General features: G+C 61.1%; 197 protein-coding genes, 4 tRNA genes, 3 pseudogenes and 1 riboswitch (1 of these 205 cut by a window edge). Of the genes and pseudogenes, 92 read left to right on the plus strand and 112 right to left on the minus strand.

What is annotated here, in order from left to right; genetic code table 11:
- Positions 1-401 precede the first annotated feature (401 nt).
- Both FP2506_RS00010 and FP2506_RS00015 read right to left on the minus strand, forming a co-directional pair.
- A complete protein-coding gene (locus FP2506_RS00010) occupies positions 402-2,183 on the minus strand; it encodes a DEAD/DEAH box helicase (protein ID WP_040488746.1) in 1,782 nt (593 codons plus the stop codon).
- A 1,285-nt stretch (positions 2,184-3,468) separates the two neighbouring features.
- Positions 3,469-3,894: a PaaI family thioesterase gene (locus FP2506_RS00015; protein ID WP_007065266.1), complete on the minus strand. Its 426-nt coding sequence runs from the start codon at positions 3,892-3,894 to the stop codon at positions 3,469-3,471.
- A gap of 217 nt (positions 3,895-4,111) precedes the next feature.
- Between FP2506_RS00015 and FP2506_RS00020 the strand changes: the two genes are divergently transcribed.
- The 4 genes from FP2506_RS00020 to FP2506_RS00035 all read left to right on the plus strand — a co-directional run bounded on the left by FP2506_RS00020 (position 4,112) and on the right by FP2506_RS00035 (position 8,710).
- Positions 4,112-4,936 (plus strand): enoyl-CoA hydratase, encoded by an 825-nt coding sequence (locus FP2506_RS00020; protein ID WP_007065268.1) that lies wholly within the window; start codon positions 4,112-4,114, stop codon positions 4,934-4,936.
- 428 nt (positions 4,937-5,364) lie between these two features.
- A complete protein-coding gene (locus tag FP2506_RS00025) occupies positions 5,365-7,026 on the plus strand; it encodes a BCCT family transporter (protein ID WP_007065269.1) in 1,662 nt (553 codons plus the stop codon).
- 418 nt (positions 7,027-7,444) lie between these two features.
- Positions 7,445-8,188 (plus strand): rhomboid family intramembrane serine protease, encoded by a 744-nt coding sequence (locus tag FP2506_RS00030; protein ID WP_007065270.1) that lies wholly within the window; start codon positions 7,445-7,447, stop codon positions 8,186-8,188.
- Positions 8,189-8,275: 87 nt separating this feature from the next.
- The gene (locus FP2506_RS00035) at positions 8,276-8,710 is read left to right on the plus strand and encodes a CBS domain-containing protein (protein WP_007065271.1); all 435 of its coding nucleotides are present in this window, start codon (positions 8,276-8,278) and stop codon (positions 8,708-8,710) included.
- A 29-nt stretch (positions 8,711-8,739) separates the two neighbouring features.
- Here the strand turns inward: FP2506_RS00035 and FP2506_RS00040 are convergent, their stop codons facing one another.
- From FP2506_RS00040 to folE, 3 genes are all read right to left on the minus strand, one after another.
- The gene (locus FP2506_RS00040) at positions 8,740-9,750 is read right to left on the minus strand and encodes a patatin-like phospholipase family protein (protein WP_007065272.1); all 1,011 of its coding nucleotides are present in this window, start codon (positions 9,748-9,750) and stop codon (positions 8,740-8,742) included.
- A gap of 69 nt (positions 9,751-9,819) precedes the next feature.
- Positions 9,820-10,224: a phosphoribosyl-AMP cyclohydrolase gene (gene hisI, locus FP2506_RS00045; protein ID WP_007065273.1), complete on the minus strand. Its 405-nt coding sequence runs from the start codon at positions 10,222-10,224 to the stop codon at positions 9,820-9,822.
- 9 nt (positions 10,225-10,233) lie between these two features.
- Positions 10,234-10,857: a GTP cyclohydrolase I FolE gene (folE, locus tag FP2506_RS00050; RefSeq protein WP_040488761.1), complete on the minus strand. Its 624-nt coding sequence runs from the start codon at positions 10,855-10,857 to the stop codon at positions 10,234-10,236.
- A gap of 328 nt (positions 10,858-11,185) precedes the next feature.
- Here folE and FP2506_RS00055 point away from each other — a divergent pair, with 328 nt between their 5' ends.
- The 4 genes and pseudogenes from FP2506_RS00055 to yidD all read left to right on the plus strand — a co-directional run.
- Complete coding sequence (locus tag FP2506_RS00055; RefSeq protein ID WP_007065276.1) at positions 11,186-11,632, plus strand: iron-sulfur cluster assembly scaffold protein; 447 nt, start codon at positions 11,186-11,188, stop codon at positions 11,630-11,632.
- Between the two features lie 36 nt (positions 11,633-11,668).
- Positions 11,669-11,959, plus strand: coding sequence for a nucleotidyltransferase family protein (locus FP2506_RS00060; protein WP_040489219.1), 291 nt, complete (start codon positions 11,669-11,671; stop codon positions 11,957-11,959).
- 83 nt (positions 11,960-12,042) lie between these two features.
- Entirely contained in the window at positions 12,043-12,333 is a 291-nt protein-coding gene (locus FP2506_RS19465; RefSeq protein ID WP_187289009.1) for a HepT-like ribonuclease domain-containing protein, read from the plus strand.
- Positions 12,323-12,571 (plus strand): annotated as a pseudogene (gene yidD / locus FP2506_RS00070) (membrane protein insertion efficiency factor YidD); the annotation flags it as partial. The gene FP2506_RS19465 and the pseudogene yidD, both read left to right, overlap by 11 nt.
- 12 nt (positions 12,572-12,583) lie before the next feature.
- Here yidD and FP2506_RS00075 read toward each other — a convergent pair.
- Complete coding sequence (locus FP2506_RS00075) at positions 12,584-13,075, minus strand: LysM peptidoglycan-binding domain-containing protein (RefSeq protein ID WP_007065280.1); 492 nt, start codon at positions 13,073-13,075, stop codon at positions 12,584-12,586.
- A 169-nt stretch (positions 13,076-13,244) separates the two neighbouring features.
- Between FP2506_RS00075 and thrS the strand changes: the two genes are divergently transcribed.
- Both thrS and FP2506_RS00085 read left to right on the plus strand, forming a co-directional pair.
- Positions 13,245-15,257, plus strand: a complete 2,013-nt coding sequence (gene thrS / locus FP2506_RS00080; protein ID WP_007065281.1) for a threonine--tRNA ligase — start codon at positions 13,245-13,247, stop codon at positions 15,255-15,257.
- Between the two features lie 182 nt (positions 15,258-15,439).
- Entirely contained in the window at positions 15,440-16,606 is a 1,167-nt protein-coding gene (locus tag FP2506_RS00085; protein ID WP_007065282.1) for an HPP family protein, read from the plus strand.
- Positions 16,607-16,785: 179 nt separating this feature from the next.
- On the opposite strand, the gene FP2506_RS00090 is transcribed toward FP2506_RS00085, so the two are convergent.
- The gene (locus FP2506_RS00090) at positions 16,786-17,667 is read right to left on the minus strand and encodes a LysR family transcriptional regulator (RefSeq protein WP_007065283.1); all 882 of its coding nucleotides are present in this window, start codon (positions 17,665-17,667) and stop codon (positions 16,786-16,788) included.
- Positions 17,668-17,793: 126 nt separating this feature from the next.
- Here FP2506_RS00090 and FP2506_RS00095 point away from each other — a divergent pair, with 126 nt between their 5' ends.
- On the plus strand, positions 17,794-19,290 hold the full coding sequence (locus FP2506_RS00095; RefSeq protein ID WP_007065284.1) for a CoA-acylating methylmalonate-semialdehyde dehydrogenase: 1,497 nt from the start codon (positions 17,794-17,796) through the stop codon (positions 19,288-19,290).
- A 109-nt stretch (positions 19,291-19,399) separates the two neighbouring features.
- Here the strand turns inward: FP2506_RS00095 and FP2506_RS00100 are convergent, their stop codons facing one another.
- Together FP2506_RS00100 and FP2506_RS00105 are read right to left on the minus strand one after the other, a co-directional pair.
- Positions 19,400-20,059: a uracil-DNA glycosylase gene (locus tag FP2506_RS00100; RefSeq protein ID WP_040488764.1), complete on the minus strand. Its 660-nt coding sequence runs from the start codon at positions 20,057-20,059 to the stop codon at positions 19,400-19,402.
- A 22-nt stretch (positions 20,060-20,081) separates the two neighbouring features.
- Positions 20,082-20,681 carry a LabA-like NYN domain-containing protein gene (locus FP2506_RS00105; protein WP_007065286.1) on the minus strand — a complete coding sequence of 200 codons (600 nt, stop codon included), beginning with the start codon at positions 20,679-20,681 and terminating at the stop codon, positions 20,082-20,084.
- Positions 20,682-20,924: 243 nt separating this feature from the next.
- Here FP2506_RS00105 and rpoZ point away from each other — a divergent pair, with 243 nt between their 5' ends.
- From rpoZ to FP2506_RS00180, 15 genes are all read left to right on the plus strand, one after another.
- Complete coding sequence (gene rpoZ, locus FP2506_RS00110; RefSeq protein WP_007065287.1) at positions 20,925-21,323, plus strand: DNA-directed RNA polymerase subunit omega; 399 nt, start codon at positions 20,925-20,927, stop codon at positions 21,321-21,323.
- A gap of 171 nt (positions 21,324-21,494) precedes the next feature.
- Positions 21,495-23,726: a RelA/SpoT family protein gene (locus FP2506_RS00115; protein WP_007065288.1), complete on the plus strand. Its 2,232-nt coding sequence runs from the start codon at positions 21,495-21,497 to the stop codon at positions 23,724-23,726.
- Between the two features lie 233 nt (positions 23,727-23,959).
- Entirely contained in the window at positions 23,960-24,538 is a 579-nt protein-coding gene (gene pyrE / locus FP2506_RS00120; protein WP_007065289.1) for an orotate phosphoribosyltransferase, read from the plus strand.
- Positions 24,539-24,599: 61 nt separating this feature from the next.
- Entirely contained in the window at positions 24,600-25,172 is a 573-nt protein-coding gene (locus tag FP2506_RS00125; RefSeq protein WP_007065290.1) for a DUF2062 domain-containing protein, read from the plus strand.
- 133 nt (positions 25,173-25,305) lie between these two features.
- On the plus strand, positions 25,306-26,172 hold the full coding sequence (gene lepB / locus FP2506_RS00130; protein WP_007065291.1) for a signal peptidase I: 867 nt from the start codon (positions 25,306-25,308) through the stop codon (positions 26,170-26,172).
- Between the two features lie 7 nt (positions 26,173-26,179).
- A complete protein-coding gene (rnc, locus tag FP2506_RS00135; RefSeq protein ID WP_007065292.1) occupies positions 26,180-26,884 on the plus strand; it encodes a ribonuclease III in 705 nt (234 codons plus the stop codon).
- A 14-nt stretch (positions 26,885-26,898) separates the two neighbouring features.
- A complete protein-coding gene (era, locus tag FP2506_RS00140) occupies positions 26,899-27,837 on the plus strand; it encodes a GTPase Era (protein WP_040489221.1) in 939 nt (312 codons plus the stop codon).
- Between the two features lie 151 nt (positions 27,838-27,988).
- Positions 27,989-29,170, plus strand: a complete 1,182-nt coding sequence (locus tag FP2506_RS00145; RefSeq protein ID WP_007065294.1) for an ABC transporter substrate-binding protein — start codon at positions 27,989-27,991, stop codon at positions 29,168-29,170.
- A gap of 343 nt (positions 29,171-29,513) precedes the next feature.
- A complete protein-coding gene (locus FP2506_RS00150; protein WP_007065295.1) occupies positions 29,514-30,440 on the plus strand; it encodes a branched-chain amino acid ABC transporter permease in 927 nt (308 codons plus the stop codon).
- Positions 30,437-31,468, plus strand: coding sequence for a branched-chain amino acid ABC transporter permease (locus tag FP2506_RS00155; RefSeq protein WP_007065296.1), 1,032 nt, complete (start codon positions 30,437-30,439; stop codon positions 31,466-31,468). Before FP2506_RS00150 ends, FP2506_RS00155 begins: the two co-directional genes overlap by 4 nt.
- Positions 31,458-32,216 carry an ABC transporter ATP-binding protein gene (locus tag FP2506_RS00160; protein WP_007065297.1) on the plus strand — a complete coding sequence of 253 codons (759 nt, stop codon included), beginning with the start codon at positions 31,458-31,460 and terminating at the stop codon, positions 32,214-32,216. The genes FP2506_RS00155 and FP2506_RS00160 overlap by 11 nt, the downstream gene beginning before the upstream one ends.
- The gene (locus tag FP2506_RS00165) at positions 32,216-32,917 is read left to right on the plus strand and encodes an ABC transporter ATP-binding protein (RefSeq protein ID WP_007065298.1); all 702 of its coding nucleotides are present in this window, start codon (positions 32,216-32,218) and stop codon (positions 32,915-32,917) included. Before FP2506_RS00160 ends, FP2506_RS00165 begins: the two co-directional genes overlap by 1 nt.
- An 11-nt stretch (positions 32,918-32,928) precedes the next feature.
- Positions 32,929-33,786 carry an alpha/beta hydrolase gene (locus FP2506_RS00170; RefSeq protein ID WP_007065299.1) on the plus strand — a complete coding sequence of 286 codons (858 nt, stop codon included), beginning with the start codon at positions 32,929-32,931 and terminating at the stop codon, positions 33,784-33,786.
- A gap of 418 nt (positions 33,787-34,204) precedes the next feature.
- Positions 34,205-34,507 (plus strand): 50S ribosomal protein L28, encoded by a 303-nt coding sequence (gene rpmB / locus FP2506_RS00175; protein ID WP_007065301.1) that lies wholly within the window; start codon positions 34,205-34,207, stop codon positions 34,505-34,507.
- Between the two features lie 125 nt (positions 34,508-34,632).
- Complete coding sequence (locus tag FP2506_RS00180) at positions 34,633-35,322, plus strand: queuosine precursor transporter (RefSeq protein WP_007065302.1); 690 nt, start codon at positions 34,633-34,635, stop codon at positions 35,320-35,322.
- Between the two features lie 103 nt (positions 35,323-35,425).
- Here the strand turns inward: FP2506_RS00180 and FP2506_RS00185 are convergent, their stop codons facing one another.
- Together FP2506_RS00185 and cobT are read right to left on the minus strand one after the other, a co-directional pair.
- Positions 35,426-36,451 carry an esterase-like activity of phytase family protein gene (locus tag FP2506_RS00185; RefSeq protein WP_210160421.1) on the minus strand — a complete coding sequence of 342 codons (1,026 nt, stop codon included), beginning with the start codon at positions 36,449-36,451 and terminating at the stop codon, positions 35,426-35,428.
- Between the two features lie 10 nt (positions 36,452-36,461).
- Positions 36,462-38,375: a cobaltochelatase subunit CobT gene (gene cobT, locus FP2506_RS00190; RefSeq protein WP_007065304.1), complete on the minus strand. Its 1,914-nt coding sequence runs from the start codon at positions 38,373-38,375 to the stop codon at positions 36,462-36,464.
- A 209-nt stretch (positions 38,376-38,584) separates the two neighbouring features.
- Here cobT and ade point away from each other — a divergent pair, with 209 nt between their 5' ends.
- Positions 38,585-40,279, plus strand: a complete 1,695-nt coding sequence (ade, locus tag FP2506_RS00195) for an adenine deaminase (RefSeq protein WP_007065305.1) — start codon at positions 38,585-38,587, stop codon at positions 40,277-40,279.
- Positions 40,280-40,303: 24 nt separating this feature from the next.
- Here the strand turns inward: ade and cobS (FP2506_RS00200) are convergent, their stop codons facing one another.
- Positions 40,304-41,308 carry a cobaltochelatase subunit CobS gene (cobS, locus tag FP2506_RS00200; protein WP_007065306.1) on the minus strand — a complete coding sequence of 335 codons (1,005 nt, stop codon included), beginning with the start codon at positions 41,306-41,308 and terminating at the stop codon, positions 40,304-40,306.
- A 255-nt stretch (positions 41,309-41,563) separates the two neighbouring features.
- Positions 41,564-42,169, minus strand: coding sequence for a J domain-containing protein (locus FP2506_RS00205; protein WP_007065307.1), 606 nt, complete (start codon positions 42,167-42,169; stop codon positions 41,564-41,566).
- Between the two features lie 195 nt (positions 42,170-42,364).
- Here FP2506_RS00205 and FP2506_RS00210 point away from each other — a divergent pair, with 195 nt between their 5' ends.
- The gene (locus FP2506_RS00210; protein WP_040488769.1) at positions 42,365-42,676 is read left to right on the plus strand and encodes a BolA family protein; all 312 of its coding nucleotides are present in this window, start codon (positions 42,365-42,367) and stop codon (positions 42,674-42,676) included.
- A 39-nt stretch (positions 42,677-42,715) separates the two neighbouring features.
- Here FP2506_RS00210 and FP2506_RS00215 read toward each other — a convergent pair.
- Positions 42,716-42,907, minus strand: a pseudogene (locus FP2506_RS00215) (DUF805 domain-containing protein); the annotation flags it as partial.
- Between the two features lie 135 nt (positions 42,908-43,042).
- On the opposite strand from FP2506_RS00215, the gene FP2506_RS00220 reads away from it, so the two are divergent.
- Positions 43,043-43,918 (plus strand): polysaccharide deacetylase family protein, encoded by an 876-nt coding sequence (locus FP2506_RS00220; RefSeq protein WP_148227415.1) that lies wholly within the window; start codon positions 43,043-43,045, stop codon positions 43,916-43,918.
- Between the two features lie 6 nt (positions 43,919-43,924).
- Here the strand turns inward: FP2506_RS00220 and FP2506_RS00225 are convergent, their stop codons facing one another.
- Complete coding sequence (locus FP2506_RS00225) at positions 43,925-45,400, minus strand: alanine/glycine:cation symporter family protein (protein ID WP_007065311.1); 1,476 nt, start codon at positions 45,398-45,400, stop codon at positions 43,925-43,927.
- Between the two features lie 466 nt (positions 45,401-45,866).
- Between FP2506_RS00225 and FP2506_RS00230 the strand changes: the two genes are divergently transcribed.
- The 3 genes from FP2506_RS00230 to FP2506_RS00240 all read left to right on the plus strand — a co-directional run bounded on the left by FP2506_RS00230 (position 45,867) and on the right by FP2506_RS00240 (position 47,603).
- Positions 45,867-46,400 (plus strand): disulfide bond formation protein B, encoded by a 534-nt coding sequence (locus FP2506_RS00230; RefSeq protein ID WP_007065312.1) that lies wholly within the window; start codon positions 45,867-45,869, stop codon positions 46,398-46,400.
- A 27-nt stretch (positions 46,401-46,427) separates the two neighbouring features.
- Complete coding sequence (locus FP2506_RS00235; protein WP_007065313.1) at positions 46,428-47,042, plus strand: glutathione S-transferase family protein; 615 nt, start codon at positions 46,428-46,430, stop codon at positions 47,040-47,042.
- Positions 47,043-47,141: 99 nt separating this feature from the next.
- Positions 47,142-47,603 carry an ion channel gene (locus FP2506_RS00240; RefSeq protein ID WP_007065314.1) on the plus strand — a complete coding sequence of 154 codons (462 nt, stop codon included), beginning with the start codon at positions 47,142-47,144 and terminating at the stop codon, positions 47,601-47,603.
- Between the two features lie 56 nt (positions 47,604-47,659).
- Here the strand turns inward: FP2506_RS00240 and FP2506_RS00245 are convergent, their stop codons facing one another.
- The 3 genes from FP2506_RS00245 to FP2506_RS00255 all read right to left on the minus strand — a co-directional run bounded on the left by FP2506_RS00245 (position 47,660) and on the right by FP2506_RS00255 (position 51,493).
- The gene (locus FP2506_RS00245) at positions 47,660-49,873 is read right to left on the minus strand and encodes a TRAP transporter permease (protein WP_007065315.1); all 2,214 of its coding nucleotides are present in this window, start codon (positions 49,871-49,873) and stop codon (positions 47,660-47,662) included.
- Positions 49,874-49,943: 70 nt separating this feature from the next.
- Positions 49,944-50,432 carry a DUF1850 domain-containing protein gene (locus FP2506_RS00250; RefSeq protein WP_007065316.1) on the minus strand — a complete coding sequence of 163 codons (489 nt, stop codon included), beginning with the start codon at positions 50,430-50,432 and terminating at the stop codon, positions 49,944-49,946.
- A gap of 20 nt (positions 50,433-50,452) precedes the next feature.
- Positions 50,453-51,493 (minus strand): TAXI family TRAP transporter solute-binding subunit, encoded by a 1,041-nt coding sequence (locus FP2506_RS00255; RefSeq protein ID WP_148227416.1) that lies wholly within the window; start codon positions 51,491-51,493, stop codon positions 50,453-50,455.
- Between the two features lie 219 nt (positions 51,494-51,712).
- On the opposite strand from FP2506_RS00255, the gene FP2506_RS00260 reads away from it, so the two are divergent.
- Positions 51,713-52,756, plus strand: coding sequence for a histone deacetylase family protein (locus FP2506_RS00260; RefSeq protein WP_007065318.1), 1,044 nt, complete (start codon positions 51,713-51,715; stop codon positions 52,754-52,756).
- Positions 52,757-52,912: 156 nt separating this feature from the next.
- Here FP2506_RS00260 and FP2506_RS00265 read toward each other — a convergent pair whose 3' ends face one another.
- Positions 52,913-55,120: a lytic transglycosylase domain-containing protein gene (locus FP2506_RS00265; RefSeq protein WP_007065319.1), complete on the minus strand. Its 2,208-nt coding sequence runs from the start codon at positions 55,118-55,120 to the stop codon at positions 52,913-52,915.
- A 291-nt stretch (positions 55,121-55,411) separates the two neighbouring features.
- Here FP2506_RS00265 and FP2506_RS00270 point away from each other — a divergent pair, with 291 nt between their 5' ends.
- The 3 genes from FP2506_RS00270 to eat all read left to right on the plus strand — a co-directional run bounded on the left by FP2506_RS00270 (position 55,412) and on the right by eat (position 59,027).
- Complete coding sequence (locus tag FP2506_RS00270) at positions 55,412-56,803, plus strand: ethanolamine ammonia-lyase subunit EutB (protein WP_007065320.1); 1,392 nt, start codon at positions 55,412-55,414, stop codon at positions 56,801-56,803.
- Positions 56,800-57,570, plus strand: coding sequence for an ethanolamine ammonia-lyase subunit EutC (gene eutC, locus FP2506_RS00275; RefSeq protein WP_007065321.1), 771 nt, complete (start codon positions 56,800-56,802; stop codon positions 57,568-57,570). The genes FP2506_RS00270 and eutC overlap by 4 nt, the downstream gene beginning before the upstream one ends.
- A 68-nt stretch (positions 57,571-57,638) precedes the next feature.
- Positions 57,639-59,027, plus strand: a complete 1,389-nt coding sequence (gene eat, locus FP2506_RS00280; RefSeq protein WP_007065322.1) for an ethanolamine permease — start codon at positions 57,639-57,641, stop codon at positions 59,025-59,027.
- Between the two features lie 98 nt (positions 59,028-59,125).
- Here the strand turns inward: eat and scpA are convergent, their stop codons facing one another.
- The 4 genes from scpA to FP2506_RS00300 all read right to left on the minus strand — a co-directional run bounded on the left by scpA (position 59,126) and on the right by FP2506_RS00300 (position 65,345).
- Positions 59,126-61,336, minus strand: a complete 2,211-nt coding sequence (scpA, locus tag FP2506_RS00285) for a methylmalonyl-CoA mutase (protein ID WP_007065323.1) — start codon at positions 61,334-61,336, stop codon at positions 59,126-59,128.
- 1 nt (position 61,337) lies between these two features.
- Complete coding sequence (locus tag FP2506_RS00290; RefSeq protein WP_007065324.1) at positions 61,338-63,353, minus strand: acetyl-CoA carboxylase biotin carboxylase subunit; 2,016 nt, start codon at positions 63,351-63,353, stop codon at positions 61,338-61,340.
- Entirely contained in the window at positions 63,350-63,727 is a 378-nt protein-coding gene (locus FP2506_RS00295) for a hypothetical protein (protein ID WP_148227417.1), read from the minus strand. Before FP2506_RS00295 ends, FP2506_RS00290 begins: the two co-directional genes overlap by 4 nt.
- An 85-nt stretch (positions 63,728-63,812) precedes the next feature.
- Entirely contained in the window at positions 63,813-65,345 is a 1,533-nt protein-coding gene (locus FP2506_RS00300; RefSeq protein ID WP_007065326.1) for an acyl-CoA carboxylase subunit beta, read from the minus strand.
- Between the two features lie 163 nt (positions 65,346-65,508).
- Between FP2506_RS00300 and FP2506_RS18870 the strand changes: the two genes are divergently transcribed.
- A complete protein-coding gene (locus tag FP2506_RS18870) occupies positions 65,509-65,673 on the plus strand; it encodes a hypothetical protein (RefSeq protein WP_007065327.1) in 165 nt (54 codons plus the stop codon).
- A gap of 57 nt (positions 65,674-65,730) precedes the next feature.
- Here FP2506_RS18870 and FP2506_RS00305 read toward each other — a convergent pair whose 3' ends face one another.
- The 23 genes from FP2506_RS00305 to FP2506_RS00415 all read right to left on the minus strand — a co-directional run bounded on the left by FP2506_RS00305 (position 65,731) and on the right by FP2506_RS00415 (position 90,304).
- Positions 65,731-67,026 (minus strand): glycerate kinase type-2 family protein, encoded by a 1,296-nt coding sequence (locus tag FP2506_RS00305; protein WP_007065328.1) that lies wholly within the window; start codon positions 67,024-67,026, stop codon positions 65,731-65,733.
- Between the two features lie 5 nt (positions 67,027-67,031).
- The gene (locus FP2506_RS00310) at positions 67,032-68,000 is read right to left on the minus strand and encodes a 2-hydroxyacid dehydrogenase (protein WP_007065329.1); all 969 of its coding nucleotides are present in this window, start codon (positions 67,998-68,000) and stop codon (positions 67,032-67,034) included.
- Positions 68,001-68,099: 99 nt separating this feature from the next.
- Positions 68,100-68,996, minus strand: a complete 897-nt coding sequence (gene sucD, locus FP2506_RS00315; RefSeq protein WP_007065330.1) for a succinate--CoA ligase subunit alpha — start codon at positions 68,994-68,996, stop codon at positions 68,100-68,102.
- A gap of 11 nt (positions 68,997-69,007) precedes the next feature.
- Positions 69,008-70,195 (minus strand): malate--CoA ligase subunit beta, encoded by a 1,188-nt coding sequence (locus tag FP2506_RS00320; RefSeq protein ID WP_007065331.1) that lies wholly within the window; start codon positions 70,193-70,195, stop codon positions 69,008-69,010.
- Between the two features lie 24 nt (positions 70,196-70,219).
- A complete protein-coding gene (locus FP2506_RS00325) occupies positions 70,220-71,158 on the minus strand; it encodes an HpcH/HpaI aldolase/citrate lyase family protein (protein WP_007065332.1) in 939 nt (312 codons plus the stop codon).
- 30 nt (positions 71,159-71,188) lie between these two features.
- Positions 71,189-71,413 (minus strand): hypothetical protein, encoded by a 225-nt coding sequence (locus FP2506_RS00330; protein ID WP_007065333.1) that lies wholly within the window; start codon positions 71,411-71,413, stop codon positions 71,189-71,191.
- Positions 71,414-71,641: 228 nt separating this feature from the next.
- A complete protein-coding gene (locus FP2506_RS00335) occupies positions 71,642-72,259 on the minus strand; it encodes a LuxR C-terminal-related transcriptional regulator (RefSeq protein WP_007065334.1) in 618 nt (205 codons plus the stop codon).
- Positions 72,260-72,382: 123 nt separating this feature from the next.
- Positions 72,383-75,175 (minus strand): phosphoenolpyruvate carboxylase, encoded by a 2,793-nt coding sequence (locus FP2506_RS00340; protein WP_007065335.1) that lies wholly within the window; start codon positions 75,173-75,175, stop codon positions 72,383-72,385.
- Positions 75,176-75,419: 244 nt separating this feature from the next.
- Positions 75,420-76,535 carry an alanine dehydrogenase gene (gene ald, locus FP2506_RS00345; protein WP_007065336.1) on the minus strand — a complete coding sequence of 372 codons (1,116 nt, stop codon included), beginning with the start codon at positions 76,533-76,535 and terminating at the stop codon, positions 75,420-75,422.
- A 141-nt stretch (positions 76,536-76,676) separates the two neighbouring features.
- Entirely contained in the window at positions 76,677-77,183 is a 507-nt protein-coding gene (locus tag FP2506_RS00350) for a hypothetical protein (protein ID WP_007065337.1), read from the minus strand.
- The gene (locus tag FP2506_RS19110; protein WP_007065338.1) at positions 77,165-77,602 is read right to left on the minus strand and encodes a hypothetical protein; all 438 of its coding nucleotides are present in this window, start codon (positions 77,600-77,602) and stop codon (positions 77,165-77,167) included. The genes FP2506_RS00350 and FP2506_RS19110 overlap by 19 nt, the downstream gene beginning before the upstream one ends.
- Before the next feature lie 14 nt (positions 77,603-77,616).
- A complete protein-coding gene (locus tag FP2506_RS00360) occupies positions 77,617-78,018 on the minus strand; it encodes a hypothetical protein (protein ID WP_007065339.1) in 402 nt (133 codons plus the stop codon).
- A complete protein-coding gene (locus FP2506_RS00365; protein WP_007065340.1) occupies positions 78,019-78,474 on the minus strand; it encodes a hypothetical protein in 456 nt (151 codons plus the stop codon). It lies immediately after the preceding gene.
- Between the two features lie 224 nt (positions 78,475-78,698).
- Positions 78,699-80,096, minus strand: coding sequence for a cardiolipin synthase (gene cls, locus FP2506_RS00370; RefSeq protein WP_007065341.1), 1,398 nt, complete (start codon positions 80,094-80,096; stop codon positions 78,699-78,701).
- A 75-nt stretch (positions 80,097-80,171) separates the two neighbouring features.
- Positions 80,172-81,224, minus strand: coding sequence for an AI-2E family transporter (locus FP2506_RS00375; RefSeq protein ID WP_007065342.1), 1,053 nt, complete (start codon positions 81,222-81,224; stop codon positions 80,172-80,174).
- Positions 81,225-81,447: 223 nt separating this feature from the next.
- Positions 81,448-83,136 carry a cis-3-hydroxy-L-proline dehydratase gene (gene lhpI / locus FP2506_RS00380; protein WP_007065343.1) on the minus strand — a complete coding sequence of 563 codons (1,689 nt, stop codon included), beginning with the start codon at positions 83,134-83,136 and terminating at the stop codon, positions 81,448-81,450.
- The gene (locus FP2506_RS00385; RefSeq protein ID WP_007065344.1) at positions 83,133-84,134 is read right to left on the minus strand and encodes a 4-hydroxyproline epimerase; all 1,002 of its coding nucleotides are present in this window, start codon (positions 84,132-84,134) and stop codon (positions 83,133-83,135) included. Before FP2506_RS00385 ends, lhpI begins: the two co-directional genes overlap by 4 nt.
- 2 nt (positions 84,135-84,136) lie before the next feature.
- Positions 84,137-85,393: an NAD(P)/FAD-dependent oxidoreductase gene (locus tag FP2506_RS00390; protein WP_007065345.1), complete on the minus strand. Its 1,257-nt coding sequence runs from the start codon at positions 85,391-85,393 to the stop codon at positions 84,137-84,139.
- 40 nt (positions 85,394-85,433) lie between these two features.
- On the minus strand, positions 85,434-86,399 hold the full coding sequence (locus FP2506_RS00395; RefSeq protein WP_007065346.1) for a dihydrodipicolinate synthase family protein: 966 nt from the start codon (positions 86,397-86,399) through the stop codon (positions 85,434-85,436).
- 113 nt (positions 86,400-86,512) lie between these two features.
- Positions 86,513-87,190, minus strand: a complete 678-nt coding sequence (locus FP2506_RS00400) for a GntR family transcriptional regulator (protein WP_007065347.1) — start codon at positions 87,188-87,190, stop codon at positions 86,513-86,515.
- Between the two features lie 114 nt (positions 87,191-87,304).
- Entirely contained in the window at positions 87,305-88,579 is a 1,275-nt protein-coding gene (locus FP2506_RS00405; RefSeq protein ID WP_007065348.1) for an NAD(P)/FAD-dependent oxidoreductase, read from the minus strand.
- A gap of 8 nt (positions 88,580-88,587) precedes the next feature.
- On the minus strand, positions 88,588-89,994 hold the full coding sequence (gene hglS, locus FP2506_RS00410; RefSeq protein WP_007065349.1) for a 2-oxoadipate dioxygenase/decarboxylase HglS: 1,407 nt from the start codon (positions 89,992-89,994) through the stop codon (positions 88,588-88,590).
- Between the two features lie 100 nt (positions 89,995-90,094).
- On the minus strand, positions 90,095-90,304 hold the full coding sequence (locus FP2506_RS00415) for a hypothetical protein (protein WP_007065350.1): 210 nt from the start codon (positions 90,302-90,304) through the stop codon (positions 90,095-90,097).
- Positions 90,305-90,471: 167 nt separating this feature from the next.
- Between FP2506_RS00415 and ruvB the strand changes: the two genes are divergently transcribed.
- Positions 90,472-91,518: a Holliday junction branch migration DNA helicase RuvB gene (ruvB, locus tag FP2506_RS00420; protein ID WP_007065351.1), complete on the plus strand. Its 1,047-nt coding sequence runs from the start codon at positions 90,472-90,474 to the stop codon at positions 91,516-91,518.
- A gap of 12 nt (positions 91,519-91,530) precedes the next feature.
- Here the strand turns inward: ruvB and FP2506_RS00425 are convergent, their stop codons facing one another.
- The 4 genes from FP2506_RS00425 to thiB all read right to left on the minus strand — a co-directional run bounded on the left by FP2506_RS00425 (position 91,531) and on the right by thiB (position 96,733).
- On the minus strand, positions 91,531-93,048 hold the full coding sequence (locus tag FP2506_RS00425) for a M48 family metalloprotease (protein ID WP_007065352.1): 1,518 nt from the start codon (positions 93,046-93,048) through the stop codon (positions 91,531-91,533).
- Positions 93,049-93,304: 256 nt separating this feature from the next.
- Positions 93,305-94,060, minus strand: a complete 756-nt coding sequence (locus tag FP2506_RS00430; RefSeq protein WP_007065353.1) for a thiamine ABC transporter ATP-binding protein — start codon at positions 94,058-94,060, stop codon at positions 93,305-93,307.
- The gene (gene thiP, locus FP2506_RS00435; protein WP_007065354.1) at positions 94,057-95,676 is read right to left on the minus strand and encodes a thiamine/thiamine pyrophosphate ABC transporter permease; all 1,620 of its coding nucleotides are present in this window, start codon (positions 95,674-95,676) and stop codon (positions 94,057-94,059) included. Before thiP ends, FP2506_RS00430 begins: the two co-directional genes overlap by 4 nt.
- Positions 95,677-95,704: 28 nt before the next feature.
- Positions 95,705-96,733: a thiamine ABC transporter substrate binding subunit gene (thiB, locus tag FP2506_RS00440; protein WP_050765108.1), complete on the minus strand. Its 1,029-nt coding sequence runs from the start codon at positions 96,731-96,733 to the stop codon at positions 95,705-95,707.
- Between the two features lie 58 nt (positions 96,734-96,791).
- Positions 96,792-96,900: riboswitch (TPP riboswitch) on the minus strand.
- Positions 96,901-97,039: 139 nt separating this feature from the next.
- Between thiB and FP2506_RS00445 the strand changes: the two genes are divergently transcribed.
- Both FP2506_RS00445 and FP2506_RS00450 read left to right on the plus strand, forming a co-directional pair.
- Positions 97,040-97,681, plus strand: coding sequence for a thiamine diphosphokinase (locus FP2506_RS00445; RefSeq protein ID WP_007065357.1), 642 nt, complete (start codon positions 97,040-97,042; stop codon positions 97,679-97,681).
- Positions 97,682-97,869: 188 nt separating this feature from the next.
- A tRNA-Arg gene (locus FP2506_RS00450) sits at positions 97,870-97,946 on the plus strand.
- A 995-nt stretch (positions 97,947-98,941) separates the two neighbouring features.
- Here FP2506_RS00450 and brxL read toward each other — a convergent pair.
- Genes brxL through FP2506_RS00490 form a run of 6 tightly spaced genes read right to left on the minus strand, consistent with a single transcriptional unit; the run spans position 98,942 to position 111,984 of the window.
- Positions 98,942-100,999 carry a protease Lon-related BREX system protein BrxL gene (gene brxL / locus FP2506_RS00465; protein WP_007065360.1) on the minus strand — a complete coding sequence of 686 codons (2,058 nt, stop codon included), beginning with the start codon at positions 100,997-100,999 and terminating at the stop codon, positions 98,942-98,944.
- Positions 100,959-103,553, minus strand: coding sequence for a BREX-1 system phosphatase PglZ type A (pglZ, locus tag FP2506_RS00470; protein ID WP_007065361.1), 2,595 nt, complete (start codon positions 103,551-103,553; stop codon positions 100,959-100,961). Before pglZ ends, brxL begins: the two co-directional genes overlap by 41 nt.
- Entirely contained in the window at positions 103,553-107,140 is a 3,588-nt protein-coding gene (gene pglX / locus FP2506_RS00475; protein ID WP_007065362.1) for a BREX-1 system adenine-specific DNA-methyltransferase PglX, read from the minus strand. Before pglX ends, pglZ begins: the two co-directional genes overlap by 1 nt.
- 16 nt (positions 107,141-107,156) lie before the next feature.
- Entirely contained in the window at positions 107,157-110,771 is a 3,615-nt protein-coding gene (gene brxC, locus FP2506_RS00480) for a BREX system P-loop protein BrxC (RefSeq protein WP_007065363.1), read from the minus strand.
- Positions 110,768-111,358, minus strand: a complete 591-nt coding sequence (locus tag FP2506_RS00485) for a DUF1788 domain-containing protein (RefSeq protein WP_007065364.1) — start codon at positions 111,356-111,358, stop codon at positions 110,768-110,770. The genes brxC and FP2506_RS00485 overlap by 4 nt, the downstream gene beginning before the upstream one ends.
- Positions 111,355-111,984 carry a DUF1819 family protein gene (locus FP2506_RS00490; protein ID WP_007065365.1) on the minus strand — a complete coding sequence of 210 codons (630 nt, stop codon included), beginning with the start codon at positions 111,982-111,984 and terminating at the stop codon, positions 111,355-111,357. The genes FP2506_RS00485 and FP2506_RS00490 overlap by 4 nt, the downstream gene beginning before the upstream one ends.
- A 465-nt stretch (positions 111,985-112,449) precedes the next feature.
- Between FP2506_RS00490 and FP2506_RS00495 the strand changes: the two genes are divergently transcribed.
- Positions 112,450-113,250, plus strand: coding sequence for a metallophosphoesterase (locus tag FP2506_RS00495; protein WP_007065367.1), 801 nt, complete (start codon positions 112,450-112,452; stop codon positions 113,248-113,250).
- A 41-nt stretch (positions 113,251-113,291) separates the two neighbouring features.
- Here FP2506_RS00495 and FP2506_RS00500 read toward each other — a convergent pair whose 3' ends face one another.
- From FP2506_RS00500 to FP2506_RS00510, 3 genes are all read right to left on the minus strand, one after another.
- On the minus strand, positions 113,292-113,840 hold the full coding sequence (locus tag FP2506_RS00500; protein WP_007065368.1) for a hypothetical protein: 549 nt from the start codon (positions 113,838-113,840) through the stop codon (positions 113,292-113,294).
- Positions 113,841-113,898: 58 nt separating this feature from the next.
- On the minus strand, positions 113,899-115,647 hold the full coding sequence (locus FP2506_RS00505; RefSeq protein ID WP_007065369.1) for a DUF262 domain-containing protein: 1,749 nt from the start codon (positions 115,645-115,647) through the stop codon (positions 113,899-113,901).
- A 260-nt stretch (positions 115,648-115,907) separates the two neighbouring features.
- Positions 115,908-116,090, minus strand: coding sequence for a CsbD family protein (locus tag FP2506_RS00510; RefSeq protein WP_007065370.1), 183 nt, complete (start codon positions 116,088-116,090; stop codon positions 115,908-115,910).
- A 353-nt stretch (positions 116,091-116,443) separates the two neighbouring features.
- On the opposite strand from FP2506_RS00510, the gene FP2506_RS00515 reads away from it, so the two are divergent.
- Entirely contained in the window at positions 116,444-116,977 is a 534-nt protein-coding gene (locus FP2506_RS00515; RefSeq protein ID WP_148227418.1) for a hypothetical protein, read from the plus strand.
- Between the two features lie 249 nt (positions 116,978-117,226).
- Positions 117,227-118,357: a GGDEF domain-containing protein gene (locus FP2506_RS00520; RefSeq protein ID WP_007065372.1), complete on the plus strand. Its 1,131-nt coding sequence runs from the start codon at positions 117,227-117,229 to the stop codon at positions 118,355-118,357.
- A 13-nt stretch (positions 118,358-118,370) separates the two neighbouring features.
- Here FP2506_RS00520 and FP2506_RS00525 read toward each other — a convergent pair whose 3' ends face one another.
- Together FP2506_RS00525 and FP2506_RS00530 are read right to left on the minus strand one after the other, a co-directional pair.
- The gene (locus FP2506_RS00525; protein WP_007065373.1) at positions 118,371-118,643 is read right to left on the minus strand and encodes a hypothetical protein; all 273 of its coding nucleotides are present in this window, start codon (positions 118,641-118,643) and stop codon (positions 118,371-118,373) included.
- Positions 118,640-118,828, minus strand: a complete 189-nt coding sequence (locus FP2506_RS00530; RefSeq protein ID WP_007065374.1) for a hypothetical protein — start codon at positions 118,826-118,828, stop codon at positions 118,640-118,642. The genes FP2506_RS00525 and FP2506_RS00530 overlap by 4 nt, the downstream gene beginning before the upstream one ends.
- Positions 118,829-119,025: 197 nt before the next feature.
- Between FP2506_RS00530 and FP2506_RS00535 the strand changes: the two genes are divergently transcribed.
- From FP2506_RS00535 to FP2506_RS18615, 8 genes are all read left to right on the plus strand, one after another.
- Positions 119,026-119,667, plus strand: a complete 642-nt coding sequence (locus tag FP2506_RS00535) for a hypothetical protein (protein WP_007065376.1) — start codon at positions 119,026-119,028, stop codon at positions 119,665-119,667.
- Positions 119,668-119,717: 50 nt separating this feature from the next.
- Positions 119,718-121,646 (plus strand): AAA family ATPase, encoded by a 1,929-nt coding sequence (locus tag FP2506_RS00540; protein ID WP_007065377.1) that lies wholly within the window; start codon positions 119,718-119,720, stop codon positions 121,644-121,646.
- A gap of 568 nt (positions 121,647-122,214) precedes the next feature.
- Positions 122,215-122,448, plus strand: coding sequence for a hypothetical protein (locus FP2506_RS18610; RefSeq protein WP_148227419.1), 234 nt, complete (start codon positions 122,215-122,217; stop codon positions 122,446-122,448).
- Entirely contained in the window at positions 122,445-123,032 is a 588-nt protein-coding gene (locus FP2506_RS00550) for a nuclear hormone receptor DNA binding domain-containing protein (RefSeq protein ID WP_007065378.1), read from the plus strand. The genes FP2506_RS18610 and FP2506_RS00550 overlap by 4 nt, the downstream gene beginning before the upstream one ends.
- Before the next feature lie 18 nt (positions 123,033-123,050).
- Positions 123,051-125,471, plus strand: coding sequence for a DDE-type integrase/transposase/recombinase (locus FP2506_RS00555; RefSeq protein ID WP_007065379.1), 2,421 nt, complete (start codon positions 123,051-123,053; stop codon positions 125,469-125,471).
- A 1-nt stretch (position 125,472) separates the two neighbouring features.
- Positions 125,473-126,624: an ATP-binding protein gene (locus FP2506_RS00560; protein WP_007065380.1), complete on the plus strand. Its 1,152-nt coding sequence runs from the start codon at positions 125,473-125,475 to the stop codon at positions 126,622-126,624.
- Entirely contained in the window at positions 126,621-128,489 is a 1,869-nt protein-coding gene (locus tag FP2506_RS00565) for a TniQ family protein (RefSeq protein ID WP_007065381.1), read from the plus strand. The genes FP2506_RS00560 and FP2506_RS00565 overlap by 4 nt, the downstream gene beginning before the upstream one ends.
- 237 nt (positions 128,490-128,726) lie before the next feature.
- A complete protein-coding gene (locus FP2506_RS18615; RefSeq protein ID WP_148227420.1) occupies positions 128,727-129,029 on the plus strand; it encodes a hypothetical protein in 303 nt (100 codons plus the stop codon).
- 11 nt (positions 129,030-129,040) lie between these two features.
- Here FP2506_RS18615 and FP2506_RS00575 read toward each other — a convergent pair whose 3' ends face one another.
- Positions 129,041-129,520, minus strand: a complete 480-nt coding sequence (locus tag FP2506_RS00575; RefSeq protein WP_007065383.1) for a hypothetical protein — start codon at positions 129,518-129,520, stop codon at positions 129,041-129,043.
- 11 nt (positions 129,521-129,531) lie between these two features.
- On the opposite strand from FP2506_RS00575, the gene FP2506_RS00580 reads away from it, so the two are divergent.
- A complete protein-coding gene (locus FP2506_RS00580; RefSeq protein WP_007065384.1) occupies positions 129,532-132,339 on the plus strand; it encodes a hypothetical protein in 2,808 nt (935 codons plus the stop codon).
- Positions 132,340-132,413: 74 nt separating this feature from the next.
- Positions 132,414-132,926, plus strand: a complete 513-nt coding sequence (locus tag FP2506_RS00585; protein ID WP_007065385.1) for a DUF427 domain-containing protein — start codon at positions 132,414-132,416, stop codon at positions 132,924-132,926.
- Positions 132,927-132,935: 9 nt separating this feature from the next.
- Here the strand turns inward: FP2506_RS00585 and FP2506_RS00590 are convergent, their stop codons facing one another.
- On the minus strand, positions 132,936-133,238 hold the full coding sequence (locus tag FP2506_RS00590; RefSeq protein ID WP_007065386.1) for a nucleotidyltransferase family protein: 303 nt from the start codon (positions 133,236-133,238) through the stop codon (positions 132,936-132,938).
- Between the two features lie 54 nt (positions 133,239-133,292).
- A complete protein-coding gene (locus tag FP2506_RS00595) occupies positions 133,293-133,742 on the minus strand; it encodes a hypothetical protein (RefSeq protein WP_007065387.1) in 450 nt (149 codons plus the stop codon).
- 149 nt (positions 133,743-133,891) lie between these two features.
- Here FP2506_RS00595 and FP2506_RS00600 point away from each other — a divergent pair, with 149 nt between their 5' ends.
- Together FP2506_RS00600 and FP2506_RS00605 are read left to right on the plus strand one after the other, a co-directional pair.
- Positions 133,892-134,152, plus strand: a complete 261-nt coding sequence (locus FP2506_RS00600; RefSeq protein ID WP_007065388.1) for a helix-turn-helix domain-containing protein — start codon at positions 133,892-133,894, stop codon at positions 134,150-134,152.
- Positions 134,149-135,552 carry a type II toxin-antitoxin system HipA family toxin gene (locus FP2506_RS00605; RefSeq protein WP_007065389.1) on the plus strand — a complete coding sequence of 468 codons (1,404 nt, stop codon included), beginning with the start codon at positions 134,149-134,151 and terminating at the stop codon, positions 135,550-135,552. Before FP2506_RS00600 ends, FP2506_RS00605 begins: the two co-directional genes overlap by 4 nt.
- Positions 135,553-135,571: 19 nt before the next feature.
- On the opposite strand, the gene FP2506_RS00610 is transcribed toward FP2506_RS00605, so the two are convergent.
- From FP2506_RS00610 to FP2506_RS17780, 3 genes are all read right to left on the minus strand, one after another.
- Positions 135,572-136,216 (minus strand): Uma2 family endonuclease, encoded by a 645-nt coding sequence (locus tag FP2506_RS00610; RefSeq protein WP_007065390.1) that lies wholly within the window; start codon positions 136,214-136,216, stop codon positions 135,572-135,574.
- A gap of 872 nt (positions 136,217-137,088) precedes the next feature.
- Positions 137,089-137,604, minus strand: coding sequence for a hypothetical protein (locus FP2506_RS00620; RefSeq protein ID WP_007065393.1), 516 nt, complete (start codon positions 137,602-137,604; stop codon positions 137,089-137,091).
- The gene (locus FP2506_RS17780) at positions 137,601-138,407 is read right to left on the minus strand and encodes a response regulator transcription factor (RefSeq protein WP_050764943.1); all 807 of its coding nucleotides are present in this window, start codon (positions 138,405-138,407) and stop codon (positions 137,601-137,603) included. Before FP2506_RS17780 ends, FP2506_RS00620 begins: the two co-directional genes overlap by 4 nt.
- Positions 138,408-138,874: 467 nt before the next feature.
- Here FP2506_RS17780 and FP2506_RS00630 point away from each other — a divergent pair, with 467 nt between their 5' ends.
- The 4 genes from FP2506_RS00630 to FP2506_RS00645 all read left to right on the plus strand — a co-directional run bounded on the left by FP2506_RS00630 (position 138,875) and on the right by FP2506_RS00645 (position 146,335).
- Positions 138,875-140,596: a hypothetical protein gene (locus FP2506_RS00630; protein ID WP_007065395.1), complete on the plus strand. Its 1,722-nt coding sequence runs from the start codon at positions 138,875-138,877 to the stop codon at positions 140,594-140,596.
- Between the two features lie 155 nt (positions 140,597-140,751).
- A complete protein-coding gene (locus FP2506_RS00635) occupies positions 140,752-142,779 on the plus strand; it encodes a hypothetical protein (RefSeq protein WP_187289010.1) in 2,028 nt (675 codons plus the stop codon).
- 98 nt (positions 142,780-142,877) lie between these two features.
- Complete coding sequence (locus FP2506_RS00640) at positions 142,878-144,983, plus strand: type I secretion system permease/ATPase (protein WP_007065397.1); 2,106 nt, start codon at positions 142,878-142,880, stop codon at positions 144,981-144,983.
- Between the two features lie 11 nt (positions 144,984-144,994).
- On the plus strand, positions 144,995-146,335 hold the full coding sequence (locus FP2506_RS00645; protein ID WP_040489244.1) for an HlyD family type I secretion periplasmic adaptor subunit: 1,341 nt from the start codon (positions 144,995-144,997) through the stop codon (positions 146,333-146,335).
- Between the two features lie 838 nt (positions 146,336-147,173).
- On the opposite strand, the gene FP2506_RS00655 is transcribed toward FP2506_RS00645, so the two are convergent.
- Positions 147,174-147,248, minus strand: a tRNA-Gln gene (locus tag FP2506_RS00655).
- A 291-nt stretch (positions 147,249-147,539) separates the two neighbouring features.
- Positions 147,540-148,004 (minus strand): phasin, encoded by a 465-nt coding sequence (locus FP2506_RS00660; protein WP_007065400.1) that lies wholly within the window; start codon positions 148,002-148,004, stop codon positions 147,540-147,542.
- Between the two features lie 283 nt (positions 148,005-148,287).
- On the opposite strand from FP2506_RS00660, the gene FP2506_RS00665 reads away from it, so the two are divergent.
- Entirely contained in the window at positions 148,288-152,073 is a 3,786-nt protein-coding gene (locus FP2506_RS00665) for a sensor histidine kinase (RefSeq protein ID WP_156414009.1), read from the plus strand.
- A gap of 135 nt (positions 152,074-152,208) precedes the next feature.
- Here FP2506_RS00665 and FP2506_RS00670 read toward each other — a convergent pair whose 3' ends face one another.
- On the minus strand, positions 152,209-152,862 hold the full coding sequence (locus tag FP2506_RS00670; RefSeq protein WP_007065403.1) for a class I SAM-dependent DNA methyltransferase: 654 nt from the start codon (positions 152,860-152,862) through the stop codon (positions 152,209-152,211).
- An 895-nt stretch (positions 152,863-153,757) separates the two neighbouring features.
- Positions 153,758-153,832: transfer RNA gene (locus FP2506_RS00675), tRNA-Gly, on the minus strand.
- A gap of 146 nt (positions 153,833-153,978) precedes the next feature.
- Here FP2506_RS00675 and FP2506_RS00680 point away from each other — a divergent pair.
- From FP2506_RS00680 to FP2506_RS00695, 4 genes are all read left to right on the plus strand, one after another.
- Positions 153,979-154,512, plus strand: a complete 534-nt coding sequence (locus tag FP2506_RS00680) for a prolyl-tRNA synthetase associated domain-containing protein (protein WP_050764944.1) — start codon at positions 153,979-153,981, stop codon at positions 154,510-154,512.
- The gene (gene trxA / locus FP2506_RS00685) at positions 154,509-155,531 is read left to right on the plus strand and encodes a thioredoxin (RefSeq protein WP_007065405.1); all 1,023 of its coding nucleotides are present in this window, start codon (positions 154,509-154,511) and stop codon (positions 155,529-155,531) included. The genes FP2506_RS00680 and trxA overlap by 4 nt, the downstream gene beginning before the upstream one ends.
- Positions 155,532-155,618: 87 nt before the next feature.
- The gene (locus FP2506_RS00690) at positions 155,619-156,302 is read left to right on the plus strand and encodes an LON peptidase substrate-binding domain-containing protein (RefSeq protein WP_007065406.1); all 684 of its coding nucleotides are present in this window, start codon (positions 155,619-155,621) and stop codon (positions 156,300-156,302) included.
- An 86-nt stretch (positions 156,303-156,388) separates the two neighbouring features.
- On the plus strand, positions 156,389-156,583 hold the full coding sequence (locus FP2506_RS00695; protein WP_007065407.1) for a Trm112 family protein: 195 nt from the start codon (positions 156,389-156,391) through the stop codon (positions 156,581-156,583).
- Between the two features lie 51 nt (positions 156,584-156,634).
- On the opposite strand, the gene cysN is transcribed toward FP2506_RS00695, so the two are convergent.
- From cysN to FP2506_RS00780, 17 genes are all read right to left on the minus strand, one after another.
- Complete coding sequence (gene cysN, locus FP2506_RS00700) at positions 156,635-158,371, minus strand: sulfate adenylyltransferase subunit CysN (RefSeq protein WP_007065408.1); 1,737 nt, start codon at positions 158,369-158,371, stop codon at positions 156,635-156,637.
- A gap of 2 nt (positions 158,372-158,373) precedes the next feature.
- The gene (gene cysD, locus FP2506_RS00705) at positions 158,374-159,276 is read right to left on the minus strand and encodes a sulfate adenylyltransferase subunit CysD (protein ID WP_007065409.1); all 903 of its coding nucleotides are present in this window, start codon (positions 159,274-159,276) and stop codon (positions 158,374-158,376) included.
- 104 nt (positions 159,277-159,380) lie between these two features.
- Positions 159,381-160,139 (minus strand): phosphoadenylyl-sulfate reductase, encoded by a 759-nt coding sequence (locus tag FP2506_RS00710; protein WP_007065410.1) that lies wholly within the window; start codon positions 160,137-160,139, stop codon positions 159,381-159,383.
- The gene (locus FP2506_RS00715) at positions 160,136-160,642 is read right to left on the minus strand and encodes a DUF934 domain-containing protein (protein WP_007065411.1); all 507 of its coding nucleotides are present in this window, start codon (positions 160,640-160,642) and stop codon (positions 160,136-160,138) included. Before FP2506_RS00715 ends, FP2506_RS00710 begins: the two co-directional genes overlap by 4 nt.
- Positions 160,642-162,330: a nitrite/sulfite reductase gene (locus tag FP2506_RS00720; RefSeq protein WP_007065412.1), complete on the minus strand. Its 1,689-nt coding sequence runs from the start codon at positions 162,328-162,330 to the stop codon at positions 160,642-160,644. Before FP2506_RS00720 ends, FP2506_RS00715 begins: the two co-directional genes overlap by 1 nt.
- Before the next feature lie 28 nt (positions 162,331-162,358).
- The gene (locus tag FP2506_RS00725; RefSeq protein ID WP_007065413.1) at positions 162,359-162,709 is read right to left on the minus strand and encodes a DUF2849 domain-containing protein; all 351 of its coding nucleotides are present in this window, start codon (positions 162,707-162,709) and stop codon (positions 162,359-162,361) included.
- A gap of 186 nt (positions 162,710-162,895) precedes the next feature.
- Positions 162,896-164,902, minus strand: coding sequence for a polysaccharide biosynthesis protein (locus FP2506_RS00730; protein WP_007065414.1), 2,007 nt, complete (start codon positions 164,900-164,902; stop codon positions 162,896-162,898).
- A gap of 68 nt (positions 164,903-164,970) precedes the next feature.
- The gene (edd, locus tag FP2506_RS00735) at positions 164,971-166,794 is read right to left on the minus strand and encodes a phosphogluconate dehydratase (RefSeq protein ID WP_007065415.1); all 1,824 of its coding nucleotides are present in this window, start codon (positions 166,792-166,794) and stop codon (positions 164,971-164,973) included.
- Positions 166,795-166,902: 108 nt separating this feature from the next.
- Positions 166,903-167,607 (minus strand): 6-phosphogluconolactonase, encoded by a 705-nt coding sequence (pgl, locus tag FP2506_RS00740; protein ID WP_007065416.1) that lies wholly within the window; start codon positions 167,605-167,607, stop codon positions 166,903-166,905.
- Between the two features lie 46 nt (positions 167,608-167,653).
- Positions 167,654-169,132 carry a glucose-6-phosphate dehydrogenase gene (gene zwf / locus FP2506_RS00745; RefSeq protein WP_007065417.1) on the minus strand — a complete coding sequence of 493 codons (1,479 nt, stop codon included), beginning with the start codon at positions 169,130-169,132 and terminating at the stop codon, positions 167,654-167,656.
- Between the two features lie 189 nt (positions 169,133-169,321).
- Positions 169,322-171,964: an HWE histidine kinase domain-containing protein gene (locus FP2506_RS00750; protein WP_040489250.1), complete on the minus strand. Its 2,643-nt coding sequence runs from the start codon at positions 171,962-171,964 to the stop codon at positions 169,322-169,324.
- Between the two features lie 27 nt (positions 171,965-171,991).
- On the minus strand, positions 171,992-172,387 hold the full coding sequence (locus FP2506_RS18875) for a biliverdin-producing heme oxygenase (RefSeq protein ID WP_187289011.1): 396 nt from the start codon (positions 172,385-172,387) through the stop codon (positions 171,992-171,994).
- Positions 172,388-172,857: 470 nt separating this feature from the next.
- The gene (locus FP2506_RS00760) at positions 172,858-174,141 is read right to left on the minus strand and encodes an NAD(P)/FAD-dependent oxidoreductase (protein ID WP_007065420.1); all 1,284 of its coding nucleotides are present in this window, start codon (positions 174,139-174,141) and stop codon (positions 172,858-172,860) included.
- Positions 174,142-174,144: 3 nt separating this feature from the next.
- Positions 174,145-175,689, minus strand: a complete 1,545-nt coding sequence (locus tag FP2506_RS00765; protein WP_007065421.1) for a glutamine synthetase family protein — start codon at positions 175,687-175,689, stop codon at positions 174,145-174,147.
- A gap of 68 nt (positions 175,690-175,757) precedes the next feature.
- Complete coding sequence (locus FP2506_RS00770) at positions 175,758-176,183, minus strand: acyl-CoA thioesterase (RefSeq protein WP_007065422.1); 426 nt, start codon at positions 176,181-176,183, stop codon at positions 175,758-175,760.
- A 35-nt stretch (positions 176,184-176,218) separates the two neighbouring features.
- On the minus strand, positions 176,219-177,571 hold the full coding sequence (locus tag FP2506_RS00775) for a cytochrome b/b6 domain-containing protein (RefSeq protein ID WP_007065423.1): 1,353 nt from the start codon (positions 177,569-177,571) through the stop codon (positions 176,219-176,221).
- A gap of 126 nt (positions 177,572-177,697) precedes the next feature.
- The gene (locus FP2506_RS00780) at positions 177,698-178,303 is read right to left on the minus strand and encodes a YceI family protein (RefSeq protein WP_007065424.1); all 606 of its coding nucleotides are present in this window, start codon (positions 178,301-178,303) and stop codon (positions 177,698-177,700) included.
- Positions 178,304-178,502: 199 nt separating this feature from the next.
- On the opposite strand from FP2506_RS00780, the gene queG reads away from it, so the two are divergent.
- On the plus strand, positions 178,503-179,714 hold the full coding sequence (gene queG / locus FP2506_RS00785; RefSeq protein WP_050764948.1) for a tRNA epoxyqueuosine(34) reductase QueG: 1,212 nt from the start codon (positions 178,503-178,505) through the stop codon (positions 179,712-179,714).
- Positions 179,711-180,607 (plus strand): SDR family NAD(P)-dependent oxidoreductase, encoded by an 897-nt coding sequence (locus FP2506_RS00790; RefSeq protein ID WP_007065427.1) that lies wholly within the window; start codon positions 179,711-179,713, stop codon positions 180,605-180,607. Before queG ends, FP2506_RS00790 begins: the two co-directional genes overlap by 4 nt.
- On the opposite strand, the gene FP2506_RS00795 is transcribed toward FP2506_RS00790, so the two are convergent.
- The 5 genes from FP2506_RS00795 to FP2506_RS00820 form a co-directional block, all read right to left on the minus strand.
- On the minus strand, positions 180,604-180,798 hold the full coding sequence (locus tag FP2506_RS00795) for a hypothetical protein (protein WP_007065428.1): 195 nt from the start codon (positions 180,796-180,798) through the stop codon (positions 180,604-180,606). The genes FP2506_RS00790 and FP2506_RS00795 overlap by 4 nt on opposite strands.
- 662 nt (positions 180,799-181,460) lie before the next feature.
- Positions 181,461-184,664, minus strand: a complete 3,204-nt coding sequence (locus tag FP2506_RS00805) for an efflux RND transporter permease subunit (RefSeq protein ID WP_007065429.1) — start codon at positions 184,662-184,664, stop codon at positions 181,461-181,463.
- A complete protein-coding gene (locus FP2506_RS17785) occupies positions 184,664-186,310 on the minus strand; it encodes an efflux RND transporter periplasmic adaptor subunit (RefSeq protein ID WP_244404099.1) in 1,647 nt (548 codons plus the stop codon). Before FP2506_RS17785 ends, FP2506_RS00805 begins: the two co-directional genes overlap by 1 nt.
- Positions 186,307-186,813, minus strand: coding sequence for a GbsR/MarR family transcriptional regulator (locus FP2506_RS17790; RefSeq protein ID WP_007065431.1), 507 nt, complete (start codon positions 186,811-186,813; stop codon positions 186,307-186,309). Before FP2506_RS17790 ends, FP2506_RS17785 begins: the two co-directional genes overlap by 4 nt.
- A gap of 343 nt (positions 186,814-187,156) precedes the next feature.
- Positions 187,157-187,666 carry a DUF2244 domain-containing protein gene (locus FP2506_RS00820; RefSeq protein WP_007065432.1) on the minus strand — a complete coding sequence of 170 codons (510 nt, stop codon included), beginning with the start codon at positions 187,664-187,666 and terminating at the stop codon, positions 187,157-187,159.
- Positions 187,667-187,758: 92 nt separating this feature from the next.
- Between FP2506_RS00820 and nth the strand changes: the two genes are divergently transcribed.
- The 4 genes and pseudogenes from nth (at position 187,759) to FP2506_RS00840 (ending at position 191,302) form a co-directional block, all read left to right on the plus strand.
- Entirely contained in the window at positions 187,759-188,502 is a 744-nt protein-coding gene (gene nth, locus FP2506_RS00825) for an endonuclease III (protein WP_007065433.1), read from the plus strand.
- Between the two features lie 48 nt (positions 188,503-188,550).
- A pseudogene (locus FP2506_RS00830) lies at positions 188,551-189,224 on the plus strand (SDR family NAD(P)-dependent oxidoreductase).
- Between the two features lie 85 nt (positions 189,225-189,309).
- Entirely contained in the window at positions 189,310-190,389 is a 1,080-nt protein-coding gene (locus tag FP2506_RS17795) for a DUF2793 domain-containing protein (protein WP_007065436.1), read from the plus strand.
- 295 nt (positions 190,390-190,684) lie between these two features.
- Complete coding sequence (locus FP2506_RS00840) at positions 190,685-191,302, plus strand: hypothetical protein (RefSeq protein WP_007065437.1); 618 nt, start codon at positions 190,685-190,687, stop codon at positions 191,300-191,302.
- A gap of 6 nt (positions 191,303-191,308) precedes the next feature.
- Here FP2506_RS00840 and FP2506_RS00845 read toward each other — a convergent pair whose 3' ends face one another.
- From FP2506_RS00845 to FP2506_RS00860, 4 genes are all read right to left on the minus strand, one after another.
- Positions 191,309-191,956, minus strand: coding sequence for an MBL fold metallo-hydrolase (locus FP2506_RS00845; protein WP_007065438.1), 648 nt, complete (start codon positions 191,954-191,956; stop codon positions 191,309-191,311).
- 106 nt (positions 191,957-192,062) lie between these two features.
- On the minus strand, positions 192,063-192,824 hold the full coding sequence (locus FP2506_RS00850) for an ABC transporter permease (RefSeq protein ID WP_007065440.1): 762 nt from the start codon (positions 192,822-192,824) through the stop codon (positions 192,063-192,065).
- Positions 192,821-193,762, minus strand: a complete 942-nt coding sequence (locus FP2506_RS00855; protein WP_007065441.1) for an ABC transporter ATP-binding protein — start codon at positions 193,760-193,762, stop codon at positions 192,821-192,823. Before FP2506_RS00855 ends, FP2506_RS00850 begins: the two co-directional genes overlap by 4 nt.
- 137 nt (positions 193,763-193,899) lie before the next feature.
- On the minus strand, positions 193,900-194,568 hold the full coding sequence (locus tag FP2506_RS00860) for a ceramidase domain-containing protein (protein ID WP_007065442.1): 669 nt from the start codon (positions 194,566-194,568) through the stop codon (positions 193,900-193,902).
- 216 nt (positions 194,569-194,784) lie between these two features.
- Between FP2506_RS00860 and FP2506_RS00865 the strand changes: the two genes are divergently transcribed.
- On the plus strand, positions 194,785-195,072 hold the full coding sequence (locus tag FP2506_RS00865) for a hypothetical protein (protein WP_007065443.1): 288 nt from the start codon (positions 194,785-194,787) through the stop codon (positions 195,070-195,072).
- Positions 195,073-195,163: 91 nt separating this feature from the next.
- On the opposite strand, the gene FP2506_RS00870 is transcribed toward FP2506_RS00865, so the two are convergent.
- Complete coding sequence (locus FP2506_RS00870; RefSeq protein WP_007065444.1) at positions 195,164-195,829, minus strand: SDR family NAD(P)-dependent oxidoreductase; 666 nt, start codon at positions 195,827-195,829, stop codon at positions 195,164-195,166.
- A 187-nt stretch (positions 195,830-196,016) separates the two neighbouring features.
- Here FP2506_RS00870 and FP2506_RS00875 point away from each other — a divergent pair, with 187 nt between their 5' ends.
- Together FP2506_RS00875 and FP2506_RS00880 are read left to right on the plus strand one after the other, a co-directional pair.
- A complete protein-coding gene (locus tag FP2506_RS00875; protein WP_007065445.1) occupies positions 196,017-196,274 on the plus strand; it encodes an AbrB/MazE/SpoVT family DNA-binding domain-containing protein in 258 nt (85 codons plus the stop codon).
- On the plus strand, positions 196,271-196,696 hold the full coding sequence (locus FP2506_RS00880) for a type II toxin-antitoxin system VapC family toxin (protein WP_007065446.1): 426 nt from the start codon (positions 196,271-196,273) through the stop codon (positions 196,694-196,696). Before FP2506_RS00875 ends, FP2506_RS00880 begins: the two co-directional genes overlap by 4 nt.
- An 80-nt stretch (positions 196,697-196,776) precedes the next feature.
- Here the strand turns inward: FP2506_RS00880 and FP2506_RS00885 are convergent, their stop codons facing one another.
- From FP2506_RS00885 to FP2506_RS00895, 3 genes are all read right to left on the minus strand, one after another.
- Complete coding sequence (locus tag FP2506_RS00885) at positions 196,777-197,808, minus strand: aspartate-semialdehyde dehydrogenase (protein ID WP_007065447.1); 1,032 nt, start codon at positions 197,806-197,808, stop codon at positions 196,777-196,779.
- Between the two features lie 157 nt (positions 197,809-197,965).
- Positions 197,966-198,520, minus strand: a complete 555-nt coding sequence (locus FP2506_RS00890; protein ID WP_007065448.1) for a GNAT family N-acetyltransferase — start codon at positions 198,518-198,520, stop codon at positions 197,966-197,968.
- A gap of 13 nt (positions 198,521-198,533) precedes the next feature.
- Positions 198,534-199,640: a Gfo/Idh/MocA family protein gene (locus FP2506_RS00895; RefSeq protein ID WP_007065449.1), complete on the minus strand. Its 1,107-nt coding sequence runs from the start codon at positions 199,638-199,640 to the stop codon at positions 198,534-198,536.
- Between the two features lie 216 nt (positions 199,641-199,856).
- Here FP2506_RS00895 and FP2506_RS00900 point away from each other — a divergent pair, with 216 nt between their 5' ends.
- A complete protein-coding gene (locus FP2506_RS00900) occupies positions 199,857-201,134 on the plus strand; it encodes an O-acetylhomoserine aminocarboxypropyltransferase (RefSeq protein ID WP_007065450.1) in 1,278 nt (425 codons plus the stop codon).
- Positions 201,135-201,227: 93 nt separating this feature from the next.
- On the opposite strand, the gene FP2506_RS00905 is transcribed toward FP2506_RS00900, so the two are convergent.
- Entirely contained in the window at positions 201,228-201,953 is a 726-nt protein-coding gene (locus tag FP2506_RS00905; RefSeq protein WP_007065451.1) for a hypothetical protein, read from the minus strand.
- Positions 201,954-202,142: 189 nt separating this feature from the next.
- Positions 202,143-202,970 (minus strand): SOUL family heme-binding protein, encoded by an 828-nt coding sequence (locus tag FP2506_RS17800; RefSeq protein WP_244404100.1) that lies wholly within the window; start codon positions 202,968-202,970, stop codon positions 202,143-202,145.
- Between the two features lie 39 nt (positions 202,971-203,009).
- Between FP2506_RS17800 and FP2506_RS19115 the strand changes: the two genes are divergently transcribed.
- Entirely contained in the window at positions 203,010-203,456 is a 447-nt protein-coding gene (locus tag FP2506_RS19115) for a hypothetical protein (protein ID WP_040488790.1), read from the plus strand.
- Between the two features lie 215 nt (positions 203,457-203,671).
- A complete protein-coding gene (locus FP2506_RS00920; protein ID WP_007065454.1) occupies positions 203,672-204,304 on the plus strand; it encodes a pyridoxamine 5'-phosphate oxidase family protein in 633 nt (210 codons plus the stop codon).
- Between the two features lie 10 nt (positions 204,305-204,314).
- Here the strand turns inward: FP2506_RS00920 and metC are convergent, their stop codons facing one another.
- Positions 204,315-205,478, minus strand: coding sequence for a cystathionine beta-lyase (gene metC, locus FP2506_RS00925; RefSeq protein WP_425277081.1), 1,164 nt, complete (start codon positions 205,476-205,478; stop codon positions 204,315-204,317).
- Between the two features lie 266 nt (positions 205,479-205,744).
- Here metC and FP2506_RS00930 point away from each other — a divergent pair, with 266 nt between their 5' ends.
- From FP2506_RS00930 to FP2506_RS00950, 5 genes are all read left to right on the plus strand, one after another.
- Complete coding sequence (locus tag FP2506_RS00930) at positions 205,745-206,764, plus strand: amino acid ABC transporter substrate-binding protein (RefSeq protein WP_007065456.1); 1,020 nt, start codon at positions 205,745-205,747, stop codon at positions 206,762-206,764.
- 133 nt (positions 206,765-206,897) lie between these two features.
- On the plus strand, positions 206,898-208,100 hold the full coding sequence (locus FP2506_RS00935; RefSeq protein ID WP_007065457.1) for an amino acid ABC transporter permease: 1,203 nt from the start codon (positions 206,898-206,900) through the stop codon (positions 208,098-208,100).
- Between the two features lie 12 nt (positions 208,101-208,112).
- Positions 208,113-209,606: an amino acid ABC transporter permease gene (locus FP2506_RS00940; RefSeq protein ID WP_007065458.1), complete on the plus strand. Its 1,494-nt coding sequence runs from the start codon at positions 208,113-208,115 to the stop codon at positions 209,604-209,606.
- 17 nt (positions 209,607-209,623) lie between these two features.
- Positions 209,624-210,406 (plus strand): amino acid ABC transporter ATP-binding protein, encoded by a 783-nt coding sequence (locus FP2506_RS00945; protein WP_040489258.1) that lies wholly within the window; start codon positions 209,624-209,626, stop codon positions 210,404-210,406.
- Positions 210,407-210,574: 168 nt separating this feature from the next.
- Positions 210,575-211,777: an AI-2E family transporter gene (locus tag FP2506_RS00950; RefSeq protein WP_007065460.1), complete on the plus strand. Its 1,203-nt coding sequence runs from the start codon at positions 210,575-210,577 to the stop codon at positions 211,775-211,777.
- Positions 211,778-212,248: 471 nt separating this feature from the next.
- On the opposite strand, the gene FP2506_RS00955 is transcribed toward FP2506_RS00950, so the two are convergent.
- From FP2506_RS00955 to FP2506_RS00980, 6 genes are all read right to left on the minus strand, one after another.
- Positions 212,249-213,520: an amidase gene (locus FP2506_RS00955; RefSeq protein WP_007065462.1), complete on the minus strand. Its 1,272-nt coding sequence runs from the start codon at positions 213,518-213,520 to the stop codon at positions 212,249-212,251.
- Positions 213,521-214,002: 482 nt separating this feature from the next.
- Positions 214,003-214,764, minus strand: coding sequence for a cobalt-precorrin-6A reductase (locus FP2506_RS00960; protein ID WP_007065463.1), 762 nt, complete (start codon positions 214,762-214,764; stop codon positions 214,003-214,005).
- A complete protein-coding gene (locus FP2506_RS00965) occupies positions 214,754-215,863 on the minus strand; it encodes a cobalt-precorrin-5B (C(1))-methyltransferase (RefSeq protein WP_007065464.1) in 1,110 nt (369 codons plus the stop codon). Before FP2506_RS00965 ends, FP2506_RS00960 begins: the two co-directional genes overlap by 11 nt.
- 36 nt (positions 215,864-215,899) lie before the next feature.
- On the minus strand, positions 215,900-216,670 hold the full coding sequence (cobS, locus tag FP2506_RS00970; protein ID WP_040489260.1) for an adenosylcobinamide-GDP ribazoletransferase: 771 nt from the start codon (positions 216,668-216,670) through the stop codon (positions 215,900-215,902).
- Between the two features lie 82 nt (positions 216,671-216,752).
- Positions 216,753-217,388 carry an NrsF family protein gene (locus FP2506_RS00975; protein WP_007065466.1) on the minus strand — a complete coding sequence of 212 codons (636 nt, stop codon included), beginning with the start codon at positions 217,386-217,388 and terminating at the stop codon, positions 216,753-216,755.
- Between the two features lie 3 nt (positions 217,389-217,391).
- Complete coding sequence (locus FP2506_RS00980; RefSeq protein WP_244404102.1) at positions 217,392-217,943, minus strand: sigma-70 family RNA polymerase sigma factor; 552 nt, start codon at positions 217,941-217,943, stop codon at positions 217,392-217,394.
- Positions 217,944-218,154: 211 nt separating this feature from the next.
- On the opposite strand from FP2506_RS00980, the gene FP2506_RS00985 reads away from it, so the two are divergent.
- The 10 genes from FP2506_RS00985 to FP2506_RS01030 all read left to right on the plus strand — a co-directional run bounded on the left by FP2506_RS00985 (position 218,155) and on the right by FP2506_RS01030 (position 228,037).
- Positions 218,155-218,799: a LysE family translocator gene (locus FP2506_RS00985; RefSeq protein ID WP_007065468.1), complete on the plus strand. Its 645-nt coding sequence runs from the start codon at positions 218,155-218,157 to the stop codon at positions 218,797-218,799.
- A gap of 79 nt (positions 218,800-218,878) precedes the next feature.
- A tRNA-His gene (locus FP2506_RS00990) sits at positions 218,879-218,955 on the plus strand.
- A 99-nt stretch (positions 218,956-219,054) separates the two neighbouring features.
- The gene (locus FP2506_RS00995; protein WP_007065469.1) at positions 219,055-220,347 is read left to right on the plus strand and encodes an ATP-binding protein; all 1,293 of its coding nucleotides are present in this window, start codon (positions 219,055-219,057) and stop codon (positions 220,345-220,347) included.
- Positions 220,348-220,503: 156 nt separating this feature from the next.
- A complete protein-coding gene (locus FP2506_RS01000) occupies positions 220,504-221,556 on the plus strand; it encodes a PstS family phosphate ABC transporter substrate-binding protein (protein WP_007065470.1) in 1,053 nt (350 codons plus the stop codon).
- A 243-nt stretch (positions 221,557-221,799) separates the two neighbouring features.
- The gene (gene pstC, locus FP2506_RS01005) at positions 221,800-223,290 is read left to right on the plus strand and encodes a phosphate ABC transporter permease subunit PstC (protein WP_007065471.1); all 1,491 of its coding nucleotides are present in this window, start codon (positions 221,800-221,802) and stop codon (positions 223,288-223,290) included.
- Complete coding sequence (pstA, locus tag FP2506_RS01010; RefSeq protein ID WP_007065472.1) at positions 223,287-224,609, plus strand: phosphate ABC transporter permease PstA; 1,323 nt, start codon at positions 223,287-223,289, stop codon at positions 224,607-224,609. The genes pstC and pstA overlap by 4 nt, the downstream gene beginning before the upstream one ends.
- A gap of 23 nt (positions 224,610-224,632) precedes the next feature.
- Entirely contained in the window at positions 224,633-225,442 is an 810-nt protein-coding gene (gene pstB, locus FP2506_RS01015; RefSeq protein WP_007065473.1) for a phosphate ABC transporter ATP-binding protein PstB, read from the plus strand.
- A 76-nt stretch (positions 225,443-225,518) separates the two neighbouring features.
- Positions 225,519-226,256 carry a phosphate signaling complex protein PhoU gene (gene phoU / locus FP2506_RS01020; protein ID WP_007065474.1) on the plus strand — a complete coding sequence of 246 codons (738 nt, stop codon included), beginning with the start codon at positions 225,519-225,521 and terminating at the stop codon, positions 226,254-226,256.
- Positions 226,253-226,993: a phosphate regulon transcriptional regulator PhoB gene (gene phoB, locus FP2506_RS01025; protein WP_007065475.1), complete on the plus strand. Its 741-nt coding sequence runs from the start codon at positions 226,253-226,255 to the stop codon at positions 226,991-226,993. The genes phoU and phoB overlap by 4 nt, the downstream gene beginning before the upstream one ends.
- Positions 226,994-227,143: 150 nt before the next feature.
- Positions 227,144-228,037 carry a dihydrodipicolinate synthase family protein gene (locus FP2506_RS01030; RefSeq protein ID WP_040489264.1) on the plus strand — a complete coding sequence of 298 codons (894 nt, stop codon included), beginning with the start codon at positions 227,144-227,146 and terminating at the stop codon, positions 228,035-228,037.
- Positions 228,038-228,048: 11 nt separating this feature from the next.
- On the opposite strand, the gene thiD is transcribed toward FP2506_RS01030, so the two are convergent.
- The gene (gene thiD, locus FP2506_RS01035; RefSeq protein ID WP_007065477.1) at positions 228,049-228,855 is read right to left on the minus strand and encodes a bifunctional hydroxymethylpyrimidine kinase/phosphomethylpyrimidine kinase; all 807 of its coding nucleotides are present in this window, start codon (positions 228,853-228,855) and stop codon (positions 228,049-228,051) included.
- Positions 228,856-228,963: 108 nt separating this feature from the next.
- On the opposite strand from thiD, the gene FP2506_RS01040 reads away from it, so the two are divergent.
- Positions 228,964-230,562: a sensor domain-containing diguanylate cyclase gene (locus FP2506_RS01040; protein ID WP_007065478.1), complete on the plus strand. Its 1,599-nt coding sequence runs from the start codon at positions 228,964-228,966 to the stop codon at positions 230,560-230,562.
- Between the two features lie 18 nt (positions 230,563-230,580).
- Here FP2506_RS01040 and FP2506_RS01045 read toward each other — a convergent pair whose 3' ends face one another.
- Positions 230,581-230,686, minus strand: partial view of a glutathione S-transferase family protein gene (locus FP2506_RS01045; protein ID WP_007065479.1) — the 3' portion only. Its footprint extends 563 nt past the window's final position; 106 of the gene's 669 nt are visible here — the last part of the coding sequence; its start codon lies beyond the right edge, outside the window — the gene reads right to left on this strand; the stop codon is at positions 230,581-230,583.

The following is a 230,686-nucleotide window of genomic DNA, read 5'->3' on the forward strand; positions in this document are numbered from 1 at the left end:
GGCGCGGGATCTCGATACCTCGTCGACGCAGCTCTGCAAGGGGGAGAAGACCGCCTGCCGCTTTGATCTGCGGCAGATTTCGTCGGTCCGTGAAATGATAGAGGAAAGGCACTCTTTCGAGCGTGTTAATGTAGTTCACAGCGTACTCCCTATTGGCTCCTCAATCATCGCGCGATGCGGCTCCTTCCTGTTGTTCGCCTACAACAGAAGTTAGGAGAACTCGAAGGCGTTCGGTGTCGCGTTCCATGAACCTCTTAGCGCAAGCCAAGCAGTAATGATGCTCGTCGCCATCGTCTTTGATCGTCAGACGGCGTTCCCCCTTAAAAATGCGATGGGTACTATTGAACCGGCAATCATGTGCTCTGCCGGCGATCGTTAGCTGCATACTCACCAAAAGCGACCTAGGCCGCGCCATCGCGCAACTCCTGTTCGAGGCTTACCACGATATTTGAACAGGCATCGTGTGCAGCATTGAGCTGATCCAGTGTAAAATTCTGCCGGTCAGCGTTCGCACCCCCAACATGCTCGTTTATCCGGCGATGCAATTCCGATGCGACCCATGCAAAGTTCCGTTCCCTTCTGCGTGGGTCGAGGGTCTTGCTACCAGGATTGATGCCACATCGCCCTAAAATCCCTCCACTCTCATTCTGAACACGATCGTTGAGAGCTGTGCGGCGGGCTTCTCGGCGGTCCTGACGGGTCATTCGAATGCGGCGGATTTCTTGGGCCGCTTGATTCGGTGTCACGCCCAAATTTGCTAGCCTCTCAAGAAGAGCGGCAGCTTCGGGATCTCCAATCGGCTCCAGGTCAGCCGCGCGAACGTCTCTCTCCTCAAGGATTTCTACTGGCGCGATCCCGCCCCCGCCGGCAAAGTCGCGGTCTGCCGTGTTACCGTCGAAAACTACGTCCTCCGCTTCCGGAAGGAGGTCGGCGAAGAACTCCTGATCAGCCTCGCTGAACTGCCGGAAATCGTTCCACCGCCGCGCAACGTTGGCGCCGACATGAAAAACGACTACTCCTTGATTTTTAGGGTGCCCTGGCTGGTTTTGTTCAATCGCTCGCATGATGCGGCCGACGAACTGTACGAAGGGGCTGAGATTGGCGAAAATGCTGCCAACCATAGCGACCGCTAAGAAAGGGTGATCAAATCCCTCGCCAAGCATGCGCGCTTGGACGATCACGTCAAGGTCGTGGTTCTCAAGGCGTTCGAAAACACGGTCGTTGGCTTGAGCCTCGCGTGAGTGCACATATTCGGCCCGCCATCCGCGGGCGCGGAACGCTTCTTTGATTTGGATGCAGTGATCGTAGTTAATAGCGGAAGCTATAATCTTCAGACGCTGTTCCCCTGTCTCATCGCGTAGGCGGCGAAGCTCGCTAATTGATTGCTCGACGATAGACGATAGGGTTTCGTCCGACATGACGATGCCGCGACGAAACTCGGCATTCATCTCACCAAGGCGGCGAGCTTCGTCCGCGTCAATAATCCGCTCTCCTTGTTCTCTGTCGACATAACGGAGCGATTCGGGCCGAAGCATCTTCGCTCGGAGCCGCTTCACATAACCCGCTTCAATCGCACGCAGAACAGGGAAGCTGTAAATGACTTGGCCTTGCATCAAGTCGCCGTCCGCACGAGCAGGCGTCGCGCTGAAATTGACTATGCGAGCCGCAGGGAACCGACGCTTTACCTGCTGCCAACTTTCGGCGGTATTGTGATGAGCTTCGTCCACGAGAATGAGATCGAAAAAGTCTAGTGCCAGCTCGTCGAGCCAACGGTTCTCTTCTCCCGCAATCTGCTGAATGTTCGCTATGACTATATCAGCATGGCGGATGTCATCCATGTTGACCCTGCCGCTCTCGACAATGGCTACTTCCGGGAACTCAGCCTCACGAGGGATAACCCCAAAACGATCATAGAAGTTGGTAGTGCTATTTGCCCGCATATCTCTACCAAGCTGATCTCGAATGCGGGTTCCAGGTGCAATCACAAGGGCGCGAGTAGCTGATGCAGCGTAGGGCGAGAGCGAAATCAGCCCCGACTTTCCACATCCTACAGGGAGAACTATGCCTACTTCCGCAGCCGCATCATCGGCCGCATAGTGGTCGGCGATATGTTGCCAACCCTCCCTCTGCGGAGTTCGCAATTGCTCATTCCGAGCAATATTCACTTGTTGACTGAATGGCATTGTATTCCTCCAGTTAGATAATTCTATTCTAGAAATAGCAGAAAGCACAACTCAAACGAGGTTAGCTTACACCTTCTTGATAGCTATAATGGGCCTGGAGCTATCGGTCGCCTGTTCGGCTCGGTCTGAAACAGAATTAATGATTCTGTTTCATGCTGCCCGAAATCGAAGTCGGCCATGCCGGACATGCCCAAAGTTGATTTCCGCTAAGTTTTGAGCGTCCCCTTTCGAGGGGACCGAAACCGGCCATTTTTGCGCAACCTGAAGAACTTTCCTCAAAATCCGTAAGCCCATCGGGTCGACGCATGGTGCGTACCCACGCGAAACTGCGATACGATGGAGAGGCTTCAGGCATGGATCCCGGGTCAAGCCCGGGATGACGACGGTGGGGAGGCAACCGCAGAGCCGCCGAACAAAATTCTTATCCCCGCCCCATCCCACGCCCCCATAATCCCCGCAGCCATTCGTCTCCGGGGCACGGGTGATCGCCGGGATCGCTCTCGGACGGATGGTGCGGGTCTGCGGCGTGGTCTCTTCCGGAGGGACCGACGTCCCGGACGACTCGCGGCTCCGCCGGCCCCTCGCGTACTACGGCGCGAGCGCGGATCGGACCGCATGGGGGCGCTCAAACGCCGCCCACGCGCCGGCAGCCGCTCGAACCACGGGTCGGGCCTCGGCCGGGCCGGTCTCATCCCCCCTTCGCCGCCTCTCGGGGCGGGCGCAAGGCTGGCATGGATCGGTTTCGGACGGAGCGCACCCCGAAGCTCGGGCGCAGCGAAGTCGAAAAAACCGCGCGGTGCGCTGGAGGCGAGCCGTATCACACCACTTTCGGAGGGCTTGCCTCCGGCGCATCGCCGCCCCGACTGGCGGTGGCGGACAGAGCGGCGTCCCCGACGCCGGGGACCAGAGAAACGAGACGATTAAACCCGGCCGCCACGCGGTGCGGGACGGCGAAGCATGGGCGAGGGGAAGCGGCAGCCGAACCGGCCCGGCCGATGCCCATGAAAAAAGCCGCCCCGGCGGATGCCGGAACGGCTCGAATTTCTCGTCACCGAATGTGTCAGCCGCCGATCATCATCAGCGCGACCGGCAGGCCCACCACCACGAATGCAGCGGCGATCCCCAGGCTCGGCGAGTGTTTCGTGACCTTCATTGCGAATTCCCCTCTTCGCGATTTCGGATGCGAACAGGGTCAGGGCACAGGCTAAATGAAGCGTTAAAGTGACGGCTCAAACAGTCGTGTTTCGTCTGTGACATATATGTCGGAACCAATCAGGGTCCCATCTCATCTCGGCGGGATCGAATAGGTGGCCGTCGCATGGGCGACGATTTCGCCGTCGCTCTCGTTGATCATCGAAACCTCGGTCACCGCCAGCCGGCTGCCGAGCTTCAGCACCTGGCCCCGGCCGATGATCGCCCCCGGCTGCGGCTTCTTCAAGAAGTTGATGTTGAGGTTGGTCGTTACCGTCAGCGCCTTCGGCCCGATCGCGGTCAGGATCGACAGCCAGCCGGTCACGTCCGCAATGGTGAACAGCGTCGGCCCCGAAACGGTGCCGCCCGGCCGCAGATGCCGCTTGTCGGTTTTAAGCTTCAGCACCGCCCGCCTCGGCGCGACCTCGGCGACGCTGAGACCGGGCAGGGCTTCGGCGAGTTCGGGAAAGTGCTCGTGCAGAAACGCGTTCGTCGCGTCCACGGTGTCGATCGCCTGCATTCGTCGCCCTTCTCGTCTTGCGTCCCGCCGGTCCGCCGCCCTATCATTCGGGTGAAGGTGCGGGTTCCCGTGGGACCGGTATCCAACGGCACTGATGATGGGCTCGCTATACCAGGCGCTTCGCTCTGCCAATGTCGGGAACCCAACCGCACGGAATGCCGCAGCGGCCATGGCTGCCGCCACCGCCATTCCGATCACGACCTGAAGAGACACGACCTTGGCCGATATCGTCGAATTGTCGCCCGAAGCGAAAAGCGATGCCCTGATCACGGTGGAGGAGGGGCCGGGCATCACCCGGATCGTCCTCGCCAATCCGCCGGCGAATGCGCTCTCGATCGAAGTCATGGAAACGCTGAAGGCTGCCTTCGAACGCTGTGCCGAGAACACCGACTGCCGCGTCGTGATCCTCGCCGCCAAGGGCGAGACCTGGTGCGCCGGTCACGACCTCAAGGAACTGACCGCCCACCGCGCCGACGAGGACCGCGGCCGCGCCTTCTACGAGAAGACCATGCGGCTCTGCTCGGATCTGATGCAGACCATCGTCCGCCTGCCGCAGCCGGTCATCGCCGAGGTCGGCGGTTTCGCCACCGCCGCCGGTTGCCAGCTCGTCGCGTCCTGCGATCTTGCGATCGCCTCGGAGGAAGCCCAGTTCCAGACGCCGGGCGTCCATATCGGCCTGTTCTGCTCGACGCCCATGGTCGCCCTCAGCCGCAACGTCGCCCCGAAGCACGCCATGGAGATGCTGCTCACCGGCGAACGTATCGATGCCCGCACCGCCCGCGAGTTCGGCCTCGTCAACCGCGTCGTTCCGCCGGAATATCTCGGCACGATCATTGGAAAGTACGCGACCACCATCGCGTCGAAGTCGCCGCTGACGGTGAGGACCGGCAAGGAGGCGTTCTATCGCCAGATGGAGATGCCCCTGTCGGAAGCCTACGACTACGCCGCTCGCACCATGGTCGACAATATGCTGGCCAGGGATGCCGAGGAGGGCATCGGCGCCTTCCTCGAGAAGCGCAAGCCGGAATGGACGGGTCAGTAGCGGCGTTAGCATGCAAAAATGCACCGCCGTCGAACGGGCTTACATTCTTTCGCACACGCTGACGATGAAAAGGGCCAGCACTCGTGCCGGCCCTCTCAAAATTCATGCTGCGGATCGTAAGGCGTGGCGCTCAGTAGCGCCGGGGTGCCCGGCGCCGTCCGCGCCCAGCGAACTTGCGTGCGACCCAGCCTACGAAAATCGCTTTCAGAATGCTGCGGATCATCGGTTCTACCTCGGTCCTCGGTGTCGTCGATTGTTCATTTGAAACAATAATGCGTTTCCGTCTGAGTGGGTTGCATCGGCAGCGTGCCGGGCTCGCCGCTCGGCCTCCTCGTTTGTCGGAGCAGCGCGGTCATTCCGGTTGCCAGAGATGAAACCGCGCTATGTCCTCCTTTAATCCGATGAGACAATCGAAAAGGATCCGGCGGATGGCGCAATCGAATTCGGTCGGCAGAGTGGAGACAGGTCCCCTAGGTCCGTTTCCTCATGTCAGCGTGCCCGTCTTCACCATATCCGCCGCTCTCATTCTCGGCTTCATCATCTTCGGTGCCTTCTTCACCGAGCTCGCTTCCAGCGTATTCCCGTGGCTTCAGACCCAGATCGTGAACAAGTTCGGCTGGCTCTTCATCATCATCGTCAATGTCGCGCTGGTCATCTGCTTCTATCTCGCCTTCAGCCGCTTCGGCGACATCCGCCTCGGAGCGCAGACCGAGAAGCCGGAATACAGCCTGTTCAATTGGGTCGCGATGCTGTTCTCGGCCGGGATCGGCGTGGGCCTCCTTTACTGGGGCGTCGCCGAACCGCTCTATCACTTCTTCTCTCCGCCGCTCGAGGAGGCCGAGACCGCTGCCGCCGCCAAGGAGGCGATGGTCCTTTCGTTCCTGCATTGGGGCCTGCATGCCTGGGCGATCTATGCCATGGTCGGCTTGGCGCTTGCCTATTTCCATTACAGGCACGGGCTACCGCTTTCGATCCGCTCGGCCCTGTTCCCGCTTATCGGAACGAAGATCTACGGCCCGCTCGGACACACCGTCGACATCCTCGCTGTCTTCGGCACGATGTTCGGCATCGTCACCACGCTCGGCCTCGGGGTCATCCAGCTCAACGATGGCATGGAGACCATCTTCGGCCTGCCGAACAGCGCCTTCGTTCAAATCATCCTCATTGCGATCATCACAGGCTTTGCTGCCACCTCGGTCATGATGGGACTCGACGACGGCATTCGTCGGCTCTCGGCCTTCAACATCTGGCTCACCTTCGTCCTCCTGGCCTTTGCTGTCGTCTTCGGCCCGACGCTCTTCATCTTCGACAGCTTCATCGAGAACACCGGCAACTATCTTTCGCAGGCGATGTATTTCGGTTCCTGGGCGGAAGCCTATTCCGGCACGGACTGGCAGGTGAACTGGACCATCTTCTACTGGGCATGGTGGATTTCCTGGTCTCCGTTCGTCGGCATCTTCATCGCGCGTATCTCGCGCGGGCGCACGATCCGCGAATTCATCCTCGGCATTCTCTTCATCCCGTGCGCCATCCTGTTCTTCTGGTTCACAGCCTTTGGCGGCGTCGCGGTCGAGTTGAGCCTCAACGGTGATCCTGGGCTCATCGAGGCGACGAAAGAAAGCTATGGCAACACGATCTTCGTCCTCATGGAGTCCTACCCGCTGACCGCGATCGTCCAGACGCTGATCCTCGTCATGATCGTCGTTTGGTTCGTGACGTCATCGGATTCAGGCAGTTTCGTGATCGACATGCTGACGGCCGGCGGCCACGATGATCCGCCGAAAATCCAGCGACTGTTTTGGGCCTCGACCGAAGGCGTCATCGCCGCAATCCTGCTTGCAGCCGGCGGGTTGAACGCGCTGCAGGCGGCTGCCGTCGTCGCAGGCTTTCCCTTCGCTTTCGTGCTAGTGCTCCTGATGTGGGGGTTGGTCCGGGCGCTCGGCCGCGACAAGCTTCCACTTTATCGGAACGAACAGTTCTACCGAAACGAGGCGGAAGCTGAAGCCGCGAGCCCCAGCCCCTTCGTCGACGAGAAGCTTCTGAAGGGACCGCCGCAGCTCCTCGGCGGCCGAGGCCAGCCCGCAGAATAGACGGCGGAACCGAGAAGGGCTTCTCGGCGCAGCCCGATCGGGCGCTCTCCAGCGCAGCGCCCCGCCCCGCATGGCCGCGCGCAACGCATTGGAATGGTTAACGCACCGGCGGCAGGTGCGTTAACGATGAGTTAGGAAACGCTTTGCGGTCGTTGCCCAGTCGGGCTATCAGTCTTGTCGGGACAAACTTGGTTCTCGATCTGCAGCACGGATCATACTGTCGGGGTGCCTGACCTCACATCTCGTCGGATATTTGAAGGCCGTCAGCGCGTTTTGAACGCGAGGGCGGCCTCTTTTTTTGATCTCGGCGGGTAATCGGGAGAACTTCGGCCCGCGACGTGTCCGCCGGATCGGATGCCTTAGCAGGGAACCTGCCCTAGCTTGACTTCGGACTGAGAACAGCGCGACCGGATGCGACGTGACGACAGAACCCGATCCTTACAGCCCGATCCGACGCAGCCCGCCGCCAGCCTTCAATGCGCCGACCGTCATCCTCTTTTCGATCGTGGTGCTGGTGGCGGTGCATTTCTTTCGCGTCTACCTGGCGGGTCCGGCGCTCGAGGAGTGGTTCGTCCTCAATCTCGCATTCATTCCAGGTTGCTACGGCGATCTCGCAGTCGACTGTTCGGACCGGCTTGCTGGCGTCGACTACTGGACCCCGGCGAGTTACATGCTGCTTCATGGCGATGCCGTGCACATCGGATTGAACAGCCTGTGGCTGCTCGTCTTCGGCACACCGGTCGCCCGCCGTCTCGGCGCGCAGCGCTTCCTCGCCTTCTCAATCGCAGGTTCGGTTTCAGGAGCAGCGCTTTTCTACGTGATCAACCCCGGCCTGCTAGCACCCGTGATCGGTGCTTCGGGCGCTGTCTCCGCGCTGATGGGCGCTGCGAGCCGGTTCGCACTGCCGCGTGCCGGACGAATCAGCTTCATGCGCGCCGATATCCGCCTGCCGCTGGAGCCCATCGCCACCTGCCTGACCAACCGGACGGTCGTGGTGTTCGTGGCTGCGTTCTTCGGGACGAATTTCCTGTTTTCAACGGGTCTCGGCGGCGCGCTTGGAGAGGGCAATGTCGCCTGGGAAGCCCATTTAGGCGGTTTCGCTTTCGGTTTTCTCGGGTTTGCACTGTTCGATCGAAAGATGCCCGGGAGCCCAGCATTCTGACTTCGTTCGAATTGGCCACTTGCGAGAAACCCCGCTCCGTCGCACCATATCGTCCGAAGGGTGCCGGAATTCGAGGAGTTTAATGGCATGACGATCAAGCGCATTCTGGAGGAGAAGGGCCGCGACGTCGTGACCCTGACGCCGAGCGTGACCTTGGCCGAGGTTGCGCAGGTCCTTTCGGAAAAGCGGATCGGCGCGATCATTCTGGTTGAGGACAACGGCCGCCTCGCAGGCATCGTATCGGAGCGTGACATCGTGCGCGTTGTGGCGGCGCGCGGCCCGGACGTCCTCACACAACTGGTCAAAGAGGCAATGACACCGAAAGTCGTCACCGTCCGCGAGGACATGTCGATCGATGAGGCTATGCGCCTGATGACTGAGAAGCGCTTCCGCCATCTGCCCGTCGTAGACGAGACCGAGCAACTCGTCGGCTTCGTCTCGATCGGCGACGTGGTGAAGCGCAAGATTTCAGAGGCAGAAGCAGAGGCCTCGATGATGCGAGACTACATCAATACCAACTGACTTCAGCAGTCGAATAGGATCATACTGGGTCAGCCGTGCAGGCGCGCGACCTCTTCGGCGATCTGCTTGATCTCTGTGATGCGGGCCGTGGCCGCCTCATAGCCGATATCGATCGCTTCCCCCGCCCGGTGGAATTCCGATAGCCCTATCTCGCGCACCCTCGGACTTACCGTCATGTCCGGAGGATCACCCGCAAGGCGTGCCCGCGAGATCCGATCCTGAATGATGTTGAAGGCGTCGACCATCGAGCGGATCACGCCGAAGTTTTCGCGCCGTGCCGCCGTATCCGGGTTTCGACGTTCGCGATGGTCCTGACGGTTTGAAGCGCTGCAATCGCGCGCGGTCATGCGCACGACGGCCGCCCGGCCATAGAGGTCGTGGTGGAGGTTCACAGCGACGACGAGACGTTCTTCCATGGTTCGGCAGACGTTGGCCGGCACAGGATTGACGAGAGCACCGTCGAGCAGGCGCCGACCAGAGCAGTCGACGGGCTCGAACACGCCTGGCAGGGCGTAGGACGCTCGCATCGCTAGGACGAGTGGACCGCTGTCGATCCAGATCTCGTGGCCGGACCGAGCGTCGGTGGCCACGGCGACGAATGGCTTCGAGAGGTTTTCGACCGTACAGCCCTCGAGTGACTGTGTCAGGCGGTGCGACAGGCGCATGCCGCGGATGAGCCCGCTGCCACCCATCTGAAAGTCGAGAAAGCGAAACATGCCCCGGCGCGTGAGGGAACGTGCAAAATGTTCAAGCTCGTCCAGCTTGCCCGCAAGATAGCAGCCGCCGACAAGGGCGCCGATGGATGTTCCGGCAATCATCGAGATTGGGATGCTGGCCTCGTCCAGCGCCTTGATGACCCCGATATGAGCCCAGCCTCGTGCTGCACCACCGCCAAGGGCCAATGCAATGCCCTCTCGGTCTCCCTTTCGTCGTTTCGGCACGTCCGGCTGCGCGTCTGCGTCGAGACCGGAGAGGGCGTTGTCATCCATTACACGAACCGGCTCGGCATTCTCGCGCCAATTGAGAACTCGCTGCAGCATCCCGGCACTTGCAACCTCGCTGTCTGGCCCGTTCGGGCTGAGAGGTTGCCAGTTTACACACGTTATCTTTCACGAACTTGAATGAACGAGCGTCCGGCTCTCGAAATCGAACTTGCGATAGAAACACGTGATGCGGCTGGTATGACAGGTGTCCTCGGGCTTTGCAGAGGTGACGGAAAGCCAGATGGCGTCCTGATCGCAGTCGACACGAATCCCACGGACACTCTGTAGCGCACCCGACGTCTCGCCCTTCTTCCAGAGCGTCTGGCGGGAGCGGGACCAGTAGTGAGCAAACCCGGTTTCAATGGTCGTGGCGAGGGCCTCGGCGTTCATGTGGGCCACCATCAATGGGCGGCCTGTCTCGTGATCGGTCACGACGGCCGTAACGAGGCCGTGGGCGTCGAAGCGCGGGCGAAAGACGAGACCTTCTTCCTGTTCGCGCGCTTCGGCTGGGTCGGCGAAGGTGGCTGCCATCAGGGCACGTCAGGCCGTCTGGCCGACAAGCTTCATGAAGCGGCGGCTCAATTCCTTGTCGGACTTGAATTCGCCGTTGAAAGCCGTCGTGATCGTCGTCGCATCCTTTGAACGAATGCCGCGCATCGACATGCAAAGATGTTCGGCGTCGATCATCACCGCGACGCCAGACGGCTGCAGGAGACGTTGCATCGCGTCCGCGATCTGGGCGGTCATCGATTCTTGGGTCTGCAGCCGGCGGCCGTAGATATCGACAAGCCGGGCGATTTTCGAAAGACCGAGAACGCGGCCGTTCGGAACATAGGCGACATGGGCTTTGCCGATGATCGGCACCATGTGATGCTCGCAGTGGGAATGGAAGTCGATATCCTTGACGAGGACCATATCCTCGTAACCCGAGACATCCTCGAAGGTGCGGCCGAGAATGTCGGCGGCATCCTGCTTGTAGCCGCCGAACAGTTCTTCATAGGCTTTGACGACACGGGCTGGGGTCTCGAGAAGGCCTTCGCGAGACGGATCCTCGCCCATCCAGCGCAGGAGGGTACGGACCGCTTCCTCGGCTTCAACACGGTCTGGCCGGTCTGCATTCTCGATCTTCGAGCGGTCCGGAAACTGCTTGACGACGGCTTCCATCGCGGCTTTCTCCCTGAAATGCGGAATTCGCGCAGCCACCCATACGGAGTGGACATCGGGTGCTTCGTGACTACGGGTCGGGACCGGAAGGTTCGTCTCGGTGTCCTTGGTCACGATGTCTCCAATTTCGCCGCAGTGTCGTTTTGCCAGCCGAAGAGGGCGTCACAACGCCGTCCAGAAGCATGGGTCGCCAAGGCCTTTCGGGCCGGCGGCGTGGCGCCTATATAAAGAGGCCGAGCGAGGAATGATAGAGAAGAAACGCGGGACGAAGCCTTAAGGTGCAGCAGATGCAGCCCTTCCGGGCAAACGCGTAACACAGGTTCGCACCATGATCGACGACGTCTACAACGCCCGTATTCTCGAACTGGCTGGCAACATTCCGCGCACCGGCCGGTTGGAAACGCCGGATGCGAGCGCGACGGCCCATTCCAAGCTCTGCGGCTCGACGGTTACCATCGATCTGAAGATGAACGACGGCGCGGTTTCGGACTTTGCGCATGAGGTGAAGGCCTGCGCGCTGGGACAGGCTTCCTCTTCGGTGATGGCGCGTAACATTATCGGCGCGACGCCCGACGAGTTGCGTACCGTGCGCCAGGCAATGCAGGCGATGCTGAAGGAGAACGGAGAGGCGCCTACGGGCCGTTTCGAGGATCTGAAATACTTGGAACCTGTGCGCGAATACAAAGCGCGCCACGCCTCGACTATGCTGACCTTCGACGCGGTCGTCGATGCCCTCGACCAGATCGAGAAGGGCGCGACCACGGCCGCTGCGTAATCATATAGTCTGCTCCGCTTTCGGGAGAGAATGACGATGAGGCCGTCCGAAGCGCTCGAAATGCACCGCGAGACGATCCGGGAAATCCTGTCGCGCTATCCGGTGAGCAATCCGCGGGTATTCGGCTCCGTTGCGCGGGGGGAGGATACGGAGGAGAGCGATCTGGATATCCTCGTGACCCCGCAACCGTCTCTCGATTACTTCGAACTGTTCCGCGCGCAGAACGAGGTCGGGGCCGCGATTGGCCATAGCGTGGATCTGCGACTTGATGGCGAATTCTCTCCCCGGGTCTTGCGCAGAATTCAACGGGACTTCACGGCCCTATGAGTCCGGCTCTCGGCGAGGAAAAGCTGATCGATGCGCTTATCGCCCTACACGAGGCCTATTTGCGATGCGAGCAGGCCACCGAGATGACCACGCTCGAGAGATTGCAGGTCGAGCCCTTTTCTCAACTCGCGATATCGAAGGGTGTGGAGCAGGTCGGCGAGATGTCGCATCGTGTACTTCGAAAGTTTCCATCATTCGCCGCTCAGTATTCAACTATTCCGCTTCGCGAGTCCTTCCAACTCCGAAACAGAATTTCTCACGGCTACGAAACGTTGGATTGGAATGTAATCTGGCGCGTGGCGACACGCTCGGTTCCCGAATTTCGTCGGCAATTGGAGCCAATCCTTCGTGAGGCCGGCGAAGATGTCCCGTAACTATGCCGGACCCTGGCGCAGGACCCCCGGCCGCCTCGTCGGCACCGGCCTCATCCGCGCCTATCAGCTGACGCTCTCGCCACTGATCGGCGGGCATTGCCGGCATTTGCCGACCTGCTCGGAATACGGCTACGAGGCGGTGGCGCGGCACGGATTGTTGCGGGGTAGCTGGTTGACAGCCAAACGCGTGAGCCGTTGCGGCCCGTTTGGGAAGGGCGGTATCGACAATGTGCCGGATTGACGTTCGGCCTTAGTCGGCAACCGGTATACGCAGCACCTGGCCTGGGAAGATGACGTTCGGGTCTTCAACGAGGTGTGCGTTCGCCTGCTGGATCACGCGGAACAGGCTGCGATCGTTGTAGAAGCGGTTGGCGATCGCCGAGAGGCTGTCACCGCGTTGCACCGTGTAGTTCCTGAAGCCGACATAGTCGGGCAGTATCATCGGGCCGTAGATGACAGGCACCGTCACCATCGGCGGTGGTGACTCGCCGCCGCCGGCAGTGTCGTCTGAAACGGTGACGAAGAGGCGGCTCAACTGGAAAGCGGCATCGCTTGGAATGGCGATCGTGCCCTGGAATTGGCGTATCGAGGTTGACCCGACAGTGACGAAGCCGGTGATCTCGTCATGGCCTTCGCTGACGGATACGCTCAACGTACCCTCGAAGGCGACGGCGTTGCCAGCCAGCATGATGGTGCTCGAGACCAGGTCGAAAGGCTTGGGCTGCAACAGCTCAATGTTCATCGGATAAACTCCTTCACAGGCTCGCCCCCTTTCAATATATCCCGCGCGTCGGCTCCGCTCAATCGAAGTGGAAGACATCGTCATGCCGGGCTTGTTCCTTTCGGGACCGCCATCGGCCTATCACCCCACCCGCGCTCGTAGGCGGGACTGGAAACCCAGGAGCATACCTATGGCCGAGGCCGTTTCCCTCACCTTTCCCGATGGTTCGATCAAGAATTACGCGCCCCAGACGAGCGGCGCGGAGATCGCATCCGGAATTTCCAAATCGCTCGGTAAGAAGGCCGTCGCCTATGCGCTCGACGGCGAGGTGCGCGATCTCGCCGATCCTGTGGGCCGCGCCGGCGCGCTCGAAATTCTGACGCGGGACGATCCGCGCGCACTCGAACTGATCCGGCACGACTGCGCCCATGTGCTCGCCGAGGCCGTGCAGGAACTCTGGCCGGGCACGCAGGTGACCATCGGCCCGGTCATCGAGAACGGCTTCTATTACGACTTCCACCGAGAGACGCCGTTCACGCCGGAGGATCTCCCCGTCATCGAAAAGAAGATGAGCGAGATCATCCAGCGCAATCGTCCCTTCACCAAGGAGGTCTGGTCGCGCAACGAGGCGCGCGAAGTCTTCGAGACGAAGGGCGAGAACTTCAAGGTCGAGCTGGTTGATGCGATTCCCGAGGATCAGGACCTCAAGATCTACAAGCAGGGCGAATGGTTCGACCTGTGCCGTGGACCTCATATGGCTTCGACCGGCCAGATCGGCGATGCGTTCAAGCTGATGAAGACCGCCGGTGCGTATTGGCGCGGGGATTCCACGCGGCCCATGCTCAGCCGTATCTACGGCACGGCATGGGCGTCGAAGGACCAGCTGAAGAATTACCTCCATATGCTGGAGGAAGCCGAGAAGCGCGACCACCGCAAGCTCGGCCGCGAGATGGATCTCTTCCACTTCCAGGAGGAAGGGCCGGGCGTCGTCTTCTGGCATTCCAAGGGCTGGCGCATGTTCCAGTCCCTCGTTTCCTATATGCGCCGCCGGCTCGACGGCACCTATGAAGAGGTGAACGCGCCGCAGATCCTCGACAAGGCGCTGTGGGAGACCTCCGGTCACTGGGGCTGGTATCAGGAGAACATGTTCGCGGTGAAGTCGGCCCATGCCTTCACCCGTCCGGATGACGCGGAGGCCGATCACCGGGTCTTCGCCATCAAACCGATGAACTGCCCGGGCCACGTCCAGATTTTCAAGCATGGGCTCAAGAGCTATCGCGAGCTTCCGATCCGCTATGCCGAATTCGGAAATGTGCATCGGTACGAGCCGTCCGGCGCACTGCATGGTCTGATGCGCGTGCGTGGGTTTACGCAGGACGACGCTCACGTCTTCTGCACCGAGGAACAGCTCGCTGCCGAATGCCTGAGGATCAACGATCTCATCCTCTCGATCTACGCCGACTTCGGTTTCGAGGAGATCGTCGTGAAGCTCTCGACGCGGCCGGAAAAGCGGGTCGGCTCGGATGAGAATTGGGACCATGCCGAGGCCATCATGGGCGATGTCCTCAAGGAGATCGAGGCGAAATCCGGCGGCAAGATTAGGACCAGTATTCTGGAAGGAGAGGGCGCGTTTTATGGACCGAAGTTCGAATACACGCTGCGCGACGCGATCGGTCGCGAATGGCAGTGCGGGACGACGCAGGTGGACTTCAACCTTCCGGAGCGCTTCGGAGCCTTCTATATTGACGAGAACTCCGAGAAGAAGCGGCCGGTCATGATCCACCGCGCAATCTGCGGCTCTATGGAGCGTTTTCTAGGCATTCTTCTCGAAAACTATGCTGGTCATATGCCGCTCTGGTTCGTGCCTCAGCAGGCCGTGGTCGCGACGATCACCTCGGAAGCTGACGATTACGCCCGCGAGGTGACTGAAGTCCTGCGAGACGCTGGGCTGAAGGTGGAGACCGATCTGCGGAACGAGAAGATCAACTATAAAGTCCGCGAACACTCGCTGGCCAAGGTGCCGGTCATTATCGTCTGCGGCAGACGCGAGGCCGAAGAGCGTGCGGTCAACATCCGCCGGCTCGGCTCCAAGGATCAGACGGCGATGGGGCTCGAAGAGGCGGTCCAGACGCTTGCTGCCGAGGCAATGCCGCCGGACGTGAAGCGCAGGGCGATGGAAAGGGCGTTCGAGACCAGAGCTTGATGTCACCTGGTTATGGTAATTCAGGCGGACCGTCCGTCCGTCTGAAGTCAAACTACGGATAACCGTCCGGGTGAATGTGGAACACTAAATTCACAAGCTCCTATTTTGGAGCAAGCTCATGCCTGTTTTTCGAGCACGATGATGATAAATGCAGCAGACCATTTTCATCAAAGTACGCTTGTATGGTTCGACAGTTTCTACGCCGCCTTGTTCCCGATCTCGGACATGTCAGTGTGCAGGAGCAGTTGCGTGCAAGTATTGGGGCGCTTTGCGGAATCGCCGTAACCGGCTTTGCCACCCTGCTCGTTCTCGGTCCCGAAACAATCGTACCACTGCTGGTCGCACCAATGGGCGCGTCGGCGGTGCTTCTGTTTGCGGTCCCGTCCAGTCCCCTTGCACAGCCATGGTCGATCATGGGGGGCAACGTCTCTGCGGCCCTGGTCGGCATCGCCTGCCGGATGTCGATTTCGGATCCCCTTCTGGCCGCTTCGGTCGCCGTATGCCTCGCAATTGCGCTGATGTTCGTCTTGAGATGTCTGCATCCTCCAGGCGGCGCCGTCGCGGTGACGGCTGTTTTCGCTGGTCCAAGCGCGGATGCTTTAGGCTTTTCGTTCGCAGCCGTTCCGATCGGTCTGAACTCGGTCCTTTTACTTTCAGTCGCACTTGTCTTCAACCAGCTGACAGGCAGACGATATCCGCATCTGCGGCCAGTGAAACAACCGAATGCCCATGGAACCGCTGATCCGCCTGCTCTGGAGCGGGCCGGCTTTACGCTCGCTGATCTCAACGCGGTTCTGGAACGAAGCGACAAGGTTATCGATATTGATCGACAGGACCTGATGGCAATTCTCACGACAGCCGAACACGAAGCCTATCGCAGGCGTTCCGGCAATATGACCTGTGCGGATGTCATGTCCCGCGACGTGATAACAATTTCGCCCACCACAACGATCAGCGAAGCCTGGTGGATCATTCAGGATCGCAACTTCAGCGTTCTTCCTGTCACAACCGAGGACCGTCAGCTGGTAGGGATGTTGTCCCGCGAGAACTTCGTTAAGGCGGTTGGAAAGGGTCTCGGCCGTCCGGCCCTTCGAACTGCGAAGCGTCTCGCCGACGGTTTCGAAAAGGGGTTCTCTACGTGGATGACGGTCGACAGAATCGCTACTCCCAATCCGCAGAAGGCCACCGCCAATACACCCATCGCAGAGCTTGTGCCCTTTCTCGCGCGGAAACAGCTGCATCACATCGCGATCGTGGACGAAGCCGACCGGCTCATCGGGCTCGTTACCCAGACCGATCTCATTGCGGCCCTGTTCAGGGGCACCGAGGCCACCGAACGCGCTGCGTGAACGCGTTCGGTAATGCGCGCCTTGGAATATGTAGTTCATGAGTGACGAGCAGGACTTGCCCGTTCGCCCTCCTCACCTTCGTCGAAGTCGAGCGAAGACGAGAGTTCGATCGCTCGAGCTTGTTCCCCGATGAGCTCAATCAAACCATTCAGACGCGCTTCGCGTTGGCATCGAGAAGTTCAGCCGAACAGGGCCTTCTCCGTCTCGACCGCCTCGCGGATGAATTCGGCGACGGCGGCAATGCGGGCGACGTCGCGGACGCTCTCGTGGAAGACCAGCCAATAGGCCCGGTCGATGCGTTCGTCCGGAAGGATGCGAACGAGCTCGCTCCGTCTTTGGGCGGAGAAGCAGTGCAAGATTCCGATGCCGGCGCCGGCTGCTACCGCTTCGAGCTGACCCATGGCCGAAGATATCTCGAAGCGCGACGGCCATTCTTGAAGTAAATCAGCGAAATAGGTGAGGCGCGGGGAATACAGGAGGTCTTCCACGGCGCCGACGAGACGGTGGGAGGCGAGGTCTCCCAGTTTCTCAGGTTCGCCGTGCCGTTCGAGATAGGATCGGGCAGCGTAGAAGCCGAGGGCGTAGTCGGTGAGCTTGCCGGCGACGAGACGGCCGTGCTCGGGCCGCTCCACCGTGACCGCGATATCGGCCTCGCGGCGGGAGATCGAGAAGGCGCGGGGGACGGGGACGAGTTGGATCGTCAGGTTCGGATGGCGCTCGGCGAGGCGCCAGAGGCGCGGGGCGAGAAAGCTCGTGCCGAAGCCATCCGGTGCGCCGATCCGCACCGTTCCCGACAGGCTGACATCGGCATTGCCGATCTCGGCGCGGGCGGAGATCGTCGCGGCTTCCATAAGTTCGGCCTGGGCGAGGAAAGCCCGGCCCTGGGCGGTCAGCTCGCAGCCGTTCGGCCGGCGATGCAGGAGCTTCGCGCCGATATCGGCTTCGAGCGCCGAGAGCCGCCGCCCGACGGTCGCATGGTTGAGTTCGAGCCGCCGCGCCGCGCCGAGGATCTGGCCCGCGCGGGCGACGGCGAGAAAGATCCGAGCGTCGTCCCAATTCATCCATGACCCCCGAAGAGAAGCTTTAGGACTCTACTTTTCGCACAACGGATTGGCGTTTCAAGGGATTGGTTCCGACGAAATTGTGCGTCAGAACGGAAGCAAGACAGATTATCTGAGGAGGATCTTATGGAAACGATTGGTCACTTCATCGATGGCGAACGCGTCGCCGGTTCGAGCGGGCAGACGGCGGACGTCTTCAATCCTGCAACGGGCCAAGTGACGAAAAAGCTTGCGCTCGCCGGCGCCGACGATCTGCAGCGTGCCGTCGATGCGGCGAAGGCGGCGCAGCCGGGCTGGGCCGCGACCAATCCGCAGCGCCGGGCGCGCGTCTTCATGAAATACGTCCAGCTTCTCAATGATAATATGCAGGAGCTTGCCGAGCTTCTCTCGTCGGAGCACGGCAAGACAGTGGAAGATTCGAAGGGCGATATCCAGCGCGGGCTGGAGGTCGCCGAATTCGTCATCGGCATTCCGCATCTTCAAAAGAGCGAATACACCGAAGGCGCAGGGCCGGGCATCGACATGTATTCGATCCGCCAGCCGGTCGGCATTGGTGCCGGCATCACGCCGTTCAACTTCCCGGCCATGATACCGATGTGGATGTTTGCGCCGGCGATCGCCTGCGGCAACGCCTTCATCCTGAAACCGTCCGAGCGCGATCCCTCCGTGCCGATGCGGCTGGCTGAACTGATGATGGAAGCCGGTTTGCCGAAGGGTATCCTGCAGGTCCTCAACGGCGACAAGGGTGCGGTCGACGGCATCCTCCAGCATCAGGACATTGGGGCCGTCTCCTTCGTCGGCTCGACACCAATCGCGGCTTACGTCTACGCCGAGGCCGCGAAATACGGCAAGCGCGCCCAGACTTTCGGCGGCGCGAAGAACCACATGATCGTGATGCCGGACGCCGATCTCGATCAAGCGGCAGACGCATTGATCGGCGCAGGATATGGATCTGCCGGAGAGCGTTGCATGGCGATCTCGGTGGCCGTGCCGGTGAGCGAAGAGACCGCGAATGCGCTGGTGGAAAAGCTGACCCCGCGCATCGAGGCATTGAAGATCGGACCCTACACCGACAGCGAGGCCGATTTCGGCCCGGTGGTGACTAAGGCGTCGAAGGAGAAGATCCTTGGCCTCGTGGAAAAGGGCGTTTCGGAAGGCGCCAAGCTCGTCGTCGATGGGCGCGGCTTCAATATGCAGGGCTATGAGGACGGATACTTCGTCGGTGCCTGCCTGTTCGACAACGTCACCAAGGACATGGACATCTACAAGGAAGAGATCTTCGGTCCTGTCCTGTCGGTTGTCCGCGCGAAGGACTACGACGAGGCGCTCGCGCTCCCGACCGATCATGAATACGGGAACGGGGTTGCGATCTATACGCGCGACGGCGATGCGGCGCGGGACTTTGCGTCGAAGGTTCCTGTGGGCATGATCGGCGTCAACGTGCCGATCCCGACGCCAATGGCGTATCACTCCTTCGGCGGCTGGAAGCGCTCGGTGTTCGGCGATCTCAACCAGCACGGGCCGGACTCGATCAAGTTCTGGACTCGCACCAAGACGATCACCAGCCGCTGGCCATCGGGCATCAAGGACGGCGCGGAGTTCTCGATGCCGGTCATGCGCTGAAGAGCGAGCCGAGCCGGGCTAGTTTCGATCGGGCGCTGCTAACGGGGCGCCCGTTTGCGCTCGATTGGAACCGCATCTCGGGTTCGCTCCCGGCGCGTCCAAGCCGAAATCAGCTTTCGGCGAGAAACCGCGCGACGTTAGCGAATACCATGTCGAACATCGCTTCGGTGAGACGGCCGGTGTTCGTGTTGTAGCGGGAACAGTGATAGGTCGGGAACAAGGTGTAGCGCCTGGCCTCGATCTGCGCGCCGTGGCCGAACGCGTGATCCTTGAGCTTCAAGCCAAGAGTGCGGACGGTCGAATCATGGGCGATCCGGCCGAGCGTGACGATGGCACGAAGGTTCGGCAAGGCAGTGATCGTCGCGGAGAGGAACCGCCGACAGGTATTGATTTCCTCACCAACCGGCTTGTTCTGCGGGGGGACGCAACGCACCGAATTGGTGACCGCTGTCTCGAACAGCTTGAGGCCGTCGTTCGGATCGGCGGCGAAACGATCATTCGCAAAGCCGTGTCGGTGCAAAGTCGCATAGAGGAGATCGCCGGCATAGTCGCCGGTGAACGGTCGGCCGGTTCGGTTCGCGCCTCGGACGCCGGGCGCAAGGCCAACGATCAGCAGGCGAACCGCATCGGTGTCTTGAACTGGGTATAGGGTCGGGACGGGCGCATTATGCCAATCGGGTTCCCGGGTCTGCCAAGCTTCCCGGAATTCCACAAGGCGGGGACAGAGCGGGCAGTCACACGGCGGCTCGATGGGCGTAGACGCGGTCACCGTCTCTCGTCCATGCACAGGATCAGTAATCGTCTTCTTCTTCGTCCTCGGCAGCTTCCATACTGGCTCGACGGGCCAGACGGGCGTCACGTTCGGCCTGGCTGCGACCGATTTCGTTCTTGAGGCTGGTCAGATCGATGAAATGGTCGGCCTGACGGCGCAGGTCATCGGAGATCATCGGCGGCTGGGTCGCGAGCGTCGAGACGACCGAGACCTTCCGGCCCTTGCGCTGAAGTGCGTCGACCAGCGAGCGGAAGTCGCCGTCGCCCGAAAACAGGACGAAGTGGTCGACGGTGTCGGACAACTCCATGGCATCGATGGCGAGTTCGATGTCCATGTTGCCTTTCACCTTGCGGCGCCCGGTTTGATCGGTGAATTCCTTGGCCGGCTTCGTCACTACTCGGTAGCCGTTGTAGTCCAGCCAGTCGATAAGCGGACGGATCGAGGAGTACTCTTGGTCTTCGATGAGCGCGGTATAATAGTACGCCCGCAGCAGATAGGCCTTCTTCTCGAAGAAGGTCAGCATTTTCTTGTAATCGATATCAAAACCGAGATTTCGAGATGCTGCGTAGAGATTTGCGCCGTCAATAAAAAGTGCAATTTTCTCGCGCTGATCGAACATCCATTCAACTTTCACTAGTCTATTGGGCGGTCCGCCGTGTTTGCGTAAAATTATGGCCGCCAAATCGGGAGTGCTACTGAGGAGGCTCCGGTACAGGGACAATCAGGTCTAGATCAAGATGGCTTGCGAATTTATTGAAGTCACAAGTGCATTTTATCGAGGCGCGGCCTTGTGGACCTGCCGACACTTCGGTATTGGGTTCGTAATTCCAACCATACCGATATTCGGCATTAGGAGACAGGCATGGCCCGTGTCACCGTAGAAGATTGCGTCGATAAGGTCGACAACCGTTTTGAACTTGTGCTCTTGGCAAGCCACCGCGCTCGTCAAATCAGTCAGGGCAATCCGATTACCGTCGACCGCGACAACGACAAGAACCCGGTCGTCGCGCTGCGCGAAATCGCTGACGAAACCCTGTCGCCCGAGGATCTGAAGGAAGACCTCATCCACACGCTGCAGAAGCATGTCGAGGTGGACGAGCCCGAAGAGACCCGCCCGACCGAGCGCTCCGAAGCACCGGCTCCGCAGGCCGCAATCCAGGAGAAGCCCGATGATACGGTCGCATTCGACCGCATGTCGGAGGACGAACTGCTCGCCGGGATCGAGGGCCTGGTCGCTCCGGAAAAGACTGACGACTACTAAGGCCGGTCCGCGAAACGCCCTTGAAATCGGCATCTTATGCCGCATGGGCCTACCGCGTTGCACCAAAGCCGACTATCATTAGGGAGCGTGCCTTGACGGGCATGCTCCTTTTTCGTTTCGGGCTGCTGCAATCGAGGCCGGCCTATGCATTGATGAGAGCGCAGCGCCGCGATGATGCGCCAATACGAACTCGTGGAGAAGGTCGCAGCCTACAGGCCAGAGCTCGACGAAGCCCTGCTTAACCGCGCCTATGTCTACGCCATGCAGAAGCACGGCGCGCAAAAGCGTGCCAGCGGGGATCCCTACTTTTCCCATCCACTCGAAGTCGCGGCGATCCTCACTGAATTGCGACTCGACGAGGCGACGATCGCGACCGCCCTCCTGCACGACACGATCGAGGACACCGACGCCACGCGCAAGGAGATCGATCAGCTCTTCGGCCCGCGGATCGGCCAGCTGGTCGAGGGGCTGACCAAGCTGAAACGCCTCGATCTCGTCTCGAAGCGCGCAGCGCAAGCGGAGAACCTCCGAAAGCTGCTTTTGGCCATCGCCGACGATATTCGTGTCCTTCTCGTCAAACTCGCCGACCGGCTCCACAACATGCGCACGCTCGGGCCGATGCGGACCGACAAGCGCATGCGGATCGCGCAGGAAACGCTCGACATCTACGCGCCGCTTGCCGGTCGCATGGGCATGCAGGACATGCGCGAGGAACTGGAGGATCTCGCTTTCCGAAACGTCAATATGGAAGCCTATGAGACGTTGAGCGAGAGGCTAGCCGAACTGAAACGGCGTTATTCCGGTACCATCACCAAGATCGAGGAGGATCTCACGAGTCGTCTGAGGTCCAAAGGTATCGACGCGAAGGTGACCGGCCGGCAGAAACGGCCCTATTCTGTGTTTTCGAAGATGCAGCGCAAGAAGCTTTCGTTCGAGCAGCTTTCGGACATTTTCGGCTTCCGGGTCGTCGTGGCGAGCGACGAAGACTGCTATCGCACCCTGGGCATCGTACACCGCACCTGGCGCATGGTGCCAGGACGCTTCAAAGACTACATCTCGACGCCGAAGCAGAACGATTACCGCTCTCTCCACACCACGGTCATCGGAATGACCGGTCAGCGCGTGGAACTGCAGATCCGTACCCAGGAGATGCACCGGATCGCCGAATACGGCATTGCGGCCCATGCAATCTACAAGGACCAGACCGGCGAGAACGGCGAGATCGTCCGCTCGATCGAGCTTTCCAAGGACTCGAACGCCTATGCCTGGCTGCGCCATACGATCGAGCTGCTCGCAAACGGCGACAATTCGGAGGAGTTTCTCGAGCACACAAAGCTCGAGCTCTTTCAGGATCAGGTCTTCTGCTTCACACCCAAAGGCCGCCTGATCGCGCTTCCGCGTGGCGCGACCTCGATCGACTTCGCCTATGCGGTCCACACCAATATTGGCAATTCCTGCGTCGGCTCGAAGATCAACGGGCGTATCATGCCGGTTGTGACCGAACTCCAGAACGGCGATGAGGTGGAGATCATCCGTGGCGACGGCGAGGTGCCGCCTGCGGCATGGGAGAATATCGCCGTTACCGGAAAGGCGCGTTCGGCGATCCGCCGGGCCTCGCGCGCCAATATCCGCAAACAGTATTCCGGCCTTGGGAGGCAGATCGTCGAGCGGACTTTCAGCCGATCGAGTCGACCGTTTTCGGTTGAGATGCTGAAATCCGTTCTCGGCAAACTCGGCCATCAGAACGTTGACGACGCATTTGCCGCGGTGGGTCGGGGTGAATTGCCCTCCCTCGACGTCTTGCGCGCTATTCACCCCGATTATCAGGATACGCGGGTAACGCGGCGCACCGAACGCGATCCCCAGGATGGCTGGTTCAACCTTCGAAGCGCTGCCGGCATGATCTTCCGGGTGCCTGGCAAGCCCAAACCGCAGCCCAAGAAGAAGCATTCGTCAGCCATCCCGATCCGCGGCGTAGGCGGCGATCTCCCCGTGACCTTCTCCGAGGATGGTGCCGTGCCGGGCGACCGGATCGTCGGCATTCTGGAACAAGGAAAGGGGATCACGATCTACCCCATCCAGTCGCCCGCACTCATGGCCTTCGAAGACCATCCGGAACGCTGGGTGGACGTGCGCTGGGACATCGATGAGAAACTCGACCGGCGGTTTCCGGCGCGTATTTCTGTTTCGGCGATCAACGAGCCAGGCTCGTTGGCCGAGATTGCCGCGACGATCGCGGAGAACGATGCGAATATACACAAGCTGGAGATGAAGTCGGCGGCCTCCGACTTCACGCTGATGGTCTTCGACCTTGAAGTCTGGGACGTCAATCACCTGAACCGCACGCTGTCCCAAATCCGCGTCAAAGAGTGCGTTTCGACCGTCGAACGGGTGAACGGATAGGCTTCCAGGCGACAGTCGATCTTTCGTGTCGCAGACCGGGGCGTGTTTAGGTTGATGCCGCGGTTCCGAACTTCTAAATCGGAAACGATGCGAACCGGGTTCTCGTGGACGTTTCAAAGCCGGCAATCTGTCGTTTGGCTGCAACGCACGTGCATCTTCCAGTAGGGAGGAGCCCAAATAGGCGGGCCGGCCTTTTTCGCCACGCAGCGAATGTTTCGAGAAGGGGGATCTTTATGACGACCGACGAGGTCCTCAACATTTTCCGCAAGGCGGGCGCCTATCTCGAAGGCCATTTCATATTGACATCGGGGCTACGCAGTCCGGTCTTCCTGCAGAAGGCCCGCGTCTTCATGCATGCCGATCTCACCGAGCGACTCTGCAGGGCCATGGCCGAAGCGATCCGTGAGCGGGTCGAGGGACCCGTGGACTTCGTGGTCGGCCCGGCCGTCGGCGGGATTATTCCCGCCTATGAGACCTCGCGTCATCTGAAGGTTCCAGCCGTTTGGGTCGAACGCGAGAACGGCGTTTTCAGGCTGCGCCGGTTTGAACTCCCGAAGGGCGCGCGCGTCGTCGTCGTCGAGGACATTGTGACGACGGGCCTGTCGATCCGCGAAACGGTGGCCTGCCTTGAGGAGATCGGCGCCGACGTGCGTGCCGCGGCCTGCATCATCGATCGCTCGGCCGGCAGGGCGGATGTCGGCGTGCCGTTGATCGCGCTCGCCGAATATGAGGTTCCCGCCTATCCGGCCGACCAAGTTCCGCCGGAACTCGCCGCGATAGAGCCAATCAAACCGGGCAGCCGCTCGCTATGAGCCTGCCAAATACGAAACCCGCCGACGTCGTCTCGCGGCACCGGGAGCGCTTGTGACGGACATGCTGTTTCGAAGACGTCAACCGGAGATCTTCTGGGACAGGGCAAGGCTCTGGCTCTGGCCGCGCGTTTCGTTTCACCGCTCCTTTCTCTATTTCAAGAAGCGTGTCCTGCGTCTCCACGCGACGCCGCACGCGATTGCGGCAGGTTTTGCGGCCGGCGTGCTTGCCTCCTTTACGCCGTTCATCGGCTTTCACTTTCTGCTCGCCTTTGCCATCGCCTACATGGTCGGTGGGAACATGGCTTCGGCCGCGATCGGCACCGCCGTCGGCAATCCGCTGACCTTCCCGTTCATCTGGGCGCTCACCTTCGAATGCGGCTCGGGAATTCTGTACGGGCGCGGCGACCTCGGCTCCGCTCACAGCGTCGGCTGGGCGCTGCGCGAAATGGATGTCTCGGCGATCTGGGAGCCATTGCTGAAACCCATGCTGGTCGGCGGCATTCCGATCGGGCTACTTGCCGCGGGTCTTTCCTACTGGATTATCCATCTCGGGGTCGGCCGATTCCAGACGCGGCGGGCAGCGCGGCTCGCCCGCCTGAAGCTCAAGCGCGCCAAATCTGCCATAACGGGATGACAATCTTCCACGATTCGATAGCGCTTTCGTAGCGCGCCCTTTCACGCATTGCTCCTCGTGGCCATGGTGGATAAAAGCGCTTAACATTTATGGCCGGGGCATATTCGGTCGATCCAAAAGGTTTGGAATGAGGATGGTCGAACCGACCCGAAAGCCGAGCGACGATGGACTTGGCCAGACCATTGGCGAGCGTGGTGCGGTGAAGAACCGCGAGTCCAGCCTGATCAATGAAGCGCATGGCGAAACCAGCAAGCCGGTCAACAGAGATCCGAACCCGTCGAAGAAAACTGAAAAGGGAGGGTTCGGGGAGACCGTGAAGGTCGTCATCCAGGCGCTGATCCTTGCGCTCCTGATCCGCACACTCTTCTTCCAGCCCTTTTCGATCCCATCCGGTTCGATGATGCCGACACTGTTGATCGGCGACTATCTCTTCGTCTCCAAGTGGAGCTACGGCTATTCGCGCTATTCGGCGCCGCTTTCACTGCCAATCTTCGAGGGTCGTATTCTTCCCGGCGAACCGGAGCGCGGCGATATTGTCGTGTTCCGTAAGCCGGGCGAGGAAGACACCGATTACATCAAGCGGCTGATCGGTCTGCCGGGTGACCGTATCCAGATGCGCGAAGGCGCCCTGTTCATCAACGGCGAGGCCGTGCTGCGCGAGCCGGCCGGCACGTTCGTCGGAGAGGACGGCGAGGAGATCGATCAGTTTCGCGAAACACTACCGAACGGCGAGAGCTACATGACGCTCGATCTCGGCCCCAATCTCGGTGGCGATGACACTCGCGAATTCGTCGTGCCGGACGGCCACTACTTCATGATGGGCGACAACCGGGACAATTCTCTCGATAGCCGTTTCGACGTCGGCTACGTGCCCTTCGAGAATCTGGTCGGCAAGGCGCAGATCATCTTCTTCTCGATCGGTGGCGGGGCTTCGCCGCTGGAACTCTGGGAATGGCCGAGCGAAATCCGCGTCTCGCGCATCTTCGACTGGCTTGGCTGATGCGGGCATGAGCGCACGCACCAAGCCGCTCGCCGAACTCGAAAAGCGGATCGGCGTCCGCTTTTCCGACCACGATCGACTGCAAAGGGCGCTCACCCATTCGAGCTTCCGCTCCTCCAAGGGCGACGGGCGCTCTTACGAGCGGCTGGAATTCCTGGGCGACCGGGTGCTGGGCCTCGTCGTCGCCGACAAGCTGTTCGAGATGTTTCCGAACGCTGACGAGGGTGAACTCAGCCTTCGGCTAAACTCGCTCGTCAACGCCGAGACCTGCGCGGCGGTGGCCGACGAGATCGGGCTCTACGAGTTCGTGCGGCAGGGCGGCGATCTAAGGAAGCTCGCGGCCTCGCGGACGAAATCGATCCGTGCCGATCTGATGGAGTCGCTGATTGCGGCGATCTATCTGAATTCTGGCTTGGACGACGCGCGGGCTTTCATCGAGTCCCATTGGGGCGAGCGGCTGAACAAGAGCGTCGCGGCCCGGCGCGATCCTAAGACGGCGCTTCAGGAATGGGCGCATCAGCGCGGGCCCGAGCCGCCGAAATACGAGGTGGTCGACCGGTCCGGTCCGGACCACAATCCGAAATTCAGGATCAAGGTGAGCATCGCAGGCGTTGATCCGTCGGAAGGCGAGGGCTCGTCCAAGAGATTGGCCGAACAGTCGGCCGCGACCGCCATGCTGATCCGTGAAAATGTCTGGAAGGACGAAGCGTGAGTGAGAACGAGGCGATCGGCGGCAAGGAGGCTGCTCCGGGCGAAGCGGCTGCCGGAGCAGAGGCGACGCGCTCCGGTTTCGTCGCGCTGATCGGTGCGCCGAACGCCGGCAAGTCGACGCTCGTCAATCAGCTGGTCGGCACCAAGGTCTCGATCGTCACGCACAAGGTGCAGACGACACGGGCACTGGTGCGCGGCATCGCGATCAAAGACAGGACGCAGATCGTCTTTGTCGATACGCCCGGCGTCTTCTCCCCTCGGCGGCGTCTCGACCGTGCCATGGTGAAGACCGCCTGGTCCGGCGCCAAGGATGCCGACATCCTTCTTGCGATCGTCGATGCCGAGCGCGGCGTCAGCCCTGAGTTGGAGTTGATTCTGGAGCGTCTGAAGGACGTTCGCCAGACCAAGGTTCTGCTCCTTAACAAGATCGACCGGATCAAGCGCGACAAGCTGTTGGGCCTCACCCAGCAGATCGTGGACAAGGTCGTGTTCGATCAGGTCTTCATGATTTCGGCGCTCGACGGGTCTGGCTGCAAGGACTTGATGACATGGCTTGCGGGCGCACTGCCTGAGGGGCCTTGGTACTATCCGGAAGACCAAATTTCAGATCTGCCGCTTCGCCAGCTCGCCGCCGAGATCACCCGCGAAAAGGTCTTCCTGAGGCTGCATCAGGAGCTGCCCTACGCATCGACCGTCGAGACCGAGCTTTGGGAGACGCGCAAGGACGGATCGGTGCGGATCGAGCAGACGATCTATGTCGAGCGCGACAGCCAGAAGGCGATCGTCCTCGGCCATAAGGGCGAGACGATCAAGGCGATCGGCCAGGCGGCACGGCGGGACATCACGGAAGCGGCCGACTGCAAGGTGCACCTCTTTCTCTTCGTGAAAGTGCGTGAGAATTGGGGCGACGACCCGGAGCGCTATCGCGAGATGGGCCTCGATTTCGGGGCGTAGTCGCGAACGCTCCCGATGTGTTGCGGCAAGTGGTTTTCTGTATAAACTCCGCTCGAGCGGCCGATTCCGGCTCGAAAGCAATCAGAACAGAAGCGGATATGCGGGCGCAGGCGCGGCCGCCGTGTCAAAAAACCGCTTGGGGGGAGACAGCATGAAATCCATGAAGATCGCAGCGCTCGGCCTGATGGCGGCGACGGCGCTCACCGGCCGTGTGCTGGCGCAGGATGCTTCCGACGAGACGCTCGACATCGGCCTGATGCTGACGCTGTCCGGTCCCGGCGCCGTGCTCGGCGAACAGGGCCGCGACGGTTTCATGCTGGCGGTCGAGGAGATGGGTGGCAAGCTCGGCGGCGTCGAGACAAACGTGACCACCGTCGACGACGAACTGAAGCCGGATGTCGCGGCGAACCGCGCGCGTGAACTGGTGGAGCGCGATGGAGCGGACTTCGTGGTCGGCCCGATCTTCTCCAACATCATGGCGGCGATCGCCAAGCCCGTGACCGATGCCGGCGCCTTTCTGATCAGCCCGAATGCCGGACCGTCGGTGTTTGCCGGCGAGGGATGCAACGAGAACCTCTTCGTCGTTTCCTATCAGAACGACCAGGTTCACGAGGTGCTCGGCAAATATGCGCAGGATCAGGGTTTCGCCCGCGTCTTCCTGATGGCTCCCAACTATCAGGCCGGCAAGGATTCTCTTGCCGGCTTCAAGCGCTCCTACAAGGGCGAGGTCACGAACGAGATCTACACCCAGCTCGGACAGCTCGATTTCTCCGCCGAACTCGCGCAGATTGCGGCGATGCAGCCGGACGCCGTCTTCACGTTCATGCCGGGCGGCATGGGCGTCAATCTCGTCAAGCAGTACCGGCAGGCGGGCCTCGAGACGATCCCGTTCCTCTCGGCCTTCACTGTCGACGAGACGACGCTACCGGCCCAGCAGGATGCGGCCGTCGGCTTCTTCGGCGGCGCGACCTGGGCCCCGAACATGGACAACGAGAAGTCCAAGGCTTTTGTGGCGGCCTATGAGGAAAAGTACGGTAGCGTCCCCGGCTTGTATGCGATGCAGGGCTATGACGCGGCGCAGATGATCGATAGCGCGGTGAAAGCTGCCGGCGGAGACCTGAGCGATACGGACGCGATCCGCGCCGGTTTGGAAGCCGCCGACTTCGATTCCCTGCGCGGTGAGATCGCGATGGGTCCGAACCACTATCCGGTGCAGGATTTCTATCTCGTCAAGGTCGCCAAGCGCGATGACGGGAAGTATCAGACGGAGATTCAGGAGACGATCTTCGAGGACTATTCCGACGCCTATGTCGACCAGTGCAAGATGGGGTGAGGCTCTTTCTTATTGGTGAGGGCGGGGCCATCGGCGCCCGGGCTTGCCTTTCGATGCTGAAGCCCCCGCATCCGTCATCCTCGGGCTCCGTCCCGAGGATCCAGGCGGTGTCGCTATTGAGGATTTGACTTAGAGACCGCATTCTTGCCGCCGGCTCTTCTGGATTCTCGGCTCGGAGGCCGAGAATGACGGAGGAGAGTTTAGGCGGAGAGGCGTCGAGCTCTGAGAATGCCTAGGCAATGTCGAGGCGGCATTGCTCCGTGAGGTTGGGAAGACCTCATGAAAAGAAGGCCGCCGGCCTCTGACCACTTCAGGACGACGACGAGAACCCGATAACCTCCTTATGTTCAACCTCTTCATCCTGCAGGCCCTCAACGGCATCCAGTTCGGCATTCTCCTCTTTCTCGTCGCGGCGGGGCTGACGCTGATTTTCGGGATCATGGATCTGATCAACCTCGCGCACGGCGTCCTCTACATGGTGGGCGCCTATTTCGTGGCGATGTTCACCGCCATGACCGGCGATTTCTTTTTGGGTCTCGCGATCGCGCTGCCGGCGGCGCTGCTCTTCGGTATTCTTCTCGAAATCCTCATCTTTAGGCGGCTCTACGAGCGCGATCATCTCGATCAGGTGCTCGCGACCTTCGGCCTGATCCTGATCCTCAACGAGGGCGTGAAGATGATCTGGGGTGCGGCGCCGATGAGCGTGCAGATCCCCGCCATCCTGTCCGGCTCGGTGCCGCTGATTGGGTTCGTTCAATATCCGATCTTCCGGATCGCCATCATTGTCGCAGGGCTCGCGACGGCGCTTGGCCTCTACGTTCTCGTCAACCACACACGAACGGGCATGCTGCTGCGCGCCGGAGCGACGGACGGGCCGATGGTCTCGGCCCTCGGCGTCGACATCAAGCGGCTCTTTATGCTGGTCTTCGGGCTCGGTGCCATGCTGGCTGGGTTCGCCGGCGCCATGGTCGCGCCGATCCTCTCCGTCGAGCCGGGCATGGGGGATTCGATCCTGATCCTCACATTCGTCGTCATCGTGATCGGCGGCGTCGGGTCGGTGCGCGGAGCCTTCGTCGCCGCCATTCTCGTCGGGCTCGTGGATACGCTCGGGCGCACCTTCGGGCCGATCCTCTTGCGCTCGGCGATGGATGCCTCCGCCGCAGGGCAGGCGGGCCGGACGCTCGCGCCGATGCTGATCTATATCCTGATGGCGGTGGTGCTTTTCTTGCGGCCCTCTGGCCTCTTCCCGGCAAGAGCCGCCGCGGTATGACCCTTGCTGCTTCCGACACCAAGGACGATGCCGCCGAGCCGGCGATCGAGAACCGCCGCGGCTTCGGCATCGTCTCGCGGGAGGGAGCGGCCGTCGCGGCCACGATCCTTTTCGCCGCGCTGGCGCTTCTGCCGCTTCTCGCAAGCGCCATCGACGACCCGTTCCTCATTGTGACGGCGACGCGGATCATGGTCTTTGCGCTGGCCGCGCTCGCGCTTGATCTGGTGCTCGGCTTCGGGGCGATGGTGAGCTTCGGCCACGCGGCCTTTCTCGGCATCGGCGCCTATTCAGTCGCGATCTTGTCGAGCCATGGCGTCGAGGATATCCTCGTCCAGACCCTCGTCGCCCTTGGCACCGCCTCGCTCTTCGCGCTGATCACAGGCGCCATTTCGCTGCGGACAAGCGGCGTCTACTTCATCATGATCACGCTCGCCTTCGGGCAGATGGCCTATTTCTTCATGATCTCGCTCTCGGCCTATGGCGGCGACGACGGGATGACGCTTTGGAACCGCTCGACGGTGCTCGGCAGCGACGTTCTGGAGAGCGATCTTGTGCTTTTCTATGTCGTCCTCGCCGCGCTGGTCCTCGCATTCTTTGCCTTGCGGGCCGTTGTCGGATCGCGGTTCGGACGGGTGCTGAGGGGCACGCGCGACAACGCCACGCGCATGCGGGCGATCGGGTTTTCGCCCTATTCCTACCAGCTGACGGCCTATGTGATGTCCGGCGCAATCGCCGCTCTTGCGGGCGTCTTCCTCGCCAATCAGACCGAGTTCGTTTCGCCCGCCTACATGAACTGGCAGCGCTCGGGTGAACTCATCGTTATGGTGGTGATCGGCGGCATGGGGACGCTCGTCGGGCCCATCGCGGGTGCCATCGCGCTGTTGCTTGCCGAGGAATGGCTGGCGAACCTTTGGGAGCACTACAAGCTGGTCCTCGGGGTGCTCATCGTCTGCCTCGCGCTGTTCACCCGTGGCGGTATCGCCGGTGCGGCGCGGCGGCTGTTCAGGGGAGGGCGCCATGGCGGGTGAGCCCCATCTCGAAGTCGAGGGCCTCAGCAAATCCTTCGGCGCGCTCCGCGTTACCGACAACATCTCGATCGCCGTGCCTAGGGGCGAACTCCACGCTGTCATCGGCCCGAACGGGGCGGGCAAGACGACGCTGATCCATCAACTCTCCGGTCAGCTGAAGAGCGATTTCGGACGTATTCGTCTGGAAGGTGCCGATATCACGCGGCTGCAGATGCCGGAGCGCGTGCGCCGTGGCCTTGCCCGCTCGTTCCAGATCACGTCCATCCTCGACGGCTTCTCGGTCCTCGAAAACGTCGCGCTGGCGGTTCAGGCGCGATCGGGATCGAGCTTCCGCTTCTTTGCCCGCGCTGCCTCTGAAGCCGCCCTCAATGCTGAGGCCATGGAGGCCTTGGCCCGCGTGAACCTCATCGATCGCGCGCACCGGACGGCTGCAAACCTTTCCCACGGCGAGAAGCGCCAGCTGGAGATCGCCATCGCGCTTGCGACGGGCGCTGAGCTGCTGCTTCTGGACGAACCCCTGGCCGGGACCAGCCACGAAGAGTCCGCAGCGCTTGTGGCGCTGATGCAGGAATTGAAGGCGAGCCACACGATCATCCTCGTGGAGCACGATATGGAAGCCGTGTTCGCGCTGGCGGATCGGGTGAGCGTCCTCGTCTACGGCCGGATCATCGCCAGCGGCACGCCTGCCGAAGTACGCGACGATCCGGCCGTGCGGGCCGCCTATCTCGGCGAGGAGGAGGCAGCCTGATGCTTGCCGTCGAAGGACTGGAAGCTGCCTATGGCGACAGCCGCATCCTGTTCGGCGTCGATCTCGCAGTCGGGGCAGGGGAGGTCGTCACGCTGCTCGGCCGTAACGGAATGGGCAAGACGACGACGATCAAGTCGATCTTCGGCCTTTTGAAGCCGCGCGGCGGGCGGGTCGCGATCGATGGGGAGGATTTCACCGGTCGGCCGCCACACCTCATCGCTCAGAAGGGGCTCGGGCTCGTGCCGGAGGGGCGGCGGGTGTTTCCGACGCTGACGGTGGAAGAAAACCTCGTCGCGACTCATAGGACCGAGCGTGCAGGTGCTGCGAAGTGGACTTTGGCGTCGGTCTATAAGCTGTTTCCATCGCTGAAAGCGAGGAGACGCAATCTCGGCAGCCAGCTGTCCGGCGGTGAGCAGCAGATGCTGGCGATCGGCCGGGCCCTGATGACGAATCCGCGCCTCGTCGTCCTCGACGAAGCGACGGAAGGATTGGCGCCGCTGGTGCGGGCCGAGATCTGGAAATGCCTCGAAGCGATCAAGGACGCTGGCGATGCGATCCTCGTCATCGACAAGAATGTCGATGCGCTGACGCGGTTCGCGGATCGGCATGTCGTCATCGAGAAGGGTCGGGTTGCCTGGACCGGCACGACGGAGGAACTGAAGGCGACGCCGGACATCAAGGACCGATTTCTGCACGTTTGAGGGGACGCGAAATGACGGAGCTGTGCGAGGAAACCTGGATCGCGAAAGGCGATGTCGTCGCGGATTTCGATGCGGCCTACGACAACCGCGCTGCCGTCGCCGATGCAGCGGCCTTCGGACCCCGCTGGCAGGCCGATGCAACCGCCTTCCGCGAGCGGTGTCGCGAAGAGGGGCGGGCGGAGATCGGCATTCCGTACGGCTCCGGGTCGCGCGAGCGCTACGATTTGTTTCGGCCGGCTAGTGAGGCACGCGGGCTCGTAGTCTTCATCCATGGCGGCTACTGGAAGTCTCAGGATGTGGAGAACTTCTCGCACTTCGCCGGCGGTCCGCTGGCATGCGGCTATGCCGTTGCGTTGCCGGAATATACGCTCTGCCCGGAGACGACGATCCCCAACATCACCCGCGAGATCGGCACCTGTCTCGATCACGTTGCAGAGCGTGTCTCCGGGCCGATCCGGTTGTCCGGTCATTCGGCGGGCGGGCATCTCGCGACGCGGATGCTCTGTACGGATGCGCCGATCGCGGAATCGACGGCCAAGCGGGTCGACCGCGTCGTCTCGATCAGCGGCCTGCACGATCTGCGGCCGATTATGCGAACCGCGATGAACGATGTCCTCGGGCTTGATCTTCAGACGGCACGGGCCGAGAGCCCGGCGCTGCTCGAGCCGCGGCCCGGTGCGGAACTCGTTTGTGTGGTCGGGGCAAACGAACTGCCGGAACTCCGCCGGCAGAATGCGCTTCTCGCCAATGTCTGGTGCGGCTTTGGGCTGAAGACGCGGGCTTTCGAAGTGTCGGATAGGCACCATCTCGACGTCATCGACGGTCTTTGCGAGGCCGACAGCGCGCTCACCCGATTGCTTGTCGTTTGAAGCGTTCGAGACGCGCCCAATTCAGCCGTGGAAGCGTGTTCGCATGGCTCCCAGATCGTTCGTTATTCGCCGGCGCCTTCGGAGAGTCGGTCGTTCAGCTATTCAAGCGGCTTCCGCCCTTGACGATACGAAAGCAAGCAGCCGGCTGCGTCGGACCGGCAAGGACAGGCTGGGGCAGCTTTCGGCCCTTTTTTGACAGGGTAGGAAATTGCAGCGCGGAAGGAACGTCGGCGCTTTCTTCGGAATATCTGTGAGCGCCGCAAGCTTCGCGCCCCCATGCCGGTCGTCGGCTTGACGCATCCGACCTTGGCGACTATAGCCAAGCCCAATTTTCCGATCATGCCCGTCAGCATGGTTCGCGCCGGTATCGGCGGCGCGGGGCGGCGGGCGTTCAGACCTATAGAGAAGGTGAACCAAGATGTCGCGCGTCTGCGAACTCACCGGCAAGGGCGTCATGTCCGGGAACAACGTGTCCCACGCGAACAACAAGACCCGCCGCCGCTTCCTGCCCAACCTGTGCAGCGTCACGCTGATCTCCGACGCGCTCGGTCAGCGCTATCGCCTGAAGGTCTCGGCCCATGCCCTGCGCTCGGTCGAGCATCGCGGCGGCCTCGACGCGTTTCTCCTGAAGTCGCACGAGAACGAACTGTCCCAGCGCGCCAGACTGCTGAAGCGCCAGATCGCGAAGAAGCTCGCCGAGACGAGCGAAGCGGCCGCTTAAGGCCCATCGCTTCTCGCAAGAATGCCTGCGCCGTGGCGGACTGATCCGTCGCGGCGTTTCATTTCGCCGGGTGGCATATGCTGGCCGGGCGTCCATCCGCTGGTTCCATCACCCAGGTTAAAAAAATGCATTTCCTCAAGACCAATTGGCTCGCCGTTCTGGCGATGACCCTGATCGTGCTCGCCGCGAACGTCGCGGTGCAGTATCCGATGTTCGTTCAGGTCGGCCCGCTCGATCTGGCCGATCTCCTCACCTACGGGGCCTTCGTCTATCCGTTCGCTTTTCTGGTGACGGACCTGACCAACCGGCTTTATGGGCCGAAGATCGCCCGGCGCGTGGTCTATACCGGGTTCGCGACGGCTGTGATCTGCTCGATCATCGTGCCGACGGTCCTCTATGAACTAGGTCTGATTTCCTACTCCACAGGTGCCGCCCGGGTCTCACGGATCGCGATCGCCTCCGGGACGGCTTTCCTCGTTGCCCAACTGCTCGACATCTTCGTCTTCAACAAGCTTAGGCAGGACCGCTGGTGGCGCGCGCCGGCAGCCTCATCGGTTTCCGGTTCGGTCGTCGATACGCTGGTGTTTTTCGGTATTGCCTTCGCGCCGATCTTCTTCTTTCTCGGCCCGAACGACGCCTTCGCGCTTGAGGCCGGCCCGCTTTTCGGCCTGATGACGACCGAGGCGCCGCGCTGGTTTTCCTGGGCGCTCGGTGACTTGGCGCTGAAGCTGCTGATCGCCGCCTTCGCGCTGGTTCCGTATCGGATCATCATCGGACAAGTCCTGCCGACCCGGCAGGCAGCGACCTTTCGTTAACGCTCCGGAACCGCCACCGTCGCCAAGCTCAACTTGAGCTTGAGGGTGCACCTGACCCGATGACTGCAGCCTTCGGCGAACAAACTTTCTCAATTCTCCATCATCAATCGATGAGGCGAAATTCCAGGAGAAGATTGCGTTGGAGGAAGGAATTGTTGTCGTCCGAGATCAACGTCAGTCGGGTCTGACCGACCTCGTCCCGCCATATTGCGAGACCCTCCATATTGTCGATCTCCTCGGAGAGGTCGGCCTCGAAGATCACCTCTCCATCGACGAGCGCGCCGGGCGCAACGTCGCCTCCGTCCATCAGCCGCAGACGGGCGCCGAGGCCGCCCGTGAAGCCGTCGTAGCGTCGTTCCAGGACGACGAGGTCTCCGCCCGGCAGAAAGTCTGCATCGGTGACATCCCAGCGCTCATCTTTACGGATCTTGAAGATGCCGCGATCTGCCCCTGCGACGATTGCGGCAAAGAGGTTGCCGTCCGTGTCGATCGATCCTTCCGCAATGGTGATCAGGGCACCTGCCAGAGACGAGCCTTCCGGCGCGACCGCAAGAGCTTCGAGGCCTTCGTTGGCCCTTAATTCAGCAAGCGGTATGGGTTGCGGGACTTCTTCCGGCTCGCCGAAACCGCTGTCTGTGATCGGGTAGCTGAGAATGCGTGGCCGACGTTCGAAGGAGACAAGCAAATCACTGCTCCGCCGCGCGAGGCCTTCTGCATCACTCTCAAGCTTGCCGTCGAGCGGTGCACCATCGGTGCCCGTCAGGGGCTCGACCGCGACATCTTCAAGGCCGGTCGGACCGCCCGCCGCATCACGGGAGATGCGGCCGGTTACCCAGGTGCCGATATCGCTGATCGCGGTAAAGCCTACGCCATCGGTATCGAGCACAAGGCCCGATAGGCCGGCGACGCCGCTGCCGAAGGCAGAGAAGGAGAAACCGCCGACATAGGCGAGGGCGCCGAACCTCGTTTCCTCGCTGTCTTTCCGGAAGGTCTCGATCTTCTTGGCCGTTACGGTGACCGACGCGGCACCAGCGTGGGCCGAGGCGAAAATCACGAGGAATGAGACTGCCGCGAAGAGCGATGTAAATCGATCGAGTGAAAAGCGATACACGGTTTTCGGACTTGCCACCTGCACGCCGTCAGCGCATGCCGGCTGCACGGCGGCGATAGGTAGATTGAACACCCGGGCCTTCGTCCTCGAAGAGGGCGGCAAGTTGTTCAGTCATCGCGCCTGCGAGTTCCTCAGCATCGACGATCGTGACGGCGCGGCGATAATAGCGCGTCACATCGTGGCCAATGCCGATGGCAAGCAGCTCCACCGGCGAGCGCTGTTCGATCTCGTCTATGACTGCCCTCAGATGCCTTTCGAGGAAGTTGCCAGAATTGACGGATAGGGTCGAATCATCGACAGGCGCACCATCCGAGATCACCATCAGGATGCGGCGCTGTTCGGAGCGTTTCGAGAGCCGCGAATGGGCCCAGATCAGCGCTTCGCCGTCGATGTTCTCCTTCAGAAGGCCCTCACGCATCATCAGGCCGAGATTGCGCCGCGCCCGCCGCCAGGGTGCATCGGCGCTCTTGTAGACGATGTGGCGCAGATCGTTGAGCCGGCCGGGGCGCGGCGGCTTGCCGGCCTTGAGCCACGCTTCCCGCGACTGCCCGCCCTTCCATGCGCGCGTCGTAAACCCGAGCACTTCCACCTTCACGCCGCAGCGCTCCAGCGTGCGAGCGAGGATGTCGGCGCAGGTGGCGGCAACCGTGATGGGGCGGCCACGCATGGATCCGGAATTGTCAATGAGAAGCGAGACGATGGTGTCGCGGAATTCGGTGTCGCGCTCCATCTTGTAGGAAAGCGACTGCATCGGATCGATAACGATGCGCGTCAGGCGGGCCGTATCCAGATAGCCTTCCTCGAGATCGAAGTCCCATGAACGGTTCTGCTGGGCCATCAGCCGGCGTTGCAGCCGGTTGGCGAGCCTGCCGACGACGCCCTGAAGCGATGTGAGCTGCTTGTCGAGGAAGCCTCGGAGGCGATCGAGCTCGGCCTCGTCGCAGAGTTCTTCCGCACCGATCTCCTCGTCGAAGGCGCGGGAATAGACCTCGTATTCTATCTTCTGGAGGGGATCGAGGTCCTTCGGCTCGGGCCTGCGGGCCTCACCGGGGGTCTCGGAGCTCTCCTCCCCTTCATCAACGACGTCGTCAGCGGTAACTTCGGAGTCTTCGGCCTCGGAGGTCTCGTCGTTCTCGCCCTCGTTCTCGGCCTCTTCGGACTGGGTGTCCTCGGAGCCGTCCTCCTTCTCGGCGCCGCCTTCCTCCTGATCGCGAACCTGATTGTCGCCCTTCTCGTCCTCGTTTTCTTCGTCGTTGTCATCCGATTGCTCGGGCTCGGCCAGTTCCTCGGCCATTTCGAGTGAGACAAGGACGTCGCGGATCGCGCGGGCAAACGCTTCCTGATTGTCCGCATGGCCGGCGAGATTGGCAAAGCGCGCGCCGACCTTTTCCTCGATCATCTCGCGCCAGACACCGACCAAGGCCTCGGCGCTCGGCGGCACCGGGCGGCCGGTCAGCGCCTCGCGCACCATCAGAGCGACGGCGTCCTCCATCGGCGCTTCGTTGCGGTCTGTGACTTCGGTGAGGTTCGAGCGGGCGTATTTGTCCTCCAGCATGGAGGCGAGATTGTCGCCGACGCCGGGCATGGCGTTCGCACCGATCGCCTCGCAGCGAGCCTGTTCGACAGAGTCGTAGATGGCACGGGCACCCTGGCCATCGGGCGAGAGCTTGGCATGAAGTTTCGGATCGTGCCGCGCCCGGCGTAGAGCCATCGCGTCGGCGACACCGCGGGTGACTGCGACGTCATTTGTCGTCGCGCGTTTGGGCAACTCCGGCAGACGTGCGGCATTGCCGGATAGACCAGGCCGATCAGACGAAAAGGTGACTTCGAGTTCGGCATCGCCCGCGATCGCCCGCAGGGTGTTCGCCAGCGAACGCCGGAAGGGTTCTCGATTGACCGCCTTCGTAGGGGCCGGCCGCTTGTTGTCGCCGATCTTGCTCATGAGGTCGAGATAAGGGGTTTGTGCAGCAGCGGACAAGGGAGGCGAAGGCGGGGTGAGACGAAAAGATCGTTGCACGAAAGAGAACCAGGCGTTCGCCGAGACGGCACCCGTCCGCTTCAATTCGCGTTGCGGGCGGCATACCTTCGTGATCGCGGACCGCCTTCGCAGTCCCGGTCAGCGATGGTGTGGCAATCAGACAAGGGGCCCTCATGGCACGAGACGAACTCGAACGGCGGATCGCGCAGGCGCGGGGTGACGAACCGGCCGATCTTAAGCTTAGCGGTGGCCGGGTCTTCGATCTCGTGACCGGAACGTTCATCGAGGGCGACGTTGCGATCTGCGGTTCGCGGATCGCCGGCATCGGCGACTACGAGGCCAAGCAAGTGGTCGATGTGACCGGCCTAAAGCTCGTGCCCGGCTTCATCGACACGCATCTCCACATCGAGAGCAGCCTCGTTACGCCCTTCGAATTCGATCGGCTGGTGACGCCGCGCGGCATCACGACGGCGATCTGCGATCCGCACGAGATCGCCAACGTGATCGGGCTCGATGGTATCCGTTATTTTCAGGAGGCGAGCCGGCATCTCGTGCTGGACCTCAAGGTTCAGCTGTCGAGCTGCGTGCCGTCGACCGACATGGAGACCTCGGGCGCGCGGATCGAGGCGGCCGATCTGGCGGAGGTGAAGGGGCATCCCTCGGCGATCGGCCTTGCCGAATTCATGAACTATCCGGGCGTGATCCACCGCGACCCGCGTGCGATGGCCAAGCTAAGGCTCTTCGAGAACGGCCATATCGACGGGCATTGCCCGCAGCTCTCGGGGCGCGATCTCAACGCCTATATCGCGGCCGGCATCCGTACCGAGCACGAAGCGACGACCGCCGAAGAGGCTCTTGAGAAGCTGCGCAAGGGGATGCGCGTCCTCATCCGCGAAGGCTCCGTCAGCAAGGACCTCGACGCGCTGCAGCCGGTGCTGACCGAACGCACGGCACCGTATATGTGCCTTTGCACCGATGACCGGAACCCGTTGGACATCGGCGAGCACGGCCATCTCGACTACATGATCCGCCGGCTCATCGCGCTCGGCACGCCGCCGCTCGCGGCCTATCGCGCGGCCTCGCTGTCGGCTGCCGAAGCGTTCGGTCTCAAGGATCGTGGCCTGATCTCGCCGGGCCTAAGGGCCGACATCGTTGCGCTCGACAGCTTGGAGAGCTGCCATGCGAAGCTCGTCCTGAGCGGTGGCCAGATCGTCGACCAGGCGGCCTTCGAGCGGCGTGGCACGGTTCCGCCGGTCGGGCGCGATTCGGTGAAGGCCAAGGCCGTCTCCCCAGCGGATTTCCGCGCGCCGGGCAATACGGCTGAAACCCACGTCATCGGCATCCTCGACGGAAAGATCATCACCGAACATCTTAACGAGGAGGTCGCGCCCGTCGACGGGGACAAGCGGCCCGATACGGCGCGCGACCTCGTCCGGATCGCGATCGTCGAGCGACATGGCGTCAACGGAAACATTGCAACCGGTTTCGTGCGCGGCTTCGGCCTCAAGAAGGGCGCCATTGCCTCGACCGTCTGCCACGACCACCACAATATCGCTGTTGTCGGCGCGGACTACGAGGACATGGCGCTCGCGGCGAAACGGCTTTCGGAGATTGAAGGCGGATTCGTCGTGACGGATGGCGGCAAGATCCTCGCCGAACTGGCGCTGCCGGTAGCGGGGCTCATGTCGCTCGAACCCTTCGAGGCCGTGCATGAGAGCCTCGTCGCCCTGCGGGCTGCCGCCAAGAGCCTGGGCGTCACGCTGGAGGAGCCCTTCCTGCAACTCGCCTTCCTCGCGCTTCCCGTGATCCCTGCGCTGAAGATCACCGATTGCGGTCTCGTAGACGTCGAACGCTTCGAGATCATCTGAGGTGCGCGTCGGCCGTCAGGACGTCTATTCCAGCACCAGGTTCGCCGCACTGTCCGGCAAGTCCTCGCCGAAGGCACGCTGATAGAATTCGGCGACTAGGGAGCGTTCGAGGTCGTCGCACTTGTTCAGGAAGGTCAGGCGGAAGGCCATGCCGACATCGCCGAAGATCTCGGCGTTCTCCGCCCACGTGATCACCGTACGCGGGCTCATGACCGTGGAGAGATCGCCATTGATGAAGGCCGATCGGGTAAGATCGGCGACGCGCACCATGCGCGAAACGGTCTGTCTGCCTTCATCGGTCTGCCAGTCCTTCACCTTCGAAAGGACGATCTGAACCTCATTGTCATGCGGCAGATAATTGAGCGTCGTAACGATCGACCAGCGATCCATCTGAGCCTGATTGATCTGCTGCGTGCCATGGTACAGCCCTGTCGTGTCCCCAAGGCCGACGGTATTCGCCGTCGCGAAGAGGCGGAAAGCGGGGTGCGGGCGGATCACGCGGCTCTGGTCGAGCAGGGTGAGGCGACCAGAGGACTCAAGCACACGCTGTATCACGAACATCACGTCCGGCCGGCCGGCATCGTACTCGTCGAAGACCAATGCCACGTTGTTCTGATAAGCCCAGGGCAGGATGCCGTCGCGAAATTCGGTGACCTGCATGCCGTCGCGAACGGTGATCGCATCCTTCCCGACGAGATCGATGCGGCTGACATGGCTGTCAAGATTGACGCGTACACATGGCCAGTTGAGCCGTGCCGCGACCTGCTCGATATGGGTCGACTTGCCCGTTCCGTGATAGCCCGACACCATGACGCGGCGGTTTCGCGCGAAGCCAGCGAGGATCGCGAGCGTCGTCGGCTTGTCGAAAATATAGTCGGGATCGATTTCCGGGACATGTGGATCGACCTCCGTGAAGGCCGGTACGGTGAGGTCGCTGTCGAACCCAAAGATTTCGCGTACAGAGATCGTGGTGTCCGGAAGTGGGGCCGAGTCGTCGTCGGGCACGCTTATCTTTTCCACTGCACTCATCTTGCCTCCTGAAACCGGCGCGCTTCGTGGCGTTCTTGCTAGCGCTCGGCTCTTAGTCGTGTCTCGGTAATTCCGCGGCATTTCGAATATGCCGCCGATCGGGCGGCGATGAAGCCTGGCGCGAGAGCCGATGTCGTTGTCTGGAACGCAATTAACGCGTGATGCGCTCAGATGGAACCTCATCCTTGAGCGGCGTCCGCCGTTTTAGAGCTGTTCGGCTCGACATTTCTTCGCCGCGGCAGCAGAAAGCTGCCTCTAGCAGAAGCCGGACTGCTTCAGGAGCTTGTAGGCCTGTATCACGTCGCGCAGCCGGTCCTCATGGCCACGATCGCCGCCATTGGCGTCCGGATGAAGCTGTTTCACCAATTCCTTGTAGCGGAGCCGCACGTCCTCGCCGGTGGCGTTAGTCTGGAGATTCATCGTCTCCAGCGCCTTCTGTTCCAGTGGACGGACCCGCCGCCTTGCCGCCGTGCGTCCCTGGGCCGCATCGCCGTCGGATCCCGCCCAGTCGAAAGGCTCGCCGCGTTTGCGCCGACGATTGCGCGCTGCATTGGGCGATGACGCGTTATGGCCCATGGACCAGGTCGGACGGTGACCGGTCAGCGAATCCTTGAGATATTTGCGGATGTCATCGTCGCCGAGTCCGGAAAAGTAGTTGTAGCTCTTGTTGTACTGCCGCACGTGATCGACACAGAAATTGAGGTATTCGCCTTCGTGGTCACGGCCCATAGGCGCTTTGTGAAGCCCCGGTTTGTCACAACCCTCCCAGGCGCATTCCGGCGTTTGGGGCTTTGCCTTGGCGCCGCCCGCACCGCGGCGCTTGACCCGGATCGTGTCGAAATATTTGGAGTCGAGTTTCATCGCGGGGGATTATGGGGCTTTGAATGCTGACGAACAAGAATTGACAGATTGGAAAAAGCCCGGAAGTAGAAACAGTTCGAAGCGGATCTGCCAGTCGTCGATTGCCATCGATACCGGCTCGACTTGGAGCGAAGCCGGAGACAGGTCCTTGCAGCACCCGGTGGTGCGGGCCGATGTCAGCAGGAAAGCAAGGTCATGACAGTCAAATCCGCGATCGAGACGAAGCTTCGCGAACGTTTCTCCCCAGAAAGCCTGAACGTGATCGACGAGAGCCATTTGCATGCCGGCCACCATCATGCCGGCAGCGATCATCACGAAGCTTTCGACGGAACGGGCGAAACCCATTTCCGCGTTCAGATTGTCTCTGCGGCATTCGAAGGCGAGAGCCGGCTCAACCGTCAGCGGGCGATCAACAGGCTACTTGCCGACGAACTCAACGCGGGCGTTCATGCCCTGGCGATCGAAGCGAGAGCGCCCGGCGAGCCGGTGCGGCGTCAGGCACGCTAAAGAAAATTCTTCGAAAAAACTCTTTCGCAACTGCGTCGCTCAAGCCTTTGTATTGAGGCCAAGGCGGTCCTTGCCCTGTGATCCGCGAACGCGGGAGACAATGAGCAGCCAGACCGCGCCGGACAGCAGGATGAGCCTGATCAAGAGCCACCAGCCGCGGCCCTCGGTATAATGAAGCCGCCGGACAGCGAAGGAAAGACCGGGAAAAATTGTCGCCAAGCCCCAGATCGTTGCGAAGACGGTTCTCTGTCGCCTCTCGCTTGCCGCAAAAGGGCAGTCGTTCCAATCTCATCGCGCCGGCTCGCTTCTCGCTCACATGCACCCGGCCGGCCGACGATTTCCACTACCGGAATGGAACAGAGCCTCATGACGACCACTCGCAACCATGATCGCTTTTCCTACTCGGCCCTGCCGGATCGCCCCGTCTATGATTGGCCAAACGGCAAGCGGCTTGCCGTCTATATTGCGCTGAACGTCGAAACGTTTTCATTCGGTGAAGGCGACGGGGCGGCGCTGGCGCCGAAGCAGGACCAGCCCGACGTCCTCAACTATGCGTGGCGCGAATGGGGGAACCGGGTCGGCGTCTGGCGCATGAAGCATGTCTTCGACACCTTCGACATGCCGCTTGCTCTGCTTCCTAACTCCTGCGTCTACGAAAATTGCCCCGGTCTCATCGAAGCATTCCGCGAGCGTGGCGACGAGATCGTCGCCCATGGGCGTACGAATGCCGAACGTCAGGGAGCGATGGGCGAAATTGATGAGAAGGCGCTCATTCGCGAGGCGAGCGATGTCTTTCGCGAGCGTGAGGGCGAGTTGCCGGCCGGCTGGCTCGCACCTTGGATTTCACAAAGTGAGGTCTCGATCGATCTCCTCAAGGAAGAGGGCTACGCATATCTTCTGGACTGGTGCCACGACGATCAGCCGGTCTGGATGACGACCCGCGACGGTGGGCGCATCCTCTCAGTGCCATACAGCCATGAGACCAACGATATTCCGGCGATTACCGCGCGCTATACTGGAGGCCACGAATTCGCGGGCATGATCGTTGCGCAGTTCGACGAGATGCTCGAGGCGTCACAGCGAGCGCCAGCTGTGATGAGCGTCGCGCTTCACCCGTATATTTCGGGTCAGCCCTTTCGTTTAAGAGCGCTCAAGCGGGCGCTCCAACACATTGCCAATCATCGGGACGAGATTTGGCTGACACGCCCGGGCGAGATCGCCAAGGCGTTCGCGGCGCTCTGATCTGCCTTACCGGCGCGGGCCGATATCGCCGCTCATCGTCCAGATCGTGGCATCCACTTTACCGCGGAGTTCGGGATACATGTCGTTGTCGAAAGTCGGCTCGAGGCCGGTTTTCTTCTGAGCGAAATAGTCTTTCGTAAGCTTCACCACAGTGCCGGACAGGAGCAGGATCGCGATAAGGTTGAGCGTCGCCATGAGGCCCATGGAGGCGTCCGCGGCGTTGAAGACCGTGCCAACCGACTCGATCGAACCCCAGATCACCATGGCGAGCGCACCGACGCGGATGATCGACATGCCGATCCTGCCGCCTGCCCCAAGAAAGGTCATCGCGTTTTCGGCATAGGAGAGGTTGCCGATGATCGAAGTGAAAGCGAAGAAGAAGATGGCGATCGCAATGAAAGTTGCGCCCCAGTCGCCGAGATGGGCGGCGAGCGCGTTCTGGGTCAGGGTGATGCCGTCGACCTCCTGACCCGGAGTGTAAACACCCGACAGGATTATCATCAGCGCCGTAGCGGTGCAGATCATCAGGGTGTCGATGAAAACACCAAGACCCTGAACGAGGCCCTGACTCGATGGATGATGCGGCTGCGGCGTCGCAACGGCCGCTATGTTCGGCGCCGAGCCCATTCCGGCTTCGTTGGAGAAGAGGCCCCGCTTTACGCCGTTGAGAAGGGCCGCCATCACACCGCCGGTCACGCCTCCGGCGGCTTCTTCAAGGCCGAATGCGCTGGCGATGATCGTCCAGAGTGCGCCGGGCACCTCGGCGTAATTCACGATGCAAATATAGAGAGCGACAAGGAGATAGGCGACCGCCATGAAGGGGACGACCACCTCTGCAACGCGGGCGATCGAGCGGATACCGCCGAAGACGATGACGCCTGCCAGCACTGCCAGCGCGATGCCGATCCAGAGGCGCCCGAAACCGAAGACTTCCTCGGTCGCACCTGCGATGGAATTGGCCTGCACGGCATTGAATATCAGGCCGAAGGAGAGGATGAGCGCGATCGAGAAGAGGGCGCCCATCCACGGCAGTCCGAGACCGCGGGCCATGTAGAAGGCGGGACCACCGCGATACTGGCCGTCCTCGTTTCGAATCTTGTACAACTGGGCGAGGGTGGACTCAGAATAGGCGGTCGCCATGCCGACAAGTGCGACCATCCACATCCAGAAGATCGCTCCCGGACCGCCGAGGGTCAATGCGACCGCAACCCCCGCAAGGTTGCCGGTACCGACGCGTGAAGCCAGCGAGACGGTAAGTGCCTGGAGGGGCGAGATGCCCGCCTTGTCGCCGGCGCGTGAACCTTTGACGACCCTGAAGAATTCCGGAAAATGGCGGAACTGGATGAAGGCGAGGCGAGCGGTGAAGAACAGGCCGACTGCTAGAAGCCCGTAGACGAGAACATAACCCCAGAGCACGTTGTTGAGAAAATCGACGATCGCCACAAAGCCGTTCAACAATGCTTCGGGTGTGTAGTTCTCCATCGGGCCGTGTCCTTGAGTCGAAGGCATCTGGGCCGCGCGGGACGGCCATCGTTCGGCTTAATTGAACAGGCTCGCAGGCGTCTGTCCATGGTGGCCCGCGTTTTTACCCACAGCCACGGCGCGTGCGGATGCTCGGAATCTTTCGGGGCCGATGGCTGAATCGAAACCCGCTTCAGCGGCGGGGAGCATGCTCTCAAGACTGAAAAACGGGCGCGCTGCCCCTCGCAGCACGCCCGCTCACGCATGTCCCCAAGGCGGAGGTTCCAATCCTCCGCAACGCACCTCTACGGTTCCCCAACCGCTCGGGTGCGTCCCTTGCCCTTGTTCACTCAATATCGACCGAAATTCTTAAAGCTTCGTTAACGCATACCAACTCGTAACCATGCCGATCCTCTGATAACGGTTCTGCGCTCTTCGGCACCTGCTGGAATGCCGGCGCCACCAGACTGCAAGGACGCCTACCGCGATGCCATTCCTCACCCGGCCCACGGGCTTTCGCCAGAGTGCCGCCGCCACGATTTTGCTCATCGGAACGACGATCACTGTGGGGTCCGCTCTGCTGTTCCAATATGTCGGCGGCTATATTCCCTGCGCGCTTTGTCTGGAGCAGCGCATCCCATATTATGTCGCCATTCCGGTCGCGCTGGCAGCGATGGTCGCGGCCGGCGGCAGGGCCAAGCCGGTCCTCGTACGGGGGCTCTTGATCGGGCTCGGCCTGTTGATGCTATGGTCGCTATATCTCGCCGTCTTCCATGCCGGTGTCGAATGGGGCTATTGGCCAGGCCCGGTCGAATGCGCCAGCGCGGGCGCCGCCGGCGATCTGATGGGCGGGGACCTTCTGGCGACGATCGACGCCGTTCGCGCACCCTCGTGCGACGAGGCGGCGGGCCGGTTCCTCGGCCTTTCCTTCGCCGGCTGGAACGCGATCGCCTCCGCCATACTGGCCAGCATCGCCTTGGGCGCGAGCCGTGCCCGGGCCGACCGTTATGAAACCCGCTGAATTCGTTTCGACTGGAGTGCGTCGCCGATGATCACCGTCCACTGCCTACAATATTCACGTGGGTCCCGCATCGTCTGGCTTCTGGAAGAGCTTGGCCAGACCTATGAACTGAAGAACTACGATCGGACTGAAGCCTACCGTGCCCCGCCGGAACTGAAGGCGAAACATCCTCTCGGCAAGGCGCCGGTCATCGAGGACGGCGATCTCGTGCTCGCCGAGTCGGCGGCGATCCTTCGCTATATCGACGGGCGGTACGGCGAGAACCGTCACTCGCCCGAGCCAGGCACACATGCCCACGCCCATCATGACGAATGGCTGGACTTCGTGGAAGGTTCGATGGCGCGCTCGGTGATCGCGGCGTTCTGGGCAAAGCGCAATGGAGGCGAGATCGAACCGAAGATGAGAGACGAGTTCGCGGCGATCATGGCCTATCTCGGCGATACGCTGGAGAACCGTCGTTTTCTAATGGGCGAGAAGCTGATGCTCGCAGACATCCAGATCTCATATCTCCTCGCCATGTCCGAATATGCCGGTGTGCTCCAGCCTCATCCGAAAGTCACAGCCTATTGGGAGCGGCTCCGGGCAATTCCGACGCTTCAGAAGACCATCGAAAAGACCGGACCAATTATGCCGAGGGCATAAGGGTTTTCGTTGGGTTGCCAAAGCCTGTCTGAGGCAAGCTCTTAGGCGGCAAGGATCCTTGAGCTTGCTTTCGGCGTCGCTGAGGCAATGTCACGAGCGATGACCTTGTTCGCGCTCCTCATTGGCATCGGCCTCATCCTTTGCCTTGGTATCGTCCATCACTTCGGCGTCCTGACGATCATCCGGATCACGCCTCATGCAGAAGCGAATGGGCACGTGGCGGTGCTGGTAACATTCGCCGGGCTGTTCGCCCTGCATCTCGTCGAAATTTTCGCCTTCGCATTGGTTTTCGCCGCTCTGTTGACGTTTGATTCTTTGGGGAACTTCGGCGGAAGTTATTCGGGTAGCTGGGCCGACCTGATCTACTTCTCAGGCACCAACTTCGTGACTTTGGGCTATACGGACATCACCGTGACGGGGCCGATCCGGATCATCAATATGATGCAGTCGCTCGGCGGCTTCATGGCGCTTACATGGTCCGCGACGTTGATCTATTCCGTCTCCGGCACAGCATGGCACCAAGGCGGCTACACCTCGCGTGCGTCGCCGGAAAACGCCTGAGGACGGCTTGGCGATCGCTCGCACTGCAACACCACAAACAATGAGATGCGGCCTTTCTATCCAGCCGGCGCACTCTTTGCTTTTTCTGCTTTGCTCGTAGGTTTCGCGCCTTCGATCAGGATCAGGGCAACGATCGCGGCGGCGCCGATGAGATCGGTGATCAAGCCCGGATAGATGAGCGCCAGGGCTCCAGCGAGTGCAACCAGCCTGAGCCAGATCGGGAGCGGGCGGCGGAAATAGCCCTCGGCGGCGACGGCGAGCAGGAGGACGCCGCAGATGCTCGTCACCAGCACCCAGAGGATGTTCGTCACCGTCGCATCGATCATCAGCATCGCGTGGGAGAAGACGAACATGTAAGGCACGATGAAGCCCGCGAGCGCCAGCTTCATCGCCTGGACTCCGGTGGCGTTCGGATCGCCGCCGGAAATGCCGGCTCCGGCATAGGCCGCAAGGGCCACCGGAGGGGTGAGGTTGGCGAAAATGCCGAAATAGAAGACGAACATATGTGCGACGAAGATCGCCGTCGCATTCGATCCCGCCAACTCCTGAAACAGCGGTAGGTTGAGGAGGATCGGCGCTGCCATCGTCGAAGTGATGATGTAGGTAGGAATCGACGGCAGCCCCATTCCGAGGACGATCGAGGCGACCATCGTCAGGAACAGTGTCGCAAGCAGCTGGAGCGTGTCATAGGGGATGGCGTTGCCGAGTTCGACGACGGCATCGGCCGCCTCGAGCGCGATGCCCGTGAGGGTCGCTACTCCGACGATGATGCCGACCGCGCCGCAGGCCATTGCAACGGGAATGGAGGAGCGCACGCCGTCCTCCATCGCATCCCGCAGGCTCGTGAAATCCATGGTTTCGAGGATCGGCCCAATCCGCCTTCGCGCGATGTTGACGAGGATCGGTACGACGACCATCACGACGAGAAGCCAGCGGCTGGTCCGGAACCCCGGTATCTGGTAGCCCGAGACGATCGCCATGATCTGCGGTTCGAGGATGAGCAGCGCAGAGAGCGCGGCGGTAAAGACGACGACCGGCATGGTACCGCATACGAGCACCGTCGCCGCGATCGACCAGAAGGCCGCGTAGAACGGCGCGTAGCCTTCGAAGAGAAGCCACAGCAGCACGACCATCGGCACCAGTAGATGGCCGCGCTCGGCCATCACCTGTTTCACCGGCGTCAGCTGAGAGCGCGGAATGCCTTCGAGCTCGTTGCGCAGGGCGCGCAGGTGCACCTGAGCGAGGACGCCGAGATAGTAGAGCAGGGCAGGGATGATGCCGGCGAGGATGATCTGTGTGTAAGGGACCGACAGAACCTCGGCCATGATGAAGGCGGCCGCGCCCATGATCGGCGGCAGGATCTGCCCGCCGACGCTTGCCGAGGCTTCGACCGCGCCCGCAAAATTCGGCTTGTAGCCGGTCTTTTTCATGAGCGGGATCGTGAATGCCCCGGTGGTCACGACATTGGCGATGGCCGAGCCGTTGATCGAGCCGAGAAAGCCGGAGGCGATCACCGCTACCTTGGCCGGTCCGCCCTTTGAATGGCCCGCGACCGCGAGCGCTAGATCGTTAAAAAGCTGGCCAAGGCCGGATTTGCCGAGAAACGCACCGAACAGGATGAAAAGAATGATGTAGCTCGCCGAGACGCCGATCGCGGTGCCGAGCAGTCCCTCGGTGATGTAGACGAGATGCGCGATCACTTGTTTGAAGGTGGCCAGCACAATCGCTTCGTTCAGCTGATTGTAGAAGGCGAGCTTGGCGTAAAAACCGTAGGCGAGGAAGATCACGCACAGGATCGTAAGCCCCCAACCCGTGACGCGCCGCGAGGCGTCGATGACGAGGAGGATGGCGACGAGGCCGATGACGGCATCGGTCATCGTGATCCGCCCGCCGGACGCGATCACCCGGTCCGCCACAACCAGCATGTAGACGAGGATCGCGAAGGCAGCTGCGGCGGTGATCCAGTCGTAGATCGGAAGACGATCCCGGGGGCCCGACTTCGTCAGCGGATAGAGGATGAAGGTAAGGCCGAGCAGCGTGTAGAGATGGATCGAGCGTTGGGCAACGTCGACCAGCGGGCCGGAGACCGAGGTATAGAGGTGGAAGGCGGCAAGGGCGACGCAGAGCACTGTGACGACCAGCGCGATCGGCTTCGGCAGAGAGTGCCGGAACGCGCTCTCGCGGTCGTATTTTTCCAGCGTTTCGCGATCGACGGCAGTGTCAGAGGGGACATCGGACCGCGTCGTGGTCCCGTTCGGATCGCTCGCCACGTTTTCAGACTCCCAACCGCATGCTCACAAGACAGTGGTAGAGCAGAGCGAACTGCTATTGCAAAAATTGTCACGGCAACGCCGGAACGATCACGAATGTCAGCACGTGCGGGGTGTCATCCGGCGTCAGATCGTAATCTTCATCGTTCCAGTGCAGCCGATAGTCCTCTTTCGGTGTCGCCAGAACTGCGAGCGGATCGACGGTACGGTCGATGCCGTCCATGATCACCCAGCCATTCTCGATGCGCGTGGTATCGGCGCCATCGGACGGCACGCCAGCGCCGAAGGTCTTGAATCGGGTCGAATGAATTTCGATCGCGCCGGCATTGGTGATCCGGAAGGTTTCTTCCCAAGTCTCATGCTCGACGGAATGGATCCATGCGAGGGTGAAGCGATCGTCCGGGCGGGCCGGAAAGCGATAAAGTTCAGTCTCTTCGTTCGCGATGACCAGCGAGAAGGGGGCAGCGTCTCGGGCGACTGCCGGCGTCAATACGAAAAGAAACATCGCAGCGGTGAGAGCCGCCGCGATGTTTACCGTAAAGGCGTCGAACCGTGCCATCGGGCGCGATCGATGCAGCCTTATTGCGTGGCAGCCTCACCGCTCTCGGCTTCTTGAGATGCGGCTCCGTCACCGCTTCCCGAAGCGGCCCCTTCGCCCGAGCCGGAATCGTAGAAGCTCTGGGCGCCCGGATGAACGGGGGCAACGAGGCCCTCATCCATCGTCGCCGGATCGAATTGGGTGAGGGCGCTCACCGAGACCGAACCCGACTGCAGATAGTCGCTGAAGCGCTTCGCAAGTTCGCCGGCGAGCGCCTCGTCCATCGAGCCCGGAACCACCAGCATGTTGCGGATCGCGACCGTCTGGACGGCGCTTTCAATGCTATAGGCCGCGTCGTCGTTCGCCGGGATCTCGTAGTTGACGTAGAACGGATAGCTTTCGAGCAGCTTGGAGGCGATGTCGCCCTCAACAGGCACGAAGGTGACCTCGGAGGACTGCATCAGCCCCGTGATCGAGGAGTTCGGCACCCCTGAGGTAAAGAAGGCGGCGTCCAGCGTGCCGTTGTTCATCTCGGTCACAGAGTCGGCATATCCCGTGTGCGTGACGCGGGCCATGTCGTCATAGGTCAGGCCGGCGGCCTCCAGCACCTTCTGGGCGCTCTGCTCGACGCCCGAGCCGACCTTGCCGACGCCGATCCGCTTGCCTTCGAGATCGGCAACAGACGTGATGCCGCTGTCGCCGGTCGCGACGATCTGGACGACGTTGGGGTAAAGACCGGCGATCGCCTTGAGATCGACCGGATTGCCCTCGAACTGGCCGGTGCCCTCGACCGCGTCGTAGGCGACGTCGCTCATGACGATGGCGATCTGGTTGAGGCCGTCCTGGATGTTCTGGATGTTGGCGACCGAAGCGCCGGTGGAGACCACCTGCACGTCGCCGACCTGATCTGATTCCTCGAAGACGCCCTTCAATGCGCCGCCGATCGGATAGTATGAGCCGGACGTACCGCCCGTGCCGAAGATGAGGTTCTGTTCCTGCGCGCTGGCCGCGTTGGAGAGCCCTGTGATGCCGCCGAGAGCAATGGCGACCGCGACCGCGATCGGGGTTGTCCGTTTCGTCATGATCGAGGTTTCCTCCCTGAAACCGTTCTCGTTTTCGAATTGGGATGCGAGGAATGAGGATATCGCAGCACCGGTCGGATGCAATGCCGGCTGCCGAATTCTGCCCGCGCGTCTCAAGTCTCCGGTTCCATAGCGGACTCCTTCAGCACGAGAGGCATCCCGCCTGGAATTGGCCTTCCGGCCTCACAGGTTCTGGAGCGACAGAAGCGAGGGCCCATAATGGATATCGTCTTTTCGGAAACGCAACTCGTGCATCGGCCGCAGCAATACGGTGTGCACGGCCGGCTCGTAACGCCGCTCGAAAACCCAAACAGGGCCGAAACGCTGCGCGAGCGATTGACCGGCATGGGGCTGACCCATCGCCAGCCGGAGGATGTCGGTGTGGAGGCCATCACGGCGGTTCATGCGGGGCATTACGTCGACTTCCTGCGCGGGGCCTGGAGCCGATTTCAGGCACTGAGGAACGCAGGGCCGGAAGTGCTGCCGAACGTTCATCCCTATCATGCCGGGGCCTCGTCCCTCGGAGCCAGGCCGGCGCCGCGCACCACCGGCATCCTCGGACAAACGGGCTGGTATATCGGCGATCTTTCCTGCGCGATGGGCGAGCGCACGTTCGAGGCGATCTACGAGTCCGCCATGACCGCCGCCACGGCGGCGGATATCGTGCTTGGCGGTCAGCCCGCTGCCTACGCCCTCTGCCGGCCTCCAGGTCACCACGCCTATCCTGACCGCGCGAACGGCTTCTGTTTCTTCAACAATGCCGCGATTGCCGCCCAGCGGCTTCGATCGAAATACGGCAAGGTCGCGATCATCGATTTCGATACCCACCACGGCGACGGCACGCAGGCCATCTTCTACGATCGCGGCGACGTCTTCGTGGGCTCGGTCCACACCGAGACAAGCGAATATTATCCGCATTTCTTTGGCTATGCGGACGAGACGGGGCGCGAGGGGGGCGAGGGCTGCAACCTCAACATCCCGCTTGCTTTCAAGGCGGACAATCATGCGATCATTACAGGCGTCGAGCGGCTGATCGATGCTGCGACGGCGTTCGGTGCCGAAGCCCTCGTCGTCTCCGCCGGCTGGGACGCGCACAAGGACGATCCGCTCTCCCGACTCTCGGTGACAGAGGAGGCCTATTCGCGGATCGGTGAACTCGTAGGCGGTGTGAACCTGCCGACGGTCATCGTGCAGGAAGGCGGTTATTCGCTGGCGGCGGTGGCGGAATGTGCGCCGCGATTTGTGGAGGCGTTCGGGCGGTAGGCTCTCGGCTCTCCTCCGTCATACTCGGCCACCGTGCCGAGTATCGAGTGCGATGTCGGCCGAAGGTTCTCTTTCCCTAGTGAGACGCAAGTGCCGAGGGTTCAGCGCAGGCTGGATCTTCGGGACGGAGCCCGATGATGACAAATCGCGGGGTTCTTACCCGTTCCGGCCGAACCTTAAATCCTTTTCGATCGAGAACGGGGCGCCGAGGCGGACCTTATAGATCTGGTAGTTTTCCAGAATGCGCTGGACGTAGGAGCGCGTCTCGCCGAACGGAATGCGCTCGACCCAGTCGATCACCTCCTCGAGGGGCTTGCCGCGCGGATCCCCGAACCGTTCGATCCATTCCTTCGCCCGACGTGGGCCGGCGTTGTAGGCTGCGAAGGTGAGGACGTAGGAGCCGCCGAAGTCAGCGATCTGCTCGCCGAGGAAGCGGGCACCCAGCGTGGCATTGTAGCCGGGATCGGAGAGGAGGCGAGCCTCGGAATAGGGCAGGCCCAGACGGCCGGCGACGCCTCGCGCCGTGCCGGGCATCAGCTGCAACAGGCCGAGTGCGCCAGCGCCCGAACGCGCCCGCGGATTGAACGCGCTTTCCTGCCGCGCGATCGAATAGGCGAGCGCCTTGCCCGCCGCCGAGATGTTGGCGTTCGCCGGGATGACACCGATCGGATAGGCGAGCGCCGGGGCGTCGACGCCGCGATAGCTGGCGAGCTTGCCGACCGTCAATGACAGGTTATGGTTGCCACGACGCTCGGCCATTACCGCCAGAAGCGCGAGTTCACCCGGGCTATCGAGCTCGCGGGCTAGGTCGCGGTAGAGGATGTCCGCCCGCCAGTCGGAGCCGATCTGCTCCAGGCGATTGATCGCCTGGACGGCCTCCCGCGAGGAAAAGCGCTGACGTTCGGCATTGCTCGGGTTCGGATAGGCAATCTGCCCCGGTGAGCGGCCAAGCTTTGCAAGCGCAAGCTGACCGTAGAAAGTGGTCGAGTGGCGCGCGGCCTGATTGTAGTAGCTCGAGGCGTTTCCGCCTCCGCCCGCCTCGGCGGCGCGGCCGAGCCAGTAATAACCGCGACCGAGCGAGATCGGCTTCGACGAGACCGAGAGAATCTTCTCAAAGTGTCGGTGCGCTGTGCCGGGATCCTTCAGGAAGCGCAATGCGATCCAGCCGGCATGGAATTCGGCTTCGGCGCGCTCGACATCGTCCTGTGCCGAATGCCCCGCTGCAATCTGGTAGGCGAGTCTCGGATTGCCGGCATCGAGAAGATCGCGGGCGACGATGCGGCGCTCGTTCCACCAGGCGTCAGGATTGATCAGGACACGCGGATCGCGTGGGGAATTAAGGAGGATCTGCGCAGCTTCCTGCAGCCGATCATGCTTGCGGTAGTGTTCGGCGAGGGCGAGTTGATAGCTTGTCGCTCGCTGATCGGCCGGCACCTGAGCAAGCAACGTGCCGGCATTGCGCTCGCCTCGCAGCGCCGCGGACCAGGCACGAAACAGTGTCGTCGCTTCAGCGAGATTGCGGACCCGGTCAGCGTCCGCGATACGATCGCGATAGAGCAGCATCGCCATACGGTGGCGATGGTCGTCGCGAGTCAGCAGCGAACCGAAGTTTGAAAGGACGTCGCGTTCCGTGCCCTTGTCGAGAATTTCCACGTGCCAAAGCGTCTGGATCACGCTGCGGGCCTGGCCGCCCTGATTGCTTTCCTGATAGGCGCGGGCCAGCGCCATCGCACCCTCCGGTGTTTCTGGCTTGCTGCCGGCGAAGGCGCGCAACACCTGCGAAGGCGGCTGCTTCTCGCGCCAAAGCGCCTTCTCGCTGTTTTCGCGAAGGGTGGTCATACCAGGCCAGTCGGAGAGTTCACTGGCGGCGGCTGCGATCTCGTACGAGGGCACGTCGTCTTGGCCTGAAAGTGCGATTGCCCAGGCGAGAATCTTTCGGTCCAGGGAACCGGGGCGCAGGCCCTCCCGAATGCGGCGGGCCCTTGTTCCGTCGCGGTCGGAGAGCGCTTGCAGACCTTCCTTCAACTCGCCGCGCATGGGCGCGAGCTGGCCCTGCCGCGCGCTGCCGGCCGCGAGCGAGGCGGCAAAGGCGCCGGCAGAGGACGGCAACGAGGGCGCGACCGCGCGGTTCATCAGCGGGTTGGCCGGCGCGGTCACCTCGCGGCCGAAACGCCATGGATCGATGTTCTCGTTCGAGCCGCGCGGCGGGCTGGCGGCAGCTTGGGTCGAGCCCGTGACGATGCGATCGGTCTTGCCGGGGCGATCGGCGGGGATTGGTACCGTTTGGGAGGAGGCCGAGTTCGCACTCGCGGCGACCAGAGAGGCAACGAGCCAGAGACGGGGGGACCAAGAGATGAGCGTCATGCGGGTCGAGCGATCCTGATGGGTTTCGCGTATCTGGCCGTGCTCGGCGTCCTGGGAACCCCGCCCGGTGCCGCACAGCCTTGTAATGGTTGCAAAACTTCTCACAAACGGACTTAAGACGAGGTTACGGCCCTTTGAAGTCCAGCGACCCGACACCGTTCAACTGTTCGCGACCAGAGCGCATTGCCCTTCGTTGCGTCTTCGGACGCGCATTTCCCCCTTGTGTTTTCATGCCGTTGCGTTTCCACTCCTGCTCGAGACTGGTTTTATCACCGAGCGTGGAGCCGGACGATGGCGCTGAAGACGTCCGTGGCGGGGCAGACATGGAGCTTTGCCGATCTGAGGACCCTCCTTGCCAAGGCCTCGCCCGAACGCTCCGGCGATCATCTGGCGGAGATCGCGGCGACGAGTGCGCTGGAACGGGTTGCGGCCCAGCACTGCCTCGCCGACATGCCGCTCAAGGTCTTCGCAGGGCTGGAACTGATGCCCGAGGTGGACGACTGGGTGTCCGATCTCATCGCCAGGCAGCTGGACGAGGTCGCCTTTCGTCGCATCTCCTCTCTCACCGTCGGAGAGTTGCGCGAGCACCTGCTTGCCGCCGAACCCGAGGAGCTGGAGCGGCTGACCTATGCGCTGACGCCGGAAATGGTCGCGGCGGTCTCCAAGCTGATGCGCAATCAGGACCTCATCGCGATCGCCGCCCGGCGCAAGGTGGTGAAAAAATTTCGCTCGACCATCGGGCTGCCGGGGCGGCTTTCGGCGCGCAATCAACCGAACGACCCGACCGATGACAGTTTCGGCATCGCGGCGAGTCTCGTCGACGGTCTCGTCATGGGCTCGGGCGATGCTGTTCTTGGCGTCAATCCGGCGACCGACAGTGTCGAAGACTATACCCGCGTCTGTCGCATCCTCGACGATGTGCGCTCACGCTACGAGATCGCCACGCAGACCTGCTGCCTTGGCCATGTGACGACGGCGATAGAGGCGATTGAAGCTGGAGCGCCGGTCGATCTGGTCTTTCAGTCAATAGCAGGGTCTGCCAAGGCGAACCGTTCTTTCGGCGTTTCGCTCGAAATCCTGCACGAGGCGGAGGAGGCGGCGAAGGGCTTGAAGCGTGGTACGATCGGCGCCGACTGCTTCTATTTCGAGACCGGTCAAGGCACCGAGCTTTCCGCAGAAGCCCATCACGGCGTCGATCAGCAGACGATGGAGTGCCGGACCTATGCGATCGCGCGCGCCTTCGATTGTCTCCTGGTCAACACGGTGGTCGGCTTCATCGGTCCGGAATATCTGTTCGACGGTCGGCAAATCATCAGGGCGGGACTGGAGGATCATTTCTGCGGCAAGCTTATGGGTCTGCCGATGGGTGTCGACGTTTGCTATACGAACCATGCCGAGGCTGATCAGAACGATATGGACGTCTTGTTGACGCTGCTCGCTGCCGCTGGGGTCAACTTCGTCATCACGGTGCCCGGGGCAGACGACATCATGCTCAACTATCAGAGCCTTTCGCATCATGATCTCGCCTATGCCCGCGAGACCATGGGCTTGAAGCCGGCACCGGAATTCCTCGACTGGATGATGCGCCAGGGCATGATGGACGAGACCGGCATGCTGACGCCCGCGCCGCAGGCGCTCGCAGATGCGATCGACGGCGTCGAAAAGCTGCTGGAGGCCTCATGAGCGACAGTGAGAAAACAGACGATGCGCTTTTGCCTGCGCTCGTCTCCTCACCCGACATGCTCACCAGACTGAAGGACCGGACCGATGCGCGGATCGCGCTCGGTCGCGCCCGCTCCGGCTTGCCTACGAGGCCCAATCTCAAATTCGAACTCGACCACGCCATGGCGCGTGATGCGGTTTATTCCGAACTGGATGTCGAGGGCCTGAAAGCCTCGTTCAAAAGTCTGGGCTTCGAACCGATCGTGGTTAAGAGCCAGACCGGCGACCGCACGAATTATCTCGCGCGTCCCGATCTTGGGAAGCTGCTCGATGTCGACGACCGGCATGAACTTGAAACCGAGGCCGGCGGAGAACTCGTCATCCTGATCGCGGACGGCCTTTCGGCCACCGCCGTCAACCTCAACGCCGCCGCGACGGTCGAGGCGTTGAAGACCGTATGCGACGTGGGGATGAGCCTCGTCATCGCCACGGGCGCGCGGGTCGCGCTCGGCGACAAGGTGGCGGTGGCGCTCTCCTCCGAGAACGTCCTCGTCTTCATCGGTGAAAGGCCGGGCCTCTCGGCTGCCGACTCCCTCGGCGCTTATTTCACCCATAAGCCCCGCGAGGATACGGCGGACTCCGAGCGCTTCTGCGTTTCCAACATTCGCGACGGCGGGCTGAAGCCGCAGGACGCTGCGCGCAAGATCGCTGATCTCATCAGGAAAGCGGTGGACCGCGGCTATTCCGGTGTCACCAAGCGAGACGGGCCAAAACAGATTGAAGACTGACCAACTCTAAGCCTGCCGCCGTTGTCCGGCTCGGCCGGGCCCGTACCGGCAAACCCGAAGGACAAATTATGGCGGACGGCAGCGATATTTCCGGTTCAGGCACAGACTATTTTGCGGAACGTCAATTGAAGCGCGGAGCGGCCGGTTGGCTGCTCCTCGTGGGACTTGGCGTCGCTTATGTCGTCTCCGGCGACTTCGCCGGCTGGAACTTCGGCCTGCAGTATGGCGGCTGGGGCGGGCTCCTCATCGCGACGCTTTTGATGGCGACGATGTATGTCTGCATGTGCTTCTCGCTCGCCGAACTTGCGACCATCGCGCCGACCGCCGGCGGGGGTTACGGCTTTGCCCGGCGCGCCTTTGGGCCTTGGGGCGGGTTTCTTTGCGGGATCGCGATCCTCATCGAATACGCCATCGCGCCAGCGGCGATCGCCGTCTTCATCGGGTCCTATTGCGGCTCGCTCTTCGGCATCGACGGCTGGCCTGTCTATCTCGCCTTCTATGCGGTCTTCCTCGGCATCCACATCAATGGCGCGGGCGAGGCGCTGCGGCTGATCTTCGTGATCACCGCGCTCGCCGTCCTGGCTTTGATCGTCTTCGTCATCGCGATGATCCCGCATTTCGACACGAACAACCTCTTCGACATCGCAGCGACTGACGCCGTTGGGGCGAGCACTTTTCTGCCCTTCGGCTATGTCGGCATCTGGGCGGCGATTCCCTACGGCATCTGGTTTTTCCTCGCCATTGAGGGCGTGCCGCTGGCGGCCGAAGAGACCGCCGATCCCGATCGCGACCTGCCGCGTGGCCTCATCGGCGGTATATCAGTCCTTCTCCTGACGGCGGGATTGATCCTTGTCTTCGGTGCGGGCGGTGCCGGTTCATCCGTTTTGCAGGACAGCGGCAATCCGCTGGTCGCGGCGCTCGAAGCGCCGAACGCCTACGGCGAGCCGACCCTCGTCTCGCGCTTCGTCAACTTCGTCGGCCTTGCGGGGCTGATCGCGAGCTTCTTCTCGATCATATACGGCTACTCGCGGCTGGTTTTCGCCATGTCGCGCGCCGGTTACCTGCCAAAAGTGCTCTCGCTGACGAACAGGCGGCAATCGCCGTATCTGGCGCTGATCATTCCCGGCATCATCGGCTTCATCCTGTCGCTGACGGGCCAGGGCGACCTGCTCATCCTCGTCGCCGTTTTCGGCGCGACGATCTCCTACGTCATGATGATGGCCTCGCACATCAAGCTGCGCCTCGCCGAGCCGGAGCTGAAGCGCCCCTATCGCACGCCTGGCGGCATGTTGACGTCCGGCATCGCCCTTGTCCTCGCCCTGATCGCGACCATCGCAGGTCTGCTGGTCGATCCGCGCGCCGTTCTCCGCGCTGCGATCGTCTACGCGCTCTTCATCGCCTATTTCGCGATCTACAGCCGGCATCAACTTGTGAAAGGGGCACCTGGAGAGATCTAAGTGCCGTGGACCTACGGCAAATTAAAGGACTGAGACCGAACCGTCGTGCGTAATGGAACGGAACGAGCGGTTTTGCGCGGGTCACGCGATTCTACGGATCAGGCTTTTTTCTGTTCCCGCAACGGCACGCGCGTATTGCGGCGTTCTCCCTGGATGATGCCGAGGAGGGAGCGGCCGGCATCGAGGACGTTGGTGCCGGGGCCGAAGACTTCGGCGACGCCGGCCTCGAAGAGGGGTTCGTAGTCGCGGGCCGGGATGACGCCGCCGCAGACGACCTGTATGTCCTCTTTGCCGATCGTCTTCAGTTCCTCGATCAGCTGCGGTACCAGCGTCAGATGACCGGCGGCAAGCGTCGAGACGCCGACGACGTCGACGCCGAGTTCCGAAGCGCGCTTGGCGGCATCCTGCGGGGTCGCGAAGAGGTCGGACAGTTCCACGTCAAAACCGAGATCGGAGAAGGCCGAGGCGATGACCTTTGCGCCGCGATCATGCCCGTCCTGGCCGAGCTTGGCGACGAGCACCCTCGGCGTTTTGCCGGTCGTCTCGACATGCTCGGCAATGCGCTTTTTGAGCACGTCGTATTCCGGATCGCCGTGATAGGCATCGGCATAGACGCCCTTGTTGAGGGTGTGGGTGGCCACGTGCCGGCCGCCGAAGCCCTGCTCCATAGCGGTCGAGATTTCTCCGAGAGAGGCACGCTTGCGGGCGGCCTCGACGGCGGCTTCCAAGAGGTTGCCCTCGCCGGAGCGGGCGAGGTCTTCGAGCTTCGAGAGCGCCGCCTCGCACTCGCTCTTCGAGCGCGTCTCGCGTACTTTCTTCAGGCGCTTGATCTGGCTCTTGCGGACGTCCTCGGTGTCGACGACGAGGAAGTCGATCGCGTCCTCGTTTTCCAACCGATAGCGGTTGACGCCGACGACCACATCCTCGCCCCGGTCGATACGGGCCTGCCGGGCGGCGGCGGATTCCTCGATGCGCGATTTCGGAATGCCGGCCTCGACGGCCTTGGTCATGCCGCCGGCCTGTTCGATCTCCTCGATCAGCTCCAGCGCCTTGTCGGCGAGGTCCTTGGTCAGCGCCTCGACGTAATAGGAGCCGCCGAGCGGATCGACCGTGCGGGTGACGCCGGTCTCGTGCTGGAGGATGAGCTGGGTGTTGCGGGCGATGCGGGCCGAAAAGTCCGTCGGCAGGGCGATCGCCTCGTCGAAGCCGTTGGTGTGCAACGACTGGGTGCCACCGAGCACCGCCGACAGCGCCTCGTAGGCCGTGCGGACGATGTTGTTGTAGGGGTCCTGCTCGGTGAGCGACACGCCGGATGTCTGGCAGTGGGTGCGCAGCATCTTCGAGCGGTCGTCGGTCGCGCCGAAATCTTCCATGATCTTCGCCCAGAGCATGCGGGCGGCGCGGAGTTTCGCGACCTCCTTGAAGAAGTCCATGCCGATGCAGAAGAAGAAGGAGAGGCGCGGGGCAAATTTGTCGACGTCGAGCCCGCGCGCCATGGCGGCCCGCACATATTCCATGCCATCGGCGAGGGTGTAGGCGAGTTCCTGGGCGGTCGTCGCCCCGGCCTCCTGCATGTGGTAGCCGGAGATCGAAATCGAGTTGAACTTCGGCATCTCGGCAGCGGTATAGGCGATGATGTCCGCGACGATCCGCATCGAGGGCTCGGGCGGATAGATATAGGTGTTGCGGACCATGAACTCCTTCAGGATGTCGTTCTGGATGGTCCCGGTGAGCTTTTTCTTTTCGACGCCCTGTTCTTCGGCTGCGACGATGAACATTGCGAGCGTCGGGATGACCGCGCCGTTCATGGTCATCGACACGCTCATCTGATCGAGCGGGATCTCGTCGAAGAGGATCTTCATATCCTCGACGCTGTCGATCGCGACGCCCGCCTTGCCGACATCGCCGGCAACGCGCGGGTGATCGGAATCATAGCCGCGATGAGTGGCGAGATCGAAGGCGACGGACAGGCCCTTCTGCCCGGCCGCAAGGTTGCGCCGGTAGAAGGCGTTGGACTCCTCGGCCGTCGAGAAGCCGGCATATTGGCGGATCGTCCAGGGCTGGCCGGCATACATGGTGGCGCGAGGCCCCCGCATGAACGGTGCGACGCCCGGCAGGGCTTCGCCGACGCCTTCGGGAAGGTCTTCCGGGCCATAGAGCGGCTTGATCGTCAGGCCGTCGGGCGTCTTCGTCGACAGATCGAGGACGTCGCGGCCCTTCAGCTCCTTCTTCGCGATCTCATCCCATGAAGGTGCGTCGCTGGCCGGGGCCGCGTTGAGGTCGAGATCGGTTGCCGCTTTGTCGCCCATGTCACTCGAACTCCATGATGACGTCGTCCACCGCGAGGCTGTCTCCCTCCGAGACGGCGACCTTCGAAACCGTGCCGCTGCGCTCTGCTCTTAGCACGTTTTCCATCTTCATGGCTTCGATCACCGCGAGGATCTGACCCTCGTGGACCTGATCGCCTTGCCTTGCCGACAGCGTCATGACGACCGCGGGCATGGGGGAGATGAGGAACTTCGAAAGGTCCGGCGGCAGCTTTTCCGGCATGAGCCTCGCGAGCGGCGCGACATGGGGTGGATAGACCTTGAGCGCGACATCGAAGCCCGCGCCGCGCAGGCGGTAGCCGGAGGTAATCGCGTTGACTCGGTAGATGCTCGTGCGTCCGCCGAAGGTAAGTTCGGCCGTGAGATCGCCGGGCTGCCATGCGATCTCGGCCTCAGCCGGAGCCGCGCCGTCGATCGAGACGTCGCCTTCGGTGATCGACACCGTGCGCTCGCCTTCGCCGAGGGGCACCATGACGGTGCGGGTGAAATCGCCCTGTGGCGGCAAGAGCTTCTCGAGACGTTGGCCGCTGGCATCGGTCGGCAGGCGGGTCGCGCGCTGGGCCATCAGCGTTGCTGCCACCGCCATGCGGGTGAAGGTCTCGGCGTCGGGTTCGACGTTCTCGAAGCCGTCCGGGTACTCCTCGGCAATGAAGCCGGTCGAAATCTCGCCCGACTGCCAGCGCGGATGGCGCATGATGGCGGCGAGGAAGGGTACGTTGTGCTCGATCCCGTCGACGACGAAGGCGTCGAGCGCGTCCGACATCGCGGCCACCGCGTCGTCGCGCGTCTCGCCCCAGGTACAGAGCTTGGCGATCATCGGATCGTAGAACATCGAGATCGCCGAGCCTTCGGTGACGCCCGTGTCGTTGCGAATGATCGTGCCGTCCTTCGCCTTGCCTTCCTGCGGCGGACGGTAGCGCGTGAGGCGGCCGGTCGAGGGCAGGAAGCCGCGATAAGGATTCTCTGCATAGATGCGGGATTCGATCGCCCAGCCCTTGATGCCGATATCGCCCTGGGTCAGCGACAGCTTTTCGCCCGCCGCGACCCTGATCATCTCGGCGACGAGATCGACGCCGGTGATCAGCTCCGTCACCGGATGCTCCACCTGCAGCCGCGTGTTCATTTCGAGAAAGTAGAAATTGCGGTTCTTGTCGACGATGAACTCGACCGTGCCCGCGCTCTGGTACTCGACGGCTTTCGCCAGCGCCACCGCCTGCTCGCCCATCTTTTGCCGCGTCTCCTCGTCGAGGAAGGGCGAGGGGGCTTCCTCGATGACCTTCTGGTTGCGCCGCTGGATCGAGCATTCGCGTTCGTTGAGATAGATGCAATTGCCGTGTGCGTCCGCCAGCACCTGGATCTCGATGTGCCGGGGCTCCTCGACGAACTTCTCGATGAAGATGCGGTCGTCGCCAAAGGAGGACGCGGCCTCGGATTTGGAGCGCGCGAAGCCTTCCTTGGCCTCCTCGTCGTCCCAGGCGATGCGCATGCCCTTGCCGCCACCGCCGGCGGATGCCTTGATCATCACCGGATAGCCGATTTCGGCGGCGATCCTGGCGGCTTCGTCCGCGTCCCCAATCAGGCCCATATGGCCGGGCACGGTGGAAACGCCCGCGTCCGCTGCGATCTCCTTGGAGGTGATCTTGTCGCCCATCGCCTTGATGGCCTTGGACTTCGGCCCGATGAAGGTGATCCCGGCCGCTTCCAGCGCCTCGCAGAACTTGGCGTTCTCAGACAGGAAGCCATAGCCCGGATGCACCGCCTCGGCGCCCGTTTCACTGCAGGCCGCGATGATCCGGTCCGCCACCAGATAGGATTGGTTCGCCTGCGCCGGCCCGATATGCACCGCCTCGTCCGCCATCCGCGTATGGACGGCGTCCCGATCCGCATCCGAATAGACCGCCACGGTAGCGATGCCCATCTCCTTCGCGGTCTTCATGACCCGGCAGGCGATCTCGCCCCGGTTGGCGATGAGGATTTTGGAAAAGGGAGGCTTCGTCATACTTCGAGAATGTCCTGAAAGGCGTCGGGGTGCGTCTTGCGCGCGACGGTTTCGTCGACGCGCAGCAGGGCTTCGTAGGATTGCGGATCGAACGGGTGTTCGGCGGGTACGATCTCACGGTTGAAAAGCCAGGAGATGCGTCCCGCATCGAGATTGCCGCGCTCGAAGGGCTCGTTGCCGAACATGTGCCAGACAGCATGGAGAAAGGCGGTGTCGGCGAGCTTTTCGGTCGAGGTGCGGTCGTGGAAACGCTTGCGCTCGATGATCTTCGTCGCGCCCTTGGGGTTTGCCCGGCGCACGGTAAACTGGAAGCCGGTGCCGGGAAGGCCGGATGGAAAGCCGCGATGCTTGGTCATAGGCGGGAGCTTGGGCATCAGCGGTCTCGCATGGGTTGGATGATCGACTGGTTGCGCCGTCCTTGGCAGGATGCCGCCCTTGAGACCATGGTGCGCGCAGCGATCACAGCGGAATATTGTCGTGCTTGCGCATCGGCTCCGGCACGTCCTTCGTCTTCAGGATCTCCAAAGCCCGCAGCACCCGTCGCCGCGTGGAATGCGGCATGATCACCTCGTCGATGAAGCCGCGCTGGGCGGCGATGAAGGGGTTGGCGAAGCGATCCTCGTATTCCTTGGTGTGGGCTGCGAGCTTCTCCGCGTCGCCGGCATCCTTGCGATGGATGATCTCGGCCGCGCCCTTCGCGCCCATCACCGCGATCTGGGCGGAGGGCCAAGCATAGTTGACGTCGGCGCGGATGTGTTTGGAGGCCATCACGTCGTATGCGCCGCCATAGGCCTTGCGGGTGATGACGGTGACCTTCGGCACGGTCGCCTGGGCGTAGGCGAAGAGCAGCTTGGCGCCATGCTTGATGATGCCGCCATACTCCTGCGAAACGCCCGGCAGGAAGCCGGGCACGTCGACCAGCGTCAGGATCGGGATATTGAAGGCGTCGCAGAAACGCACGAAGCGAGCGGCCTTGCGGGAGGAATCAATGTCGAGGCAGCCGGCGAGAACCATGGGCTGGTTGGCGATAACGCCAATGGACTGGCCGTTCATCCGGATGAAGCCGATCAGGATATTGCCGGCAAAATCCTTCTGGATTTCTAGAAAGTCGCCCTCGTCGGCGATCTTTTCGATTACCTCGCGCATATCGTAGGGCGTGTTCGCATTGTCCGGAACGAGGGTGTCGAGCGAGTTCTCCAGCCGGTTCGGATCGTCGTGGACGTCGAGGGTCGGCGCGGTCTCGCGCGACGAGGACGGCAGGAAATCGAAGAGCCGGCGCACCTCCATGAGGGCCTCGACGTCGTTGTCGAAGGCGGCATCCGCGACGGAGCTTTTCTTCGTGTGGGTGGTCGCGCCGCCGAGCTCCTCGGCCGTCACCACCTCGCCGGTGACGGTCTTCACGACGTCCGGCCCGGTGACGAACATGTAGGATGTGTCGCGGACCATATAGGTGAAGTCCGTCATCGCCGGCGAATAGACCGCACCGCCCGCGCAGGGACCCATGATGACGGAAATCTGCGGCACGACGCCCGAGGCTTGCACATTGCGCCAGAACACCTCGGCATAGCCGCCGAGCGAGGCGACACCCTCCTGAATGCGCGCGCCACCGGAATCGTTGAGGCCGATCAGCGGAATGCCGTTCTGGACGGCAAGATCCATCACCTTGCAGATCTTCTCGGCATGGGTTTCCGAGAGAGAGCCGCCGAAGACCGTGAAATCCTGGGAAAAGACGTAGGTCGGCCGGCCGTTGATCGTGCCCCAGCCGGTGACGACGCCATCGCCCGGATATTGCTGCCTGGCCATGCCGAAATCGGTGGCACGGTGGGTCTTGAAGGTGTCGTATTCCTCGAACGAGCCTGGATCGAGCAGGACGTCCAGCCGCTCGCGAGCCGTCAGCTTGCCCTTCTCGTGCTGCTTGTCGATCCGCTTCTGCCCTCCGCCGAGCCGCGCCTCCACGCGCTTCTCTTCAAGCTGTTCGACGATTTCGAGCATATCCGGTCTCCTGTGCCGGGTACGACTTAGGGCATGGGGGCGGACGCAGACAAGGTGGGGAACAGCGCTATGTTCCGGCTGTGGGTAAGTCGTTTCGCCAAGCGCTTCGAAAACAGCGGGCTTCGTCGAAAAAGGCTTCGCAACCCATGACGGGAGAGCCGCGATGACTCAATGGTACGGTCTTCTCGAGCCGCTCGTCGTACTCATCGGCCTTGCGTTGCTTCTCTACTATCAGGTCTGGAAGAACCCGTACGAGATCGAGAAGCGGCAAAAACGGCGTAGGGAGAAGGCCGAGAAGAAGGCAGCGCGGGAGCATGGCGAGGAATAGCGCGCCACCTCTTGGCGCAGATCGTGGCTCGATCGAGCAGAGGCGAGTTTGTTGCGGCTACCGCAGCAGGATCACCTGGACGTCCGCAACGTTGGTGCCCGTCGCACCAGTCTTAACGAGGGCGTCAGCGGCCTCTAGCGCAGGATTAGAGTCGTTGTCAGCCAGCTTGGCCTCCGGATCGAGACCCGATTGACGCATCCTGTCGAGGGTCTCTCGATCGACGATCGCACCCGCTGCATTGGTGGGACCGTCCCGGCCGTCGGTGCCGCCGGATAGGAAGACCCAGTCGCCGCTGATCGGCTCGGCCTCGGCGAGCATGGCGAAACGCATCGCCATTTCCTGATTTCGGCCGCCAGTACCGCCGCCCCTCAGAACGACGGTGGTTTCACCGCCCGCGATGATGGCAATGGGCTTTCCGCCAGAGGAATGGTTGCGCAGGAGTTCTCGGAGGCGCTGAGCCGCATCGGCGACGTCGCCGTCGAGCCAGCCATCCACGCGATCGGTCACATAGCCCAACTCTTCCGCGGCGGCTTCCGCCGCATCGCAGCTGAGACTGTTTGAGCCGACGATGACGGTCTCGAATTCCTGAGACGAAAAGTCCTGGTCTTCGCTCGTTCCCCGCAAGCGGGCGAGGGCGGCTTCGGGGATCCGGTCCTCGATCCCGTAACGCTGAACGATGTCAAGGGCGGCTTCCGGCATATCGGCGGGAGGAACGCTCGGGCCGGAGGCAACCGATTTGGGATCGTCGCCCGGCACATCGGAAAGGATAAGGGAGAGCACGCGGGCCGGTGCGGCTCGCTTGAGAAGCCCGCCTCCTTTCAGACGCGAGAGCTTGCGGCGGACGGTATTGATCTCGTCGATCGGCGCGCCGCAGCCAAGAAGCGCGTCGTTGACGGCAATCTTGTCCTCAAGCGTCAAACCCTCGGCGGGCGCGGTCAGAAGCGCCGATCCGCCGCCCGAAACGAGGACGAGAACGAGATCGCCCTCTTCGGCGCTGTCGGCGGCCGCCTCAATGGCTTCGGCGCCCTTTTCGCTGCCCTCCGTCGGGGTCGGATGACCGCCGACATAGGTGTCTACCCCGGCGATGACCTTGGCTGCATCCTGCGTGGTGACCGCAACGCCGGCCTTCAGCTTGTCCTGTACGTAGGGAAGGGCGGCCTCGGCCATCTGGGTCGCGGCCTTGCCAAAGGCGATGAGGACGATCGCCTTCGCATCGAGGATTTGTGCATGACGGTCACGAAGCGCTGCCTCGACCGCGTTCGCCGGATCGGCGGCCTCGACCGCGCGCTGGAAGATCGCCTCTGCATCGGCGCGAAGCGAAGGGTCCGGGCCCTGATCCTGCGTTTCGGACATGCGTTTCAGGCCACTCGATCGCCGGGTTCCTTGCCGGCGAAGAAGGCTTCGAGATTGTCCATCACGCGCCAGCCCATGGCATCGCGCGTCCATTTGGTCGCCGAGCCGAGATGGGGGAGCATGACAGCGTTGGTTTCGAGAAGCGGTGGCGGGATCGTCGGCTCACCTTCGAACACGTCGAGGCCGGCGCCAGCGATCGTTCCGTTGTTGAGAGCGTCGGCGAGGGCCTTCGCATCGACGACCTCGCCGCGCGCGGAATTCACGAGGATCGCGGTCGGCTTCATCATGGCGAGCCGCTCGGCATTGATGAGATGGTAGTTCTCCTTGCCGCCCGGCATGTGGAGCGAGACGACGTCGGCTTCCTTGAGGACGGCTTCGATGGAATCGCGGGGCTCGGCCTTGGTCGCCGCCGCCTTTTCCGGTGAAACGGGGAAGGCGTCGTAATAGATCACCTTCATTCCGAAGCCGTGATGGGCCCGTTTTGCGGCTTCCTGGCCGATGCGACCAAAGCCGAGGACGCCGAAGGTTCCGCCGGAAATCTTGGTGCCGATCATGTGTGTGGGTCGCCAGCCGGTCCAGTTTCCGGCGCGCAGTTCGCGCTCACCTTCGCCGGCGCGGCGCGCGGCCATCAGCATCAGCGTCATGGCAAGATCGGCGGTGCATTCGGAGAGGACTTCCGGCGTATTGGTCACGACAATGCCAGCCTTTTTGGCGGCGTCCGTGTCGATATGGCTGTAGCCGACGCCGTAGCTTGCGATGATCTTCGCCTTGGGGTCGGTGACGTCGAGCACGGAGGAGTCCACGCTGTCGGAGACGGTCGGGCAGACGGCGTCGTACTCCATCAAGGCTTGACGCATAGCGTCCTTGGACATCGGCTTGTCGTTCTCGTTGAACGTTACGTCATAGGTCTCGGCGAGTTTTTTCTCAACGGCTTCGGGCCAGCGGCGCGTTACCAGTATCTTCGGCTTGCTCATTTATGCGAATCCTCCTCCCGCGTGCGAACAAGAAAGGGCGAATGGCGCGGATTGTCCATACCCGCGCCAAAGCCTCGGTAGACGGGCGATCCGGCCCCGTCAGGCGGCTTGCTTGGCGCCAATCATCTCCTCGACCACCTCGCCGAACGCCGATGGATGGGGCACGACATGGATGCCGCACTCCTTCATGATCTCGATCTTCTCGGCCGCCGATTCGCCCTCGGTGGACACGATGGCGCCGGCATGGCCCATGCGCTTACCCTTGGGAGCCGAAGCGCCCGCGATGTAGGCGGCGACGGGCTTGGACATGTTCTTCTGCGCCCAGCGAGCGGCTTCCGCTTCCTGTGGTCCGCCGATCTCGCCGATCATGACGACGGCATCGGTCTCGGGATCGGCCTCGAAGAGTTCGAGGCAGTCCTTGAAGGACGAGCCGTTGATCGGGTCGCCGCCGATGCCGATCGACGTCGAGACTCCGATGCCTTTTTCCAGCATCTGCGAGGCCGCTTCGTATGAGAGCGTGCCCGAGCGCGCGACGATACCGATGCGGCCCTGCTCGTAGATGTTGGTCGGCATGATGCCCATGAAGCCGTGACCGGGCGAGATCATTCCGGCGCAGTTCGGGCCGAACAGGCGCATTTTGTCTTCCTGCCGGTAGCGGCGCATGTAGCGCTTCACGCGCATCATGTCCTGGGCAGGAATGCCGTCGGTGATGCAGACGCAGAACTTGATGCCCGCATCGGCTGCTTCCATGATCGAATCCGCCGCGAACGGAGGCGGCACGAAGACGATGGAGGCTTCGGCCCCGGTTTCCTCGACCGCGCCGCGGACCGTGTTGAAGACGGGCAGGTCGAGATGCATCTGGCCGCCCTTTGAGGGTGTCACGCCGCCGACGACTTTGGTGCCGTAGCGGATCATGTCCTCGGCGTGGAAGGTCCCGATCTTGCCGGTGAAGCCCTGGACGATGACCTTGGTGTCCTTGGTAAGCAGTACTGCCATGATATCCTCCCTTAAGCCGCGGCTTTCGTTCCGCCGGCGTCCTTCCAAGCCTTCACGGCCTTTTCGGCACCCTCCTTGAGGGTGTCGGCCACGATGATGTCCTCGCCGGAGTCGGCGAGAATCTGCTTGCCCTTCTCGACGTTCGTGCCGGCGAGGCGGACGATGATCGGCAGGCTGACGCCGACCTCCTTCTTGGCCTTGATCACGCCCTCGGCGACCCAGTCGCAGCGGTTGATGCCGGCGAAGATATTGACGAAAATCACCTTGACGTTCTCGTCCTGGAGGACGGCGCGGAAGCTCTTGGCCACGCGGTCCGGACTTGCGCCGCCCCCAATGTCCAGGAAGTTCGCTGGTTCGCCGCCGGCGATCTTGATCATGTCGAGAGTGGCCATGGCGAGGCCGGCACCGTTGATGATGCAGCCGATCTCGCCGTTCAGGCCGACATAGGAGAGCCCGCGATCGGAGGCGAAGGTCTCGCGCGGGTCTTCCTGGCTCTTGTCGCGGAGTTCGGAGATTTCCTGGCGGCGGAAGAGTGCGTTCTCGTCGAAGCTCATCTTGGCGTCGAGCGCCATGACGCTGCCGCCGCCCGTAATCACCAGTGGATTGATTTCGAGCATCGAGCCGTCGTAATCGCGGAACGCGCGATAGCAGCCGAGGATCGTGTCGACCATCCGGTTCACGACCTTGTATTCGAGGCCGAGATTGTAGGCGATCTCACGGGCCTGAAATTCCTGCAGGCCGTGTCCGGGATCGACCACCGTCTTGATCAGCGATTCCGGCTCTTTGTCGGCGATCTCTTCGACCTCCATGCCGCCGGAGGAGGACGCGATGATCATGATGCGCTCGGCTTTGCGATCGAGCACGAAGCCGAGATAGAGTTCCTGCGCGATATCGACCGTCTCTTCGATGTAGAGGCGATTGACGAGCTTGCCCTCGGGGCCGGTCTGGTGCGTTACGAGACGCTTGCCGAGCATCTCCTCGGCAGCTTGTTTCACCGCCTTGTCGCTGTCGCAAAGCTTGACGCCGCCTGCCTTTCCACGAGCGCCGGAATGGATCTGCGCCTTCACCGCCCAGCGTTCGCCGCCGATCTCGCTGGCGCGATAAGCCGCCTGCTCAGGGCTGTAGGCGAGGCCTCCGCGCGGCAGGTTCACGCCGTGCCGGGCCAGAAGCTCCTTGGCCTGATATTCATGGATATCCATGTCGTTTCTCCCTTTCGTCGCCGATCAGCGTGCGTTGATAGCTTCGTGCATTTTCAGAACGTTCTGGGCCATTCGCTCGGACGCGGCGTCGATCATCTTGCCGTCAAGCGAGGCTGCGCCCTGACCCTTGCCCTCGGCCTCCTTGAGAGCTGCGATGATCTTGCGGGCCTTCTCGACCTCGGCATCAGGCGGTGAGAACACGTCGTTGGCGAGCTTGATCTGGCTCGGATGGATCGCCCATTTGCCCTCGATCCCAAGCGAAGCGGCACGGTTGGCGCCATCGAGGTAGCCGTCCGGATCCGAGAAGTCGCCAAAGGGGCCGTCGATCGGCCGCAGGCCGTAGGCGCGGCAGGCGACCGTCATGCGCGACAGGGCGTAGTGCCACTGATCGCCAGGATAGTTCGGGTTGAGTCCGCCGATATTGGTGGTTCGCGCCTTGTTGAAAGCGGCATAGTCGGCAACGCCGAAGTGCAGGGCCTCGAGACGGCCGCCATAGGCCGCGATTTTCTCGACGTTGGCCATGCCGAGGGCGGTCTCGATCAGCGCCTCGATGCCGACCTTCGTCTCGTAGCCCTTCGCCATCTCGATCTGATTGACCATGGCCTCGACCATGTAGATGTCGGACGGATTGCCGACCTTGGGGATCAGGATCGTGTCGAAGCGGTCGCCGGCTTGTTCCATCAGGTCGACGACGTCGCGATACATGTACTTCGTGTCGATGCCGTTGATACGGACGGAGACCGTCTTGTTCTTGGCGCGCCAGTCGATATCGTTGAGGATCTGGATGATGTTCTTGAGCGCCTTCTCCTTGTCGGGCGGCGCGACCGCATCCTCGATGTCGAGGAAGACGTAGTCGGCCTCGCCGTCGGCGGCCTTTTCCATCATCGTCGCGTTCGCGCCCGGCACTGCGAGTTCGCTGCGCTGCAGCCGGAATTTCCGTAGGTTGTGGAGCTCGTGGCTCATGGGGTCTCCTCCCTGTGATGTCGGTTGGCCTCAGATCGTCGCGGTGGGGCGGTGCGGATCGGAGGCGGTCGGCGGGTCGATGATGGTGGTGCGGACGGAACTGCGCGCTGTGACGGCGAGCCGGACGACGAGCGGGTCGCGATGGCGATAGAAACCGGACGCGTGGCAGGCCAAGGCGGCGCCGAAACCGGCTCTGTCTTCGCAATCCGGTGCAAGCGCGCGTTCCGGCACAAACCCCTGTTTCCGACCGGTCATGGCAAGTCCTCCCAGCGACTTCGACTTGCCGGGAAGTATCAAGCCCGGGGTGTTCCAACACAAGCAAGGGAAGGATAGGAACTTGATTGGTTCCGGGTAGGAAAACCTACCCGAATGAGATGCGACGTTTCTCTGTTTGTCTTGCCGAGAGATGTGCAAGAGAATGTCGACCAGACAAACCAGCTACCCGATTGCTTCCGCGCTGCAGCAAAAGGGGATGAATGCCCGTCAGCGTTGCTCGTTGAGCCAAACGGCGACCGCCATTGCGCGGTTCTGGACGTCGAGCTTCTCGTAGAGATTCTTGAGGTAGTATTTGACAGTGTTCTGCGAGATCCCGGTCCGTGCTGCGATCTGTACATTCGTCCAACCGAGGGCGAGCATGGAAAGGAGTTCGCGCTCGCGCACCGTCAGCTTGGAGATCGCCGTATCGTTGACGAGTGTGAGATCGAGATAGGGGATGCAGATGCGCCCGTTTGCTACCGCGAGCAGCGTGTCGAACAACACTTCCGGATCGTCGAACTGGTAGCAGAAACCATAGGTACCGAGCCGGACCGCCTGGCGCAGTATCACGATATCTTCTTCCGCCGAGAAGATGACCACGCGCGGCGGCTTTTCCTTCTCCTTCAACTTGATGAGGAGCGACGCGCCGTCCATGTCGGCAAGTGTCCAGCCGACAACAACGATGTCGAAATCCGGGTCGTCGGATCGGCGGATGATCTCCGCGCCGCTTTCGGCAGTTCCGGTAAAGGCGAATCGCTCGTCCTTCCCGATCAGATGCTTCAGCGCTGAAACGACGAGCGGATTTCGTTCCGCGAGCAGGACCCGGATGGGTTTTTCGGCAGCCATAGTCCTCCCCCGCCGACACGCCGGAGGTGCCGGACCGGAGCGTCGTTCGTACGTCTTCAGTTTAGAGAAAATTCAAGTTGCGGGTAAAGGCCCGGCGATCTCGAATTATTGGCGACACGCGTCTTACCCCGTCCAGCCGAGGCCGGCAGACGTGCAATGGATCGACAGGAGCAGCGCGTCCAGCGTGCGCGGATCGCTGTCCTTCACCTTGGCCGTATTTCGCACGCGAGACAGGAGCTTGACCTGGAGATCGTGTACGCCGGTCAGCTGCGGAGCGACTCGGTCGATCTGGCGTTTGTGGACTGGGAAGCGCTCGGAAAGATCATCGGCACCGGTGACCTCGATGAGCATGGTCTTCGTCAGTTCGTATTCAGCCTCGATCTTCTCGAAGATCGCCCTGCGCACCGTCTCGTTCTCGACGAGAGCCACGTATTCTCGCGCGATATCGAGATTGCACTGATAGTGCTGCTTCTCGACCTCGTCGACGATGAGGCGGAAGAGGCGCGAGTTGCGGAACATCGATTTCAGTAGCTTCATCCCGTCGTCGCCGCGCACCTTCACAAAGCTGTCGAAGGCTGTGCCAATGCCGTACCAGCCGGTCATCAGATGTCGGTTCTGACTCCAGGCGAAGACCCATGGAATGGCGCGCAGCTCGGAAAGGTCTTTCGGGCTGCCGCCGAAGCGACGTGCAGGTCGTGAGCCGATATTGAGGAGACCGAGTTCTTCGACCGGGCTTGCCTGGTTGAAATAGTCGATGAAGCCTTCCGTGCCGATCAGATCGGCGTATGCCGTCTGGGAGAGGCCGGAGAGCGCTTCCATCGCCTCGTTGAATTCGGCGTTGTCCTTCAGTTCCTTCTCGTGTGGACTTTTCAGTGTATGCGCGAGGACGCTCGCGGTGAGGATTTCGAGATTGTGGAGTGCCGTGCCCTTGTTGGCGAACTTTGACGAGACGACCTCGCCTTGTTCGGTCAGTCTGAGGGCACCATCGACAGTCTCGGGCGGCTGAGCGGCGATCGCCCGGCCAGTCGGCGCGCCGCCGCGGCTGACCGAGCCGCCGCGGCCGTGGAAGAAAGAGACCTTGACCCGACGTTTCACGCCGATCTCGTGCAGCGTGCGTTGCGCCTTGGACAACTCCCAGTTCGAAGTGAAGAAGCCTCCGTCCTTATTGGAGTCCGAATAGCCGAGCATGACCTCCTGCCGGTCGCCGCATTCGCGCAGGGAACGGCGAATTGCGGGAATCGAGATCATTTCGTCCAAGATGTCCGGCGCGGCTCGCAGGTCGTCGATGGTCTCGAAGAGCGGGACGATGGCAAGGGTCGTCGCCGCGCTCGGATCGTCCCCGGCCGTAATGCCACCCCAGCGCGCGAGGAGGTGGCAGGCGATCATGTCTTCGGCTGACTCCGTCATCGACAAGATGAAGGCGCCGATCGAGCGGTTGTCCTTCAGCTTGGCTTCCCGCATCACCCGAAAGAGATTGACGGTTTCCTGTGCGTCGTCAGAGAGTTCGTGGCCGGAAATATCGGGTTTGCTGTCGCTTCTCAGAGCTTCGCGCAGTCGTGCTCCCCAACCTTCGTCGCCTTTCTCGATCCTCTTTTCCTCGTCGACGCCGAGATTGAGCAATTCGGCGACCACTTTGTTGACGATCGTCGCGTTCTGTCGAACGTCGAGTGCGGCGGTATGGAAACCGAAGATCTCGAGCTGCCAGATCAGCGGGCGTACAAGGCGCTCGGCGACCGCGATGGCGCCGATTTCGATCAGCCCCTGATTGAGAGCTAGTATTTCGCCGCGCATCTCGGCCGGGCTTCGATAGGGCGTCGCGGCGCTTTCGCGCTTCTCGCCGTTCTCGGCGGAGAGCGTCGCGCGGAGCCGAGCACGGACCGCGCAGACGAACTGGCGGAACGGTTCGTTCGGGTTGCGATTTGCGATGCCGTCGCGCTCGCCGCTTAGGTCCATCGCGCTGTTGAGAGCCTCTCGAAAGGTCTCCGGGATGGTGCAGACATTGGTCGAGACACTGAGCTCGACAGTAAGACGCTGCAGCGGGACGAGGTAGGATTCGAGCGCTGCACGGCGGTACTCTTTCAGAGACTTCCGGGTGAGATCGGCGGTCACGAACGGGTTGCCGTCCCGGTCGCCGCCGATCCAGGTGGAAAAGCGTAAGTTCGGCGAAACGGCGGTGGCGTTCTCAGGGGCATGGCGTTTCAACGCGGCCGAGAGTACGTCGCCAAGTTTCGGCACGGTCTCGAATAAAATCTCGCGGAAGAAGTGCAGACCCCACGCCACCTCCTGGTCGACGCTGGGCTTTTCGAGGCGGAGTTCGCCAGTGAGCCATAGAAGTTCGATCTCGCCGCGCAACCGATCGATCAGTTCCTCACGTTCGCGCGGCGACCAGCGCTGCTGCTCGGCTTCGGTAAGCGTGCGGTAAATGCGGCGGTGAATTTCGAGCACCGTAACCCGCTTGGTCTCTGTCGGGTGGGCGGTCATTGTCGGACCGACACGAAGGGCTCCAAGAACGCGTCGGATCTCTTCGCCGCTTTGGCCGTCCGCCATGCACTGGCCGACAACGTTGGAAAAGGAACCCAGGATCGCGTCTGCACTGCCTTTGCGCTCGACAGCGCGGCGACGGCTGGTCGCGGTGTATTCCTCCGCGATGGCGAGGAGCTGAAACCAGGCAGCGATCGCCTGAAGCCCGTCGAGCCAGAGGCTTTCATCGAGTTCACGCACCGACATTGCGCCGTTGACGACGCGGGCGAGGTCCGGGTGCCGACGACGGACTACGGTGCTGAGCTGGGCGAGCAGCAGACCGCGGATGCCCTGTCCGTTCTGCTCGAGGCCCGCATCGGCCATCGCGCTTTCACGGGTCTGGGCGCGTTCGGTCGAGGCATCTTCGTGCTGGCTTTTCAGTTGAACGTTGCTCATGGCGGCTTCCTCCCGAATGTTCGAACCCGGTTGCCCTCCCGGCAAGCGGATGCGAGCGCTCTTCGGTGTCGATAAATCGATTGAAAGCGCACGCTGGCAATTATTTTCAAGGGAAAGTCACGGAACGGCAAGGGAGGGTCAGGGTATCAACCGCAAGGCGGCCGGGTAGAAAATATTCTCCGACCGATAGATGCCGTCATAGCCTCAGATCACCCCGCTGTAAGCGTGTCCGAGAGGGTGCAGCTTAGGCAGCAAGCGCTTTTGGCCCGTCCACGAAATCCGTTTTGAGGGAGTCTGCCACTGCCCGGTTGGTGATCTTTCCGCGGTGGACGTTGAGGCCAGCCATCAGGTGGGGATCGGCCTTCAGCGCCTCCAGACCGTGGTCCGCAAGTGCGAGACCGAAGGGAAGCGTTGCATTGTTGAGTGCGTAGGCTGAGGTAATCGGCACGGCGCCCGGCATGTTGGCAACGCAATAGTGGACGACCCCATCGATTTCGAAGGTGGGTTCGGCATGGGTCGTCGCCTTGGAGGTCTCGAAACAGCCACCCTGGTCGATCGCGACGTCGACGAGAACCGCACCGGTTTTCATCGAAGACAGCATGTCGCGCGTCACCAGTTTCGGGGCGGCGGCTCCGGGAATGAGGACGGCGCCGATCACGAGATCGGCCTGGAATACGCACTCGTCGATGGCTGTCGGGGTCGAGAAACGGGTCATGACACGGCCCTCGAAGAGGTCGTCAAGTTCTCGGAGACGCGGGATCGACCGGTCGAGAATCGTCACTTCAGCGCCGAGCCCGATCGCGATCTTCGCGGCTTCCTTGCCGACCACCCCACCGCCGATTATCGCGACCTTGCCAGGTGCGACGCCGGGCACGCCGCCGAGAAGAATGCCGCGTCCACCATGGGCCTTCTCGAGTGCCCGAGCGCCTGCCTGAACCGACAGGCGCCCGGCGACCTCGGACATCGGTGCGAGAAGAGGCAGGCCGCCCCGCTGATCGGTGACGGTTTCGTAGGCGACGGCCGTGACGCCCGAGCCGATGAGGCCCCTCGTCTGCTCGGGGTCCGGCGCGAGATGAAGATAGGTATAGAGGATCTGGTTCTCGCGCAGTTGCGCCCATTCCTGCGGCTGTGGCTCCTTGACCTTCACGACCATGTCCGCGGCGGCGAACACGTCCTCTGCGCTGTCGACGATCCGGGCGCCGGCTGTTTCGTAGTCGAGATCCGGGGCGTCGATGCCCGACCCGGCGCCGGTCTCGATGATCAGTTCGTGGCCGTGAGCGACATATTCGCGAACGGCGGCAGGGGTGAGCCCCACGCGGTATTCGTGATTCTTGATTTCCTTCGGGCAGCCGACGCGCATGGAACGATCTCCTTGCAAAACGAAAGAGTACGCCGGAACTCCGGCGCCGTCGAATTGTCGCGTAATGCCGTCGAGACTAGAGATGTGAGAGGGTATTTTGGTGTCGATTTCAGCGGGCGTATGCGGCCGGATCAACCGAGGTCATTCGCAGGTCAGCGTCTGCTGGGCTTCGTAAGAGCCTGCCGAGAAAACTCCGGCTGATTTTTGAACGGACATGTCGACGACGAACTCGTGTGTTCCGTCAAGAAGCACGATCGAGAGCGCGTTGAGCGATGCCGCCTCTCCTACACGCCGCATTCCAGAGGTGAATGCCGCGTCACGATCAGAGGCCGCCGGCGACGACAAGAAATCCGTCACCGGTTGCGTCGACAGACGGAAACAGTTCCGGAGCAGATCAGCCCTGCAAAGAAGCGACGGGATTACGCCGCTGAATGTTGTCTGGACCGTCACTTTCGCCGGATAACCTCCGGCATTGCGTGTCGAGAGATTAGTCAGGTCTGTTCCCACAGTCATGAGGCCCGGTGCCTGCACCATGATCGTGCAAGAGCCGATGGCCTGAGCTATCCCGGCTGTGCTGTGGAGATTGAGAAGGCAGGCGAGGAACAATGTCGCGAGTGTGCGCCGCTTGTTCACGGCCTTCCAGACCATCCCGTGTTCGCCCACTCTTCGCTGGGAGACCCACCGTCCGAGACAGGTTCGTTGCCCATTGCGCCCACCCCGGCCTGGCTCCCACCTGCGAGCCCCATTTTCATGATCGCGAGTTCCATACGCAACCGTTCCACCTCCAACTGGTAAAGTTGGCTGCAGTCCAGACGGTCCCCGGACGTACCCAGAGGAACGACCACACGGCCGTATGTCGCCAGATCACTGCCCTTGTTGGAGCGAATTGCACCGACGTCCAGATAGGCACCCGTGCCGGAGACTGCCGACCGACACGTCGTCCCATCGGCTGCCCGCACCTCGTCCTGCCCCTGTGGAAGCGTCACACCGGGCAGATTGAATCCGCTTTGGCTCTGGTTGAGATAGTAGATATCTTCGGCAATCGCCGTCTGCGAGACGCTCAACATGGCGCACGCAAGCACTAGTAGACGATGCGCCGACCGAGGAATTTGCCACATATCTGCGCCTTTATCTGTGTCTGCTGATTGGGGAAGGGCACGCTTTCGGTGCAAATGCGAACCTTGCGCTCGCGCTGTCCGTCAAACGGTACGAGCACGAGAATCTGACGAGACCCGTTGCCGGGCAAAGTGAAATTCCTGCCGGCGACCGATGCCGCTACGGGTCGGAAGTTCTGATCGTAGACCCGGACCGAGACATTGATCGGTTTAGAATAGGGGTTCGCCGGGTAAACACGCACTGCGAACGTATCGGTGAAACTGTTCACGACCTGGCGCATGGGCGACATCGACTGCGCGTTGGCGCTTGTCGGATATATGGAGGCGACCGAAATGATCGCTGCGAGGGTCCAATTCAGCATGTTCATCTATTCACACCGAACGATAACCGTTCCGGCGTAGACACCCGCGCCGAAGGTATCGCTTCCTGACTTCACGCCGGTCAGATGCACGTCGAGGGTATGGCTGCCGGGTATGGTGATCGCGGTCGCGTTGGTCCGTTCGGCAAGCGCCAGAAGGCCTGAACTCTCGTAGGTGGGGGTCCAGGTCGTTGCGGTCGTGTCGGTTCCCGGTGGCGTTACGATTGGACTTCCGTCGACGCTGAAGTTGACCCCGCCCGTTGTCGTGATCGTCACACGACCTGGCGTCCCCCCAACGTTCTTCGAACTGAGATTTTGCATATTTGTGTCGACTGACATCGTGCCGTTCGACTCGACCAGGATCGTGCACGTCGCATTGATGGTTGCGTTGAATGTCACGGTATCTTGAGCGGCAATCGCTGGAGACGAGACAAACAGCGCCAAGAGGATTGGGAGACGGGACATGGGAGAATGCCATTTAGAAACAGATGCTTAGCTAATTTTCGTAAGCTAAGTGCACCATAGCGTTCTAACTAGCAGACGTTGTGGGAAGCTTGCACATTTTCATCGCGAGATAGTGATAAGTGAAATTTATCAGGCGCAGATTGTTCCGCGGATCGCCATCAATCGGTTGTTCTGACCGGGGTGGGTCAAATCGCGTCTTTCGAAGAAAAAATACTCTCGCTCTTTCAGAGGAGCGGACCCACCAATCGGGCCATGTTCTCCAGCAGTCGCTCCCGTCGTCGCCGGGCGCGCCATTCTGTCAGACCGAGCCGGTCGCTTCCCGCAATGTAGCCTGACTGGATGCGTTCGAGGGTCGCGTTGGCCGACGCATCGTGCAGGATGAGGCTGATCTCGGCGTTCAGCGTGAAGGAGCGGACATCCGCATTGCTCGATCCGATAACCCCAACGCGACCGTCGATCGAGACGTTCTTGGCGTGAAGCAGGCGGTCGCGATAGCGATGCAGCGCGATCCCGGCGGACATCAGCTCGTCGTAATATGAGCGTTGCGCGAGGCTGACGAGACGTTGGTCGGCGATGCGCGAGACGATCAGGTCGACGCTCACGCCGCGGGCGACTGCGTTCTTCAACGCCACGAGTAGAGCCTCGTCGGGGATGAGATAAGGCGAGACGATGACGAGACGCTCTCTCGCGTCGTGTACGAGCTCGACCAACAGACGCTCGAAGCCCGGCGTGTCGAAGTCCGGACCGCTGGGCATCGCCTGGAGCGCGGCCTCGCCCTGCGTTTTCGGAATTTGAATGGGGGCCAGTTCCTGCCGAGTTTCCAAATACCAGTCGCTGGAAAACACTGCCTCGAGCGCTGAGACGACTGGGCCCTCGACGCGGGCCACGAGCTCGTCGTTGACGATGCCGGGTCGGAAATCGCGGTCTACGATGTTCTGGGAGCCGACAAAGCCCACCGAACCGTCGATGATGCAGAGCTTTCGGTGATTGCGGAGATCGCCTCGTGCGCGGTGCAGCGCCGCCAGCCGGACAGGAAGGATCAGGCGGGCCTCAATCGAGCGGAATTCGAGCATGGCGATGGTACGCTTGGTCCATGCGCGAGACCCGAGCGCATCCAGCATGACGCGAACTTCGACGCCGCGATTGCGAGCGCGCGCGAGAGCCTCAGCCACTTTCTGGCCGGTGCGATCGTCGGCAAAGATGTAAGTCAGGAGGTGGACCGTGGTTACGGCCTTGTCGATCTCGTTCACCAGAGCATCGACGGCTGCCTCGTAGTCGGTAAGGAACCCGATCCGGTTTCCGCCGCAGACCGGGAAGCCGCCAAGCCTTTCTGCAAGCCTCGCGATGGAGGCAGGACGACTTTCTTCTTTTGCAAGAGAATCGGCCACCATCGCGCGCATCGGCTCGGTTGCCGCAAAGCGCTTGCGCCTCCACGAGGGAAAGCGCGCCCGGCCGAGAAGCCGATAGGCGAGGAGCGCGGGGATGGGCAAGAAAAGGACAAGGAGCAGCCAGGTGCGCGCAGCTTCCGGCGGCCGGCTCATCGGGATCACGACGATCATCACGAGGCGGATCGCCCATTCGCAAAGGAGGTAGTAAAGGGCGAGGCTAGAGGCGTCGAACATCGATTTGCTATCGGTCGGTGAGGGCAGGCCCTGTGATCTTCGCGCCTTGTGTTCGCCGATGTCGGGCGCGGCCCGTTACGACCTGAACTGCTCCGTGATCTTCCATCGATCCTCGTGGCCGCCGACGAAGACGGCGAACTTATGAGTGGCCTCGAATCTTGCGCAGACAATCACGAGCATCGCCGTAAGCGGCACGGCAAGCAAGCCGCCGGCGATACCCCAGATCCAACCCCAGAACAGCAGTGAGAGAATGATGGTGATCGGCGGCAGTGACACCCCTTTCGACTGCAGCATCGGATAGACGAAGTTACTGATGATCAGCTGAAGTGCGACAAAGCCAGAGAAGACCACGAGCGGCATAACCCAGCCGCCATACTGGACGAAGGCGTAGAGTGTCGGCGGCAAGATACCAATGATGTTGCCGATCACCGGGATGAAGTTGAGGAGGAAGTTGAGGATACCCCAGATGACGGCGAGGTCGAGCCCGAGTGCGAAGGCCCAGATGAAGGAGGCGACGCCGGTGATGAGACTCGCCAGCGTGGTCATGGCGAGATAGCTGCGCAGGCTGTCGGCCATCTCCGTGACCGTTTCTGAAATTGCACGGTTGTCCTTCGACTCGTACTCCTGCCGGAACTTGTAGGCGAGCTTCGGCACTTCAGGGAAGCCAAGGATCACGATGACCGAGACGACGCCTATGTAGCTCAAGACGGTGTACAGATCGCTGAGGACCATCCGGCTCATCGCAAGGACCCGCTCGAAGGCGCCGACCTCGTCTGGCAGGACAGGCAGTCCATTCGTTTTCGCCCAATCGGAATAACTCTCGAACACCGCTTCGAATTCCTCACGCCGCTCGACGAGCTTTTGTGCCACCTGCGAGAGAGCGTAGAGCACGATCCCGAAGAAGATGAGCAAACCGAATATCAAGACGACGACGGTGATTGCGTAGCTCAGCTTTGGTGGCCCAAGATGGTTCGCCCAACGCTTGATAGGCCAAGCCGAAGCGATGATGCAGAAGGAAACGACGATGGGCATCAGGACGGGATAGCCGATCTTCACGGCGGCGACGATCAGGATGATCGCGATGACGGCGAGAAGACGATTGCGCATCAGGTCCGGCTTTATCGACATTCAACCTCGAACTCGTTGCCCCGGTCGCTCAGGCGCACTCCTGTGGCAGAACTCGCAACGCCGGTATCAGGTCGTCTGCGGTGCGAAGCGGGTCCCATTTTCTATGCCCTTCTAAATCGCAACGGTTCGAAGCTTTGCTGGTTGCGAGCGGAAATCGGTCGCCGCCAAGCTTTCGAACTCCACGACGCGTTTCAATGGATCGCTCGCGTCAATGGTCCTGAACTCAGCAGAGCCAGTCCGGAGGAGAGTTCGAGAGGCGGCCTGTGACGGCTGCTTCCACGCAGCCGGCGAGGCTTGCGAGCCGTACCGTGCAACCGGATAGGGCCGGGCCGTAGTGGGCATATTTGCCGGAGTTCGTGACCACGGTTTTGGCTTCGACCGGAAAGAGCGGGCGGACGATCGAGCACCAGCAGAGATCGGTGTAGATGTGAATACCGGCCTGTTCGAGGCGGGGGAGCGTGCCATCGCCTCCAAGCTCTTCCCGGACCGCGTTTCCGAGGGTCACGATCAGCGCGACGCCGTCGGCGACATGCCGGCCTCTAAGGGCCGCCGCGAGCCTTCGGCATTCCTCGGCCGACGCGTGTGGGCTGCCGATGGCGACGAGGTCGATAGCGTCGGAGCCAGCGTTGAGCTTCGCAATGGTTCTCACAAAGTCGGCGCGGGTAATCGCGCGATGGTCGGGGCCGTCGGTCTCGCAGTCGTCGGCCTCGGGCGTGATGCCTGCGATGTGCAGCATCGGAGCGGCCGAGGTCGTTCCGAAGGCGGCGCAGAGCGCTTTGAGGTCGTCCGGCGCGGGGCGTGTTTTGTCCAGACCTCGGAGCAGGGGAATGCGGTCCGGCGATTTCAGGCCGGCGAGATAGCCGATCATCGGCCAGACGAGATCGTCGGCGTTGTCGGGGGCCTCCACGTCGATGACGGTCCGCGCGCGGCGATTGGTGTCGAGATAGACACCAGAAAACGGCGCGCGGCCGGTGATGGCGATGCAGAGATCGAGGAAGTCGGGATGCTTTTCGGTGCGCGCGCCAAGAACGCTGTTGGCGTAGATGACGGCATTCGACTCCGACCAGGCAATCATCTCGCCGTAGCGTGGCGGGCCGTCGAGAAGATAAGGAGAGCAGGTGAAGCTCGGACGGCAGCCCATATCGACATAGCAGTCGGCCAGTCGCTGGGCGGGTTCACCAAAGGCGGTCGAGACGTTCTGCGCGCGCCAGGCCCCATGTTCGACGGAGATCGCATTCATCGTGGTCGGGATCGAGACCCGTGCGCCGAGAGCCGCCATCCGTTCCGCGAAGGTGAGATTGGCTGGGCTCGCGTAGATGCAGCCGTCGATATGGGCGCGGGTGACGTCGAGCAGTTCGCTCGCGCCCTGCTGCCGGGCCATGGCGCAGATGATGCGCATCGCAGTTCGCGTGGCTTCACCGCGTTCGCCGCCGAGCATGGCTTGGTCTTCCGGCGTCAGCACGAGAGGCTCGACCGAGGAGGGTTCGAGCCAATGGGACACGCCGTCGAGCATGATCGCGTCCGGCGTGATGGAGGCATAACCTGCGGCAGTCGCGGTTTCGTAGGCCTCGCGTCCGAGGCGGACGACCGGAATGGTCACGCCGAACATCTCGGCCGCGATCAGCGCGCCGAGGGTGAGGACATCTTCGGGGCCGCCGAAGACCAGCGCGGCGGGGGCCCTGCCGGCGAGGGCGAGGTCGAGGTAGACGCCGGAGCCAGAACAAGAGCCTCGGCTCGTCGCCATGACGAGAACCCTACCGCTGGCCATTTCGCCATGCTGCGGATGGTGGACGTCTACGATGCGTCCGGTCGCCGGATCGACGCCGCCCCAGAAGCTCAACGGCTCGTCGAGGATGAGGACTGCGCCTTCACCACTCCCCGCCAAGATGCTTCGGCCGGCGGTTCCCGTCACAGGACGCTGAATCCGGCGGCGAAGGGATCGCGGTCGTCGATGAAGATCGTGTTGATCCCGGTCTGGCGCGCCCAGCCGGCGATGGAGGGGACGATCGCGGAATAGTTGCCGACGGTCGTCGCTCCCTCAACGCGGCCTTTGAAGAGGGAGCCGATGATCGACTCGTGCACGAAGTCGTCGCCGACCTTCAGCTTGCCCTTTGCCGCGAGCTGGGCCATGCGCGCCGAGGTGCCGGTGCCGCAGGGCGAACGGTCGATCGCCTTCTCGCCGTAGAAGACGGCATTGCGCGCATCGGCCTCCGAATGTTTCGGTGCGCCGGTCCAGAGAATGTGGCGAAGACCGTTGATCTCCGGATGGAGCGGGTGGACGAGCTCGTATTTGTCGTTGAGCGCGGCGCGAAGGCGCGGCGAGAGGATGACGAGATCGCCCGCGGTGAAGTCTGCGACGTCGCGGAATGTCTTCTGCGGTTCAACGATGGCGTAGAAATTGCCGCCATAGGCGATGTCGACCTTGAGTTCACCGATGCCTTCCACATCCACCGTGAGGCCCTCGGAATGGAGGAAGCCGGGGACATTGGTAAGCCGCACCTCCTCGACGAAGCGGCCTTCCTGGCTATAGGTGATGTCGACCCGCCCGGCGGGCGTTTCGAGGGCGAGCCTGCCCGGTTCGCGCGGGCTGACGAGACCGTTTTCCAGCGCCATCGTGACGGTACCGATCGTGCCGTGGCCGCACATCGGGAGGCAGCCGGAGGTCTCGATATAAAGGACCGCGACGTCGCAATCCTCGCGCGTCGGCGGGTAGAGGATCGCGCCGGACATCATGTCGTGGCCGCGCGGCTCGAACATCAGCCCGGTGCGGATCCAGTCGTAGTCGCGGATGAAGTGGGCGCGCTTTTCCAGCATGTTGGCGCCCTTCAGATGCGGCCCGCCGCCGACCACCAGCCGAACCGGATTGCCGCAGGTATGGCCGTCGAGACAGGAAAAGGTGTGGTTGGCCATGGTCAGAACCGTTGCGGTGAGAAGGGGGTAAGGTCGATCGGCGAAGCCCGGTCGGTCAAGAGGTCTGCGACGAGGCGTGCCGTGCCGGCCGACTGGGTGAGCCCGAGATGGCCGTGGCCGAAGGCGTAGACAATGCGCGGCGTCGCGCGCGAGCGTCCGATCGCCGGCAGGCTGTCGGGAAGGGACGGCCGGAAGCCCATCCATTGGCGGCCGTTTTCGGTCTTGAGGCCAGGCAGGAAGGTCTTGGCCTTTCGCAGCATCGCTTCGGCGCGGGCGAAGTTCGGCGGGCGGTCGAGACCGGCGAGCTCCACCGCGCCGCCGACGCGCATGCCGCTCGAAAGGTTGGAGATGACGAAGCCGTGGCCGCCGAAGGTGAGCTGAAGGCGCAGGTCGAAGGCGCCGACGGGGAGGCTGGTGTTATAGCCGCGCTCGGTTTCGAGGGGGATCTTCTCGCCGAGGGTCTTGGCGATCCGGTGGGAAAAGGCGCCGGCTGCGAGGACGACTTTGCCGGCTTTTAGACGTGTTCCCGCGGTGGTTTCGATCGTGACGCCGCTATCCGACGGTACGAGGCGCGCGACGTCGGCACGTTCGATCGTGCCGCCCTGGTCTTCGAAGCGCCGGGCGAGAGCCAGCACGTAGTCTTTCGGATCGGCGATCGAGTACCATCCGGGCGTGAAGGTGCCGTGTGTCAGCTTCGGCGAGAGGCCGGGCTGGAGCTCGGCCATCGCGGCCGCGTCCATGTGCCGGAACTCGATGCCGTGCCTTTCACGCGCGGCCCAACCGGGGAGAGAGGCGCGGAACTCCGCTTCGCTTTCGTAGAGTTCGAGATTGCCGTCCCTGCGCAGCATGTCGAGCGTGCCGCTTGCCTGCATGAAGGGTTCGAGCTCGGCCTTCGACAGCGCCATCATCGCGGTCTGCGCCTTCGAGGCGGCGGCGAAGCGCGAGGGACGGGCCGAGAGGGCGAAGCGGAGCAGCCAGGGCGCGATCTTGAGGGCGTAGGCCGGCGGCACGCTCAAGGGCCCGAGCGGATCGACGAACCATTTCGGCGCCTTGCGGAAGATGCCAGGCGAGGCGAGCGGCAGGATGTCGGTGAAGGCGAAGGCCCCGGCATTGCCGGCCGATGCGCCGGCCGCCGGGCCTTCCCGGTCGATGACCATGACCGAGAGCCCGCGCGCTTGGGCGGCGAGGGCGGCGGAGAGGCCGATGACGCCTGCGCCGATGACGGCGACGTCCGGCCAGTTGTTTGCGGCTTGCTCCATGATCGCGAAATCCGCCGCTTGCTTCGCCGTTCCCGTCAGATCAGGCCGCGGGGGCCAGCGCCTCGACGCTGTTTGACAGCTTCCACTCCGCATACCAGCGCTGGAAGAGCCTGAACTGAGCCTCGGCAAAGCCGCGCTGGCTTTCGCTGAGTTCGTCGCTCTTGTTGAAGTGGAGGCGGTACTCCTCCTCGCCCTTCAGGACGAGAAGATGCTTGAAATAGAGGACGAGATCCGGACCCTCGTCGAAGGAGGAGAGGACGGCGAGCGCCCGGTCCAGCTCTTCCGCCGCGCGGCGGGCCGCGACGCTGCCCTTGGCAGCCTCCTGCGAGAGCGCGCAGAGATGCAGGACCTCCTCGGGCAGCACGTTGCCGATGCCGGTGATCGCGCCCGTCGCGCCGCAATTGACGTAGCCGTGTACGACGGCTGTATCGACGCCGATCATCAGCGAGACGTCGTCGTCGCGGCTGGTGATCGTCTCGGCGGCATAGCGAAGGTCGTCGAAGCCGCCAAATTCCTTGAAGCCGCAGAGGTTCGGATGCTCGGCGCGCAGGGCGAAGAAGAGGTCGGCCCTCGTAGCGAAGCCGTAATAGGGGCTGTTGTAGATCACGGCCGGCAGGTTCTGCGCGGCGGAGAGCACGGCCTTGAAATGCGCCTTCTGCGCCGCCGGCGCGCTGCCGCGCGAGAGGACGCGCGGAATGACCATCAGGCCCTTTGCGCCGACCTTTTCGGCATGGGCCGCGTGGGCGGCGGCAAGCTTGGTGTTCATCGCGCCGGTGCCGACGATGACCGGGATGTCGGCCTTCGCCAGCCGCTCGACGCCGGTCATCCGCTCTTCGTCGGTGAGGAGCGGCCAATCGCCCATGGAGCCGCAATAGACGACGGCGGACATGCCGGCCTCGATCAGCTCGCCGGCCTTCTTCACCAGCGCGTCGTAGTCCGGCTTCCGGTCGGCGGTGCAGGGCGTCATTAGGGCGGGAATGGTGCCGGAGAAGATGTCAGCTTTCATGGCTAAGACTTTCACGATTGAAGGAAGGGGTACGGCCAAAAAACGCGGTTCTCGGTTCCCTTCTACTTAATTGTATAATCTTTGTCGACAAAATTCCTGGCGTTACGCGATCGCTACAGATCGATGGCGAGATCGGAGCGAAGGGTCATCAGGTTCTGGATCTGGTCGACGATCTGCTCGGCGTGAGCACGCCCCAGACGATCGGCCTCTTCGAGATCGCCGGCCTCGATCGCGGCGATCATCGCCTCATGCTCGTCGACGAAGCGCTGGGGCAGGCGATCCTCGTAGGAGCCAAAGTAGACGCGAAGAATTCGCCTTCCGTCGTCGAGGAGCCGGGAGAAGAGGCTGAGGAAATAGCCGTTCTGCGCGGCTTCCGCGATCGCGATGTGGAAGGCCTGGTTGGTGGCGATCATCGCAAGCGCATCCTGCCGCTCCACGGCCCGCCGGAATTCGGCCTGACGCTCGCGGATCGCAGTAAGGTCCTCCGGCCCGTGATGCTGGGCCGCGAGCCGTGTCGTCACTCGGTACATCAGGACGAGCGCATCGAAGAAACTTCGAAGATTGAGCGTGTCGATGGCCGAGACCATGGAGGCCCGGTTCGGCAGGTTCTCCACGAGGCCGTCGGCCGCGAGTTTCACCAGCGCCTCGCGGACAGGTGTGCGTGACACGTCGAAACGCTGGGCGAGTCTCACCTCGTCGATCGGGCTGCCGGGGGGCAGGGCTAGTTCGAGGATCTCGTTGCGCAGTATGTCGTAGACGTGTTTCGAACCAGAGCCGCGTTTGCGCTCCATGGACGGACCTCTTCGGTGACGGCGTGGCACAGGCTCCACGCGAAGCCCGTCATTCTATGTCTTAGGATCTCATCCCCGGCCGGGAAGGTTCAGCCGTGCCGAATGCTGCGCTGTTCACCTGCGAAGATGAGCGATCTGGCTACCGACTTCGTAGACCGCCTCCCGCGGCGTCCGCCAGCGCTGAGGCGTGACCGGCGTGAAATCGAGCGGCAGGTCGTCGTCCGTGATCTCGCCGAGGATATAGCGCGCCATCATCCGCCCGAAGGCCGTGCCCGGCGCGATGCCGCGTCCGTTGTATCCGCTTGTCGAGATCATGCGGTCGCCTAGACGATGCAGCCGAGCCATCCCATCCGATGTGGTACCGATCTGGCCGTACCATTCGGCTTCGAAGGCGACGTCGCCGATCTGGGGGAAGAGTCTCTGCATCGCCCGACGCGCCCAGCGGCGATGGACGGCGAGCCCCGTGCCGCGCAACGCGCCGACGCTGCCGATGACGAGGCGATCGTCGCGATCCATGCGCACCGAGGTAAGGATCTGTCTGGTGTCCCACATGCCGTGGCGATCGGGCAGGATCGAGCGAGCGAGATTGCCGGAAAGTGGTGCGGTCGCGATCTGGAAGTAGGGAAGATGAGCGAGTTCGGTCCGGATGTCGTCGAAGGGCGGCACCGAATAGACGTTCGTTGCGACGACGACCCATGGCGCGGTGACGCTGCCGCGCGGTGTGCGGATACGCCATTTGCCATCGACCTCATCGACGCCCGTGGCGGGGCTCTCGATCAAGATGTCGGCGCCGGCTGCGATGGCGGCTCGGGCGAGACCCCGGACATAGGCGAGCGGCTGAATGGTCCCTGCGCGCCGGTCGAGAAGGGAGCAGACATAGCCTTCCGAGCCGGTTGCTATCGCAGTCTCGTCCGCGCCGAGTAGCTCGACGTCGGCGCCCCGGCGCTGCCATTGGCTGGCGCGGATTTCGAGGGATTTTGCGCCGGACCGGCCGACGCCGCAATGAAGCGTGCCCGCACGAACGGCCTCGCATTCGATGCTGTGGCGCGCGATCAGGTCGAAGACGAGACGCGGCGCCTCGGAGAGCATGGTGACCAGCTTTTCGCCGCGCGCCTCGCCAACGCTCTTTGCGACATCGTCCGGCGCGGTCCAGAGGCCGGCATTGACGAGGCCGACATTGCGGCCCGAACCGCCGAAGCCGATTTCCTTCGCTTCGAGAACGGCGACCGGTCGCCCAGCTTTGGCCAGATGAAGCGCTGCCGAAAGACCGGTATAGCCGGCGCCGATGATGACGACGTCGGCGATACGGTCGTCATCCAGCGGTCTGCACGAAGGCGCGGCCGGCGCCGTCCGCTCCCAGAGGCCATGCGACCGCGGATCGTTTTCCATATGGACTTTCAGGCGGCGTCGGTGTGCGCGCTGCGCAATGCCTTGAGCGTCGCTTCGATCGATCGCGCCTCGGCCTCGCGGTAAAGCGCGAATTCGTCGATCACCGCCCGGCCGAGCGCTGCTTCGAACTCCGCCTTGTTGCCGGACGCGTCGGCATTCGACTGGGCATCGGTGCCGAGATTGGACTGGAATATACCCGCGGCCGAAACGGGCAGGAAGTCTTCGTAGACGATCGGATCGGCGGAGACGTGTCCGGCTTCCACGAGGGCGTCGAGATCGGTCTCGAAACTGCCGCGCCGGGCAGCGTCGAGACCCGCCTCGGTGGGTGCGTATCGGAAATAGCCGAGCCTTTCCCGGCGCATCGACTCGTGATTGTCCGGAAATTCGGCGAAGGTTTCGACGAGCGATGTCTCGTAGTCCTTCGCGCCTTCGCCCTTCGCGTCCACGTTAGCCGCCGTGCGGGCTTTGGTGAGAAGTATATCGTATCGCGCGCGGCCTTCCGACGTGAGCGCCGCGCCGCGCTGTTCGATCTCGCCGAAGCGGGCAGTGTGGCTTCCGGGCTCGTGGCCGGTTTCGCTTCTGAAGAGGATAGGCTCTTCCAACGCCTTGAAGCTCGTCTGGCGGAGGAGGAGAGGGCAGTCGCGCTGAGGCGGGCCTTCGATCACCGCTTTCGGCGCAATGCCGCGCTCGGGCATGCGGCGCTGCACTGTTTCGATATCGAGGGTGCGCGGCGTCAGATGGTTGATGTGCGGCCCCTTGAAGCAAACAACGTCGGCGATGAGACGATGAACGTCCGCGAGGCGCTGATAGGTCTCGCGCGAGACCGTCGCCTCGGAGTGCCAGCGGAACGTCTCGACAGCCTCGGCGACGAATTCTTTCGCTTCCAGCGCGGTGAGGCCGCCCTTGGCTTCGGCGAGCTCGACGAGTTCGACGGCGCGCGGCGTGAAGATCGAGCGGCTGGCAAGGATCGCGGCCGCTTCGTCGCGCAGGGCGTCGTTCTCGATCAGGTCGAGACGCAGAAGCGAGGTGAAGACGCGGAACGGGTTTTTCGCCAAGGCCGCGTCATCCACTGGACGAAAAGCGGTCGAGTGGACCGGAATGCCCGCAACAGAGAGATCGTAGTAGCCGACCGGATGCATGCCCATGACGGCGAAGAGCCGCGCCATGAAGGCCAATTCCTCCGCCGTCCCGAGCCGGATCGCGCCGTGGCGTTCGTCGGAGAGGCGATCCAGTTCGCCGGCCCGTTCCAGCCGCGCCTTCAGGTCCGGATCGGCGGCAAGCGCCTCGTCGTTCCGCTCTGCGACCAGCTCCATCAGCGTGCCATATTGCGGCACCTCCGTCCGGTACATTTCCGACATCGCGCCGGAGAAGGCGGCTCGGATAACGTCGGATGGCACGAGCGGGGCGAGCGGCATGGATCGAACCTCTTCGTCTTCGTCGCGGCGATCATACGCCTCGATGGCGGACGGCCTCAAGCCGGCCGCGCGCCGCTCGCTCGCCGGTTTGGCGGATATCTCAGCCCTGCGCGCCCTCGGGCGGCTTCTTGCCGGCGCGAATGGCGGCGGCGCGATCGTCTTCGCTCATCTCCTCCCATTCCTGGACCTCCTTCGGTATGTCCTTGCCGATCAGGTCTTCGCCAAGTTTCTCGCCCTTGTAGCGCTTGTCGGTACGTTTGATCGCATTGCCGAAGCCGCCGTAATTTGCGTTGGTGTCGTTGTCGCCCATGAGATGTCTCCATTGCCTTCCTCTGCAAACGGTTCTGGCGACCGAAAGATGCGCCGGTGCGAGCGTTCCGAACGAAAAGCGAACGATTCCGTTGAACCCGCTTGGCAAGGTCTCTATGCGTTGGACAGATACGATACTTCGCAGCCGCCCGCTGGAGCGCCCACTGAATGAGCGAGACTTCCCGTCTGATTGCGCCTGAAAAGCGCGGCGAGGACATCGATATGACGCTGCGCCCCCAAGCGCTCGACGAGTTCGTCGGTCAGGCTCAGGCGCGGGCCAACCTCAAGGTCTTCATCGGCGCGGCCAAAGCCCGGGGCGAGGCGCTGGATCACGTGCTCTTCGTCGGGCCTCCGGGGCTCGGCAAGACGACGCTCGCCCAGATCATGGCGAAGGAGCTCGGCGTGAATTTTCGCGCGACCTCCGGGCCGGTGATCGCCAAGGCCGGCGATCTCGCCGCACTGCTCACCAATCTCGAGGAGCGCGACGTCCTCTTCATCGACGAGATCCACCGGCTCAATCCGGCCGTGGAGGAAATTCTCTACCCGGCGATGGAGGATTTTCAGCTGGACCTCATCATCGGCGAGGGACCGGCCGCGCGCTCGGTGAAGATCGACCTGTCGAAGTTCACGCTGGTGGCGGCGACCACGCGTATCGGCCTTCTGACGACGCCGCTTCGCGACCGCTTCGGCATTCCGGTCCGGCTCAATTTCTATACGGTCGCAGAACTCGAACACATCGTGACACGCGGAGCGAGGTTGATGGGTCTCGCGATGGATAAGGCGGGGTCGCAAGAGATCGCCCGCCGTTCCCGCGGCACACCGCGCATCGCGGGACGTCTCTTGCGCCGCGTGCGCGACTTCGCCGAGTTCGCCGGGGCGGGGACGGTGACACGGCAGATCGCCGACGAAGCGCTATCCAGACTGGAAGTCGACAGCCTCGGCCTCGATCAACTCGACCGGCGCTATCTCGACCTGATCGCATTGAATTTTGGCGGCGGGCCGGTCGGGATCGAGACGATCGCGGCAGCACTTTCCGAGCCGCGCGATGCCATCGAGGACATCGTCGAGCCGTATCTGCTGCAGCAGGGCTTCATCCAGCGAACACCGCGCGGGAGGCTGATCACTCAGGTCGCATTCCGGCACTTGGGGCTCGCCTTGCCCGCCGGCTATCAGGGCGTCCAGTCAAGTCTCTTCGAGGAGCCCAGCGAGGGCTGAGCGAATCTCGGCTTATTCCGCTACGACCTTATAGCGGGCGCCTGGTTGCACGCTGCCCGAAGCGCCAAGACCGTTCAGGAGGCGGAAAAGCGCAGCCGGTCGATCCACGCCGACCATCCGGCGCGAGAGACTGTCCACGGTGTCGCCCCCAGCCGCCGTAACCACTCGAATGCGGAGCGGTTTTAGTGAATTGCGCTCGGCAGTCGAGAGCATGCGGAAGGACGAGGAGACGGAATTCGAAATCGCGTCGACGCGAGCGGCGTTTTCCGTCGGGACTGCCGTCAAAAAGCGATAAACCTGCTTGCCGACGCGGACCACTGTGACGTCGAAGGCATAATCGCCGCCAGAAGCGCGTGCGGACACTGCTTCCAGCCCGCCGATCTGTTTGCGCCGGATGGTCGACTTGTCGAGGCCGCCGACCCAGCCGCTGGCGATGTAGTCCTCGAGCCTTGCCGAAGGTGAGAGCGCCACTCCGTCGAAGCGGATCGCGACATCGCCCGGACCCGTTGCGAGGACCGCTTCCGACGTGTTGTCGATGACGAAGTCTGCCGGCACGTCGAAGGCGATGCCGAGGCCCGGATGGTAGAATTTGCGTCCGCGAACATAGCCTTCCGAGGCCGAATCACCGAACAGGATGCCGTCGATGCCGTTGAGGTAGCGTTCGCGATCGGCCGAGCCGGTGCCGACCGGGCCCTGTTCGGAGGCGTGCCGCCTGGCAAGATTGATGCGTTGGGGCGCCGAGGGATGCGAAGCCAGGAAGTCTAGGCTCGGATTTTCTACCTGAAAGGCGTTGCGGAAGCTCGTATAAGCGTCCATGGCAGCAAGGAAGCGGCTTGCCGCATACGGATCAAAACCGGCGCGCGTGATGTGCTTGATGCCGAGGTCGTCGGCCTGAAGCTCCTGCTGACGGGAGAACTGTGCGACACTGATCCTGTTGCGGGCCAGTGCCATGCGGCCTGCCTGATCGCTGGCGAGAACCTCAGAGACAACGCGGCTTGCGATCTCGGCCTCCCGCTCGCGCTGCTGGCGTTCGATCCCGTGATTGGCTGATACATGCGCCATCTCGTGGCCGATTACAGCGGCGACTTCGGCGGAGTCGTTGGCAAGCGCCAGGAGACCACGCGTTATGTAGACGTAACCGCCCGGCAGGGCGAACGCGTTCACATTCGGCGAGTTGAGAACGGTGATGTTATAGGCGCGCTCAGAATCGTCACTTGCAGCTTGCAGTTTGCCGACAACTCCAGCGAGCATGCGTTCGACCCGCGGGTCGGAATAGGCGCCGCCATAGGCAGCCAGAATTTTCGGATGCTGCGAACGGCCGATCCGGGACTGCGGATCCTGCGCTTGCGCTGTCTCGAAGGTTACAGGCGACCGTGATGCGGCATAGCCGGTCGTCAGATCGCTGCTGGAAAGGCCGAGGCCCTCCTCGAGGGTCGTGCAGGAGGCTGAGCCGAGAAGAAGCGTGGCGGCTGCGAAAAGACCCAGCCGCCGCAGAATCGTGTGACCAGCGTTGGACGCTTTTGCAATCATGCTATTCGAAGTTCGCCTCAATCTCTTGCCGCAACGCGACGGGTAGCCGTCACCCGCATTGGTCCGCGCCAATATTTTCCTTTAAGCGTTTGCGGCAGTCCCCCGATAGAGTGAACGCGCAACAGAGCGGTCCTCAACCGGCATCGTCCCCACGACGCGGCATATTCGGTCGTAGGCGGAGATTGAGGTTTCAATTGGGCGTTCGATTGATTCCAAAGGCGATTCGCTGCGAAGCCGGGCGTGCGATATTCGAAGATCAGATCGCGTCCAGCCGCCTCGAATGGTCCTGGGACCCGAGATAGCGGCGAACGTCCTCCGGTGCTGCTTCGCCCAGCATATTTTCGACCGGGCCGACATGGGCGATGCGCCCTTGATCGAGAAACGCGACGCGATCGGCATAGCTGCGGGCATCTTCGGGATGATGGGTCACCATCAGGATCGTCAGCGGGGTCTCGGTGAATTCGCTACGCAACTGCCTTAGGGTTTTCATCATGTCGCGGCGAAGGGCAGGGCCGAGAGACGCGAACGGCTCGTCGAGGAGAAGCAGAGGCTGGCGGCGCAGGAAAGCGCGAGCGAGGGCCGCGCGCTGGCGTTCGCCGCCGGACAGTTCGTGTGGCTTGCGCCCACCTTTGCCGCCGAGGCCGACGGTATCGAGAATGTTCTCTATTCGCCCGCGTTCGTGCGGGGCTACCCTGCGGTTTGGCGCGATGCCAAGGGCGACATTTTGAAAGACCGTCAGATGCGGGAAGAGGTTGTTGTCCTGAAAGACGATCGAGAGCGGGCGCTCCGAGGGACCTTTCCCGCTGACGTCCTCTTCGGCGATCGAAATGCTGCCGCTCGTTAGCGGCAGGAAGCCGGCGACCATGTCCATCAGCGTCGACTTGCCGGCGCCGCTCGGGCCGATCAGGGCAAGCCATTCGCCGGGCATCAGCTCCAGATCGAGCGTGACGGACCAGTCGTCGCGCGCAAAGACCGCCTGATCGAGTTTGAGGGCTGGTCGGGGATCGCTCATTTCGCTTTCGCCTCGATCGCGCTCGTCCGCTCGGCGAACCAGATCAGCGCCAGACAGACGACGCCGAGGATAAGCGCGAGACCCGCCGCATCATCGGTGCGGTAACTACCCATGCGCTGGTAGAGTAGATAGGGGAGCGTCGTGAATTCGCGATTGCCGAAGAGCGCGATCGCGCCGAGATCGCCCAGCGAAATCGCGATGGCAAGCGCGAAGGCAAGGCCGACCGGACGCCTGAGGGCCGGCCAATCGAGCAGGCGAAAGCGGCGGAAGCCCGTCATACCGAGGCTGTCGGCGAGCTTCTCGTAGCGGTTATGGGCCGCCGCGAAGCCCGGACCCAGAATACGCACCGCGAAGGGCACGGCCATCGCCATATTGGTGAGAACGACGATGTAGGGTGCGGCGGAGAAGACGCTTGTCACTTCGCGCAGGCCGAGGAACCAGCCGGCGCCTACGACGACCGGCGGGACGACGAGAACGAGGCTCGCGGCGATCTCTAGCGCGCGGCGTGGGAGGGGCATCGTCAGCGTCATGCGACGCTCGGCGCTCGCCAGCGCTTCGACGCCGAGCAGAATCAGCACCGAGAGGAATAGGGCGAGAAGCCCGGAGGTGAACGCGACCCAGAGGCTGGTGAAGAGCGCATCGAGGACCGCCGCCTCGGAAAGCAGCCGCCACAGATCGGCGGTGATGCCGGCGAGCACGATCGCGACGAAGGGCGAGAGCACGAAGAAGAGACCGAGGATGAGGACGACTGCATCATAGCCCCGCCGAATTGGTCCTGCGCGGTCCCAGCGCGTCGCACGGCCGCCGAGGCCGAACTGGCCGGCATCCGACCCACCGAGGCGGTTCGCGACCGTGAGGATGATCGCCGTCAGACCGATCTGCAGAAGCGACAGCGCGACGGCGCGGCCCGGATCGAATTCGTAGCGCAACGTCTGGTAGATCGCGACCTCCAGGGTCGTCGCGCCAGGACCCCCGCCGAGGACGAGAACGATGGTGAAGCTCGTCGCGCAGAGCATGAAGATGAGGCTAGCCGCTGCCGGCAGCACGGTGCGGATCGCCGGCCATTCGACGAGCCGGAACGTCGTCCAAGGCGAGAAGGAGAGCTGACCGGCGAGTTTCCAGCTTTCCTTCGGAACGTCGTCCAAGGCTGCGATCATCAGCCGGGCGGCGAGCGGCAGGTTGAAGAAGACATGGGCGATGAGGATGCCCGAGAGACCATAGATCGAAAAGCGCGGCAGTCCTAAGAACGCACCGACATCGGCGACGACGCCGTTCCGCCCCCAGACGGTGATGATCGCCAGCGCCCCGACGAGTACAGGTAGCGCCTGGGGCAGGAGGAAGATGCGCAGGACGACGCTCCTTCCTGGAAAACGCGAACGGTGCAGGGCGCTGGCCAGCGGGATCGCGCCGATAACCGATAGCAGTGTCGAGAGCGCGGCCTGTTCCAGCGTGAAGAGCGTGACGCCGCGCAGATAAGGATCGGTCAGTATTGCAAGTAATGGTAGCTCGCCGTCGGTGCCGGCGGCGAGCACGACGAAGCCGCCGGCCAGGAAGCCGGTGAGGAGGAGGGCGGCGGCCACCCCGAGGATCAGCCGGATCGTCCGGTCCCGAGCCATGCGCGCTGCGCTTTCCGTTCAGCGCCGATCAGCGCCCGAGCGCCTCCAACCATTCCTGTGTCCAGGCCTGACGGTTCTCCGCGACCGTTTCGGGGTCGATGTAGAGCGGGTTCTCGACTTCGATCAGCTTGTCGAAAGCCTCCGGCAGATCGACGCCATCGATCACCGGATAGGCCCAGTTGCCGGTGGGAATGACCGACTGAAAATCCTCGGTCAGGATGAAATCGAGGAATTTGCGCGCAAGCTCTGGCGTATCGGTGCCTTCCAACATGCCGGCTACCTCGATCTGCAGGTAGAGCCCTTCGGAGAATTCGGCCGCCGTGTAGCGCTCGGTCTCCTCCTCGATCATATGATAGGCGGGGGACGTCGAATAGCTGACGACGAGCGGCACCTCGCCCGAGGTGAAAAGCCCGTAGGCCTCCGACCAGCCGGGCGTGACCGTGAGGATGCGGTCCGACAGCTCTTCCCACTTCGCCTTGGCGTCCTCGCCGTAGACCGCCTTCATCCAGAGCAGGAAGCCGAGACCCGGCGTCGAGGTGCGTGGGTCCTCGATGGCGATCTTCTGCTCAGAATCGCCGGTGACGAGGGCATTGAGGCTTTTTGGCCAGTCGCCTGCTTCTTCGGTGTCGACCATGACGGCGAGATAGGAATAGTCGAACGGCACGAAGGTGTCGTCGTTGTAGTCGACCGGGAGGGCGAGTGGCGAGAGGTCGGTTTCGCTCGACGCGAAGAGGCCAGTGGCCTTGGCTTCGGGCACGAGATCAGTCGTAAGGCCGATTACGGCGTCCGCCGGGGAGGACGCTCCTTCGAGTTTCAGCCGGTTGAGGATCGCGACGCCGTCGGCAAGGCCTTCGAACTGGAGATCGCATTCGCACTTCGCCTCGAAGGCCGCCTCGATCTTCGGGCCGGGGCCCCATTCGGGGACGAAGCTTTCATAGGTGTAGATGGTAAGGACCGGCTTCTCGCCATCCTGTGCGCGTGCCGAGGACGCGTAGCCCGCTGCGGCAGCAACGGCGACCAGACCAGCCAAGTTGAAGGAAAAGTTCGAATACGCCACTGTGGCCTCCCTCGAAATCGTTTCGAAAGGAAGCTGGCGAGCCAAGGCCGCGATGGATCGAAGCCGGCGCCCTCATTCCCTCCGCCGGCATGATCCGGATCAGGTTCGACGGGTCGGCCTCTTGCCTCTCAGCCTGCGTCGGATACGCGGCACCCCGTGTGAGCATTTTGCGGAACATTAAAGCGTTTCGGCCGGAAGGGAAGCGGCTCAGCGTGGGTGTCGAATGGCAAACGCGCGTCGTCGATGGTTGTTATCGCCTCGTCTCGCGTCTTGGCCGCAGCAGCGTGCGCTCCATTCTCAAAGTCCATGACGGAATTCGCAGTTCTCCTTGCCGGCGAGATCGCGCCGACCGAACGCCTGAAAGCACGCCTTCAGCCCTGCCGTGTCGTCGCAGCGGATGCCGGGATCGACCACGCCCATGCGCTCGGGCTCAAACCCGAGCTCTGGCTGGGCGACTTCGATTCGGCGGAAACCTCAATCAGATCCGCTAGCGCGATCGAAACGCGGTCCTATCCGACCGGCAAGGACAAGACCGATGGCGAGCTCGCCATCGAAGCTGCCATCGAGCGGGGCGCGACCAGCATCATCATCGCTGGCGCTCTCGGCGGGCCACGCAGCGACCATGCCTTCTCCAACCTCGTCCTCGCTCTGCGCTACGCCGAACAGGGCATCGCGATCGAACTCGACGACGGCCGCGAACGCGGCTGGCCGCTCCAACCCGGAAATCGGCTGGAGATCGATCTCAAGCTGGGCACGCAATTCTCAATCCTGAAGTTCTCGGACGTTACGGGCCTCATGATCACCGGCGCCGTCTACCCGCTCGACAATGTCGCGGTGCCCTTTGCCTCGATCCTCACCCAGTCGAACGAGGCGACCGGACCGATTTCGGTGTTCATGGCCGAAGGCCATGCGATCCTTCTCGCGCAGGTCGATCCTGCGGTCCGATGAAGGCGTCTTGCAGCTCTGACCGCCTGAAACGGGCCTGTGAAAGCGCGCAGATGCAGCAGCTGTGACACAACGCTCGGCATTGCGGTGTGGGCCTTGGCCCGACGCACCACGCGTTCTTATGGATCGGTGAAATCCGCCCAAGCACAGGTTTCGCGCTGATCAGCTTTATTCTATAAGGTCGTCTGCGTGGTCCCGTAGCTCAGCAGGATAGAGCATCAGATTCCTAATCTGAGGGTCACAGGTTCGAATCCTGTCGGGATCACCAATTCTGGCGCGACGCATAATCTGCAACAAAACCGCTATAGCCTGTAACTTTTCCTCGTTTCACGGTGGAATTAAGCCCTTTCGACGATTTCGCGAATTTCATGGTTAACGCCCGAATCAACCATAGGCTGTGGCCTCCGTCATGGGAGGACGTCCCGATCGAACGAGTAGATGATTCGAGGGTAACGCTCAGGCCGCCTGCTATCGGTCGAGCACGCTACGCGGATCGGCTTGTCGGTATTCAGCGATAGCGGGCCGTACGGCCGCTCGAATGAGTCTACGGTCAGCGCGACGATCTATCATGCCGGGGAATTGCAGGCACTCCGCCAGGAACCCTTGTCCATTACGGCCATGCGTATGGAGTCGCTTCTCGGACGAGCGTAGATGGGCCCAACATCAGTCTCAGGTATGATTCAGGCTCATCGTCTCGTGGCGAGCGATTCGAGTTCCGCGCCGTCGAGGCAGCCGAAACAAAAAACTTCGTCGAACCGATCGAAGTACCATTCCTTCCTCTCCCATGCCCATCGGGCCGCGAGAAGCTTTCTGTCGGCTTCGACGGTGTCGTCGAGATCTTCAGTGAGGACGGATACATTCCACATCCACACATCGAGATTGTCATCGAACCCAAGTTCGACGAGGGCTGTCGTATCCTTCTAGTCAGGATGAGGCGACGCAAAGTAGCCGATACGCCTCTCCTAGCCTGGTGCAAGGCTCCATACGACGGCGCCAAGAAACTGAGAGCCTCGTTCTACCTTCGTTTCGGCGGCATTCCGGGGGAAGTCGCCATATTCGCTTCCATCGATCGTACCGGACGGGATGGGAAAGCCGAGGCTTTCTTGCTCTGCTATTCTTATCGTCATGTCTGCGGCCCGCATGACTGTCTCCGTTTGCGGCATCATGTCGGACGCAGATGGGGTGAGACTGGACGAGCCTTCAGCCAGCGTCCCGGGCTCACAAGAGATTTACGTTGCCCCTCCGGCCTGATCCCGTTCCAGATCAATCGAGGCCGAGCGCCTTGAAAACGGCATCGGTAGGATCCGAATAGAACGACGTCTGGAACTTCGTGAACAGTTCGGGCGGGATCGTCGATATGTCGGCGGCACTCGCCATCGGGACGAGGATCTTCTTCGCCCCGGAATCGAAAGCCATCTGGAGCGACTCCGCGAAATTCTGAACGGGCACGACATTCCCGCCGAGTGACATATCACCCAGGACGACCATCTGGGCTTGGACGGGCTTCTTGAGGATGCCCGAACACAAGGCGACGTAGCCGGCGAGCGTAATCGTCGATGGCGCTCCGGTATTGTGCATCTCGACCGTATGAATATGGAAATCGTGATCGGACGGCTTCGTACTCGCGCTGACGCGACCGGAATTCGCTTTCAGGAAATCGAAGGCTATTCCGAGCGCTTCCTTAGCTTTCTGGTTCGACCCAAGGCCCGACGTGGTGAACTTCCCGCCGCCTGCCGTCGTCTGCGTCTCTAGACGATAGAGGCCACGGTGGCCGTTCGTGCCGACGGTGATGGTATGCAGCGAGCCAGGGTTCATCTGGCTATCCGGGATCAGCTTGCCGCCGCCCTGCTCGGGAACGCTGACGAAAGTCTCGTCGAGGGTTTCGTTGTCGATGTACGAGAAATGGACGTCGTAGAATTCCATGCCCCCGATCTTCTTCAATTGCTCCTTGACGCGCCGGCGAGTCTCGAGGGCGTATTGCAGGCAGCGGCGGACGGCTTCCTTGTCGTAGTCGGCACTCGGATAGAGAAGCTTCAGAAGACCCGAGACGGTGCGACGGACAGCGATCGTGTCGCGCTGATTCAGGTTGTTTCCGAGCTTGAAATACCGGTCGATGGCGTCGGAGAAGTTCCGCTTGCGCATCTCCCGCATGTACTCGGCGAGGTAATCGGTAATCAGGCCGAACCGGTTCGTGAAAAACTCCGGGCGCATCTTCGGGATTTCCCATCCCGGGATGTAGGCGTGGAAGCGATCGAAGAATGCCGAGTCGATCATCGCCTCGGGGAACGGGGCCAACAAATGGCTCGTCTTCACGAGGGTGTCCACTGACTGGTTGATATTGCCGACGAAGACCATCGAGGCCGAGCCGGCGACGGTGTCACGGCCACGAACGAAGCTACCCGAGGCCATGAAGTCCTTCATGATCTGGATGCCATCCTTGTCCTTGAAGTTGATGCCGGCGACCTCATCGAAGGCCACGACATCCCACATGCCGACCAGGCCGACGACGCGACTCGCCATGTTGTAGAAGAGGTTGGCGACCGTCGTCTGACCGCCGGACACGAGGATGCTGTTCGGGCTGCATTCCTTGTAAACGTGACTCTTGCCGGTGCCGCGAGGACCAAGTTCGCAGCAGTTGTAGTTGTTCTCGACGAAGGGGATCAGGCGCGTGAGAAGATGCCACTTCACGCGCTCCTCGAAGTTCGACGGCTCCATGCCGGTCGAGCGGAGGAGGACGTCGAGCCATTGCTCTTCGGCGAAATGCGATCGACCCTCGAGAAGCTCCTGCATGTCCATGTTCGGCATCTGGATCGGCTTCAGATCCGAGATTGAGAACGGAGAGTTCTTCCCGCCTTCCTCGTAGAGGTAGTGCATCGTCACGATGCACCATATGCCGCCCGAGAGAAGCTTCTCGTACTTGCGAACGTCCGCGCTCCCGATGAACGCGTCCTTCACCCCGAGATTGGACAGCAGGGCCTCGTAGCGGTCCTTTTTCTCGTTGAGCTTCACGGTCACCTTGTCGATGACCTTGAAACTGCCCCGCTCCTTGATCGTCGACTTGATCTTCTCGGCCTCGTCGGGCCGGACGTAGTTCTCGGAGAGAATACGCTTCACACTCTCCAGGCCATCACGGATCGTCGCCTCGTCGTCGGACGCACAGTACATTCCAAGCAGGTACTCGAGCACGTAGACCGGGACGTTCGCGCCTTCCTTCAGGAGCTTGGTCAAATCCTTGCGAACGACCTTGCCGCCGAAATGCCGAACGACAAGATCGTCGACCTCAGTCGAAGTCGCGAGCGAAGGCGAGATCGATAACGACATGGTAAATCAACTCCTGAACCTTCGTCTCGGCGTTCCGGGCGACCAAGGAATATTCTTGCGACTTATCGAAAGTCGTCCCGGCGAGGGTGAACCTAACGGCCTTTTTCCAGTCCTCGGAAATCGCCACCGTCCTGCTGTCGAACGTGACCTTCTGAATATCAGAGACGGGGCGACCATCGGCATCGACGATCGCTATCGTGACGCTCAGCGGACGCACTCGGTCTGAAACCGGCTCCACCTGCATCAGATTGAAGCTACGATGCGCAGTCGTTATTCGGTTATTCGAACCAAGGACGGTGATCTGCACCGGCCGGGACTTCACGTCGTTCGCGTCCTTGTCCTTCGAATAAGCGATGCGCAGAACCGGCACGCAGATCTCCTGCAGCATTGCCCCTCCATGGAGGAAGCGGGCTCCCCCCATGAAGTGGAAGCGGGACGTTCCTTTGGGCACCCAGAACTCGGTATCGTCCGTGACCTTGGACGTACGCGACAGTGGCGCCGACCAGGCGCCCGCATGCGATCCGAGATCCGTGCCGATATAGTAGCGCTTCTTTGCAAGCACGACGCCGGCCGGCTTTTCCTCGACAACGTTCTTGTCGACGTTGGTCGGCGAGCTTTCCTGGTACAGGAATCCGTGGTCGGCAGTGACGAAAAGGTTCGTGCCGTTCAAGCTGCCGAGAATTCGGATCGCCAACGAGGCGATGTCATCAATGGTCCTGCGCACCGCATCGAAGGCCTTTTCTTCGTCCGCTCCGTCCGCCGTCTTGTCGATATGGTTGTGGTAGACATACACGACCTTATGCGACTTGAGGAAGCGCCGCCCCTCGTCCCTGGACATCGCATGAAGCTCCTCGGCGCGGATTACACCACCACCATGCTTCGCGAGGATATTGCCGCGCCCCTTCATCCCGCTCGACGAGGCTCCGTCGACATAGATGGTGCCGTCCGCAAACTCGAGCTTCTCGTGTGGGAGAAGAGAGGCCATGCCGAGAGCCGTGAAGGACGGTAGTACGCCCAACTGCGTAGTCAGCTTGGCTTCCATACGATCGCGGCTATTGAGTTGATCCGCCAGTTCCTTGGCCGCCTCGTAGCGAAAGGCGTCGCTGATGATGACAATCGCCCGCTTATCGTCTTCCTGAACGATCGGGGCGATCCGCTTCTCGTAGAACCGCGACTGGTTTGGAACACCAGGGATCTGCCACTTTGAGCCGATCATCTTGGCCGCAAATGGCCCCCAAGCGGTCGCAAGCTTCGCGACGTATCCGTTTCCGTAGACGTCTTCGACCTTCTGCCGCAGTACCTTGAGAACATCCCAACCCTGGCTCTCGACATGGTCGGCTGCCTCGCAGAAATGTCGGTAGAGTTGATCGAACCGGTAGAGGTCGGTCTCGTAGGCCTGCCAGAACTCCTCGACGGTTCGGAAAGAGAAGCCCGAGTCGTAGGCCCCGCGAAGGCCGAAGAGCCGCGCCGCATGCTCCAAGGCGTCGTATGTTCGCGCATAGGCCTTACGCGGAGCGGCGCCACCAAGGCTCTCGTTGGCCCAGTACCCATCCTTCCGCCGGCGGCAAAGGGAAACGACCTCCTCGACATCGACGGCGGTATCAGTATCGATGATCCGATCTCGAAGGCCCGAGGCAAGGCGCCGTTCGATCAATGCGAATGTTCGCGTGTCTTCGAGGTACTCCGGATCGACGATACCGACTTGATCGCCAAGTCTGATGGCTGTCGCGACTGCGTCCGACAATCTGTCGAAGCTCGCATGGCGCGCGTGGCTGTCCTGCCATTGTGCGAGGCAGACGGCCGTGTTCGACGCGCCTTGCCCTCGGAGCTTAAGATGCTCGAGCGCCTTCGGCGTCTTGCCGTTGAGCTTACGGGTGAAATCGGTGACCAGGAGTCGAATGAGAAGATTGCCGAGCGTCGGTCGCGGGTCACTAAAGTCGAAGGCCGCCTCCACTTGGCTCCAAAATGACTGCTCGACATCGTACCTCGCGAACTCGCCGAAGACGTCGGGCGGGCGCGAAATGTCGGACTGGTCGGGGAACTCGTCGAAGATCTTGATGACGATCCCGAAGAAATCAGCGTTATCCAGCCGCAGCAGGCTTGCCATGATCTTCCGGTCGATATCGACCTCGTTGTCCTTAGCCGAGACGAGTCGTTTGAAACGCGTCAGCCGTTCCTGGCTGGCGAAGAACTTGGAACGCAGCGCGATATGATCTCGCAGTGCCGGCGAATGAAGACCGAGATCCTCGAGAACGTGGGTCGACCGGTCCGCAGCGAACGATTTCGCATAGAGGCGGATGTCGAGGAGCCAGTCGTCCGCAGGCATGGGGCGTGGCTGGTCTTCATAAACCAGGAAGCACGATCCAGCGCCGCCGGAAGCGATTGTTAGCTTCGTCTCCAGAGCAGGTGATTTCGATGTCCGGATGACGGCCGCATCTCCGACATCGAGACCCGGGAGAATATCTTCGAATTCCTTGTCGGGATCGGACCAGAAGACGACTCGATTTTCGGCGAGGAAGCGGCCAAGCGCGATTTGGATGCGATCCGTATCCATCACTCAGCGTCCTTCGTGCCGCAGACCAGCTTCGTCTCGGCGAGAAGAGTGCCGAATTTGCCGTAGTTGACCTTTACGCCGTCGTCGAGATCAAGTGTGATCCGCTCTTCTGCCATATGCCGGAGATCGGCTTCGAATCGATCGAGTTCGGTCTTCTTCGCTTCCAAAGTCGCCAGTTCCTTCGTGCGCGCCTTCATCTGCGCGCTCGAGAGATCACCTCGTCCGATCTCGCCTCCGATCGTCTGAATGCGGTTCTGCATCTTCGTTTGCAGCGGAATGACGTACTCGGCACGCATACGCCCGAGGGTGCCCTCGTTATACCGGTGAAGATAAACAAGGCACTCAAAGGCCCGCTCCTTGCCAGATGAGAAGAGCCAGTAAATCGGGCGGTTCTTGTACGTCTTCAGGTGATCCTTGAAGAACGAGCGTGCGATGTATTTTCGAACGGTGTCGGTCGCCGAGAGCTTGCGGATCGGTTCTATCGCATCGGCAATAAAATCGAGATTTTCGCCGAGCTTTTCGCCGGAAAAAGTCTGGCTTATGAATTCGAAGAACCGCGCCGCGGCATCATCACGAAACCACTCGATATCGGCCACAGGAACGATGCCGTCATCGTCCGCCGGGAAGTGACCATACTTCGTTGGATCGAAACCAATATTACCCGCATTCGCGTAGGCGAGGCCCGGCTCAACGAGCGAATAGCGCCCCATTATGCAGCCGATCGCATAAGAGATTAGTTCGCGCATCGTATCGCGTTTGAGAAGCTCTTCACGCTCCTCTGACGTCCCCTTCACTCCGTATCGATACGCGGGGTTGGATGTAAGCGTAATCTCTTCGATCAACACCTTCTCATCAATTTCATCCTGCAAGCCATAAGCGTCGATGAAGATGCGGTTGTTCTCCTCCTCTAGAGCTTTCATCTCGTCCGTCATGGACTGCCAGTGGGAGCGGAGGGTCGTGTAGCTGTCTTCTAGCGTCGCGCTGCGATAATCGGACGAGAGCAGTGGAAGCGTGGTGAAATCCCAGGAGGTTTCGTAGGCGTCCCAGTCGGATCGGGCTAGCAAAGTAAGTGTTTGAGCAAGTTTACTCCCTTCCGAAACCCACCCATCCTTTTCCGGGAGCGGTATTTTGGACATCGGGCCGGAGTTGAAATGGATTGTCGGGCATAGAATGTCTGTGAAGAACTTCAGTGTTTTCGCGTTCAGTGCTGCCAGTGCTGCCCATTCCACCGTCTCGGATTGACACCGATATGCAGCGATACCCACGCTGTCCGATATTGCGCCGCGCTCAAGCAGTCGGGCACTGAACGGTCCCGTGGTAACATCACCCCAAGTTAGGCCCCTCTGAAAGAAATATTCAGTGTTGAATATTCGTCGCGACCAGTGAGTTGTGTCTGGGTCCTTCGGATTATTGCACACGGCGTGTTTGATGTCTGAACCCTCATTCTCCCAGTTGACGAGATATTCCCAGTTTCCGAACCACTTACGGAAGCCACCTCCTTTGTTATAAGGAAACCAGCGAGCGTTTTCGGCTGGCTCTTTGTCAAGTGGCAGAGAACAATGAATTTGCGACACCTCAGACCAAATGCGTAGAAATCGATCATTGTCTGAAGTGGACATGCCTCCTTTGACTTCGAATTTCTCACCAATTATTTCGCCGTTAAAAGCTTTGTAGACGGGTTCGGTCACCCAGAATGCAAACGGCGATCCTGGAATTTTTTGAAAGACGCTCATACGCCTCAAATATTGGTTCTCTGAACCAATCTTTTCTTTGAGAAACACACCCTCTTTGTCGACTGATTGGGGTGCCTTGTTGAGGTCGATGTATGTTCCAGCAATATCACTTGTTGACTTGTTGATTACGAATGCAGCTCCAAGCGCGACTTTCGAGTTCATCTCAGGAAAAGTGTTATAGCCGATATTGATTAGCCCAATAAATTGGGAATTCGATATCATAATTTCTCTGAGTTTTTTGTATGATGATATAAATAGCCAAGTCTGCATGGTAATCATCGCAGAGTAACCGCAATCCAAAGCAAGCATTAAACCACGTTCGATGAATGCAGAAAAAAGATCGCCGCTACTATTAGGAAAGGTAGACTTTGTCCACTTATTGAGGAATGAATTTGCGTTTCCAAGTGTCATATAAGGCGGATTGGCTACCACCACATGATACTTCGGCGACAGCGCCTCGGCCATGCGCAGCACGGTCGTAACGCGCGCCTGCACCTCCTTCAGCAGCAGGTCGCTTTCAAAATCCCGCGCCTCAATCACCCGCAGCGTCTCTACCGGGTTGCGTAGTTTCGGCACGATCAGCGAGCCGAAGTTCTTGGCTTGCTCGAACTGACTGAGAGTTTCCCAAAATTTACATGAGAAGAGGTCTTTGCCTGCAACGGCAATTACATCCTCTTTCTCTGTTTCAGAGAATGCGACGTCCTCTAGGATGCAAATTCGAGGTGCAACGCGACGTTTGAAGAACCGAGGGTCTTGCGCTCGCGCCTTCATCACCAGACAGAAGGCAGAGAGCGCACCGGCTCGGCCGTCTATTTCAATGCCTTGGAGGTTCTTCTCGAGAATGCAAGCCGCTATATCGCGGCTCCGATAACCGGCCTCTTCGTAAATCGAGTAAAGGAGATCGAACGCGTAGGTCAGCATATGGCCGGAACCGCAGGCGGGATCGCAGATCTTGATCTCTTCGGGTGAGCCGATCTTCAGGAAATCGGTCTCAGGCTCTTGGGGCGCGATATAGTAGTCCATCTTCTCGGCTAGCTTCGAAGACGGGTTGTTCAGAAGCCAAAGCCGACCTAGCGAGTTTTCGATCAAATACCGGACTATCCAGTGCGGCGTGAAAAGCTGTGTCGCGGCCGGAATATTCGCAGCGGAAATCTTGACGTTCTTTTTCAGCGCCTTGAATACGTCATCCTTCTTTTCCGAAATATAGAACTGATAGAGCCAGCCAATGACCTCGACGTTCTGCCACGACTCCGCGTCCGAATTCTGAACGAGTTTTCGAACAAGACCGTCAGTCGCGAGCAGGTTGTCGGGCAGGAGAAGCTCGGTCGCATCGCCGATCTTCTCGAACATGAACCCCATCGTCTCGCTGAGCGCGTTGCACTGAGCGATGAGGATCGCCCGATAGAGCTTCTCCTCATAGTCGCCGGTGATCTTCATCTCGCGAACATGTTCGACCGGAAGCCTTGGAAGGTTTAGAAGCTCAGCATTGACCAGAGCCTCCGGAAGCGGCCCGCCCGCTTTCCCTGGTCCGACGATCTGAAATCCGTGATCCAGATACTCGTGCAGTTCCATGAACCGGAGCGCAACGAGGCGGTTGAACCAGGTGTAAGCGATTCCTTCGATAACCTGATCGAAGCCCTCGATCTTCACCTTGGAAACAAGCGCGTCCCGCTGCTTCCCGAACGTCTTGTCGTAGGCCGCTCCGCCGATGACGACGACATCCCCTCGGCGCTCCGCCTCGACGATACCGTTGGCGGTAATGCCGATGCGGGCTGCACGCTCCGTGACGGCTTTCATGAAGTCCTTACGAGCCTGGGGGGCATAGGATTTCAGACGGGAAAGATCGACGCTCATACTCTACGGTTCCCGATCAGCGGATTTCGACGCGTTCGTTTTTGGAGACAGCTTCCAGAAGCCGGGCTCGCAAGCGGTCGATGAAATCGTCGACCTGCGCCTGGCTTTCGATGTAGCCACCCGCCGACACAAGCTTCGACGGTTGGACAACAAGTCTGGGTCTGAACACAGGTGTTTCCGAAAACCCTCCACTCGGAGTCTGTGGTTGCGATCCGATGCCGACAGGCTCGGCGGTCTTGACCCGTTCCTTCGCGAGCTTGACCGCTTTCGCGATAACTTCGAACGCGTCATCGTAGGCATCCCGCGCTTCGGTCTGCGCCATGAAGATGGCCGAAACGCTCGGAGTTGTTTCGATGCGTTTGCGGATGTTTTGGATCGGGTAAAGCGATCGATTGCGTAGTTCGGCCTCGGCGGAAACGCTGTCCAGTTCGGTCTGAATTTTGGCGATCAATGGATCGATGATTCCGAAGGCATGCTCACGACGCTTCTCGAGCAGAACCCGATTGGCCTCGGCCACCGTCGCGATGAGTGCCGATCCTTCGCGTACCCGCGAATACGGTGCTTCGAGCGTCAGGATTTCCTTGATCGATGCGAGAGCCCTCGCGGCCGCGTCGTCCTTCTCGATCTCCTTCTCATTGATCGCGAACTCCTTGACCGCCTTCCGCATGGCGTACCAAGCCTGCTTCTGGGAGGAGTGGAAGTCGGACAGATCCTCGTAGTCCTCAAAGACTCCGCTCAGTTCGCTCTTCGCGGCAACGAAAGCCTCGATCAGTTCGTAGCTTCCGCGCTTCTGCATGATCGGGGCGATGATGCCCTGGATCGTTGCGACCGTCGCTTTCCCCGGAAGCTCTCCGTCGTCGGCGAGAGCGCCCCACGTTTTCAGATCGTTTTGCCAGTTCGTTAGATTCAGACGGATGTCTTCGGCGATCGCGTCCTCGCCGACGCCGGGCATTCGGCCGAAAACGTCCTTGGCAAGCTGCCGAGCGCCGTGGAGGGTCGTTTCGTCGAGCATCTTTCGACGTTGGATGACAAGTTTGCGCCACTTGTTCGCGCCATCGATTTCAGATGAAAGCTGACCACGGTCGAGCCGCTCGCTGTTCATCAGGATATCCGCGGATCCCTGTCGGAACAGTTTGACCACGAGGAGCACGGTTTCCCGCTGACCCCAGCCGTACGGCCTCTTGTTGAAATGCTCGGCAATGTCGAAGATAACGGCCTGCTTGCTCTGCCTCTCGATCAGGCCGATATGATCGAGCACCTCATTGAGCGCCGCCTTGTTCGGATCTTCGTCCTTGAGGTCGAGCGTGTCGTCCGAAGTCGTCAGGATGACCCGAGCATCTCGGATCGGATCGTCGGAAAGGTGCGCGAGGAGGCCGATCTTCTTGAAGGTGTTGGCAATATAATAGTCGAGCGCTTCGCCGACGATGGCGTCTGCGGTGGTCGCCTTCGGATCCAGCCGCCGACCGTTGACATAGACACGAGCATTGCGGATGAGCGACTCCATCGACTGGTTCAATCGCTTTCGCCGCTCGGAATTCTCGTGCTGACGCGTCCGGACGATCCGCTTGACGGACTCGGACTGCGTGCCGTCCATCTTCTGCGTGGCGTACTTCTCGACCTTCAGATAGTCATAGACGTCGCGGGCGAGATCGTTGTCGTTGTCGAGCACGACCAAGACCTCGTCATGACTGCGCATAGTGATAGACGCATCGGCGAAATCCGCGTAGTCGTCGGCGAGTGGAGTGACGATCTTGAGGGGGATCGCCTTGTCCTTCGGACCGGAGCGCGGCGAACCGTCGACGAAGCGCACTACGTCGAGATCGCTGTTGATCACCTTGTAATTGAAAAGTCCGCGGTCGACGCAACGAAGGGTGTCGTCGAAAACGAGATCGCCGAGCAGTCGCTTCTCTTCTCCCGGCGCCAGCCTGACTGCCTTGATCTCCTTCCCGATGTCGCGCTCTTCGTCGGTCAGGAAGAAGAAGTTCTCGCCGTTCCGGCTGACCAGCGTCTCGCTTTCGAGGCGCTTTAGGCTCGCAGTGATCTTGTTGCGAAGAGCGACACGGTCGGCATCGATCCTGTCTAGGAAGAGCGTGACGAGGTTGTCCACGTTTCCGCTGATCTCGTCGACGTACCGGATGAGGAAGAGCGTCTTGAGAACCTCGGCATCGAAGGGTTCGAGGGCGGGATTCGAGACGACGCCATTTATGGCGCGCCGGACGATGTCCTCGAGAAAGCTCTCGATGGCGGGATAGAAGAAATGGAGTGGAATTAGCGCGCCAACGGCTTTTGATGCATTGAGTATCGCCGCCGTCTGGAAGGCATCAAGCATCGACCGCTCGCCCTTGGCGAGATGGGCGCCGGTCATGCCGTGCGTTCGGCTGGCATCGAAGATCTTCTGAACAAGCTGGAACTGATACGGGACGAACGGGTAGTGCCGGATGAAATCCTCTTCGCCGTCGTAGGAGCGCAGGGTCATCCGATTGTCGCGGAAGGTGACCTGATGGCGGAGGATCTCGCCGTTGGTGTCGTAGCGGGCCTTAAGCTCGGGCTTCAGTTCGTCCTTCTTCGCGAGAATGCGGCGCTGGATCACTTCGTCCGCATGCGATCCGGAAAGTGACAGGCGAGCCTTGAAACGCCCCTGGATCTTCGAAAAGTCGTCCTCGACGGCATGCCTCATCTCTCCAAGAATCGCCTCCATGTTCGCCTGCGAGGTCACGACGACCCAGGCCCCGCCTTTGCAGACGGTGCCAAGATTCTCGGTGATCGTCTGGAGGTTCAGCATCATCTTGCCGTTCTTGCCGATGAAGGCGCCGATTTCGTCGGCCAGGAAGACGATGCGGTGATCCGGCCCCTTGCGCGCCAGGTACTCGGCGACCCAGTTCGCGAAGTTTTCGGGCGTCGGTTGGAAATTCGCTTCGTACTTGTCGAGCCAGTCCCCGGCATCCGAGCGCGGCTTTCCGAGTACTTCGGCGACTGCCTCAATGAGAGCGTCCTCATGGAAGCGAATGGCACTCCGCTCGACGACCCAAGGCGATCCCGCCTTCTTTTCGAAAGCGGCCTTGAACTCCTCGTACTTGCCCTTGCGCTCGAGAAAGCGCTCCATGTCGGCGATGTACGGAAAATCGGCGCAGTAGCCGAGCTTCTCGTTGAAGACGCGGATGAAGACCTGAAGGATGGCGCGCTCGTCGTTCGACGACGCCTTGCTGTCGACGTTGAAGAGCACGACGTCGGTCGGAATACGGGTCGCGCGATCGATGTCAGCCGAGAACATCGGGTCGACCACCTTCGACTTGAAGAAATCGAGCGCGGTCTTCATCGTCCCATTCTGCTCCACCGCCCGGTTTTCGAGGAGGTACGAGATGATCTTGATGAAATGCGACTTACCGGAGCCGAAGAAGCCCGAAACCCAAACGCCGTTGCTGCATGCGGCATCGCCGCTGCGGGCGAGCGTCTCTGGGGCGAGGTAGGCCGATAGGAACTGGCGCATGTAGCGGTCGAGTTCCTGGGTGATGACGTACTCGTCGAGTTCTTGCCAGACGCTCTTGGCGTCGTCCTGGTCGGCCTTGATGACGCCGTTGATCTGACGGGAGATCGGACGGTCGAAGAGATCGGCAATGGTCGTGGAAGTCATCTTGAGCCTTCGGAATCGCTGATAAGGCGGAAGGCGCGGTAGTAGGCGCTTTCCGGCATCGTATCGAAAAGTCGGAGGTACTGGCCGTCGTAGCGACCAGGGTAGAAGAACACGATCGGCACATGGCCGGTCCGGGAATGGAGCGCGTTCATCAAGTTATGCGTGCGAACGAGCGGATAGGACGCGCCGACACCGGTCACGAGAACGAAGCTGCAGGTCTCGATGGTCACCGATTTCACGAAGGCTTCGGCGATCCGCTCCGGATCCATCTCCGCCGCGAGCGCCCTCGACACGGCGGCATCGCCCTTCGTGCGCTGCATTTCGATCGCCTTGTCGAGAAGTCTGCGCCCTTCGAGCATCGTCTTGACGAGATCGAGGAGATCGACATGGCAAGGACTGACCGGCGAAGCGTCGCCGCTGAGACGTCGGAGAAGGCGGTCGACGTGATCGCGCACGCGCAATTCGTCGGCGGGCGGATAGTCGAAGATCCAGTAGGGAATGTCACCGCCGAGTCGGCGGCCCGTCAGGAACTCTTCGGACGTGATTTTTGCCTGAATCGCTCCAAGGCGCTTTTCAAGATCGCTCATAGAGACACCTGGATGCGATCGAGGGCAAGGTGATGGCGCCCCGCCTTGAGAGCGCGGATGACCGCCGCGTCGATCTCGACGGGACGTAGGATGTTGAGACGACCACCGGTCAGGAAGCCCACTTCGTGCAGCATGCGGAAGGCGGCGTCTCCGAGCTTGTCAACCGTCGACACCTTCCAGTGCGGCATTCGGGGATCGATGTCGTGGCAGCGATCGACGTAATCGATCCAGGCACGTCGAGGCAGATCGCCCTGTAGAACCCGGAAGCGATCCCGCACGATAGGCAGGAAGTCGGCGAAGAGAGCGCTATGCTGAATGGCGGCCGCGAAAACCGCCTGACTTGCGATCGACGCGGGGCTATCCGCGATGATATTCCAGACACCCGGATCGACCAGGTCCAATCGGCTGCGGATGAGGTTTGCCTGCCGCTTTGCCGTCGAAGGAGAGCGCTTCTGCAGGATGTTCTCCCGCTCGATCTTCCGCCGCCACTCGTCCCCATCGATACCATCAATCAGGAGCCGTGCGATCCGCCGACTCTCCGGGAGCATCAAGGCGCCGCCGGCGATGTCTGCTTTGTAGATCGGGGCATTCACGGAGCCGGCCATACGGATCCTGCTATTGATCATGCGGCCCCGCGTCCGTTCGTTCGCGTACCGACATCTGAAGGTGTTCTCGCACCAATTCCTCTACGATTTCGTAGGCGTGGCAGCGTCGATCGAGCGCCATCTTCTTCAAGGCAATTTTCACGTCCGCATCCAGGTAAATGAGCATCGACTCTCGTCCGTCGGTGCGTCCTCCTTGATCTGACCCCGCTCGTTTCGCCATAAGGTACCCAGCTACTTGCAACTTGCAGACATCCAGATAGCCGTTTATCTGATTCGCTGGCGGTTGTGTTATACCTCTCATGCAGCGCAGCCACAGGTAAACGAAATACTATCAAAATCGGCATGACCTACGCATTGAGAAAGATTGTGACGAAGAAGGAGCCGCACCGGCTGGAACGCCGGTAGCGATCGTCGTTACGCGCCCGCAGACCGGGCCGATCTTTTCTCGCCGGACGCCCTGTCCGGCCGCTTCCGAGGTCATGCGTCATGAGCCCGACGCGCTTTCTCATCCTGTCCGATCTCCACCAGAACGACGGCGGCCGTCTGTTCGACCCTGCGGCTGAGATCACCGCGCCGTTCGACGTCGCGATCGTCGCCGGCGACTGTGCGGGCCGCCTGACGTCATCGATCGCTTGGCTCGGCGAGCGCTTCGCGGGCACGCCAACGATCTACGTACCCGGAAACCATGATTTCTACAGGAGCGGCGGACCCTTCGGCTTCACGTTCGAGAACGAGCTTGCCGCCGGCCGGGATCTTGCGGCACGTCTCGGCGTCACGCTTCTGTCCGATGACGTCGCACATTTCGGCGACATCCGGATCCTCGGGTCGACTCTGTGGACGGACCTTCGGTCACGGCAGCACGCCAGCAGGCGGCACGCCTTCGCTGAAGCGAACCGATGGATGAACGATTTTCGTTTCATCCATCGCAATTCGTCGACGCGACGCTCGCGGCGGATTACGCCTAACGAGACCCTCGATTGGCACCGGGCGTCCATGCGCTTCCTAGGTGAAGCGTTCGCTGACGGCGACGACCCTGCTCGGACAATCGTCGTTACGCACCACGCGCCCAGCCCGCGATCGTTGTCGATCCCGGACGACAGGCTGAACCATTGCTATGCGAGCGACCTCGAATCGGAGATCGCGTCCTGGTGCCCGGCGCTATGGGTCCATGGCCACATTCATGCTGCTTCTGACTATCGCATCGGCGCAACGCGGATCATCGCGAACCCGCTCGGTCGTGCGGATGAGCGATCCGGCTTCGACGCGAACTTCGTCACCGAAGTCTGACTACACAGACCTCGGTGAGGGAAAGTCCCCGTCGGCATCCGTCAGACGCCATACATCGTCAGCCATTCAACGAAATGGGCACGGCTCTCCTCGGGAAGCGGCGGAATGGGCTTGGCGCCACTTTCATCGTAATCATTCGAAGAACCCTCCATGCTCGCAACCTCGTTCAGGTACTCGGCCCGGATCTTCTGCGGGTATTGATCGTCCCCACTCATAAGGTCGCCGAAGCGGCCGAAGAATTCGATCTGTGAAAACGTGACGAGGGCCGCGTTAAGGCGATTGACGCCTTCGTCGTCCGAGACGGCGCCGGCCCTCATTTCCTCGACTATCTCTTCGGTCTCTTTAGCGACCGCCTCCCAATCCTTGTCGGACCGGCCGGGGGGCGAATAGGGGAGCACGTCACGGATGAAATTCAAAACTTCATCACGGGTGGCCTTCCAGACGAACGCTACGAATCCACCGCCAATTCCCCCAGGGGCGTCGCCGTAACTGCTGAAGCCCCACGCATGATCCGGTACGGTCGCGCCGTTCTCTGGGTCGATCTCAGACCAGGCTTTCTCCGCATGCTCAATCTTCTGTTCGATGTCCATCAGACTCGACTTCCCTTCCAAGCGTCGACAGTTCCGCTCTTCGTTTCGGTGATTCGTGTCAACTCGCATCGACCTTCAGGACGCTCGCAATTCGGCTAGACAAGGCTGCGCGACGATTGGCGAAGAAGTCGCCGAACCCAACAATCGTCGAAGGCACGTCTCCGAGTAGATGCGCATTACGATAGCTACTGCGTTGTTCGGAAGACGGGTACTGCCCCTCCATCCAGACACTCGGCATCTTCGCCCGCTTTTCGTTGTTGATCGACCCGAGCAGAAGCTGGAGGTTCGGGAGCAGTTCGAACTCCCGCTGATAGGCTTCGACGGTCTCGGCATCGAGCCCAGCTTTCTCGAGCTTTCTTTTGTGAAATTCGGCGCGCGGGAAGACGTGGTCGACATGCGTGATGTTGCCGGTCTGCACGAACGGAAAAATGAGGGATAGCAGCGGGAAGACCCGTTTGTCGCCGAAGGGCATGATCGAAAGCTCATCGATCTCGTCTTGCGAGAACGACAGGGATTTACCCCTTCGGCGCATGTCCGTGTAGATGTGCTTGTCGGGGAAGCGCTCTCGTCCATGGTCGGCGATGATGGAACGCAGCGCGACGAGGAGCGTGTCCAATCCGCTGCCCCATATGCCGGACGATTTGAGAAGGCTTCGGACCAACCACTCTCTGACCGCGTCGCGATCTTCCGCGAACTTCGCGCTCGTTAGGTACGGTTCGCCGTGTCCTGCGCGATGGAGGTAGTACGCGATCGGGAGGATAGCACTGTCGGCACGAAGTGAAGCCGCGGACAGGCCGAAGGTCGAAAGGAGGCGGACGGTAAGGACGAGTGAGTTTCGAATCTCCTTCCACCCGTTCTCGAGAGCGTTCATGTTGGCCTTGTTGAAGTTCTCGACCTTGAATCCGACGTTCTTGTCGCAAAGCATGAGCCCTGCCTTCAGGACGACGTCCTTGGAGAACGCGAAGCCGTCCCCGATCTGGTTGATCTCGTCGACGAGAGAATGGATCTCCTCGCGGGCATCGTACCTGCTCCATTGCGCGGTCGCGATCGAGAGAAGAAGGTCGGAATAGGACAGCACGGTGCCGCCGCTGTTGAGACGGATGAAGATGTTCAGGACCCGGTCGAGTTCCTGGCTCTTCTCTTCGTAGAAGGCGACGAGTTTGTCGGAATGGACAACCCGATGAAGGCGATCGAGAGTCTCGAAGGCGTCGTTCAGGTTTTCGGGCGGAACGCGTCCGTTCAGCCACTTGAGCATCTCGGGCCCGCTCTTCATCTCGAGTATCTTTCCCACTCGAAACCAACAGGCGCCGCCCGTATCCTTGGTATCGTCCTCCTCGATCCTGAACGCGAAATCGTACCGCGCTCCCGCCTCGTCGACTTCGGCTCCGGAAAGGAGGTTCAGGTAGAGCTTCCGCTTCGGGAAGGCGGAACTGTTGGTCCACCACTTACCCGGCAGTTTGAGCGCCATCGATCCGCGAATGCCGATGTTCAGCGCGGTGAGACGCTGCTGACCATCGAGAACCGCGGTCAGCGGACCCGCGGGGCGATCCTCGAGCCGGTCGCAATGTGCGTGATCCTTCTCGTGGTAGTCCCGCATGAACTGGTAGAATTGATATTCGTCCGCGCTTTCCTGCTCGACGCGCCAATAGAGGAACGTGCCGAACGGATATCCCTGCATGATGCTGTCGAACAGGCGGCAGATCTGATCCGGCCGCCAGACAAATTCCCGTTGAATGGCAGGTAGCGCGAACCGCTTGTCACGTATGCTCTCCAACGTATCTTTGATCGTCCCGCCAGTCTGGTACATATGATTCTCGCTCCTGCACGCCTTGCGGACACCTGTTACCCAAATGAACGTGTGTCTACAACCTCGGCTAACAGTCTGCCTGCGCAGCCGAAAACGGTTCGGGAACGCACTAGAAAACACCGACGGATCTAGGCGATAGGGACGTGCGTCATCGCCGGGCATCCCAAGAATTATGATGCTGATTCATGGTCCGTCCCTAACGAGAAAAGGGCCCGTCTTTGAGACGAGCCCTTCGAAGATCATCACATACGAACGCTAGGTCAGGCTGTCTGATCCTTGACGGCATCCTTGATCTTACCGGCGTTCTTCTCGGTCTTGCCTTCAGTCGCCTGGGCCTTGCCCTTGGCTTTCATCTCGCGGTTGTCGATCGTGTCGCCGGCGGCCTCGCGGGCCTTGCCTGCCGCTTCCTTCGTCGCGCCTTTGACTTCGTGCTTGTCGACCATGGCTGGACATCCTTTCTGCCCGCATATCGGGCGTTCGAAGGACAAACGCGGTCGGCGATCGCGACGTTCCGCCGGATCCGGGGTTCTCCAGGACGCTCTCCGACCACTGAACCAATGTTACGCATCCAACCTCAAGTACGAGATCGACCACTGGCAGCCCGCGCTCTGGCTCCACAGCCACATTCACGCCTGCCGCTGATATCTCCTCTGCGGTAAGCGGATCCTCGCGAACCCACTCGGCCTATCGAACGAGGCGACAGGGTTAAACGCGAATTGCGTCGTTTCCATCAACGCGGTCGAAACGCTCGCATGCCACGATGCAGGGCAACGTAACCAGCCTCGAAAGCAGATTCATGAAGGACCCATTCTCCGCCGCCGCGGTTGCCGATGCGATCGACCGCTTGCCGTCCCAATCGACGAAAACGGTCAAGGCGATGCGCGATCGAGGCAGGCAGAAGGGGCTGAACGATTTGGTCGCGGCATGCGACGCCGAACTTTCGAAAAGGCCGATCGAGTACGACGGCGATACCGCAAGGAAAATGATCGCGGCGGAGGCTGCCGTCGAGCTTTTCGACCTACCTTCGGCGACGCGGTACGCGTTTTCCCAGTTCAAGGAGGCTTCACGCGACGAGCGGCGCATTCTCGCGTGGATCGCCGCAAATCCTGGCGGATCCTACGCAGATGCCCTTAAGGCTTACGGTAAGGGCGATCTCTCCTTAACCATTGGGCATCTCGTCTACGAACGATACGGCTGTTTCGCGCGCTTCGTCGAAGACCACGAGGATCAGTCTTCCGTCCTGATCCAGAAGGAGCGCGGCGACGGTAGCGTCCGCTATACGATACGCCCGGAGGTCATCCCGATTTTCAAGCAACTCGCTGTGATATGAGCGAGGCGGTCGACAGTGGAAGCACCCGGATAGTCTTAATGCCCCGTTTTGTCAGCTTGTATCGAATGAAGTGCCAAATACGGCGCTCTAATAATTGGCTGAAGCTTTTCGCTAAGCAAGTATTATTATATTTCAAGCTGTCGAAATCTGCTGGCTGAATTCATCGGTCACACCTTTTTTAAGGGACAGAATTAAAGAGAAAGAAAGAACGCAGTGCGATCTCTGGTGAGCGAACGGGGATCCTAAGCGATGCGGACTTGGTACGAGAAAGCTGCCGGCAGGAATGTCGACGCCGACATACTCCGCGAAATGGTGCATTACATGCACGGTAGTCTGCCTTCCGTGATCATGTCACCATTCTTTCTCACGATCTTCATAGGCGCCGCATTCTACCTGACGGGAGACAAAAACTACTTGCTCCTGGTGGGTCTCGGCTATGCAGCGGTGATCCTGAAGATTTACAACGCGTTACGCTACGCGGTCGACTGCCCCCACGGTCCCGCCGATCGCGCGGCCTCGGAGCGCTGGCAGCTTAGGTATCTCCTGTTCGGGCTGCCATACTCGCTGTTACTCGGCTTGATTGCGGCATATGCCGCCTTCGACCCTCAAGATGCGGCGTTCGTCCTAGCAATGACGATGGTCCTTACATATGGGTCTGGCATTGTCGTCTACGTCGCAGCGAGGCCCTACGTCGCGAACACGATCTGTATTGGAGCCGCGATACCTGCCTATGTCGGAACGGTCCTGTGCAGCGAAACGTGGAGATCTGGAATGGCGGTCGTCTACGTCTTGGCGATCGTTTACGTTGCCAAAGCGACGGCCCAGCAGTATCGAGCGTTTTTCGAACTTTATCGAACGCGTAAGTGCCTCCGGGATTGCGCTCTTACCGACGCCCTTACCGGTCTTCCAAACCGCCGTGCTCTGGACGAAGCGTTGGACTCGGTTCCGAAGGGAAGCGACGTCGCCATTCTCTTCATCGACCTCGATGGTTTCAAACCCGTCAACGATACGTTCGGACACAACGCTGGAGACGCTCTGCTGCGCGAGATTGCCCATACTCTTTCGAGTTCAATATCCGTCGCGGGTTTTGTAGCGCGATGCGGTGGCGACGAGTTCGTGGTTGTTCTTCGAGATGGAAATGCTCGGTTCGTAGAGGAAACTGCGGAGAGCATCCGGAAGAGGATTAGTCGGCTCTATGATTTTGACGGCGGATGCGCGGAGATCGGAGCGAGCATCGGCATCGCGTCTGGTACGGCGGGACAGTCGAACTTGGCTTCTCTGGTGCGCGAGGCCGACGAGGCGATGTACGACGCGAAACGAGCCGGCCGCGGTCGTATCGCCGGATACGCGAACCACGCTAAGAATTTGCAAGCGGCCTGAATGGTCACGCCATTCATCCGTGCCCTCCGTCGGCGGCATATCCGCGCCGCCGACATTCGACGATCTCCCGCACCCTGACGACGAGATGCTCGGCGATCAACCGCCGGGCTTCGTCGTAGTCCTGCCATCCGATCTTCGGCCGCTTCATGGCGATCCGTGCCGTCAGGTCCGGCGGAAGCTCGTCCAGCGCGATCTTGATGGCGGTCCGCATGTCGGCGTCCACGCCGTCGACCTGCCGGCCGTCGAACGTGCCGAGCGGACGGCGATACCTTGCGCGGCCGCTCACGGCCTTCGCCGGACGTAGCCTGCCGAGATCTGCTTCGACAGCCGAGCCTCTATCTCGGTTTGCCCGAGGATCAGCCCGCGAACCGCCTCGCGCGGATCGCCGCCGGCCTGGCAGTTGGCGGCATCGACGACCTCGTCGGGCACCGCGGGCAGGCCTGCTTCGGTCTTCGGAGCGTTAACCATCATGCATCTCCATCGTCGAACCCCCGAGCCGACTCGAATTGACTCGGCTCCGAAGTTCTTATTATGTTCTCATTCATGATCAAGCGCACCCTACAAAAGCATGCCGTCGTCGTGGCCAAGCGCCCGACCGCCACCCGCGCCGGATAGGGCAGACCGCCCGTCGTCCGGCGAACGCACTCCCGCGTTTCCTGGAGCCGACGATGCCTGCCCTCGATCATCCCCATTCCGACAATTCCGATATCGAAGCCGACAATACCGACCCCCTGACACGGGCGCGGCGCCGGGCCTCGTCTGTCCGCCGCTTCGGCCCTTCGGGAACCGTCCGTTGCGTCGGTCGACCGATCTTCCGCTCTCGGCTCGCCAGAGATCTCGGCGTGCTGCTCGATCTCGATCGGGCGGTCGTCGAATGGTCGTGCTTGCCCGATATCGTCGAGTTCGCGGACGCCGACGGCGAGATCGTCGAGCGCGTCCCCGACTTCCGGATCGTCGAAAGCGGTGGCCTCGAGCGCTTCGTCGACGCCGGCCGCACCGGACTGACACCGATCGATCGGACCGTCTCGTACCGCACCGTTCCCGAAGACGAGATCCTCCTCGAACCCGCGCTGTCGAATGCCCGGGACATGATGCGGTACGCCCGCTGGTCGGTACCGCTGTCCGATCGCGTCCGCCTTCTCGCGTATCTCGCCGAGATGTCGCCGATCAGCCTGATCGAGGCCGCGTCCGCCATGCGCGAGAGCCCCGAGCCCGTCGGCGCGGTGATCGCGCTCTTTCTCCGCCGGGTCGTCTCAATCGAGTGGCGCGACGACCCCATCGGCCCCGAAACACAGGTCAGACCGCGATGAGCCGGTACATTCGACCGCGCCTGCGCAAGAGGCGCACAGGAGAGAGTGGAATGTCACTCGACATGCTTGCCGAAGCCGAAGACGCCTCCCATCGCAGCCGCGAGCGCCGTCACCTCGACGATCAGATCGCGGACTTGCTGCCGTCGCAGAGGCTGATCTACGACATCCTTCTCGACCGGGTCCGCGCGGCCGCCGAAAATCGGGGCGATCGGCACGTCCTGCTCGGGATCCGTGGCTTCGACGCGATGTGGCTCGAGACCGCATACGAAGCTGCGAAGCTGATCCTGATGTCGACGCTCGGGTCGACGCATGTCGACTGCACCGCGGTCGCCCGCAACACCAGCAGTGTCCAGCGTGCGCTGCCGCTGACGGTCGACGCGATCGCGCGGCATCTGGAGGACGGCCCAGTCCTCGTCATGATGCTGCCGGACGACGAGACGCCGACGCTGATCGAGGCGATCGCCGACGACATCGTCGAGATCGCCGAGCCCCCGCCTGCCGCGTTCGCAGCCGCGATCGGCCTGGAGGACCTCGGCCGACTTTCACCGCACCATCGGCTGTCCGCATTCCGACCGGTCAGGTTCGACATGGCCATGTCGCGAGGCAGAAACGCCGAGGAACGCCTCGCGATCCTGGACGCCATTCTAGCCGACGACGCGGACGACGAGCCCGATGAGAAGACGCCTGCGCAGCGCCCGGCGCCGTCGGCCGATGCGCTGCCGCGCGTCGAGGACCTGCACGGCTACGGCGCCGCCGGCGATTTCGCCCGTCGGCTTGTCGAGGATCTCGCCGCATACCGGCGGGGTGATCTCGAATGGCGCGACATCGACTCGGGCGCACTGTTCGTCGGGCCGCCAGGCACGGGCAAGACGATGCTGGCGGCCGCCATCGCCGGGTCGTCGGGGGCGCATTTCGTGCCGACGTCGTATGCCGAATGGCAGTCGAGCCGCGGCGGCTATCTCGGCGACGTCACCAAGGCCATCAGGCGCACGTTCGAGGACGCCGCCGCGAACCTGCCCGCGATCGTCTTCATCGACGAGATCGATGCGATCCGGGCCCGCGGAACCAGCGACCGGAACGATTCCTGGTTCGTCGCGATCAACGGCTGCCTGCTCGAATGCATGGACGGTGTCGCAAGGCGCGAGGGCATCGTCGTTCTCGCCGCATGCAACCACGATCGTATGCTCGATCCCGCGCTCGTCCGTGCGGGACGGCTGGACAGGCGTTTCTTCATCGGCCTTCCCGACGAGGAGGCGCTCGCCGGTATCTTCAGGCACCATCTCGGTGCCGGCGTCGCGGACGACGCGATCGGCCAGGTCGCGACGCTCTTCGCCGGCACGATGTCGGGTGCGGACGTCGTCCGGATCGCGCGGGATGCCCGTCGGCGGGCGCGGCTCGCGGGCCGGCAAATCTCGGCGGACGACCTGATTGCGGTCGCGGTCCCGCCCGAGACGCGTTCGCCCGCCGTCCTCAGCCGCGTCGCGATCCACGAAGCGGGACACGCGGTCGTCCGCATGATCTTCGGAACGATCCCGACCGCGTTGTCGATCATCGAGACCGGCGACGTCGGCGGCGCGGTCAGGTCGTCGCGCGACGCTTCGACATTCGAGGGCCTTCGCGGAGAACTCGAAGAGGAGGTCGCCTGTGCGCTCGCGGGCCGTGCTGCCGAGGACGTCCTGCTGGGATCCGTCTCGGCGGGTGCCGGCGGCAACGGCGACTCGGACCTCGCGAGAGCGACCGGGCTTCTCGCCGCGTCCGAAAGCATCCTCGGGCTCGGCCGGACGATCGCGCACGGCATGGAGGTCGATGGCGTTGTCGTCCACGAGCGCCTGGCCCGGATCTACGCCGAAACCGTCATGCTTGTCGCGAGGCATCGCGGCGCCGTCGAGGATCTTGCCGGACGGGCGATCCGTCATCGGGTGCTTGGCCGGGCGACCCTTGTGGCATTCGCCGAGGAATACGGCTTTTCCGGCCGGTGAAGGGGAAGAAGAAAACGGGCTGTCGCCGCATAGCGGCGGCTCGTCCAAGCGACTGTAATCGTTGGGTGCGAACCATGGATAGATCGAATTGCACCGCCCGCGTCCACGGAGCGGAAGCCATATTCCCTAACGCGGGATTAACGCGTCCGCACTATGGTCGACGGTCCCGCACGAAGAGTGGCGGGCAACCAGGAGATACCCTGCCGATGACCTTCCTTTCCCTCCTTTCTCACGGTGCCGGGCAATGGGCCCGCGCCCTGACGAAATGGGATCGGTCCGTCCCGGTACGCGTAGCCTGACGCTTCCCGAGGCGAAGACCGACCCCATCGACAAGACGATACCGCCCCGCTCGCGACGCTGACGCCGCGACCGGTCCGAGATCCCGCATGGAGTCCGCCCTCATGATCCTTTGCACGCGACAACGATCGAAACGCGCCTGACCGGCGCCGGCTGAGGCCGGCCCGTCCATGACCGCTCGACCCTTCGCATCCGCACGACCTGCGCCGCCTTCCGCGACGCCGGAACGCTCTCGTCGTGCGCATTGCTGCAACCTTAGGAAGTCCTTCAGATGTCCCTGATCAATTACGACGACCGCGCCCTGCACGAAGCCATACAGGACGACATGCCTCTCACCGCCCAGCTTGTCTCGATGATCCGGGGATCCGCCGGCCGCACCGGAGGACGGAGAGGGCATAAAACGGCTACCGCATCCCTCGCGACACGCCGGCGGAACGTCGGGCCTGGGCTATCCGCTGGCACGTCTGCGGGCGCAGCACCGCTCGCGGATCGGACCACGCGATGACCGGCTCGCTGTCCACGCTCCGCTGCGAGGAGATCACCTACGACAGCCGTTGCGAGGCCGCGAGTGCCCTCGTCCTCGACACGGCGGGAATCGTCGCCCGGATGGGATCGCAGGCCGGCCCCTACCACTGGTTCGAGAACGGCGTACGGCACGAACACTACTTCGATCTCGTCTACCAGCGGTTCGACGGGGTCATGGTCTTTGTGGCCGTCCGCCCGCGGGCGAGCAGCCAGTACGAGCGCCTGCGCTCGATCGTCCGGCTCGTCAGAGCCCATGATCCGCGGCTGCGCGACTGCGAGATCCAGATGCTCGACCGGAGGCACTGTCCACCGTGGCGCGTCCAGCGGGCGCTCGTCATCCGATCGGCCTGGGACGAGGCCGATCGGGCTGCCGATCGCGCTTTCCTCGAAGCCCTTCGCGGACGGCGCGGAGCGATGCGCATCGACGAGGCGGCCCATGCCGCCGGCATCGATGCCGAACCGACCCTGTGCGCCGGGCGCCTCCTGATGCTCGGCCATCTCGAACTCGAACCCGAAACCCTCCTCGTCGACGGCACGCTCGTTCGAGCGGCCAATCGGCGCTGACGAGAAGGAGCCAAGCCCATGTCCTTTCCCGTACTTCTCTCGCCCGGCCATTTCACGGTCATCCGGTACCGGCTGACCGAGCGCGACCGCATCACCTGGGGAGGCCAGGAATACGCCTGGAAGCGGACCGACGAGCGCGGTCACGTTATGGTCGACGTCAAGGAAAGGCGCGAGCACGAGATCGGGCACGACACGTTCGACCGTCTGCTTAGGTCCGGCGAGATCGTCCACGAGGAGGACTTCTATTCGCGTCAGGTCGCCCGCCGGCGCGAGCGGGACATCACGTGCTACGAGGATCTCGATCCTGAAGAGCGCGAGATCATGATGCACCGCCTGCGGTGGGTCGAGGCATTCGAGATCCTCTATGTCAGCGGACAGGCCAAGAAGGCGCCCTACGGGTTCGAGAAGGCCGTCGGAATCATCGAGGAGAGGTTCAAGGAGGAGGCCCGCGAGCAGGACGGCGGAAACACCGACCGAAACGCGCCGGGCGACCGGCCGCTGACCGGACGAAGCGCGCCGTCGTGGAGCCAGTTGGGCCGATGGGTCCGCGCGTATGCCAAGGCGGATGGCGACCCCGTCGTCCTGCTTCCGGAAACGCGGAGATGCGGCAACCGGGCCCCGCGCCTCGATCCCGTCGTCGCGCGGTTCGTCCACGTCACGGCACAGCGCTACTGCGCCCCGAGCCGGCCGAGCGTCGCTCTGCTCTACGAGCGGATGGGACGGCAGATCCGGCTCTACAACGGCATGTACAGACGCCCCCGGAAGCTTCCCGACCTCGATATCCCGAGCGTGAAGGCGCTGGAGCGCGCCGTCACCGCGCTCGACGACTTCGACAAGATCGCCGGCCGTCGCGGCATCGACTACGCGCGCCGGTACTTCATGCCGGTCTTCGAGGGGCCCGTCGTCACGCGTCCGCTCGACCGTGTCGAGATCGACGAGTGGAAGATCTCGCTTCAGGCCGTCCTGGAGCGGACCGAGATATTCGAGAAGATGTCGAAGGATGAGAAGGAAGCCGTCAAGCGCATGCGGTGCTGGGTGACGGTCGCGATCGACTACGCAACCCGCTGCATCGTCGGCGTCTCGCTCTCGAACCAGATGCCGTCCGCGACCACGGCGCTGTCCTGCCTGCGCTGGATCATGGAGGACAAGGAACCGCTGCGGCTGGCCGTCGGCGCGAAGACTCCTTGGCCCTGCCGCGGCAGGCCCGTCGAGGTCGTCACCGACGCCGGCTCCGGCTTCAAGTCTAAGAGGTTCGAGTGGGCCCTGCGCTCGCTCGGGATCGATCGCGGCCGCCCGCCGGGCAAGCACCCGAACTTCCGCGGAACGATCGAGCGGTTCTTCGGGACGCTCGAGACGCGCCTCATCGCCCGCTACGACGGCCGGACCTTCTCGGGCATCGAGGAGAAGGGCGACTACGACTCCGAGAAGTTCGCCACGCTGACGGTCGAGGAACTGGAGCGTGCGATGATCCGCTTCATCTGCGACGTCTACCACCGCACGCCGATGGCCGCCCTGGGCGGTCTGTCGCCCTCGCAGGCGTGGAACCGCCTGATCGGCGACGGCGTGCGTCCGGCGCCCGGGGCCGACGCCATGTGCCGTGCGTTCGGCACGGCGTTCCATCGTTCCGTCTCGGCCAGGGGCGTGCGCGTCCACGGCTGCTTCTATCGCTCGGCCGAACTCATGGACGCGTGGGAGAAGAACAAGAACCTCGAGGTCGACGTCTTCATCGACGAGGGCAACCTCGGCCGGGCGGTCGTGCGGATCGAGCGCGGACACTGGACCGCCGTCGAGGCCGACGCGAAGCACTATCGCGGCCTCGACTTCGACAGGCACTTCCGCGAGATCGGCGATCTGGTCTCGAGAGGTCTTCCGGCCTTCGAGGGCGTCACCGATCCCGCCGAGAGCCGGACGATCATGGACGAGGCGCTGGCCGATCTCGATCGGACCGCGCTCCTGTCGCGACGGCGTGCGGGCCTCTTCGATCACAAGAAGATGGACGCACGAATCGCGGCGGCAAAGGGCCGGGCGGAAAAGATGTTCACGGCCATGGCCGAATACCGGGTTCCGTCGCCGGACATATCGGATCCGTCGACCTTCGTCGATCTGCTCGACGGGATGCCGATCCGGGCGAACGCCCCGCGACTCGATATGGACGACGCGCTCTACGGCAAGGGACTGGAGGAACTCCCGGAGGAGCCGGTCGGTCAGGAGGAACTCGAACCCGAGATCAACGGCACGGAGCCGACCCGGACGCCGAAGAGGCGCCGCCGCAAGAGCGCGTCCGCGTCGCCGCGCGAGACCGGACGACCGGTCGCGTCGACACCGACCCGCACGCCCGAGCCGGAAACGCCGCCGGCCGACGCGAAGCCGGCCGAGACCCGAACCGAACCGACCGGAACGACGGGTGATCGCGTCCGACGTCACAGACTGGAGAGTTGAGATGGCCGCCGTCATCGAGAATCACGACACCGACGACACGGGCGAGGCCGAGATCGACGAGGCCGCGCTGACCGAGTTCGAGCGGCGCATGAGCGCCCTCGTACCCGGCCGGGCCTCCTATGCCGGGAAGCTCGCGAAGCTGAAGCAGACCTACTTCTGCCTCGAACGGGACGACGAGTTTCGTCTGGCGCTGAGCGATCTCGGCGCGGAGGCGATCGCACGCGGGCGCTCCGGCGGCGGCGTCGAGCGTCTCGACGGATCCTTCCTCACGCTGACGGGCAACCCCGGCGCGGGCAAGTCGCGAATGCTCCGGACGGCCCTGAAGATCTGCGGGATCCTGGAGCCCTTTCCGTTCAAGGGACACGAACTCAGGCTGGCCGTCAGAGTGACCGCGCCCAGCCCGTTCAACCGGGAACTCTTCTCCGCCGCCATCCTGCGCGCCGTCGGCATGGAGACGGACCGGCGTCTGACCGCGAACACGGGGATGCGGATCGTCACCAACCTGATGCGGCGCACGAGGACGTCGCTCGTCATCATCGACGAGGCCCAGCACATGCTGCGATCGGAAAGCCCGAAGGTCACGAGCACCGCCCGCGACACGCTCAAGAACTTCTCGGCGGACCCCGACTGGCCGGTCTCGTTCCTGCTCGTCGGGACGAGGCGGGCAAGGCGGATCATCGCGACCGACAACCAGGTCAGGCACCGGAATATCTGGATGGACGTTCCGCCGATCCGGATCGACACGACCGACGGGACGCTCTTCCCGCACGACATGGACCTCGTCCAGGATGCGATAGACGAGGCCATTTCGCGGGCGGACCTGTCGGACGGACTCGATGATCGCGCCGACGTCGCCGTGCGCCTTGTCTTCGCTTCCGGCCTCGAATACGGGCGCCTGTTCGAATTCATCCGGCTCGCGGCCCAGAACGCGCTCTCGTCCGGGTCGTCGTCGCTGACGCGTCGGGATTTCGAGGAGGCACTGCGCAAGCGCACCGGCTGCTCGGCGGACCGCAACTCGTTCCGTACCGCGGTCACCGACTTCCGGATCATCCGCCACTGGCTCTCCGACGAGGACGAGGAGTTCTTCGGAGAGGACGACGTCCTCGTTCCCGATCGCGAACCGACCCGGCGCGTCGGCGGGAGGGGAAGATGAGAGGAACGCTTCCCGTCCGTCCGCCGATCGGCGCTAGCGAGACCCCCGTCGCCTACGCGTCGCGGCTCGCCCGCGCGAACGGCTTCGATTCGATCTGGGGCTTCGCCGGCTTCTTCGGCATGGATCCGCACCGGCTCCGGGCCGGTCGCCTTGACGATCTGAAGGGCCTCTCGCGCCTCAGCGGAGTGGCACTGCCCCGGCTCGAGTCGATGGCGGGGCGCTTCCTGCGCGACGGTCGCATGCGGTTCGGCGACGAGATCGTCACGATGCAGGGCATCCGCAGCACGACGATCGCCTTCTGTCCGGCCTGCATCGCCGAAGACCTTCGTTCCTGCGAGGTCCTCGAGGAGATCGAACGCCCGTGGCAGCGCCTCGAATGGCGTTTCCGGGCGATCACGGCCTGCGGCACGCACGATGCCCGGCTTGAGGAACACCGTATACCGCCTCGCTTTCAGACGGGCGACTTCACCGGCGCACTCGACTGGTGCCGCTCCACCGGTCTCGTTCCCCGCAAAGCGCAGCCGGCAGTATTCACGCGTCGGCAGGCCTACCTCGCCGGCAGACTGAGAGGCGAGACGGTGACAGCCGGCGCGTTCGTCGACGGCCTCGCCTGGTATGCGGCCGCCCGCATGTTTGAGTGCGTCGGTACCGCCGATCTCGCGCCAGGCATGATCCGCTTCCGGAAGAACGACATCCTCGATGACATGGGGGCCGTCGCCGATCGCGGGTTCGAGATCCTTTCGGACGGCGAGAAAGCCTTCGCGAAGTGGATCACCGATCGGATCGAACGATCACGGACCAAAGAGACCGGAGCCGGCTGGCCGGCGTCGCGGTCGATCTTCGGCGACCTGGCCGACACGCTCGAACGGACACCGGATCCGGAATACGTCCGCATCCGCGCGATGATCGTCGAGGCATCGCTCGACCGTCTCCCACTGGCCGCCGGATCGACGTTCCTGGGAACGGAAGTCGTGATGCGCAGGTATCATTCCCTCCGGTCCGCGTCCTCGGACGCCGGTCTGACAGCGAAGCGGATGACAGAGATCCTTCATGAGGCGAGCCTTCTGCCTGCCAATGCGTCCACGCTCGCGCCAGAGCGGATCCTGCTGCCTGCCGGGCCTGTCGATACGCTGATCAAGAACCTTCGCAATCTCGTTCCGGCCGCAGAGATCGCGCGGATCTTCGGCCTTCCGGAATCGCAGACGCGAACCGCAGTGGAATTGACGTGCCTGACGCGGATGGCGTGTCCCGACGGACGCATTCCCGACGGTGCCTTCGACCGGCGCGACGTCCTTGCCCTGAAGAAGAGACTTCTCGCCGGCGCCGAGGCCGTCGACCGCATGACGGACGATCGCATCACGCTCGAGGGCTGCCTCCGGCATTTCCACGTCCGCTTCGCCGATCTAGTCGCGATGGTCGAGAGCGGGCGGGTCGGCTGGCGCGGTCTGCTGCGCGGGTCGAAGGACCTGCGCGGCCTCGTCTTTGACCGCGAGGAGATGCGGCGCCTGACGGCCAAGGCGGAAGACGGCGGGCTCTCGCTGGTCGAGGCCATGGCCTACAGCGGCTTTCACAAGACGGTGTTGAACCACTTCGTGGCCACCGGCATCCTCGCAAGGCCCGAAGCGGTCAATCCGCACAACGGTCGCAAGGTCTCAGCTTTCCGCACAGCGGACCTCGACGCGTTACGGACGCAATTCGTGACGCTGACCGCGCTCGCGGACGAGATGAACACGGAGAAGGCGAAGCTCTGGAAGGAGATCGCTGCGGCTGGCATCGCGAAGTTCCCGGAGGACGTTCCGGTCAGGCAGGTGGTCTACCGGCGGTCGGACGTAAACGCGTGGACTGGTTCCACATGTGCATTCTAGGCGCGGGCGGAAATTGACCGACAAGTTCGCATTGACGATGTATCAACGTCGAAGAGTCGGTATAGATTGCCTCCTGCGCGCATTGACTATTTATGCCGCTTATTCGTGGAGTTCGAAATGACCAGGGTCCTACTAAGCGTGGTAGCGCTCGCTCTCACTTATCCCGATCTGACGCATGCGCAGAGTGCTACGTCTCCGTGCAGAGGTAATTACGAGCAAATAAAGAATTGTCAACAAATGGCAGCAACGATCCGCATCCAACAAACAATCATTGAATCCCTATCTGTCAGCAACCAGATTGCCAACCAGCATCTGCAGAAGCTTGATTCTATAAATAATGAGTTACTGTTGCTTCGAAATTACTTAGCCGATCAGCAAAAAGTAGACCGAGACGACTTTAGAAAACAAATTTTAGAGAAGATCTCGTCCCTACCTAGTCTTATAGCGTCCGACCCGGTAGCCTCTCAAGTTTTGGTAGAAAAGGTAATGCAGCAGTTAAGCCAGCAGGCGGAAGAGAACATCGAAGAGGGACAAAATTGAATGGTTGGACGTTAGCGCTTTGATAGTACCTCACCTAAATCAGAAATCAGTCTTTCCTTAAGTACGCGGTAAGCTTCTTCGTCGGATACAAGTTCGATCGGTAGACGGGCTATTTTCTCCAGTAATTGAGTCCTGATTACCGCCATTTCAGATTCGTAGAGATCCGATAAGGAACCTCGCAGAACCACAATCTCATTCCTCAACGCGCTAATTTCCGCGTTCTGCGCGTCCAATTTTTCAAGTGTACTCTGTCTAAGGATCGCCACGCGCTCCGCTATACCAGCTTGGATAGCAAGCTCGACTGTCTCGAAAAGTCCACCAGTCGAGTCTTGCAACTTGTATCCTGATTTTTGGCACGGCGTAAAAATACCAGCATTGGGAGGGCTCATGCATCCGCTGACTATGGCAGTCGCTTGCGCTGACGCTGGTACCGTATGGAAGCAAAATGCAGTTGCCATTGAGATTGCAATGACCGAGATTTTGACTGACATCCGCTCGCTCTTTGAAAATCAAAAAAAAATTTTTGAAAAACGGTGTGAGGCAGGTACGGTACGATGCCGTCTCAAAGGTGTCAAATGAAATGCGTCATTGCCTAAAGGTCATACGAACAACGTTGCTTGTCGGAGCCGTATCGTGCCATAGCGCGGGTGCGCAGGGTTCACCCAACGACAACGATGTCGACAAAAACATTGCCGTTGCCGCCGGCAAATTAGGGTTCTCGCTCACGAAGGCGGTTCTCTCAGCTACGGGTTCGGTCGAGAGACCAACGCCGACATCGGAAAACGGAAGAGCGCTCGAAAGAGCCCTTTCAGGCTATGCTAAAAAGCGTGCGAATGCGAACGCCAAGACCGAAGCAATACGCGGAATAGGCCAGTTTGGTGTCGACGCCTTATCAATATCGCTGGCAGCATCTGGCGCAGGAGTCTTAGCTGGCTCGCTAGCGAAAGCGAGTGGTCAGTTGGCTACGGACATGATCGTTTCTAGCATAGATCGAAAGCTTCAGGGATCCGTAGATGCTCTGCTCGCTAGCAAGCGAGGCGAGCTATTAACCATCTCAGGCGGCTCCTACGACGAAATGCGTGGCCTACCACCTGGCGAGTTGAAAGACCGACTTGAAAATAGCGGCGATTTCTTCCGAGAAATGGAGCAGACATTTCGTGACGACTCGGAAGCTCTGAGAGTTGCGAAAGAACTTACGATAGAGTCGATAAAAAACACGAACAAAGCGACGCTTGACAGTCTGCAGTCGACAAATCGGCAAGTGTCAGAAATTTCCGCTGAGCTTGGGAACGCCGTCAACGCTTTTAAGCGCTATGAGGAACAAACTTCAAAACGATTGGATGCGCACGAGGCGACTATTTCAGAGATACAGCAGGATGTGGATAGCCTAACCGATTCCATGAGTGAAGTTACTAGAAGACTGGATTTGCAAGAGAGAAATGGAGCGTTTGTAGCAGACTTCGTGTTTTCCTCTATGGGTCCAAGGGCTAAGGTAGAGGCGCTGAAGGCAGGATTTATGTCAGAGCGCTTCGCCTGTAGCGATAATGCAAGTTCTTGTAAGCAGTCGGAACTTAAAGAGGCCCTGATCGGTCAATTCGAAGCGGAGGCTTCATTGAGCGATCAGGTTTCAAAGTTAGAGAAAACCGTCGGCGTAATTAGTGATGTATCTTCAATTGCAACAAATCTTGGAATTGAAATCGAAGGTTTGAACGAAGCTGTAAATATCTCTAGCGTCGCTTCCACCGCGTTCTCGCAGTATGCATCTGGAAATCTGCTCGGAGCGGTAGCAACTGTTACAGGAATATTTGGAAGAGCAGCCGATCCGGACCAATCTCGCTTTGAAGCGACAATGCGGTTGCTAAGGAAAGAATTCGCTCAGGTTAATGCCAAGCTTGATAAAGTTCTAGAAAACCAGAAGGTACTGTTTGAATCGATAACGGCATTGTCAGAGCAATCTCGGATGCAATACGAGGCCTTAGATCAGCGGTTGCAAAGGATGGAGTTCGAAACCCTTCGGTTGGGTGAGACAGTTCGCGAGGATTTCTGGAGCAATCTTACTACTTGCAATTCGGTGTATCAGAAGATGCGCCAGCAAATGACGAGGGTCGGAGCCTCCGACATAAGGGACATCCGGTTCAGCCCTGATGTGAGGGGGTCCGTAGGGTCGAGTTCGATACAGTGCCTCGTTAGAGCGCAAGGACTAGCTGAATCACTATCGGCCACAAACAGATTTGGCAATTTTCTCAGCGCGAAGCATGCGATTGACTTCGTGCCGGAAGTCGCCGGCATACAAGATGACAAGAGGGCGCATTCGCTTTCGACCTTACAGACTTATATAGACGCAGTTCATAATCCAATTTTCATACTTGTTACGGACTGGGCAAGGGGGGCGTCCATACCGGCTGGAGATTTGTTCTATGGACTTTCCATCGCAGAAAACAGACATATCTCAGTACTAGAAAGAGCTTTCGCTGTAGCCGGGTCAGGCGAGTTATGCGTAGAGAATGGGGCGGCTTCGAGAGAGTCAAGAGTACAGCGCCTGCTTTGTAGCCAATCGGATCCGGACCGAGCCGCAGTATCCTTGCTGTCCAAACCATTAGTCGCTGATTTTGCGATCGACTTTTCTAATTGGATGCGTGCCGTCTCGGCCTTGGTTGAAACATACTCGCAGGTAAGTGAGAAGTTTCTCGCCCCTGCCGAACTTCTTGAAGCTGTACAGAATGGGGAGAGTTTTCCTGCAGGAAACGACCTAATCGAGTATGCGGCCTTGGTCTTAGATTATTCTATTGCATCCTATAACATGCTTTTTGGATACGCCCCAGCTAGCGCAATCGTAGAAATCTTGAACAATCCGGAGATTGCAGAGGATGAAAAAGAAAAATTAAGTACGATCCTGTCTGCGAACGCATACCTCCATGCGAATACAGCTCATCTGTTCATGAGGGAGAGATATAAAGCTAGGAATGCTGGAGATCCATCATTGCGTTTCTTAGGCCTAAAATACAAATTCGCGGTGGACTCGGATCCGAATATGTCCGTCGAGTTTTTCAATGATATGTTTGGTAGCGATATCAACTTCATTGTCGAAGAGAAAGGTAATATACAGATATCACTTCTCGATGGTATTGTTGCTCCGTTACCGAGTGTAGATGATCTTGAACGAGGGCGCTTACGCTTTCCCGAGAGTTTCGAAGCGATGATAAGGCAGCGGAACGATCTTGAGGAATTGCTGATCGATTACGACTTTTACGACGGCCTGAGTCCCTCGGATGCAGCCGCAGTCGCTTTTATGACCGCGAATACGGATTGAAACGGATACAAACATACGTTGCGGTTTTCGGGTCGGATGGGTGCGTTGAACAATTGCCATTCTGAAGCGGAATTATGAAGCGCTTTCTCACCCCTGTACCTGCCCCGGACCCCACCAGCCCCGGCCAGGAGAGCGTCTGGAATTTCCCGCGGCCGGCCCGCATCGAACCAGTCACCTCGCGCTTGAAGGTTGAGTTCGCCGGTCGTGTCGTGGCCGATACCGTGAACGGCTTCCGCGCGATCGAAACAAGCCACCCGCCGTCATACTACTTCCCGCCATCGGACGTGGACCGCGGCTTACTCCGAACGGCGTCGAAGCGGACTCTCTGCGAATGGAAAGGCGGTGCTGCCTATTTTGATCTCGTCGCAGGGACACGAGTCTCGGAGGATGCCGTCTGGTCCTACCCCGATCCAGTTTCGGACTTTGCGCCGATCACCGGCTACCTCGCCTTCTATCCTGCTCGCGTCGATGCCTGCTTCGTCGACGGCGAACGGGTCGTGCCGCAGGAGGGCAGCTTCTACGGCGGCTGGATCACGTCGAAGGTCGCCGGTCCGTTCAAGGGGCCGCCAGGGACGGCAGGCTGGTAGATGAATATCTTATGGAAGAGACCGAATATCACGAGCGATATCTACTCGGACCTCATCCTTCAGAGCCGTATCGAAAACGAGATCGACCGGCCATCCGAGCGCTTCGCTCGCTTCCCTCCGAAGCCGCGCGATCACCGAGTAACTCATCGGCCGGGTCCTCGAGACGAGAATGTCGAGATCGCTGTTCGGCCTGAAGTCGCCTCTGGCGTCCGAGCCGAAGATACGTGGATCGGTCACTCCGTAGGCGGCGAGGACGTCAAGGAAAGCCTGCTTGTTGAGCCTCAAGGCCTCATGCGGGTTGGAAGCTTTCATGCGAATGTCGTCGCAATGTCGCTCTTCCGCCAAACAGCGTCTCCCTTCGGACGGTCACTCCACCCGACCGATCCCGAATTCCGGTTCGTCCGCGATCTCGATGATGGCCCGTGCCACTCCGTCCGGGAGATCGGCCGTCTTGCCTACTCGCCGTCTTCCTTCGCGCGCTTCGGCGACGTCGCCGGATACGAGACGAAGCGGTCGACGCAGGCCCCATGAAGCTCTTTTTCGGCGGTCGAATTCTTCCTGCGGCAGAGCGAATGCAGTCTGGGCAGCGGCCTTCGCGGCTTCGTGCGTTTCTGCATCGATCCACACGGTTTCACCGAGGATGAACCATCCCGGCCGCTCGTCGAGCGGTCTCGAGACGACGAAACGACCTCTGGGCGTATCGCAGAACAGGACGCCGAGGGCCATACTGTCTTCGGTATCGTCACCGATGGCCCAGGCCAACGACGTCGCCGATCGTTTGCCGCCCGCTCGCGCAGCCGGCGTGTCGTTTTCCATTCCGGTCTTCAAGAAGAACTTCGTGCGTAATCGAGGTCACGACGTGGCGGCTTTGCATGGTGAGAAGTCACCTCATCGCCGCCAATACCTGGTATTGATGTTTTGGTCAATCTAAGGTATCTGAAGTTCAAAAATTGATGGAAAGATCAATGTCGCAGTTCGCAGGCATCCTCCGGACGATCTTCGCCGAGTCTGCCAGACGCGGTTGGACCGACGCCGAACTCGCTCGTCGAGCGAATATCACACCGGAAGCATTGTCCCGGCTTTCGAAGCAGGGAGGTGCACGTTTCGCGACATTGGAACGCCTAGCTTCCGCCGTCGGCTTCATGGTGAAGCTGGTGCCGGACGACGACTATCTGGAAAGGCTGACGAGCGGCAGCCTCCTCGACGGGGAAAGGCAGGAGCCGTGAGCGACCGAAGTGCCGTAGTCTGGACCCGAGCGACGGGATCGCCTCGCCGCCTCGGTCTTCTTCTGCGATCGGACAAAGCCATCCGCTTCACCTATGACGAGGCTTCATCCGACCTTCCGGGTATCTCCCTCGTCCATGACACGACCAGGACTGCAGGACATACCCTGGAATTCCGGCCTACCGAGGAGAACCGGTTGCCACCGATGTTCCAGGCTCTGATCCCGCCTGCCGACAGCGCCAACCTGCAGCGGCGCATTCTCACGCATCTGATCGAGAAGTCCGGGGACAGGATCTCGAACCCTGCCGATCTCGAGTGGAGGATGCTCGTCCTCGCCGGAAGGAACGGGATCGGACATCTGGACGTGTTCTCCAGCGACGAAGCGGCCGCGGGCTACTATGCAGAACAAGTCGATCCGGTCGTTTTCGACAACGAGGAACTAGCGGAACGTCCGCTCTGGAATCTTGTCATCAATGCCATATCACCGACCGCGGACCCGCTTACGATCGAGGAAGTAGCGGAACGCATAAAGGCGCAGCCATCCGTCGGAGGCATGATGCCGAAACTCCTGGCGAAGATCCGGCGGTCGAACGGACAGATCGTCGACGCGCTCGTCAAGATAGAACCCAGGGAATATCCTGGCATTCTCGCACTCGAGGATCTCGCCTACGAGATGCATTCGCGTATCGGCATCCCCATTCCTCGACGTCGCCTCTACGTCTCCGGCGACGGGGTGAGAATTCTGGCGACCGAGCGTTTCGACAGACGCGACGGCCGACCCGTACCCATGGAAAGCGCCTTTACGGCCCTTTACTGCGCGACTGCCGGAAGGATCGGGCAGCGATGGTCGAACGAGGGTGCGTCTCCCAGCCTCGAGGACGTGACGAAGCTTATCGAGCATAGCATCACGGGCGTCTCGGCCGCCCCTGCTTCGGATATTCGGGAATTGTTCAGACGGACAGTGATGTCGCTTCTGACGGGAAACGGCGACAATCATCTCGAGAACCATGCCTTTCTCGGGTCACGAGGTTCGGCAGGCCTTTCCCCACTCTACGACCCTGCCCCGATGCGCGGCTATCACAGGCATCAGATGGTTTCGTCCCTGGCATTCGGCGGCATGGTGTTTAGGCAAGGAAGCATCCCGTCCGACCTTGGGGAGGGGGTTCTTCGTTTTGCGGCGTCGATCGGCCTTCAGAAACGAGTAGCCCTCGGCGAAATAGAGAGGTGCCTCGAGGCGACGACCGATTTCGCCGTCATGGCGAGCAGGGTCGAAGACCGCGGTGTCGGTCCTGATCTGGTCGGCCGGATCGAGGGTATCCGCTATCGCATCGAACGCCTGGTTTCAGGACGCCGGAACATCCGCGCCAACCGCGTGTTCGAGCCGATCGGTCGGCGCTCTTGAGCGCGATCGTGGCGTCGAACTACGGCTTGGGATCGGAGCCGAGCGCGTTCCGCAGGGCCGGAGTACGGGAATAGATATCCGCCACGGTGCACCGGAGGCCGAAATCGGCGAGAACGATCTCGTCTTCCGGAGCGTCGTGACGGGTCACGGACCAGCCCTGCTCGGTCCTGCGAGCCACTTCGACGAGCAGTTCACTCTGATCGACCGTGATGATCGCCCTGCACGGCGGCAGGTTCCGATAGCCTTCCATCTTGACATCGATCTTGGGTCGGTTCGTTCCGGTGAGGATCCTAAGGTCGCTCGGACTGACGACCTCGACCGCGAGAAGGCAATTTCCGGTCCTGCTCAATCCCTCCAAAAGATCCGCTTCATCGAGGACCGCGACATCCGGAACGTAATTGCCGCCACCGACGATTCCTGCCTCCGACATGTCGATCATGACTTCGCGACAGGCGATAAGGTCCAATCCCGAAGTCGATATCCCGTCATTGAGAAGCCGCTCGACGTTCGATGCGATGACGGAATGCGGTATGGTAGGTTGCGCCTGCATGACGAAAAGTCCGCCGATCAGTTCCCATGCCTCTTCGTCGGGTCTGCTCGCGACGAAATCGTCGAACCCGGCAGATGCGGAGTGGACTGGCACGGATTGGGCAGGCAAACCCATCACCCGATCTCCTTCGATGAAGCGCTATCGCCCGGACCGTAGCATTGCGTCTATCCGATGGTCGAGAGCCCTACGCTCGATCCCTTCGTCCGATCCGCGAGGCTGGCGGCCACGGCGAGATCGAACCGACCCGTCAGACCGGGAAAAGGGCGAACCGCCCGCAAGGATCTCGACGCTTCGATAATCCGAATTATTATAAATTCGATTATCGAAGCGTCGAGATGTTCTTCTTCGGTCGCAGCAGGGAACCGGACCTTCTGAAGCGGAAATTCTGGAATTCCCGGCCTTCGCTCGTGATCGCCTACGACCGGCAACGCATCGGCAAGACCCGGCTGCTCCGCGAGACTGCTTCGGTCTGCTCTTCCGTTTCCAAGGCGACACGAGTGTTCGAAGTCCTCGATCCGGAGCGGTTCAAGCTTTCGATATCCGCGTTGTCCAGTTCGTCTCCCATCCTCGACGGGAAGAAGGATCCGCGAGGCCCCGCTTCACCATCCTGCGGAACTTGCTCCAAGCGACTTTCCAGGCCCCGTCCCGGTGATCGACGAATTCCCTCATGTCGCTCGGAAGGATCGGGCTCTTCCATCGAAACTTCGTCGGTTCAGGGATTTCGGTCTGCTACGAAACTGGAGGCGTTCGCTCGTCATCGTTTGCTACCCAGAAGATAGGCGTCTTAACGTCCGGCATTTGAAGCAAATGCACTCGATTTCCGATTCCACCCCTTACTGTCGCAGATTTCAATTTATGAGCCGGCCGCGTCCGACCGAGCCCTGTTTTGCAAGCATGTGAAGGGATACGCGATTCCAGTCTTTGCGTCTGGCGAGACCAATGAAGTTGAGAACCGCTACGCGTTTTTCCTCTCGCTAGGCACATCATCATGCTGGGAACGCGTTCACTCTGATGACATTCCACAAAGCTCGATTTGATGTCCGGATCTCAGTAAGGGCCTGCTCAAACTCTTCGATCGCTCGGCGATCCAGCTTGCGATAGCCGTCAAGCCGGATGCTGTCCTTCGATTCGGCAATTCGAAGATTGATCGTCATCTTCGGCAGGCTGTCGTCTCCGAAGGCATAGAGGCAGTGATTGTAGTGATTGCGGACCTTCTGACACTTCGTCAGGGTCTTCATGATGTCGAGGATTTCGTCGCGGCGCTCCGGCGTAAGCCTTCCCATTTTCGCCAGGCGCTCCACCAACGCGATCCTTGAGCGTGACGTGCCCAGAGTAAGAAAGATGAGAGTTGCCGTTTCCTTATCCGTTCCAACCATTCCCGCGATGAGGTGAACGAGCAGGCTTTCGGTGTTCGTCCAAGTGTAGTTTAACTCGCCGATCAGCTTCAGAAGCCGGTCGAAATCCGTGGAGGCATGGACTGGCTTCGTCGCAACGGTACTCAATTGGGCAACTCCTCCAATCGCCCCAATTGCCTCGAGCGCCGCGAGAATATAGCGGCTGCCTCCGTTCGGTTTGTAACGTGCAGTTTCCCCATCAGCTTATGCAGGTGAAGCTTCACCGTATGCTCGGTGATGCTCAATCGATTCGCTACAAGTTTGTTCGGCTTGCCCTGGGCGACGAGTTCTAGAACGCTCAACTCGCGAGGCGTTAAGGTGTCTAGACGCGATTCCTCACAGTGAGGATGTGTGCCCATTTCATTGTCGTCCACTTCTACGTGCAACGTCGGACCACGTTCGTCGGACATGGTCAGGAGATGACGGGCATACTGTGCCGGGAAGTACTCGTGACCCTCAAGCATGAATTGTATTGCCAGAAGCCATTGATCGAGCCTGATCTCCATTGGAAGAAGACTGAAGCTCAAGGGAAGGCGATAGAGGCGCTCGAGCACGGTCCGGTCGGGCATGCGGTCGGTCAGAATTGCTACCGAAGCGTAAGGAAAGCCTGCGCACGCTTTTGCAAGTTTCTCCCTCGAGGGCGCCTGCATCCGCCCGTCCAGCATGACGAGCGTTTTAGCCTCTGAACGAGCGCTGAGTTCGACAGGGTGGTCTGGCAAGATATCAAAATGGACAGCACCAAGATCTGCTACCAGGGTATGCCGATAGCAGTCTGGCAACATATTCTCTTTTTCCAAGAGAAAGCAGACCTTGTTTTCTATCTCGAGCGTCGAGGGATCATAGGGATCAGCGGTCTTTACCGCCGGATTTCCGAACAGTGGACGCATGGTTGTTTGGCCGTCCCAAGACATCGATTGCTCCTAGCTCTCGCTGCGCCCCGAACGTATCCTTTTGATACTAAACATAATCTTTTCGGTTACTAAACAGGCTATTGCCCATGCGTTAGTTTGGCAAGCTAGACGAACGATTAGTCGCATTTGAGTCTCTCGAGACTAGTCGAGATCCACCAGAACTTGAAGTGGGCTTTTCAAACGCTCTGCTGAAAGGCGGAGACGCCGTTTTCCTCAGGCTATCCGATGCTCTTGCAGACTAGCCGAATGTCTCATGCCCACAGCATCAGCTAGGTCTCATGGTCCTCAATCCAATTTCTAGCTTACGCCAACCTTATCTCTAACGCAGAGTTAATTTTGCGGAAAGCGCATGTAGATGGGTGATTCTGACCATAGTACCCGCGTTGTCTGAGTATAACATCTATTCGTATTCAATATTACTTTGAATACGATGGCATGGGCTTTTGGCTAACTCAACCGACGACCAGATGCCACGCGAAACGTTTACGCAAGGCGGTGTCGTCCTCAGCAGGGAAGAGGAACAGACTATGTCTGGCAAGAACAACAACTATATCAATGTCCCGCATCATCGGGATGGCAAAGACAAGCACAAGGACGATCAGTCCCAACACCAGTCCCAATACGAAAAGCAGGGCCAGTCCCAGTACGAGTATCAGGGCCAGTATCAGGGTCAGTACTCTCATTCAGAGAACGGAAACTTAAACGGCAACCTGAACGGTAACCTCAACCTGAACGGGAACCTGAACGGGAACCTGAACGGCAACCTCAACAAGAACATCAACGAAAACACGACGACGACGACAGTCGATGTCCTTGTCGATCTTGGGTTGACAGGCTTCGAACCCAGCGACGACGATTTTGCCGATCTCGACTTCGAGAAGGTCAAACTCGACAACCTCATCATCAATCGAGATGGCGAGGTCGACTTTGATCCAGGTGACGACATCTCGATGTCAAATATCCTGAATAATGCACTGGACGGTGCTGGCAACGACAATGCCTTCGTCTTCAGCCAGGATGCGCGCCTTGTCGACAACGACACGTTGAAGGACCCCAAAGTAACCAACGACGCCGAATTCAAGCAGAATGGCGATGCCAACGGCGGAAAGGCGTACGCGTCCGAGGGCATCAGCGCCGGCGGCGCAGGTGCCAGGGGCGGTGACACCGGCAATGCCAACGGTGGCATGGGCTCAACGAGTGGTGCAGCTCTCGGCGGCCTCGCTTTCACGCTGGGCGGAATCGGCGGCAACGCCATGGCGGATGACGTCAAGGGCGGCGACGGCGATGACGGTGGCGATGCCGGCGCCCTTTCGGCTGCGCTCGGTGCCGTAGCGGCGGGCAAAGCCGAAGGTGGCGACAACTATAAGAGCGATGGTGGCCAAGGCGGTGACGGCGGAAAGTCCAAAGCAGAGTCCGGTGATGCCGCCAAGACGGTAGGTGGTGATGGCGGCGACGCAATCGCCAAGGCTGCGACAGTTCCGGTCGCGGTCAGTGTTCCGATCTCTGATGCCGATGCGGATGGCGGATCAGCCGGCGGCGGTAAAGGGCATCACGGATACCCTCACCACAAGAAGGGCGACGGTGACGGAGACGGCGGCGACGCGGTCGCCGCAAACCTGACCGGTTCGCTGGCAGCGGCGTTCGGCGTCACCGGCGCAGGTGTCGACGATGGTGGCGATTCAGGCAACACCAATGGTGGCGATACCGGGAATGCCAACTCCGGAGACGGCGGAGCCGGCGGTAACGGCGGAGACGTGAACGGCGGTGATGCCGGGCTGATCCAAGCTGCGTTCGGCAATGCCTTTTCGCTCAGCGGTGCGATCGGCGGTGCCGGCGGTGCCGGTGGTGCCGCATCCATCGATGATATCATCGGAGGTGCCGGCACTGGTGGCGCTGCGACTGGCGGTGCCGCAACATCCGGCGCGGGCGGTGCCGGTGGCATGGGCGGTATGTTGACCGGCGGCGCCGGCGGTGCTGGTGGTGCCGGCGGCATGTGGGGCTCGAACAACGGTGACGACGGCTTCGTCGAGGGCATGTCACAGGCCTCGGCAGACGCGATCATCGACACTTCGGCCTTCAACCAGTCGATCGTGATGGGCGCGAACATCCTCGGCAACACAGTCGATATGACCGTTGTCGGCGGAAACTACACGTCCAGCCTCACCGGCGAAGACGACTCGGCAGGCTGATAGTTCGAGCAGATGGTCTGTAATCCCCGATAGACCAACCCGAACTGTTCGACACTGGCGGCGGACCGTCCCCCTCTCGGCCCGCCGCCTGCAGCCTGACCGTAGACCGGACGAACCGGTTCATCGAGCCAGATCTCGATCGATAACCTGGCAGGTTGAGTGGCACCATGGATCTCACCAGCGAAGAAATTGCCCACTTCATCGGTCTGTTTGCACTGACCGACGACTCGATGCGCGAGCGGATCTCATATGACCCGTTCCATCTGAACGGGCGGAGAGCGGAGCCGGATGCCGAACTTCCGCTCGAGGGTGTCGAAATTGCCGACAGTTTCGAACTGACGCCCTTCCGGCCGAACATCGTTTACAATCCCCCGTCGTTTCAAATCGTACCTGCAGCCGCTGGCCCGATACCGATACCGATGTCGCCCGACGTGCCGATGCCGGATGTCTGGCTGACGCAGAACACGAGCGTATTCCCCTTCTATGGGACTCCCTATTTCGAGTTTGACTTTCCACTCTTTCAGCAGTTGCGGATTGTTCTCGAGTTCACGGTAAAGCCTGCTTTCCTCGAGATCGAACCACCGGGCCAGATCGCGGTCGTTATCCACCAGTACAACTCCATCAGTGATATCGACATCATCGAATTCAAGGACGGCATGTTCGATGGCATGGATTTCGGGCGAGGTTCGGAACGGATCGATGAGCTTCTGACGACCGCCGGCAGGCTGGATCCAAACGATCTCGAACTCTTGCCTCCTGGGTCGGAAGCGGCGATCGCCGACATGGTTGCGGAGATCGTCGAACTTGCGGCAGGGATTGATGCGGAACCATCGGGAGCTGACGCCGACTACGCGTTCGTCATACGGGGCGAGTCCGCGGTCGGAGCGTTTGTCGACGGCAAGCTCGTCGATCTGCCACCGGTGCTTTCCGAGTTTCAGCCGCGACGGCATGACGCCGAGCCCGAGGAAGGCAGTTTGGAACAGTCGCATTTCGACCCAGAAACCGGCGAGCATCAACAACAGGCCGGGTTCGAAGTCGTGGCTGGCGGAAATCGCCTTATCAACGAGACCGGCATTCTCGACGCGATGCTCACATCGCCACTGATGTATGTCCTCGGCAATTACACGAGTATCGACCTGATCGTTCAGACCAATATCGTATCAGACCACGACGCTATCGAAGCTGGTTTCACAAATCACTCGCCCGTCAGCGAGGCCTACAACGTCGCCGTTCGTTTGATCGAAGCAAACGACCCTTTCGAAGGAATCGATCAGTCATCGCTGAGCCTTCCGGCAAATTTCAGGATCACGACACTTGGGGGCAATTACGTCAATATCGATTGGATCAAGCAGACGAATTACGTCATCGATGACGACTGGATCGGCGTCACCAGAAGCGGCACTTCCACCTTCATCACTACGGGTGAAAACCTCGCCGTCAACGCGTCCTATCTGACCGAAATAGGAATGTCATTCGATTTGATCGTGGTTCTCGGCGATGTCTGGAAGGCCAACGTCATCTTTCAGTCGAACATCTTCGCGGACGACGACACCGTTTGGCGCGACTCACCGCTCGGAAATTCCAGTTACGATCTCGAGAGTGGCAACAATCTCGCATGGAACGAGGCATCCATCACCCATGTGGGCGGGACGAGCTTCGCGCCGCTGAGTCCTGAAGCCAAGAACTTTGCCGAAGCGGTCAAGGGCGGGCCAACCTACATCACATACGAGATGTTGCAGAACGAGAATTTTGCCGGCTTCGGCACGCTCGATGTCCTGGTGATCGAGGGCGATTATCTCGATCTCACATATGTCGAACAGCGGAATATTCTCTCCGACAGTGACAACCTGCTGATCGACGAGGGCGACGGACCCCTCGGTCCGAACGAAATCTCGTTGGCCCAGAACGAAGCAATCAACATCGCTTCCATCATCAAATACGGAGTCGACCAGCACGTCGAGGTTGGCGGCACGGTCTATTCAGAAGCGGCTATCTATCAGGCCGGCTTCCTCGACGTCGACGACCCGGACGACGCCCCGGTACTCGATGACCTTGCAAGCGAGGCTGTCGTCTTCCTCGCGGACGAAATGTTGAAGAACGACGACACGTGCGCGAACGATGAACTCGAACGGCAGGTCCAAGACCAGGATGCCGATGACCTTATGCAGACGATGCTGGCGTAAAGGGGGGTAGCATCTTGGACAGTATTTCAGGCGATCTCGACGAGAGACGGACTTCGTCTTCCTCCTCGCGCAGTATTGGAGAAGAATGGGCCGAAAAGATGTCGGCCGCCCTTGAACAGTTGAGGGAGATTGCGAAGGAAGAAGCAGATCGAAGTGCCGACACGGCAAGCAAATCCCAAGATATGCATCCGCACGACGGCGGTTCGGCGAATACTCGCGCCGAGGAGAGAGCTTCTCGGTCTTCGGAGGCTCGACATTTTCAGGAACACACTGAAGAACGAGGCCCGACGAGTGAAGCCCCGACCCGGACGACAGAACGACCGACATCTGAGACGATTTCCACGGTAGGGCCTGAGACTCCGTTTGCTGCGAAGACGATCGATCTCGAAAGCGGCCCAATTCGAGCTTCGGGGCCCGGTGGGCCACCGAAAGGGACGGATGGAAACGGTCGCGGCGGTGGCGGTGGTAACGGAGGCGGATTCCACAAACGGCTCGGTCCTGTCGACTTCTCTGGGAACCTTCGCGAAGGTCTTGCTGCAATACGGCACAACCTCATGATCGTAATGGTCTTTACCTGTGCCACGAACCTGCTGGTTCTCGCCATTCCGATCTATCTTTTCCAGATCTCGGATCGCGTACTGACCAGCCGCTCTCTCGATACTCTCTGGATGCTGACCGTGGTGATCGTCGGCGCCGTCGTGCTCAACGCGGTTTTCGATGCCGTACGGCGCTTCATCCTGATGCGAACGGCCGTCCAATGTGCAGCGAAGCTCGGCGCTCCGATACTGAGCGCGGCGGCACGCGCATCGCTGCATAGCAATGGGAAAGAATACCAGACGCTTGGCGATCTCCAGCAGATGCGTGCCTTTCTGACTTCGGGCACGCTGCTGTCGATGCTCGATGTTCCCTTCGCACCACTTTTCATCTTCGGCATTTTCCTAGTGCATCCGCATCTCGGCTCGATCGTCATAATCACCGCCATCGGCCTTCTGGTTATCGCCATGATCAACCAGAAATTGACGGAGAAGCCCTTCGCCACCGCCAATCTCCATCTCGGACGTGCCAACGTCCACCTCGACTCGATGTCTCGCAACTCGCAGATCATCAATGCGCTTGCGATGATCCCGGAGGCCGTCCAGATCTGGGGGCGTGACACGGCCGCCTCCCTGACAGCGCAGGTGCGAGCGCAGGATCGCAACATTGTCGCCGCGGCCTTCTCAAAGGCGTTTCGCCTGCTGACACAGGTCGCGATGCTCGGTTGGGGTGCTTATCTTGCAATACAGGGCGAGATCACCGGCGGCATGGTGATCGCCGCCTCGATCATCGCGGGACGTGCGCTGCAACCGATCGAAGGCGCGATCGAGGGTTGGAACCAGTTTTCGCTTTCGCGATCAGCCTTTGCTCGCATCTCCGCTCTGCTCAAAGCGTCTCCACTGAACTTTGAACGCCTCGTGCTACCCAACCCGCAAGGGCGCCTCGACGTCGAGCGTCTGCTCTATGTCCCCGAGGGCACCAAGCGCGTCGTCCTCAATGCACTCAGTTTTTCACTTAAGGCGGGCGATTCGCTGGCGATCATCGGAGACTCCGGCGCTGGTAAGACGACCCTCGGAAAGATGCTCGTCGGCTCGATCCTGCCGACCTCCGGCGCCGTGCGGCTCGACCTTATGGACCTGCGCAACTGGGACCAACGTCAGTTCGGTCTGAACATCGGCTATCTGCCGCAGGACGTTCAACTCTTCCCTGGCACGATCAAGGACAACATCGCCCGAATGCGTCCCGAGGCGGACGATGGCGACATCTATGAGGCCGCGCGACTGGCGGATGTCCACGAAATGATCGCCTCCCTGCCACAGGGCTATGAAACAATCGTCGCTGCGGATGGATCGCCGCTTTCGGGTGGCCAGAAGCAGCGCATCGCGCTAGCGCGGGCGTTTTTCGGCAATCCGAGACTGATCGTGCTCGACGAACCGAATTCCAACCTCGACACCGCCGGTGACGCGGCACTGGCTCGTGCGATCGAACATGCCAAGAGCAAGGGCATTACGGTCGTCACGATCACTCAGAAGCCGACGATACTTGGAAGCGTGGATAAGATCATGGTGCTGTCGCAAGGCAGTATCGCCCTCTTCGGACAGCGACGCGAGGTCCTGAAATCTCTCGCTGAGCGATCGAAAGGGAATCGGCTCGGCGGACAGCCAGGTTGAAGGAGAACAACATGGGACACGCGCTAGCCAACGACAATCGCACCGAGTGGTATGCCGGAGTTCCGCGCGGTATCGGCAAGCACACAACCTTCGGGCTACTCCTCCTGTTGGCCACATTCGGCGGGTTCGGAACCTGGGCTTTCTCTGCGCCGCTTGCCGCCGCGGTGCTTGCGCCTGGCAGCTTCGTCGCGACCGGCCAGAACAAGATCGTCCAGCACCTCGAAGGCGGCATCATCGATGAGATTCTCGTCTCGGAGGGCGACCAGGTCTACGCCGGACAACCGATCGTGAAACTCGACGAGACCGCGGCATTCGCGAAAGACAGGCAGCTGTGGCTGAAGCACGCTCGGCTCGAGGCGATCAACGCGCGTCTCCTTGCCGAGTACGAAGCGATAGATCGGATTTCTTTCCCCACGATCCTCACAGCGAACGCGAACGATGTCGAAATCGCCGATATCATGCGGAGCCAGGAACTGAATTTTGCCGGTGCGAGAGCAAAACTCGACACTGAGATCGATCTCTTCGCGCGCAACACGGAAGCCCTCAATTTTCGCGCTGAGGGATACAGCCGCCAACGTGGATCGGTCGAACGTCAGCTCGGGTTCCTTCGTGAGGAGCTGAGCGGAAAAGTTGCGCTGCTGAAAAAAGGGTATATTAACAAAACGCAGGTCAACGCGCTTCAAAGGGCAATCGCGGAGTCCGAAGGCCAGATCGGCCGCTTGTCGTCGGAGATCGACGAGACGAACTCGCAAATAGCGAAGTACGAGCAGCAGGTCGAACAGGCGATTGCGGCCTATCGGCAGGCAGCGCTCGAGGAGCTCCAATCGATCGAAGCTGAACTCGACTCGGTGCGCGAAGAGCGAAACAATTCCTCGAACATCCTAAAGCGAGCGACGATCCATGCGCCCGTAGACGGCACGATCGTGCGCCTCCACTATCACACCTCCGGCGGCGTGATCGAAAGCGGCAAACCCATCGCGGAAATAACGCCTTCGAACGTTCCGCTCATCATTGAGGTTCAGATTCCGAGGACCGATATCGACAGTGTTAAGGTAGGCCAGGAGGCGATGGTTCGCCTGAGCGCTCTCAATCAACGGACGACGCCGGTCCTTGACGGCTCGGTCTTTTACGTGTCGGCAGACGCCCTGCCAGACCGCATGAACGGTGCCGCTCAGGAAGTTTACGTAGCGCGTGTCAAACTGAGTGCCGACGAACTTGCTCGCGTCCGCGGCTTCGCACCGACGCCAGGCATGCCGACCGACATCATGATCAAGACCGCCGAGCGCACATTCTTCGATTACGTCTCCAAACCTGTCGTTGACAGCATGTCCCGAGCTTTCCGCGAGAACTGATTACAAACTCGCGGATCCTTCGTTCAGTCGAGATATGAGCCGCCTCGGATTTCCGCGGGTTCCAATATTTTTGCAAGGCCGATCCCGAACGACGATCTGATTGTATAGACGGTAGGAGAGTTTCGGGTGCAGACACAGACGCGCGTTCAAGAACGACGTTTACGGCATTTAGAAAGTCTGACCAAAGCTGAACTGTCGTATAATCCCTAGAGCGTTCTCCGATTGAGAAGCGTCTGGACGCCATGCGTGATTCAAGCTGTCGACCGGAAAGGAGGCATCGATGGCACGGGCTTGATCGATGATTTTCGCCATCCGCTTTTTGGCAACGATGAATCAGGGCGAGAGAACCCATGCGGTAGCAGAACGGTTCGGGATTGCGATCGCGAGAGCGGGGCGCCGGCGCTCAAAGGACCGCTTTGGGCGTTTCCAATCCTTTGTTGATGAGCGGCGCTGGCCGGTTAATCAATTCATGCTTACAGTTTTTTGGATCGCAGTTTAGCAGTATAAGCAACACCGAGCGGCTCTGCGAACCCGATACGAAACCAACCATCGGCAACGTGTGATAGCTTCTAAACCACGCTTTCCGTAATCGTGAACCGACCTTTTGACATTGAAGCGATCCACCTGCAGGGCATAAGCAAAGCGTTTAAACAGTCGAGTTTGCCACGCAGGCAAAAATCACACGGTACAGAAACCGCCTTTGCGAGCCCAGTGGACCACGCTAGCCCATGCCATTATCGGCGTCACTCTCATCCAAAGTGTCCGTAGCGCTTCGACAATCTGCAAAAGGCTTGCTGAGGTCAGATCGAAGACGAAACAGTTCTATGACTTTGTTCTTTGGCTGGGGCGGCAGGATTCGAACCTGCGAATGGCGGCACCAAAAGCCGCTGCCTTACCACTTGGCGACGCCCCACCATTTCTCGCCGCTCCTGAATGTCCCAGAGCGACCGAGCGGTTTCTATAGCCAACCGCGTGCGGCCTTGTAAATCGCCAACTTCGCATCGGCGCGAGTGACGCATCGTCTCGTTCCCGCAGGTGGATCGATTGCCTGAACGAAACGACGAAGGCCTGTTTCTGAAAACACGAAATCCCGGCGCGAGCCGGGATTTTTGAGCGACCCCGATATGGTCAGGGCGACGACAGCGCAGGGACCTCATGGTCTCCCTACCGCAGAATCCTAAGGGATCGCAGGGCCGTCGAAATCTTACTTGGAGGCCTGCTTGGACGCTTTTTCGAAAGCTTCCTTGCCGGGCTTCATCATTTCTTGCGCAACGCTCTGCGTCAGCGTCTGTATTTCCTTGGCCTGGGTCGTGTTCAGTTCAGCTTGCTGACGCAGATAAGTCGTCTGCATCTCGATGACTTCCGAGAACGACTTTGCTCCCATCATTGCATCAAGGTGCTGAAAGCCGAGATCGGCGTTGGCCCGCATGGCGTCGAGCGCCTTCTTGGAGAGCTGGAGTGATCCCTGATGAGCGTTCTCCATGGTCGACTCGAGCGCCTTGGTCGCCTCGTCAGCAGCGGAGCGCATGCGGCCATAGGCTTCCTTGGACTGTTCCATCGACTTCTGGGTCATGGCACGGAAGGTCTCGGTCATCTTGGCCGGATCCATGCCCATCATCGCTTGCGCGTTACCCAGGCCGAACGGATCGTTGTTCTTGGCGTCTGCCATCAGATCTCTCCTAGCTTGTTGAATTCTTAACGGGACAACATGATCGGCCAGGCTGTGTTCCCTACCGGCCGTCTGCCTAATTCTATAGCAACAGTTTTTGTGCATTGCAACATAGACGCTCGGCATTTTCCTCGAATGCCCGTCATTAATCCTGATCGTTGGAAGTCCGCGACGCGCCGGCCCTCGGCATGGTCTTGCCACGCTCTGACCTTTATGAATCCTTTCTTAAACGAACATGGACAGTTGAGCCCGGCATAATGAATCCACCAGAGACGGTAAGGCCGTGACGCCTGACGACCTGAGCCGCAACAGCCTGCCAGACACACTGGCAGTGATGACACATCCCACCGCGAGGCGAGCCCGCCGCGCGGGGTGCTGGTCATTTGCGCTGACGGAGGATTTCTCTCGCATACTCTGGGCAAGCGAGGGCGCGGCAACGGTATTCGGCCTGAGACCCGGACCTCAGAACGAGGATCACGCAAAGCTGGCGGCCAAAATTTCTGCTTCACTCGAGGGCGAAGCCACCGGTCGCCTGGAGATGCCGGGCGGTGAAGCAGCCGAAATCGCTGCGGAGCCAGTTGCTCTCGCAGACGGAGACGGCAATCGTCATCGAGGGTGCACTCTCGTGGTGTCGACGGCCGGTCAGGTGAAGGAGCGCAGCCGCGAGGCCCTCGTCGCGCTTTCCGAAATTGGCACACAACCCGTCGCGATCTGGAGTTCGGTTCGGTCTTGGTTCGATGCGGGCTTTGGTGACGCCGAGCAGGTCTATCTCGAGGACCTCTATGACCTGAAGGACAGCGACGACGATCGCGACATAGCCTTCCTGCCGAGCGGCAAGACCATCGGTCTCGCCAAGATCAATCGTCGGCTCATCGCAGTCTGGCATCACGGCGACACGCGCCTTCTCGACTTCGATTTGGCCCCGGCGACCGCAAGCGCCACTGGCGGCGAGCCACATACGAGCCCCGCCGAAGCCAGTGATATGGGCGTTGAGTTTGATGCTGAAGCGGCTGTCGAAGATGAAGAAAGCGCGAATCCGCTCGCCATGCCCATCGATGAAATTGGTGCGGAGCACGCTTCTGCCAGCCGGAGCGCAGACGCTGTGTTGAGCAGCGAAGGTGACTCAAGGGTGATACCAGAACTCCCGGACTGGGCGGCAGGGTCCCCGCCCGCGATGGCGTTCATCGGTGGTGGCATCGGCGCTGCGGCAGCTTACCATTTCGCGCAGGCGGAGATTGAGGAAGACGGCAACAGCCTCGAAGATGCCGTGGTCGAGCAATTCAGCCCGGAGGCCGGCGCCACAGACCCGTCTGAGATAGCGGAGAAGCCGAGCGGACGCGTAGATCGTCACGAAAAAGATCCGGGATTCGAGACGGGCAACGAGCCGACTTTTGTCGATGCAGACCTCGAAGTCGTTAGCGACAGCGAGTCGGTATCAGACGAGGAGGTAACTCCGATAGGTGAGGCGTCGCGGCGTCGTGCGCCGGTCCGGTCGAACTGGTCTGGCGCATCCGCGCTCGCAGACGCGACGAGCATGGCAGCAACTCCCGAGGTCAAAGCGTCTTCGGAAGAGAGCGAAGCCGCCCATCGATCGAAACCGTTCGATGGTGACACCCGTCAAGAAACGGCGTTTTTACCGGATGAGAGCAGGACGGTCTCATCGCCTGCCGCCGGAGAGCCGGATTTTGGCTCTTCCAAGGATTTCGTCCCCGATTTTTCCGAACGGTCCAAGCGGTTCGTCTGGAGGCTCGACCAGGAAGGCCGTTTCCATGCGCTGTCACCCGAATTCGCATCGGTCGTCGGCCCTCGCGCGGCCGACGTAATCGGTATCGCCTTCGCCGATCTAAGCGAAGCCCTCGATCTCGATCCAAGCGGTGAGATCGCGTCGCTCATCGACCGCCGCGATACCTGGTCGGACCGCTCCGTCCTCTGGCCGGTCGAGGCGAGCGACAAGCGTGTCCCGATCGATCTCGCCGCTCTACCGGTCTATTCGCGGGATCGCAGCTTCGATGGTTTCCGCGGGTTCGGCGTGCTCCGCCCGGCCGAGGCCGAGACTGACCCGGAGAACTGGGGCAAACGGCTCGCCAATGGCGAAACAATGCATGAAATCGTCGCTGAAGCTGTGCGCAGCCGTCCTGTCGAGGTCGCCGATTTCGGTACCGAGGACGACGACGAGGACGCCAACACGCTCGAACAGATTACGGATGATGCGAGCGGTCTGCCCGACGAAACGGAGCAGATCGTGCGGCTCGCCGACCGACGCCTTCGACGTGACGCACCTTTAAGCGACGAAGAGGCGGCCGCCTTCCGCACGATCGGCGTCGCCCTTTCCGGCAGTGAACGTGGCGGCAATCTCGACGCAGCGATCCAGACGGCCAAGGAGAAGATCGCCCTCTTCGGAGGGCCGCCATTGCTTTCATCAGCCAACATCCACCGCAAGCGGCATGCCGGCGATACCGAGGCCGGTTCCCTGTCCGAACCTCAACGACAGGGCTCCGATCTGGCAATCGCCACTGATCTGGCGGCCTATTACGGCCGCCTGCCGGTGCCGATCCTGGTTCAAAGCGGCGATCATACGGTGTTCACGAACGAGGAATTCGCCGATCTGACCGGCTATCGCGATGCTACGGCTCTTTCAGCAGCCGGTGGGCTCGATCGCCTCTTCGACGAAAGCGAGCGCGGCGAGTGCGTGCGCCTCCGCCGAGCGAACGGAAAGACGATCGACGTAAGGGCCCGTATGCAGCGCATCACCATGCGTGGGCGGTCCTTTCTGGTCATATCTTTCTTCGCTACGCCGCGAATGACCGTGTCCGACCTTCAGCCGAAGGGCGCGCCGCTCATTACCGAGGACAAGGCGGACGATGTCGAAGCTCTCGATGCAGAGGCGAGGCTTGCTCAACTGATGGCAAGCGTCGAGGCGGCCGGCGAAGCCGTTCTGGTTCTCGATCACGAAGGCCGTGTCGAAGCCGCGAACGAGCGCGGAATTGAACTGTTCGCTTCTGCGGTGCGCCCCGATCAAGACCACGTGGCCACGAAGATGGACGACGATGGCGCCGCACCGTCCACACCGCTGCAGGGTTTTCTCTTCACGAAGCTTTTCGAAGGCGAGAGCCGATCGCTCGCCCGGGAACTCATCCGCGAGACATCTCTCGGGCTCCGGGAGGATCGTGCCGGTGGCGACGCCGATCTTGCAGTGCGGATCGCGGATGGCGAGCCCCGCAAGTTCACCACTGTCGCCGAGCCGTTGGAGACAGGCGGCTGGTGCGTTGTGATGCGGGATCTCGGTGAACCGGGTGTCCGGGGCGTTTTTCCTGACGAAGACGAGGATGTAAGGACCGCGCAGCACCGCGCTGAAGCGGATTCGGTGCGTAAGACGCAATTGCTCGCTTCCGTCAGCCACGAGATCCGCACGCCCATGACTGCGGTCCTCGGCTTCGCCGACGCGATCGAGGGCGAGGCCTTCGGGCCGATCGGCAACCCGCGCTATCTCGATTATATCGCCGATATAAAGCGTTCCAGCCGGCACGTGCTCGACCTCGTCAACGATCTTCTGGAACTCTCGAAAGCCGAGGCGGGGGGGCTAGAACTCGATTTCCGGACGGTCGCGCTCAATCAGGTCGTTGGCGAAGTCGTCTCGATGATGCAGCCCGTCGCTGGAGGCGCGCGGATCGTCTTGCGCTCCAATCTTCCCCCTTCGGTACCGCAGGTCGTCGCAGACGAGCGCTCGATCCGGCAGATTATGACCAATCTCGTTCAGAACGCGATCAACTCGACGCCGGCCGGCGGCCAGATCATCGTGTCGAGCCAGTACCGCGAGGACGGCAGCGTAACTCTGCGTTGCCGCGACAACGGGGTCGGCATGAACGAGAAGGAACTAGAATTTGCCAAGCAGCCCTTCGGTCGGCCGAAGTTGGACGGCGGACCTAGGAGGCGCGGCACTGGTCTTGGCCTGCCGCTGGCCTATGCCATGGCTGAGGCGAACGGTGCGGCGATCGCAATCGACTCAGCTCCGCAGAACGGTACGATGGTGGAGTTGCGCTTCCCGCCCGGCCAAGTGGTCCCCGATTGAGGGTTTGACTGACGATTCATTAGATCCTTTATGACCAGAAAAGCGACAAGGCCGCGGAGAGGATCGTCCCTCCGCGACCTTGTCGATTGCGGCGCCTCGCTCTCTGCGAGGCCGCCAAGAAATATCGCGCCGAGATCAGTTGCTGGCCGGCTTGCGGTAGATCCAGTAATGGGCGCCTTCTTCCTCGATATAGTCGGCGTTCGGCAGGCAGCCGAGGCTCTCCAGCTTGCCTTCTTTGACGTAGCGCTCCGCGACGTCGCGATAATCGCAACCTTCCAGATAGCTGTTGCGTGTCGAAATCACCATGACGCCGCCTTCGTTCATGTAGTCCGCAAGGCGCAGGAGCGATTCCGGCTCCACATGGCCGAGCGTGAGGACGCCGCAGCAGACCATCAGGTCGTATCGCGTCTTCAGCGGGTTCTTGTGATCGACATTAAGGTCGACATCGGCGGCGAGCTTGTCGTAGGCGCCGGTCTCGGCGGCAATTTCGGTCATCTCGGCCGACAGGTCGAAACCGTCGACGTCCTTGAAGCCGCGCTTCTTGAGCTCGATGCCCGCGAGCCCAGTGCCGCAGCCTGCGTCGAGCACACGGATCTCTTCGATCGGGCGCTTGATATAGCCGCGCGCAACGGCCGTTGCGACGTCTGCGATGACGCTCGGGCCGCCATACCGTTCGGTCGCGACGTCGTTGTCATATTCTCGCGCCCAGTCGGCATAGTATTCGCGCAACGCCTCGGTGTCTCCATCGAGCTTGTGTGATGTCTTGATGCTTTCGACGCGTTGATCCAAAATGTCGTCTCCGAGTGATTTTCAGTTTGGGTTCCGACCTCACATAGCACTCGAAAAAGCAAATGAGACCCTTGAAATTGAATTATGTTTCGCGTATCCGAAAATATTCGAAATACGCTCAGACTATATATTTTGCCCCTTGGCACAAATTTTCATCTCTGAAACGAGAGATGGCGGCAGAAAGCACCATGATAATATAATATATGATGTAGCAGTAAGCTTCATGGATATTTACTGATGTCTATAGTTCGTATTTCGATAATTTTCTATATTTTAAATTTCATCTCATCTGATTAAATTGGAGCGAACGGGGTCGAGCAATTGCAGATCGAATGAGGCAATAGCGTATAGCTAGCAACGCCTGGCAAATCTCCTGCGTCGACCTGCCTAGCCAATAATCCTGTGCCCCATAGACCGTGGCAGGAAGGTAAAACTGATTGCAGCCTCAATCCGATGGATCATTCTGAAATCGGTGCGCTGTCGTTAGTCGCAATGCTTGCTGCTACGTCCTCGGTTTCTGGCGTCAATTCTTTGCTTCGCAGCTTTCCAGCGGCTTCGTTACGGTGCGCGGAGCGGCAAAGTGATGCGACGAAGGCGGATGGCATGAATTCAATCAGGCTCAATCTGGAGTCGATCTGGAGAGCGAAATCGCGGCATTTGATATCTTTTGGTTCGGATCGAAAACCCAGTTTTGCGTTTCGAGCTAATTATGCGGAAGTCGACAACGCGGAGGACGTAAGAGCCCGAAGCTAGCTCGTTTTGTGGAGTACGACATCGCCTTTTCCGGGACAACAGAAGACCATGTCGACCTAACGAACGCGTTTACATCAGGAGATGGCTAGGGCATCTCTCCGGTATCAAGCGTCTTGCTATGCTGGGAATGGATTGAGGATATTGGAGCGGGCGATGGGATTCGAACCCACGACCCCAACCTTGGCAAGGTTGTGCTCTACCACTGAGCTACGCCCGCCCGCTCCGACCCGGCACGATTTTGCGTACCGAGGGTGGCCGCTATATCGCGCAAAGACTCGGCGAATGCAACAAGGCCAGATGCGAAATTTTCGTGCTGCGCCAATGCGCGCTATGCGTCCGAAAAGAGGCGAGGGGGAGACCAAAATGGCGACGACGCGGGACGATCTTATGGCGTTCTTCGCGAGGAACGACATCGTGGTGACGACAGTCGATCATCCCGCATTATTCACCGTGGAGGAGTCGCGTTCGGTGCGGGGCGAAATTCCCGGGGCACACACGAAGAACCTGTTCCTGAAAGACAAGAAAGGAAAGATGTTTCTCGTCGTCGCCGAAGAGGACACCGAGGTCGCATTGAAGAGCTTGCACAGGCGAATAGGTGGCTCGGGACGCCTCTCTTTCGCGAGCGCCGATCAGATGCAGGAGCTGCTGGGCGTAGAGCCCGGATCGGTCACGGCCTTTGGCGTCATCAACGACTGTGAGCATGTGGTCAACGTCGTTCTTGATGAGCGGCTCGGCGCATACGATATCGTCAACGGCCACCCGCTGACCAACACCGCGACGACGTCTCTTCGCTACGAGGATTTGTTGCGGTTCTTCCGGTTGACGGGTCATGCAATTCTCGTCACCAAGCTCGGTGACGATGACGAACCGAATGCGAACGAAACGAGCGCCAAATGAGCGACAATCCCTACGCTAATTCCTCCACCGGGTCCTATGCGTCAGGCTCTGCGTCCGGACCCAGTGCCGCGGCCGAACCGAAACCGACACTGCAGGGGTTTGGCGACATGGCGGGCGCGGGTGCGCGTCCGGCGGGCGACCTCATCAAGGACACGACAACCCAGGCGTTCCCGAACGACGTCATAAAGGAATCGCGCAATCAGCCCGTCATCGTTGACTTCTGGGCGCCCTGGTGCGGACCCTGCAAGCAGCTGACGCCACTTTTGGAGCGTGCCGTCAAAGCCGCGAACGGCAAAGTGAAGCTCGTCAAGATGAACATCGACGAGCATCCCTCGATTGCCGGCCAACTCGGCGTCCAGTCGATCCCGGCGGTCTTCGCCTTCCTCGACGGGCAGCCGGTCGACGGCTTCATGGGTGCGCTGCCGGAGAGCGAGCTAAAAAAGTTCATCGATCGGATCGTTCAGCAGGCCGGGCCCACGAAGGGCGGTGGCGATCCGATTGCCGATGCGATGGCTCAGGCGGACGAATTGCTCAAGGCTGGCGACGCCGGCAACGCGGCGCAAATTTATGGCGCGGTCCTGCAGCACGAAGAGGGCCATGTCGGCGCGACAGGTGGACTTGCCGAATGTTATATGAAAACCGGCGACAGCGAGCGTGCATCGCAACTGGTGGAGTCGCTGCCACCTGAGGCAGACAACGACCCACGGGTCGCGGCGGTAAAAGCGAAGCTCAAGCTCGATAAAGAGATCGCGGGCTTGGGTGATCCGGCCGAACTCCAGGCGCGGCTCGACAGGGACCCAGACGATCATCAGGCGCGGTTCGATCTCGCACTCATCGCGCAGGCTCGGAACGACCGGCCGAAGGCGGCCGACTTGCTTCTGGAGATCATGCGCCGGGACCGTGAATTCGCCGACGACGGCGCGCGCAAGAAGCTGCTCGAACTCTTCGAGGCGTGGGGGCCGACCGATCCGGCGACCAAGGACGCACGGCGCAAGCTGTCTTCTCTCCTCTTTAGATAGGGGGAGGCAAGGAGCCGCGCGTTGAAAGCCTTGCGTCGGCTGATCAAAGACCCAGTTTCCGTCTTCAACCGATGAGGGAGAATACCCGTGGTACAGGCTGGAAACCGGGTCTATCGTGACGAGACCGAACTTCCCGAGCGCGTGCCGGTCTTTCCCCTGAGCGGCGCGCTGCTCCTGCCGGGCGGCCAACTGCCGCTCAACATCTTCGAGCCGCGCTACTTGGAAATGATAAACGACGCGCTTGGCGCCGACCGACTGATTGGCATGATTCAGCCGCGGCTAGACGGCGCTCGCAAAGCCGACGGGGAGCCGGAACTCTGCCGGGTCGGCTGTCTCGGACGTATCACCTCCTATTCCGAAAGCGGAGATGGACGATACCTGATCGCACTCCACGGCGTCGCGCGGTTCCGGGTGTTGGAGGAAGTGGACAGCCGAAGGCATTATCGCAGCTGCCGGATCAAGGCTTTCGCCGGCGATCTGGTGGAGGACGATGGCTCGGCGAAGGTCGATCGCGACGGCCTTCTCGACATCTTCCGGCGCTATCTGGAAGCCAATCAACTGGAAGCCGATTGGGACAGCGTGAAATCTGCACCCGACGATCTTCTGGTCTCGGCCCTCTGTATGATGATGGCACCCCAAGGAGCTGCCGAGCGGCAAGCGCTTCTGGAAGCCGAGGATCTCAAGACGCGAACTGAGACGCTGATCGCCATCACGGAGATGGCTCTTGCCGACGATGGGGACGACGAGGACGGGCCGCGGACGCTGAATTGAATGCCAGCTTTGCTTCGAATCGACGAGGCGAGTTGCCGTGCATAGATATAGTTCAGGTTTGCCAAAAGGTAGCCGGAGAACAGGACATGGACGAAGCAAAAACCATCGCCCAACCTGACCCAAAACTGCTTGAACTTCTCGTCTGTCCGCTGACCAAAGCGACGTTACGCTATGATCGCGAGGCACAGGAACTGATCAGCGTGAAGGCAAAGCTCGCCTATCCGATCCGCGACGGCATTCCAATCATGTTGCCCTCCGAGGCGCGCGAACTGGAGGATTGAAGCTCTGGTTTCAACATCGCTATACGGTTTCGCCGTCGCCTGGTTCGCGCCTTAGATGCCGTCGCCGTAATAGCCGGGCCCGGACTCGGCCCTCGATGTTGCGACTGGCTTCTCGCGCCCGTCGCCGAGGAGCTCGTAGAGGATGGGGCGGAAAAGGAAGTCGATCGCGCCGATGATCGTCGCGGTGAAGACGCTTAGCCCAAAGAAAACACCGAGCACGATCAAGAGGCCGCTCATGACGAAGCGGTTGCGCGTCAGGGAGACGGCGATATCAGGATCGGCGCTCGCCTCCGCCCCGAGCCACTTCGCTTTCAGCTTCTGGAAGCCGGACAACGAGGCGGTTTCGCCCGAAGTCAGCGAGGCCTGCGGTTGAGCGGGTTGCGAGAGCTTCGTCACGATGCCGAGCGCGACGGTCTCGTTGGTGAGCTGATCGATCAGGATGAACGCGCCGAGTTCCCGGTTTTCCGCATAGGTCGTCGCCACCGGCGGGCGGTCCAATGCGATCGTCACCTTGCCGATCTCGTTCATGAGAAGGGCGTTGGCGGGCTTCACCTGATAGGAGTGGATGTCGACCGAGCCGTTCAGCGCGCGCAGCGTCGCGGGGGTCTGGTGCGAGCCGAGCTTGGCGATGAGGCGGCCGCCGGCGACCATCGGGCGGTCGACCATCCAGAGGATGTCCGCCTCGACGGTCTTGACTGCCTGGATGTCGTCGCCGTCGCGCACGATGACGTCGCCGCGCGATGCGTCGATCTCGTCGTTCAGCGTCAGCGTGATTGAGTCGCCCGTCTGCGCGTCGTCGACCACCGCATCGGCGTTCCAGACAGCTTTCACCGTGGACTTCTGGCCGGAAGGCAGGGAGACGATCCTGTCTCCGGCCTTCACCGTGCCGCTCGCCACCGTGCCGCAGAAGCCCCGGAAATCGAGGTTCGGGCGGTTCACCCACTGTACCGGTAGACGGAAGGGCAGATCGGCGGCTTCGAATGTTTCCGGATCGGCGGTCTCCAGCCGCTGAAGCAGCGTCTCGCCCTGATACCAGGGCGTGTTCGGCGAGCGCTTGACGATGTTGTCGCCGTTCTTGGCCGAGAGCGGGACATAGGATACGTCCGTGAAGCCGAGCTGCGGCAGGATCGCCTCGTAGTCCCGCTTGATCGCATCGAAGCGCTCTTCGGCGAAGTCGACGAGGTCCATCTTGTTGATGGCGATCACCACCGACTTGATGCCGACGAGCGAAGTGATGAAGGAATGCCGGCGCGTCTGCGGCAGGATACCTTTGCGCGCATCGACAAGAATGACCGCTAGCTCTGCTTGGCTCGCACCCGTCGCCATGTTGCGGGTGTACTGCTCATGGCCTGGTGTATCGGCAATGATGAAGGCGCGGTTCTCGCTCGAAAAATAGCGATAGGCAACGTCGATGGTAATGCCCTGCTCGCGCTCCGCCGAGAGCCCGTCGACAAGAAGTGCGAAATCGAGATCGCCGCCGGTCGTGCCGAACTTCTTCGAATCCTTTTCAAGGGCCTCCATCTGGTCGTCGAACACCGCGTTCGTCTCGTAGAGGAGACGGCCAATCAGCGTCGACTTGCCGTCGTCGACGGAGCCGCAGGTGATAAAGCGCAGGAGGGATCCGGCTGGCGCGACGAGCGGCGTTATGAACCCTTGCGGGTTGACGACCGCGGCACCGGCCGCGTCAGGGGCGGGGCCTGCATAGGTTTCGTCTTCGAGCGCGGCCGGCGTCGAGCCTTGCGCCGTATCGGCCTCGTCGGGGAGGCGTTCCTTGAGGGCGTGGGCCATGGTCAGAAATAGCCTTCCTGCTTCTTTTCTTCCATCGAAGCGCCCGAGTCGCGGTCGATGACACGCCCCTGCCGCTCCGAAACGCGCGAGCCGCGCATTTCGGCGATGATCTCGTCGAGGGTTTCTGCTTTGGACTCCACCGCGCCGGTCAGCGGGTAGCAGCCGAGGGTGCGGAAGCGGACCATCATCTCTTCGACGGTCTCTCCGGGCTGCAGCTGCATCCGGTCGTCGTCGCGCATGATAAGCGCGCCATCACGCCGCACGACCGGCCGCTTGGCCGCGTAGTAGAGTGGCACGACGGGAATGCTTTCGAGCGCGATGTAATCCCAGATGTCCTGCTCGGTCCAATTCGACAGCGGGAAGATGCGGAAGCTTTCACCGTTCTTCTTGCGCGTGTTGAACAGCCGCCAGGGCTCGGGCCGCTGATTCTTGGCGTCCCAGCGATGCTCGGCCGAGCGCAACGAAAAGACGCGTTCCTTCGCGCGGGATTTCTCCTCGTCGCGCCGTGCGCCGCCGAAGGCCGCGTCGAACTTGTACTTTTCGAGCGCCTGCTTCAGCGCCTGCGTCTTCATTACGTCGGTGTGGACCGCCGAACCGGAATCGAACGGGTTAATGCCGGCCTTCACACCGTCCTGATTGGTGTGGACGATCAGCTCGATTCCGAGTTCCTTCGCCCGCCGGTCGCGAAATTCGATCATCTCGCGGAATTTCCACGTCGTGTCGACGTGCAGCAGCGGGAAGGGCGGCTTACCCGGCGCAAAGGCTTTCATGGCGAGATGCAGCATCACCGCCGAGTCCTTGCCGATCGAATAGAGCATCACCGGGTGATCGGCGGTCGCCGCAACCTCGCGGATGATGAAGATCGATTCGGCCTCCAAGCGCTGGAGGTGGGTCATGTGTTTCATGGCCGGTGGCCTTCGTTTCGTTCGTATGCTCGCACCCGCCTTGCGGTGGTGCCTAGGACTGTTTTTTGTCGCCATTCCGGCCAGAGAAGCGCCGAGCGCGGCCCCTAAATCCCCGCGCCCTCAGACACCTCGTGCCGGTCCGGCACGTGGAGGCCGCATTCGCGTTTGGTGTCGTCTTCCCACCACCAGCGGCCAGCGCGTTCCGGTTCGCCCGGGCCGATCGCGCGTGTGCAGGGCGCGCAGCCGATGGAGAGAAAGCCCTTGTCGTGCAGGGCGTTCACCGGCACGCCATTGTCGGCGGTGAATTCGGCGATTGCCTCGCGCGACATGTCGAAAACCGGGTTGGCTTTGATCAGCCCGCGCACAGAGTCGAAGCCGACGAAGTCCATATCCTGCCGGTTCGCCGATTGGTCGGCTCTGAGGCCCGTTACCCAGCCGTTCGCGCCGTCGAGCGCGCGGCCGAGCGGCTCGATCTTGCGGACGCCGCAGCAGTTCAGGCGAAATTCCTTCGCGTAGTAGAAGCCATCGATGCCCTGCTCGTCGATCAGCTCCTCGAGCTTGTCGCCTTTCGGATATTTGGCGTGGATGCGCTTGCCGTATTTTTCTTCCGTCTGACGCCAGAGATCGTAGGTCTCCGGAAAGAGTCGGCCAGTGTCGAGCGTGACGACGTCGATCTTGATATCGTGCTTGAAGATCAGATGGGTGATCATCTGATCCTCAATGCCGAGGCTGGTGGTGAAGACCAACGGGCCCGGCGTGACCGCGCGCAGCCGCACGAGCCGCTTCAGCGGCGAAAGCGCCGGGAATTCGGCGTTCAGATCACGCGCGAGGTCCTTTAGCTCAGGATGCGCGTCGTCTCTCATTGCGCGGCCTCCTTCCGAGCCGCCAGCCTCTGCTGGAGGATACTCTGTCCCTCGCCGAATCCCGTCTGGTAGTGGACCGTCATGGAGTCCTTCATCTCCAGCCACTGCTGCACCGGCTGGCGGTTTGCCATCGTGTCCGGCAGGTCGACCTCGTCGAAACCGCATGCGAGCGCATCGGCAAACTGATCAGCGATCAGCGGGCCGCTGGCACGGAGCGTGCCCTCAAAGCCCTCGCGGCGCAGACGCTTGGCGAGCGAAAAACCACGGCCGTCGGCGAAGGCCGGAAAGGTGACGGCGATGAGGTCGACCGAAGAAAAATGCTGCGCGATCTCGTCGACCGGCGCATCGTTGGGCACCAGAAGCCCGTAGGGTATTGCCGGTACTTCGATTTCACTCGCGAGCGCCAGTGGAACGAGGGGTTTGGAGGCGGATTTCGCCTCATCCGCCGTTTCAACGATAGTATAGGCGTTCGGGCGTTCGCCTTCGGCGGAAATGATCGTCATTATTCCGCGGCCTCCAGGGCCTTCGAACGTTCCTCGACGAAGCTCGCGAAGCGGGTCTTGAACGGATCGGCCCCGACGCGGCGCACGGTCTCGATGAAGCTTTCTGAGCCCTGTTTCTCGCCGAGATAGGTCTCGACAATAGCTTCGATCGCGCCGGGCACGTCCTCGCCGTCGATGCCGGGACCGAGTCGCTCGCCGAGGCTTGCATGCTCGGTCGCATCACCGCCGATGGTAATCTGGTAGTTCTCGCGGCCGCCCTTTTCGAGCCCGAGAATGCCGATCGCGCCCACGTGGTGGTGGCCGCAGGCATTGATGCAACCGGAAATCTTGATCGGCAGTTCGCCGATCTCCTTCTGGCGGGCATCGTCCGCGAAGGTCTTGGCGATTTCCTGCGCGATCGGAATCGATTTCGCAGTTGCGAGCGCGCAGTAATCGAGGCCCGGGCAGGCGATAATGTCGGTGACGAGGCCGGCATTTGCTGTCGCCAGCCCATGGGCCTTGAGCTCCGTGTAGAGCGCCGGCACATCGTCCTTTTTCACATATGGAAGCACTAGATTCTGGCTGTGCGTGACGCGCAACTCGCCGAGGGAGTACTTCTCCGCGATGTCCGCAAAGGCGTCCATCTGGTCGGCGCTCATATCGCCCGGCACGCCGCCGACCGGCTTCAGCGAGACCGTGAATGCAATGTAGCCCGGCTGCTTGTGCGCAAAGCCGTTCTGCTCGACGAAGCGGTCGAGACCGGCATCCTCGCGTCGCGCGCTGTCGAGCGTAACGGACTCGGCCGGCAAATCCTCGTAATCGGGCGCCGCGAAATAAGCAGCAATCCGCTCAATCTCTTCCTGCGGCGCGTTGATCGTCGGGCCGTCGAGCTTGGCGTATTCGTCTTCGACGCGGCGGGTAAACTCTTCCGCACCGGTCTCGTGGACGAGGATCTTCACTCGCGCCTTGAACTTGTTGTCGCGCCGGCCTTCGGCATTGTAGACGCGCATGATCGCCTCGACATAGGCGAGCAGCTCGTCCTTGGGCAGAAATTCGCGGATTACCTTGCCGATCATCGGCGTGCGACCAAGGCCACCGCCAACGGAAATCTCGTAGCCTGGCTCGCCGGCTTCGTTCCGCTTCAGCTTGAGGCCGATATCGTGGACCTTGATCGCCGCGCGGTCATGCTCGGCACCGGTGACGGCGATCTTGAACTTCCGCGGCAACCAGACGAATTCGGGATGCTGGCTCGACCACTGGCGAAGGAGTTCGGCCGTCGGGCGCGGGTCTTCCGACTCGTCCGCCGCGACGCCGGAGAACTGATCGGCCGTCGTGTTGCGAATGCAATTGCCGGAGGTCTGGATCGCGTGCATCTCGACGTCCGCCAGGAGGTCGAGGATCGCAGGAATGTCCTTCAGCTTCGGCCAGTTGAACTGCAGGTTCTGGCGCGTCGTGAAGTGGCCGTAGCCCTTGTCGTATTCCCGCGCGATCTTCGCGAGCTGCCGAAGCTGACGACCGCTCATCGTGCCGTAGGGCACGGCGATGCGCAGCATGTAGGCGTGCAGCTGAAGATAGAGCCCATTCTTGAGGCGCAGCGGCTTGAACTCGTCTTCGGACAGCGAGCCATCGAGGCGCCGCGCGATCTGGGTGCGGAACTGGTCCACCCGTTCGCGCACAAAGCGCTCGTCGAATTCGTCGTAGCGGTACATGTCGAAACCTATTTGCGTTCGAAGCGGGTCAGGCGATCGGGCCGAAATCGGCCTGCTTGCCCATGTCGAGGTGAACGGACGGGCCCTTCTGGCGCATCACATCCCTGAAATGTCTGGCGACGGGATGACCGTCTTCCGTGAGTTCGACCGGAACCAGATAGGGATCGACCACGGCATTCGCCGCCGCAGCGCCCTTGCCCTCGGCTTCCATGGCGTCGGCGGTTTCCTGATCGTAGGCGATGCGCGCCTCGCGGGAGTCGCGCGTCCATCCGTCCTTAAACAGAAAGACCGTATCGCCTTCGAGAAGGTCGCTCGCCATCAGGATGGCCGGCAGCTTGTCGCCCTTCACCTTCGATCCGGCGCGGTGGTCCTTCGCCATGGATCAGCTCCCATCGTCTTGAGGCGGCCAGCGCGGAGCGTGGCCGATTAATCAACTCGACGGGAAGGTAGGGCTTTCGGCCCGCCCTTGCGCCGTCAGCGATTGCAAGCACATGGCAATGAGGGAAACATTATTCTCCGCTCGAAGGTTCGGGACGGCAGAATCATTCCAAAGAACCAGGAAAGTCTATTCGGCGAAGGGCTTGCCCGGTCCGGCGATCGCCGGCGGACTGTCCTCCAAGGTCAGCAGCGGCGCCGGCAGCTCGAAGCTGATCGCGTCGAATTCCGGGACAATGCGCCTTAGGCATTCGACGGCGCGCCCTGTCTCGCCGGCTTCGATCGCCGCCTCGACCGTCTTCAGATTTCGGGAAAGGAGCTGGACGTCTAGAACCCGCGAACGCGCGAACATCAGGCCCTCGCGGCCCGTCTCCTCGCGCGCCTCCTCGGTGGAGAAGAGTTCCTCGTAGAGCTTCTCGCCCTTGCGCAGGCCGGTGAACTCGATGGCGATGTCGATATGCGGGCGCAGGCCGGCAAGCTGGATGAGGCGTTCGGCGAGCTCGGCGATCCGGATCGGCTTGCCCATGTCGAGAACGTAAATGAGTCCCTTTGACCCCGCATTGTTCATGCCGTGACCGGCTGCATGCAGGATCAACCGCGTCGCTTCCGGAATCGTCATGAAGAAGCGCACGATGTTCGGATCGGTGACGGTCAGCGGGCCACCGCGCGCGAGCTGGGTCTGAAACAGCGGAATGACGGAGCCTGTGGAGCCCAGCACGTTGCCGAAGCGCACGGTCATGAAGCGCGTCCGGTCCTGGCTGAGATCGAGCGACTGGCAATAGGCCTCGGCCGCACGCTTGGATGCGCCCATAACGTTGGTCGGATTCACCGCCTTGTCGGTCGAGACCATGACGAAGGCGCGGGAGCCGTAGGCGAGTGCGGCATCGGCAACGTTGCGGGTCCCGAGGAGGTTGGTCTCGATCCCCTCGATCGGATTTTCCTCAACGATAGGCACGTGCTTCATAGCCGCAGCATGGAACACGACCTCTGGTTCGAGTTCGGCGAACAGCCGGTCGATCCGGTCCTTGCGCCGCACGTCGATCGTGCGAGCGACGACGGCGATGTCCGGGAAGTCAGCGGCCAGCTGCCGCTCGATCGCCCAGAGGTTGAACTCGCTGTTCTCGACGAGGATGAGCAGCGAAGGCTTGAATCCGGCGATCTGGCGGACGAGCTCTGAGCCGATCGAGCCGCCCGCACCGGTAACCGCGACCTTGGTGCCGACGAGAAGATCGCCGGTTTCGTCGAGATCGAGGTCGACCACCTTGCGTGTCAGGAGGTCCTCGAGAGAGATCGGTTGCGGCTCGATCGGGGCGTTCTCGTCGACGATGCCGGCGCGGTTGATGTCGGGAAGCCGCTTGACGGTGATCTTGTGCGGCGCCGCCTGTGCGACGAGATCCGAAAGCGCCTGGGCCGGCAGGTCCGGATCGGCGATGACGAGTTCGCTGATCGGGTTCTGCCGCGCGGCTTGACGACGCGCGATGATCGTCGGCAGGTCAGCCAAGCGCCCGAGTACATGAACGCCGTGCATCTGGCGCTTTCTGTTCTTCGGGCGCTCGTCGAGAATGCCGACGATGCGCTGGCCTTCACCCGAGCGCCGCGCATTGCGCACGAATAGATCGGCGCTGTCGGTGAAACCGTAGACGAGAACGGAATTGCCGCGCTTCACCTGCGGATCGTCCATCCGCGACCGGCGTCCGCCCTCCTTCATCAGCCGATAAAGGAGGCGAGGGCCGCCGAGGCCGATGATCAAGACGAACCAGGTGGTGACGAGGGCGGTGCGCGGCAGGTAGTCGCCGCGAAAGGTGAAGAAGCTGATGCCGAGAAAGATGAAGACGACCGCCGTCACCGCCTTCACGATCGAAACAACGTCGAGCAGCGAGGCATAGCGCCACGCTCCGCTGTTCAGCCGGAAGAACGGGAAAACGAGGATGCAGATCGCCGTGAAGATGCCGATCAGCACCCAGATCTGCCAGAGGGTCAGCATCGGCGCGAGGCCCCAGGACAGAGCCATTGCTGCGGTGATCGCGAGAAAGCTGACGAGCGCGTCGTGGACAAAGCCGAGCCGGCGCAGCGAGGTGCGTGGCAGACGCGGCAGTCTCAGTCCGGCAAGAATCTTCTTCGCGAACGACCGCGCCATCAACGTCCTCTATCCAGCATCTTCACGTCGGTTTGAATACCGGAGAGAAAACCCCCGATCAAATCGTATCAGGCCGCGAAGACCCCCGCGCCCTCGTCGGCCGCACCAACCATCGCGCGGAAGGGAGCGAACAGTTCGCGGCCAATACCATGTTCGTAGGCCGACAGGTCCATGGTGAACGCCTCGCGTGCCTCGAATTCGGCGGAGTCGACCTGGACCGAAAGCGTTCCGGCTTCAGTGTCGAGCTTCACGACGTCGCCTTCTTTCAGTTTGGCGATCGGGCCGCCGGCCTTGGCTTCGGGCGTCACGTGGATCGCCGCCGGCACTTTGCCGGATGCACCCGACATGCGCCCGTCGGTGACCAACGCGACCTTGTGCCCGCGATCCTGGAGTATGCCAAGAAGGGGCGTCAGCTTGTGAAGTTCAGGCATGCCGTTTGACTTCGGACCCTGGAAGCGCACGACGCATATAACGTCGCGGTCGAGCTCGCCGCTGTCGAAGGCCGCCTTCACCTCGTTCTGGTCGTTGAAGATGCGCACGGGAGCCTCGACCGTGCGGTGCTCGGGCTTCACGGCAGAAATCTTGATGACGCCCTTGCCAAGATTGCCCGTCAACATTTTCAGACCGCCATTCGACGAAAACGGATTGTCCGCGGTCGTCAGCACTTTCGGATCGCCGCTTATCTTCGGAGCCGGATCGCGGACCACGCTTTGGCCGTCCTCTGCGAGCTTGGCCTCGATTGAATAGGCGTCGAGGCCCGTTCCCCATGCGGTCTTGACGTCATCGTGCAGCAGCCCGCGCGAGAGCAATTCGCGGATCAGGAAGCCCATGCCGCCGGCCGCGTGGAAATGGTTCACGTCGGCGAGCCCGTTCGGATAAACGCGGGCGAGCAGCGGCGTGATGTCCGAAAGATCGGAGATGTCGGACCAGGTGAGCTTGATCCCTGCCGCGCGCGCGATCGCGATGAGATGCAGGGTGTGATTGGTCGAACCGCCCGTCGCGTGAAGGCCGACGACGCCGTTCACCACGGCCCGTTCGTCGACCACCATGCCGGCCGGCGTGTACTCGTTGCCGAGCGCTGTGATGGCGAGCGCTCGTTTCGTCGCTTCCCTGGTCAACGCATCACGCAGGGGCGTATTCGGATTGATGAAGGACGAGCCTGGCGTGTGGAGGCCCATGATCTCCATCAGCATCTGGTTCGAATTCGCCGTGCCGTAGAAGGTGCAGGTGCCCGGACCGTGATAGGAGGCCGACTCTGCCTTCAGAAGCTCGTCGCGACCGACCTTGCCTTCTGCATAGAGTTGGCGGATGCGGCTCTTCTCGTCGTTCGGAAGCCCTGAGGTCATCGGTCCGGCCGGAACGAAGATCGCCGGCAAATGGCCGAAAGTGAGAGAGGCGATGGCGAGCCCCGGCACGATCTTGTCGCAGACACCAAGAAAGACGGCGGCGTCGAACATGTCGTGGGAGAGGCCGACGGCAGCGGCCATGGCGATGACGTCGCGCGAAAAGAGCGAAAGCTCCATACCCGCCTGGCCCTGCGTGACGCCGTCGCACATCGCAGGAACGCCGCCTGCCACCTGGGCCGTCGCCCCCACTTCGCGCGCCGCCTCGCGGATGATCTCCGGGAAGCGCTCGAAGGGCTGGTGGGCGGAGAGCATGTCGTTATAGGCGGTGATGATGCCGAGATTGGCCGTCACGTCGCCCATAAGCCGTTCCTTGTCGGTCGGGCCGCAGGCGGCAAAACCGTGGGCAAGGTTGCCGCACGTGAGCGTCGAACGCTTCGGCCCCTCGGCACCCTTCGCCTGGATGCGGGCGACATAGGGCTCGCGCGTTGCCTTTGAGCGTTCGCGGATGCGGTCGGTGATCTCTTCGATGCGACGGTCGGCGGTCATGCTCTCTTCCTCTTGGCGCTGGCGCGAAAGGGTTTCGGGCGGAATGCTATCACGAAGGGCGCAACGACGGTTCGGGCCCGAAGCCGCGACCGAACCGGCCCAAAGCGATCACGGCGCCCAGAACACGTTAAGCGGTTCGGTACGCCGGGCCTTCAGGACGGCGCGAACGGGCATCGCCTCGACATCGTCGCCCTCGATCGCCTCGCCGTAGATCGCGCGCTTCTCCTCCCCCTCGATATGGAGGGCGAGGAGCCGCGCGTCCACCAACATGGGAAGGGTGAGGGTTATGCGGGGCTCGCCCGCACCCGGCGCCCTAACGGCGGCGACCTCGTCATGGCCGTCTGGATGCAGCACGGCATCGAGATTGTCTGCACCAGGAAAGAAGGAGGCGGTGTGGCCGTCGGTGCCCATGCCGAGGATCACGGCGTCGAACGGGCGGGCAACGCGGCAATACCGGTGTTTCAGATCGTCCAGCGCCTCTTCCGGCGTCTCATGACCGGTATAGAACGGCAGGAGATTGGCTGCGCTCGCCACACCATTCAGCAGGTGACGTCTGACAAGCGCATGATTGGATCGGTCCGAGGTTTCGGGCACCCACCGCTCGTCGACGAGGGTGATCTCGACATTCTTCCATTCGATTTCGGCCCGCCCCAGATGCTTGAAGAAGAGCTTCGGCGTCGAGCCGCCCGAAACTGCGAGCGTCGCAGAACCGCGGGTTGCGATTGCACCGGCAAGCACCGCCGCGACACCTGCGGCCAGGGCCTCGGCGAGCGCTTCGCGGGTTTGATACTCGTGGAAAACCGGTTCGGCCATCGGGTTCGCTTTCGCGTAAAAGGTGGAAATGAGCGGGACCGCGAGGTCAGTCCGGTTCGTGCCAGGTGCGACCGTCGCGCTCGATCAGGGCGATCGCGGCGGATGGACCCCATGTACCGGACGTATAGCCCTGCGGCTTCTGGCGCTTTTCCTCCCATGCTTTGAGAATTGGGTCGATCCAGTCCCAGGCGGCCTCTACCTCGTCGCGCCGCATGAAGAGGGTTTGATTGCCGCGCACGACATCGAGGAGGAGCCGCTCGTAGGCGTCCGGATTGCGAACCTTGAACGACTGGGCGAAAGTCATATCCAGCGGGATCTGGCGGAGGCGCATGCCGCCGGGACCGGGATCCTTGATCATCAGATACTGCTTCATGCCTTCGTCGGGCTGCAGGCGCAGAACGAGCTGGTTGTGCGAAACCTCGCCGGTAACGTCCGCGAAGATGTTGTGCGGCGGCTTGCGGAAAGTGATGACGATCTCCGACATCCGGCCGGCGAGCCGTTTGCCGGTCCTGAGATAGAACGGCACACCTGCCCAGCGCCAGTTGTTGATCTCTGCCTTGATGGCGACGAAGGTCTCGGTCATGCTCTCGGCTTCCCCGAGATCTTCCAGATAGCTCTTGACCGCGTTACCGCCCGACGCACCCGCCCTGTACTGGCCGCGAACGGTGAGCGTCTCGACATTGCTTGCGTCGATCGGGTGGAGCGAGCGCAGAATCTTCAATTTCTCGTCGCGCAGAGCGTCGTCCTTGAAGACCGAAGGCGGCTCGAGGGCGACGAGGCACATCAGCTGGACAATGTGGTTCTGCACCATGTCCCGCAGGGCGCCGGCTGTTTCGTAATAGCCAGCCCTGCCCTCAAGACCGACCTCCTCGGCGACCGTGATCTGCACGTGGTCGATGTGCCCTGCATTCCAGATCGGTTCGTAAAGCGCATTGGCGAAGCGAAGCGCCATCAGGTTCTGTACAGTCTCCTTGCCGAGATAGTGATCGATGCGGAAGACTTGATCCTCACGAAAGTATCTCGCGATTTCCGAATTCAGCGCCTTGGCGGAATCGAGATCGCGGCCGACCGGCTTTTCGACGACGACGCGGGTATGCTCGTCAGCAAGACCGAACTGGGAGACCTTGGCGGCGAAATCGCCGAAGAGATTGGGCGAGACCGCCATGTAGAAGGCGCGGATACGCGAGGAGCCATTCTCATCGAGCAAAGCCTTCAGTTCCGGCCAGCCTTCGTCGGAGCGAGCATCCACATGGCAGTAAAAAAGCCGGTTGACGAAGCGCGTGATCGTGTCGTCGTGAAGATCTTCAGGCTTTACGTGATCGGTGAGCGCGTCACGCGCGAAGTTCCGGTACTCCTCGCTACTGAAGGCGGTACGCGACGCTCCAATGATCCGCGCCTCGATCGGAATTTGACCGTCGCGGTCGCGGTGGTAGAGGGCCGGGAGAAGCTTGCGGGCCGCAAGGTCGCCGTTACCGCCGAAAACGACGTAATCGAAAGGATCGACGGGTATGATCTGACTGGACATGAACGGCTTCTGTGCTGGCGGGTCTGAAACGTCTCAGCCAGCTTTATGATAAATGGGCGCGGAAAAGAAACCGAGGCGAATGCAAAAAGCTTTACCCCCGGTCTGATGGGCGCAAATCGGCGAATTGATGCGACAGCTCTGTTGAGGTTCGAGCCGCCAACGTTTCGGGACGCATGAAGTTCGACCCGGTCAGGCTGCCCGAGACCGCTCGATTGCTCGCCTGAGCGCTGATAGAAGATCATCCTCCGAGAAGGGCTTCTTGACCGCCTCGACATGCGGTCCGGCACTTTCCGGAAACTCGATTTGTTCGCCATAGCCTGTGACGAAGACGAAGGGAATGCCACGTTCCATCAGCGGTTCGACCAGCGGGAAACTTGTTTCGATGCCGAGATTAACGTCCAACATGGCGACGTCGATGGACTGCTCGTCCAGAATACGTCGTGCTTCCTTGACATTCGCCCCGACAAACACCGCGCTCGTTCCATGGCTTTCGAGCAACTGCTCAGCATCGAGCGAGATGATCACGTTGTCCTCCACGAGAAGGGCGTTCATCCCATCAAGGAGCAGACCGTCGCTCGCGTTCATCCTGCCGCTTCCCCGGAGCCCTGACGTACCGTTTTGTCCCCCATGAGAGCCTATCGGTTGTTCCAGACCAGATTGCAAGCCGTCATGGTTGTGTTCGACATAGTCAATGAAGGTATGGGGGATGACAAAACGGGCCTGGAGACCAGCGAGCTTGAAGGTAAGCTGGGCCTCTCCGCCGAGGTCGTGCGGGATCGATCTCTCGATGATCGTCGAGCCGAAGCCGCGCCGGCTCGGTCGTTGCACCGCCGGGCCGCCTTCCTCGCGCCAGCGAATGACACAGCCGTCCTCTTCGTGAATCTGCCAGTCTACAAAGACTTGACCACGTGAATCCGAAAGGCCGCCGTATTTCGCCGAGTTGGTGACCATCTCGTGGAATACGAGCGCGAGGATCGAGAAGGCTTTGGGCGACACGAGGATGTTGGGCCCGGTCAGCCGGACTCGATCTGCTTTGCCACCGATATAGGCGTCGACTTCCGTCTGGATGATTTCCGAAAGCTTCTGCGAAGCATATTTCTCGTCGGTGATCTGGTCGTGCGCTCGGGCTAGCGCTTGGATGCGGCCGCTGACGATGTCGGAGAAGTCGTCGATGCTCGTCGCCGTCGCCTTGCTCTGGATGACCAGCGCACGTATCAGCGCGAGAATGTTGCGAACCCGGTGATTGAGCTCGGCAATAAGGAGTTCCTGGGCCTGCTGGGACTGGGCCTGCTGTCGGGAAGTCTCCTCGGTGAATTTCACCAAGACTTCGAGGATCGAGATGCGCAGCGCTTCGGAGGCCTTCTTCTCCGCGTCGGTCCAGGAGCGCGACTTTCCGCGCACTGTCTCCTGCCAAGCTTCGAAACTCTTGCGCGGGGTAAGGCGCGGACCGTTGGGTCCGTAGCCCATTTTCTTGTCCTGCGGGTTACCCGCCCAATTAACGGTTTGGACCAGTTCCTGCCGAAAGAACATGATGTAGTCGCGTGGCGAGCGGGAGATCGGGATTGCGAGCAGACCCGCGGCATCCTGCTCGAATTCCTTTGCGGGCGGGTAGACAGCTCCAAGTTCATCGCTTGAATAGACGCGGCTCGCGGCCGCACGGTTGAGAAAGCGCGCGAGCGCCGGCATAGCATCGTCAGGCGGTGTCTTGCCGTAGCTCTTCACCAAGCCGTCGGCCCAGACTGCGAATCCGTCGGACGGGATGATGTCGCGCAGGTCCCCCGCAAAATTCGAAAGGTCGGAGACCGAGGGTGTCAGGCTCATCAGCTTGCCGACGAAGCGGTCGTGTAGTTCGCGCGCTTTTTCCTCCGCGGCGCGTTGTTCACGCGCGAGCTTGCCCTCGATCATAAGCGAGATCATCAACCCGAAGAGCTCGGTCGCGTTGCGCATCTCCATGGAAAGGCGACGGGGCTTGTAATGATGAAGCGCAAAAAGGCCCCACAGCTTTCCGTCGATCACGATCGAGATCGAATAGGATGCGTCGACACCCATGTTCTGCAAATATTCGATGTGGATCGGTGAAACGGACCTGAGGGTCGACATCGAGAGATCGAGGGGCTCGCCGGAGGGATCAAGTGCGGGCTCAACGGGTACCGGCTCCGCCCGCACATCGGCGATCGTGCGGACGCGGTTGCGAACGTAGAGTGCGCGTGCCTGAGTTGGGATGTCGGCGGCCGGGTAATTCAGACCGCGGAAAGATTCGAGGCCCGTCCTCAATGCTTCCGCAACGACGGTTCCCGCTCCGTCGGTGTTGAAGCGATAGAGCATCACACGATCGAAACCGGTAACGCTGCGAAGCTGGCGTACGCTTTCCTCGAACAGATCGCGGGTCGAGGGCGTGCGCTGCAACCGGCCCGACATCGAACGAACGAGTGCCCCGGGAGTAACGGTTTGGTGGGTGTCAGACGGCTCCGCCTCGATGACTATAGATGAGCCGGATACGTGAAGCGACACGTCGAATTTTCGGCCATTCGACAGAAAATCGATGCCAAAGACGTGTTCGGTTCCGTCCTCAGAAGAGAGCATCTGAAGACGCGATCTGATGAGATGAATGACATTGTCGCCAAGCAGTGTGTTCAGCGGTGCGCCGAGTAAATCGTCTACGGATCTACCCGTGAAACTCTCGATGTTTGCGGAGACGCGCTGAATAAGCCAGTCGAAGGAGACTGCGACAAGGAAGCCAAAGTCCTGAACGGCGCCGAGAAGATGTATGGGTTCGCGGTCGCAATTCGTCAGGTCGACGGAAAATGTCGTCGGATCCTCTTTGGCGGTCATGAACTCGCTTTCCTGCTGGCGCATGCACTACTGTTTCTTAGCAAGCTCTGCCGTTTCCATGAACAGCGCAAAAGTTGCCTTGGCGGACGACACCGCGGATTCGATGTCGTCGCCGTCAATCATCAGGCTCTCCAGAGCGTTCATCCGCTTGAAGAAATCACGAGACTGGCTCGCAGCCTCGAAGAAAGCCAGCGGCATGGTTGCAAAACGGTCCATCCAAGATGATTGCTTGACCCTCTGATGCAACATGCGCGCGCCTAGTCGCGAGCCTTCGAGCACATATAGCACGCCGATGAGCGATGCCCCCTCGGTTGATCCACGCAGGCGAAAAGAGCGACCTGCGAGCGGACGAATTCCAAGAGTCGCGACATCTCGATCAAGCGCTGCCCGCATCGGCAGGTAAGTGACCGGCTGGCGATGCATGCCAAGCACAGTCTCGACGGCCGGTTCGAGAACATGATGTGACCGATGGTTCATCCTGATATAGGCGGCGTAATCCTCTGATGTCGCCCAGATTTTGCCGAGGTATGCGTCGAGTTCGCGATGCTCGCGATCGGTACGTTCGCGCAGTATCGCGTGGAGATCGTTCCGTTTGGCTCTAGGCTTCGCCGTATGGGGTGCGGAATACGCAGCTCTGTGCCGTTGCTTGTCCAAACTCGCGTCTAGACGCTCCGGCATCGCATCATCCGCGAAACCGCCATCGTTCTCAGACGTAAGGGTCCGGTCGAATTGCAAGAGGTGCCCCCGGTTTGGTCATCAATCATACACAAATGGACCGCTGCCGTTGAAATGACAGGGAAGTGGCCGCAAATGGCGCACCCAATAATACTTAGGCGCCAACGCTTTGAACCAGCCTCGGGCGCGAAGCCGGCCAGTGGTCCAAGGCAATGGCTTCAGAAGCGATCTCGGAAAGCAAACCAAGTCATCGCGAGCGCGGTGAGCGGTCCGCGCAGACGGGTTCCGCCCGGGAACGGCGGGATGTCGAGGTCTTCAAGGAGTTGCAACCGGTTTCGATTGCCGGCGAGGCGTTCGGCGTAAAGCCGGCCAGCGAAATTAGCGAGCATCACGCCGTGGCCCGAAAAGCCGCCGATCGCCGTCAGCCCGTTGCGGCTGGTCTCGACGAATGGCATGCGCTTCATCGTTATCGCCACATGACCGCCCCAGGCATGGGTGAGGCGGACGCCCTCAAGCTGCGGATAGACCTCCGCAATCTGCTTTTCGATATGCCGCGCGATATCGCCGGTAGCGGAAGTGTAGGCCTCGCGCCCACCGAAGAGCAGGCGGTTGTCACGTGACCGCCGAAAATATCGAACGACGAACCGCGAGTCGTGACAGCATTCGCCCCCCGGCAGAATCGTTTCGTCCTCGAGTGGCTCCGTCGCGCCGATGAAGGAGCCGATCGGCATGACATGAGCGTCGAGCGCCGGCGAGAGATCATGGCCGTAGGCGTTTGTGGCAAGTAGCACGTTTGGCGCCGTCACCGTGCCGGTCGCAGTTCGTGCGATGTGGCGGTTGCCGCGGTGTTCCAGCCGCTCGACGGGGCTCGTCTCGAACAGGCGCGCACCGGCGTTTGCGGCCGCCGACGCGGTGCCAACTACGAGCTTTAGTGGATTGAGATGCGCCGTGCCGGTATCGCGTATGCCGCCGAAGAAGCGGTTCGTACCAAGACGCGCTATGGTCTCTTCCCGGTCCATGAAGCTTGCATGAGGGTAGGCATAGCGCTCGGTAAGGGCCTCGACTTGTGATCTGAAGTCAGCCAAGTAGCGCTTCTTGTGAGCGACCGCGAGTTGGCCGTATCTCAGGTCCACATCGATCTGGTTCACATCGAGAAATTCGAAGAGGCTCGCCTTTGCCTCCTCGGCAAGCCGGAAGAGTGCGAGGGACTTTTCGAAGCCGATCTCGGGTTCGAGTTCGTCCGGCCACAACCGTTGGCCGGTCCCGATCTGACCGCCATTGCGCCCAGAAGCGCCGTCGCCGAAGCGATGAGCTTCGAGAAGAACGACCTTGGCGCCTGTCTTGGCAAGGTTGAGTGCAGCTGACAGCCCGGTGAAGCCACCGCCGACCACGAGAACGTCGACATCGAGGCTCTCCCGAAGCGCGGGATAGAATGGTCGTTCGACCGTATCTTCGTAATAGGACCGGCCTGGCGCGATGGGGGAGGTGGGCGCGTAGTCCAAGCGTCAAACCTGGAGCAGCAGGAATTCGCGCTCCCAGGGGCTGATCACCTGCATGAAGGTTTCGTGCTCGCCGCGTTTGATGCCGGCATAGGTCACAACGAAGTCTCTGCCCAAAACATCGTGCAGCGCCTTCTCGCCTTCGAAGATCGCGACGGCTTCCAGAAGTCCGCGCGGCAGCGAGATCTCACCGTCCTCATTGGCGGTGCGCTCGGTTGGATCGGTCGGCATGATCGCCTCGACCATGCCCAGATAGCCGCACGCCAACGATGCGGCGATCGAGAGATAGGGGTTTGTGTCGGAAGAGGGTAGCCGGTTCTCGACGCGTCGGCCTTCCGGATCGGAGGTCGGCACACGGAAGGCTGTCGTACGGTTGTCGAAACCCCATTCGCAATTGGTCGGAGCGGCCATGCCGTGGGTGAGCCGGCGATAGGAGTTGACGTATGGCGCCATCATGATCAGCGCGGCGGGCACGTATTTCTGCATGCCGCCGATGAAGTGATGGAAGAGATCGGACGGCCCGCCGTCGCCATTCGAAAAAATGTTCCGTCCCGTCTCCCGATCGATGACGGATTGGTGGATGTGCATTGCCGATCCCGGCTGGCCTTGGATGGGTTTTGCCATGAAGGTTGCGTAGATGTCGTGCGCCATCGCCGCTTCACGGATCGTCCGCTTGAAGAGGAAGACCTGATCGGCGAGCTCCACCGGATCGCCGTGCCTCAGGTTGATTTCAAGCTGCGCCGCCCCTTCCTCGTGGATCAGCGTGTCGATCTCGAGCCCCTGCGCATCCGAGTAGTCGTAAATGTCGTCGATGAGCTCGTCGAATTCGTTGACCCCGCCAATGGAATAGGATTGGCCCGATTGAATCTGTCGGCCCGAGCGGCCAATCGGCGGCGTCAGCGGATAGTCCGGGTCGGCGTTTTTCGAGACGAGGTAGAACTCGATTTCCGGGGCGATGACCGGCTTCCAGCCGCGCTCTTCGTAGAGTCCGATGACATGTTTCAGCACGTTTCGCGGTGTATAGCCGACAGCAACACCCGTCTGGTCGACGAGGTCGCAGATCACCTGCGCGGTCGGATCGGTTTCCCAAGGGACGGCGCAGAGCGTCGAGAGGTCCGGTACGAGCTTAAGGTCGCCGTCGTTCGGCGAATAGCGAAATTCGCCTGTCTCCTCTGGGTATTCGCCCGAAATCGTATGCATGAAGAGCGCCGAGGGGAGGGCGAGCGAGGTGTTGTCGACGAACTTCTTGGCCGGCATCATCTTGCCACGCGCGACGCCAGCGAGATCGGGCGTGATGCATTCGACATCGTCGATACCCCGCGCCATCAGCCAGTCGCGTGCATCCTCCATGCTGGCAACGCCGCGCTTGGATTCCCAGAAGGCGTGCGACGATCCCGAAGGTGCTGCAGGAATATCTTTGCGAACGGACGGTGGTGCCTTCGGTCCGCTCCGGGCAGGCGCCGTCGGCGCACCATCCGGATTGGGCTTTCGCAGCGGTTTCGAAACTTCAGGATTGCGCGGGCGCGATGAGGTCTTGTCTCGCTTGGCCATGATGTCCGATTGGTCGTTTCCAGTCGTCTCTTAGCCTGTCGAACTCGATGCCGAAAGCCTTGCGGATATCAGCGCGACATCTCGAGAGCCCTCATCCGCGCAACCGCTTCGTCCGGGAGCGGCGTCGAACGGCGGTTCGTCTCGTTGGTCAGGACCACCACCGAGAACGCCTTGGCGCACGGCTTGCCATTTTGGAAGAGTGCCTGCTCGATCTTGATGGAGCTTCTGCCGACGGATTGGACGCGGGTCGCCGTTTCGACCGTACCAGGCCAGATCATCTCGTCTAGGAAGTCTATTGCTATATGCGCGACGACGAAGGCGCAGCCTTCCGGCGCGAGCGGATCGTCCGGGTCGTAGACCACTTCGCACCGCGCCTGTTCCAGGAATTGCATGAAAGCGACGTTGTTGACGTGACCCTGACGGTCCATGTCAGCGAAGCGCAGCTTGTCTTCAGTGATGTGCGGGTAGTCTTCGCGCTGGGGCAGGTCGGCCATGCGTCTCTCTTCGTTTCGTGCCCGTCCGCTGCCTATCAGGTGCCCGCTCGGCTGGCGACAAGGTCGAAGCGGACTGTCACCTCTTTCGACAGCTCCGTGCCCGTAGGATCGTTCTTCACGCCGATGCCGTAAACCGTGCGATCGAGGGTCGCCGATCCTTTCACCCGCGCGGTGCCGTCCGCCTGTGGCTCGAAGGTGAAAGGCACTGTTACAGGTGCGCTCGTTTCCTTGAGGGTCAGTTCACCTGTTGCGGTGAAGGTACTTCCGCCGTCCTCTGAAGCGTTGAATTCGGTTAGAACGAGGTTTGCCTCGCCATACTCGTCTGAAGCAAATCCATCGGATCCTTGAAGCTGCGGCGAGACAAAGGAGTTGGCCACGGTGATCGAAGCTGTCCGAATGACGATCCGGGCACGTGCATCGCCGAGGGCATCGGGTGCAAAGATGATGTCCGCGTTCCAATCGCCTATTTCGCCCATAATCGCGGCGCCCGAAAATTCGGTCTCGAAGCCCAATGCGCTCTCTGAGCGGTCGATAGCCCATCCGCCGAATTCAGCACCGGCGGCTTCGCCGGCGACAGTTCCACCCTCAGCCTTTTCGTCAGTAGACGCGACGGCTTGCGTGTCATCTCCGGACGCTTCGCCCGAGGCCTCTACTGCCTTCCCCGATCCGGGCTCTGTGCCTCGAACGGCTTCGGCGCGGCCGATGAGAAGACCGATCGCCAAAATGGCAACGAAGCCGGCGAGCGCGGTGAGGCTGGACCCGGACCTGCTCGCCTGGGGCATGAGGCCATACCCGAAGCCAATCCGCGAGAAGGATGGCAAGCGATCGACGATCGTGTGCTTGAGCGCCCCGCCGATATGCAGGACTAGGAGGCCGAGAAAGGAGAGCGCGAGCCACTTGTGTCCGAATTCGGCAATTGCCGAGAGGCTTTCGCGTGTCGCCTCAGTCACAGCCTCGCGGATCGGCAGGCTCGGCCAGGGCAAAGCCTCAAACATGAAGAGGTAGGTGGGCACCTGAGCGTCGGAAACCGAAACCACCAGCCAGCCGAGTAGCGGCACGATCAGCATCAGCGCGTAGAAGGTGAGATGAACTGCATTCGCCGCAAGGCGCTCTCTCAATGGAACGGTCGGCGCATGTGCGGGTGGCGGATTGATCGCGCGCCAGATGATGCGCGCAACCGTGAGAGCGAGGACGAGCAGGCCGATCGTCTTGTGGAACTGGAAAACCGGGAACTCAACGGCGCTCGGGAGGATGTCCGAGGTCATCATAAGTCCGCCGGCGATGTTGACGAGGATCAAAGCCGCGATCGTCCAGTGCAGGAAGACGGCGCCTCGGCTGTAGCGGGTGTAGGCGGCGCGCCAGGCGCCTCGGTCGCTCGTCGCGCTCATGGTTTATGCTCCAAACGGAACGGGCCGCAGCCCAGAACGGCGGGCAGACCGTGAAGTCGGCCCGCCGTACATCACGGGTTCAATTCGCAGCGCTACGCGCAACGAATGTGGACCAGATCGTCGGGATTAGGATTGGGGAACGAATTCAGCCTGGATTTCGAGGGTCACCTCCTGGGCGACCGGTCCAGCGAGGTAGTCGATGCCGTATTTGGTGCGATCGATCGTCATCTCGCCACCGAAACCGATTGCCGGCTGTTCCGTCATTGGATGCGGGTTGAGGGCGGTATTGAAGGTCACGTCCATGACTTCTTCGTGGGTTTCTCCACGCAGGGTCAGATCGCCGGTTACAGTGCCAGTGTTCTCTCCCGTAATTTCGATCGACTTCGAAACGAAGGTAGCTTCCGGAAATCCGGCGGCATTCAGGAATTGATCGCTCGCGATCTCTTCGGCAAAGCTTTTCTCGCCTTCGAAGTTGACGCTGACCGAAGCCGGGTCGACCGAAGCGGTGAGACTCGACTGTGCGATATCTTCAGGGTCGAGTTCCAGCGTGGCGCTCATCGTGTCGAAGCGTCCGATGTAGGTCGAGAGGCCAAAATGGCTAACCTTCCACAGGACATTGGTGTGGTTCGGATCACTGACATAGGTTCCAGCTGGAATGTCGACCGACTGGGCACTGGCCGCGCCGGTCAGGATGAGAGTCGTGGCTGCGGTCGCGAGAAGGATATGACGCATTCAAAGTCTCCTTTGGGAAAGAACTGATGAGAGGTCAGTAAGTGCGGCCGATGCAGGAACTCAAGACGTGCAGGCATAACAGATTGTTTATTGATTTTACGAATGCATATATATTTCGCATTCTGTTCGATTTTTATACCATTTTTAGATCGACGAGGCATGTTTTGAGGAAGTCCGGATTGGCATTGTGACCATAAAGATGAACAGTCTTTCGTCCAGTGAAGATATCGGCCAGCGGCTGAAGCGCTTTCTTGCCCGCGATGCCGAGCGGCTCGGTTTTTGTGATTTCGGTATTGCGCTGGCGGAAACCGATGGGATTGCCGGTGAGCGACTCCAACAGTTCGTCGAGACCGGCCGCCACGGCACCATGGCCTGGATGCCGAAGACGCAGAAGCGCCGCCGCTCCGCTCGGATGCTGTGGCCAAAGGTAAAGTCCATTCTCGTCCTTGCCATGAACTATGGCCCTGAGGATGATCCGCTCGCTGTGCTCGACCGTCCCGACCGGGGCGGGATTTCAGTCTACGCCCGTCATCGCGACTATCACGACGTCATCAAGGGAAAGCTCAAGGAACTGGCCGGCCGGCTGATCGCCGAAGCGCGCAAGGCCGGGCTCGGCGACCACGATGCCAAGGTTTTCGTCGACACCGCGCCGGTCATGGAAAAGCCGATCGGAGCGATGGCCGGCCTCGGCTGGCAGGGCAAGCATACCAACCTCCTGTCGCGCGACTTCGGGTCCTGGCTGTTTCTCGGATCAATTTTCACGACGCTTGATCTGCCTGTCGATGAGCCGGTGGCCGATCGCTGCGGCTCGTGCACGGCCTGTCTCGACATCTGCCCGACCGACGCCTTCCCCGCGCCCTACCAGCTCGATGCGCGGCTCTGCATCTCCTATCTCACCATCGAGACAAAGCGGCCGATCCCGCGTGACCTGCGCCCCAAAATGGGCAACCGTATCTATGGCTGCGACGACTGCCTTGCTGTCTGTCCGTGGAACAAGTTCGCGAAGAAGGCATCGGAAGCCAAGCTGATCGCACGAGAGGACCTGAAGGCGCCGCGCCTCGCCGACCTTCTTGTGCTGGACGACAACGGTTTCCGTGCGTTCTTCTCGGGCTCGCCAATCAAGCGGATCGGGCGCGACAAGTTCGTGTCGAACTGTCTGATTGCGGCGGGAAACTCCGGCGACTCACACTTCTTGCCGATTGTTCGCCGGCTTCTGGCTGATCCCTCGTCATGCGTCAGGGAAATGGCGGTTTGGGCGTTCGGACGGCTTGCCGAACCGGCCGAAGTCTTGAGCGCTGCCGGCGAAGCGCAAGATAGGGAGCGCGACGAACAGGTGCGTGAGGAGTGGCAGGCAGTGATTGCAATGATCGAAGAGCGGTCGACTGAAAGAGCTGGGCGGGGAACCGTATGAAGCTTTTCGTCTTCGGCTACGGCTATTCTGCCTCGCACTATGTAGATCGGCTTCCGCCCTCTAGGGTGCTCGGTGTGACAGTTCGCAGCGTAGAGAAGGCTGAGAGCCTTGCGAAAGGACGTCTCTCCGCCTTCGTCTTCGACGGTGAAAGCTTCGACCCTGACGTTGCGAATGCCCTTGGCGAGGCGACGCATATTCTCGTTTCGGTGCCGCCTGGTCACACGGCGCCGCCCGAAGCGCAGGTCGGCGGTGCCAACGCGCCGGAAGGCGATCCGGTGCTGAAGGTTTACGGCGAGACGATCGCCGAACAATGCCCCGAGCTTCGATGGATCGGTTATCTCTCGACCGTCGGCGTCTATGGCGATCATGGTGGGGGTTGGGTCGACGAGGAGACGCCGGTCGATCCGCGCTCCGAACGCTCGAAGTCCCGCGTTACGGCGGAACGGGGCTGGCTGACGCTTGCCGAACGGCGTGGTGTGCCACTCGCAATCCTGCGACTGTCCGGCATCTACGGACCGGGACGCAACCAGTTCGAAAGCCTGAAAAGCGGCAAGGCCAAGCGGCTGATCAAGCCGGGCCAGGTGTTCAACCGCATCCATGTGGACGACATCGCCGGCAGCCTTGAGCTTCTGGCTGAAAGGACGGTCGGCGGCATTTTCAACGTCACCGACGACGAGCCGGCGCCGCCGCAAGATGTCGTCACCTATGCCGCGGAACTCGCCGGTGTCGAGCCGCCGCCGGAAGTGAACTTCGAACAGGCGGACCTCTCATCCATGGCCAGGAGTTTCTACGGCGACAACAAGCGCGTCTCGAATGCCAAGATCAAGGCGGCCGGCTATGAATTTCGGTATCCGACGTACCGTGAAGCGCTGGCAGCCCTGAAGCCGGGCTAGTCGTCCGAGGCAAGCCGGCTGAAGCCGCGCACGAACTGGAACACGCAGGAAAATACAAGAAAAAGCAGGAAGATCGTTTCGTATTGGGCGAAGCGCCAGCTCGGAAAATGGAGGCCGTAAAGTTTGCTTACGGCGATCGTCATTGCCGCGCATACGGCGACCATGAGCGTCAGGAAATCGAGCAGTTTCATCTTCGATAACCTCGTTTCTAAGCGACGAGTGCAAGAGCCCTGCACCAGTCGTCAAATCCCTTCCGTCGTTACGACATTCGGCGGCTTCCGATGCGTTCGACCCCTTCTTCGAGAGCATTCGGGCCTGATCCTGAAGTCAAGATGCGCTCCGGAAGCTCCGATCGCAATCGGTATCTCCTAGGATGCCAAGCAAATTCCTAACAAGGGAAGATGATCTTGAAAAATTCGGCCGTAGTTGCCGCAGAGCTACGGCTAGAACCATAACGTCACGTTGTGAAATTCTTCACAGGAGTGAAGGGATTGAACCAGTCATGCTCCGCAACGCGGCACGGGAACGTCGATCGCAGCGTAAGCTTAGATGATGATATATTGTGCTTCTGTCGTGAACAGGCGTACGATCAGTTTGTCATAGCAGTCGTTGAGTTTCGTCCGAAATCCCCGACAGCGCGATGCGCCCCACCAGCCGTCAGTCTTCGTCAATGACAGTTGGAAGGGGTGCAGCACGGCGTTTACGTCGAAAGATACCGGCTGAGAGTGCATCGTTCGCGATGCGCCCGCGAGCCGTCCTCGTCGCGAGATAAGCGGGTGACAAACGACACCTGCGACCCAAAGCCGGGAAATAGAGGGGCCCTAGGACTTTCGCGAAAGCTGTTAGCCAGCCTCTATTCCGCAGGCACCATTGCGCCACCCTTCGGTCGCCTGCGGCCAAGCGGATCTCCAAGCCTCGGGCTTGGAACATCCTCTCCGCGTTTGCGCTTGACCCAGGCGACGAAGCATTCGCCGAGCATCAGGAGGGCCGGCGTCAGGACCAATGTCAGTATCGTCGCGAAGGTAAGGCCACCCGCGATCGAAGCCGAAAGTTCCGTCCACCACTGTGTCGAGGGCGCGCCGAACTCGATCGTCCGGTTTAGGAAATCGACATTGGCGCCCACCACCATCGGGACGAGACCGAGAACGGTCGTCACCGAGGTGAGGAAGACGGGCCTGAGACGTTGTGCTCCAGTGCGCAACAAAGCTTCCAGCGGCGGCTGCCCCTGCCTTCGCAGATCGTTGTAGGTGTCGATCAGCACGATGTTATTGTTCACGACGATGCCAGCGAGCGCGATCACGCCGATGCCGCCCATGACAATGCCGAAGGGTCGGCCAGTGATCAGCAGGCCGTAAAGGACCCCCGCCGTCGAGAACACGATCGCGCTCATCACAAGAAACGCCTGATAGAGCGAGTTGAACTGCGTCACCAATACGATGAACATAAGCGATAGGGCGACCGCGAAGGCGCTGGTCAGAAAATTCGCAGCTTCCTGCTGATCTTCCGCCTCGCCGCCGAAGGTATATTCGACGCCAGGCGGCAGATCTATTTGCTCCAGCCTTTGGGTCAGCTTTCGCACCTGATCGTCGACGAGAAGACCTTCCGCTTCATCGGCTTCGATCGACATCACGCGGCGCTGATCGATGCGGATGATCGTCCCGACCTTGGGCGAAGGCTCGAAAGAGACGAAGTTGCGGATCGGCACGAGACCCTGGTTGGTTGGGATGCGAAGATCCTCCAGCCGCTCAAGCGTCCGATCGCCGGCCGGAAAACGAACACGGATTGGCACCTCGCCGTCTCCGCTCGCGTCGTCGGGCCGGTAGTCGGAAACTTCGATGCCGCGAGTCAGAAGCTGTACGGCTTGGCCGAGCAAGGAAACATCGGCACCGTATCGCGCGGCCTCTTCGCGGTCGACGGTGAGCTGCCACTCGACGCCGGGAAGCGGTCGCGTATCGGTGACATTGGTGTATCCGCCGATATCGGCCATTTCCGCGCGCACCTGCGCGACGGCGTTGGATAGAGACTGGAGATCGGTACCGTTCAGCTTGAGATTGATCGGTTTGCCGGCAGCGGGGCCGTTCTGTTCCTGCTGCAATTGAATGGTTATGCCGGGAATATCGTCGGTGAGCGCACGCACGTCGTCGAATATTTCGGTCGCCTTGCGCCGCTGGTCCCATTCGTCGAGTTCGAGCTGCACAGTGCCGATCACATCTGCACCGAGCTGGCGCGAAGAGCCCTCGCTTATCGTTCGAGCATAGACGCTTTCCACCTCGTCGAGATCAAGAAGCCTGTTCTCGACCTGCCGTACGATCGCGTCTTTCTCGAAGATGGAAAAATTGTCGCGTGCACGGATCTGCACCTGAGCGAACTCCGGCTCGATCGAAGGGAAAAATTCGACCCCGCGCCCGTATTGGGCGTAACCGTAAAAACCGGCGACCAAGATCGAAATTGCGATTATGAGCGTTGCCAGCGGACCTTTGAGTGCAGCGTTCAGCACCTTCAGGTAGACACCGGTTGTGCCGCGGATCGTCGAAAGATCGCCAGACTCGGCTGCCTCCAGCGCCTCGCGCTGTTTGCGCGGCATAGGCTGGGCTTTGCCAATGACGCCGCCTAGAACAGGAATAAAGACGAGTGCCATCGCAAGCGATGCCGTTAGCGTGATGATCACTGTCAGCGGCAGAAACTTCATGAACTCGCCGACGATGCCGGGCCAGAAAAGCAGCGGCAAGAAGACGGCGAGCGTCGTAACCGTCGAGGCAATGATGGGCCAAGCCATGCGTTTGGCCGCGTGTCGGTACGCCTCGCGCGGGGCCGCGCCCTCCAGAAGCCGCCTGTCGGCGAGTTCGGTCGTAACAATCGCCCCGTCGACCAACATGCCGACAACGAGGATGAGCGAGAACAGGACGATAATGTTCATCGTAAAGCCGGCCATCCAGAGAATGGCGATGCCGGCTAGGAAGGAGCCCGGTATCGACAGGCCGACGAGGATTGAGGTGCGCAGGCCGAGTGCCGCGACAACGACGATCATCACGAGGACGATGGCCGAGATCACGTTGTTCTCCAGATCCGTCAGCATCGAGACCACCTGCTCGGACTCATCCTGCAGGAACTCGACGCTCAGCGTGTCTGGCCAAGTTTCCTGATGCTGGGCGACGACGCGGCGTGCCGCGTCGACAGTCTCGATGATGTTTGCGCCGGACCGCTTCTTGACTTCGAGCGCCAGCGAGGGCTGCCCGTCGATCCGGGCGAAGCCTTCGGGATCCTGAAACGTACGCCGCGCGACTGCGACGTCCTTGAAGGTGATGACGGTCGAGCCGTCGACCTTGATCGGCATGTCGAGAACGTCGCTCACATCTTCGACCAGACCCGGTACCTTCACGACGATCCGGCCCGCGCCGGTGTCGATCGCGCCGGCGGCGATCAGCCGATTGTTGCGGCTCAACTGTTCGAGAAGGGCGTCGAAAGAGATATCGTAGGTCTCGAAGACCGTCGGGTCGATCAGGACCTCCATGAGCTCGTCGCGGTCGCCACCGATATCGACTTCGAGAACACCGGGCGCCGATTCCAGATCGTCCTGTAGCTCGCTTGCGAGATTGACGAGCGTGCGCTCCGGCACGGGACCTGACAATACAATCGTGACGATCGGGAAAAGTGAGGTGTTCACCTCATTGACCGTCGGTTCCTCAGCCTCTGCCGGAAGATTGGGCTTGGCCCGGTCGACCGCATCCTTGACATCGGTCAAAGCCTCGTCGGCGTCGAACCCGGCCTCGAACGTTAGTTGGACCGAGGCGAAGCCTTCATAGGCCTGGCCTTCGATCTCATCGAGACCGGAGAGCGAGGAGAGTTCGGTCTCCAGCGGCTTGATCATCAGCCGTTCCGCGTCCTCGGGCGAGATGCCTTCGAGGACAGTGGACACGTACATGACCGGAATCGGAATGTCCGGCTGCGACTCCTTCGGGATCGACTGGTAGCCGACGACGCCCGCGAGAATGATCAAGACCAGAAAGAGCAGGACGGTGCGGGAGCGGTCGAAGGCCGCGTCTATGATCGCATACATTACTGGCCCGTCCCCGTCGCGATCGCCTGCGTGAGAGCAGACGCGAAGGCGGCGCTCAGCGTGCCGGTCGTCTCGAGCCCGTTGTCGGCCTGGAAGGCGCGGATGGCGTTTCGGGTCGACGTCCCCATCAGGCCGTCGGCTTGCCCTGCTTCGTAGCCGAGCGAATTGAGGGCCTCCTGCGCCATGCGCACGACGGCTTGGGGTGGAGTGCCGTCCGAACCGGGCTCTGCCGTAAATTCGGCCTCGCCGAGAAGCGAAACGACGTCGTTTCCTGCCATGCCTTCCGATCCGGCTTCCGCTTCGTTCGAAGCGACCTGGGTACTTTCGCTCGTAGAAGATGCGTCGCCATCGGCGATCAGCCCAGAGCCGCCCGGCTGCTCTTCAGGGGTCGCTGCAGCAATATCGGGCAGTTCGGGCTGTGGCGGTGCATCGGCTGGCGTCTCGATATCCGGTCCGTAGCCCGTCGGCGCAACGGCGTTTACCGTCTCACCGTCGGAAACGAAACCCTGTCCGACCGATATGATCCGCACATTTTCGGGCAAGCCGTCGACCCAGATGCCATCGGTTTCGGCGCGCACCAATTCGGCCGGATAGAACTCGACCCGGGAGTTGTCGTCGACGGCTTTGACCCCAAGCTCGCCGTTCGGGCCAAGTGCAAGGATTGCGGCCGACAGGAAGTGGGCCGGCGTTTCGCCGACCGGAATGCGAACCTCGGCCGAGATGCCGGCCGGAATGTCCCGGTCGGGATTGGGGATGGTGATCTCGACTGGGAACGTGCGCGTCGAGGAGTTGGCGCTACTCGCTACGTAAGTGACCTCGCCTTCGCGGGTTGCACCCGTGATGAAGGTCACCTGTGCCGTCTGACCGAGTTCAATGCGCCCGATGCTCTGTTGGGCAACCTGCACTTCGACCGAGAGCGGGTCGTTGTCCACCTGTGTACCAACTTCTGTCGATGCTTCGATGAACTCACCGAGATCGAGATCGAAATTTTCCAGAACACCGGTGATCGGAGCACGGATCTCGGTATCGCCTTGAGTCTGGCGGATCGACGCTAGTGACGCGCGTGCAACGGCGAGTTCGGCCTCTGCTGCTTCGAGTTCAGCACGGGTGGAATAGCCGCGTTCGACAAGGCCTCTGACGCGGTCGAACTCCCCTTGGCGGCGGCTGAGTTCGGCTTCGGCCTGGGCAATTTGGGAACTGCGATCTGCCAGAGCGATCCGGGCTATGATGTCGCCCTCGTTCAGGAACTGTCCCTTGCGTGCAACGATCTCCTCGATCGTGCCGCCTGTCTTTGCACGCACTGGGGTCTGTCGATCTGGGATCGCCTGGCCTTCGGCGGAGACGAACTGCGTGACCGGTCGCGCTTCGGATTGGAACGCCTCGACCGTGAACGGCTCGACCACCTTCTCGCGTGGAGACTGGGCGACCGTCTCACCGCTATCGTCCGCGAGATATCCAGAGCCCATCCAGCCTGTCAAAGCCAGCACGAAAAGCAGAGCAAGCCAGCCGGCCTTTGATCGAGGCTCCTTTGGTTCCGAGCGTCGTCCGCTGGACGGCTCGGTTTCGGTCGAAGCACCCGTGTGCATCACGCCATGCCGCATGCGGTCATGGTTGACGGAAAGGGTATGTGCGTCCGGCTCCATCATTGCTCGTTCTCCCGGCCGCATCGTTCGGCAAGGCGGGCCGCCAACTCTTCAAGGTTCTCAACGGCTTCGGCAAAGAAATCACGTGTCGCGAGAATGCCCGGATTGACCGACGGACCGCCGCAGTCCCTGCATCCGTCGTCGATCAGTGTCATTGTTTCGCGCATGCGCGCCGCAATCCCGCGGACCATGTTGACGAACGGCCGGTCGGCGAGGCGGAAGTAGTCCTGTCGCTCTCCATCGACGGCGACCCGCTCGATCAGGCCCTTACCCTCCAGTAGCCGCGCATTGGTTGAAATCGATCCGCGGCTGACGCCGAGTCGTTCGGCAAGATCGGAAAAGCTCACCGTGCCCGGGTCGACCAGCAGCAGCCCGAACAGCCGGCCCGCAATACGGGGCAAGCCCTCCATTTCCATGTGCTCGCCCATGCGCTCTATGAAGCGCTCTCGCGCCTCGGCGCAGGACTGGTTCATGTGAAAACTGATTGGGTCGGGTGTATGGTTCATGACACTTAGCTACGCGTCGACGATCGTTTAATCAAGACTGAACGAAAGATTTATTTAGTCTAGGCTGAACAATGTGCGGATGGTCAATCGTTGACCCCTGCAGTCGCGCGGTTCCAGAGAAAAGGTATGAGAGACTGTTTCGCCGGCGCCGGAGCCATTCGGCTCTTCGCATTAGACTCGCTCATTCGGGGGATACGAAGCGCTTGCAAAACCTTATCGAGCGGGTCCTGAGACCACGCCAGCCTAGGTTCTCAAAAGCTGCTTCGAGCGGTTGCGATCTGAAGGTCGACCGAGGGCAATGGCATGCTGTCTGAAGGTTTGTCCGCCTTCGCCGTGTGGGCCCTCAACCTCTCTTCGCGATGCCGAGGGCTTCGCCGAATGCCTTGGCGAATGTTTCACGGTCGTCGGGGTTGAGGAACTGGCCGATCTCGGTCGAGCGGCCCTGGCTCGCGACGTCCATTCTCAGGATGCCGACGTCTTCCATACGCTTGACGTGAAATCTGGTCCAAGCGGGCTGATAGTGGGTCTCACGAACCCGGCCGTGAGGCGAAATCTTGCGAATGGATAGATCCGAGCGGGAAATAGAGACCTCTTCACGCGCTTTGCCGGCTTGGTAACTGAGCTTGAAAGCGAAGTAGAGAATTATGACGTCGAGGCCTAGGAAGCCGAGGACCGGCCATGCGCCCTGCGACGCAAACAGAATGCCGGCTCCAACGCAGACCGCACCGAACAGCGCCATTGTTATGGCAAAGCCTCTGGGTCCGAGCGACCGATAGGGCGTCAGAAGGGCTTCGAAAATCGGTTTGTCCGCATCAAACGGTTGGGGCCCGCTGCGGGTTAGATTGTCATCCATTCCCGCGGCTCCTAAGAAGTTGCATATGCATCAAGATCGACCTTGGTCCGGGCGGAATCAAGGCCGGTAAAGCGACGCAGGGTGAGAAACGCGTGAGCCAAACGAAATCTGCGCCGAAAATTGCCGCCAAACCGCGCAAGCGCAGGCCGCGCATCCCCTATTCGAAAGACGAGATCGCGGAGATTTTCCAACGTTTCGCTGTGCAGCGGCCCGAGCCGCGGCCTGAACTCGAACATTCGAACCCCTTCACTCTGCTCGTTGCCGTCGTGTTGTCAGCGCAAGCGACGGATGCCGGCGTGAATAAGGCGACGCGAGGCCTTTTTACCGTCGCCAATAATGCCAAGGCCATGACAGCGCTCGGCGAAGAGGCGATCCGCGATCACATCAAGTCGATCGGGCTCTTTCGCAACAAGGCCAAGAACGTCTTTGCCCTGTCGCAAGTCCTGGTCGCAGATCACGGCGGCGAGGTGCCCCACGACCGCGCTTCGCTGGAAGCACTGCCGGGCGTCGGCCGCAAGACGGCGAATGTCGTTCTCAACACTGCTTTCGGCGAGGAGACGCTCGCCGTCGACACTCACATCTTCCGGATCGGCAATCGGCTGAAACTCGCGCCGGGCAAGACGCCCGACGAGGTGGAAGAGCGGTTGCTCGCGGTCATTCCACAGCCCTATCGGCGCCATGCACATCACTGGCTGATCCTGCACGGTCGCTATGTGTGCAAGGCGCGCAAGCCCGAATGCGAGGCCTGCGTGATCGCCGATCTCTGCAGGGCTCCAGAGAAGACGACCGATATCCCCGCTGAACTGAAGCTGTGGGACCGGCCGGCCGCCGGCTGACGATTTCTCGGCTTAGCTCGCGTTGTCCCGCGCCCTATCTCGGGCCTCATGAAGAAAGCAATCGTGACGGGCGGGGCCGGGCTGATAGGTTCCGGCATCTGCAAGAAGCTGGCGGCGAACGGCTGGGAGGTCGTCTCCTTCGATCTCCAAGAAGGCGAGGGGACGCGTTTCGTCCAGTGCGACGTCTCCGACGAGGCCTCGGTCGGAGCCGCATTCAACGAACTTGGCTGGAGCGAACTCGACCTTCTCGTCAATAACGCCGGGAAGTCGGACCCAGAAACTGGTCCGATCGAGAAGCTCTCGCTCGACGTTGGCGCGCGGTCACCGAAAGCCACCTGACTGGCGCCTTCCTGATGACGCGCGCGGCCGTGCCGTTGATGGGACAGGGCGCCTCGATCGTGAACATGATCTCGACCCGCGCCTTCATGGCGGAGCCCGAAACGGAGGCCTATTGCGCGGCGAAGGGCGGGCTCTTCGGTTTCACTCAGTCGCTGGCGGTGAGCCTAGGGCCGAAGATCCGCGTCAACTGCATCGCACCCGGCTGGATTTCGGGAAACAGCGATCTGCGGGAAAAGGATCATGCCCAGCATCCGGTCGGCCGTGTCGGCCGGTCCGAGGATATCGCGGACGCCGTGCTCTACCTGTCGGGCGCCGGCTTCATGACCGGGCAGGTGATGACGCTCGACGGCGGCATGACCCGCAAGATGATCTACGAGCACTAAGGCCCCGTGGTCCCGCGGACTTGTCCGCGGGAGCGAACACTCGGTCTAACCTTTAGAGACGTCATAACGTCCGAAGGTTCTCCCGATGTTTCAAACCCATCTTCTGTCGCTTCCCATGATCGCGCCGTCTCAGGCGCAGAAACACGTCACCCACAACGAGGCGCTGCGGATGCTGGACGCGATCGTCCATCTCGGCGTCCTCGCCCGCGATAGGGCCAATCCGCCCGGCGCGCCGGCCGAAGGCGAGCGCCACATTATCGCAGAGGGAGCGAGCGGAGAATGGCAGGGCCGGGCGGGAAGGGTCGCTGCGTTTCAGGATGGCGCATGGGCCTATTACCAGCCGCGTGCCGGCTGGATCGCCTATGTCGCAGAGGAAAATGCTGCGCTTGTTTACGATGGCGCCGGCTGGACCGCCGACCCGTTCGTAAGCGGCATCGATCCGCAGCTCGGCGCGCCGAAATTCGGCATCAATGCGGATGCCGACGACTACAACCGTCTCGTCGTCAAATCGAATTCGCTCCTCTTCACCCACGACGATGCCTCCGGCTCGGGCAACGGGTCTATCCTCGGTACATTCAACAAGGCGAACAGCCAGAATGATGCCGGCTTCAATTTTCAAAACGGCTATTCGACGCGCGCCCTGATGGGCCTCTACGGCGACGACGATTTCCGCATCAAGGTCACGCCCGACGGTGGGAGCTATTACGACGCTTTTGTCGTCAACCGGGCGAGCGGTACCGTCGACCTGCCTGCGACGAAGGCGGTCGCGCTGATCGCCGCGTCGAATGGGTCCGACACACTCTTCGATGCGACCCCAACAAATCTTTCCGGTTTCACGGTCGAGTACGCCAATCTCGGCGACAGCAGTTTCGCCAATGGGCAACTGACGATCGGCCCGAAAGGGGCCGGCCTTTGGTCCTTCGGCTTCAGCGGCTCGCTTGCGGCGTCCGCGCCGAGCTTCGCGGTCGAACTCTTGCGCAACGGATCGGCCTATGCACGCGCGCAGGTCGGCGGCTCGTCTCTCGATACGGCTCACTTAGATGTGCTGGCTGTCTGCGCGGCCGGCGAGGTGTTCGCATTCCAAGGCTATCACGAAGCGGGCGCGGACCGCATGCTCGACGCCAAGACCCGGTTCTTCGCCCACCGGATCGGTCATACGGGCTGAAGCCGGTTGCGGTGATGGCACGGGCCGTCCCGATCTGGAACAGGTGCACGATTCTGAGACGTTGGGATCGGGAGGGTGTTTCCACCACACGCTACGAAAGACATCTGCAGAGCGTCCGCTCCCGTGGCGTACGGATATGGTTAAGGAAGGCTGAACACTGCGGGTTTGGGTTCCGGGACCTGCATTAGCGGACACGGTTTGGCATATCCCTGAATCCTCGCTCCGGCCCTGTTGGCATGGCTCTTGCTGTTTCGGGAGCAAACACCGATTAACGTAATGTTAGGGAGTTTGTCTCATGCGGCACGTCTTCACCATTACCGCCATTCTTGGACTTTGTTTCGCAACCTCCGCCCCCGCACAGCAGGATTTTCTGGAGGATGGCGGCGGCGTCCGAACCGGCTATGAAATCGGCCTTGACACGCAGGACGATTTCCTTGCCGGCGGCGGTGGCATTTCCGACGACGACACAGTGACCCTTACATCTGAGGATGAAGAATTCCTGGAAGATGGTGGCGGTGTTTCCGGCGGCCCTCAGTTATTTACCTCGGAGCGTGAGGAATTCCTCGAAGATGGCGGCGGCATTTCGAGCGAGATCAGGGTCTCGCCGCGCGGCCTTTTTCGCATCCTCGGCAAGCGTGCACAACGTGGATGGCGCCTATCGGAGACGCCGCGGGTCTGGACCAGTGGAGAAGGATCGGTTCTCTACGTCTCTACGGGTTCAAGCTCGTTCAAAAGCCCGACGAACCGCATCAGACTCAGTGAAGCGCGAGCTGGGCGTTACGCAAATCCGGGCCCGAAGGTGATCGATATCGAGGAAGCGCGCCTCGACAAGCGCCCCTATCCGAAATCCGGACTCGATATCATCGTCACCGGCGGCGGATCGAAGATCATCCGCATCGCGCCTGGCTACTGACCGGGTTCACATCCCCGAAAGGAACGGGTTCGACCGCCGCTCGTCGCCGAGCCGGCTGCCGGGCCCGTGGCCGCACAGGAAGCCGAAATCGTCGCCCAGTGGCAGCACCTTGTCGCGGATCGAGGCGAGCAGAGTTTCGTGGTTCCCGCCAGGCAGATCCGTCCGCCCGATCGAGCCGTTGAAGAGCACGTCGCCCATGACGATGAACTTCGCCGCGCGGTAGGCGAAGATCACATGGCCCGGAGCATGACCGGGCGTGTGCAGAACCTCGAACTCGTGCCCCGCAAAGGAGACCCGATCGCCCTCGTCCAGCCAGCGATCCGGCGTGCAGTTGCGGATCTCATTTCTCAGCCCGAACATCTTTCCCTGTTCAGCGAGATTGTCCATCAGCAGCTTGTCGTCTTTGTGCGAGCCGATGATGTCGACACCGAGCAACTCCTTCAGCTCCATCGCTCCGCCGGCATGGTCGATATGGCCGTGGGTCAGCCAAATCGCCTCGACGGTCACGCCTGCTGCTTTCACCGCACTCTCGATCTTCTCAGCCTCGCCGCCCGGATCGACGACGACCCCGGTCTTCGTCTCGTCGTCGAACAGCAGCGTGCAGTTCTGCTGAAACTCGGTGACAGGAATGATCTGTGCATTGAGCTGAGCCAAGGGGCAGCTCCTTTGGTTCGTTTGCGTCTGGTGGGCGTGAGAGATCGGAATGGGGCAGCGAGGTCAAGGATAGGCTTGGAATGGGCGTGTCCTGCGGAATCGACCGTTACGGCTTGATCCTCCAGCCCGTCTTGAAGATCCACCAGATCGCGGTCATCGCGATTGCCATGAAGGCAAGGGTCATCGAAAGGCTGACGAAGATCGAAACGTCGGACGCTTCGTAGAAGGCCCAGCGGAAGCCGGAGACAAGATAGAGGACTGGATTGAGCAGGCTTACATCCCGCCAGAAGTCGGGCAGCATGTCGATGGAATAGAAGGTTCCGCCGAGAAATGTCAGCGGCGTGACAACGAGAAGTGGGACGAGCTGAAGCTGCTCGAAGCCGTCGGCCCAGATGCCGATGATGAAGCCGAGCAGGGAAAAGGTGAAGCCGGTCAACACGAGGAAGAGCAGCATCCAGATCGGGTGCGCGATCTCAAAATCGACGAACAACGTCGCCGTCGCGAGGATGATGAGGCCGATCATGATCGATTTCGTTGCCGCCGCGCCAACGAAACCGAGAACAATTTCCACTGCCGAGACAGGAGCCGAGAGCACCTCGTAGATCGTGCCGGCAAAACGCGGGAAATAGATGCCGAAGGCGGCGTTTGAGATCGACTGGGTGAGGAGCTGGAGCATGATCAGACCCGGCACGATGAAGGCGCCGTAGTCCACTCCATCGATCTGGTTGATGCGGGACCCAATCGCCGCGCCGAAGACGATGAAATAGAGTGAGGTCGAGAGCACCGGCGAGACGATCGACTGGCCGATCGTGCGGATCGCCCGGTTGATCTCGAACATGTAGATGGCCTTGACGGCGTGCCAGTTCATTGTCCGTCTTCCACCAGGCCGACGAAAATCTCTTCAAGGCTCGATTGCTTCGTCACGATATCGCGGAACCTGACGCCGTCCTCGGCGAGGAGGCGCATCAAGGTCGCGATGCCGGTTCGCTCCGCATGGGTGTCGTAGGAATAGGTGAGGCTCATCCGATCTTCGGCGAGTTGCAGATCATAGTGGGACAGATTGTCGGGAATCGCCTGGAGTGGCTCCTGAAGAACGATGGTCAGTTCCTTGTGGCCGAGCTTGCGCATCAACTCGTTCTTGTCCTCCACAAGGATGAGTTCGCCCTTTGAGATGACCCCGATCCGGTCGGCCATCATCTCGGCTTCCTCGATGTAGTGGGTCGTGAGGATGACGGTGACGCCGGTCTGCCTCAGATCGGCGACGACGTTCCACATTTCGCGGCGGAGCGCGACGTCGACACCGGCGGTCGGCTCGTCGAGGAACAGCACTTCCGGTTCATGAGCAAGGGCTTTGGCGATGAGAACGCGCCGCTTCATCCCGCCAGAAAGGGTGCGGAGCTTGTTGTCCCTCTTCTCGTAGAGAGCAAGAGATTTCAGAACCCGCTCGATCACGGTCGGATCCTTCGGCTTGCCGAACAGGCCGCGCGAGAAGGAAACGGTGTTCCAGACGGATTCGAAGGCGTCGGTGGTCAATTCCTGCGGCACGAGGCCGATCTTGCCGCGGGCCTTGTAGAACTCGCTCTTCACGTCGTGGCCGTCGACGGTGATCCTGCCCTCGTTCAGTCGCGCAAGGCCGCAGATGAGGGAGATCAGCGTCGTTTTACCGGCGCCGTTCGGCCCGAGGAGGGCGAAAATCTCGCCCTTCTGGATCGTCAGGTCGACGTTCTTGAGGGCCTTGTAGCCGCCCTCGTATGTCTTGGAGACGTTTTCGATGGACAGGATTGGCTTTTGCGTCGTCTCGCTCATCTGTGGCTTTCGTCGACCTGTTCGGCTTTGTCGCGGCTAATCGGCTGCCGCGGCGGTCGGCGGAGCGTAGCGGGAACCTAAGCGCTGCCCTCGCGAAATAAAGGAGGCCGCGTCGAGAAGGGCCGGGGCGCTGCGTTTCAGGCGGCCGCGCGATGCTTGTCGGGCAGGGCGCCGAACCGCGTCGCGGCCGTCAGCAAGAGGCCGAGGGTCACGGCGTTGAAAACGTGCCAAAGGAAATGGGTGCCGAGCGGCATGATATCGCAAAGCGGATCGTCGGCTATTCGGAAGGCGAGAGAGGCGGTGAAGACGATGCCTGCCGCGAAGACGAGACGTCCTGCCGGATGGCGTCCTGCGAGCAGAAAGCCGCCGATGCCGAGCATCGCGAAAAGCCCGGGCAAGTAGGCGGCCGACCCGCCGACGATGGGCGAAAAGACCGGCTCGGCCAGCGGCGAGACAACGAAGAAGAGGAGGGTGCAGATTGCAGTCGCGATCCACCCTAGCCGCACGAAGCGCCTCAGTGCGTAGGCGAAATAGGCGAAGATGAAGACGGTGATCGGCAGCACGTCCGCAAGACCTGCCCAACGTGTTGCAAAGGTGTGGAACAGGAAGGAGCCGACGCCGATAACGGAGACGAGGGCGATCAGCGCCATTTCTACAAGGCCGGGTCTGGCACCTCCGCGGCTTCGCACGAAAACGATGAGCGCGGCGAGAAGGAATGCGGCGTTCGTGATCGCGTTGAGCGGCTCGGACCAGAAGGCCGTATTGGTCCGCTCGCAATAGGCGTCGATCGTCTCGAACCAGTCCAACTCAGCCCTTTCCGATGTTCGCGGGACCGGCGTCTCAGCTCCGCTCAGCAGAAAAGCTAGCGGAGATATCACGCCGAAAAGGGGCTGAAATGGTGGCGCGTTGCCAGCCGGGCGTCGCCGTTGTGACTCCGGTCACTGAGAGCCGGCCGGGCTTCGGATAGCTTCTTTCCATCGGCGGACGAAACGGACCGCCCAAACCGGAAGGAAGCCCTGACAATGATCCGCAAGACCGTCCTCGCCCTTGCCGCCGCTGCCACCCTCGCTACTGCAGCTGCTCCCGCGAACGCCTCCGATTATGGCGCCGAAGTTCCGCCGTCCGGCTACTCGCACTCAAGCAATCGCGACGCGGTGATCGCCGGTGCCGTGATCGGCCTTGCCGTCGGCATCATAGGCGCCGGCCTCGCCAAGAAGCGCCACCGCAACTGCTTCGACAAGCCGATCCGCAAATGGAGCCGCTACCATGGCCGGAAGGTGGTCGTCGGCTACCGGACCATCTGCCGCTGATCCCGCCCCGTTTCAGCGCAGACGGTGACCCCCAGCTTCTTCGTGTGGCTGGGGGTTTCGTCGTACGGGAACTCGATGTGCGAAGGATGTCTCACCACTGGATCGGCTCGTTGTTTTGATCCCAGAACGTGCCGCTCTCTTCCATCCCGCGCGCATCGAGCGTGCGAACAAGATTGCTAGCCGCCTTTGCCGGTTCGTCGGTGCTGTGATGATCCTGGAAATCGGCCGTGAAGGGCGTCGCCACCGTGCCCGGGTGGAGTGCGATCAGCACCGCCTGCCTGTAGCTGCGCTTCAGCTCGATCGCGGCCGTGCGAACAAGCTGATTCAGTGCAGCCTTGGAAGCCCGATAGGCATACCAGCCGCCGAGCCCGTTATCCCCAATCGAACCGATCCGTGCCGACAGGACGCCGATTTTCACCGGATGATCCCGGTCGAGCTTCGGTATCAGATGCTTGAGCACCAGAAGCGGCCCGGTCGCGTTTACGGCAAAGAGCGTGGTGAGCTCGTCCGGCTCGCAATCGCCGAGTTTCTTTTCCGGCTTGCCGCGCCGAGCGGTGAGGATGCCGGTCGCGACGAAGACGCGATCGAAAGGTCCATCGATACTGGAGAGTGCCCGCTCGATGCTCGCCTCATCGGTGACATCCAATCCGTCAGCGCTGCGCGAGAGGCCAACCACCTCCCCGTCTTCCCGGCAGCGCTCGACTAGTGCCGTGCCGATGCCGCCGGATGCGCCGATGACTAGTGTTATCAAGGACATGACACGCGCTCCAACAGATGAGTATTCCGGTGCTGACCGGATCTAAGCAGCTAGTGACTGGGAGAGAGCGAGCAATGCGGCACTTGCACTCCGACCTTCTGAGGCTTGGCCTAGTGACATCACTGGCAAGTAATGCAGAAGTCCATTATTTTTGGGTTGAGTAACCGCAAACTCGGAAATTAAAGCCATGCCTAGACTATCGATTACGGCGCGCGGACAGCTGACGCTCAGGCGGGAAATCCTTCGGCATCTCGGTCTGGAGCCCGGCCAGAAAGTGGAGGCGTCTCTCAGGCCGGATGGCGCTGTGGAACTCAAAGCGGCTCCGCGCGAAGGCTCGATCCACGCCTTCATCGGATCATTGAAGGACCAAACGAAGGGCCGCAGGCTGTCGGTCGAAGAGATGAACGAGGTGATCGCAGATGGCGCGGCGGATAATCCGCGTTGAAGGTCGCAGCCGACACGAATGTTCTCGTCCGGTCGGCCGTCGGGGATGATCCCGAGCAGGCTCTGCTCGCCGCGGAGCTTCTCGTCAACGCAGAGATCGTCTTCGTTGCGACGGAAGTGCTTTGCGAATTTGTCTGGGTGCTGCGTCGAGGCTATCGGATCGAAGATGCCGCCATCGCGGACGCGATCCGAAAGCTGATCGACGCACCGAACGTCAGAGCGGACCGTTTGGCCGCCGAGGCCGGGATCGCCATGCTCGAAGCCGGAGGCGATTTCGCGGACGGGGTCATCGCCTATTCGGGACGAATAGCGGGTGCGGACATGTTTGTCTCCTTCGACCGCCAAGCGATCAAGGCGCTGAAGACGCTCGGAGAAAACGCGCACGACCTCTCCGGCGGCGTGCCGCAGGATATTCCGAGATAGTTCTGTCCGGAAAGGGGGGCAATACCGGCGATGGCCGGTACCGCGCTTTTTAGGGTCGGCAGGGCGTTTGCCCGAATGCCTCAAGCCGCCTGGCGCTTGTCCAAATAGCCGCGCTCCACCAGCAGTTCGGCGATCTGTATCGTGTTCAGCGCCGCTCCCTTGCGCAGGTTGTCGGAGACGACCCAAATGTTGAGGCCGTTGTCGAGGGTCTGGTCCTCGCGAATGCGGCTGATGAAGGTCGCGTCGTCGCCGGCCGATTCCAGCGGGGTGACGTAGCCGCCGTCCTCGCGCTTGTCGATGACGAGGCAGCCCGGGGCCTCGCGCAGGATGTCGCGGGCTTCGTCCGCCGTGATCGGGTTCTCGAACTCGATGTTGACGGCTTCCGAATGCCCTACAAAGACCGGCACGCGCACGGCCGTGCAGGTAACCTTGATCTTCGGGTCGAGCATCTTCTTGGTCTCGGCCATCACCTTCCACTCTTCTTTCGTGGAACCATCCTCCATGAAGACGTCGATATGGGGGATGACGTTGAAGGCGATGCGCTTGGTAAACTTCTTGTTCTCGATCGGATCGGCGACAAAGACTGCGCGCGACTGCTCGAAGAGCTCGTCCATGCCGTCCTTGCCCGCGCCGGAGACCGACTGATAGGTCGAGACAACGATGCGCTTGATCTTCGCATGATCGTGCAGTGGCTTCAGCGCGACGACGAGCTGGGCGGTCGAGCAGTTCGGATTGGCGATGATGTTCTTCTTGGAATAACCCTCGATCGCGTCCGGGTTCACCTCCGGCACGATCAGCGGCACATCCTGATCGTAACGCCAGGCCGATGAGTTATCGATGACGATGCAGCCCTGCGCCCCGATCTTCGGGCTCATTTCCTTGGAGACCGAGCCGCCGGCGCTCATCAGGCAGACGTCGACATCGGAGAAGTCGAAGCCCTCGAGGTTCTTCACCTTCAGCGTCTTGTCGCCGTAGGAGACCTCCTGGCCGACGGAGCGGCGGGAGGCGAGTGCCACGACCTGATCGGCCGGGAAATTGCGTTCGGCGAGGATAGACAGCATTTCGCGCCCGACATTGCCGGTGGCGCCTGCGATCGCGACTTTGTAACCCATGGGGTTCGACCTTTTTCGCTCTCCCCGACCTTCGGATCGAATACGCTTCTCCGCCGCCCCGGGGGAGAGAAGCGGGGCGGGCGTCAGCTAATCGACGTTTTAGTGAGCGAGCGTATGGTCATCGTGACGCGTGGTATGGAGTGGACACCGAAATTTGTCAATTCGTCGAATCTCGCGATACCTGGCGTTCGAAGAGCGTCAGATGCTCGTCTTTGTACTTCGCTACTCCGTAAGGCCGGTAGCCGAGTTTGTCCGCGAGCTTGAGTGAGGCGCTGTTGTCCGGATGGATCATGCAGACGGTCTTTTCGGACACAGGAGGCAAGCCTTTGAACCAGGCATGGAATGCCGAAACTGCTTCGAAGGCGTAGCCCTTTCCTTGCGCCGATGGAAGAAACCGCCATGCAGCCTCCGGGAAGAGATCGAAATGCGCGCCGATCCCGCGATGGAAATGCATGATGCCGCCCTCGCCGAGAAAGGCGTTGTTGATGGCGTCCCTCACCGTAAACAGGCCGAAACGCAACGCCTGCCAGTGGCCGATATAGAAGAGCAAGCGACGCCAGTTCTCTTCCTCGCTGGATGCCTTGCCACCGCCGGTGAAGCGGAACACCGCCGGATCGCTTCCGAGTTTGTGGAGGTCGTCGAAATCTTCCCGAACGTGCGGGCGAAGCAATAGACGCTCCGTCTGGATCACCGGTGCGCCACTGTCAGGCATCGTCGCTCACATCCTATTCGATCGGCGGCTCGCCGCCGATCATCTCGGGTTGCTTGCCATAGGCGATTTCGCGTCGCATCGACTTGTCGATGCGACGCTGGCGGGGGACGGGCTCCAGTTTCTGGACCGTGCCGGTTTCGAGGGCCCGTTCGACGGCCGCCAGTACGCGCATGTCGAGAATGCCTTCCTCGCCGTTCGGCTCCGGGTCGCGGTCGTTGAGGATGCAGTCGGAGAAATAGTCGGTCTCACCGGCGAACTGGTCCGTGACGGGTGCCGTCCGGGTCTCCGTCTCGCCGTCCTTCTTCGAGATCTCGTAGGTGATCGCGAGATCGGGCGAGAAGCCAAAGCAGGGTTTGGCCTTAATGCCTCCCTCGCTGCCGACGAGATGAAACACCTCCTCGCTGTCTGAGGAATAGCTCAGTGTGAAGCTTGCCTGTCGCCCCTCAGTAAACTTCAGGATGACCGAAATCGTATCTTCGCAGCCGAGATTGCGATCGGTGCGCGAACCGATCGCCGCGACTTCGATCGGTTCGGCCTCGAAGAGATTGCGCACGGCGTTGATCGGGTAGTTGCCCATGTCCGGTACCGGGCCGCCCCAATAGCCGGACTTGGCGCGATAATTCGAGGCCTTCACCGTCTGGGAGAAGGTCGAGGTGAAGTAGCGCGGCTTGCCAATTTCGCCGTTGCGGATCGCCTCGATCATGGAGATCGTGCCCGGCTCGCAGTGCAGGCGGTAGGCGATCATCAGCTTGGCGCCGGAGGCCTTCGCCGCGGCTTCGATCGCCTCGGCGTCCTCGAGGCTCGTCGCCATGGGCTTTTCGAGAAGAACGTGGATGCCGGCCTTCAGCGCGGGTTCGGCGAACTTGCGATGCTGATCGTTCGGCAGCCCGATATAGACCGCATCGATCAGACCGGATTTCAGGAACTTGTCGTATTCGTCGTAGGTGTAGGTCTCAAGCCCGTAGTCGATGCCGAGCCGCTCGTTCTTCTCCGGCGTCCCCGAGACGAGGGCTGTGAGGATCGAATTGGTCGTTTGCGGCACGCCCGGCATGAAGGCGCATTGGGAAATCCAGCCCGCGCCGACCACGCCGTAGCGGACCTTGCCTTCGATACTTGGCATCGATGAACTCCTACTTGTGCTGAAGGACGCGGGCGGTTCGCCGGCGCCATGTCGTCGAGCGAGGGTAGTGCGGGCGTTCTGGCTTTGAAGCGGGCGGCAGAGCAAAAAGCGCCGATAAATCGCCACCACCGCCCCCTCTGGGAAACCGAACGTCCCTGCGCTAGGGACGAATGACGGGCAGGGCGTCCCAATTCGCCCGCACAGAGGAGGAAAGCGATGTCCGAACAGAATTTCGAAACGAGATCAATTCATGCCGGTGCCCGGCCGGATCCAACCACCGGCGCAAGGGCAACGCCGATCTATCAGACGACGTCATACCAGTTCGACAGTGTCGAACATGCTGCCTCCTTGTTCGGCCTGCAGGCCTTTGGCAACATCTACACCCGCATCATGAACCCGACGCAGGAGGTTCTGGAGCAGCGCATCGCCTCGTTAGAAGGCGGGACGGCCGCGCTCGCCGTCGCCTCGGGTCATGCCGCACAACTCCTCATCTTCCACACGATCATGCAGCCGGGCGACGAATTCGTCGCCGCGGGCCAGCTCTACGGCGGATCGATCAACCAGTTCGGCCATTCCTTCAAGAATTTCGACTGGCGCGTGAAATGGGCGGATATCTCGGACCTTTCTAGCTTCGAGGCGGCGATCACCGACAAGACGAAGGCGATCTTCATCGAATCGATCGCCAATCCGGGTGGTGTCGTCACCGACATCGCGGGCATCGCCGAAATCGCCAAAAAGCATGGCATCCCACTCATCGTCGACAATACGATGGCAACGCCGTATCTCTGCCGTCCGCTGGAACACGGCGCCAATATCGTCGTCCATTCGTTGACGAAGTTCATTGGCGGCCATGGCAATTCGATGGGCGGCGTCATTGTCGACGGCGGCAATTTCGACTGGGCCGCGTCGGGCAAATATCCGATGCTGTCGGAAGCCCGGCCGGAATATGCGGGCGTCAAAATCCACGAGACCTTCGGCGGCATCTCGTTCGCCATCGCAGCGCGCGTGCTCGGCCTGCGCGATCTCGGGCCAGCGATCTCGCCTTTCAATGCCTTCCTGATACTGACTGGCATCGAGACACTCGCCCTTCGCATGCAGCGTCATTCGGACAACGCCAAGCGCGTGGCCGAGCATTTGAAGGCGCATGAGAAGGTGACATGGGTCTCTTATGGCGGTCTCGAAGGCGATCCCAGCTACGAGAACATGAAGAAATATGCGCCGAACGGTGCCGGCGCGGTGCTGACCTTCGGTGTCAGTGGTGGCTACGAGGCGGGCGTGAAGCTGGTCGAGAGTCTCAAATTGTTTTCACACCTTGCCAATATCGGCGACACCCGCTCGCTAGTCATCCATCCGGCCTCGACCACGCACAAACAGCTCGGCGAGGAACAACGCAAATCGGCCGGCGCAGGCGAGGACGTCGTGCGACTGTCGGTTGGCATCGAGCATGCGGAGGATATCATCGCCGATCTCGATCAGGCGCTGGCCGGTCTCTAGACCTGCGAAAGAAAAAGAGCCACGCACCAGGGGCGGGTGCGTGGCTCTGCCGAGCTGTCCTCTAAGTGGGACCTATGAGCCGGGGGCAGGACCTCAACAGGAGCCGCGAAGGCTGACCTGCTGCCATCCCTGGCTTTCGTTTCGAACCTTCACCTGGCGGTGACGGGTCGTATACTCGGCGGGAATCGTGCGCGAGATGGTGCGCGCGGTTTGGACTACGACTTTCTCGGAGACGGTCTTCGTCACAGCCGGAACGTGGTGGGCGACCCTCCGCTCCGGGCTCACGAGCACCTTCTGGTGGGTGGTGCCATAGCGAGCGGGAATGACTTCTGCCCAGCTCTTGCCAGGATCGACGATGACGCGGCGCGTATGGTGCGCGTATTTCGCGGGAATATGGACTTTGCATAAGACCTTTTGGCCCTTGATGACGCGCCACTCGTAGCCGATCCGTGCAGGTTCGATCATCACTTTCTCAGTCACCGTCCGGTAAACTGGCGGCGAGGAGCGGTGGACCGTGCGTGCGGGTTCGATAACCACCTTCTTTGCGACCGTCTCGTAGCGTGCAGGCACGATGTCGTAGGTGACGCGGGCGGGCGAGACGACGACTTGCTTTGCGGCGTAGCCGTATTCCGCCGGGATCGTATCGTGCACGGTGCGGGCCGGACGGAGAAGCACGGCTTCCTCGACCGTCTGATACTGAGCAGGAATGTGAACCGCTCTGTAGCATTCAAGCGAAGCGCCGCGGCTGCCGGCAGAGGCGGGCTGCGCGGCCATGCTGCAACTCGCGGTCAGGGCCAGAAAGGCGGTGAAGCGACGCATGTATAGACTCCGAGGCGAGAATTTCATAAAGTAATTCTCGATGAATTCCTGAATAAATCAACCGAACCGCCTTAAATATGTCTGAATTAATGAAATCTAGGTTAAGTGTAAAACTCAATTAAAAAGCCCGGCAAATGCCGGGCTCTTTATCTATCGAAGCGTTATTTCAAATTATATCGACGCGATAGCTCAGCGCTCGACCTCTATCAGAATTTCGTTGCGCTTCATGAACCCCGGAGTCCAGGGTGGATTGTAGAACGCGTATTCGGGATCGCCCTTCTGGGTCAGGTTGTTGTCAGCCAGGTAGTTGTACAGCGTCATCAGTTGTTTCGATGCAAGCGTTGCATTGAAGTTGCCACTGAAGCGTATGGCGACGGTTCGCCGGGCCGGAACCTCTTTGAGGATGACGTCCCGCTGTTCAGGCTGCGGGAGGGTCGCCATCGTGTGCTTCTTCGGCATGACGAAGCGCACGGCCCAGCCCTTGGTCTTGCCTTCCGAATCAGCAAGCTGTTGAAGCACCGGCGTTGTCATCTTGATCGATTTGCCACCACGGTTTTTCGCTGCGATGTAGTCATAAAGCGTCTCGAAGCCCGCGCGGCGAGCCTTTTCGTGGTAACCGCTCTTCACCGTCTCGGCGACGATCATGGAATCGTAGTCGCGAATCTCGACGACGCCGTCCTCGCGGACGACCTCGTAGCTCGGCTCTTCAGCGTGTTCCTGCACCTTTTTGGTGACATAATAGGCCGCACCGATTGCAGCGAGCGTACCGCCGGCGACCAATAGCAGCGTGAGTTCCTTGTCGCGCTCGCTCATGGAGGTCCGGATCTTGTCGATGCCGCGTTGGGACTGCATCCCGCGCTTGAAGCTTTTCGTGCGAGGCAGACGAAGGTCCGGCAAGCCGTCGTAAAACGCGGCGAGCGACCCGCGCGCACTGTCATAGCCGTGCTCGGACGCATCACGGAGAGCCCGAACCTGACGCCTGGCCTCGGCTCGCGTCGGCGAGTACCAGCCCGTCATGAAATCGGGAAGATACCGCTCCGAAAAGCTCGGTTCGTGATGGAATGGATTGGCGCGTACCAGCGCTCGGCGAGCCCGTTCGGTTCGGCTTGGACGCGGATCGAGGCGTGCGGCAAGATCATGCTCGAGGTCCGTCAACCGTTCGCCTATCGAGTGCATGCTTTCGGACAATCCGTCCAGTACGGAACGATCGCGGCTCATTGGAAACTCCTGCTCGATTCTGAGACAATCTGCTTGCCGCCCCGGCACGTCATGCGCACCATGCGACCAATCTTCACCGCCAACGTGAAGCGGCTGGACTTGGTTGCGCCGCAACGGCAATTCGGCCCGACTGTGGTCGAGCAGCGCGCCTCCGCCATTAAAAGAAAAGTCAAGCCCCTTGCTCGGCCCAAGCCCCCTTTCGCGCCGAAAGCAATTAAATTTTCGAAAGCTGTAGCAACTTTGCCGCATATGGCGCATTTTAACGGATCAGGTTTTCATGCCTGATACTCCAGCCAAAACTTGACAGGCGGCTTCGTGCCGCCTTTTTTTGTCGGGTCCTCGGCACGGCCGATCGCTGTCCGGCCGCGCGCGTCGCCCTTTCGCGAGGTGGGGATGCTTGGGCTGCCGGAGGAGGCGTCGACGCTCGCACCTCCCAACGTCTAGGAATTAGGGTGTCAGACAACGCCGCGCTTGAACCTGATGACGAAGCCAGAGAACCCATGGCAGACATTCCCGACTGGTACGACGATCTCGACGGAACGCTTCGCCACGCGCTAGGAGAGCTCTCAGCTGCGGTTAGCGACCGGGGTCACGGTTTTCGGACCTTCACTGTTGCCTCGGTCGACGCAAACGGTGAACCGAGCGCTCGGGTGGTCGTGCTGCGCGCGTTCGATCGAGATTCCTGGCAGCTTCGGTTTCATACCGACGGGCGCTCTAGAAAGGTGAGCGAGTTCGCTGAAAACGGCCGGGTGTCACTCGTCTTTTATGACAAGGGTCGCAAACTGCAGATCCGGCTCGGTGGGCGAGCGGAGGTCCACAAGATCGATCCGAGTGACAAAAATGGCCTCGCCGCCGAAGCCTTTACCGCATCACTGCCCATGAGCCGCGAATGCTACCGGATCGAGCCCGGACCAGGCACCGTTCTTGGAGCACCCGACGGCTATCGTCACGCCGACGTTTCGCAGCACAAGAATGGAGATATCGCCGCGGATCCGGGCGCCTCCCATTTCGCTGCCGTAGTCGTTGCCTTCGAAACGGCCGAGGTCCTCTATCTCGCCTCGGAAGGTCATCGAAGATCGCGTTTTCGCGACGTCGGGAATGGCATTCACGAGGGCGTCTGGCTGACACCCTGACCTGCCGGCCTCAGCCCATGGCCGCTTCGAAACCTCGTTCGAGGTCGGCCTGAAGGTCTTCGGCATCTTCGAGCCCGATCTGGAGGCGAATGAGTGGACCTGTCTCCGGTCCGGCAGCGATCGTTCGATCGGAAAGATCCACGAGGACGGCGAGGCTCTCGTGCCCGCCCCAGGAATAGCCAAGCCCGAAGATCGTGAGCGCGTCAAGAAAGCGCGTTGCGGCCATCGCATCACCGTCGAGTACGAAACTGAACAGCCCCGAGGATCCCGAAAACTGTCGCTTGAAGGCCTCGTGATCGGTGAAGGAGGGGAGCGCCGGATGGAGGACCGACCGGACGTCGTCGCGGGTTTCCAACCACTTCGCGAGTTCGAGGGCGACCTTCTCATGCTGCCGAAGGCGCACGCCGAGCGTTTTCATGCCGCGCAGAACCAGCGACACGTCGTCTGGATTGGCGTTTATACCGAGCGCCGTCTGGGTTTTCAGAAGTTGATCCCAGGTCTTTCTGTTGGCGGAAACCGAACCCATCAACAGATCGGAATGGCCGCCCGGATATTTCGTCAACGCATGGATCGACATGTCGGCGCCATGATCCAGCGGACGGAAGTGGAGAGGGGTTGCCCACGTATTGTCCAGCATCGTCACGGCGCCGCCGGCGACAGCTGCGTCACAGATCGCTCTAACATCCTGAATTTCGAAAGTGTTTGAGCCCGGCGCTTCGAGAAAAACGACCGAAGTCTCGGGGCGCATCAAATCTGCAATGGCACCGCCGATATACGGATCGTAATACTCGACCGTCACATTCATGCGCTTCAACACCTGATGGCAGAAGCGGCGTGTGGGGGAATAGACTGAGTCGACGACGAGCACGTGATCTCCGGCCGAAGCGAAGGCGAGCAATGGCAACGTGACTGCCGCAAGCCCCGAAGGCACCAGCGCGGTGCCGTGGGCGCCTTCGAGCTCGCTCAACTGGTCTTCGAGCACCTTCGTCGTCGGCGTACCGGCAAGTCCATAGGAATATTTGAGGTTCTTTCGGTCGGCCATCGCCGCAGTCGATTCGAACAGAACGGTCGAGCCACGTACGATTGGTGGATTAACGAAGCCATGCATCGACATCGGATCGTAGGGAGGGTGCACCAGACGGGTGCCGATTCGCTGTGCGGATGGCTTGTTCACTTGATCTTTGCTCAAACTCGCAAAACTTTCTGCAACTTGAAGTAGTGTGCATCACAGTGGACCCTTTATCGCAGTGCGAAATTTTATGCAGCAGCTTGACCTGCATAAATCTTTGCCATGACATGGGCTCCTGACGATGGCCTCGAATTTGGGGCGGCTTCGGCAATCGGCCAACCGCCTGTCGACACGCGCCCCCGGATCGGGTTCCATCGATCGCCAAACGAGTCACTCGAGATTCGATGAAGAAACCGAATAGGGAAACCCACATGACAATCAAATTCCTGACTGCGGCACTCGGACTGTCCGTCGCGGCCCTCGCGACAGCGGGTGCCCAGGCCCAGACCGCCGGGACCGTAAAGGAGCGCGGATCGCTGCGCTGCGGCGTCAATACGGGCCTGCCGGGCTTCGCATCGCAGAACGACCAGGGTGAATGGCAGGGGCTCGACGTCGACTATTGCCGCGCTGTGGCGACCGCCGTCCTTGGCGATCCGCAGGCCGTGACATTCTCACCGCTGTCCGCAGTGCAACGCTTCCCGGCCCTGCAGAACAACGAGATCGATCTGCTGGCTCGTAACACGACCTGGACGATGGACCGCGATACCGCGCTCGGCCTCGATTTCGCAGGCGTCAACTACTATGACGGCCAAGGCTTCATGGTGAAGAACGATCTCGGCGTGAACTCCGCGCTCGAGCTTTCCGGCGCCACCGTCTGCGTCCAGTCCGGCACGACGACCGAGCTTAACCTTGCCGACTATTTCGAAGCCAACGACATGGACTACAATCCGGTCGTCATCGAATCCCAGTCGGACGTGAACTCGGCCTATGACTCGGGCCGCTGCGATGTCTTGACCACTGACGCATCGGGTCTTGCGGCCTCGCGTCTTGAAATGAGCAATCCCGACAATCACACGATCCTGCCGGAAATCATCTCGAAAGAGCCGCTTGGACCTGCCGTCCGTCAGGGTGACGACCAGTGGGCCGACATTGTTCGCTGGACCCACTATGCGTTGTTGAATGCTGAGGAACTCGGTGTGAACCAGGGCAATGTCGAGGAGATGAAGAACTCGGACAATCCGGACATTCGCCGCCTGCTCGGCCAGGACTCGAATTTCGGGGAGCCGCTCGGCTTGCCGCAGGACTGGGCCGCTCAGGTGATCTCGGCAGTGGGCAATTACGGCGAGATCTTCGAACGGAACATCGGCGTCAACACGCCTCTGAAGATCCAGCGCGGCCAGAACGCTCTGTGGACCGACGGCGGTCTGCAATACGGCATGCCGGTCCGCTAAAGACGCGGTTGCCAGGCGGATGTTCTCGCGTTCGCCAGGCGCCTCGTAACACTGACAGAGCGGTACCGGCCGGTTCAGCCGGTACCGCATCCTGGCGATGAAAAACAAAAAGCCCTTACCCGAAGAGGTTTGAATGGCTGCGAATATCGAGACGTCCGGCGGCGTACGCGCCTCGTCATCGTCCTCGTCCGGGCTGCTGAACGATCCGTTCTTTCGGTCGTTCGCGATTCAGGCGACGCTGATCATCGGACTGGCCCTGTTCGTCTGGTGGCTGGTCGACAACACGGCCCGCAACCTCGCGCAGGCGAACATTGCCTCCGGGTTCGGGTTTCTTTCGAACAGGGCCGGCTTCGACATCGGTCAAACGCCAATCGAATATTCGAATTCGGCGACCTACGGCCGTGCGCTGATCGTCGGCCTCGTGAACACGCTGATCGTGGCTGGCACGGGAATCGTCTTCGCAACCATCGTCGGTTTCATCATCGGCATCGGCAGGCTCTCGCAGAATTTTCTCGTTCGGCTTCTTTCGACGGTCTATGTCGAGGTCTTCCGAAACATTCCGCCGCTGCTCGTTATCCTGTTCTGGTATTTCGGTGTCATTTCAGCCCTTGGCAGCCCACGTGGCATCTCTGAAAACCCCTTCGGCTTCTATCTGACGAATCGCGGATTGCAGACGCCGAGCTTTGCATTCGAGGTACTTGCATGGGCGAGCTTTGTTGTCTTCGCCGCCGGGCTCGCTGCGGCGATCGTGCTCGCTCGGCGCAATAGGAGGCATCAGCTGAAGACAGGCGATCGCAAGCCGACTCTCTGGCCGGTTCTCGGGCTTGTCGTCGGCCTCCCGCTCGTCGCCTTCCTTGTGACCGGAATGCCCGCAACCATCGACATACCGACGCCGGGCACGTTCAATCTGCAGGGTGGTTTCCAGATCAAGCCGGAATTCGTCGCTCTGTTCCTGGCCCTCTCCCTCTATACCGCGGCGTTCATCGCCGAAATCGTGCGCGCCGGCATCCTTTCAGTCTCGAAAGGACAGACGGAGGCATCGTCCGCGCTCGGGTTGAGGCGCGGGCTAACACTCAGGCTCGTAATCGTGCCGCAGGCCTTCCGGGTCATCATCCCTCCGCTGACCAGTCAGTATCTCAACCTGATCAAGAACTCCTCGCTCGGCCTTGCAATCGGCTATCCCGAACTCTTCGCCATAGGAACGACGGTTCTAAATCAGTCGGGCCAGTCTATCGAAATCATCGTGATCTGCATGGGGGTCTATCTATCGATCAGCATTGCCGTCTCGATCTTCATGAACTGGTTCAATTCCAAGATGGCCTTGGCTGAGCGGTAGGGAGCGCGATCCATGCAAGAACACGCAAACGCCTACGTCTCGACGAAGGAACTGCCGCAGCTTCCTGCGCCTCGCAATGATGCGGGCCCGATCGCGGTTCTCCGGAAAAACCTGTTCGCGACGCCGGTCGACACGATCCTCACCCTCGTCTGCGGCCTCTTCATCGTCTGGGCGATCTGGAACCTCTTCAGTTTTGTCTGGCTTGATGCCGTCTTCGAGGGCGCGGATCGCGAGGCCTGCCTTGTCGAGGGTGGGGGCCATGGCGGGGCCTGCTGGGCCTTCGTCGAGGCGAAACTTGGCCAGTTCGTTTACGGCACCTATCCGTCCGCAGAGCGCTGGCGTGTCGATACCGTATTCCTGCTGCTGGCACTTCTCACAGCGGGTCTCCTGATCCCGAACGTCCCATACAAACGGATCAACGCGATCCTGCTATTCGCGGTCTTTCCGGTCGTCACCCTCGTGCTTCTGACGGGTGGTGAGTTCGAACTCGCCGGTGGTGCGATCGCGCTCGTCTTCGTGCTGGCAGCCGCCGCTACGCTCAGCGCCGTTGGCTCGGTTCCGCGAATCAGCCTCTCACGGCTCGAAATGCGCATTGCGACCTGGCTTCTCTTGGGTGCAATAGCGCTGATGCTGATCGCTATCGTCCTGGACACGCCGACTTTCGAGATCCTCGGCTTCTCCTTCAGTCTTCTGACGATGCTTGCCTTCGTCGCAACTCTCGGCGCCATCGGCTTGTCGATGATGGTGGGTTTTGGCTCCGGCCAGACGACGATCAAGAGCATGGTGGCGCCGCTCGTTATCGCCGCACTTTTCATCTTCGCGATGACGGCGGATTTCGACCTGCGCTACGTGCCGACCAATCTCTGGGGAGGGCTGATGCTGACGCTTGTCGTCGCCCTTTCCGGGATCGCGGCATCTCTTCCGTTCGGCGTGCTCCTTGCCCTAGGGCGGCGTTCTCATATGCCGGCCGTAAGGCTCATCTGCGTCATCTTCATCGAGTTCTGGCGCGGCGTGCCACTGATCACCGTCCTCTTCATGGCGACCTTCATGCTTCCGCTCTTCATGCCGGAAGGGGTGAATTTCAATTCGCTGCTGCGCGCGCTCGTCGGCGTGGCCCTTTTCGCATCAGCTTACATGGCGGAGGTCGTCCGAGGTGGCCTGCAGGCGATTCCGAAAGGCCAGTACGAGGGCGCGGATGCGATGGCGCTCAGCTATTGGCAGAAAACGCGGCTGATCATCCTGCCCCAAGCGTTGAAGATCGTCATTCCGGGTATCGTCAACACCTTTATCGGCCTCTTCAAGGATACCTCGCTGGTCTACATTATCGGCCTCGCCGACCTTCTAGGAACAGTGAAGCGCGGTTTTGCCGATCCGAACTGGATCACGCCGACAACGCCCGCGACAGGGCTTCTCTTTGCCGCCTTCGTCTACTGGTGCTTCTGCTTCGGCATGTCGCGCTACTCGATTTTCGTCGAGCGCCGCCTCGACACCGGACACAAACGATAAGGACCGCCCTCATGTCGATGACGCAAGAATCAGCGCCGACCCCGACGAAGAAGATGGAGATTTCCGACGAGGTCGCGGTGGAGATGGATAAGGTCAACAAGTGGTTTGGCGAGTTCCACGTGCTGCGCGACATCAATCTCACCGTCCAGAAGGGCGAGCGCATCGTTATCTGCGGCCCGTCCGGGTCCGGCAAATCGACCATGATCCGCTGCATCAATCGGCTGGAGGAGCACCAGAAGGGCCGCATCGTCGTCGACGGGATCGAGCTTACCGGCGATCTGAAAAAGATAGACGAGGTGCGGCGCGAGGTCGGCATGGTGTTCCAGCACTTCAACCTCTTCCCGCATCTTACCATCATGGAGAACTGCACGCTCGCGCCGATATGGGTTCGCAAGATGCCCAAGAAGAAAGCCGAGGAGATCGCCATGCACTATCTGGAGCGCGTGAAGATACCGGAGCAGGCACACAAATACCCCGGTCAGCTCTCGGGCGGCCAACAGCAACGCGTGGCGATCGCACGCTCGCTTTGCATGAACCCGCGCATCATGCTCTTCGACGAGCCGACTTCCGCACTGGATCCTGAGATGATCAAAGAGGTGCTCGATGTCATGGTGGGGCTGGCAGAGGAGGGGATGACAATGCTCTGCGTCACCCACGAGATGGGCTTCGCCCGCTCGGTCGCGAACCGCGTGATCTTCATGGACCGCGGCCAGATCGTCGAGCAGAACGAGCCGAAGGCCTTCTTCGAAAACCCGCAGCACGAGCGTACCAAGCTTTTCCTGTCTCAGATCCTGCACTGAAGCCGGCATCGGAACGAACATGCAGGACATCGACTTCGTTCTCGTCGAATGCGGACTGTCGGTCGGCGTACCGAGCCCTGTAGAATGACGTCTAATCGGAACGCCCGAACATATTCCGCGTTTTCAAGCCGGGACGCCTGATGAGCATGGCCGGTCTTGCTCAAGGACATGGCATTGGCAAAAAAAGAAGAAAAAGCCTCCGGAGAGAGTTCGAACTCGGCTACCGCGATTGGTCTCCTCGCACGACAATCGGTGGAATTTGGTCCTCGCTGGGCCGTGATCGGCATCTTCTTCATGATGCTTTTTGGAGGCCTCTATCTGACGGCGAGCTTCGTGCTTCCGGTGATTATCGCGGTTCTCTTCGCACTCGTCATGAGCCCGATCGTCCGCTTTCTCCGGCGCCGTTTGAAGATCTGGGAGCCCGTTTCCGCCTTTTTCCTCGTCATCGGGTCGCTGACCTTTTTGACGTTCGGCTTCTACATGTTGAGCGATCCGATCGCGAACATCATCTCCAACGCGCCGGAATACGCACGGGCGGTCGATAAGGAGATTCGAACAGTGCAGGCACGCTTCCAGCGCCTGCAGGAGGCAAGTGAGAACGTCGGCGAGGGTGGAACAGACGATGGGGTCAACCGTCTGCCGCCGTCGCCCTTCGCACAGCCGGAGCCCGAGCCGGAAAACGACGACGAGCCGCAGGAGGTTGTCGTCAAGAACCCTGGCCTGGTCGACAATGCAGCGAACGAACTGCCTACGATCCTGGCATCGGTCCTTTTTGCCCTTGTCTTCCTGTTCTTTCTTCTGGCTTCGGGCGACATGTTCTATGCCAAGCTAGTCCGCTTGATGCCGACGCTTGAAGACAAGAAACGCGCGCTGCACATAGCCCATGACATCGAGCGCGAGCTCTCGCGCTACTTTCTCACGATTACGCTCATCAATACGGGCCTCGGCATCGCAGTCGGGACCGGGCTTTGGTACGTGGGAATGCCAAGTCCCGTCGTCTTCGGCGCCCTCGCGACGCTCCTCAATTTCATCCCCTATCTCGGCGCGCTGTTCGGCATGGGGCTCGTCGGTGTCATCGCTCTTGCCGAGTTCGGTAGCCTTGCCGAGGCCGCAATTCCCGTGCTGATCTACCTTGCCGTCACCACGATCGAGGGTCAGTTCCTAACGCCGATGATTGTCGGGCGGAGGCTACAGATGAACGCGGCGGCCGTCTTCCTCTCGGTCGCGTTCTGGGGATGGATCTGGGGTGTCCTCGGCATGTTCCTCGCTGTGCCCCTGATGGTCGCCATCAAGGTTTTCGCCACCTATACCGAGGCGTTGCACGCTTTCGGAGCCTTTCTGGCGGCAGAGGAAACCCCAGACGACGACTGACCTGGCCGCCGTGCAGCCACACGGTCAAAAAGAAAACCGGGCCGCAAAGCCCGGTTTTCGTTAATTTTGTCTGTCAGGTCGTTCGGAGAAGTCTCCGGAACTGGCCGTTCTTTAGAGAACGCCCACGACCATCGCCCCGATGAAGGCGAACGCGGCACATACCATCAGCAAGTTAAAAGAACGCATGACTTCCATGTGTCTGTCTCCTTCCCTGGGAGCCCATCCCTTTTTTCTGAGAACGTAGGGTGTGGCCCCTCCCGTCGCCAATCAGCGCCTGAATCCCGCACCGATCGCCAACCGTTCGAAAGATTGGTCGAGAGCAGGCGCTCAGACAAGGGGTCTCTTATTGTGCAGCGCACTCAGAAGGACCTCGGATGCTACACGGATATTGCCTGAAACCCGAAGGAACGGGCCCTGGTTCGACTTCGCAGATGCACATCAAAACTTTGAAGGACAACTTCTCTGAAGAATCTATACGCCGGAAAAGGTGCGTTCCAGGCCTGCCGCTATCGCGAGCACGCGCGCGTCGCGCCCAAATCGCGCCACAATCGAGATACCGAGCGGCAGGCCATTCTCCGTGGCCAGGCCCGGTACGTTCACGACCGGATTCCCAGTGAGAGTCCAGAGTTTTGCGATCGTCGGATCGCCTGTCGAGGAAAGACCTTTCGGCGCCGGCCCGAAGGCGGAGGGTGCTACTATTGCGTCAACACTCTCAAAAAGGCCGTTGGCAGCCTTCCGCGCGACGCGCGCAGCCCGGCGGGCAATGTCGTATTCTTCTGGTGTATAGCCTGCGCCGTCGTCGAGAATCGCCTTCACCTTTGGGCCGAGGCTGTCGCCACCGCTCCGCTGTTCGTGCATCAGCGCGCGGCTTGCCTCGTAGCCTTGAATCGCCGTGTGGGCGTCGCGGCCCTCTTCAAGCGCTCCCGGTTCGTCGAGATCGATAATCCGTACGCCGGCTTTTTCGGCCGCACGACGGGTTCGGTCGAGCGCATCGACCATCGCCGGCTCAATGCTGTCGTCCAGCTTGGTCCGATAGAAACCAAGGGTGAGGCCGGCGAGACTCAACTCATCCCTCACGCGTAGCGCTCGCCCGGTCAAGAGGTCGGCGAAGAGCGCCACGTCGCGAACACTCGCGGCGAAGAGCCCGGCCGTATCGAGCGACCACGCGAACGTCTTCATCCCGACGGTCGGCAGCAGCCGAAAGCTCGGCTTGAAGCCGGCAATGCCGCAGAACGCCGCCGGTCGGACGACCGATGCGCCGGTCTGCGAGCCGTAGGCTGCTGCGCAGAAGCCCGCGGCGACGGCCGCCGCCGAGCCCGAAGACGAGCCGCCGGGCGTATGGCCGGGGGCCGCCGGATTGTTCGTTCCAGCTGGATCGAGAGAGGCGAGTTCAGTCGTCACGGTCTTGCCGACGATCGCCGCACCTTGGGTTCGCGCCATCGAGACCAGCGTAGCATCGAAGCGGGGCCGATGACCGGCATAGAGCGATGAGCCCATCTCTGTCGGCATGTCGCTGGTGTCGAAGATGTCCTTGATGCCGACGGGAATGCCTGAGAGCGGGCCGCCGATTGCCGAAGCGGTTTCGTCGGCAAGGGTTACGAAGGCGCCCACCTCCGCGTCCCGCGCCGTGATGCGGGACCGGCTTTCGGCAACGACGTCCGCCGGGGCGAGGGCGCCATCTTCGATCGCCGCGAGAATGTCGCAGACGCTCAGGCGATGGCGGTCAAGGGCGGCTGCTGACATGGGAAATCTCCTCGGAACGTCGTCTTGCGGGGAGCCCATAGACTATGGCTGAGAGCCTTGGAAGACAGCGGGCCGCCTGTTGCTGCGCCGCCTTCCGCAACATCCGCCGGAGATTTGAGAACCTCCGGCGGACGTCACCACCACTCTCGTCTGCGCCCCGCAGATGATCGTGGTGTCGTTCGACCGAGAGGGTACGGCCGAACGTCTCGATGATCCGAACGTCTTCCGATTATCTGCCCGGCCAATACGGCGAACCGCTTGGGCTGGCTCGGATTGCGCTTGTCGTCGGGCGGACGTTCGAGTGCTGCTGTCTCTCTCGTTCAGCTTCACGACAAGACATGTTCGAAGCCCATAATGATAAGCCTGATATAGTTTCTGCTGGGCTTAGATACAATTCTTGGTTTCGGCTTTCTCCGCAGAGCCTGTCTCGGCTGCTTGGACAACGGCGATTGCTATGTGCGATATCGTACATTCAGAAAATTTTAAAAAGAGGTGCGAAGCACCCAGTCGAGACAGGACTGAACCGAAGGGACCGTCGGTGTGCCATCTAACGGCTGCGGCCTCGCTATCATGATGACTGGAAGTTGGAGAGATCGAGCCGCCGCAATTTTCGCGTAGGATCGTTCGCCCCCCGAATTCCGACAGACGAGATGCGTGACCGCGTGCCGGCGGAACAGATCGGCTTCGGCTTCGGCACTTGCCCTTGGCCTTCCGTGGATGATTAAGGCGTCGAAACCGATCGGCGGATCGGGTCGATCGATCATCCGCAGCACCGGCTTGAGATCGCTTCGCGCGGCGAAGGGAGCAAGGTGCTGGCGCCCGAGAGCGACGAACGGGCTGGAGCCAGAGGGCAAAGCGGCCACCGCATCCGACTCGTTCTCGACGATCCGCCAGTCGTCGTCCGGTTCGGCGGACCACTCCGGACGGAGGAGCTTTGCAAGAGGCACGCCCGTTTCACGGGAGGCGTGCACCGCGTTCTCGGCGATGCGGCATGCAAAGGGATGTGTCGCATCGATGAGCACGGTGATCGACATTGCTTTCAGATAAGCAGCCAGCCCTTTCGCCCCGCCAAAGCCGCCGCTTCTCACTGCGACGCCCGCGGGACAGTCGGGGCATCGGGTGCGTCCTGCGAGGGACAGGACGACGTCGAGGCTGGCGAAGGCGGAGCACAGGCGCTCTGCGAGAGCGTTCGCTTCGCTTGTTCCGCCAAGGATCAGGACGCGCCCGGCTGGGCTATTGGACATGGGCGATCACGGTTCCGGCGCGGTCGACGACGATGACATCAATCGCGATCGGGATACCGAGGCAGAGCCGCTCGGCGGTTCGTTTCGCCGCCAGTGCGACGTGTCGGGCGAGATCGAAGTCTTGCGCCGTGGCGAGCGCAAGTGCGTGGCCTGCCGAATTCGCCGCGCCGATCGTCTCGGCGAGCTTCGTTTGCCCTGCTGCCTCTGTCAGATTTTTCAGGAATGCGAAATCGACTTGGCTGCGCCCGGAATGAAGATCCATCGCGCCCTGCGCGAGCTTGGTGAGCTTACCGAACCCGCCCGCGATGGTCAGGCGCTCGACGGGATGGGTCCTCAGATATTTGATAAGACCCCCGGCGAAATCGCCCATGTCGAGAAAGGCAAACTCAGGAAGCTCCGGATAGACAAGCCGCGCCGCCGCCTCGCTCGCCGACCCTGTTGGACCGACGAGATGTTTGATCCCGGCTGCGCGGGCGACGTCGACGCCGCGGTGAATTGCGTGGATCCAGGATGCGCATGAGAAGGGGTGGACGATTCCGGTCGTGCCGAGGATCGACAGGCCTCCGACGATGCCGAGACGCGGATTCCAGGTTTTCTCGGCAAGACGTTCTCCGTCCGGGATCGAGACGGTAATTTCGACGCCATCCGAAATCTCGTGTGCAGTAAGCAGATCGTCTACGACCGCCTGCATCATGGCGCGCGGTACCGGGTTAATGGCAGGTTCGCCGACGCCGATTGGCAGTCCCTCGCGGGTGACCGTCCCGACGCCTTTGCCGGCGCGGAAGACGAGACCTGGCGCGCTTTCGATCAGGGTTACCGTAACCACGATCTCCGCAAGATGCGTGACGTCGGGATCGTCGCCCGCATCCTTTACGATGCTGGCCATCGCGCTTCGGCCGGAGAGGGTCTGGCGGCAGAGCGCGAAACTAGGGTTCTCGCCTTTGGGCAGGCGGATCGTCACCGGATCAGGGAAAGTGCCGGTAAGCAAGGCGGTCAAGGCGGCTTTGGTCGCGGCGGTCGCGCATGCGCCGGTGGTCCAGCCGCGCCTCAGGCCGGTGGTCGCGTCTTTTCTCTGCGTTTCCTCGTTCGCTTCGCTCATGGCGCGGTTATAAGCGTCGGGAGGGTCGGCGGAAACTCATGCGAAGCAGAGAGCGAACAGAGCGGATAGCTCCGTCAGCTGCTGGACCGCGCCGAGCGTATCTCCGGTCTGGCCGCCGAGCCGGCGCCGAAGCCAACGTTTGAAGCCGAGATATTTCAATGCAGCGAAGATGAGGCCGAGAAGGGCGTTGCCGACACCAAAACCGAAGCTTGCAAGAAGAACGAACAGTACCGCACCAATGGTGAGCGCCGACCACGCATCGCGTAGGTGCGGTTGTCCGACGCTATCAGCAATTCCTCCGACATCGGCACTTGGTAGCTCGGCCCAGAGAAGCGCCATACAGCCGCGACTGAGACATGCGACGCCAAGGATACCGAAGGACGCGGCGAGCGGCGAAAATGCAATCAGCTCTGCGAGGATCAGAACGCGGGCAGTAACTGAGAAGACCAGCGCGAGCACCCCATAGGTGCCGACGCGGCTGTCCTTCATGACTTCGACGGCTCGCTCGGGCGGCAGATGGCCGAACAGCCCGTCCGCGACGTCCCCAAGACCGTCTTCGTGAAGAGCCCCAGTCGTCCAGACCATCATCGCTGTGGCAATGACCGCGACGAGAAGCGTGGAGAGTTCGAATGGCGAGAGGACGACCACCACGAGTGCCGACGGAACCGCGGCGACCAGACCGGCGATGGGAAATGCTGCAACGTCGCGGCCGAGCGGATGAGGCCCCGAGTCGAACGCGGAGGCGGCAGGTGGCAGGCGCGTCAGGAAAGCCAAAGATCTGAGAAGGCGTTTTACGAAGTCTGGCATAGTGTCGCGCAGTGGTCGCACCGGATGCGCCATCTCTTGCAGGCTCGGTGCGAACGGGCAAGCACAGCGCCGCCGCCGGGCGTTACCAGCGCAATATTCTCTGACCCACGACCGCGCCTGTCACGACGAGGATTGCGCTCGCCAGCGGATACCAGGTCGCGACAAAGAGCGGCGAGTCGTCCGTGCAGTGGGCCGCGTAGAAAAAGGCGCCAACTGCAGCGGCCGCCAGACCGCAAAGAGCACCCTGCAACATGGGTCGCAGCGGAGCGCGCTTGCGCGAAGCGTAGATGAAGAGGCTTAACGGCCCGAGGCCGAACAAAGGAATGACGGTGAGGCAGGATGCATAATTCGTACCCACCATCCTCGCCTCCCACAAGCTCGCCGGAAGCACGGCGAGTTCGGTGACCACCGAGCCGACGAGGAGAGCGAATGGAAGTAAGAGCAGGCCCAGCTTGCGGCGGTCCCCAGTCGGTCGCGCAAGTTCCGTGAGCGCGACCAAGGCCGTGCCCGCGAGGATCGCCGTCAGTAGAAACTTGAAGTCGAAGCGGACGGTTTCGACGGCCGTGCTGAAATCGGGTCGAACGCCGACGGTCGCCGCAAGTGCGAGGCCCGCGGCGACAACGGCACAAATCGTGATGAATCCCCATCCAACCGCTGACGGGCGCGGTTTGGTGGCGGCATCGCTTTGAAGTTGCGCGATGAGCTGGTCGGTCTGCATAGGCTAAGACGCGTCGCGTTCGGAAAGGATTTTAAGGCCGCGATGAAAGGCGACCCGGACTGCACCGCGGCTGATGTCGAGGCGTTCCGCCGTCTCCTCGATGCTCTTGCCTTCGATGGAGATTGCAGTCACGACTTCGCGTGTCCGCCCGTCGAGCGTATCCACCGCCTTCATGACATCGCGGGCGACCAGGCCACTCACGTCCGGCTCGACGAACATCGCGTCGACATGGTCGGAGATGTCCACCTCGATGCGTTTGCCATGCTTGCGGAAGGCGTCGATGGCCTTATAGCGCGCGATCGCGAAGAGCCAGGGTTCGACCGGCTCCTCAGTTCGCCATGTATGTCGTTTGGCGTGGACCGCCATCAATATCTCCTGAACCAGATCCTCCGCATCGAAGCCCGGCAGCCCCGGAGGTAGCTTGCGGGCGCAAAATCCACGCAAGATCCTCGCGGCGCCTTCGAGAAAGCGTCCGTAGGCACCGTTGTCGCCACTCAGTCCGTCCTGAAGCAGGACGGACATCTCGCTCCGCGTCGGGGTCGTTGCGGGCTTCACGTCGATACTTTCGAATCGGGAGTGATCATCGTTACGCGGCCGCAAAAGGAAAAAATCGAACAACTCGGCCATCGAGCGTCTCGGCAGGCCGGAATTTCGAGGACACTATTCTTTACACCATTTCGATAAATTCCGCACCCATCTGAGGGCGTGTCTCGAAGTCGCGAAATTCCGGCTGACCGACACTATTCGTCGTGATAGGAGGCAAAACATGATGTTCGTGCCCGACCTTACGACACTGTCCGCGTTCTTCCTTGCTGCCGTGGTCCTGACGATCACGCCCGGCCCGGACATGACGCTGTTCCTCGGGCGCACCCTATCCCAGGGCCGTGCGGCTGGTATGGCGTCGATGCTCGGCGCGTCGAGCGGCATTCTCGTCCACACCTCGCTTGCCGCCTTCGGTATTTCGGCACTGATTGCCGCCTCGCCACAAGCTTTTCTCGTTCTGAAGGTTGTCGGCGCCGCCTATCTGGTCTTCCTGGCCGCGCAGGCGATCGTTTCCGGCTCCGCCCTCAATGTGAAGACTGGCGAACGCAAGAAGGCCAAATCGCTGTTCAGCCATTGGCTGACTGGCCTCGGCATCAACCTTCTCAACCCGAAGATCATCTTGTTCTTCGTGACCTTCCTGCCGCAATTTGTTTCCGCGTCCGATCCCCATGCGGCGGGCAAGCTCGTCTTTCTCGGCCTCTTCTTCATACTCGTGGCGGTACCGCTCAGTGTGCCGATGATCCTTGCTGCCGGATCTCTTGCCAATCTCCTGACCCGCAAGCCGAAGGTTACTCGCGCAATCGACTGGTTGTTCGCCGGCGTCTTCTCGGCCTTCGCCATCAGAATTTTGTTCGCTCAGAACCGTTAGGCTGGGCGCTCCCGACCACCCTTGCACCATACCGGAAAACGATTTATCTCGGACACAAATCGCGGGAAGCCCCGCCTGTGCGGTTGTAGCTCAGTTGGTTAGAGCGTCGGATTGTGGCTCCGAAGGTCGCTGGTTCAACTCCAGCCAACCGTACCATCTCTTTTCGTCAAGCGTCCCCGATCGGTTTCATGAGCCTGTCAACCGGCCTGCCCATAGCATTTCGTTGCGCAGAGATCGAACCAAGGACCGCCCGTCGTGACCACGCCTGACAGTCAGGCCGACAAGTCTGTGTTTCCGCTACGACGTAAGCGACTGGCAGCTTTCGTGGCTTTTGGCGGTGCTGGTATTGCGGTGCTCTATCCCGATACGCTCGAAGCGCTCGTTGCCTTCGTAGTGGCGATCTTCGCGCTTCTGTTCTGGCCGTCAGAGAAGACTCAGAATCTCGGGCGAAGATCGGAAGCGCGTCCGGAGGCCGATCGGCTGGATGCGGGCGCGGAGGCCGTGGTTGAGGCTTTGGCTGAGCCGGTGCTTGTGATCAATCGCGATCTGACGCTCACTTATCAGAACCCGGCCTCCCTCGGACCCTTGGGCCGCCTTCAGGCGAGCGAACCGATCCATCTGCGATTCCGAGCACCGCACGTCCTCTCCGCCATCGAGGATGCGGTCGGCACCGGCCGGAGGACATCGGCATTGCTAGAGGAACGGCGCGGCGCAGATCGCAGCTTCGAGATTGAGGTGCTTCCCGTGCCGGTGCGCGATGGTGGCAATCCCTCAATTTTCCTGATCGTCTTCTACGACCGCACCGTCGCGCGTCAAACGGAGCGGATCCGGACCGACTTCGTTGCCAATGCAAGCCACGAGTTGCGTACGCCGCTGGCCTCGCTCACCGGCTTCATCGAAACCCTGCAGGGTCCTGCGCAGAACGACGCGGTCGCGCGCGAAAAATTTCTCGCCATCATGCGCGACCAAGCCGGACGCATGTCGCGGCTGATCGACGATCTCCTCTCGCTTTCGCGAATCGAGATGAAGCGGCATCTTCCGGTGAGCCAGCCGGTGGAACTCGGTGCGATCCTGCGAAAGGTAGCCGATCAGCTGTCGCCACTTGCGAACGACATGGGCCTCTCCATCGAGACCGATCTCGGCATCGATCCCGTCCTTGTAGCAGGGGAGCCGGACGAGCTGATGCAGGTGTTCTCGAACCTTGTCGAGAACGCCTGCAAATATGGCCGCGACGGCGAGCGAGTGGTGCTGCGTCTTACGACCGGGGAGGAGCGGGGGCGACCGATCGCCGATGCTTCCGTCGTCGATTTCGGACCAGGAGTCGCGGCCGAACATGTGCCGCGTCTTACCGAACGGTTCTACCGGGTCGACGTCGGCAACTCCAGGGCGATGAAGGGAACGGGCCTCGGCCTTGCCATCGTGCGCAATATCCTCCTGCGCCACAAGGCGCGACTGATGATCGAATCCCAGGTAGGCGCTGGCTCGACATTCACTGCGCGATTCCAGAGATTGTCGGACCGTTCGCAAACTTCACTAAAGAACAATTAGATCAGATACTTGGACTGTCATAAAAGCGTTGTTCAACTGTCATATACCGTTCGCGGAAACTCGTTAGGCATAGGCCGAACTCGAGGCCGGCGCCACAGCTCGATGCTGGGACGGATCTCGATTTCCCCCCTCAACCTCCATCAAGGAGACACTCCCGTGAACACCAAGCATTTCACCAGCCTGATGGTTGGCACTTCGCTCGCGTTCGCCGCCCCGGCGCTTGCCCAGTCGAGCGAGGCCGTCCAGGTCGCCGGTTCTTCGACGGTGCTTCCCTATGCCCAGATCATCGCGGAGAACTACGGCGAGACCTTCCCGGACTATCCGACCCCCGTCGTCGAATCGGGTGGCTCCTCGGCTGGCCTCAAGCAGTTCTGCCAGGGTGTCGGACCGGAAACGATCGACATAGCCAACTCTTCGCGTCAGATCCGCGACTTGGAAGTCCAGGCCTGCAACGACGCAGGCGTGAACGAGATCAGCGAGATCAAGTTCGGATATGACGGCATCGTCTTCGCCTCGGCCGCTTCCGGTGAATCCTTCGCTCTGACGCCAGAAATGGTCTACAAGGCCATGGGTGCGCAGGTCCCGCAGGACGGCGAAATGGGCGAGAATTCCTTCAGCAGCTGGTCGGATGTCGATCCCTCGCTGCCGGATCAGGAAATCTCGGCCTTCATCCCGGCTTCCAATCATGGAACCCGCGAAGTCTTTGAAGAAAAGCTCATGCTTCAGGGCTGCGAAGATTCTGGCGCCATGCAGGTTATGATGGACGGCGGAATGGACGAAGACGCCGTCGAGGACGCCTGCATGCAGGTCCGCAACGACGGCGCGATCGGCGAAATTTCCGGCGACTACACCGAAACGCTAGCCCGTATCGACGCCAACCCGCAGGCGGTCGGCGTCTTCGGTCTCGCTTTCTACGAGCAGAACCAGGACAAGCTCCAGGTCGCGACGGTCAACGACGTTACGCCGACAGCGGAGGCGATCGCTACCGGTGAGTATCCGGTCTCGCGTCCGCTGTTCTTCTACGTCAAGCGCGCGCATCTCGGCGTCGTTCCGGGTCTTCAGGAATATGTCCAATTCTTCCTGTCCGAGCAGATGACCGGTGAAGGCTCGCCGACGGTCGAATACGGCCTGGTTCCGCTCTCGGCTGACGAGCGCCAGACCCAGATGGATCAGTTCGAAAGCGGTGAGACCGTCACCGTTTCGGGCTAATCGATCACGATTATCGGGGGTGCCGCTGCGAGCGGCGTCCCCGTTCCTGTTCGGTGCAGCGCCATATCGACTGGCTGGGTCTCCCGAGGCCGCGATCGAACAGACGAGTCGGCGGCCATCCTTGCGGCGAGGGCGTGTGCCGCTAGCGCTGAAGCACTTCCTTGAAAACGAGCAGGTTCGTGCCGCTCTCGTGACCGCATAGTCCGGTCGGTTAATCCGCAACACTTCGAGAAAGCGGACCCATTGTCGACATCCATCATCATCCTCATCGTTCTCTTGGTCGGCGCGGTCGGTGGCTACGCCGCCTATCAGCGCGGCAGGCAGCTCAGGATCGAGAGGGGCATGCGGCCCCATTCGCGCCCGATCTACCATGCGAGCTACGTACTCTCGTGGGCCTGGGTGCCCTCTTTGCTCCTGCTCGGCACCTGGCTGATCGCTTCGCCGATCCTCAACGAGATACAGATCCGCAATGCGTTCCCGGAAGATGCGGTCGCAGAGGCAGGCCTCACGGACGATCTCGCCTATGGCATCGTCGAATCCATCGGCGTGGGACTTCGCTCACTTCCCGAGGACGAACGCGACCAGATCGACGAAGACACCCCGATAGAGGATGCGCTTCCCCTTTTTCGCCAGTACGGCGTGGCGATCGCTTCGGCGAGCCAGGACTGGATGCTGCCACTCGCGATTGAGAGCAATATCTGGTCGACGGTCAGTCGCTGGGCGATGACGATCGTGGTCGTCCTCTTCGCGGCAGGCGGGGCCTTCTACGGATACCGCAACATTCGCACACGGCTCAGAGCCCGCAACAAGGTCGAGAAGGTCGTCAACGTCACGCTGATCGTCGCGTCCTCGATCGCCATCATGACGACGGTGGGCATCGTATTCTCGATGCTGTTCGAGAGCGCAGACTTCTTCTCGCGGGTCAGCGCCTGGGAGTTCTTCTTCGGCACCACTTGGGAACCACGCTTCAGCGCGGCCGGCTCCGGTGGTGAGACCGGCCAGTTCGGCCTGATCCCGCTTCTCGCCGGCACGCTCTATATCGGCGCGGTCGCAATGGCCGTCGCCGTGCCGATCGGGCTCTTCGCGGCGATCTACATGGCTGAATATGCCGACAACCGGACACGCTCGGTCGCCAAGCCGCTCCTTGAAGTGCTGGCCGGCATCCCGACCATCGTCTACGGCTTCTTCGCCCTTGTCACGGTCGGTCCGTTCTTTCGAGATCTCTCGGCACAGATCTCCGGCCTGCTGACAGGGAACTATTCGGCTTTCATCCAGGCCCAGAGCGTACTGACGGCCGGCTGCGTCATGGGCATCATGCTCATCCCCTTCGTCTCGTCCCTGTCTGACGACATCATCACCTCGGTGCCGCGCTCCCTGCGGGACGGCTCGCTCGGCCTCGGCGCGACACGCTCCGAGACCGTCAAGCGGGTCATCTTGCCAGCGGCGCTTCCTGGCATCGTCTCGGCGTTGCTTCTGACGGCCTCCCGCGCCATCGGCGAGACGATGATCGTCGTTCTCGCCGCGGGTGTCGCAGCGAACCTCACGATCAATCCGTTCGAGGCGATGACCACGATTACCGTCAAGATCGTCCAGCAGCTTACGGGTGACCTCGAATTCACCTCGCCACAGACGCTGGTCGCCTTCGCGCTCGGGATCACGCTCTTCGTGATCACGCTCTGCCTCAACGTCTACGCCCTCTATATCGTGCGGAAGTACAAGGAACAGTACGAATGACCGACGCGACCGCGAACGACATCTCCGATCGCTCGGAGGCTACCCGGGGGCGTCGGGACATCGGGATCAAGAGGCGCTACGCGGCTGAGCGTCGCTTCAAGGCCTATGGCATGATCGCCATCGGTCTCGGCATTGCCTTCCTCTTCATCCTGCTGTGGAGCGTTGTCTCCAAGGGCTACACCGCCTTCTGGCAGACCGAGATCCGGGTGCCCATCACCTTCTCGGAAGAGGTCATCGGCACGGCCGAGGAGGGAGCAGCCAACCAATCCAAGCTGATGATGGCGAACTACCCCCAGCTCGCGCGCGATGGCCTTATCCAGCTGCTCGAAATCGATCCCGAGAACTCCGAAGCGGTCAGCGCAGCCAACGGGCTTGTTTCCCAGGGTGTCCGTATGGAACTGCGCGACATGGTGCTGAACGATCTTCAGGTCATCGGCACCACCGAGGACGTCTGGCTCTATGCGAGCTCCGACCTCGACAGCGCGTTGAAAGGCTCCTACGACCTTTCCGTCGAGGAGAGCCGGCGTCCGATCAGCGATCTCCAGCTTGAATTCATCGAGCGGCTCGAAGAGATGGGCGCCCTCGAACAGAACTTTAACTGGGGTCTCTTCACCTTTGGCGCCTCCTCGCGCGCCGAGACAGCGGGCGTCGGCGTCGCGATTATCGGATCGGCCTATATGATGCTGATCGTGCTGGCGCTGGCCCTCCCCATTGGTGTCGCGGCCTCGATCTATCTCGAAGAGTTCGCGCCGAAGAACAGGTTCACCGATCTCATCGAAGTGAACATCAACAATCTCGCGGCCGTGCCCTCCATCGTCTTCGGTATCCTGGGCCTTGCTGTCTTCATCAACTGGTTCGGCCTGCCTCGATCAGCCGCGCTCGTCGGTGGCCTTGTCCTGACGTTGATGACCCTGCCGACGATTATCATCGCGACCAGAGCTGCCCTGCGTGCCGTTCCACCGTCGATCCGATGGGCGGCCCTTGGGCTCGGCGCATCGAAGACACAGACCGTGTTCCAGCATGTCCTGCCGCTCGCGGCCCCAGGTATCCTGACGGGGACTATCATCGGCTTGGCCCAGGCGCTCGGTGAAACGGCGCCGCTGCTCCTCATCGGCATGGTTGCGTTCGTCGCCGACTATCCGGAGACGCCGCTCGACGCTGCGACCGCGTTGCCTGTCCAAATCTACATGTGGGCGAATGAGGCAGAACGCGCCTTCCAGGAGCGCACCTCCGGCGCGATCATGATATTGCTGGGCTTCCTCGCCCTGATGAACCTGACCGCGATATTCCTCCGCCGTCGCTTCGAACGCCGTTGGTAGGCTCAAGAAGGGACAGAGACCAGATGGATATGTCGAGAGCGACTTTCGAAAAAGGACCTGCCGTGTCGCAAGACAAGACAATCAAGATGGCAAGCAAGGACGTGACCGTCCATTATGGGCAGAAGCAAGCCCTGAACGGGATCAGTCTCGATATAAAGGAGCGTCAGGTTACCGCCCTCATCGGACCCTCCGGCTGCGGCAAGTCCACCTATCTGCGGTGCCTCAACCGGATGAACGATACGATCGACACCGCCAAGGTCGACGGCAAGATCCTGCTCGACGGCGAAAATATTTACGATCCCGATCTCGACGTGGTCGAGCTCCGTGCCCGGGTCGGCATGGTGTTTCAGAAGCCGAATCCGTTTCCGAAATCGATTTGGGAAAACGTTGCTTACGGGCCGAAAATTCATGGCCTCGCCAAGAACAAGGACCAACTCGAGGAGATCGTTCATACAAGCCTAAAACGTGCCGGCCTCTACAAGGAGGTAAAGGACCGGCTCGATGAGCCAGGCACGGGCTTGTCTGGCGGCCAGCAGCAACGCCTTTGCATCGCTCGGGCGATTGCTGTCTCGCCCGAGGTTATCCTCATGGATGAGCCCTGCTCGGCGCTCGACCCGATAGCCACCGCGACAGTCGAGGAACTGATCGACGAACTGAAGCAGAATTTCACGATCGTGATCGTCACCCACTCGATGCAGCAGGCGGCCCGCGTGAGCCAGGTGACCGCGATGTTCCATCTCGGAGATCTCGCCGAAGTCGGCGCAACGGAAAAGATGTTCTCCAACCCCGACGATAAGAGAACCCAGGACTACATCACTGGCCGCTTCGGCTGATTCAGCAAATGCCGCGGCCGGACGAATACCCGGCCGGCCAAGGCGTGAAGACGCCCATTTTTCGAGGGAGGCCAACATGGCTTCGCATATCGTGTCCTCCTACGAGGACGAGCTGAAATTCATCGTCCGCCGCATCTCGGAGATGGGCGGCCAGGCCGAGCGTATGCTGGAACAGGCGGTGACCGCACTGGTTCGCGGCGATACGGCACTCGCCCAATCCGTGATCGCAGACGACGTCATCCTCGATGCGGCCCAGCGCGAGGTGGACGAAAAGGCGATCATGACGATCGGCAAGCGCCAGCCGATGGCGATCGACCTGCGCGAGATCGTCGGCGCGATCCGCATCTCTAGCGATCTCGAAAGGATCGGCGATCTCGCAAAGAACATCGCCAAGCGCGTTCTCGCCGTCCACAACCATGCTCAGCCGAACCAACTCGTGCGGGGCATCGAGCATCTGTCCGAACTCGCGGTCGATCAATTGAAGGACGTGCTCGACGCCTATGGCGCGCGCGACCACGAGCGGGCGATCACCGTGCGCGACAACGACGAAGAGATCGACGCGGTCTATACTTCGATCTTCCGTGAACTCCTTACCTACATGATGGAAGATCCGCGTAACATCACCTCGTGCACCCATCTGCTCTTCAGTGCAAAGAACATCGAGCGGATTGGCGACCACGCGACGAACATCGCCGAGACGATCTTCTACATCAAGACTGGCCAGGAGATGGAGGCGGATCGACCGAAGAAGGACAGGTCGGCGACCGTTACGCAGAAGAGCCTCGAAGAAGCCGCGGAAGGCACAGCGGGATGAGCCTTCGTGTCACCGTCGTAGAGGACGAGGAGGCCCTTGGGGTGCTCCTTCGCTACAATCTCGAAGCAGAAGGCTATGAGGTGGAGGTCATCGCCCGTGGTGACGAGGCCGATCTACGCCTGAAGGAGGATACGCCCGACCTTCTGGTACTCGACTGGATGCTTCCAGGTCTGTCCGGCGTCGAAATCTGTCGCCGCCTGCGTCAGCGGCCCGATACGGCTCAACTGCCGGTCATCATGCTGACGGCGCGCGGCGAGGAGAGCGAGCGTGTCCAGGGGCTCTCTGTTGGCGCCGACGACTACGTTGTGAAGCCATTCTCGATGCGGGAGTTCACCGCTCGCGTGAAGGCGATGATGCGCCGCGCAAGCCCGGAAAAAGTGGCGAGCGTTCTGTCAGCCGGTGATCTCGAACTCGACCGCTCCGCCCATCGAGTACGGCGTGCGGGACGGGAGCTGAGGCTCGGACCCACGGAATTCAAGCTGCTTGAGTTCCTTATGCAGGCGCCCGGCCGCGTCTTTACACGCGAACAGCTGCTCGACGGTGTGTGGGGCCGGGACATCTATGTCGACGAACGGACGGTGGACGTCCACGTGGGTCGCCTGCGCAAGGCGATCAACCGGGCGCGCGACCGCGATCCGATCCGCACCGTGCGCGGAGCGGGCTACGCGCTGGACGAACAGTTTCTCGCAGCGAAAGCGACGTCGCAACGCATGAAACTGAAGGAGGCGGCTGGGTAGGGCGAGTTCAGACCGTTCTGAGTCATCTGCTAAGATTATCGGGCCATCGCAAAACGTCATCCATCCGAGACATCGACACGTGCTATCCCATGAGGAATCGGCGGGCGGCCCGTAGATCGGGTATTCGCTCCCCTCGATGGAATTCGGATGATGACTACACCCTCGCCGTTTTGCGGCCTCTCGGCCTTTCCGATCACGCCCGCTGACAGCGAGGGCCGCGTCGACACCGAACTGCTCGCTCGCCTCGTAGAGCGCATCTGCATCTCAGGCGCGGCGTCGATCGGCCTTCTCGGCAGCACCGGCACCTATGCGTATCTCTCTCGCGCCGAACGCCGTCGGGCTGTCGCGGCGACGGCTGAATGCGTGGCTGGCCGTCTGCCGATCATCGTCGGTGTCGGAGCGATGCGAACCGATGAGGCCCAAGCGCTGGCCCGCGACGCTGAGGCGAGCGGCGCAGATGCGCTCCTGATGGCGCCAGTGTCCTACACGCCTCTCACCGACGACGAAGTCTATTGGCATTATCGGACCGTCGCCGGCTCGACCGGGCTCGAGTTCTGTATCTACGACAATCCGAGCACAACGCATTTCTCCTTCGGCTACGATCTCCTCGAACGGCTTTCGAAGGTCGAGCAAATTGCCGCGGTAAAGCGGCCGCCGCCGGCAGATGGCGACTTCGCGGGGGAGATCGCCACCCTGAAAACCCGGACGGGATTTGCGATCGGCTACAGCGCGGACTGGACGATGAGGCCCGCCCTGCTTGCCGGCGCCGACGCCTTCTATAGCGTGATTGCAGGGATGATACCGGAGCTTGCAGTGCGGCTGGCGAAGGCTGCCCGAATGGGTCATGAGGAGGAAGCTCTGCGTCTCGACTCGGCCTGCGGGCCGCTTTGGGAGCTTTTCAAAGCATTCGGAAGCCTGCGCGTGATGTATGCGCTGCTCGAACTGCTGGAACTGGGTCGTGCCGAACTCCCGCGCCCGCTCCTGCCGCTCGGAATGACCGAAAGGCAGCGCATCGAAAAAGCGCTCGAAACGCTTCCCGCCTGACGCCGTGCAGATTAGGCCAAGCCAGGGCTGCGCCAGTGAAAATGATGAACCGGGCCGTTGCCAGACCCGACCGAAAGCGTATCCGCCGCGCCGATCGCGGCCCCGATATAGGCTTTCGCACGCCGTGCCGCCTCGATGGGCGCAAAACCTGCGCCTAGGGCCGTGGCGAGCGCTGACGAAAGGGTGCACCCCGTACCGTGCGTATTTTTCGTGTTGGTACGAGGCGCCTCCAATTCGACCGTATCGTCATCGGTGACGAGAAGATCGATCGCCTCGCCACGCGGCAGATGCCCGCCTTTCATCATCACGGCCTTGCAGCCGAGCGCGAGGAGCGCCTCACCCTGTTCGCGCATGCTCTCGATATCTTGCGCTGGCGCTCGTCCCAAGAGATCGCCGGCTTCTGGCAGATTCGGCGTCAGGATGGCGGCTCGGGGAACAAGCAGGTCGCGCAGGGCGGCCACCGCCTCTTCGGCGAGTAGCCGGTCGCCGCCTTTCGCCACCATCACCGGGTCGAGCACCACCGGCGCATCGATCGTTCCGAGCACCTCGGCCACCGTGCGGACGATTGCGGCATCACCCAGCATACCAATCTTGATGGCATCAATCCGAATATCGTCGCGGATCGTTTCGATCTGAGAGCGTACCATGTCCGGCGCGACCACGGTGAAACCGCGGACCCCTCTCGTGTTCTGTGCCGTCAGGGCCGCGATCACCGCCATCGCATAGCCGCCATTGGCTGAAATTGCCTTGATGTCGGCCTGGATCCCAGCGCCCCCAGAGGGGTCGGAGCCAGCGATTGAGAGAATATTGGGGATCATCGAAGCCTTTTTAAGCTGATCGGCGTGGGTGTCTCCACACGGAGCGAAGTGCCGCCCTTTTCGGCATAGACCGTTTTAAGTGCAAGTCCCTGATAAGGAATGTGTCCGATGATGCGTACCGGGCGTGGCTCGATCCGGGGCGACGCCTTTTTCCGTCTGGTCGATGACGACCGAAGCTCGGATATCAGGGGACGACCGATGACGAAAACTTCCTTAGGAGAGACCGTGTTCGCGGACGACTTCGCAAGCGCTCTTGACCGGGGAGGCAACGGCATCGCCGGTGCGGTGTTCGAGCTGGCGCCGGTCCCGCTTTGGCTGGAAGACTTCAGCGGCGTGAAGACGATCCTCGACCGCTGCCGCCGCGAAGGCGTCGTCTCGCTGCGGGAACACCTTCTTCGGCACCCCGAGATCGCGGCTGAAGCGGCGCAGGCCATCTGCCCGATCGCCGTCAATGCGAAAACCCTCGATGTCTTCGAGGCCAAGAGTTTCGAGCATTTGAGCGCCAACCTGTCGACGGTCTTTTCCGGCGACATGTTCCAGACTCACACCGAAGAGCTCATCCAGCTCTGGGAAGGCGGCGAAGCCTTCGAAAGCCAGGGCGTCAACTACACACTCACCGGCCGACGCCTCGACGTTCAGGTCAAGGGCCGTATGGTGCCCGGCTACGAGCACGACTGGAGCCGCATGCTCGTATCGACCGAAGACGTCACCGAGCGCGAAGTGGCGCTGCGGCGGCTCGGGCGCAGCGAGGCTTTCGCGCGGGGCCTCTTCGAGCATTCGCCGATTTCGCTTTGGGTCGAAGATTTCAGTGGTATCAGGGAGTTGATCGACGATGTCCGCCAACGTGGAGTCGAGGATTTCCGCACTTTCCTCGATGTCCATCCGGAGTTCGTCGAGCGCTGCATGAGCGAGATCCACGTGGTGGACGTCAACCGCCACACGCTGAAAATGTTCGCAGCGAGGGACAAGAACGATCTGCTGTCGCGGCTGACCGAAGTCTTTCGCGATGACATGCGCCCACACTTCAAGGAGCAGCTCTTCGAGCTATGGAGCGGCAAGCTGTTTCAGTGCCGTGAAGTCGTGAACTATACGCTCGAAGACGAGACTCTGCATCTCCACATGCAGTTCTCGGTGTTTCCGGGGCACGAGGACAACTGGTCGCTGGTGCAGGTCGCGCTGACCGACATCACCGCGCGCAAGAAGGCCGAGGCCTATCTCGAATATCTCGGCAAACACGACATTCTCACCAAGCTCAACAACCGCTCCTTCTTCGACGACGAACTGAACCGGCTGGAGCGGCGGGGCGTCGCGCCGGTGACGGTGATCGTCGCCGATCTTAACGGGTTGAAGAGCGTCAACGATAGTCTCGGCCATGCGGCGGGCGACGCGCTTCTGCGCCGGGCCGGCGAGGTGCTGCGCGAAACCGTGAAGCGGCCGTGCCAGGTCTCGCGCGTCGGCGGCGACGAGTTCATCATCCTGATGCCGTCGGCTGACGAGACGGACGGGCGGCAGCTCATCGCCGAGATCGAGGAACTGGTCGAGATCAACAACCAGTTCTATGGCGGCTCGATATTATCCTTCTCGATGGGAATTGCGACGGCCTGCGAAGGAGAGAGGCTTGAGGAAGCGACGCAGCGCGCTGATTGCGCCATGTACGAGGCCAAGCGCGCCTTTTACTCCAAATCGAAGCGGGAACGGCGCCGCTGAGGAGCGCCGTCGAGCGTGTCAGGCGTAGTCGTAAGGCCCGCCGCGCTTCAGCGCACGGCGATAGGCATCGCGCTCGTGAATGCGGCCGAGAAATTCTCGCAGTTTCGGGTGCCTGTCGTAGCCG

It is taken from the genome of Fulvimarina pelagi HTCC2506 (assembly GCF_000153705.1).
In the GTDB taxonomy this organism is placed as follows: Bacteria; Pseudomonadota; Alphaproteobacteria; order Rhizobiales; family Rhizobiaceae; genus Fulvimarina; species Fulvimarina pelagi.

Excerpts from the sequence above, each read along its gene's own strand:
- FP2506_RS00010 (WP_040488746.1), bottom strand. The coding sequence starts at position 2,183 with ATGCCATTCAGTCAACAAGTGAATATTGCTCGGAATGAGCAATTGCGA.
- FP2506_RS00015 (WP_007065266.1), bottom strand. The coding sequence starts at position 3,894 with ATGCAGGCGATCGACACCGTGGACGCGACGAACGCGTTTCTGCACGAG.
- FP2506_RS00025 (WP_007065269.1), top strand. The coding sequence starts at position 5,365 with ATGGCGCAATCGAATTCGGTCGGCAGAGTGGAGACAGGTCCCCTAGGT.
- FP2506_RS00035 (WP_007065271.1), top strand. The coding sequence starts at position 8,276 with ATGACGATCAAGCGCATTCTGGAGGAGAAGGGCCGCGACGTCGTGACC.
- FP2506_RS00040 (WP_007065272.1), bottom strand. The coding sequence starts at position 9,750 with ATGCTGCAGCGAGTTCTCAATTGGCGCGAGAATGCCGAGCCGGTTCGT.
- hisI (WP_007065273.1), bottom strand. The coding sequence starts at position 10,224 with ATGGCAGCCACCTTCGCCGACCCAGCCGAAGCGCGCGAACAGGAAGAA.
- folE (WP_040488761.1), bottom strand. The coding sequence starts at position 10,857 with ATGGAAGCCGTCGTCAAGCAGTTTCCGGACCGCTCGAAGATCGAGAAT.
- FP2506_RS00055 (WP_007065276.1), top strand. The coding sequence starts at position 11,186 with ATGATCGACGACGTCTACAACGCCCGTATTCTCGAACTGGCTGGCAAC.
- FP2506_RS00060 (WP_040489219.1), top strand. The coding sequence starts at position 11,669 with ATGAGGCCGTCCGAAGCGCTCGAAATGCACCGCGAGACGATCCGGGAA.
- FP2506_RS19465 (WP_187289009.1), top strand. The coding sequence starts at position 12,043 with ATGACCACGCTCGAGAGATTGCAGGTCGAGCCCTTTTCTCAACTCGCG.
- FP2506_RS00075 (WP_007065280.1), bottom strand. The coding sequence starts at position 13,075 with ATGAACATTGAGCTGTTGCAGCCCAAGCCTTTCGACCTGGTCTCGAGC.
- thrS (WP_007065281.1), top strand. The coding sequence starts at position 13,245 with ATGGCCGAGGCCGTTTCCCTCACCTTTCCCGATGGTTCGATCAAGAAT.
- FP2506_RS00085 (WP_007065282.1), top strand. The coding sequence starts at position 15,440 with ATGGTTCGACAGTTTCTACGCCGCCTTGTTCCCGATCTCGGACATGTC.
- FP2506_RS00090 (WP_007065283.1), bottom strand. The coding sequence starts at position 17,667 with ATGAATTGGGACGACGCTCGGATCTTTCTCGCCGTCGCCCGCGCGGGC.
- FP2506_RS00095 (WP_007065284.1), top strand. The coding sequence starts at position 17,794 with ATGGAAACGATTGGTCACTTCATCGATGGCGAACGCGTCGCCGGTTCG.
- FP2506_RS00105 (WP_007065286.1), bottom strand. The coding sequence starts at position 20,681 with ATGTTCGATCAGCGCGAGAAAATTGCACTTTTTATTGACGGCGCAAAT.
- rpoZ (WP_007065287.1), top strand. The coding sequence starts at position 20,925 with ATGGCCCGTGTCACCGTAGAAGATTGCGTCGATAAGGTCGACAACCGT.
- FP2506_RS00115 (WP_007065288.1), top strand. The coding sequence starts at position 21,495 with ATGATGCGCCAATACGAACTCGTGGAGAAGGTCGCAGCCTACAGGCCA.
- pyrE (WP_007065289.1), top strand. The coding sequence starts at position 23,960 with ATGACGACCGACGAGGTCCTCAACATTTTCCGCAAGGCGGGCGCCTAT.
- FP2506_RS00125 (WP_007065290.1), top strand. The coding sequence starts at position 24,600 with ATGCTGTTTCGAAGACGTCAACCGGAGATCTTCTGGGACAGGGCAAGG.
- lepB (WP_007065291.1), top strand. The coding sequence starts at position 25,306 with ATGGTCGAACCGACCCGAAAGCCGAGCGACGATGGACTTGGCCAGACC.
- rnc (WP_007065292.1), top strand. The coding sequence starts at position 26,180 with ATGAGCGCACGCACCAAGCCGCTCGCCGAACTCGAAAAGCGGATCGGC.
- FP2506_RS00145 (WP_007065294.1), top strand. The coding sequence starts at position 27,989 with ATGAAATCCATGAAGATCGCAGCGCTCGGCCTGATGGCGGCGACGGCG.
- FP2506_RS00150 (WP_007065295.1), top strand. The coding sequence starts at position 29,514 with ATGTTCAACCTCTTCATCCTGCAGGCCCTCAACGGCATCCAGTTCGGC.
- FP2506_RS00155 (WP_007065296.1), top strand. The coding sequence starts at position 30,437 with ATGACCCTTGCTGCTTCCGACACCAAGGACGATGCCGCCGAGCCGGCG.
- FP2506_RS00160 (WP_007065297.1), top strand. The coding sequence starts at position 31,458 with ATGGCGGGTGAGCCCCATCTCGAAGTCGAGGGCCTCAGCAAATCCTTC.
- FP2506_RS00165 (WP_007065298.1), top strand. The coding sequence starts at position 32,216 with ATGCTTGCCGTCGAAGGACTGGAAGCTGCCTATGGCGACAGCCGCATC.
- FP2506_RS00170 (WP_007065299.1), top strand. The coding sequence starts at position 32,929 with ATGACGGAGCTGTGCGAGGAAACCTGGATCGCGAAAGGCGATGTCGTC.
- rpmB (WP_007065301.1), top strand. The coding sequence starts at position 34,205 with ATGTCGCGCGTCTGCGAACTCACCGGCAAGGGCGTCATGTCCGGGAAC.
- FP2506_RS00180 (WP_007065302.1), top strand. The coding sequence starts at position 34,633 with ATGCATTTCCTCAAGACCAATTGGCTCGCCGTTCTGGCGATGACCCTG.
- cobT (WP_007065304.1), bottom strand. The coding sequence starts at position 38,375 with ATGAGCAAGATCGGCGACAACAAGCGGCCGGCCCCTACGAAGGCGGTC.
- ade (WP_007065305.1), top strand. The coding sequence starts at position 38,585 with ATGGCACGAGACGAACTCGAACGGCGGATCGCGCAGGCGCGGGGTGAC.
- cobS (WP_007065306.1), bottom strand. The coding sequence starts at position 41,308 with ATGAGTGCAGTGGAAAAGATAAGCGTGCCCGACGACGACTCGGCCCCA.
- FP2506_RS00205 (WP_007065307.1), bottom strand. The coding sequence starts at position 42,169 with ATGAAACTCGACTCCAAATATTTCGACACGATCCGGGTCAAGCGCCGC.
- FP2506_RS00210 (WP_040488769.1), top strand. The coding sequence starts at position 42,365 with ATGACAGTCAAATCCGCGATCGAGACGAAGCTTCGCGAACGTTTCTCC.
- FP2506_RS00220 (WP_148227415.1), top strand. The coding sequence starts at position 43,043 with ATGACGACCACTCGCAACCATGATCGCTTTTCCTACTCGGCCCTGCCG.
- FP2506_RS00225 (WP_007065311.1), bottom strand. The coding sequence starts at position 45,400 with ATGGAGAACTACACACCCGAAGCATTGTTGAACGGCTTTGTGGCGATC.
- FP2506_RS00230 (WP_007065312.1), top strand. The coding sequence starts at position 45,867 with ATGCCATTCCTCACCCGGCCCACGGGCTTTCGCCAGAGTGCCGCCGCC.
- FP2506_RS00235 (WP_007065313.1), top strand. The coding sequence starts at position 46,428 with ATGATCACCGTCCACTGCCTACAATATTCACGTGGGTCCCGCATCGTC.
- FP2506_RS00240 (WP_007065314.1), top strand. The coding sequence starts at position 47,142 with ATGACCTTGTTCGCGCTCCTCATTGGCATCGGCCTCATCCTTTGCCTT.
- FP2506_RS00250 (WP_007065316.1), bottom strand. The coding sequence starts at position 50,432 with ATGGCACGGTTCGACGCCTTTACGGTAAACATCGCGGCGGCTCTCACC.
- FP2506_RS00255 (WP_148227416.1), bottom strand. The coding sequence starts at position 51,493 with ATGACGAAACGGACAACCCCGATCGCGGTCGCGGTCGCCATTGCTCTC.
- FP2506_RS00260 (WP_007065318.1), top strand. The coding sequence starts at position 51,713 with ATGGATATCGTCTTTTCGGAAACGCAACTCGTGCATCGGCCGCAGCAA.
- FP2506_RS00265 (WP_007065319.1), bottom strand. The coding sequence starts at position 55,120 with ATGACGCTCATCTCTTGGTCCCCCCGTCTCTGGCTCGTTGCCTCTCTG.
- FP2506_RS00270 (WP_007065320.1), top strand. The coding sequence starts at position 55,412 with ATGGCGCTGAAGACGTCCGTGGCGGGGCAGACATGGAGCTTTGCCGAT.
- eutC (WP_007065321.1), top strand. The coding sequence starts at position 56,800 with ATGAGCGACAGTGAGAAAACAGACGATGCGCTTTTGCCTGCGCTCGTC.
- eat (WP_007065322.1), top strand. The coding sequence starts at position 57,639 with ATGGCGGACGGCAGCGATATTTCCGGTTCAGGCACAGACTATTTTGCG.
- scpA (WP_007065323.1), bottom strand. The coding sequence starts at position 61,336 with ATGGGCGACAAAGCGGCAACCGATCTCGACCTCAACGCGGCCCCGGCC.
- FP2506_RS00290 (WP_007065324.1), bottom strand. The coding sequence starts at position 63,353 with ATGACGAAGCCTCCCTTTTCCAAAATCCTCATCGCCAACCGGGGCGAG.
- FP2506_RS00295 (WP_148227417.1), bottom strand. The coding sequence starts at position 63,727 with ATGCCCAAGCTCCCGCCTATGACCAAGCATCGCGGCTTTCCATCCGGC.
- FP2506_RS00300 (WP_007065326.1), bottom strand. The coding sequence starts at position 65,345 with ATGCTCGAAATCGTCGAACAGCTTGAAGAGAAGCGCGTGGAGGCGCGG.
- FP2506_RS18870 (WP_007065327.1), top strand. The coding sequence starts at position 65,509 with ATGACTCAATGGTACGGTCTTCTCGAGCCGCTCGTCGTACTCATCGGC.
- FP2506_RS00305 (WP_007065328.1), bottom strand. The coding sequence starts at position 67,026 with ATGTCCGAAACGCAGGATCAGGGCCCGGACCCTTCGCTTCGCGCCGAT.
- FP2506_RS00310 (WP_007065329.1), bottom strand. The coding sequence starts at position 68,000 with ATGAGCAAGCCGAAGATACTGGTAACGCGCCGCTGGCCCGAAGCCGTT.
- sucD (WP_007065330.1), bottom strand. The coding sequence starts at position 68,996 with ATGGCAGTACTGCTTACCAAGGACACCAAGGTCATCGTCCAGGGCTTC.
- FP2506_RS00320 (WP_007065331.1), bottom strand. The coding sequence starts at position 70,195 with ATGGATATCCATGAATATCAGGCCAAGGAGCTTCTGGCCCGGCACGGC.
- FP2506_RS00325 (WP_007065332.1), bottom strand. The coding sequence starts at position 71,158 with ATGAGCCACGAGCTCCACAACCTACGGAAATTCCGGCTGCAGCGCAGC.
- FP2506_RS00330 (WP_007065333.1), bottom strand. The coding sequence starts at position 71,413 with ATGACCGGTCGGAAACAGGGGTTTGTGCCGGAACGCGCGCTTGCACCG.
- FP2506_RS00335 (WP_007065334.1), bottom strand. The coding sequence starts at position 72,259 with ATGGCTGCCGAAAAACCCATCCGGGTCCTGCTCGCGGAACGAAATCCG.
- FP2506_RS00340 (WP_007065335.1), bottom strand. The coding sequence starts at position 75,175 with ATGAGCAACGTTCAACTGAAAAGCCAGCACGAAGATGCCTCGACCGAA.
- ald (WP_007065336.1), bottom strand. The coding sequence starts at position 76,535 with ATGCGCGTCGGCTGCCCGAAGGAAATCAAGAATCACGAATACCGCGTG.
- FP2506_RS00350 (WP_007065337.1), bottom strand. The coding sequence starts at position 77,183 with ATGGTCTGGAAGGCCGTGAACAAGCGGCGCACACTCGCGACATTGTTC.
- FP2506_RS19110 (WP_007065338.1), bottom strand. The coding sequence starts at position 77,602 with ATGTTGAGCGTCTCGCAGACGGCGATTGCCGAAGATATCTACTATCTC.
- FP2506_RS00360 (WP_007065339.1), bottom strand. The coding sequence starts at position 78,018 with ATGAACATGCTGAATTGGACCCTCGCAGCGATCATTTCGGTCGCCTCC.
- FP2506_RS00365 (WP_007065340.1), bottom strand. The coding sequence starts at position 78,474 with ATGTCCCGTCTCCCAATCCTCTTGGCGCTGTTTGTCTCGTCTCCAGCG.
- cls (WP_007065341.1), bottom strand. The coding sequence starts at position 80,096 with ATGTTCGACGCCTCTAGCCTCGCCCTTTACTACCTCCTTTGCGAATGG.
- FP2506_RS00375 (WP_007065342.1), bottom strand. The coding sequence starts at position 81,224 with ATGTCGATAAAGCCGGACCTGATGCGCAATCGTCTTCTCGCCGTCATC.
- FP2506_RS00385 (WP_007065344.1), bottom strand. The coding sequence starts at position 84,134 with ATGGCCAACCACACCTTTTCCTGTCTCGACGGCCATACCTGCGGCAAT.
- FP2506_RS00390 (WP_007065345.1), bottom strand. The coding sequence starts at position 85,393 with ATGGAGCAAGCCGCAAACAACTGGCCGGACGTCGCCGTCATCGGCGCA.
- FP2506_RS00395 (WP_007065346.1), bottom strand. The coding sequence starts at position 86,399 with ATGAAAGCTGACATCTTCTCCGGCACCATTCCCGCCCTAATGACGCCC.
- FP2506_RS00400 (WP_007065347.1), bottom strand. The coding sequence starts at position 87,190 with ATGGAGCGCAAACGCGGCTCTGGTTCGAAACACGTCTACGACATACTG.
- FP2506_RS00405 (WP_007065348.1), bottom strand. The coding sequence starts at position 88,579 with ATGGAAAACGATCCGCGGTCGCATGGCCTCTGGGAGCGGACGGCGCCG.
- hglS (WP_007065349.1), bottom strand. The coding sequence starts at position 89,994 with ATGCCGCTCGCCCCGCTCGTGCCATCCGACGTTATCCGAGCCGCCTTC.
- FP2506_RS00415 (WP_007065350.1), bottom strand. The coding sequence starts at position 90,304 with ATGGGCGACAACGACACCAACGCAAATTACGGCGGCTTCGGCAATGCG.
- ruvB (WP_007065351.1), top strand. The coding sequence starts at position 90,472 with ATGAGCGAGACTTCCCGTCTGATTGCGCCTGAAAAGCGCGGCGAGGAC.
- FP2506_RS00425 (WP_007065352.1), bottom strand. The coding sequence starts at position 93,048 with ATGATTGCAAAAGCGTCCAACGCTGGTCACACGATTCTGCGGCGGCTG.
- FP2506_RS00430 (WP_007065353.1), bottom strand. The coding sequence starts at position 94,060 with ATGAGCGATCCCCGACCAGCCCTCAAACTCGATCAGGCGGTCTTTGCG.
- thiP (WP_007065354.1), bottom strand. The coding sequence starts at position 95,676 with ATGGCTCGGGACCGGACGATCCGGCTGATCCTCGGGGTGGCCGCCGCC.
- FP2506_RS00445 (WP_007065357.1), top strand. The coding sequence starts at position 97,040 with ATGACGGAATTCGCAGTTCTCCTTGCCGGCGAGATCGCGCCGACCGAA.
- brxL (WP_007065360.1), bottom strand. The coding sequence starts at position 100,999 with ATGTCGTTATCGATCTCGCCTTCGCTCGCGACTTCGACTGAGGTCGAC.
- pglZ (WP_007065361.1), bottom strand. The coding sequence starts at position 103,553 with ATGGATACGGATCGCATCCAAATCGCGCTTGGCCGCTTCCTCGCCGAA.
- pglX (WP_007065362.1), bottom strand. The coding sequence starts at position 107,140 with ATGAGCGTCGATCTTTCCCGTCTGAAATCCTATGCCCCCCAGGCTCGT.
- brxC (WP_007065363.1), bottom strand. The coding sequence starts at position 110,771 with ATGACTTCCACGACCATTGCCGATCTCTTCGACCGTCCGATCTCCCGT.
- FP2506_RS00485 (WP_007065364.1), bottom strand. The coding sequence starts at position 111,358 with ATGAGCGATCTTGAAAAGCGCCTTGGAGCGATTCAGGCAAAAATCACG.
- FP2506_RS00490 (WP_007065365.1), bottom strand. The coding sequence starts at position 111,984 with ATGATCAATAGCAGGATCCGTATGGCCGGCTCCGTGAATGCCCCGATC.
- FP2506_RS00495 (WP_007065367.1), top strand. The coding sequence starts at position 112,450 with ATGAGCCCGACGCGCTTTCTCATCCTGTCCGATCTCCACCAGAACGAC.
- FP2506_RS00500 (WP_007065368.1), bottom strand. The coding sequence starts at position 113,840 with ATGGACATCGAACAGAAGATTGAGCATGCGGAGAAAGCCTGGTCTGAG.
- FP2506_RS00505 (WP_007065369.1), bottom strand. The coding sequence starts at position 115,647 with ATGTACCAGACTGGCGGGACGATCAAAGATACGTTGGAGAGCATACGT.
- FP2506_RS00510 (WP_007065370.1), bottom strand. The coding sequence starts at position 116,090 with ATGGTCGACAAGCACGAAGTCAAAGGCGCGACGAAGGAAGCGGCAGGC.
- FP2506_RS00515 (WP_148227418.1), top strand. The coding sequence starts at position 116,444 with ATGAAGGACCCATTCTCCGCCGCCGCGGTTGCCGATGCGATCGACCGC.
- FP2506_RS00520 (WP_007065372.1), top strand. The coding sequence starts at position 117,227 with ATGCGGACTTGGTACGAGAAAGCTGCCGGCAGGAATGTCGACGCCGAC.
- FP2506_RS00530 (WP_007065374.1), bottom strand. The coding sequence starts at position 118,828 with ATGATGGTTAACGCTCCGAAGACCGAAGCAGGCCTGCCCGCGGTGCCC.
- FP2506_RS00535 (WP_007065376.1), top strand. The coding sequence starts at position 119,026 with ATGCCTGCCCTCGATCATCCCCATTCCGACAATTCCGATATCGAAGCC.
- FP2506_RS00540 (WP_007065377.1), top strand. The coding sequence starts at position 119,718 with ATGTCACTCGACATGCTTGCCGAAGCCGAAGACGCCTCCCATCGCAGC.
- FP2506_RS18610 (WP_148227419.1), top strand. The coding sequence starts at position 122,215 with ATGTCCCTGATCAATTACGACGACCGCGCCCTGCACGAAGCCATACAG.
- FP2506_RS00550 (WP_007065378.1), top strand. The coding sequence starts at position 122,445 with ATGACCGGCTCGCTGTCCACGCTCCGCTGCGAGGAGATCACCTACGAC.
- FP2506_RS00555 (WP_007065379.1), top strand. The coding sequence starts at position 123,051 with ATGTCCTTTCCCGTACTTCTCTCGCCCGGCCATTTCACGGTCATCCGG.
- FP2506_RS00560 (WP_007065380.1), top strand. The coding sequence starts at position 125,473 with ATGGCCGCCGTCATCGAGAATCACGACACCGACGACACGGGCGAGGCC.
- FP2506_RS00565 (WP_007065381.1), top strand. The coding sequence starts at position 126,621 with ATGAGAGGAACGCTTCCCGTCCGTCCGCCGATCGGCGCTAGCGAGACC.
- FP2506_RS18615 (WP_148227420.1), top strand. The coding sequence starts at position 128,727 with ATGGCAGCAACGATCCGCATCCAACAAACAATCATTGAATCCCTATCT.
- FP2506_RS00575 (WP_007065383.1), bottom strand. The coding sequence starts at position 129,520 with ATGTCAGTCAAAATCTCGGTCATTGCAATCTCAATGGCAACTGCATTT.
- FP2506_RS00585 (WP_007065385.1), top strand. The coding sequence starts at position 132,414 with ATGAAGCGCTTTCTCACCCCTGTACCTGCCCCGGACCCCACCAGCCCC.
- FP2506_RS00590 (WP_007065386.1), bottom strand. The coding sequence starts at position 133,238 with ATGAAAGCTTCCAACCCGCATGAGGCCTTGAGGCTCAACAAGCAGGCT.
- FP2506_RS00595 (WP_007065387.1), bottom strand. The coding sequence starts at position 133,742 with ATGGAAAACGACACGCCGGCTGCGCGAGCGGGCGGCAAACGATCGGCG.
- FP2506_RS00600 (WP_007065388.1), top strand. The coding sequence starts at position 133,892 with ATGTCGCAGTTCGCAGGCATCCTCCGGACGATCTTCGCCGAGTCTGCC.
- FP2506_RS00610 (WP_007065390.1), bottom strand. The coding sequence starts at position 136,216 with ATGGGTTTGCCTGCCCAATCCGTGCCAGTCCACTCCGCATCTGCCGGG.
- FP2506_RS17780 (WP_050764943.1), bottom strand. The coding sequence starts at position 138,407 with ATGTCTTGGGACGGCCAAACAACCATGCGTCCACTGTTCGGAAATCCG.
- FP2506_RS00630 (WP_007065395.1), top strand. The coding sequence starts at position 138,875 with ATGCCACGCGAAACGTTTACGCAAGGCGGTGTCGTCCTCAGCAGGGAA.
- FP2506_RS00640 (WP_007065397.1), top strand. The coding sequence starts at position 142,878 with ATGTCGGCCGCCCTTGAACAGTTGAGGGAGATTGCGAAGGAAGAAGCA.
- FP2506_RS00645 (WP_040489244.1), top strand. The coding sequence starts at position 144,995 with ATGGGACACGCGCTAGCCAACGACAATCGCACCGAGTGGTATGCCGGA.
- FP2506_RS00660 (WP_007065400.1), bottom strand. The coding sequence starts at position 148,004 with ATGGCAGACGCCAAGAACAACGATCCGTTCGGCCTGGGTAACGCGCAA.
- FP2506_RS00680 (WP_050764944.1), top strand. The coding sequence starts at position 153,979 with ATGGCGACGACGCGGGACGATCTTATGGCGTTCTTCGCGAGGAACGAC.
- trxA (WP_007065405.1), top strand. The coding sequence starts at position 154,509 with ATGAGCGACAATCCCTACGCTAATTCCTCCACCGGGTCCTATGCGTCA.
- FP2506_RS00695 (WP_007065407.1), top strand. The coding sequence starts at position 156,389 with ATGGACGAAGCAAAAACCATCGCCCAACCTGACCCAAAACTGCTTGAA.
- cysN (WP_007065408.1), bottom strand. The coding sequence starts at position 158,371 with ATGGCCCACGCCCTCAAGGAACGCCTCCCCGACGAGGCCGATACGGCG.
- cysD (WP_007065409.1), bottom strand. The coding sequence starts at position 159,276 with ATGAAACACATGACCCACCTCCAGCGCTTGGAGGCCGAATCGATCTTC.
- FP2506_RS00710 (WP_007065410.1), bottom strand. The coding sequence starts at position 160,139 with ATGAGAGACGACGCGCATCCTGAGCTAAAGGACCTCGCGCGTGATCTG.
- FP2506_RS00715 (WP_007065411.1), bottom strand. The coding sequence starts at position 160,642 with ATGACGATCATTTCCGCCGAAGGCGAACGCCCGAACGCCTATACTATC.
- FP2506_RS00720 (WP_007065412.1), bottom strand. The coding sequence starts at position 162,330 with ATGTACCGCTACGACGAATTCGACGAGCGCTTTGTGCGCGAACGGGTG.
- FP2506_RS00725 (WP_007065413.1), bottom strand. The coding sequence starts at position 162,709 with ATGGCGAAGGACCACCGCGCCGGATCGAAGGTGAAGGGCGACAAGCTG.
- FP2506_RS00730 (WP_007065414.1), bottom strand. The coding sequence starts at position 164,902 with ATGGCGCGGTCGTTCGCGAAGAAGATTCTTGCCGGACTGAGACTGCCG.
- edd (WP_007065415.1), bottom strand. The coding sequence starts at position 166,794 with ATGACCGCCGACCGTCGCATCGAAGAGATCACCGACCGCATCCGCGAA.
- pgl (WP_007065416.1), bottom strand. The coding sequence starts at position 167,607 with ATGGCCGAACCGGTTTTCCACGAGTATCAAACCCGCGAAGCGCTCGCC.
- zwf (WP_007065417.1), bottom strand. The coding sequence starts at position 169,132 with ATGTCCAGTCAGATCATACCCGTCGATCCTTTCGATTACGTCGTTTTC.
- FP2506_RS00750 (WP_040489250.1), bottom strand. The coding sequence starts at position 171,964 with ATGACCGCCAAAGAGGATCCGACGACATTTTCCGTCGACCTGACGAAT.
- FP2506_RS18875 (WP_187289011.1), bottom strand. The coding sequence starts at position 172,387 with ATGCATCGCCAGCCGGTCACTTACCTGCCGATGCGGGCAGCGCTTGAT.
- FP2506_RS00765 (WP_007065421.1), bottom strand. The coding sequence starts at position 175,689 with ATGGCCAAGCGAGACAAGACCTCATCGCGCCCGCGCAATCCTGAAGTT.
- FP2506_RS00770 (WP_007065422.1), bottom strand. The coding sequence starts at position 176,183 with ATGGCCGACCTGCCCCAGCGCGAAGACTACCCGCACATCACTGAAGAC.
- FP2506_RS00775 (WP_007065423.1), bottom strand. The coding sequence starts at position 177,571 with ATGAGCGCGACGAGCGACCGAGGCGCCTGGCGCGCCGCCTACACCCGC.
- FP2506_RS00780 (WP_007065424.1), bottom strand. The coding sequence starts at position 178,303 with ATGCGTCATATCCTTCTCGCGACCGCAGCCACGACTCTCATCCTGACC.
- queG (WP_050764948.1), top strand. The coding sequence starts at position 178,503 with ATGAACAGTCTTTCGTCCAGTGAAGATATCGGCCAGCGGCTGAAGCGC.
- FP2506_RS00790 (WP_007065427.1), top strand. The coding sequence starts at position 179,711 with ATGAAGCTTTTCGTCTTCGGCTACGGCTATTCTGCCTCGCACTATGTA.
- FP2506_RS00795 (WP_007065428.1), bottom strand. The coding sequence starts at position 180,798 with ATGAAACTGCTCGATTTCCTGACGCTCATGGTCGCCGTATGCGCGGCA.
- FP2506_RS00805 (WP_007065429.1), bottom strand. The coding sequence starts at position 184,664 with ATGTATGCGATCATAGACGCGGCCTTCGACCGCTCCCGCACCGTCCTG.
- FP2506_RS17785 (WP_244404099.1), bottom strand. The coding sequence starts at position 186,310 with ATGATGGAGCCGGACGCACATACCCTTTCCGTCAACCATGACCGCATG.
- FP2506_RS17790 (WP_007065431.1), bottom strand. The coding sequence starts at position 186,813 with ATGAACCATACACCCGACCCAATCAGTTTTCACATGAACCAGTCCTGC.
- FP2506_RS00820 (WP_007065432.1), bottom strand. The coding sequence starts at position 187,666 with ATGGATGACAATCTAACCCGCAGCGGGCCCCAACCGTTTGATGCGGAC.
- FP2506_RS17795 (WP_007065436.1), top strand. The coding sequence starts at position 189,310 with ATGTTTCAAACCCATCTTCTGTCGCTTCCCATGATCGCGCCGTCTCAG.
- FP2506_RS00840 (WP_007065437.1), top strand. The coding sequence starts at position 190,685 with ATGCGGCACGTCTTCACCATTACCGCCATTCTTGGACTTTGTTTCGCA.
- FP2506_RS00850 (WP_007065440.1), bottom strand. The coding sequence starts at position 192,824 with ATGAACTGGCACGCCGTCAAGGCCATCTACATGTTCGAGATCAACCGG.
- FP2506_RS00855 (WP_007065441.1), bottom strand. The coding sequence starts at position 193,762 with ATGAGCGAGACGACGCAAAAGCCAATCCTGTCCATCGAAAACGTCTCC.
- FP2506_RS00865 (WP_007065443.1), top strand. The coding sequence starts at position 194,785 with ATGATCCGCAAGACCGTCCTCGCCCTTGCCGCCGCTGCCACCCTCGCT.
- FP2506_RS00870 (WP_007065444.1), bottom strand. The coding sequence starts at position 195,829 with ATGTCCTTGATAACACTAGTCATCGGCGCATCCGGCGGCATCGGCACG.
- FP2506_RS00875 (WP_007065445.1), top strand. The coding sequence starts at position 196,017 with ATGCCTAGACTATCGATTACGGCGCGCGGACAGCTGACGCTCAGGCGG.
- FP2506_RS00885 (WP_007065447.1), bottom strand. The coding sequence starts at position 197,808 with ATGGGTTACAAAGTCGCGATCGCAGGCGCCACCGGCAATGTCGGGCGC.
- FP2506_RS00890 (WP_007065448.1), bottom strand. The coding sequence starts at position 198,520 with ATGCCTGACAGTGGCGCACCGGTGATCCAGACGGAGCGTCTATTGCTT.
- FP2506_RS00895 (WP_007065449.1), bottom strand. The coding sequence starts at position 199,640 with ATGCCAAGTATCGAAGGCAAGGTCCGCTACGGCGTGGTCGGCGCGGGC.
- FP2506_RS00900 (WP_007065450.1), top strand. The coding sequence starts at position 199,857 with ATGTCCGAACAGAATTTCGAAACGAGATCAATTCATGCCGGTGCCCGG.
- FP2506_RS00905 (WP_007065451.1), bottom strand. The coding sequence starts at position 201,953 with ATGCGTCGCTTCACCGCCTTTCTGGCCCTGACCGCGAGTTGCAGCATG.
- FP2506_RS17800 (WP_244404100.1), bottom strand. The coding sequence starts at position 202,970 with ATGACGGGCTGGTACTCGCCGACGCGAGCCGAGGCCAGGCGTCAGGTT.
- FP2506_RS19115 (WP_040488790.1), top strand. The coding sequence starts at position 203,010 with ATGGAATGGATTGGCGCGTACCAGCGCTCGGCGAGCCCGTTCGGTTCG.
- FP2506_RS00920 (WP_007065454.1), top strand. The coding sequence starts at position 203,672 with ATGGCAGACATTCCCGACTGGTACGACGATCTCGACGGAACGCTTCGC.
- FP2506_RS00930 (WP_007065456.1), top strand. The coding sequence starts at position 205,745 with ATGACAATCAAATTCCTGACTGCGGCACTCGGACTGTCCGTCGCGGCC.
- FP2506_RS00935 (WP_007065457.1), top strand. The coding sequence starts at position 206,898 with ATGGCTGCGAATATCGAGACGTCCGGCGGCGTACGCGCCTCGTCATCG.
- FP2506_RS00940 (WP_007065458.1), top strand. The coding sequence starts at position 208,113 with ATGCAAGAACACGCAAACGCCTACGTCTCGACGAAGGAACTGCCGCAG.
- FP2506_RS00945 (WP_040489258.1), top strand. The coding sequence starts at position 209,624 with ATGACGCAAGAATCAGCGCCGACCCCGACGAAGAAGATGGAGATTTCC.
- FP2506_RS00950 (WP_007065460.1), top strand. The coding sequence starts at position 210,575 with ATGGCATTGGCAAAAAAAGAAGAAAAAGCCTCCGGAGAGAGTTCGAAC.
- FP2506_RS00955 (WP_007065462.1), bottom strand. The coding sequence starts at position 213,520 with ATGTCAGCAGCCGCCCTTGACCGCCATCGCCTGAGCGTCTGCGACATT.
- FP2506_RS00960 (WP_007065463.1), bottom strand. The coding sequence starts at position 214,764 with ATGTCCAATAGCCCAGCCGGGCGCGTCCTGATCCTTGGCGGAACAAGC.
- FP2506_RS00965 (WP_007065464.1), bottom strand. The coding sequence starts at position 215,863 with ATGAGCGAAGCGAACGAGGAAACGCAGAGAAAAGACGCGACCACCGGC.
- cobS (WP_040489260.1), bottom strand. The coding sequence starts at position 216,670 with ATGCCAGACTTCGTAAAACGCCTTCTCAGATCTTTGGCTTTCCTGACG.
- FP2506_RS00975 (WP_007065466.1), bottom strand. The coding sequence starts at position 217,388 with ATGCAGACCGACCAGCTCATCGCGCAACTTCAAAGCGATGCCGCCACC.
- FP2506_RS00985 (WP_007065468.1), top strand. The coding sequence starts at position 218,155 with ATGATGTTCGTGCCCGACCTTACGACACTGTCCGCGTTCTTCCTTGCT.
- pstA (WP_007065472.1), top strand. The coding sequence starts at position 223,287 with ATGACCGACGCGACCGCGAACGACATCTCCGATCGCTCGGAGGCTACC.
- pstB (WP_007065473.1), top strand. The coding sequence starts at position 224,633 with ATGGATATGTCGAGAGCGACTTTCGAAAAAGGACCTGCCGTGTCGCAA.
- phoU (WP_007065474.1), top strand. The coding sequence starts at position 225,519 with ATGGCTTCGCATATCGTGTCCTCCTACGAGGACGAGCTGAAATTCATC.
- phoB (WP_007065475.1), top strand. The coding sequence starts at position 226,253 with ATGAGCCTTCGTGTCACCGTCGTAGAGGACGAGGAGGCCCTTGGGGTG.
- FP2506_RS01030 (WP_040489264.1), top strand. The coding sequence starts at position 227,144 with ATGACTACACCCTCGCCGTTTTGCGGCCTCTCGGCCTTTCCGATCACG.
- thiD (WP_007065477.1), bottom strand. The coding sequence starts at position 228,855 with ATGATCCCCAATATTCTCTCAATCGCTGGCTCCGACCCCTCTGGGGGC.
- FP2506_RS01040 (WP_007065478.1), top strand. The coding sequence starts at position 228,964 with ATGATGCGTACCGGGCGTGGCTCGATCCGGGGCGACGCCTTTTTCCGT.